General features: G+C 62.4%; 174 protein-coding genes and 6 pseudogenes (2 of these 180 running past the window's edge). 107 read left to right on the plus strand and 73 right to left on the minus strand.

The window, feature by feature from the left end; translation table 11 throughout:
• The 13 genes and pseudogenes from PspTeo4_RS06665 to PspTeo4_RS06725 all read left to right on the plus strand — a co-directional run.
• Positions 1-3189, plus strand: partial view of an RHS repeat-associated core domain-containing protein gene (locus tag PspTeo4_RS06665; RefSeq protein WP_322362916.1) — the 3' portion only. Its footprint begins 1038 nt before the window's first position; only the last 3189 of its 4227 coding nucleotides appear in the window; its start codon lies off the left edge, out of view; it ends in the stop codon at positions 3187-3189.
• 1 nt (position 3190) lies between these two features.
• The gene (locus PspTeo4_RS06670; protein WP_322362917.1) at positions 3191-3622 is read left to right on the plus strand and encodes an NTF2 fold immunity protein; all 432 of its coding nucleotides are present in this window, start codon (positions 3191-3193) and stop codon (positions 3620-3622) included.
• A 3-nt stretch (positions 3623-3625) separates the two neighbouring features.
• Positions 3626-4608: pseudogene (locus PspTeo4_RS06675) on the plus strand (type IV secretion protein Rhs); the annotation flags it as partial.
• 394 nt (positions 4609-5002) lie between these two features.
• Positions 5003-5248: a GH-E family nuclease gene (locus PspTeo4_RS06680; protein WP_416196907.1), complete on the plus strand. Its 246-nt coding sequence runs from the start codon at positions 5003-5005 to the stop codon at positions 5246-5248.
• Positions 5241-5975, plus strand: coding sequence for a hypothetical protein (locus PspTeo4_RS06685; protein WP_322362919.1), 735 nt, complete (start codon positions 5241-5243; stop codon positions 5973-5975). Before PspTeo4_RS06680 ends, PspTeo4_RS06685 begins: the two co-directional genes overlap by 8 nt.
• Before the next feature lie 253 nt (positions 5976-6228).
• Positions 6229-6540 carry a hypothetical protein gene (locus tag PspTeo4_RS06690; RefSeq protein ID WP_322362920.1) on the plus strand — a complete coding sequence of 104 codons (312 nt, stop codon included), beginning with the start codon at positions 6229-6231 and terminating at the stop codon, positions 6538-6540.
• A gap of 104 nt (positions 6541-6644) precedes the next feature.
• Positions 6645-6914 (plus strand): hypothetical protein, encoded by a 270-nt coding sequence (locus PspTeo4_RS06695; RefSeq protein WP_322362921.1) that lies wholly within the window; start codon positions 6645-6647, stop codon positions 6912-6914.
• Positions 6915-7187: 273 nt separating this feature from the next.
• A pseudogene (locus PspTeo4_RS06700) lies at positions 7188-7478 on the plus strand (sugar-binding protein); the annotation flags it as partial.
• 64 nt (positions 7479-7542) lie between these two features.
• Positions 7543-7893: a hypothetical protein gene (locus PspTeo4_RS06705; protein WP_322362922.1), complete on the plus strand. Its 351-nt coding sequence runs from the start codon at positions 7543-7545 to the stop codon at positions 7891-7893.
• A 169-nt stretch (positions 7894-8062) separates the two neighbouring features.
• The gene (locus PspTeo4_RS06710) at positions 8063-9238 is read left to right on the plus strand and encodes a M20 aminoacylase family protein (protein ID WP_322362923.1); all 1176 of its coding nucleotides are present in this window, start codon (positions 8063-8065) and stop codon (positions 9236-9238) included.
• A gap of 95 nt (positions 9239-9333) precedes the next feature.
• Positions 9334-10644 (plus strand): citrate-proton symporter, encoded by a 1311-nt coding sequence (locus PspTeo4_RS06715; protein WP_322362924.1) that lies wholly within the window; start codon positions 9334-9336, stop codon positions 10642-10644.
• A complete protein-coding gene (locus tag PspTeo4_RS06720; RefSeq protein ID WP_322362925.1) occupies positions 10641-12098 on the plus strand; it encodes an amidase in 1458 nt (485 codons plus the stop codon). Before PspTeo4_RS06715 ends, PspTeo4_RS06720 begins: the two co-directional genes overlap by 4 nt.
• A 69-nt stretch (positions 12099-12167) precedes the next feature.
• Entirely contained in the window at positions 12168-12941 is a 774-nt protein-coding gene (locus tag PspTeo4_RS06725) for an IclR family transcriptional regulator (protein ID WP_322362926.1), read from the plus strand.
• A 151-nt stretch (positions 12942-13092) separates the two neighbouring features.
• On the opposite strand, the gene PspTeo4_RS06730 is transcribed toward PspTeo4_RS06725, so the two are convergent.
• A complete protein-coding gene (locus PspTeo4_RS06730; protein WP_322362927.1) occupies positions 13093-14001 on the minus strand; it encodes a LysR family transcriptional regulator in 909 nt (302 codons plus the stop codon).
• 86 nt (positions 14002-14087) lie between these two features.
• Here PspTeo4_RS06730 and PspTeo4_RS06735 point away from each other — a divergent pair, with 86 nt between their 5' ends.
• Positions 14088-14597, plus strand: coding sequence for an SRPBCC domain-containing protein (locus PspTeo4_RS06735; RefSeq protein WP_322362928.1), 510 nt, complete (start codon positions 14088-14090; stop codon positions 14595-14597).
• Between the two features lie 162 nt (positions 14598-14759).
• On the plus strand, positions 14760-20450 hold the full coding sequence (locus PspTeo4_RS06740) for a putative Ig domain-containing protein (RefSeq protein ID WP_322362929.1): 5691 nt from the start codon (positions 14760-14762) through the stop codon (positions 20448-20450).
• A 13-nt stretch (positions 20451-20463) separates the two neighbouring features.
• On the opposite strand, the gene PspTeo4_RS06745 is transcribed toward PspTeo4_RS06740, so the two are convergent.
• Together PspTeo4_RS06745 and PspTeo4_RS06750 are read right to left on the minus strand one after the other, a co-directional pair.
• Positions 20464-21555, minus strand: a complete 1092-nt coding sequence (locus PspTeo4_RS06745; RefSeq protein ID WP_322362930.1) for a helix-turn-helix transcriptional regulator — start codon at positions 21553-21555, stop codon at positions 20464-20466.
• 98 nt (positions 21556-21653) lie between these two features.
• Entirely contained in the window at positions 21654-22532 is an 879-nt protein-coding gene (locus tag PspTeo4_RS06750; RefSeq protein ID WP_322362931.1) for a helix-turn-helix domain-containing protein, read from the minus strand.
• Between the two features lie 177 nt (positions 22533-22709).
• Here PspTeo4_RS06750 and PspTeo4_RS06755 point away from each other — a divergent pair, with 177 nt between their 5' ends.
• From PspTeo4_RS06755 to PspTeo4_RS06770, 4 genes are all read left to right on the plus strand, one after another.
• Entirely contained in the window at positions 22710-23537 is an 828-nt protein-coding gene (locus PspTeo4_RS06755) for an SDR family oxidoreductase (RefSeq protein WP_322362932.1), read from the plus strand.
• Positions 23534-25255 (plus strand): FAD-dependent oxidoreductase, encoded by a 1722-nt coding sequence (locus tag PspTeo4_RS06760; RefSeq protein WP_322362933.1) that lies wholly within the window; start codon positions 23534-23536, stop codon positions 25253-25255. The genes PspTeo4_RS06755 and PspTeo4_RS06760 overlap by 4 nt, the downstream gene beginning before the upstream one ends.
• Positions 25255-25587, plus strand: a complete 333-nt coding sequence (locus PspTeo4_RS06765; RefSeq protein WP_322362934.1) for an NIPSNAP family protein — start codon at positions 25255-25257, stop codon at positions 25585-25587. The genes PspTeo4_RS06760 and PspTeo4_RS06765 overlap by 1 nt, the downstream gene beginning before the upstream one ends.
• Positions 25588-25778: 191 nt before the next feature.
• Positions 25779-27122, plus strand: a complete 1344-nt coding sequence (locus tag PspTeo4_RS06770; protein WP_322362935.1) for an aromatic acid/H+ symport family MFS transporter — start codon at positions 25779-25781, stop codon at positions 27120-27122.
• Positions 27123-27147: 25 nt separating this feature from the next.
• On the opposite strand, the gene PspTeo4_RS06775 is transcribed toward PspTeo4_RS06770, so the two are convergent.
• Complete coding sequence (locus PspTeo4_RS06775) at positions 27148-27495, minus strand: hypothetical protein (protein WP_322362936.1); 348 nt, start codon at positions 27493-27495, stop codon at positions 27148-27150.
• Positions 27496-27581: 86 nt separating this feature from the next.
• Positions 27582-29945, minus strand: coding sequence for an outer membrane protein assembly factor BamA (bamA, locus tag PspTeo4_RS06780; protein ID WP_322362937.1), 2364 nt, complete (start codon positions 29943-29945; stop codon positions 27582-27584).
• A gap of 191 nt (positions 29946-30136) precedes the next feature.
• Between bamA and PspTeo4_RS06785 the strand changes: the two genes are divergently transcribed.
• Both PspTeo4_RS06785 and PspTeo4_RS06790 read left to right on the plus strand, forming a co-directional pair.
• Positions 30137-30829, plus strand: a complete 693-nt coding sequence (locus PspTeo4_RS06785) for a response regulator transcription factor (protein WP_322362938.1) — start codon at positions 30137-30139, stop codon at positions 30827-30829.
• On the plus strand, positions 30826-32088 hold the full coding sequence (locus tag PspTeo4_RS06790; protein ID WP_322362939.1) for a sensor histidine kinase: 1263 nt from the start codon (positions 30826-30828) through the stop codon (positions 32086-32088). Before PspTeo4_RS06785 ends, PspTeo4_RS06790 begins: the two co-directional genes overlap by 4 nt.
• A 2-nt stretch (positions 32089-32090) precedes the next feature.
• Here PspTeo4_RS06790 and PspTeo4_RS06795 read toward each other — a convergent pair whose 3' ends face one another.
• From PspTeo4_RS06795 to galB, 3 genes are read right to left on the minus strand one after another with little or no spacing between them, the layout of a single operon-like run.
• The gene (locus PspTeo4_RS06795) at positions 32091-33173 is read right to left on the minus strand and encodes a 4-oxalomesaconate tautomerase (protein ID WP_322362940.1); all 1083 of its coding nucleotides are present in this window, start codon (positions 33171-33173) and stop codon (positions 32091-32093) included.
• A 2-nt stretch (positions 33174-33175) separates the two neighbouring features.
• Positions 33176-33892, minus strand: a complete 717-nt coding sequence (locus PspTeo4_RS06800) for a 4-carboxy-4-hydroxy-2-oxoadipate aldolase/oxaloacetate decarboxylase (RefSeq protein ID WP_322362941.1) — start codon at positions 33890-33892, stop codon at positions 33176-33178.
• The gene (galB, locus tag PspTeo4_RS06805) at positions 33889-34623 is read right to left on the minus strand and encodes a 4-oxalmesaconate hydratase (protein WP_322362942.1); all 735 of its coding nucleotides are present in this window, start codon (positions 34621-34623) and stop codon (positions 33889-33891) included. The genes PspTeo4_RS06800 and galB overlap by 4 nt, the downstream gene beginning before the upstream one ends.
• Positions 34624-34780: 157 nt before the next feature.
• Between galB and PspTeo4_RS06810 the strand changes: the two genes are divergently transcribed.
• Entirely contained in the window at positions 34781-35980 is a 1200-nt protein-coding gene (locus tag PspTeo4_RS06810; RefSeq protein WP_322362943.1) for a LysR family transcriptional regulator, read from the plus strand.
• Positions 35981-36287: 307 nt separating this feature from the next.
• On the opposite strand, the gene PspTeo4_RS06815 is transcribed toward PspTeo4_RS06810, so the two are convergent.
• The 9 genes from PspTeo4_RS06815 to PspTeo4_RS06855 all read right to left on the minus strand — a co-directional run bounded on the left by PspTeo4_RS06815 (position 36288) and on the right by PspTeo4_RS06855 (position 47993).
• Positions 36288-37535, minus strand: a complete 1248-nt coding sequence (locus PspTeo4_RS06815) for an OprD family porin (protein ID WP_322362944.1) — start codon at positions 37533-37535, stop codon at positions 36288-36290.
• Positions 37536-37655: 120 nt separating this feature from the next.
• Entirely contained in the window at positions 37656-38918 is a 1263-nt protein-coding gene (locus PspTeo4_RS06820) for a gallate dioxygenase (protein ID WP_322362945.1), read from the minus strand.
• A 21-nt stretch (positions 38919-38939) separates the two neighbouring features.
• On the minus strand, positions 38940-40277 hold the full coding sequence (locus PspTeo4_RS06825; protein WP_322362946.1) for an aromatic acid/H+ symport family MFS transporter: 1338 nt from the start codon (positions 40275-40277) through the stop codon (positions 38940-38942).
• A 302-nt stretch (positions 40278-40579) separates the two neighbouring features.
• The gene (locus PspTeo4_RS06830) at positions 40580-41563 is read right to left on the minus strand and encodes a 2-oxoglutarate and iron-dependent oxygenase domain-containing protein (protein ID WP_322362947.1); all 984 of its coding nucleotides are present in this window, start codon (positions 41561-41563) and stop codon (positions 40580-40582) included.
• 122 nt (positions 41564-41685) lie between these two features.
• The gene (locus tag PspTeo4_RS06835) at positions 41686-42768 is read right to left on the minus strand and encodes a BMP family ABC transporter substrate-binding protein (RefSeq protein WP_322362948.1); all 1083 of its coding nucleotides are present in this window, start codon (positions 42766-42768) and stop codon (positions 41686-41688) included.
• 200 nt (positions 42769-42968) lie between these two features.
• Positions 42969-43895 (minus strand): ABC transporter permease, encoded by a 927-nt coding sequence (locus PspTeo4_RS06840; RefSeq protein ID WP_322362949.1) that lies wholly within the window; start codon positions 43893-43895, stop codon positions 42969-42971.
• An 11-nt stretch (positions 43896-43906) separates the two neighbouring features.
• On the minus strand, positions 43907-45010 hold the full coding sequence (locus PspTeo4_RS06845) for an ABC transporter permease (RefSeq protein WP_322362950.1): 1104 nt from the start codon (positions 45008-45010) through the stop codon (positions 43907-43909).
• Positions 45011-45020: 10 nt separating this feature from the next.
• Positions 45021-46559, minus strand: a complete 1539-nt coding sequence (locus tag PspTeo4_RS06850; protein ID WP_322362951.1) for an ABC transporter ATP-binding protein — start codon at positions 46557-46559, stop codon at positions 45021-45023.
• 540 nt (positions 46560-47099) lie between these two features.
• A complete protein-coding gene (locus PspTeo4_RS06855) occupies positions 47100-47993 on the minus strand; it encodes a LysR family transcriptional regulator (RefSeq protein ID WP_322362952.1) in 894 nt (297 codons plus the stop codon).
• A 181-nt stretch (positions 47994-48174) separates the two neighbouring features.
• On the opposite strand from PspTeo4_RS06855, the gene PspTeo4_RS06860 reads away from it, so the two are divergent.
• The 4 genes from PspTeo4_RS06860 to PspTeo4_RS06875 all read left to right on the plus strand — a co-directional run bounded on the left by PspTeo4_RS06860 (position 48175) and on the right by PspTeo4_RS06875 (position 52167).
• Positions 48175-49431, plus strand: a complete 1257-nt coding sequence (locus PspTeo4_RS06860) for an MFS transporter (RefSeq protein WP_322364804.1) — start codon at positions 48175-48177, stop codon at positions 49429-49431.
• A 9-nt stretch (positions 49432-49440) separates the two neighbouring features.
• Entirely contained in the window at positions 49441-50715 is a 1275-nt protein-coding gene (locus PspTeo4_RS06865) for a glucarate dehydratase family protein (RefSeq protein WP_322362953.1), read from the plus strand.
• Between the two features lie 82 nt (positions 50716-50797).
• Entirely contained in the window at positions 50798-51313 is a 516-nt protein-coding gene (locus tag PspTeo4_RS06870; RefSeq protein ID WP_322362954.1) for a peroxiredoxin, read from the plus strand.
• A gap of 107 nt (positions 51314-51420) precedes the next feature.
• Positions 51421-52167, plus strand: a complete 747-nt coding sequence (locus tag PspTeo4_RS06875; protein ID WP_322362955.1) for an enoyl-CoA hydratase — start codon at positions 51421-51423, stop codon at positions 52165-52167.
• Positions 52168-52321: 154 nt separating this feature from the next.
• On the opposite strand, the gene PspTeo4_RS06880 is transcribed toward PspTeo4_RS06875, so the two are convergent.
• Positions 52322-53590, minus strand: coding sequence for an MFS transporter (locus PspTeo4_RS06880; protein ID WP_322364805.1), 1269 nt, complete (start codon positions 53588-53590; stop codon positions 52322-52324).
• Positions 53591-53649: 59 nt separating this feature from the next.
• A complete protein-coding gene (locus tag PspTeo4_RS06885; RefSeq protein ID WP_322362956.1) occupies positions 53650-54633 on the minus strand; it encodes a flavin reductase family protein in 984 nt (327 codons plus the stop codon).
• Between the two features lie 185 nt (positions 54634-54818).
• Between PspTeo4_RS06885 and PspTeo4_RS06890 the strand changes: the two genes are divergently transcribed.
• The 5 genes from PspTeo4_RS06890 (at position 54819) to PspTeo4_RS06910 (ending at position 62150) form a co-directional block, all read left to right on the plus strand.
• Complete coding sequence (locus tag PspTeo4_RS06890) at positions 54819-56249, plus strand: coniferyl aldehyde dehydrogenase (protein ID WP_322362957.1); 1431 nt, start codon at positions 54819-54821, stop codon at positions 56247-56249.
• A 41-nt stretch (positions 56250-56290) separates the two neighbouring features.
• Positions 56291-57862 (plus strand): amidase, encoded by a 1572-nt coding sequence (locus PspTeo4_RS06895; RefSeq protein WP_322364806.1) that lies wholly within the window; start codon positions 56291-56293, stop codon positions 57860-57862.
• A 129-nt stretch (positions 57863-57991) separates the two neighbouring features.
• Entirely contained in the window at positions 57992-59710 is a 1719-nt protein-coding gene (locus PspTeo4_RS06900) for an FAD-dependent oxidoreductase (protein WP_322362958.1), read from the plus strand.
• Positions 59710-61386 (plus strand): FAD-binding protein, encoded by a 1677-nt coding sequence (locus PspTeo4_RS06905; protein WP_322362959.1) that lies wholly within the window; start codon positions 59710-59712, stop codon positions 61384-61386. Before PspTeo4_RS06900 ends, PspTeo4_RS06905 begins: the two co-directional genes overlap by 1 nt.
• Positions 61383-62150 carry an SDR family oxidoreductase gene (locus PspTeo4_RS06910; RefSeq protein WP_322362960.1) on the plus strand — a complete coding sequence of 256 codons (768 nt, stop codon included), beginning with the start codon at positions 61383-61385 and terminating at the stop codon, positions 62148-62150. Before PspTeo4_RS06905 ends, PspTeo4_RS06910 begins: the two co-directional genes overlap by 4 nt.
• A gap of 140 nt (positions 62151-62290) precedes the next feature.
• Here the strand turns inward: PspTeo4_RS06910 and mobA are convergent, their stop codons facing one another.
• From mobA to PspTeo4_RS06925, 3 genes are all read right to left on the minus strand, one after another.
• Positions 62291-62866, minus strand: coding sequence for a molybdenum cofactor guanylyltransferase MobA (gene mobA / locus PspTeo4_RS06915; protein ID WP_322362961.1), 576 nt, complete (start codon positions 62864-62866; stop codon positions 62291-62293).
• 61 nt (positions 62867-62927) lie between these two features.
• Entirely contained in the window at positions 62928-66050 is a 3123-nt protein-coding gene (locus PspTeo4_RS06920) for an efflux RND transporter permease subunit (RefSeq protein ID WP_322362962.1), read from the minus strand.
• A gap of 11 nt (positions 66051-66061) precedes the next feature.
• Positions 66062-67237, minus strand: a complete 1176-nt coding sequence (locus PspTeo4_RS06925) for an efflux RND transporter periplasmic adaptor subunit (protein ID WP_322362963.1) — start codon at positions 67235-67237, stop codon at positions 66062-66064.
• Between the two features lie 157 nt (positions 67238-67394).
• Here PspTeo4_RS06925 and PspTeo4_RS06930 point away from each other — a divergent pair, with 157 nt between their 5' ends.
• Together PspTeo4_RS06930 and PspTeo4_RS06935 are read left to right on the plus strand one after the other, a co-directional pair.
• Positions 67395-68096: a response regulator transcription factor gene (locus tag PspTeo4_RS06930; protein ID WP_322362964.1), complete on the plus strand. Its 702-nt coding sequence runs from the start codon at positions 67395-67397 to the stop codon at positions 68094-68096.
• A gap of 6 nt (positions 68097-68102) precedes the next feature.
• A complete protein-coding gene (locus PspTeo4_RS06935; protein ID WP_322362965.1) occupies positions 68103-69401 on the plus strand; it encodes an ATP-binding protein in 1299 nt (432 codons plus the stop codon).
• A gap of 314 nt (positions 69402-69715) precedes the next feature.
• Here the strand turns inward: PspTeo4_RS06935 and PspTeo4_RS06940 are convergent, their stop codons facing one another.
• From PspTeo4_RS06940 to wecB, 5 genes are all read right to left on the minus strand, one after another.
• Positions 69716-70807: a GGDEF domain-containing protein gene (locus PspTeo4_RS06940; RefSeq protein WP_322362966.1), complete on the minus strand. Its 1092-nt coding sequence runs from the start codon at positions 70805-70807 to the stop codon at positions 69716-69718.
• Positions 70808-70948: 141 nt separating this feature from the next.
• Entirely contained in the window at positions 70949-71788 is an 840-nt protein-coding gene (locus PspTeo4_RS06945; protein WP_322362967.1) for a DUF4434 family protein, read from the minus strand.
• Positions 71788-74790 (minus strand): phage receptor, encoded by a 3003-nt coding sequence (locus tag PspTeo4_RS06950; protein WP_322362968.1) that lies wholly within the window; start codon positions 74788-74790, stop codon positions 71788-71790. The genes PspTeo4_RS06945 and PspTeo4_RS06950 overlap by 1 nt, the downstream gene beginning before the upstream one ends.
• A complete protein-coding gene (gene nrfB, locus PspTeo4_RS06955; protein WP_322362969.1) occupies positions 74787-76961 on the minus strand; it encodes a cyclic di-3',5'-guanylate-activated glycosyltransferase NrfB in 2175 nt (724 codons plus the stop codon). Before nrfB ends, PspTeo4_RS06950 begins: the two co-directional genes overlap by 4 nt.
• A complete protein-coding gene (wecB, locus tag PspTeo4_RS06960; RefSeq protein ID WP_322362970.1) occupies positions 76958-78112 on the minus strand; it encodes a non-hydrolyzing UDP-N-acetylglucosamine 2-epimerase in 1155 nt (384 codons plus the stop codon). The genes nrfB and wecB overlap by 4 nt, the downstream gene beginning before the upstream one ends.
• A gap of 179 nt (positions 78113-78291) precedes the next feature.
• On the opposite strand from wecB, the gene PspTeo4_RS06965 reads away from it, so the two are divergent.
• Complete coding sequence (locus tag PspTeo4_RS06965; protein WP_322362971.1) at positions 78292-78723, plus strand: PACE efflux transporter; 432 nt, start codon at positions 78292-78294, stop codon at positions 78721-78723.
• 180 nt (positions 78724-78903) lie between these two features.
• A complete protein-coding gene (ilvA, locus tag PspTeo4_RS06970; protein ID WP_322362972.1) occupies positions 78904-80466 on the plus strand; it encodes a threonine ammonia-lyase, biosynthetic in 1563 nt (520 codons plus the stop codon).
• A gap of 331 nt (positions 80467-80797) precedes the next feature.
• Here the strand turns inward: ilvA and PspTeo4_RS06975 are convergent, their stop codons facing one another.
• From PspTeo4_RS06975 to PspTeo4_RS06985, 3 genes are all read right to left on the minus strand, one after another.
• Positions 80798-81973: a hypothetical protein gene (locus tag PspTeo4_RS06975; RefSeq protein WP_322362973.1), complete on the minus strand. Its 1176-nt coding sequence runs from the start codon at positions 81971-81973 to the stop codon at positions 80798-80800.
• Positions 81974-82049: 76 nt separating this feature from the next.
• A complete protein-coding gene (locus PspTeo4_RS06980; protein WP_322362974.1) occupies positions 82050-82517 on the minus strand; it encodes a VOC family protein in 468 nt (155 codons plus the stop codon).
• Between the two features lie 244 nt (positions 82518-82761).
• Positions 82762-84381 (minus strand): NADP-dependent glyceraldehyde-3-phosphate dehydrogenase, encoded by a 1620-nt coding sequence (locus PspTeo4_RS06985; RefSeq protein WP_322362975.1) that lies wholly within the window; start codon positions 84379-84381, stop codon positions 82762-82764.
• A gap of 140 nt (positions 84382-84521) precedes the next feature.
• Here PspTeo4_RS06985 and PspTeo4_RS06990 point away from each other — a divergent pair, with 140 nt between their 5' ends.
• Positions 84522-86765, plus strand: coding sequence for a putative bifunctional diguanylate cyclase/phosphodiesterase (locus PspTeo4_RS06990; protein WP_322362976.1), 2244 nt, complete (start codon positions 84522-84524; stop codon positions 86763-86765).
• A 49-nt stretch (positions 86766-86814) separates the two neighbouring features.
• Here PspTeo4_RS06990 and PspTeo4_RS06995 read toward each other — a convergent pair whose 3' ends face one another.
• Complete coding sequence (locus PspTeo4_RS06995; RefSeq protein WP_322362977.1) at positions 86815-86988, minus strand: hypothetical protein; 174 nt, start codon at positions 86986-86988, stop codon at positions 86815-86817.
• 446 nt (positions 86989-87434) lie between these two features.
• On the opposite strand from PspTeo4_RS06995, the gene PspTeo4_RS07000 reads away from it, so the two are divergent.
• From PspTeo4_RS07000 to PspTeo4_RS07030, 7 genes are all read left to right on the plus strand, one after another.
• On the plus strand, positions 87435-88583 hold the full coding sequence (locus PspTeo4_RS07000) for a hypothetical protein (RefSeq protein ID WP_322362978.1): 1149 nt from the start codon (positions 87435-87437) through the stop codon (positions 88581-88583).
• A gap of 71 nt (positions 88584-88654) precedes the next feature.
• Positions 88655-89764 carry a glycosyltransferase family 61 protein gene (locus PspTeo4_RS07005; RefSeq protein ID WP_322362979.1) on the plus strand — a complete coding sequence of 370 codons (1110 nt, stop codon included), beginning with the start codon at positions 88655-88657 and terminating at the stop codon, positions 89762-89764.
• A gap of 555 nt (positions 89765-90319) precedes the next feature.
• Positions 90320-90496: an EPS-associated small membrane protein EppA gene (gene eppA / locus PspTeo4_RS07010; RefSeq protein ID WP_322362980.1), complete on the plus strand. Its 177-nt coding sequence runs from the start codon at positions 90320-90322 to the stop codon at positions 90494-90496.
• 285 nt (positions 90497-90781) lie between these two features.
• Positions 90782-91339: a polysaccharide biosynthesis/export family protein gene (locus PspTeo4_RS07015; protein WP_322362981.1), complete on the plus strand. Its 558-nt coding sequence runs from the start codon at positions 90782-90784 to the stop codon at positions 91337-91339.
• A 26-nt stretch (positions 91340-91365) separates the two neighbouring features.
• Positions 91366-92481, plus strand: coding sequence for a hypothetical protein (locus tag PspTeo4_RS07020; protein WP_322362982.1), 1116 nt, complete (start codon positions 91366-91368; stop codon positions 92479-92481).
• 20 nt (positions 92482-92501) lie between these two features.
• On the plus strand, positions 92502-94064 hold the full coding sequence (locus PspTeo4_RS07025) for a GumC family protein (protein WP_322362983.1): 1563 nt from the start codon (positions 92502-92504) through the stop codon (positions 94062-94064).
• A 12-nt stretch (positions 94065-94076) separates the two neighbouring features.
• Complete coding sequence (locus tag PspTeo4_RS07030) at positions 94077-94883, plus strand: CpsD/CapB family tyrosine-protein kinase (protein ID WP_322362984.1); 807 nt, start codon at positions 94077-94079, stop codon at positions 94881-94883.
• 26 nt (positions 94884-94909) lie between these two features.
• Here PspTeo4_RS07030 and galE read toward each other — a convergent pair whose 3' ends face one another.
• The 3 genes from galE to PspTeo4_RS07045 all read right to left on the minus strand — a co-directional run bounded on the left by galE (position 94910) and on the right by PspTeo4_RS07045 (position 100078).
• Entirely contained in the window at positions 94910-95872 is a 963-nt protein-coding gene (galE, locus tag PspTeo4_RS07035) for a UDP-glucose 4-epimerase GalE (protein WP_322362985.1), read from the minus strand.
• Positions 95873-95948: 76 nt separating this feature from the next.
• A complete protein-coding gene (locus tag PspTeo4_RS07040; protein WP_322362986.1) occupies positions 95949-98546 on the minus strand; it encodes a cellulase family glycosylhydrolase in 2598 nt (865 codons plus the stop codon).
• A 5-nt stretch (positions 98547-98551) separates the two neighbouring features.
• Positions 98552-100078, minus strand: coding sequence for an O-antigen ligase family protein (locus PspTeo4_RS07045; protein ID WP_322362987.1), 1527 nt, complete (start codon positions 100076-100078; stop codon positions 98552-98554).
• Between the two features lie 237 nt (positions 100079-100315).
• Here PspTeo4_RS07045 and PspTeo4_RS07050 point away from each other — a divergent pair, with 237 nt between their 5' ends.
• The 11 genes from PspTeo4_RS07050 (at position 100316) to PspTeo4_RS07100 (ending at position 111081) form a co-directional block, all read left to right on the plus strand.
• Positions 100316-100516: a twin-arginine translocation signal domain-containing protein gene (locus PspTeo4_RS07050; protein ID WP_322362988.1), complete on the plus strand. Its 201-nt coding sequence runs from the start codon at positions 100316-100318 to the stop codon at positions 100514-100516.
• Positions 100513-101979 (plus strand): GMC family oxidoreductase, encoded by a 1467-nt coding sequence (locus tag PspTeo4_RS07055; protein WP_322362989.1) that lies wholly within the window; start codon positions 100513-100515, stop codon positions 101977-101979. The genes PspTeo4_RS07050 and PspTeo4_RS07055 overlap by 4 nt, the downstream gene beginning before the upstream one ends.
• A 143-nt stretch (positions 101980-102122) precedes the next feature.
• Positions 102123-102740: an acyltransferase gene (locus PspTeo4_RS07060; protein WP_322362990.1), complete on the plus strand. Its 618-nt coding sequence runs from the start codon at positions 102123-102125 to the stop codon at positions 102738-102740.
• On the plus strand, positions 102733-103689 hold the full coding sequence (locus PspTeo4_RS07065; protein ID WP_322362991.1) for a glycosyltransferase family 2 protein: 957 nt from the start codon (positions 102733-102735) through the stop codon (positions 103687-103689). The genes PspTeo4_RS07060 and PspTeo4_RS07065 overlap by 8 nt, the downstream gene beginning before the upstream one ends.
• Before the next feature lie 8 nt (positions 103690-103697).
• A complete protein-coding gene (locus PspTeo4_RS07070) occupies positions 103698-104222 on the plus strand; it encodes a serine acetyltransferase (RefSeq protein ID WP_322362992.1) in 525 nt (174 codons plus the stop codon).
• A gap of 63 nt (positions 104223-104285) precedes the next feature.
• Positions 104286-105260, plus strand: a complete 975-nt coding sequence (locus PspTeo4_RS07075; RefSeq protein WP_322362993.1) for a glycosyltransferase family A protein — start codon at positions 104286-104288, stop codon at positions 105258-105260.
• A gap of 7 nt (positions 105261-105267) precedes the next feature.
• The gene (locus tag PspTeo4_RS07080; protein WP_322362994.1) at positions 105268-106272 is read left to right on the plus strand and encodes a DUF535 family protein; all 1005 of its coding nucleotides are present in this window, start codon (positions 105268-105270) and stop codon (positions 106270-106272) included.
• Between the two features lie 61 nt (positions 106273-106333).
• Entirely contained in the window at positions 106334-107536 is a 1203-nt protein-coding gene (locus PspTeo4_RS07085) for a glycosyltransferase family 4 protein (protein WP_322362995.1), read from the plus strand.
• Positions 107533-108720 (plus strand): glycosyltransferase family 2 protein, encoded by a 1188-nt coding sequence (locus PspTeo4_RS07090; protein WP_322362996.1) that lies wholly within the window; start codon positions 107533-107535, stop codon positions 108718-108720. Before PspTeo4_RS07085 ends, PspTeo4_RS07090 begins: the two co-directional genes overlap by 4 nt.
• A complete protein-coding gene (locus PspTeo4_RS07095) occupies positions 108720-109460 on the plus strand; it encodes a WecB/TagA/CpsF family glycosyltransferase (RefSeq protein ID WP_322362997.1) in 741 nt (246 codons plus the stop codon). Before PspTeo4_RS07090 ends, PspTeo4_RS07095 begins: the two co-directional genes overlap by 1 nt.
• Before the next feature lie 202 nt (positions 109461-109662).
• The gene (locus PspTeo4_RS07100) at positions 109663-111081 is read left to right on the plus strand and encodes an undecaprenyl-phosphate glucose phosphotransferase (protein ID WP_322362998.1); all 1419 of its coding nucleotides are present in this window, start codon (positions 109663-109665) and stop codon (positions 111079-111081) included.
• Between the two features lie 426 nt (positions 111082-111507).
• Here the strand turns inward: PspTeo4_RS07100 and PspTeo4_RS07105 are convergent, their stop codons facing one another.
• On the minus strand, positions 111508-112452 hold the full coding sequence (locus tag PspTeo4_RS07105; RefSeq protein WP_322362999.1) for a LysR substrate-binding domain-containing protein: 945 nt from the start codon (positions 112450-112452) through the stop codon (positions 111508-111510).
• 146 nt (positions 112453-112598) lie between these two features.
• Here PspTeo4_RS07105 and PspTeo4_RS07110 point away from each other — a divergent pair, with 146 nt between their 5' ends.
• On the plus strand, positions 112599-113975 hold the full coding sequence (locus tag PspTeo4_RS07110) for an L-serine ammonia-lyase (RefSeq protein WP_322363000.1): 1377 nt from the start codon (positions 112599-112601) through the stop codon (positions 113973-113975).
• A 44-nt stretch (positions 113976-114019) separates the two neighbouring features.
• Here the strand turns inward: PspTeo4_RS07110 and PspTeo4_RS07115 are convergent, their stop codons facing one another.
• Positions 114020-114475 (minus strand): DUF1842 domain-containing protein, encoded by a 456-nt coding sequence (locus tag PspTeo4_RS07115; protein ID WP_322363001.1) that lies wholly within the window; start codon positions 114473-114475, stop codon positions 114020-114022.
• Positions 114476-114494: 19 nt separating this feature from the next.
• A complete protein-coding gene (locus tag PspTeo4_RS07120; RefSeq protein WP_322363002.1) occupies positions 114495-115088 on the minus strand; it encodes a DUF1842 domain-containing protein in 594 nt (197 codons plus the stop codon).
• Positions 115089-115483: 395 nt separating this feature from the next.
• Here PspTeo4_RS07120 and PspTeo4_RS07125 point away from each other — a divergent pair, with 395 nt between their 5' ends.
• Both PspTeo4_RS07125 and PspTeo4_RS07130 read left to right on the plus strand, forming a co-directional pair.
• Positions 115484-115879, plus strand: a complete 396-nt coding sequence (locus PspTeo4_RS07125) for a type II toxin-antitoxin system RelE/ParE family toxin (protein ID WP_322363003.1) — start codon at positions 115484-115486, stop codon at positions 115877-115879.
• Positions 115848-116153 (plus strand): DNA-binding transcriptional regulator, encoded by a 306-nt coding sequence (locus tag PspTeo4_RS07130; protein WP_322363004.1) that lies wholly within the window; start codon positions 115848-115850, stop codon positions 116151-116153. The genes PspTeo4_RS07125 and PspTeo4_RS07130 overlap by 32 nt, the downstream gene beginning before the upstream one ends.
• 133 nt (positions 116154-116286) lie before the next feature.
• Here PspTeo4_RS07130 and PspTeo4_RS07135 read toward each other — a convergent pair whose 3' ends face one another.
• The 3 genes from PspTeo4_RS07135 to PspTeo4_RS07145 form a co-directional block, all read right to left on the minus strand.
• On the minus strand, positions 116287-117582 hold the full coding sequence (locus tag PspTeo4_RS07135; protein ID WP_322363005.1) for an FAD-binding oxidoreductase: 1296 nt from the start codon (positions 117580-117582) through the stop codon (positions 116287-116289).
• Positions 117583-117596: 14 nt separating this feature from the next.
• Positions 117597-118685: a polyamine ABC transporter substrate-binding protein gene (locus PspTeo4_RS07140; RefSeq protein WP_322363006.1), complete on the minus strand. Its 1089-nt coding sequence runs from the start codon at positions 118683-118685 to the stop codon at positions 117597-117599.
• A gap of 65 nt (positions 118686-118750) precedes the next feature.
• On the minus strand, positions 118751-120109 hold the full coding sequence (locus PspTeo4_RS07145) for a glutamine synthetase family protein (protein WP_322363007.1): 1359 nt from the start codon (positions 120107-120109) through the stop codon (positions 118751-118753).
• Between the two features lie 160 nt (positions 120110-120269).
• On the opposite strand from PspTeo4_RS07145, the gene PspTeo4_RS07150 reads away from it, so the two are divergent.
• Positions 120270-121181, plus strand: coding sequence for a helix-turn-helix domain-containing protein (locus PspTeo4_RS07150; RefSeq protein ID WP_322363008.1), 912 nt, complete (start codon positions 120270-120272; stop codon positions 121179-121181).
• Positions 121182-121249: 68 nt separating this feature from the next.
• Positions 121250-123163: an AAA family ATPase gene (locus tag PspTeo4_RS07155; RefSeq protein ID WP_322363009.1), complete on the plus strand. Its 1914-nt coding sequence runs from the start codon at positions 121250-121252 to the stop codon at positions 123161-123163.
• Between the two features lie 138 nt (positions 123164-123301).
• On the opposite strand, the gene PspTeo4_RS07160 is transcribed toward PspTeo4_RS07155, so the two are convergent.
• Complete coding sequence (locus PspTeo4_RS07160) at positions 123302-124687, minus strand: aldehyde dehydrogenase family protein (protein WP_322363010.1); 1386 nt, start codon at positions 124685-124687, stop codon at positions 123302-123304.
• 105 nt (positions 124688-124792) lie between these two features.
• On the opposite strand from PspTeo4_RS07160, the gene ptrR reads away from it, so the two are divergent.
• From ptrR to PspTeo4_RS07180, 4 genes are all read left to right on the plus strand, one after another.
• Positions 124793-125659: a putrescine utilization regulator PtrR gene (gene ptrR, locus PspTeo4_RS07165; protein WP_322363011.1), complete on the plus strand. Its 867-nt coding sequence runs from the start codon at positions 124793-124795 to the stop codon at positions 125657-125659.
• Between the two features lie 77 nt (positions 125660-125736).
• Positions 125737-126180, plus strand: coding sequence for a carboxypeptidase regulatory-like domain-containing protein (locus PspTeo4_RS07170; RefSeq protein WP_322363012.1), 444 nt, complete (start codon positions 125737-125739; stop codon positions 126178-126180).
• Between the two features lie 58 nt (positions 126181-126238).
• Positions 126239-126985, plus strand: a complete 747-nt coding sequence (locus PspTeo4_RS07175; RefSeq protein ID WP_322363013.1) for a phytanoyl-CoA dioxygenase family protein — start codon at positions 126239-126241, stop codon at positions 126983-126985.
• A gap of 198 nt (positions 126986-127183) precedes the next feature.
• Positions 127184-127705: an acyloxyacyl hydrolase gene (locus tag PspTeo4_RS07180; protein ID WP_322363014.1), complete on the plus strand. Its 522-nt coding sequence runs from the start codon at positions 127184-127186 to the stop codon at positions 127703-127705.
• 97 nt (positions 127706-127802) lie between these two features.
• Here PspTeo4_RS07180 and PspTeo4_RS07185 read toward each other — a convergent pair whose 3' ends face one another.
• The 3 genes from PspTeo4_RS07185 to PspTeo4_RS07195 form a co-directional block, all read right to left on the minus strand.
• Complete coding sequence (locus tag PspTeo4_RS07185) at positions 127803-129944, minus strand: TonB-dependent siderophore receptor (protein WP_322363015.1); 2142 nt, start codon at positions 129942-129944, stop codon at positions 127803-127805.
• A 156-nt stretch (positions 129945-130100) separates the two neighbouring features.
• On the minus strand, positions 130101-130991 hold the full coding sequence (locus tag PspTeo4_RS07190; protein WP_322363016.1) for a universal stress protein: 891 nt from the start codon (positions 130989-130991) through the stop codon (positions 130101-130103).
• Positions 130992-131156: 165 nt separating this feature from the next.
• Entirely contained in the window at positions 131157-132605 is a 1449-nt protein-coding gene (locus PspTeo4_RS07195; protein ID WP_322363017.1) for a hypothetical protein, read from the minus strand.
• Positions 132606-132788: 183 nt separating this feature from the next.
• On the opposite strand from PspTeo4_RS07195, the gene hisN reads away from it, so the two are divergent.
• The 3 genes from hisN to PspTeo4_RS07210 all read left to right on the plus strand — a co-directional run bounded on the left by hisN (position 132789) and on the right by PspTeo4_RS07210 (position 135509).
• Positions 132789-133580, plus strand: a complete 792-nt coding sequence (gene hisN, locus PspTeo4_RS07200; protein ID WP_322363018.1) for a histidinol-phosphatase — start codon at positions 132789-132791, stop codon at positions 133578-133580.
• A 416-nt stretch (positions 133581-133996) separates the two neighbouring features.
• Positions 133997-134611 (plus strand): hypothetical protein, encoded by a 615-nt coding sequence (locus tag PspTeo4_RS07205; RefSeq protein WP_322363019.1) that lies wholly within the window; start codon positions 133997-133999, stop codon positions 134609-134611.
• 166 nt (positions 134612-134777) lie between these two features.
• On the plus strand, positions 134778-135509 hold the full coding sequence (locus PspTeo4_RS07210) for a hypothetical protein (protein ID WP_322364807.1): 732 nt from the start codon (positions 134778-134780) through the stop codon (positions 135507-135509).
• A 6-nt stretch (positions 135510-135515) separates the two neighbouring features.
• Here the strand turns inward: PspTeo4_RS07210 and PspTeo4_RS07215 are convergent, their stop codons facing one another.
• Together PspTeo4_RS07215 and PspTeo4_RS07220 are read right to left on the minus strand one after the other, a co-directional pair.
• Entirely contained in the window at positions 135516-136925 is a 1410-nt protein-coding gene (locus PspTeo4_RS07215; RefSeq protein ID WP_322363020.1) for a hypothetical protein, read from the minus strand.
• Positions 136926-137088: 163 nt separating this feature from the next.
• Positions 137089-138060, minus strand: a complete 972-nt coding sequence (locus PspTeo4_RS07220; protein ID WP_322363021.1) for a LysR family transcriptional regulator — start codon at positions 138058-138060, stop codon at positions 137089-137091.
• 357 nt (positions 138061-138417) lie between these two features.
• Here PspTeo4_RS07220 and PspTeo4_RS07225 point away from each other — a divergent pair, with 357 nt between their 5' ends.
• From PspTeo4_RS07225 to PspTeo4_RS07310, 18 genes are all read left to right on the plus strand, one after another.
• Complete coding sequence (locus tag PspTeo4_RS07225) at positions 138418-139578, plus strand: glycine betaine/L-proline ABC transporter ATP-binding protein (protein WP_322363022.1); 1161 nt, start codon at positions 138418-138420, stop codon at positions 139576-139578.
• A gap of 21 nt (positions 139579-139599) precedes the next feature.
• Entirely contained in the window at positions 139600-140553 is a 954-nt protein-coding gene (gene proW, locus PspTeo4_RS07230; RefSeq protein ID WP_322363023.1) for a glycine betaine/L-proline ABC transporter permease ProW, read from the plus strand.
• Between the two features lie 75 nt (positions 140554-140628).
• Complete coding sequence (gene proX, locus PspTeo4_RS07235) at positions 140629-141657, plus strand: glycine betaine/L-proline ABC transporter substrate-binding protein ProX (RefSeq protein ID WP_322363024.1); 1029 nt, start codon at positions 140629-140631, stop codon at positions 141655-141657.
• Positions 141658-141796: 139 nt separating this feature from the next.
• Entirely contained in the window at positions 141797-142852 is a 1056-nt protein-coding gene (locus PspTeo4_RS07240) for a GlxA family transcriptional regulator (RefSeq protein WP_322363025.1), read from the plus strand.
• Positions 142853-143214: 362 nt separating this feature from the next.
• Positions 143215-144171, plus strand: coding sequence for an AraC family transcriptional regulator (locus tag PspTeo4_RS07245; protein ID WP_322363026.1), 957 nt, complete (start codon positions 143215-143217; stop codon positions 144169-144171).
• Positions 144172-144296: 125 nt separating this feature from the next.
• Positions 144297-145655, plus strand: a complete 1359-nt coding sequence (gene benA, locus PspTeo4_RS07250) for a benzoate 1,2-dioxygenase large subunit (protein ID WP_322363027.1) — start codon at positions 144297-144299, stop codon at positions 145653-145655.
• Positions 145652-146137, plus strand: coding sequence for a benzoate 1,2-dioxygenase small subunit (gene benB, locus PspTeo4_RS07255; protein ID WP_322363028.1), 486 nt, complete (start codon positions 145652-145654; stop codon positions 146135-146137). Before benA ends, benB begins: the two co-directional genes overlap by 4 nt.
• Before the next feature lie 72 nt (positions 146138-146209).
• Positions 146210-147220: a benzoate 1,2-dioxygenase electron transfer component BenC gene (gene benC / locus PspTeo4_RS07260; RefSeq protein ID WP_322363029.1), complete on the plus strand. Its 1011-nt coding sequence runs from the start codon at positions 146210-146212 to the stop codon at positions 147218-147220.
• A gap of 191 nt (positions 147221-147411) precedes the next feature.
• Positions 147412-148173 (plus strand): 1,6-dihydroxycyclohexa-2,4-diene-1-carboxylate dehydrogenase, encoded by a 762-nt coding sequence (locus PspTeo4_RS07265; RefSeq protein WP_322363030.1) that lies wholly within the window; start codon positions 147412-147414, stop codon positions 148171-148173.
• A 54-nt stretch (positions 148174-148227) separates the two neighbouring features.
• Positions 148228-149556: an aromatic acid/H+ symport family MFS transporter gene (locus PspTeo4_RS07270; RefSeq protein WP_322363031.1), complete on the plus strand. Its 1329-nt coding sequence runs from the start codon at positions 148228-148230 to the stop codon at positions 149554-149556.
• A 30-nt stretch (positions 149557-149586) separates the two neighbouring features.
• The gene (locus PspTeo4_RS07275; RefSeq protein ID WP_322363032.1) at positions 149587-150708 is read left to right on the plus strand and encodes a muconate cycloisomerase family protein; all 1122 of its coding nucleotides are present in this window, start codon (positions 149587-149589) and stop codon (positions 150706-150708) included.
• Positions 150709-150848: 140 nt separating this feature from the next.
• Positions 150849-151139, plus strand: a complete 291-nt coding sequence (gene catC, locus PspTeo4_RS07280) for a muconolactone Delta-isomerase (protein WP_008092782.1) — start codon at positions 150849-150851, stop codon at positions 151137-151139.
• Positions 151140-151178: 39 nt separating this feature from the next.
• Complete coding sequence (gene catA, locus PspTeo4_RS07285; RefSeq protein WP_322363033.1) at positions 151179-152093, plus strand: catechol 1,2-dioxygenase; 915 nt, start codon at positions 151179-151181, stop codon at positions 152091-152093.
• A 104-nt stretch (positions 152094-152197) separates the two neighbouring features.
• On the plus strand, positions 152198-153397 hold the full coding sequence (locus PspTeo4_RS07290; RefSeq protein ID WP_322363034.1) for a benzoate/H(+) symporter BenE family transporter: 1200 nt from the start codon (positions 152198-152200) through the stop codon (positions 153395-153397).
• A gap of 74 nt (positions 153398-153471) precedes the next feature.
• On the plus strand, positions 153472-154722 hold the full coding sequence (locus PspTeo4_RS07295) for an OprD family porin (protein WP_322363035.1): 1251 nt from the start codon (positions 153472-153474) through the stop codon (positions 154720-154722).
• Positions 154723-154986: 264 nt separating this feature from the next.
• Positions 154987-156045: a metal-dependent hydrolase gene (locus tag PspTeo4_RS07300; RefSeq protein WP_322363036.1), complete on the plus strand. Its 1059-nt coding sequence runs from the start codon at positions 154987-154989 to the stop codon at positions 156043-156045.
• Between the two features lie 63 nt (positions 156046-156108).
• Positions 156109-157026 (plus strand): LysR family transcriptional regulator, encoded by a 918-nt coding sequence (locus tag PspTeo4_RS07305; protein WP_322363037.1) that lies wholly within the window; start codon positions 156109-156111, stop codon positions 157024-157026.
• A gap of 117 nt (positions 157027-157143) precedes the next feature.
• Entirely contained in the window at positions 157144-158124 is a 981-nt protein-coding gene (locus tag PspTeo4_RS07310) for an LLM class flavin-dependent oxidoreductase (RefSeq protein ID WP_322363038.1), read from the plus strand.
• A 218-nt stretch (positions 158125-158342) separates the two neighbouring features.
• Here PspTeo4_RS07310 and PspTeo4_RS07315 read toward each other — a convergent pair whose 3' ends face one another.
• Positions 158343-159440, minus strand: a complete 1098-nt coding sequence (locus PspTeo4_RS07315; RefSeq protein ID WP_322363039.1) for an alkene reductase — start codon at positions 159438-159440, stop codon at positions 158343-158345.
• Between the two features lie 248 nt (positions 159441-159688).
• On the opposite strand from PspTeo4_RS07315, the gene PspTeo4_RS07320 reads away from it, so the two are divergent.
• Positions 159689-160702 carry an RHS repeat-associated core domain-containing protein gene (locus PspTeo4_RS07320; protein ID WP_322363040.1) on the plus strand — a complete coding sequence of 338 codons (1014 nt, stop codon included), beginning with the start codon at positions 159689-159691 and terminating at the stop codon, positions 160700-160702.
• 142 nt (positions 160703-160844) lie between these two features.
• On the opposite strand, the pseudogene PspTeo4_RS07325 reads toward PspTeo4_RS07320, so the two are convergent.
• Both PspTeo4_RS07325 and PspTeo4_RS07330 read right to left on the minus strand, forming a co-directional pair.
• Positions 160845-161030, minus strand: a pseudogene (locus PspTeo4_RS07325) (aldo/keto reductase); the annotation flags it as partial.
• Positions 161030-161536 (minus strand): annotated as a pseudogene (locus PspTeo4_RS07330) (alkene reductase); the annotation flags it as partial. The pseudogenes PspTeo4_RS07330 and PspTeo4_RS07325, both read right to left, overlap by 1 nt.
• A gap of 181 nt (positions 161537-161717) precedes the next feature.
• Between PspTeo4_RS07330 and PspTeo4_RS07335 the strand changes: the two are divergent.
• Positions 161718-162677 (plus strand): RHS repeat-associated core domain-containing protein, encoded by a 960-nt coding sequence (locus PspTeo4_RS07335; RefSeq protein WP_322363041.1) that lies wholly within the window; start codon positions 161718-161720, stop codon positions 162675-162677.
• Positions 162678-162889: 212 nt separating this feature from the next.
• Here the strand turns inward: PspTeo4_RS07335 and PspTeo4_RS07340 are convergent, their stop codons facing one another.
• From PspTeo4_RS07340 to PspTeo4_RS07350, 3 genes are all read right to left on the minus strand, one after another.
• Complete coding sequence (locus PspTeo4_RS07340) at positions 162890-163900, minus strand: aldo/keto reductase (protein WP_322363042.1); 1011 nt, start codon at positions 163898-163900, stop codon at positions 162890-162892.
• Positions 163901-163946: 46 nt separating this feature from the next.
• Complete coding sequence (locus PspTeo4_RS07345; protein ID WP_322363043.1) at positions 163947-165467, minus strand: FAD-dependent oxidoreductase; 1521 nt, start codon at positions 165465-165467, stop codon at positions 163947-163949.
• Positions 165468-165595: 128 nt separating this feature from the next.
• Positions 165596-166924 carry an MFS transporter gene (locus PspTeo4_RS07350; protein WP_322363044.1) on the minus strand — a complete coding sequence of 443 codons (1329 nt, stop codon included), beginning with the start codon at positions 166922-166924 and terminating at the stop codon, positions 165596-165598.
• 183 nt (positions 166925-167107) lie between these two features.
• Here PspTeo4_RS07350 and PspTeo4_RS07355 point away from each other — a divergent pair, with 183 nt between their 5' ends.
• From PspTeo4_RS07355 to asnB, 9 genes are all read left to right on the plus strand, one after another.
• Positions 167108-168205, plus strand: a complete 1098-nt coding sequence (locus tag PspTeo4_RS07355; protein ID WP_322363045.1) for a sugar diacid recognition domain-containing protein — start codon at positions 167108-167110, stop codon at positions 168203-168205.
• Between the two features lie 120 nt (positions 168206-168325).
• On the plus strand, positions 168326-169465 hold the full coding sequence (locus tag PspTeo4_RS07360) for a glycerate kinase (RefSeq protein ID WP_322363046.1): 1140 nt from the start codon (positions 168326-168328) through the stop codon (positions 169463-169465).
• A gap of 534 nt (positions 169466-169999) precedes the next feature.
• Positions 170000-171316: an AMP-binding protein gene (locus PspTeo4_RS07365; RefSeq protein ID WP_322363047.1), complete on the plus strand. Its 1317-nt coding sequence runs from the start codon at positions 170000-170002 to the stop codon at positions 171314-171316.
• Positions 171313-173028, plus strand: coding sequence for a prenyltransferase/squalene oxidase repeat-containing protein (locus PspTeo4_RS07370; protein ID WP_322363048.1), 1716 nt, complete (start codon positions 171313-171315; stop codon positions 173026-173028). The genes PspTeo4_RS07365 and PspTeo4_RS07370 overlap by 4 nt, the downstream gene beginning before the upstream one ends.
• 9 nt (positions 173029-173037) lie before the next feature.
• Complete coding sequence (locus PspTeo4_RS07375; RefSeq protein ID WP_322363049.1) at positions 173038-173445, plus strand: hypothetical protein; 408 nt, start codon at positions 173038-173040, stop codon at positions 173443-173445.
• Entirely contained in the window at positions 173442-173726 is a 285-nt protein-coding gene (locus tag PspTeo4_RS07380) for an acyl carrier protein (protein ID WP_322363050.1), read from the plus strand. Before PspTeo4_RS07375 ends, PspTeo4_RS07380 begins: the two co-directional genes overlap by 4 nt.
• Positions 173723-174718: an AMP-binding protein gene (locus PspTeo4_RS07385; RefSeq protein WP_322363051.1), complete on the plus strand. Its 996-nt coding sequence runs from the start codon at positions 173723-173725 to the stop codon at positions 174716-174718. Before PspTeo4_RS07380 ends, PspTeo4_RS07385 begins: the two co-directional genes overlap by 4 nt.
• Positions 174705-176081, plus strand: a complete 1377-nt coding sequence (locus PspTeo4_RS07390) for an amidase (RefSeq protein WP_322363052.1) — start codon at positions 174705-174707, stop codon at positions 176079-176081. Before PspTeo4_RS07385 ends, PspTeo4_RS07390 begins: the two co-directional genes overlap by 14 nt.
• A gap of 10 nt (positions 176082-176091) precedes the next feature.
• Positions 176092-177927 carry an asparagine synthase (glutamine-hydrolyzing) gene (asnB, locus tag PspTeo4_RS07395; protein WP_322363053.1) on the plus strand — a complete coding sequence of 612 codons (1836 nt, stop codon included), beginning with the start codon at positions 176092-176094 and terminating at the stop codon, positions 177925-177927.
• Here asnB and PspTeo4_RS07400 read toward each other — a convergent pair.
• Complete coding sequence (locus PspTeo4_RS07400) at positions 177916-178887, minus strand: LysR family transcriptional regulator (RefSeq protein WP_322363054.1); 972 nt, start codon at positions 178885-178887, stop codon at positions 177916-177918. The genes asnB and PspTeo4_RS07400 overlap by 12 nt on opposite strands.
• 175 nt (positions 178888-179062) lie before the next feature.
• On the opposite strand from PspTeo4_RS07400, the pseudogene PspTeo4_RS07405 reads away from it, so the two are divergent.
• Both PspTeo4_RS07405 and PspTeo4_RS07410 read left to right on the plus strand, forming a co-directional pair.
• Positions 179063-179695, plus strand: a pseudogene (locus PspTeo4_RS07405) (SDR family NAD(P)-dependent oxidoreductase); the annotation flags it as partial.
• On the plus strand, positions 179678-180787 hold the full coding sequence (locus PspTeo4_RS07410; RefSeq protein WP_416196942.1) for an SMP-30/gluconolactonase/LRE family protein: 1110 nt from the start codon (positions 179678-179680) through the stop codon (positions 180785-180787). The pseudogene PspTeo4_RS07405 and the gene PspTeo4_RS07410, both read left to right, overlap by 18 nt.
• On the opposite strand, the gene PspTeo4_RS07415 is transcribed toward PspTeo4_RS07410, so the two are convergent.
• The 7 genes from PspTeo4_RS07415 to PspTeo4_RS07445 all read right to left on the minus strand — a co-directional run bounded on the left by PspTeo4_RS07415 (position 180777) and on the right by PspTeo4_RS07445 (position 193485).
• Positions 180777-181757, minus strand: a complete 981-nt coding sequence (locus PspTeo4_RS07415; RefSeq protein ID WP_322363055.1) for a site-specific integrase — start codon at positions 181755-181757, stop codon at positions 180777-180779. The genes PspTeo4_RS07410 and PspTeo4_RS07415 overlap by 11 nt on opposite strands.
• Positions 181758-181831: 74 nt before the next feature.
• The gene (locus PspTeo4_RS07420; protein ID WP_322363056.1) at positions 181832-184156 is read right to left on the minus strand and encodes an EAL domain-containing protein; all 2325 of its coding nucleotides are present in this window, start codon (positions 184154-184156) and stop codon (positions 181832-181834) included.
• Between the two features lie 80 nt (positions 184157-184236).
• A complete protein-coding gene (locus tag PspTeo4_RS07425) occupies positions 184237-185223 on the minus strand; it encodes an SCO family protein (protein WP_322363057.1) in 987 nt (328 codons plus the stop codon).
• Positions 185224-185327: 104 nt separating this feature from the next.
• Complete coding sequence (locus PspTeo4_RS07430; protein ID WP_322363058.1) at positions 185328-188726, minus strand: Ig-like domain-containing protein; 3399 nt, start codon at positions 188724-188726, stop codon at positions 185328-185330.
• A gap of 357 nt (positions 188727-189083) precedes the next feature.
• Positions 189084-190412, minus strand: a complete 1329-nt coding sequence (locus PspTeo4_RS07435) for a TolC family outer membrane protein (protein WP_322363059.1) — start codon at positions 190410-190412, stop codon at positions 189084-189086.
• Position 190413: 1 nt separating this feature from the next.
• Positions 190414-191742: an HlyD family type I secretion periplasmic adaptor subunit gene (locus PspTeo4_RS07440; protein ID WP_322363060.1), complete on the minus strand. Its 1329-nt coding sequence runs from the start codon at positions 191740-191742 to the stop codon at positions 190414-190416.
• A 6-nt stretch (positions 191743-191748) separates the two neighbouring features.
• The gene (locus tag PspTeo4_RS07445; protein WP_322363061.1) at positions 191749-193485 is read right to left on the minus strand and encodes a type I secretion system permease/ATPase; all 1737 of its coding nucleotides are present in this window, start codon (positions 193483-193485) and stop codon (positions 191749-191751) included.
• A 666-nt stretch (positions 193486-194151) separates the two neighbouring features.
• Between PspTeo4_RS07445 and PspTeo4_RS07450 the strand changes: the two genes are divergently transcribed.
• The 5 genes from PspTeo4_RS07450 to PspTeo4_RS07470 all read left to right on the plus strand — a co-directional run bounded on the left by PspTeo4_RS07450 (position 194152) and on the right by PspTeo4_RS07470 (position 211732).
• Positions 194152-204972, plus strand: a complete 10821-nt coding sequence (locus PspTeo4_RS07450) for a peroxidase family protein (RefSeq protein WP_322363062.1) — start codon at positions 194152-194154, stop codon at positions 204970-204972.
• 729 nt (positions 204973-205701) lie between these two features.
• The gene (locus PspTeo4_RS07455; RefSeq protein ID WP_322363063.1) at positions 205702-206901 is read left to right on the plus strand and encodes an HlyD family secretion protein; all 1200 of its coding nucleotides are present in this window, start codon (positions 205702-205704) and stop codon (positions 206899-206901) included.
• Positions 206902-206927: 26 nt separating this feature from the next.
• Positions 206928-208139 carry a hypothetical protein gene (locus tag PspTeo4_RS07460; protein WP_322363064.1) on the plus strand — a complete coding sequence of 404 codons (1212 nt, stop codon included), beginning with the start codon at positions 206928-206930 and terminating at the stop codon, positions 208137-208139.
• 1 nt (position 208140) lies between these two features.
• Positions 208141-210279 carry a glycosyltransferase family 2 protein gene (locus PspTeo4_RS07465; protein WP_322363065.1) on the plus strand — a complete coding sequence of 713 codons (2139 nt, stop codon included), beginning with the start codon at positions 208141-208143 and terminating at the stop codon, positions 210277-210279.
• Positions 210280-210289: 10 nt separating this feature from the next.
• Positions 210290-211732, plus strand: a complete 1443-nt coding sequence (locus tag PspTeo4_RS07470; protein ID WP_322363066.1) for an efflux transporter outer membrane subunit — start codon at positions 210290-210292, stop codon at positions 211730-211732.
• A 19-nt stretch (positions 211733-211751) separates the two neighbouring features.
• Here PspTeo4_RS07470 and PspTeo4_RS07475 read toward each other — a convergent pair whose 3' ends face one another.
• The 8 genes from PspTeo4_RS07475 to PspTeo4_RS07510 form a co-directional block, all read right to left on the minus strand.
• Complete coding sequence (locus PspTeo4_RS07475; RefSeq protein ID WP_322363067.1) at positions 211752-213365, minus strand: ABC transporter ATP-binding protein; 1614 nt, start codon at positions 213363-213365, stop codon at positions 211752-211754.
• The gene (locus tag PspTeo4_RS07480; protein WP_322363068.1) at positions 213365-214204 is read right to left on the minus strand and encodes an ABC transporter permease; all 840 of its coding nucleotides are present in this window, start codon (positions 214202-214204) and stop codon (positions 213365-213367) included. The genes PspTeo4_RS07475 and PspTeo4_RS07480 overlap by 1 nt, the downstream gene beginning before the upstream one ends.
• On the minus strand, positions 214201-215160 hold the full coding sequence (locus PspTeo4_RS07485; protein WP_322363069.1) for an ABC transporter permease: 960 nt from the start codon (positions 215158-215160) through the stop codon (positions 214201-214203). The genes PspTeo4_RS07480 and PspTeo4_RS07485 overlap by 4 nt, the downstream gene beginning before the upstream one ends.
• Positions 215161-215163: 3 nt before the next feature.
• Positions 215164-216765 carry an ABC transporter substrate-binding protein gene (locus PspTeo4_RS07490; RefSeq protein ID WP_322363070.1) on the minus strand — a complete coding sequence of 534 codons (1602 nt, stop codon included), beginning with the start codon at positions 216763-216765 and terminating at the stop codon, positions 215164-215166.
• A 9-nt stretch (positions 216766-216774) separates the two neighbouring features.
• Positions 216775-218094, minus strand: a complete 1320-nt coding sequence (locus tag PspTeo4_RS07495) for an LLM class flavin-dependent oxidoreductase (protein WP_322363071.1) — start codon at positions 218092-218094, stop codon at positions 216775-216777.
• Between the two features lie 50 nt (positions 218095-218144).
• Positions 218145-220580: a TonB-dependent receptor gene (locus PspTeo4_RS07500; RefSeq protein ID WP_322363072.1), complete on the minus strand. Its 2436-nt coding sequence runs from the start codon at positions 220578-220580 to the stop codon at positions 218145-218147.
• A gap of 177 nt (positions 220581-220757) precedes the next feature.
• The gene (locus PspTeo4_RS07505; protein WP_322363073.1) at positions 220758-221726 is read right to left on the minus strand and encodes an ABC transporter substrate-binding protein; all 969 of its coding nucleotides are present in this window, start codon (positions 221724-221726) and stop codon (positions 220758-220760) included.
• 10 nt (positions 221727-221736) lie between these two features.
• On the minus strand, positions 221737-222561 hold the full coding sequence (locus PspTeo4_RS07510; RefSeq protein WP_322363074.1) for a class II aldolase/adducin family protein: 825 nt from the start codon (positions 222559-222561) through the stop codon (positions 221737-221739).
• 317 nt (positions 222562-222878) lie between these two features.
• On the opposite strand from PspTeo4_RS07510, the gene PspTeo4_RS07515 reads away from it, so the two are divergent.
• Positions 222879-223322, plus strand: a complete 444-nt coding sequence (locus tag PspTeo4_RS07515; RefSeq protein WP_322363075.1) for a hypothetical protein — start codon at positions 222879-222881, stop codon at positions 223320-223322.
• Positions 223323-223414: 92 nt separating this feature from the next.
• The gene (locus PspTeo4_RS07520) at positions 223415-223702 is read left to right on the plus strand and encodes a DUF3303 domain-containing protein (RefSeq protein ID WP_322363076.1); all 288 of its coding nucleotides are present in this window, start codon (positions 223415-223417) and stop codon (positions 223700-223702) included.
• A gap of 23 nt (positions 223703-223725) precedes the next feature.
• Here PspTeo4_RS07520 and PspTeo4_RS07525 read toward each other — a convergent pair whose 3' ends face one another.
• Complete coding sequence (locus PspTeo4_RS07525) at positions 223726-223923, minus strand: hypothetical protein (RefSeq protein WP_322363077.1); 198 nt, start codon at positions 223921-223923, stop codon at positions 223726-223728.
• Positions 223924-224104: 181 nt separating this feature from the next.
• On the opposite strand from PspTeo4_RS07525, the gene PspTeo4_RS07530 reads away from it, so the two are divergent.
• Positions 224105-225424: an ammonium transporter gene (locus PspTeo4_RS07530; protein ID WP_322363078.1), complete on the plus strand. Its 1320-nt coding sequence runs from the start codon at positions 224105-224107 to the stop codon at positions 225422-225424.
• Positions 225425-225435: 11 nt separating this feature from the next.
• Positions 225436-225774, plus strand: a complete 339-nt coding sequence (locus PspTeo4_RS07535) for a P-II family nitrogen regulator (RefSeq protein WP_322363079.1) — start codon at positions 225436-225438, stop codon at positions 225772-225774.
• A 168-nt stretch (positions 225775-225942) separates the two neighbouring features.
• Here PspTeo4_RS07535 and PspTeo4_RS07540 read toward each other — a convergent pair whose 3' ends face one another.
• Positions 225943-226086, minus strand: coding sequence for a hypothetical protein (locus PspTeo4_RS07540; RefSeq protein ID WP_322363080.1), 144 nt, complete (start codon positions 226084-226086; stop codon positions 225943-225945).
• 57 nt (positions 226087-226143) lie between these two features.
• Between PspTeo4_RS07540 and PspTeo4_RS07545 the strand changes: the two are divergent.
• A pseudogene (locus PspTeo4_RS07545) lies at positions 226144-226257 on the plus strand (P-II family nitrogen regulator); the annotation flags it as partial.
• 168 nt (positions 226258-226425) lie between these two features.
• Here PspTeo4_RS07545 and PspTeo4_RS07550 read toward each other — a convergent pair.
• From PspTeo4_RS07550 to folD, 3 genes are all read right to left on the minus strand, one after another.
• A complete protein-coding gene (locus tag PspTeo4_RS07550) occupies positions 226426-228771 on the minus strand; it encodes a DUF1989 domain-containing protein (RefSeq protein WP_322363081.1) in 2346 nt (781 codons plus the stop codon).
• Positions 228772-228843: 72 nt separating this feature from the next.
• On the minus strand, positions 228844-230214 hold the full coding sequence (locus PspTeo4_RS07555; RefSeq protein WP_322363082.1) for an NAD(P)/FAD-dependent oxidoreductase: 1371 nt from the start codon (positions 230212-230214) through the stop codon (positions 228844-228846).
• Positions 230211-230686, minus strand: the 3' portion of a protein-coding gene (gene folD / locus PspTeo4_RS07560; protein ID WP_322363083.1) for a bifunctional methylenetetrahydrofolate dehydrogenase/methenyltetrahydrofolate cyclohydrolase FolD. 427 nt of this gene lie beyond the right edge of the window; 476 of the gene's 903 nt are visible here — the last part of the coding sequence; the start codon falls outside the window, past its right edge — the gene reads right to left on this strand; its stop codon occupies positions 230211-230213. Before folD ends, PspTeo4_RS07555 begins: the two co-directional genes overlap by 4 nt.

Consider the following 230686-nt stretch of genomic DNA (forward strand, 5'->3'; position numbering starts at 1 on the left):
GTACCGGACACCAACAGCGCCGTGCCGCTGCAGCGCCTTGAAAACGCGCTGGGCCATTATCTGCATTTCACCCGTGACAGCGATGATCGCCTGACTGATATCAGTGCGCCGGGCGGTGTGCGGGTCCACCTGCATTACGACCACCCCCTGGGGCGTTTGACCGACGTCAAACGCATCGTCGACAAGCAGGCAGTGGAAACGCTGGTACGTTATCGCTATGACGACAACGGCCAACTGGCCGAAGTCATCAACCGTAATGGCGATTCGGTTCGTCGCTTCCAGTACGCTGAACACCTGATGGTTCGCCACAGCAATGCCCTTGGCTTGATCTGCGAGTACCGCTGGCAGGCCCTGAACGACAAACCCCGTGTAGTCGAACATTGGACGAGCGATGGCGAGCACTACCATTTCCGCTATGACTTCGCCCAACGTACTAGCTGGGCAACCGATGTGCTGGGCCGAGAGCTTGAAATCCGCTACAACGAAGACAACCGCGTTATCGCCAGCCGAGATTTCGGCGGCGAACGCTATGGCATCGAGTTCGATTCGTACGGCAACATCGTCGCCTTCACTTTGCCGGACGGCAATCAGCTAGGGCTCAAGTACGATGACTTCGGCAGGCTGGTTGAAGAAACCGACCCGCTGGGCCGCAAGATCAGCTACAAGCACCACCTGGCCACGCCGCTGGTGACTGAAACCCGCTTTCCAGATGGCAGCGTGTGGAAGTCCCGCTACGACGGCAAGGGCAACCTGATCGCCGAGACTGACCCGCTAGGGCACAAGACAGAGTACCTCAACGGCGAAGACGGCCTGCCGCATACCATTATTGATGCGACCTACAAGTCGAAGTACCTGTGGTGGAATGCCTATGCCCAGGTTGAGCGTTTCGAGGACTGCTCGGGCAAAAGCACCCATTACCGCTATGACGATCGCCAGTATCTGGTGGCGGTGACCGACGCGCTGAACCAGACCACCACCCTGGAGCGCAAGCCTGACGGTGAAGTGCTGCGCATCCAACATCCGGATGGCACTTCGGAAACCTTTAGCTACAACACCCTCGGCCAGGTGCTGAGCCATACCGATGGCAAGGGCCAGGTCACGCGTATGCAACGTACGTCTCGCGGCTTGCCGAGCAGCCGCCAGGATGCCAAGGGGCAGCAGATTCGTTACGAGTACGACAAGGCACTGCGCCTGACCGCGCTGGTAAACGAGAACAACGCGGCTTATCGCTTTGCTTACGATGCCTCGGACCGGCTGGCGGAAGAAGTGCGGGTCGACAACCTGACCCGACGCTTCAGCTACAACGACGGCGGACACCTGACCCGGCTCGATGAGATCGGCTACGGCGACAATGCCGAACGGCCTGAGCGTAATACGCTGTTCGAGCGGGATGCTATTGGGCGACTCATTGCCAAGGTTAACCGAGATGGCCGGCAGGACTTCGAGTACGACGATGGCGACCGGCTGCTGAGTATCCAGCGCCAACCCACCAGTACCGCCAAGCAATTGGGCATCACCGAAGAAAAGCTTGAGTATGCCTACGACCTGTTGGGTCGGCTGACCGAGGAAGTTACTTCCAGCGGCACACTGAAGTACGAGTACGACCCGCTCAGCAACCTGACCACCTTAACCCTGCCGGACGGCCGCAAGGTCAACCACCTGTACTACGGCAGCGGCCACCTGCACCAGCTCAACCTCGACGGCCAGGTCATCAGCGACATCGAGCGCGATGACCTGCACCGCGAGGTGTACCGCACGCAAGGCAAGCTGACCAGTTGCTTCGGCTACGACGCCATGGGGCGCAAGGCTTGGCAGTTTGCCTCCATCTTGCCGGCGGAAAAGCTCTCGCAGATCCAGAACACGGGTATTCAGCCGGAACTGCTGGTGCAACACGCCTACAACCCGATTCACCGCCGTTACCAGTACGACCCGGCCGGAGAGTTGGTACGCACGTTGGACAAATTGCGCGGCGAGATCAAATACGAATACGAAGCCAACGGCCAGTTGCGCAGTCGGGATACCGGCTCACTGATTGGCAGCGAAGAGTTCCGCTACGACGCCGCCGCCAACCGACTGGACTTCAATGCCCGGCAGTTCGACAAGGTCAAGGACAACCGCATCAAGCAGTGGCGGGATCAGGAGTACCGCTACGACCCTTGGGGTAACCTGATCGAGAAGCGCTCGGGGCACAGCAAGTTGCAGCATTTTGCCTATGACAGTGAGAACCGGCTGGTGCGGGCGGAAACCTGGGTGGCGGGTAAGCTGGAAAGCACGGGTGCCTATCGTTACGACAGTTTAGGGCGACGGATTGCCAAGCAATCGGAGATCAAGGGCCAGGTCGAGCACAAGCGTTTCCTTTGGCAAGGGTTGCGGATGCTGCGCGAGGAAGTGCCGGGGCAGAGCACCTTGTACTTCTATGAACCGGGGAGTTATGCGCCGCTGGCGCGTGTCGATCAGGCTGAGGGGGAAGAGCGGAAGCTTTACTACTTCCATACTGACCAGATTGGTACGCCGTTGGAAATGACCGATAGTGATGGGCAGATTGTCTGGCAGGCGACGTATCGGTCGTGGGGGGAGGTAGAGCAGTTAGCTGTCAATCTCGTTGAGCAGAACCTGCGGTTTCAGGGGCAGTATTTCGATGGTGAGACGGGGCTGCATTACAATACGTTCCGTTACTATGACCCTGAAAATGGACGGTTTGTCACACAAGATCCAATCGGGCTTTCAGGAGGGATTAATCTTTACAGTTATGCTCCGAACGCAAACCGGTGGCTTGACCCTCTTGGTTGGTGTGTAACAACAAATGTGACTCGTGGTGTGGCCGGTCAACCTTTGAAGGCAACGGCTACAATCACGAAAGGTGATTTGAAGACGGGGACTGCAACGAACGAATCGTCAAGAGCCTGGGCTCGGATGATGGGTAATCCTGATGACGACGCAGGGCACATAATTGGTAAACTTCTCGGAGGTTCTGGTGGCAAAGATGGTGTGTTCCCCCAGCTTAAAGGAATTAACCGAGGGCAGTTCCGTGCCTTTGAGGCGCAAGTTGCAAGTCTAGTTAATAAGAAAGGTGCTGTAGATGTTGAACTTAACTTTATCTACGGCAATGGCGGTACTCGACCTACGTCGATAACGTATGATGTGTATCGTAAGGGTGAGCGGGTTCTCGAAGGTATTTTTGGAAACTGATATGGCCAAAAGTGATATTAAAGAAAATGTTCCTGAGTCGCTTAAGAAATTCATGCAGGAAATGAATGAGTGGGAGTGTGAATTTTTTGAAAAGCGTAAAGACGGCTTGAGTAAGGGTGTGGATGATTTAGCGCTGAAAGAAAATTATGCCTTGAAATTGGAGCGGATACTTGACGCGTTTGCCTTGAAAGATAAGTCGAATTACGGGCGATTGATTGATCTGGGTTGTACAAGGCCTGCTACTTATGATCCAAAAACTGATGAGGTGGAGCTAATATCTAGTAGTGATGGTAGTATGATTGTTCAAGTGCAACAGATGAAAGGGGCAGAGGTCTGTTCTAGGTTTCATCTGGTTGTGAAAGGGGGGGAGTGGAAGATAAGGAAGAGAGAGATGTTGAATTTCGATGAGAAATGGAAGCGCGTGCCTCTTTAGATAACCTTGGTTGAACGTCATGCCGTTGGCCGACTGCTCGCAGAAGTTAACCGCGACGGTCGGCAGGATTTCGAACACGACGATGGCGACCGGTTGCTGGGCATCCAGCGGCAACCCACCGGTACTGCCAAGCAATTGGCATCACCGAAGAAAAGCTTGCGTATGTCTACGACGCACTAGGCCGACTGACCGAGGAAGTCACCTCCAGTGGTGCACTCAAGTACGAGTACGACCCGCTCAGCAACCTGACCACCTTGACCCTGCCCGACGGCCGCAAGGTCAACCATCTGTATTACGGCAGCGGCCACCTGCACCAGCTGAACCTCGACGGCCAGGTCATCAGCGACATCGAGCGCGATGACCTGCACCGCGAGGTGTACCGCACGCAAGGCAAGCTGACCAGTTGCTTCGGCTACGATGCCATGGGCCGCAAGGCCTGGCAGTTTGCCTCGACCTTGCCAGCGGAGAAGCTCTCGCAGATCCAGAACACGGGTATTCAGCCGGAACTGCTGGTGCAGCATGCTTACAACCCGATTCACCGCCGTTACCAGTATGACCCGGCCGGAGAGTTGGTCCGCACGCTGGACAAGTTGCGCGGCGAGATCAAGTACGAGTACGAAGCCAACGGCCAGTTGCGCAGCCGGGATACCGGTTCGCTGATCGGCAGCGAAGAATTCCGCTACGACGCCGCCGCCAACCGACTGGACTTCAATGCGCGGCAGTTCGACAAGGTCAAGGACAACCGTATTAGGCAGTGGCGGGATCAGGAGTACCGCTACGACCCGTGGAGCAACCTGATCGAGAAGCGCTCGGGGAACAGCAAGTTGCAGCACTTTGCCTATGACAGTGAGAACCGGCTGGTGCGGGCGGAAACCTGGGTGGCGGGTAAGCTGGAAAGCACGGGCGCTTATCGCTATGACAGCTTGGGGCGACGGATTGCCAAGCAGCCGGAGATCAAGGGCCAGGTCGAGCACAAGCGATGCCTTAAAGAGGTTTTCACATATTATCAAGTTTAGGTGAAGGTCATTTTGATTTTTAATATTCTTTAAAATAGCATGTTTTGTAGTGTCTTGGCGGGGTTTGGTATTGCTATTGGCTGAAGTTTCTTAGCCTGTTCAAGTTGTCAATGGATTGACTTGTTCGACGTTTTTCTATCCTGCGCAGTCACTAGGGTATTGACGGTAAGCGGACACGTGTTATATGCGAAAAACCACTGCGACTGACGCCACTGGTGAACGAGAATAATGCGGCCTATCGAGGAAACGGAGTTTATGGGTTGTAAATGAGCATTCCGAGGCAGTTTTCAACGCAGTATCACCGAATATCAAGGCTTTTCGTACAGAGCCTAATACTATTCAGGATGGGCCAGATACTGGGAAGGTGCTTACAGCTGATATGGAAGTTGTTCAAAGAAATGATTCTCGTATCACCATAGAGCATAATAAGCCAGTTATTGAGCACTGGAATGAACAGGGCTATAATTCCACTCGCGCTGCGCGAAACGATTTCTACAACGATACAGATAATATGAGTATTCGATTGCGTTCTGCCAATAGCTCCGATGTCGCTAAAATGGCTGCTGATGGTATAAGGTATAGGCAGGGCGTAGGGCCAGACTATGAGTGAGGTTGGTATGTTTTCTAAGGATGATTTGTTGCAGTCTTTCGCTAGCGTGGATGAATACACTGGTTGCTATTTTTTTCATCAAAAACTTCCAAAGGTAATTTATGAGTATTGCTTGAAAAGTGTAGGTGAGCGAGATTTGCTCGTCATTTCTGAGGGTTTAAGTGATAAGGATTTTTCTGTAGCAGTTGTTGATCAGGTACCTGGTTTTTTGAGTCAGGATAAAATTGTTGTGTTCGAGGTCTCTTCAAATAAGTATGGGTTTACTCATGCGCTAGTTGTGCCGAACACTTATCACGGTAGCTTGAAGGGTCGATTGGAAAGCAAGAGAGAAAATTTGTATCTTTGTATTCCGATACATCGATGTGAGTTCTCAGGCGCTGAATCTGAGGGGGAGTTTAAAGAAATGATTCAGCGAATGATTCCCGTCTTCCGTTGGGATAGAGATGTTTGCCCTAAAATCAAGGTGTACTTTGACAATCCAGTCACCGAAACGGGTACCCATGAGGCTGGTGTGCTAATGAAGTATCCTACTCTGCTGTCTGAGATAGATAATCTCAGTGGTGTGGTTAGTGGTTTCATTGAAGTTACGAATTATAAGGGCGATGTGGTGGAAATTCTTTCTGCAAGTAAAGGCGTATTTACTCTGATTCGTAATCGGAAAGATGAAGATGTACTGACTCATTCAAAATTGGTCGAGGCTTTGAATAGCTTTGTCCTGGCGGAATGACGGGATCCGCTGGATTGAGGTTTTTTGACTTGACGGTCTTTAGTAGTGGAGCGGTAACCGCCAGTTGCAGTCCGGCAAGATGGCCGCGCAGACAAGGAGCGAAATCTTTTTCTGAGTGGGAACTATACAAGAAAGGGGATATTTCTGTTGATCCAGCATTTTGGTCTGCCATGATGGATAAGGCTGCTAAATTGGAGTCAGAACTACAGCGGTATATTAGTGGTTTGCTTTCAGGGTATTGAGGGGTATGAGAATGAGTTGGTCTGAGCCTTTAAAGCAGCGCATTGTGAGTGAGTTAAAGGGTTATGATGTGTATTTTGCATCTAGTGATGTACCCCTTGAGGTGAAATTTCCCAAGCAGTGGCTTGGGTTCGGTTTTCTAAATAGTGAAAAAAAACATATTCCCGCGGAGTGGGCTGATTTTACTGAGAGCTTGCCTTGGGTAAGTGCGTGGCTTGATAAGTGTGTAATAGGCACTGTTCTGGCGGTAAGTGACAAGCCGTATCTCATGTATGTGTACGTAGAGAATGGTGAGTTGTATTTCTATATGGGGGCGCTCCAGTAGGTTTTGAAGGTTCAGTTCTGGATGGATACCCTGGACTTCCTGCTGATTTTAGGCGTTTTTACTCAGAATTGCATAACGGCTTTGGTTTTTACATTGGCTGTACTATGGGGCCGTCGCAACTGGAAGATTTTGTTCAAATCAAGGATCTATGTGATGAAGAGTATCGAGCGCTTCCTGACATGCTAGGGGTTTTCTCTAGCGGGGCTGGTGACTATTTGGCGCTGGGTGATGGTACGCTAAAGGGTGAGGCGTTTATCTGGTGGCATGAAAATCCAGAAAATCCTACAGTAGGAATCGATTTATGGAATGTCAAGGACTCATGGATTTCAATCTTTTTGGAGAATTCAGACTCTAACGAATATTTTCAGGCTTAATTTTTATATTTGTAGGAAAAGAACGAGTGCAGACAGTGGTTCTTGTAGGTCAGCGAGTCTAAAGCGAAATCGACAACCGAATCGCTGTAAAAGTCGCGTTATCGACTGATTTCGAGAACCCCACCGTCGATATGTTCGTGCTGGGAGGCAGTGCCCCCGATCCCTTGGCGTCACCATCCAACGGGACACCGTTGCGCTTCCTCCTCAACGGCGGTCAAAACAGCGAGATCCTTGCCTGACGGCAACCGCTTTGCACTGAAGTACGATGATTTTTCACGGCTGGTCGAAGAAGTCGATCCGCTTGGCCGCAACATCAGCTACGAGCACCACCTTGGAACGCTGGACAAACTGCGAGGCGAGATCAAATACGAGTACGAAGCCAACGGCCAACTGCGCAGCCGGGATACCGGTTCACTGATCGGCAGCGAGGAGTTTCGCTACGACGCCGCCGCCAACCGACTGGACTTCAATGCCCGGCAGTTCGACAAGCAGTGGCGGGATCAGGAGTATCGCTACGACCCATGGGGCAACCAAATCGAGAAGCGCGAAGCTATTTCACCGATTGCCTGAACAGCAACAATCATATGCCGCATACTGGTCCCCCCAGCATCAGACACGGAGTCCCCCGATGCCAAAACCCAAACCAACCCGCAAAAAACCAGACCCCGGCAGCGCAGCCCGCGAAATGCTCGAGGAAATGGACTTCTGGGTAAAATGCGCCTACCTCTTCACCCCGATGTTCCTCGCACTTTTTGGCGGTTACGACGCTGTCCTTGCCGTAGTCTTCATCTACCCCGTCATCAGCGTAGTGTTCTTCGTCGTACGCCACCGCTACCTCAAAAGCCTCCCGCCCGAAACACGCCCCCATATCGTGCCCTACAGCCATATCTACATGGGGCGAAGCCTTTCAGGATTCATTTTGTCTCTCACCGTGTTGTCCGTCGGCTATGCCGTGTACAGGCATTTCTGGGGCGGTTGAGCGCAGGCCTGGCCGGGGTGTCGGCCCCTTGTTCCACAGCACGGAACCACATTCGATTGTGCTCGCGCACCACTCGCGTTTAGCTGTCGCCAAGCACGACCTGCCTTACCTGTCGTGATCTCGAAGCGAACAACAAGAACGGGAACCCACCCGCGCGAGGAGATTCCACATGTCCCGACATCAACACATCCTGGCCTGGCTGAACGACGTGGCCAGCGACCTGCACGCCATTCGCCACGACATTCACGCCCACCCCGAACTGGGCTTCGAAGAAAGCCGTACCTCGGCACTGGTCGCCCGTTTGCTGGAGGACTGGGGCTACGAGGTGCACACCGGCATCGGTAGAACCGGTGTGGTCGGCGTGCTGCGCAACGGCAGCAGCCTGCGCAAGCTTGGCTTGCGTGCCGACATGGACGCGCTGCCCATCGTCGAGGCCACCGGCGCGGCCTACAGCAGCCGGCACCAGGGCTGCATGCATGCCTGCGGCCACGACGGGCACACCACCATGCTGCTGGGCGCGGCGCGTTATCTCGCGGCCACGCGGCAGTTCGATGGCACGCTGACGCTGATCTTCCAACCGGCCGAGGAGGGCCAGGGCGGGGCCGAGGCGATGCTGGCCGATGGGCTGCTGGAGCGCTTTCCCTGCGATGCGCTGTTCGGCATGCACAACATGCCGGGGCTGCCGGCCGGGCAACTGGGCTTTCGCGAAGGGCCGATGATGGCCTCGCAAGACCTGCTCACGGTGACCATCGAGGGCGTCGGTGGCCATGGCTCGATGCCGCACCTGACGGTCGACCCGCTGGTGGCCGCCGCCAGTGTGGTGATGGCGTTGCAGACGGTGGTGGCGCGCAACATCGATGCCCAGGAGGCCGCCGTGGTCACCGTCGGAGCCTTGCAGGCGGGGGAGGCCGCCAACGTGATTCCGCAACAGGCACTGCTGCGCCTGAGCCTGCGGGCGCTGGATGCTCAGGTGCGTGCGCAGATGCTCGAACGGGTGCGCGCGGTCATTGTCAGCCAGGCTGAAAGCTATGGCTGCCGCGTCAGCATCGAACATCGCCCGGCCTACCCGGTGCTGGTCAACCACGCTGCGGAAAACGCCTTCGCCCAGCAGGTGGGGGTGGAACTGCTCGGCGCCGAGGCGGTGGACGGCAACACCCGCAAACTGATGGGCAGCGAGGACTTTGCCTGGATGCTGCAGCGCTGCCCAGGCGCCTACCTGTTCATCGGCAATGGCCTGCAGCGGCCGATGGTGCACAACCCCGCCTACGACTTCAACGACGACATCCTGCTGACCGGCGCCGCCTATTGGGGCGCGCTGACCGAGAGCTGGCTCAAGCCGGCCTGAATACTTCATTGACGACTGCCGCTGGAACCTGGGCGCAGCTGCGCCCGGGCGATTTCTGAACCGTTTCTGGCCAACAGATGGATGGAGTGTTCCCCATGCAGATTTCCAACACAGGCGCGTCGCGTACCCGGCAAGTGGTCGCGGCGGTCATCGGCAACGCGCTGGAGTGGTATGACTTTATCGTTTACGGCTTTCTGGCGAGCATCATCGCCCGGCAGTTCTTTCCCTCCGACGACGAATACGCGTCGCTGCTGATGGCCCTGGCCACCTTCGGCGTGGGCTTTTTCATGCGCCCGGTCGGCGGTGTGCTGCTGGGTATCTATTCCGACCGCAAGGGCCGCAAGGCGGCGATGCAGCTGATTATTCGGTTGATGACGGTGTCCATCGCGATGATCGCCTTTGCCCCCAGCTACCTCGCCATCGGCATGGGTGCGCCGCTGCTGATCGTGGTGGCGCGCATGCTCCAGGGCTTCGCTACCGGTGGTGAATACGCCAGCGCCACGGCGTTCCTGGTCGAGAGTGCCCCGGCCCACCGCAAGGGGCTGTACGGGTCGTGGCAGCTGGTGGGGCAGTGCCTGGCGGTGTTCTCGGGGGCGGCGATGGTGGCGCTGGTCACTCACCTGTGCAGCCCCGAGGCGCTGGACAGCTGGGGCTGGCGCATTCCGTTCGTGCTGGGCCTGCTGATCGGGCCGGTGGGGCTGTGGATTCGCAAGCACATGGAAGAACCCGAGGAATTCCTGGAGGCGCGCAAGCAGGCCAAGGGCCAGGCGCCAAGCCTGTGGCAGGTGCTGCGTGAGCACCGCCGCAGCCTGCTGGTATCGATGGGGCTGGCCTGTGGGGCGACGGTGTCGTTCTACGTGGTGCTGGTGAACATGCCGACCTTCGCCCACAAGAACCTGGGCCTGCCGCTGGACCAGGTGCTGCTGGTGCAGATGCTGGCGGTGGGGTTGATGACCGTGGTCATTCCGTTGTCCGGGGCGCTGTCGGACCGGCTGGGCCGTCGGCCGGTGCTGATGGCCTTCACCCTGGCGTTCTTCGTGATGGTGTACCCGCTGTATGTGTGGGTGGCGGCGGCGCCGTCGGTCGAGCGGCTGCTGGTGATGCAACTGCTGCTGTGCACGGCCATCGGTGGCTTCTTCGGGCCTGCGCCCACCGCACTGGCCGAGCAGTTTCCGGTGGAGGTGCGCTCCACCGGGGTATCGGTGGCCTATAACGTTGCGGTGATGGTGTTCGGTGGTTTTGCGCCGCTGATCGTAACCTGGCTGAGCAAGGTGCTGGGCACCCCCGTGGCGCCGTCGTTCTACGTGCTGTTTGCCTGCCTGCTGACCCTGTTGGCCACTTACTGCCTGAGAGAAGCCCCGCATGCGGGCAGGTCTGCAGCGTTCAACCTTGGAGTGAAATCGTGATGCCGTTAGCTATCGACCCCATCGTCGCCCTGGATGCCGAGGCGCTGTCCCAGGCGATTCATGCTCGCAAGGTGTCGTGCCGTGAGGTGATGCTGGCCTACCTCGGCCACATCGAGCGCTACAACCCGCAGGTGAATGCACTGGTGTCGCTGCGCCCGGCTGAGGCGCTGCTGAGCGAGGCCGATGCGTGCGACCGCGAATTGGCCAGCGGCCACTCGCGGGGCTGGATGCACGGCATGCCCCAGGCGATCAAGGACCTGGCGGCCACCGCCGGCTTGCGCACTACCTTGGGCTCGCCGCTATTCGCCGAGCAGGTGCCGCAGCAGGATGCGATCAGCGTGGCGCGGGTGCGGGCCAGTGGCGCGATCATCCTGGGCAAAAGCAACGTGCCGGAGTTCGGCTTGGGCTCGCAAACCTACAACACGCTGTTCGGCACCACCACCAATGCCTACGACCCCAGCCGCGTGGCCGGTGGCAGCAGTGGCGGGGCAGCGGCGGCGCTGGCCTTGCGCCTGCTGCCGGTGGCCGACGGCAGCGACATGATGGGCTCGTTGCGCAACCCGGCGGCGTTCAACAATGTCTATGGCCTGCGCCCCTCGCAGGGTCGGGTGCCCCATGGCCCGGCGCCGGAGGTTTACGCGCAGCAACTGGCAACCGAAGGGCCGATGGGCCGCAGTGTCACGGACGTGGCCCGGCTGCTGTCGGTGCAGGCGGGGTACGACCCTCGGGTGCCACTGTCGATCAGCGCACCGACCGCTGATTTCGCCCAGGGGCTGCAGCGTGACTTCAAGGGCGTGCGGCTGGGCTGGCTGGGCGATTACAACGGCTACCTGCCCATGGACGACGGCGTGATGGCGCTGTGCGAAACGGCGCTGGCGGATTTTGCCGAACTGGGTTGCCAGGTCGAGGCGTGCCAGCCGGACTTTGCCCTGGAACGTCTGTGGCAATGCTGGCTCACCCATCGCCACTTCCTGGTGCACGGCAACCTCGCCGCGGCCTATGCCGACCCCGGCAAACGGGCGCTGCTCAAGCCCGAGGCGCAGTGGGAAGTGGAGGGCGGGCTGCACCTGAGCGGGGCACAGGTGTATCAGGCTTCCGTCGACCGCAGCGAGTGGTATCGCGCATTGGGCCGCTTGTTCGAGCGTTACGATTTCCTGCTGTTGCCATCGGCGCAAGTGTTTCCTTTCGAGGCAAGCGAGGCGTGGCCGAAGGTGGTCGGTGGGCGGTCGATGGACACCTACCACCGCTGGATGGAGGTGGTGGTCGGCCCGACCCTGGCGGGGCTGCCGAGCATCAGCGTGCCGGTCGGTTTCAACCCCCAAGGGTTGCCGATGGGCCTGCAGATCATCGGCCCGGCGCAAGCCGACCATGCCGTGCTGCAGCTGGCCTATGCCCATGAACAGCTCACCCGTTGGGTCGAACGACGGCCGCCTACGTCACTGCTGGCACCGTGACAGCCCTTGGCAGGCCCGTATCTTGCTGGGCATTCTGACCATCCACGCACAGACAGGGAGGTCATATTCATGGGCACCACGGCAGACACCGGTGGCGTACGTTCGGTGGAACGGGCGCTGGCCATCGTCGAATTGCTTGGCGAGCACCAGGCGTTGGGGCTGGAGGAGCTGCATTACCTCACCACGCTGCCCAAGGCCACGGTGTCGCGGATGCTGTCCACCTTGCAGGAGCAGGGGTGGGTGTATCGCGGCCTGAGCGACCGGCGTTACCGGCTGTGTGCCCGGCGCCTGTTCGGCGACCGCCAGCTGCGCTTCAAGCGCCAGCTGGTGGAATGCGCGGCGCCCATGTTGCAGGAGTTGAGCGAGCGTACCGGGCTGGTGGCGGACCTGTCCTGTTTCGATGGCCAGCGCCTGGAGGTGATGGAAAGCGCGATACCGCAGGTGCTGCGCAAGCGCTACCCGAACAACTGCCAGATCGTCGGGCACCATGCCAGCCTGTTCCATTCGGCCATGGGCCGGGCGTGCCTGGGGGAGCTGGCGCGTGATGAGGTTCAACGCCTGGCAGCCCATGAGCGGCTTGGGGATGACGCGGTCATGCGCAACCTTGACGAGGATGCCCACAATGGCTTTGGGCAACGGACCGAAGGCTTCTGGGAGTACCCGGTGCGCTTGCCGTTCCTGATCCGCGCGATTGCCTTGCCGGTGTATGCCGAGGGACGGGTGGCGGGCAGCATCGCCTTGCATTGGCCATTGGATCAGGCGCCGGTGGAACGGGTGTTGAGCCTGCACCTGAACAGTTTGGCGAGTACTGTGGGTGAGGTGCAGCAGGCGCTGGTGCTGTAAGCAGCCCCTGGTAAACCTTGATGCATGGGTTCAGCACGGTTCTGTGGGAGCGGGTTTACCCGCGAAGGCGTCGGCGCGGCCACTGCCGTCTTCGCGGGTAAACCCGCTCCCACAGGGTATAAGCGTCGCCTTGAATGGCTGCGCTTGAGATTCAGCCCAGCGCCCGGCAACTGTCCATCAACACGCTCCGCACCCAACGCTGCCCCTGGTCCCGATCAGTGCGCTCATGCCAGGCCAGGGTCTTGCTGAACCCTTCGATGGCAAGCGGCGGCTCCATCAGGCGCAAGCCCTTTTGCTGCACCACCAGGCGCTCGGGCACCACGGCAATCAGGTCACTGGCCAGCAGGATTTCAGGCAGGATCAAAAAGCTCGTGATCGACAGCGTTACCCGCCGCGCTTTGCCGATGCGTGCCAATGCCTCATCGGTCACGCCCTGGAAAGCACCGCCGGAGGAAGACACCAGCGCATGGTCCAGCGCACAAAAACGCTCGAGGGTCAGTGCCTCAGCACGCGCATCCGGGTGTCCAGCACGCATCGCGCATACATAGCGCTCGTCGAACAGCGGTTGGCAATGCAGCCCGGTCGGCACACTTTGCGGTGTCACCAGCGCCAGGTCGATGTCACCTCGGTCCATCTGTGCAGCCAGCGCCTGCGGGTCCACAGGCTGCACGGCAACACGAATGTTCGGCGCCTGCTCGCGCAGTGTCGCCAGAAACGGCGCCACCACCGCGCGCAGGGCATAGTCGGTCGAGGCCAGCTTAACCGTCATGCTGGCTGTGGCGGGGTCGAAGGCCTGGGGTTGCAGCAGGCCCTGGATATCGGCCAATAGCTGTTTGACAGGTGCGGCCAGTTGCTCGGCGCGCAGGGTTGGCACGATGCCCCGCTGGGCGCGCACGAACAGCGGGTCGTCAAAGCTCTCGCGCAGCCGGTTGAGCATGCCGCTGACCGCCGGTTGGGTCAGCGCCAGGCGGTCGGCGGCGCGGGTGACGCTGCGCTCGTCGAGCAGCGCATCGAGGGCTTTGAGCAGGTTGAGGTCAAGGTTTCTGATATCAGCATTCATGATGCAGTGGATAACAAATGGCGATTGGCGTTATTTCAGGCTAGCACCCAAGATGCCTTCAATCCATCACATCAGGGGCACGTACCATGAATGCAATCATCTGGCCGCAAGGCTTTGTACCGGGGTTCACCGACAACTTCGCTTCCAATGAAGTGATCGTCGCAGGGCTTGCCGCTGCGCAGGTCTGGCCATTGCTGAGCCAGGCCAAGGCGTGGCCGAGCTACTACGCCAACTCGGCCAACGTGCGCTACCACGGGCAGGGCGTCGAGGCGCTGGCGGACGGTGTGCGGTTCTACTTCGAAACCTTTGGCTTCCCGGTCGAGGCGCAATGCAACGAGTTCGTGCCGCCAATGGCCGGTGAGCCGGGCCGTATCGCCTGGCATGGCTGGGCTGGGGAGGGCGATAGCCGCCTGGACGTGCACCATGCCTGGTTGATCGAAGACCTGGACGGCGGTCGGGTGCGCATCCTGACCCAGGAAACCCAGAACGGCAAACCCGCCGAAGCGCTTGCCCAGGCCAGGCCAAACCCGATGATCAATGGCCATCAGGATTGGCTGGACGGGCTGGTGAAGGCGGCGTGTGAGGCCAGTCGCTAGACGCAGGCTCCTGGCAGCAGGGTGTCAGAGCGTTGGCTGGCGCGCAGTGGCGTGAAACAGGACGAAAGGCTTGATCCATCATGCATTTGGATGATGGCGAGCCGTTTGCGACCGCCTACAGTGCTAGAGCCGGGGGGTGACATTCGCGACTGGAGTGAAGCCATGGCTACCATCAACGGCAACAATAACGCCAACACACTGAATGGGACTGCCTCGGCCGATACGCTCAATGGCTTGGGTGGCAACGACACCTTGCTGGGTAACGCCGGCAACGACGTACTGGATGGAGGCACCGGCAATGACCTGCTCGTAGGCGGTCGTGGCAATGACACGTATCGCTTCGGCCTTGGCTACGGTGCCGACGTGATCGATAACTCAGGTGGTGCCAACAACGACGTCGATGTCATCGCCCTGATCAGTCTGAATGTGAGTGACATTCGGCTCTACCGTATTGGCAACGATCTGGTGCTTACACTCTTGGCCAGTGGTGAGACGTTGACCATCAGCCAGCACTTCCTGGACGCGGACCACGCCATCGACCGTATCCAGTTTGCCAACGGCACCCGCTGGAACGCCGCCGATATCCTGGCGAACCTGTATTACCCGCCGGTCACGCCGACCGACGGGGCCGACGTCATCAATGGCAACCCGACCGATGATGTGTTGTCGGGCCTGGGCGGCAATGACACGCTCTTGGGCAATGGCGGGAACGATACGCTCGATGGTGGTGCCGGCAACGACCGCATGGAAGGCGGGCAGGGCAACGACACCTACATCGTCGATGCGACGGGCGATGTGGTGGTCGAGGCCAACTCGGCCGGTGATGACCTGGTGCGGGCCAGCATCAGTTATGCCCTGGGTAGTAACCTGGAACGCCTGACCTTGGTCGGCGGGGCCAACCTCAGTGGTGCCGGTAATGCGCTCGCCAACACACTGGTCGGCAACAGTGGCGACAACGTGCTCGACGGCGCCGGTGGCAGCGATGTGCTAAGTGGCGGTGACGGTAACGACACGCTCCTGGGTGGCGCGGGTAATGACACACTCAACGGTGACGCTGGCAATGACCTGCTGACAGGTGGCGCAGGTGACGACACCCTGGTCGGTGGAAGCGGTGATGACATTTATACGGTCGAGCAAGCCGGCGATGTGGTCACCGAACTGCTTGGCGGTGGTGTCGATACCGTTCGCACGGCGCTCAATTACAGCCTCGGTGCCAACCTGGAAAACCTCGAGTTGCTCGGCAACGGCAATGTCAGCGGCACTGGCAATGCGCAAGCCAACAGGCTTGTCGGCAATACCGGTAACAACCGCCTCGATGGCGGTGACGGCGATGATTTCATCAGCGGCGGGCGTGGCAACGACACCTACGTTTACGGTCGTAATTATGGCAATGATGTGATCGACAACAGCGGCGGCGCCGCAGGCGATGTCGACTTGTTGCAGCTGGTGGGCCTCAACCCTGCCGACGTGCGCTTCGTGCGTACTGGCAACGACCTGCAAATGCTTGTGCTGGGCGCCTCGCAGACCTTGACGGTGAGAAACTTCTACCTCAACGCTGACTACGAGATCGACAGGGTCCGCTTCGACAACAATACGGTCTGGAACAACGCCACGCTCAAGGCCGCTGCCACGCTGCCGGTCAACAGTGCCCCAGTGTCCAGCAATGACAGCCAGACCACCCTGGAGGACACCTCGGTCATTTTGGCCGTAGGCGACTTTGGTGCCTATCAGGATGCCGAAGCCAGCCCGCTGGCCGGCGTCCGTATCACCAGTCTGCCGACAGCTGGCGCACTGCAGTATTTCAACGGCAGCGCGTGGAACGCCGTGGTTCAGGACCAGGTGATCAGCCGGGTGGACCTCGATGCCGGCAAATTGCGGTTTGTGCCTGGGCTCAATGGCAATGGCGATAGTTATGCCAGCATTGGTTTCAGGGTCAGTGATGGGTTGGCCTTTTCAACCAATGCTTATGTGCTGCGCATCGATGTGACGGCGGTGAATGACGCGCCAACGGTCAGCGCGCCACTGGCGGGGCAGGTTGCGCAGCAAGGTGTGCTGTTCGATTTCGTCATTCCACAGAACACCTTCGCCGATGTGGATGTGGGCACGGTACTGGCCTACAGCGTCAGCATGGCCAATGGCGACCCGTTGCCCGGCTGGCTGAGCTTTGACGCTGTCACCCATCGTTTCTCGGGCACGCCCGGCAATGCTGATGTGGCGACCTTGAATCTGCGGGTAACGGCTTCTGACGGCACCCTCCAGGCAGTGAATGATTTTGTGCTCACCGTGCTCAATGCCAATGATGCGCCCTATGTGGTCACGCCGGCTCCAGACCGGTTTGTCGGTATTGGCCGCTCATTCAGTTTCAGCTTGCCGAACCCTGCCTTTGGCGACATCGATCAAGTGTATGGCGACAGCCTGGTCATTAGCGCGTCTCTGGCCAATGGCGACGATTTGCCGGCCTGGCTCGGTTTCGATGCGGCAACGGGGGTGTTCAGCGGTAGCGTGCCGGAGGGTACGCAGGCGACACCCTTGAGTGTGCGCATCACGGCGGTCGATAACAGCGGCAGTTCAGTCACCGATACCTTCCAGTTGAACGTGATGAAAGAAGTGATTGGCGGCGACGCGGGCGAGACACTGGAAGGCAGCCCCGCCAACGAAGCTATCTTCGGTTTCGCTGGCAATGATGTGCTTCGGGCACAAGCCGGGGATGACGTGTTGGTCGGCGGTACTGGCGACGATCGGCTGGAGGGCGGCGATGGTTTTGACGTCGCCCAGTATGCCGGCACCATGGGGCAGTACACGTTTACCTTCGGGCTCGATGGTTTTCTCGCCGTGGAGGGGAGTGCGGGCAGTGGTGAACCTGGGAAGGACCGGCTACAGGACATCGAACAGCTAAGTTTTTCTGATGCAGCCGTTTCGCTAGTGGGCTCTCTTGGTGGTTATCAGTCGGTGTCGCAGCCAATTGCGGGGCGCGCATTCGATTCTGCGATTGCAAAGTTGAGCACGGGCGGATATGTCGGCGTGTGGTGGAATGATTTGAACGGGTCAGGTGGGATTTACGCCCAGAAATATGATGACCAAGGACGGCGTATTGGCGATGTGGTTCTGGTCGGTGGAGCAGGATCTGCATTTGAGCCTCATATGAGCGTCTCGTCGACATCCGATGGCGGCTACATCGTCGCTTGGGATGCTGGGGTTCGCTTTGGAAACCCAAATGGACATGCAGTCTATGTCAATGCATTGGGCATGCAGGAAGTGCCAGTGGACTTGCAAGCCTCTTCGAACATCAATGTCGATATGCTCGAAAACGGACGCAATGTTCTGGTATGGAGCGAAAACTTAGGGGGTAGTCAGTCCTGGGTGAGGGGCGCAATATTTGACCCTGCTACTGGGCTTATCAACGAGATTGTGTTGGGTGGGCAAGAGATTTACTCTGCCGAGACTTCAAAAACGGCAATTACATCGCTGGCAGATGGCAGCTTTATAGTTGGCTGGGTGCCGGGTTTGTCCAGCACCGGAATTCTGTTGCAGCATTTCTCTGCCACAGGCACAGCCATGAGTAGTGAGTTTTCGGCTGGCAATGTGGATAGAAACTCCGGGCTGTCGTTGACCGCTGTGAGTGATGGTGGTTTCTTGCTGTCCTGGAGTCTTCATGGACATGCGGTCTACCTGCAAAAGTACAATGCCTCTGGCGTAGCCCAGACCGGCCCTGTTGTGGCGACCAGCCAATATGTAAATGCAGAACAAATACCGGCAGTGGTCGAGTTGCGCGATGGCGGCTTCGCTGTCAGTTGGGTTTCTATACTACCCGGTGACGCTGGCTGGGGTGTTTACGTCCAGCAGTATGACAGTGCCCTGGCCCCAGTTGGCCCAGTGCAAGCTGTGCACGGCATAACGTTCGGCTCTCAATTTAATCCAGACATCATTGCGTTGGACGACGGCGGTTACATTGTCAGTTGGGTCACTGCCGAGTCCGGTGCCGGTGACCAAGGTGCCTACAGCCAAAGGTTCACAGCGCAAGGGGTTGCGGTGGAGAACACGCTGGAGCTCAGAGCCGATGCCGGCAATAACGTGATACATCTCGGTAATGCTGATGAACGAGTGCTTCCGGGGCAAGGCAATGACTCGGTATTCGCTGCCGGCGGCGTCGATACCGTGCTCTATGCGGGCAGCCAGCGCGATTTTGAAATCACGATGGCGGGGGCTGGTGCTATAACGGTCATGGATCAAAATCTTGCTGATGGCAATGAAGGTATCGACAGTTTGCACAATGTTGAACAGCTAGGTTTCTCTGGCGGTGTAAGTCTGAAGGCGGCGGTGTGGGAGGCTAAAGTCAACACACTCGTTGTGAATCAGCAGTTTGAGCCATCGATTGCACGCCTCGAAGACGGTGGCTATGTCATCTCTTGGGGTTATCGAACTAATGGAACGAATGATTTTGAAATCCATGCACAGCGTTTTGCCGTTAATGGGGATCTTGTTGGCACTGAATTTGTAGTCAATAGCAGTTTTGGCGGTTCGCGCTATATGTCAACTGTCGAAGGGCTCGCTGACGGTGGGTATATCATTGGTTGGGTGGCAAATGATCAAAGCACCTCGGGCCGTAACGTTTATGTGCAGCGCTATAGCGCGGAAGGCGTAGCCATAGGCGGTGAGACCCAAGTAAATACTGGCTCTGATTTTTGCCTTTCACCTTCGATTGCTGTGCAATCCGATGGTGGGTATGTGATTAGCTGGCAAGCGTTAAATGTGCTCGTAGGAAGTTATTCTACCCAGCTTAAACGTTTCGATCAGGCGGGTGTGCCGATTGCTCTCCAGCAGGAAGTTGACAACGCCGGGCTACAATTCGAAACGCTTATAGGAATTGTAAAGTTGGAGGGTGGTGGCAGCGTCGTATGTATGCAGATAATTGACCCTCAAGGCATCAGCAACGTATTCATCAAGGCCTACGATGCTGAGGGCTCGGCAATTGGGGGTATACATCAAGTCGCCGGTGCAACAGGGAGTTTTGTGGAAGCCACAATGATCACTGCGTTGGCTGGCGGGGGGTATGTCGTAGGTTGGTCGACGTACCATGACGCTCTGAGTCGTTCATCTATTTACGCCCAGCGCTTCGACGCCAGTGGGGTGAGTATTTCCGATGTGACGGAGCTCATACCAGAAACCCGCTTCCCGGCGCAGACGGCTATCTGCCCGTTGCAAGACGGTGGCTATGTAATAGGGTGGGTCGGCGTCGTTTCGGGCAGATACAACTACTACACCCAACAGTTCGATGCGACGGGCGCGGTGGATGGAGAGACCCAACTGGTCAACTCGATCACGTCCGGTTCTGTAAGAGAGCCCAGCCTGGAAAGTTTGAGTGATGGCGGCTACATCGCCAGTTGGACGGAGGATGGCGCAGACGGCTTCAATTCAGGCATCCTGAGCAAACGCTTCGACGCCAACAACACCCCTGTTCTGGACCACCTGGAATGGACCGGTGACGCCTCTGCCAACATCATCCGCAGTTCAGCGCAAACTGACTGGTTCACCGGTTTCGCGGGCAACGATATCTTCCAGTTTGCCCAGGCGCCGCAGTATCGCGCCGACCTGATCACGGACTTTACCCAAGGCGCCGACACGGTCGCGCTCAACAGTAGCGTCTTCAATCTGCAAGGTCAGTCAGTGGCCGATGCGTTGGCCAACGTCGCCGGTAATGCCCATGAGGCGGCAGGGGCGCGATTGGTGTTCAACCAGGACGATCACACCCTGTATTACGATGCTGACGGTGCCGCCAATGGCAATGCGGTGGCGGTGGTGACCCTGGCGGGTGTCACACAACTGGCGGGCACGGATCTGCAGCTCTACAGCTAGATTTCGGCGCCGTTCACCCGCCATTGAGGCGGGTGAACAGGCTGATCAATTGCGCTTGCCGGGTGGTGTCGGTCTTGCGAAACAGTGCGCGCAGTTGCGTGCGCACCGTGTTGATGGACACGTTCAGGCGCTTGGCGCAGTCCTCCAATGTAAGTCCTAGAGCCAGCAGTTCGCCAAGGCGTTGCTCGGCTGGCGTCAGCTGGAACAACTCGGCGAGTAACGGTGAGTGCCAATGATGGTCGAGCAAGGCCAGCAGCACCAATGGGGCCTTGAATGAGCGATTGGCTGCCGCATCGGCAGGCACAGGGGTGATCAGCAGGTCATGCCGACGGGCAGCGCCCAGGCGCAACCAGCCGGGGCGTCGCCGCCTTTCTTCTTTGTCGGCGGCAATGCGGATCAACGCCCGCAGTCGTTCATGCTGGCTGCTGCTGCACAAATGGCCGCAGTGTTCGTACAGCAGTGACCCGCTCAGGCACAGCTGTCGTGCGGCATGATTGCTGTGCAGCACCTGCCCCTCGCCACTGAGGAGCCACAGCGGTGCGGTGTGGTGATCGAGCAGCACGTCACGTTTTATCAGGTCCAGTTTCAGGCTGTTGATGCGGGCGGTGAGTTTGATCGCCTTGAGCAGGTGCGGGGTGATGCGCTCGAGCAAGGCAAAGTGGTGGGCGGTGGGGAGGGGTTCGCTCAGTTGGTGCAGGGCCGTCAGGTAAAGCCCGCCCAAGCATCGTGCTTCCAGCCGGATACTCGCGACATTGTGCAGGCCGAGTGGCTGCTCGGCGGCTTGCGATTGGTCGTTCGTGGCAAAGTCGATCAGGTCTACCTGCCAGCCACCTGCCGGGCGCGCGCTATTGGCAGGCAGACACAACGCTGAGATGCCCGGCGGCAAGCCCAGCTGCCCAATCCCTGCGCAGGCACAGGGGTCAGCGTTAACGGCGGTAGAACTCGGCTGCTGCTCGCAATGCATGACCAGAAACATCCATTGATGGCCGCAGGCTTGCGCCAGTCGGTCGAGCACCGGCTGCCATGTGGTCGCGTGCAGGGCATGTTCGTAGCACAGGCCGACCAGTTCATCGTAGAGCTGCTGTTCACGGACCTGATCGACCATGCCGGTAACCTGCCGCCCTATGGTCGCCAGAAGTGCGACCCATACTAAAGTTATATATGGCCTATGGCCTTCACTTGCGCAACACCAGCTGTCGGCATCTACCCAGCCTTGCTGGCCCTGAATGCACTAGGGCTCACCCCGCACTGCTTGCGAAAGAACCGGCTGAAGTAGCCGACATCGGCAAAGCCCAGCTCATGGGCTATCTCTTTCACGCTTGAGTCCGAATGGCCCAGCGCCCGCTTGGCCTCCAGCACCAGCCGGGCATTGACCACGTTCATCGGGGTCATGCCCAGGTGCACCTGGCACAACCGCCCCAGGGTTGCCAGGGTCATGCCCAGTTCGCCGGCATAGAAGGCCAGCGGCGGGTGCTCGCGAAAATGCATGTCTACCAGTTCGCGAAACCCAGTCAGTTGCTGGCTGCGCCTGGACTGCGGACGGCGCGCTTCGCCGGGCGTGTCGTGGGCCTGGCGCAGGGCCTGGATCAGCAACGTCAGCAGCAACGACATGCTGCTGGCGACGTGCTCACGGGCACGGTTGTGGTACTCCTCGCGCAAGGCCCGGCACAGGGGCAGTAACGGGTCTTCCTCATCGCGCCACAACGGCATGCCAAGTACCTGGGGTTTGCGGATCTGCACCAGCAGGTTGGGTGCCAGCACTTTGGCGATGCTTTCCAGCGGGTGCTGGGCGGCGGTGATCACCTGGCCTTCGACCTGGCCAGCCCAGTGAAAGCCATGCACCACCTGCGCCGGCACATAAACCACGCACGGCGCCTGCACCTGCACGCGCTCGCTATCGAAAAGCACCTCGCCAGCGCCGCTTTGCAGGTACAGCAGCTGCAGCAGCCCGTCGTGGCGGTGCGCGGCTATTTCCCAGTTGTGCGCGCCGGAGCGCTTGGAGATCGACTCCACATGCAGGGACTCATGCCACACCGGCTGCGCGGTTTCGCCGTACAGGGCGTAATTGGGGATCTTGTTCATGGTTGTTGTAATTGTTCTGGTCGCTACCCGGCCACTGTGCCACAGCCGCGCGCGAGCGGCTGTGGGCATGGACGAAATTGTCGGGAATGTGGGGGCGCTTGCAGGTTTTGTCCATTCTGCCGATTGGGGTGGCGGCCCTAGGCTGTTGGCAGATCAAGCGACACTCTGGAGAGCGGTATGCATAACAACAAGATTTCCTCCAACTGGCTGGGCCTGGACTCGGCCGTCTGCGTGGTCACCGGCGCGGCCGGTGGCATTGGTGCGGCGCTGGCTGGCGCGCTGGTCGAGCAGCAGGCCCATGTGGTGCTGCTCGACCGCGATATCGACAAATGCCGCGAACTGGCCGCCACCCTGAGCGAGCACAGCGTCGGCGAAGTGAGCGCCCTGGCCTGCGACATCGCCGACCCGGCCAGCGTCGAGCAGGCCGCCGCCCAGGTGCAGGCCCTGCACGGGCGCTGCGATGTGCTGGTCAACAATGCCAGCGTGCTGCGCCCTGGCGCGCTGGAGACCCTGACCCTGGAACAATGGAACCAGGTGCTGGCCGTGAACCTCAGCGGCTACCTGCTGTGCGCCCAGGCCTTTGGTAAGGCGATGCTCGCCCGTGGCCAAGGGCGCATGGTGCATGTGGCCTCGATTGCCGCCCACTACCCGCAGCCCAACAGCGGCGCCTACAGCGCGGCCAAGGCCGGGGTGAGCATGCTGTCGCGGCAGATCGCCGTGGAGTGGGGGCCGCGTGGCGTGCGCAGCAACGCGGTGTGCCCAGGGCTGATTCGCACGCCATTGTCGGCGGCGTTCTATGCCGACCCGAACATCGAACGCCAGCGCAGCGCGATGACCGCCAACCAGCGCATCGGCGAGCCACAGGACATCGCCGAGGCCGTGCTGTTTCTGGCAAGCCCCCGGGCCGACTACATCAACGGCGCCGAACTGACCGTGGATGGCGGGTTGGAATGCATGCCCATGGCGTTGATCCCGCGCCCGGGTTTCGAGGGGGCACGCTCATGAATACGCGTACCTGCGATGTGTTGGTCATTGGCGCTGGGGCCGGCGGCCTGGCCACGGCCATCACTGCCAAGAAGCATGGTCTGGACGTGCTGGTGATCGAGAAAGACGATTGCTTCGGTGGCACCACGGCGTTTTCCGGCGGGGTGCTGTGGGTGCCGGGCAACACACTCACCGGCAAAGACGATAGCCAGGACGCCGCGCTGACCTACCTGCGCAACGAGACCGGTGCCTGTTTCGACCCGCAAGGGGTGGATGCCTTCCTGCGCCATGGGCCGCAGATGGTGGAGTTTTTCGAGCGCGAGACCACGGTCAAGTTCGTTCCGACGCTGTACCCCGACTACCACCCGGACGTTGGCGGTGGCGTCGATATCGGCCGCTCGATTCTGGCTGCACCCTATGACATCCGCGAGCTGGGCGCCGACATGGCGCGGCTGCGCCCGCCGCTCAAGACCATCACCTTCATCGGCATGATGTTCAATTCCTCGAATGCCGACCTCAAGCACTTCTTCAACGTCACCCGTTCGCTGACCTCGTTCGTCTATGTGGCCAAACGGCTGCTGACCCACCTCAAGGAACTGGCGCTGTACCGTCGGGGCACCCAGGTGACCAGTGGCAACGCCCTGGCGGCGCGCCTGGTGAAGTCGGCGCTGGACCTGGGCATTCCGATTCTCACCGGCACCCCGGCCAGGCAGTTGCTGCGCGAAGGCGGGCGGGTCAGCGGCGCTTTGGCGCGCCAGGGCGATGGCGAGCTGCGCATCGAAGCCCGGCGTGGCGTGGTACTGGCTTGTGGCGGTTTCTCCCATGACCTGCAGCGCATCGGCCAGGCGTACGTCCATGTGCGCCGGGGCGGCGAGCATTTCTCGCCGGTGCCGGCGGGCAACACCGGCGATGGCGCGCGCATGGCCGAGGCGCTGGGCGCCAAGGTGGATATCCGCCTGCAAGCGGCGGCGGCCTGGATGCCGGTGTCGAAGGTGCCGATGGGCGGCGGTCGCCATGTTGCCTTCCCGCACCTGCTCGACCGTTACAAGCCGGGGGTGATCGGTGTACTGCGTTCGGGGCAGCGCTTCACCAACGAGTCCAACTCGTACCACGATGTGGGCGCGGCCCTGATCGATGCCTGTGCAGGCCAGTGCGAAACCGCCATGTGGCTGGTCTGCGACCGTCGCACCCTGGCCAAGTACGGCCTGGGTTACGCCAAGCCTGCGCCCATGCCGCTGGGGCCGTTGCTGCGTAACGGCTACCTGCTCAAGGGCAACACACTCGCCGAGCTGGCGCACAAGGCCGGCATCGATGCCCAAGGGCTGGAGCGCACGGTACACGAGTACAACCTGGGCGCCGTGCACGGCGAAGACCGCCAGTTCGGCCGGGGCACCACCAGCTTCAACCGCTACCTGGCCGACCCGCAGCAGCAACCCAACCCCTGCGTCGCACCGCTGGGCGAGGGGCCTTACTTTGCCGTGAAGGTGGTGATGGGCGACCTCGGCACCTTCGATGGCCTGCGTACCAGCGTGGTCGGTGAAGTGTTGGGCGCCGACCAGCGTGCCATCGCCGGGCTGTATGCGGTGGGTAATGACCGCGCCAGCATCATGGGCGGCAACTACCCCGGCGCTGGCATCACCCTGGGGCCGATCATGACCTTCGGCTACATCACCGGCCGCCACCTGGCGGGGGTGGACCAAGGGCTGGCATCGGCCGGCCCGGCACAGGAGGTGGCGTGATGGACAAGGCCATTGTCGACCACCGTATCTACACCATTCGCCCGCGGTGCATGGCGGCGTTTCTCGAGGCCTTCGATACGTTGGCGATGCCGATTCTGTTGCGCCACCTCGGCCCGCCGCTGGCGTTCTATGTGAGCAGCATCGGGCCGTTGAACCAGGTGGTGCACCTGTGGGGTTACGACAGCCTCGACGACTTCGAAAAACGCAGCGCCGCCCGTGATGCCGACCCGGATTTCGCCGCGTACCTGCACGCGACCCGTGACCTGGTGGTGGCCCAGGAGACGCGGATCGTCAGGCCCGTGCAATTCAAAGCCTTGAAGCGATCCCTGTAGGAGACGGCTTGCCGGCGATAAAGGCAACGCGGTGCATGGCACCGGCTTCGCCGGTGATAGCCGGCAAGCCGGCTCCCACAAGTACTGCGCAGCACCTGAGATAACCACAGAACCTGTAGGAGCCGGCTTGCCGGCGATCAGGTCGCAACGCGCTCCCAGTGCCCTCGATAACAACAACAAGAGGTAAGGCAATGAAAACCCCCATCGATATACGCCAGTTGATCGACCAGCAACCCATCGGCCGCTACCAGAAGTGGGTGGTCTTTCTGGGCTTTCTGATCATCGCCCTGGACGGCCTGGACGTCGCCATCATCGGCTTCATCGCCCCGCAACTTAAAACTGAATGGCAACTGGGCCCGCAGGCCCTCGGCCCGGTGCTCAGCGCCGCATTGATAGGCCTGGCCCTCGGCGCCCTGGTCGCCGGCCCGCTGGCTGATCGTTACGGACGCAAGGCCGTGCTGTTGGGCAGTGTCCTGTTGTTCGGCCTATGGACCTTGGCCTCGGCGTTTTCCCCCAACCTGGAAACCCTGGTCGCCCTGCGGTTTCTCACCGGCCTCGGCCTGGGCGCGGCCATGCCCAACGCCAGTACCCTGGTCAGTGAATACGCCCCCGCGCGCAGCCGCTCGCTGTTGATCACCCTGGCGTTCTGCGGCTTCTCGCTGGGCGCGGCTTTGGGTGGCTTCGTCAGCGCCTGGATGATCCCCAACCTGGGCTGGCGCAGCGTGCTTGCGCTGGGCGGGGTACTACCGCTTTTGGTTCTGCCACTGCTGTGGCTGCGCCTGCCGGAATCCGTGACTTTCCTGGTCAGCAAGGGCGCCGACCCGCAACGCATCCGCGCCATCGTCAGCCGCCTGGCACCGGGGCAATGCAGCCCAGACAGCACTTTCGCAATGCCGGCAAGCGCACCTTCCAAGGGTGGGGCCATCGGCACCATCCTGTCCTCCCGCTACCGCTTCGGCACCATCATGCTTTGGGTGGGCTACGTGCTGGCGCTGTTCCTGGTCTACCTGTTCAGCGGCTGGCTGCCGACGCTGGTGAAGGAGGGCGGGGGCTTCTCAGTGTCGGAGGCCGCCATCGTCACTGCCTGCTTCCAGATCGGCGGCCCGCTGGGCGCCATCACGGTGGGCTGGGCGATGGACCGTTGGCATCCGCAGCGGGTGCTGATGCTGACCTTCCTGTTCAGCGGCGCGGTGATCTTCGCCATCGGCCAGGTGGCCGGGCATTTCGCCTGGCTGTGCGCCATCGCCTGGGCGGTGGGCTTCGGCCTGAACGGCGCCAGTGTGGGCATGAACGCGCTGGCCGCGGCGTTCTACCCGACCGAGGCGCGGGCCACCGGGGCCAGTTGGATGAGTGGCATCGGCCGTTTCGGGGCGATTCTCAGTGCCTTTGCCGGGGCGCAGATGCTGGCCATGGGCTGGAGCTTCACCCAGGTGTTCGCCTCGTTGCTGTTGCCCGCGGGGCTGGCAGCCCTGGCGGTGTTGCTGCAGGGCTGGCATGCCAGGTTGCGGCGCGCTGAGGTGCTGCAGGCGGTGTGAGGGTGAGTGGAGTACAAATGTGCTCTCAGGCGCAGTCGCTGATCCAGGTCAGCGGCCGCGCCGGGTCGTCACTGAGCATGCGCTCGAACGCTGGGGACTCGATCATCGTTCGGGTACGCTGGCCCAGTGTCAGCAGTTGCTCGATGAAACCGGGCTCGACGGTGCCGCTGTGCTCCAGCGACACGCCGCTGCGGTTGTGCTGGATGGCCAGGTGGTAGCGGCTGAATCCGTCACCTTCGCCGCTGCCACACAGCACCACGGTGAAGTGCGGCCCGATCATCTGGGCCAGCCGCTGTTGCACCAGGTCGAGCAATGACAGCGGCATTTCGTCGTGCATTGCTGTGGCCAGGGCGTGGGCAGTGAAGGGAGGCATGGCGTGACCTGCTTGGCTAGAAGGATCGCCAGCATAGGCAAGGCCACTGTCAACTTGGGTTAAGCCGGGGTAAAACCGGGTAATCATCAGAATGTCTGCCCCAACGAGAACTGGAACACTTCGGTTTCCGCGCCCTCTGGCTTCTTGATCGGCGCGGCCAGGCTGAAACTCAGCGGGCCCATGGGGCTATACCAAGTGAAGCCCACGCCCACCGACACTGCCATCTGGTCGAGGCTGACGCTGCCGCAGCCCTGGGTGGTGGACAGGTAGCAGGTGTCGGCGAACACGTTGCCCGCGTCAACGAACACCGAGCTGCGCAACTGCCGCTGGTCCTTGACGAAGGGCAGGGGGAACAGCACTTCGGCGCCGCCGGTGATGAGGATGTTGCCGCCCAGGGCGTCGGTATCGCGGTCGGAGTAGTACGCCTGGCCGGCGCTGGCGTAGTTGCCGGTGGCCGGCGTGTTGCGCGGGCCGAGGGTACCGTTCTTGAAGCCGCGAACCGAACTCAGGCCGCCTGCGGTGTAGTTCTCGTAGAACGGCAGGCTGTCGGTGGAGCCATAGCCGTTGCCGTAGCCCAGGTTGGTGTGCAGGCGCAGGGAGGTGCTGGCGGTCATCGGCAGGTAGGTCTGGCCGTCGTATTCGAGTTTGTAGAACGACAGGTCGCTGCCGGGGGTGGTGGCCATGAGCGTCAGGCTCTGGGAATGGCCACGGGTGGCCAGCACGCCTTTGTTCAGGGTCGATTCGGACCAACCGACGGAGGCCTTGAGGTTGTTGAAGCTCTCGCCCTCGCGCTGGATGAAGTCGTAGATTTCGTCGGCGCTGTAGGTGCCCGGGTTGATGTCGTCGTGTTGCAGGGTCAGGCCGAAGGTCAGGCGCGAGGTCTCGTTGATCGGGTAGCCGAAATTGACCCCGGCCCCGTAGCTGTTGATGGCGTAGTACGAGACGCCATCGTCGTAGTAATCACTGTAGTCGGTGGTGCTGTAGAAGACGTTGTAGCCCAGGCTGACACCGTCCTTGGTGAAGTAGGGGTCGGTGAAGCCGAAGTTGTACTTGGTCTGGTACTCCGAACGGGTCAGGCCGATCGACACCTTGTTACCGGTCCCGAGGAAGTTGTTCTGGCTGATCGAGCCGCCGAGGATCAGACCGGCGCTCTGGGCGAAACCGACGCTGGCGGTGATCGAACCGGAAGCCTGCTCTTCGACGCTGTAGTTGACGTCGACCTGGTCGTCGGTGCCAGGCACCGGTGGCGTCTCGACGTTCACTTCCTTGAAGAAGCCCAGACGTTCCAGACGGGTCTTGGACTGGTCGATCAGGTAGGTCGACGCCCAGCCGCCTTCCATCTGGCGCATTTCGCGGCGCAGCACTTCGTCTTCGGTCTTGGTGTTGCCGCGGTAGTTGATGCGGTTGACGTAGGCGCGCTTGCCCGGGTCGACCACGAACATGATGTCCACGGTGTGGTCTTCGTCGTGCGGCTGCGGCACGCCGTTGACGTTGGCGAAGGTGTAGCCTTCGTTACCCAGACGGCGGGTGATCAGGTCGGAAGTGGTGGTCATGACCTTGCGCGAGAACACCTGGCCCGGCTGTACCAGCAGCAGCGACTTGACCTGGTCTTCCGGCACTTTCAGGTCACCCGACAGCTTCACGTCACGGACGGTGTACTTCTCGCCCTCGTTGACGTTGACGGTGATGTAGACGTGCTTCTTGTCCGGGGTGATGGACACCTGGGTAGAGGCGATGTCCATGTTGATGTAGCCGCGGTCCAGGTAGTAGGAACGCAGGCGCTCAAGGTCACCGGAGAGTTTTTCGCGGGCGTACTTGTCGTCGTTCTTGAAGAACGACAGCCAGTTGGTGGTCTTCAGCTCGAACAGCTGGGCCAGCTCTTCATCGTCGAACACGGTGTTGCCGACGATGTTGATGTGCTGGATGGCGGCCACGGTGCCTTCGTTGATCTTGATCTTCAGCGCCACGCGGTTACGCGGCTGCGGCACCACCTCGGCGTCGACCTCGGCCGAGTAGCGGCCCTGGGCCACGTACTGGCGTTGCAGCTCGTTACGCACGCCTTCGAGGGTGGCACGCTGGAAGATCTCGCCCTCGGCCAGGCCAGACTGCTTCAGGCCCTTCATCAGGTCTTCGGTGCTGATCGCCTTGTTGCCTTCGATCTCGATGCTCGACACCGACGGGCGCTCGACCACGTTGATGATCAGGACATTGCCGTCGCGGTTCAGCTGGATGTCCTGGAAGAAGCCGGTCTTGAACAGCGAGCGGGTGGAATCCACCAGGCGCCGGTCATCGGCCTGGTCGCCCACGTTCAGGGGCAAGGCGCCGAACACGCTGCCGGCGGATACCCGCTGCAGGCCGTTGACGCGGATGTCGGCGATCTTGAAGGCGTCCGCCTGGGCCAGTGAGGCGTTGAGCAGCAGGATCGACAACATCAGACGCGGGTAATTCATGGGCGGGTTCCACACAGGCGTATTCAAAGGACGCGGCCAGCCAGGCCAGCGGGCGATGAGCATACGGGCGGGGTGTGTTCGGCGCGGTTAACACAGGGTAAAGATGTGTAAAGTTTGCCGACCTGGCGGTGACAGCACGCCGTTGTGCGGGGATCATTAAGCCCAGTAGAACCTGCCGAAGCGTAACCTCCATGATTCCCGTGCTGTTGGTCGACGATGACCGTGAACTTACCGAAATGCTTGCCCAGTACCTGGCCCGTGAAGGCTTCTGCGCCACCTGCACCGCCACCGGCACAGAGGGTGAGGCGCTGGCCCTGAGCGGGCGTTTTCACATGGTGGTGCTCGATGTGATGCTGCCGGACTTCTCGGGCATCGAGGTGTTGCGCCGCATCCGCGCGCGCAGCCAGGTGCCGGTGCTGTTGCTTACCGCACGCGGCGACAATATCGACCGCATTGCCGGGCTGGAGCTGGGGGCCGACGACTACGTGCCCAAACCCAGCTCGCCGGGTGAGCTGGTGGCGCGGCTGCGGGCGATTCTGCGCCGGGTGCAGCCGCAATTGATCGGCGACAACGCCATTCCCGACGCCATCAGCAGTGGTTCATTGACCCTCTGGCCGAGCCGCCGCCAGGCGCTGTGGGAGGGCCGTAGCCTGGAGCTGACCGGCACCGAGTTCAGCCTGCTGGAAGTGCTGACGCGCCAGGCCGGCCAGCTGGTGAGAAAACAGAACCTGTCGCTCGATGCCCTGGGCCGCCCGTTGACCCGGTATGACCGGCGCATCGATGTGCATGTCAGCAGCATCCGGCAGAAGCTGGGCCCTCGGCCCGATGGCAGCAGCTGGATCCGCAGCGTGCGGGGCATGGGCTACATGCTGATTGCCGAATGATGCGCCGGCGCCTGTTCTGGAAGCTGTTTCTCGCATTCTGGCTGGCCAACTGCCTGACCTTCCTGGTGGGCGCGGGTGCCTTCATGCTCGACGAACTGCGCGGAGATACCCCGGCGCTGCGCTCATTGCTGGCCACTGAGCTGCACCTGTTGCAGCGCTTCGGCGAGCAGGCAGGCCGCCAGTTGCTGGAGGTTTCGCCACAGCCGCCGGACGTGCAGGTCGGCCTGTACGATGCCCAGGGCCGGCTGTTGGCAGGCAAGCCGGTTGAAGTGGTGCGCTTCGAGCACTCGGTGCTTGACCGTGATGGCCGCTCACTGCTGCTGCGCGCCTCGGTGCCCAGTGTCTCCGGCAAAGGGCCGCCGCCGCGCGGGCTGGGTCCGTTGGTAACCGGCACCTTGATGAGTGCCTTGTTCGCGCTGTTGTGCAGCCTTTACCTGACCCGCCCGTTGGCTTGGCTGCGCGAGGCCATGGGGCAGGTCGCCCAGGGCCGTTTCGAGGTGCGGGTGCGGCCGCGCCTGGGCCGGCGTCGCGATGAAATCGTCGACCTGGCCGAGGACTGCGACCGCATGGCCGGCCAGCTCAAGACCCTGGTGGAAGCCCAGCAGCACCTGCTGCACGATATTTCCCATGAACTGCGCTCACCGCTCACGCGGATGAACGCGGCCATCGGCTTGATGCGCCAACAGCCGGATCGGCGCGAGATGATTGCACGCATCGAGCGTGAGTCGGGGCGCATGGACGACCTGATCGAACAGCTGCTGACCCTGGCGCGTGCCCAGTCGCCGCAAGGCAGCTGCAAATATGAAGCCCTGGATGCCGTCGAGTTGCTGGCGCAGATCGTCGAGGATGCACGCTTCGAGGCGGGCCTCAAGCAATGCCAGGTGCTGTTGGTGGCGCCGCAGCCGTTCAATACGGTGGGCCATGAGGAACTGTTGTACCGGGCCTTCGAGAACGTTATCCGCAATGCGGTGCGTTACACCGCGCCAGGTTCCGAGGTACGGGTGGAGGCGGTGCTGGCCGATGGCGGTGAGCGCCTGCAGGTGAGTATCAGCGACCAAGGGCCGGGGGTGGCTGCGGCGCGCCTGGAAAGCATCTTCCAGCCTTTCGACCGCGGAGCGGACAACGGCGGTGATGGTTTCGGCCTGGGGTTGGCCATCGCTCGCCGGGCCATCGAGCTGCACCAGGGCAGCATCAGCGCCCAGGCAGCCGCCGGTGGCGGGCTGCTGGTGCGTATCGAGCTGCCGCAGTTGCAGGGCTGAGCCTATGGCTCGGGCGCCCATACCGCCCGCGGGATGCACACCTGCCCGTCGAACAACAACCTGGCTGTGCGTACCAGCCCGCACTGCGTGATCAGCCCATCGCGCAGTGCAATTTCGACGCTGAACTCACCACTGGGGTGCTCGACCGAGAGCCGCTGCGTTTCGCCTGCTGCCGTGCGCGCCACGTCCTGTGCCACCGAGCCCGGCACCAGGCAGGCGCTGGCCACGCTTACCGCACCAAACACACCAATGGAGGCGTGGCAGCGGTGCGGAATGAACGAGCGGGTATTGATTGCGCCGCCTTGGCGGGGCGCCGACACCAGGCACATCTTTGGCACGTTGCGCAGGCTGACGTCGCCCAGGTTCATGCGCGGGCCTGCTTGCAGGCGGATGGACTCCAGCCGCGCCTTCAGTGCGCTGTCGGCATCCAGCACCTCGCGGCTTTCCTCGCCGCTAAGGCCAAAGTCCTCGGCGCGCAGCAACACCACGGGCATGCCGTTGTCGATGCAGGTCACATCGACCCCGTCGATCTGGTCGCGGCTGTTGCCGGTGGGCAGCAGGGCGCCGCAACTGGAGCCCGCCACATCGTCGAAGCTGACCACCAGCGCCGCCGCGCTGCCGGGCACGCCATCGATGTGCGTGGCCCCGGCATATTCCACCTGGCCGTCGGGCGTCGGCACCTGAGCCACGGCCAGTTGCCCGGTGTTCTCCATGAAGATGCGCACGGGCGTGACCGGGCCTGAAGGGGCGACCAGGCCGCGCTCGATGGCGAACGGGCCGACGCCGGCCAGGATGTTGCCGCAGTTCTGCCCGTAGTCGACACGGGCCTCGTCGACCAGGACCTGGGCGAACAGGTAGTCGACGTCGGCGTCATCGCGGGTGGAGGCGCGGACGATGGCGACCTTGCTGGTCAGCGGGTCGGCGCCGCCAAGGCCGTCGACCTGGCGTGCATCGGGCGAGCCCATCACCGCCAGCAGCACGCGGTCGCGCAGGGTGCTGTCAGCGGGCAGGTCGTGGTGCAGGAAGTAGGCACCCTTGGAGGTGCCGCCCCGCATCAGCAGGCAGGGCAGGCGGGTCTGGCTCATGTTCAGGCATCCACTTGGTCAAGGCTGTCGACATAGCGCAGGCCCTTGGCCGCCAGGCGCGGGCGCATGTCATAGATGTCCAGGCCCAGCTCGCCGGCGGCCAGGCGTTGGCGTTTCTGCTCTTCAAGGGCGGCGCGCTGGCTGGCCGCATCCAGCACTGCAGCGGCTTCGGCATGGCGTACCACCACCACGCCGTCGTCGTCGGCGATCACGATGTCGCCGGCGTTCACCAGTTGCCCGGCACACAGCAGCGGCAGGTTCACCGAACCCAGCACTTCCTTCACCGTGCCTTGGGCGTTGATGGCCCGCGACCACACGGCAAAGCCCATCTCGCGCAGGGTCTGGCTGTCGCGGATACCGGCGTCGATCACCAGCCCGCGCACGCAACGGGCCTGCAGCGAGGTGGCCAGCAGGTCGCCGAAGTAACCGTCGCTGCAAGGCGAGCTGGGCGCCACCACCAGCAGGTCGCCTGGGCGGCACTGCTCCACGGCCACATGGAACATCCAGTTGTCACCGGGGGCGACCAGCACCGTCACCGCGCTGCCGGCCACGGCCACACCTTGCTGGATGGGCCGTACGCCTGTGTTGAGCAAGCCCTTGCGGCCCTGCGCCTCGTGCACGGTGGCCACGCCCAGGCGGGCCAGCGCATCGATCACCTCTGGCTCGGCACGCGGGAAGTTGCGCACCACGATGCCGGTCTTGCCGATCAGGGCGCTCATGCCAGGTTCTCCGTGACGCGGGGGAATACACTCTGGAAGCCTTCGGCGTGGGTGATGTCGCGAGCGCTGGTGATGCCGACGTTGCGCTTGGCCTGCACACCGCGTTGCAGGGCAACCCGGGTGTAGTACTGCCACAGGTGTTCCTGGCCGGCCATGCACTGGATGGCGGCGTACTTCTTGTCCCACACCGAGGTGATATCGAGGAAGGTATCGGGCCGCCACTCGCACTGTTCGGGCTGGTGCGGCTCGAAGGCGTAGACCGGCGGGGCGCCGACGATCTGCTCGCCAGGCTTGTAGCCTTCGGCCTGGGCGATGATGCGCGCTTCCTGGGCCAGGTGCATGGCCAGCGGGTGGTCGTAGTTGTAAGGGTCTTTCAGCGAATGGCTGAGGACGAACTGCGGTTGCACGCGGCGCATCACATCGGCCAGGCGGAACAGGGTGTCTTTGTCAGCGCGCATCGGGTAGTCGCCGATGTCGAAGAACTCGACGCTGGCGCCGAGGATTTCGGCGGCGGCGAGCGCTTCTTCGCGGCGTGCGTCCTTGACCTTGGCTTCGGTCATCTCGCCCTTGCGCCACAGCTTGGCCGACTCGCCGCGTTCGCCGAACGACAGGCAGACGATGTGCACGGCATAACCTTGCTCGGCATGCAGGGCGATGGCGCCACCGGCACGCCAGACGAAGTCGGCGGAGTGGGCGCTGACCACCAGGGCGGATTTTTGTACGGTATTCATGTTGTTCAGGCTCCTGCGGGGGGTGACGGCAGAATCGCATCGCAGGGCGGCAGGGACTAATGCGTTACAGTCGTGAAGGTATGCGTTTTGCTTATTGCCTTGTTGCAGTGCCGGGCGCATAGTCGCGCCAGCACTACGCTGTGGGCCTGGAGACGACATGAGCGACATCGAACTTCCGAATGTGATGCAGGTGCGTGCGTTTGTCCGGGTGGCCGAGGTCGGCAGTGTGTCGCGGGCGTGCGAGTTGCTGTTCCGGGCCCAGTCGGTGGTCACCCGGGCCATTGCCGAGCTGGAAGCGCAACTGGGCGTGACGCTGTTCGAACGCCACACCAATGGCATGCGCCTGACCGACTACGGCGAGTGCGTGCTGCCGCGCGCGCAGCGGGTGCTGGCCGAGCTGGACAGCGTGCCGCGTATGCTCGGGGCGCAGGCGGTGGAGCCTCTGTACCTGTTTCAGGCGCGGCGCCTGGAGATTTTCGTCAAGCTCTGCGAAGCGCGGCACATGCAGACCGTGGCTAGCCACTTCGGCCTGAGCCAGCCAGCGGTGAGCGCTGCCCTCAAGGTGCTTGAAGGTGGTTGTGGCCAGCCGCTGTTCGAGCGTACGCCACGTGGTCTGCAGCCGACCCGGGCCAGTCAGGAAATTCTGTTCCCGATTCGCCGCGCCTTGAATGAGCTGCGCCATCTCGATAGCGACCTCAGCGCCATGCGCGGCGCGTTGCGCGGGGTGGTGCATGTGGGTGCGCTGCCATTGGGGCGCACGCAGATCCTGCCGCAAGCCATCGTGCGCTTTACCGCGGCCCACCCTCAGGTGCGGGTGATCACCAATGAAAGCCCGTTCGACCTGTTGGCCACCGAGTTGCGGGTGGGGGATGTGGATTTCGTGCTGGGGGCATTGCGGCCCAGCGACTACGCCAGCGACCTCAGTGGCGAAGCGCTGATCACCGAGGACATGGTGGTGCTGGCGCGGCGCGGCCACCCGATGTTGCAGGCGCCGGTGTCGCTCGCCCAATTGCGCGAGGCCCGCTGGGTGCTGCCAAGGGCGGGGTCGCCAGCGCGGCGTCTGCTCGACAATTGCTTTGCCGAAGCCGGCCTGGACGTGCCCTGGCCGGTGGTGGAAAGCGCCGACCTGGCGATTATTCGTGGCCTGCTGTTGCAGTCCGACCTGCTGGCGGCGGTGTCTGCCCATCAGTTGGCCCATGAAATCGCCAGTGGCGAGTTGTGCCGCGTGCCAGTGGCGTTGTCGGGCACCACGCGCGCCATCGGTTTGATTTATCGCAGTGGTTGCCTGCATTCACCGGCTGCGGCGGCGTTGATGGCCTGTGTGCGGGAGGTGGTGCACGGTAAGGGCTTGGCGTGAGATTTTTGGCGTTTGGCAGATCGAGCGCCGCCCGCGCGGCGCATCGCGAGCAAGGCTCGCTCCTACGTTTGTTTACGGCCAATAACGCCTGTGACAGGCGCGCGCGACCGCCTTGTGTGTACGACTCGATATTGCGCCATGCGCCAAGGCGTTCGCGCGCAAATCCCACAGGCATAACTGGCCCGAAACAAACGTAGGAGCGAGCCTTGCTCGCGATGCGCCGCACGGGCGGCGCTCGATATACGCACCCACTCAAAAAACCGCGACAGGCACATCGCGGCGACCCCTTCCCAAGATTTCGAGAAGATTACAAAAGGTTCAACGGATAGCTCACGATCAAGCGGTTCTCATTGAAGCTGTTGGTGCTCCCCCAATTACGCCGCAAGGTGGTGTTGCGCCATTTCACGTTCAGCGTTTTCAGCGCACCGGACTGAACGACATAGCCCAGTTCGCTTTCCCGTGTCCACTCCGTGCCGTCCTGGGTGGTAGCGTTGTGCACGTTGTCGCCATGGATATAGCGGTTCATCAGGGTCAAGCCAGGAATGCCCAGCACCACGAAGTTGAAGTCATGGCGCACCTGCCATGAACGCTCCTGGGCGCTGTCGAAGCTGGAGCCGAAGGCATCGTTGGCCAGCGTGCCGCCACTGGCACCATTGACGCGGAACCACTCGTCTTCGCCCATGACCTTCTGCAGCCCGACGTAGAACGTGTTGCCACCGACCTTGGCCGAAAGCAGCCCGGATGCCGTGCGGTTATCCAGCTCGCCGGCCTTGGCGCTGCCATCCTCCTTGCCCCAGAAGTACCCCAGGTTGGCGCCCAGTACCCAGTCGCCCAGCGGTTGCTGGTGCTGCAACTGCACATACTGCTGCTGGTAGATGTCCTTGAGCTCGGCGTTCCACAACCCGACCAGGGTGCGGTCCTGGTTGAAGCGATACTCGCCACCGGCAAAGTTGAAACGGTCGGAGGTGTAGGCGGTGCGGGTGAACAGGCTCATGTCCTGCATGCTGGCGTCGTTGCGCGGGCTGTTCTGGCGGAACTGGCCGCCGTACAGGGTAAGCCCGGCAATTTCGTTGGACGTGAGTTGCGCGCCCTGGAAGGTCTGCGGCAACGAGCGGCCGTCGTCGGCGCGCAGAATCGGCAGCGTAGGCATCCACTCGCCGACCTTGAGTTCGGTTTTCGATAGGCGTGCCTTGCCGGCCAGCGCCAGGCGCCCGAAGTCGTCGGCCGGGCGGCCGTCATCGTGAACGGGCAGCAGTTGGGTACCGGCAGTGCCTTTGCCACCGTCCAGCTTGAGGCTGTACAGGCCCAGTGCATCCACACCGAAACCCACCACGCCGGGGGTGAAGCCGGAGCGCAAGTCGAGGATGAAGCTCTGTGTCCATTCCTCGGCCTTGCCTTGGCTGGCCGTGCCGACGTAGTCGCGGTTCATGTAGAAGTTGCGCAGGTTGAGGCTTGCCTTGGCATCGTCGAGGAAGCCCTCGGCCAGGGCCGGCAAGGGTAGCGCGGCCACCAGGGCCAGGGTGGGGACGAGCGGGTACTTGGGGTGACGCTTCATTATTGTTGTTCTCCAGTGTTGGGCAAAGCGTGGCCCGCCAGCGGCCTCGGGGCGCTGGGGCGGTGGGTCAATGGGGGAAGGGCAGGCCGGACTGTTTACGCCTCGGCCTGCCCGGTGGTGTCAGGTCGCGGCCTTGCCGGCCACCGAGTAGCGCACTTGCTGGTTGCGGGTTTTCATGAAGTCTTCGAGGCTCTGCCCACGCATGGCGGCGTAGATGTCCAGGTTGGACACGCCCAGCACGGCACCGAGTTTTTCCAGTACGAAGAAGATCACCCCGTAATGGATCAGGCCGCGCCAGTCACGACGGCGCAGCAGGTCGCTTTCTTCTTCGCTCAGGCCCGCTTCGTCGTACAGCGCTTCGGGCTCGCTGAGAAAACGCTGGCGCCATTGCGGCTCGATCAGCCGGTGCAGGAATTTGTTCAGCCGGTAACCACGGGCGCTGCGTTCGAGGGTGTAGGGGTAGGTGCCTTCGAGCAGCTCCGCGCCCGCCAGCTGGTGGCGCATCTGTTGCAGATGGCGTTCGTTGACCGGCGCCGGCAGCGCCTGGTCGCGGTTTTCCAGCAGCAAGGTGGCGATACCGGTCATCGACGGCAGGTAATAACCCTGGTGCAGTTTGTCGACGCAACCGGATAGCGCGCCACGCATGATCAGCCAGGTGATCACCTCGGCCCCTTCCATGCCGCCCAGGGTGGCGTACTCGGCCAGAGTCATCTCGGTCAGGCGTTGCGGGTCGTTGACCAGCAGGTCCATGAACTGCGCGTCCCACTCGGGGTTGTTGAAGCCGCAGCGTTCGCCGTGAACCTGGTGCGACACGCCACCGGTGGCGACGATGGCGACCTTGAGGTCCTGGGGGAAGCTCTCGATGGCCCGGCGCAGTGCCTGGCCCAGCTTGTAGCAACGCTTGGCGGTGGGGATCGGCAACTGCAGCACACCCACCTGCAGCGGCACGATCTGTACCGGCCAGCCCTGGTCGTGGGGCAACAGTGCCGACATCGGCGAGAAGAACCCATGGTCAAGCGGCTTGTCGCGGAAGAAGCTCATGTCGAACTCCTCCATCATCAGGCTTTCGCCGATATGCCGCGACAGCGCCGCATGCCCACCGATGGCCGGCAGGTCACGAGGGTTGCCGCCTTCATCGGCCACTTCGTAGCGGTCGTCCACCCCCAGGGTGAAGGCGCTGTAATGGTCGAAGAAGAACGAGGTGACGTGGTCGTTGAAGATGTAGAACAGCACATCGGGTTGGCGCTCTTGCAGCCAGCTGCGAATCGGCTCGAAGCTCTGGAAGATCGGCGCCCAGGCCGCTTCCTGCTGTTTGTCGTGGTCGACCGCAAAGCCGATGGTCGGGGTGTGGGAGACGGCCAGGCCACCTATGATGCGTGCCATGTGGAAATCCTCTGTTTCAGGTTACTGCGCAGCTGCGGCAGCGTTCGCACGGCGACGAGCATGGCCGTTGGCCAGGATCGCCAGCGCAGCGATGAACGCCGGCAAGCCAAGGAAAGTGAACAGCAGTGGCAAGCCCAGGCCCAGGCTGAGCACGGCGCCACCGATCAGCGAGCCGAAAATGGCGCCGAAACGGCCGATGCCGAGCATCCAGCTTACGCCTGTGGCGCGGAACTGGGTGGGGTAGTAGCTGGGGGCGAAGGCGTTCAGGCCGGTCTGTGCGCCACTCATGCAGAAACCAGCGGCGGTAACGCCAATCACCAGCAGGCTCGATTCCAGGCTCAGCGCGCCGAGCGAGACGATGCACAAGCCGCCCAGGGCATAGGCCGTGGCGATGACCCGGTTGGGGTTGCGGCGGTCCATGACCCAGCCGACCACCAGGGCGCCAACGGTGCCGCCCAGCTGGAACAGGCCGGTGATGGTGGCGGCGCGTTCGATTGACAGCCCGCCGTCACGCAGCAGGGTCGGCAGCCAGCCCATGGTCAGGTAGATCACCAGCAGGCCCATGAAATAGGTCGCCCACAGCGCCAGGGTGCCGAAGTGGTAGCGTTCGGTGAACAGCTGGCGTGCCGGCGCCTTCTGGTTGACGGAGGGTTCGGACACAGTGAACTGGGTATCGGCGGCGAAGCGCCCGCCCAGTTTGCCCAGCACCGCGGCAACCTGTTCGGCTGGTGCCTTGCGATTGGCCAGGAAGCGTGCCGATTCCGGCAGCAGCCACCACAGGGCCGGCACCAGCGCCAGGGGCATCAGGCCGCCCGCCAGCAGCACCGATTGCCAGCCATGCTGTGGAATCAGCCAGGCCGCCAGGAAACCGCCTAGCCCCGAGCCCATGTTGAAGCCGGTGAACATCAGGGTGATCAGCAGCGAGCGGCTGCGCTCGGGCAGGAATTCGGCCAGCAGGGTGGTGCAGTTGGGCATGGCCGCGCCCAGCGCCACGCCGGTCAGCAGGCGCAGCGCGGCCAGTTCGTAGGGGCTGCGGGCGAATGCACAGGCCAGGCTCAACACGCTGAAACCGGTGACGGCGATCAGCAGCACTTTGCGCCGTCCAAGGCGGTCAGCGTAGGGGCCGGCGGCCAGGGCACCGATGGCCAGGCCGATCATGCCGGCGCTCATCACCGGGCCGAATGCGGCGCGGGACAGGCCCCAATCCTGCATCAGCGACGGGGCGATGAAGCCCATCACGGCGACGTCGAAGCCGTCGAACAGGACAATCAGAAAACACAACGTGAGGATAAGCCACTGGTAGGCAGCAATAGGGCGGCTGTCGATCCAGTCTTTGACATCGACATGAGGCTTGAGCATCGAGGGTCACCTTTTGTTCTTGTAATGGTGGTGCTTGCCGAGGGGTCGAAATAGCTGATGGAAGCGGCAAGCCCCACGCCGGAATTCGGCGTGAGGTGACTGTAAGGCTTGGAGGGCGGGGGGCGCCTGCGGGATTTTCTTAAGGGGGTATCGGTTTTGCTTATGTGGCTGAGCGGTTGCCCTGGTCGATGCATGCCCTGTGGGAGCGGCCTTGCCGGGACGCCGGACCGGTCGGAAAGGGCTGCGTAGCAGCCCCGGCAATTTTTTAGCGCTGGGAAAATCCGAGGGCTGTTGCGCAGCCTTCATCGCGGCCCAAGGTCGCTCCCACACGTTTGCTCACGGCGATAGGCATAGGTTTCGGCAAAGCGCGAAAGCATGTAGTCGCTGCAGGAAATGGGCGGGTACTTGGCCGGGTTCTGCGCGCTTTGGCAGCCTGGCAGGCAGCTGATCTCGGTATCCGGGTGTGGCTCTGCGAAAAACGGCATGGAGTAGCGGTCCACGCCCATGGGGCTGATCACCCGGTGGGGCGTGGACTTGTAACGGTCGTTGCTCCAGCGCGCCATCATGTCGCCGATGTTGACCACATAAGTACCCTCGATGGGCGGGGCGTCGACCCACTGGCCGCGCACATCCTGCACCTGCAGGCCACCGGTGGCGTCCTGGTACAGCAAGGTCACGCAGCCATAATCCGTGTGCGCGCCGGCGCCTTGCTGCTCGGCGCTGCTCGCGGCCTGGCGCGGCGGATAGTGGATCATGCGGAACACGCTGATCGGGTCGGCGAAGCGCCGGTCAAAGAAGTCTTCCTCGATGCCCAGGGCCAGGGCCATGGCGCGCAGCAAGGTCAGCGACAGTGCGTGCATGTCCTGGTAATGGCCCTGCATCAGCGCTTCCCAGCCGGGAATATCCGGGTGGCGATTGGGCCCGCGCAAGGGTTTGCCGGCCACCACGTCGGGGTGATCGGCGGCCAGGTGAAAGCCCATGTCGAAGGTTTCCTTGAGGTCGCTGGGCTTGCTTGGGTCCAGTTGCTCGGTGGCGATGGCGCCGTAACCACGGTGGTGCGCGGAGCGGGTGATGTCGATGCTCAGCTTGTGTTCATCGGGGCGGGCAAAGAAGTCGACTGCCGCCGCCTTCAGTTCGGCGATGCGCGAAGGTGCAATCGGGTGGCCCTTGATGTAGTAGAAGCCCCATTCGCGGCAGGCGTGGTCGATCTGCCGGGCAACGTCCATCCAGGCGTTGCGGTCTTGGCTGTAGAGCGGGGCGATGTCGATGATGGGCAGCGTGTTCATGGTGGCTCCGGGGGGTAGGTGCTGCGAGTCTTCTCGTACCCAGGGCAGCGGAAAGGGCGCCGGTTGGGCGCCCTGGTGCGCGGTTCTTTCGCGGTGGAAAGGGACGGCGCGTGTTGCGTCGGTTACTGCGGCAGGTTGGCGGTGATGCCTTTGACGTAGTAGTTCATGCCGGCCAGTTCGGCATTGCTGGCCACTGCGCCTGCAGGAATCCGCACTTCACCTTTCTGGTCGAGGATCGGGCCGGTGAAGGGGTGGAAGGCACCGCTCTTGATGCCGGCGATGATCTGCTCGGCCTCGGCTTTCACGTCGGCCGGCACCAGGTCGCTGATCGGCAGCTCGATGGTGCCTTCGGTCAGGCCGCCCCAGTAGTCCTCGGGCTTCCAGTTGCCGTCCATTACCGCCTGGGCGCTGCGGATGTAGTGCGGGCCCCAGTTGTTGACGATGGAGGTCAGCACGGCCTTGGGCCCGAAGTGGGCCATGTCCGAGGCATAGCCGATCGAGTACACGCCACGGCGTTCGGCAGTCTGGATCGGCGCCGGGCTGTCGGTGTGCTGGAACACCACGTCGACGCCTTGGTCGATCAGGGCGTTGGCGGCATCGGCTTCCTTGCCCGGGTCGAACCAGGAATTGACCCACACCACCTTGATTTCGGTGCCGGGGTTGTATTTGTCCAGGGCCAGCTGGATGGCGTTGATGTCGCGGATGACTTCAGGGATCGGGAACGAGGCGATATAGCCGATCTTTTTGCTCTTGGTCATCTTGGCAGCGAGGAAGCCTGCGACGTAGCGGCCTTGATACGAGGTGGCCAGGTAGGTGCCGACGTTCTTGTCCTGCTTGTAGCCGGTGGCGTGCTCGAAGGTGACCTTGGGGAATTGCTTGGCCACCTTGACGGTGGGGTTCATGTAGCCGAACGAGGTGGTGAACACCAGGTTGTAGCCGCCCTTGGCCATGTTGCGGATGACCCGTTCCGCGTCGGCGCCCTCGGCCACGTTCTCGACATAGCTGGTCTGCACCTTGTCGCCGAACTGCTTGATCAGGGCCTGGCGGCCTTGTTCGTGCTGGTAGGTCCAGCCGTGGTCGCCAATGGGGCCGATGTAGACGAAACCGACCTTGAGCGGGTCGGCGGCCTGGGCGCCGAGGGTGGCGACCAGGCCAAGGGCGGCGGCGACACCGCGTACCAGGCTTTTCAGGGAAGGGGTGGACATAGGGTAGAGGCTCCGTGTCTATCGTATTGTTCTACTGGGCCGAAGTTGGCGTTGGGCCTGTTGCAAAAAATTGACCAAGAGGACAATAAGCCGAAAACTTTCTGCACCCCGCATGAAACGTAGGGGCGCGGTGGGCAGAAAGCTGTCGGAGGGGTCAATAAAGGTGCACAGCCGGCCCGCACCGCTTGAAACAGGTGCGCTCAGTGCCCGGCGCGCCAGGGCTGGCCAAGGGACACCGGTGCGTACAGCCGGGTGCGCACGGCATCGCGCGACAACAGCACCAACACCAGGATGGTCGCCACATAGGGCAGCATCGCCAGCAGGTTGGACGGCACGCTGATACCAATGCCTTGCGCCACCAGATGAAGGATGCTGGCCAGGCCGAACAGGTACGCCCCCAGCAGCACGCGCCACACCCGCCAGCTGGCGAACACCACCAGCGCCAGGGCGATCCAGCCACGGCCTGCGCTCATGTTCTCTGCCCACATCGGCGTGTAGGCCAGCGACAGGTAGGCCCCGGCCATGCCGGCCATGGCTCCGCCGAACAGCACGGCCAGTGTGCGCACCCGCAGCACCGGCAAGCCCATGGCGCTGGCGGCATTGGGGTTCTCGCCGACCGCTTGCAGAATCAGGCCCAGCCGGCTCTTGAGCAGCACCCAGGCAATGACCCCGAACAGCACGAACGACAGGTACACCAGCACGTCCTGGTTGAACAGCATGTGGCCAATCAGCGGAATGTCGCTAAGCATGGGGATGGCCAGCGGCTCGAAGCCCGCCAGCGGCTTGCCCACCCAGGCGGTACCGACGAAGGCCGAAAGGCCAATACCGAAAATGGTCAGGGCAAGGCCGGTGGCCACCTGGTTGGCCTGGCAACCCAGGGCCACCAGGGCGAACAACGCCGACAGCAGCATGCCGGCCAGGCAGGCCAGCAGCACGCCCAGCCACAGGCTGCCGGTGGAGAAGGCGACGATGAAGCCGATCACCGCGCCGAACAGCATCATGCCCTCCTGGCCGAGGTTGAGCACGCCGGTTTTCTCGCACACCAGCTCGCCGAGCGCCACCAGCAGCAGCGGGGTGCCGCAGCGCACCATGGCGTAAAGGATGTTACTGACAAGGTCGAGGTCCATGGTCACTCCGATCAGGCGGTGGCTTGTGCGGTGTTCTTCACTGCAACTGGCTTGAGCCAGCGGCCGAGACGCACGCGGTAGAGAATCAGCAGGTCGCAGGCGAGCAGGAAGAACAGCATCATTCCCTGGAACAGCTCGGTCAGCGATTGCGGCAGGTTGAGCGCCATCTGGGCGTTTTCACCACCGAGGTAGAGCAGTGCCATGAGCAGGCCGGCAACCAGGATGCCCAACGGGTTGAGGCGGCCAAGGAAGGCGACGGTGATCGCCGCGTAGCCATAGCCTGGCGACACTTGCGGCACCAGCTGGCCGATGGGCCCGGTTACTTCGCAGACCCCGGCCAGGCCCGCCAGCGCGCCGCTGATCAGCAGGGCTAGCCACACCAGGCGTTTCTCGCGAAAGCCCATCAACCCCGCGGCGCGGCTGTCCAGGCCCAGTACCCGTACCTGGAAGCCCATGAAGCTGCGCGACAACAGCACCCACACCGCGACGGCGGCCAGCAGCACCAGGTAAACACCACCGTGCAGGCGCACATCCTCGAACAGCGTCGGCAGCCGGCTGGCGTCGCCGAACATGGCCGACTGCGGGAAGCTATAGCCGTCGGGGTCTTTCAGCGGGCCATGCACGAAGTACAGCAGCAGGTTCAGGGCGATGTAATTGAGCATGATGGTGGTGAGGATTTCGTTGGCGTTGAAGTGCGTGCGCAACCACGCCGCCAGTGCCGCCCACACGGCGCCGGCCAGCACGCCGGCCACGATCACCAGCACCAGTGCCCACGACGAGGTCCAGTCGATGATGTTCACCGCCAGCGCGCTGCCGGCCAGGGCGCCGATCAGCAGTTGGCCTTCGGCGCCGATGTTCCAGATGCGCGCCTGGTAGGCCACCGACAGGCCCAGGGCGCACAACAGGATGGGGATGGCCTTGATCAGCAGTTCGCTCAGGCCGTAAAGGTCCTGCACCGGTTCGATCAGCAAGGTATGGAAGGCCGCCAGCGGGTCATGGCCGAGTGCGGCGAACAGCAGGGCGCCACTGAGCAGTGTCAGCAGGCCGGCCAGCAGCGGCGACAGCAGCAAGTGGCGACGCGACTGCTGCAGGCGAGGTTCGAGGGTCAATAGCATGGGCTTCTCTTCAGGCGGCAGCAGGGTTGTCGAATTGGCCGGCCATCCAGCGGCCGACTTCGGTGAGGGTGGTGTGCGCGGTGGCCTTGAGCGGCGACAGGCGACCGCCGCACAGGGCGCCGAGGCGGTCGCTGATCTGGAACAGCTCGTCGAGGTCTTCGGAAATCACCAGAATCGCCGCCCCGGCGTCGCGCAGGGCGATCAGCTCGCGGTGGATGGTGGCCGCCGCGCCGACGTCCACGCCCCAGGTCGGGTGTGCAGCCACCAGCAATTTGGGTTGCTGCAGCACTTCACGGCCGAGGATGAACTTCTGCAGGTTGCCGCCAGACAAGCTGCGGGCCGGGGTGTGGATGTCCGGGGTCTTCACCCCGAAGCGCTGCACGATGCGTTCGGCCAGGGCCAACACGCGGCTGCGGCGAACCATGCCGTGCTCCACCAGCCCTTGGTGAAACGAGGACAGCAGCGCGTTGTCGGCCAGGCTCATGTCCGGCACCGCGCCGTGGCCCAGGCGCTCGGCGGGAACGATGGCCACGCCAAGGCGGCGGCGCTCGTCCGGGTGCAGGTTCGCCATGGGTTGCTGGTCGAGGGTGATGCGCTCGCGTTCGCTTCGCGGCAGGCGGGCTTCGCCGGAAAGCAGCGCCAGCAGTTCATCCTGGCCGTTGCCGGCAACCCCGGCGATGCCGACGATTTCGCCACTGCGCACCTCCAGGCGCAGCTGGCCGAGCGAGGTGCCGAACGGGTCGAGGTTGCGCCAGCTGAGGTCATCCACGCGCAGACGCACCTGCCCGCCATCCACTTTCGGGTAGCTGGCTTCCAGGCCTTCGGCGTCGCCGACCATCAACCGCGCCAGTTGCAGGTCGCTGCATTCACGCGGCACGCAGGCCCCAGAAACACGGCCGCCGCGCAGCACCGTGGCGGTGTCGCACAGGGCACGCACTTCACCTAGCTTGTGGCTGATGAACAGGATGCTGCAGCCCTCGGCCGCCAGGGCGCGCAGGGTGACGAACAGCTCATCGACTTCCTGCGGGGTGAGCACCGAGGTTGGCTCGTCGAGAATCAACAGACGGATGTCCTGCATCAGGCAGCGAACGATCTCCACCCGCTGGCGCTCGCCAATCGACAGACTATGCACCAGACGCTCCGGCGCCAGGCCCATGCCGTAGCGTTGCGACACTTCGCGAATGCGTGGCTCCAACTGCTTTGGCGTACCAGCTTCAGGGCCCAGGGCCAGGGCGATGTTCTCGGCCACGGTGAGGGTCTCGAACAGCGAAAAATGCTGGAACACCATGCCAATGCCCAGTGCCCGCGCTTGCGCCGGGTCACGTACCTGCACACGCTGGCCTTGCCACAGCACCTCGCCACTGTCGGGGGCGGTGACGCCGTAGATGATCTTCATCAAGGTGCTTTTGCCAGCGCCGTTCTCACCCAGCAGGGCGTGGATTTCGCCGGGGTGGATGCTCAGGTCGATGCGGTCGTTGGCCAGGGTGCCCGGGTAGCGCTTGGTGATGGCGCGCAGTTCAAGGCGTAACGGCGGGTTGGAAGGGGACATGAGGCAGCTCGCTGTGGGTGTGCGGGGGCGTGTCTCGTGGGTGAAGCAAAAACATGGCCAACTGGTCAGGTTGTTGGGTGGCGCCTGGTGTAGAGGGGCTGTTGCAACGATGGGGGAGGCTGCGGATGGCGTGTTTGCGAGGGAATGGTGCGCGTGGCTGCTCCGTGATGGTGCGGGTGTTTTTGCGCATTATTGTGTGGGAATTGGCCGGTGATTGAGTGAGGGGCGCGGAGTGCCCGTCTTTAGTGTGTTGTCGCCTGTGAGATCGAGCGCCGCCCGCGCGGCGCATCGCGAGCAAGGCTCGCTCCTACGTTTGTTTCGGGCCAGTAACGTCTGTGAGAGGCGCGCGCGACCGCCTTGTTTGTACGACTCGATATCAAGCCATGCGCCAAGGCGTTCGCGCGCAAATCCCACAGGCATAACTGGCCCGAAACAAACGTAGGAGCGAGCCTTGCTCGCGATGCGCCGCGCGGGCGGCGCTCGATCTCACAGACGCTAAAAATGTTGTGGCAAGCACCCACTGCCACACCCCACACCACCCTACAGCACCTGCGCCGCGTTACGTATCGCATCCAGCAGCATCAAAAACGCCGGGTTGTCGTTGTCTTCACGCCACACCAGATGCAGCTCGCTCTGCACGCCCGCCGCCAGCGCCACCTCTCGAAACACCACATTCTTGAACGCCACACTGCTGGCGCAGCGGGGCACCAGCGCAAGCCCCATGGCCGCGTTGACCAGCGCCAGGATGGTCAGCGACGAGCCCAGCCACTGAACGTACTGCGGTGTCACCTGGGCCGAACGCAACATGCCGGTGAGCAGTTCGTTGAACGGCGGATAGGCGTTGTGCGAATACATCAGGAACGGCTCGCCATCGAGGTCGCGCAGTGACGGGGCGGGCGCCTCGGCCAGTGGGTGCTCGCGGTGCACCGCCAGCACGAAGGGTTCGCGCACCAGGCATTCGTTGACGTAGCCCGGCTGCTGCAGCGGCGAACGCACGATGCCCAGGTCCACCTGCCGCGCCCGCAGCGCCTCGTGTTGCTGGTAGGTGTTCATCTCGAACAGTTCGATCTTCACCTGCGGCTGCTTGAGCCGTGCCTCGGCGATCACCTTGGGCAAAAATTCGTACACCGCGCTGCCAACGAAGCTGATCGCGACACTGCCAATGTCACCGGCGGCGAAGCGGCGGGCGGCGATGGCGGCCTGTTCGGCCCGCTCCAGCAGGTTCTGCGCCTCGATGAAGAACGCCCGCCCGGCGGCAGTCAGGGCCACGCTGCGGGTACTGCGGGTGAACAGTTCGACCCCCAGGTGATGCTCCAGCAGCTGGATCTGCCGGGACAACGGCGGCTGGGTCATGTTCAGGCGTTCGGCGGCGCGGCGAAAGTTCAGTTCGGTGGCCACGGTGGTGAAGCAGCGAAGCTGGGTCAGTTCAAACATTGATCCAATCCGGGTATCAATCACATGCCAGGTTAGATTAGACGGCAACAATCACCCCGTCCATCATCCCACCAGACAACAACAAAACGATCGGAGCCTTCCCTTGACTACCGAATCCTGCGCGGCGCTCGAGCGCGCCGCCACCAAGGTCAAACGCCATGTCCTGCCGCTGTTCGTGGTGATGTTCATCGTCAACTACATCGACCGGGTCAACATCGGTTTCGTGCGCAGCCACCTGGAAGTCGACCTGGGCATCGGCGCTGCGGCCTACGGCTTGGGCGCTGGCTTGTTCTTCGTCGGCTATGCGCTGTTCGAAGTGCCCTCCAACCTGCTGCTGCAACGCTACGGTGCCCGCGCCTGGCTGACTCGGATCATGGCCACCTGGGGCCTGGCGGCAATGGCCATGGCATTCGTGCAAGGGCCCACCAGCTTCTATGCGCTGCGCTTTCTGCTGGGTGTGGCGGAGGCCGGGTTCTTCCCGGGGGTGATCTACTACTTTACCCAGTGGCTGCCAGCGGCCGAGCGGGGCAAGGCGATGGCGCTGTTCCTCAGCGGTTCGGCCATCGCGTCGGTGATCTCGGGGCCGGTGACCGGCGCGCTGTTGCACATCGAAGGCCTGGGCCTGCATGGCTGGCAGTGGATGTTCCTGATCGAAGGCGGCGCCTCGATCGTGCTGTGCTTCTTCGTCTGGGCCTGGTTGCAGTCCCACCCAAGCCAGGCGCGTTGGCTGAGCGACGAAGAAAAGGCCGCACTCACCGAGGCCATCGCTGAAGAGCAACGCACTCGCGAAGCCACCCACAGTGTCCGGCCTTCGTTGCTGCGCCTGCTGGGTGACCGGCAGATCGTGCTGTTCTGTTTCATCTATTTCGCCATCGCCCTGACCATCTACGGCGCAACGTTCTGGCTACCGAGCATGATCAAGCAGATGGGCGTGCGCGACGACTTCATCGTCGGGATGTTCAACTCCGTTCCGTGGATCATCTCGATTGTGGCCATGTATGGTTTTGCCGCCCTGGCGGCACGCTTTCGCCACCAGCAGGCCTGGGTAGCCACGGCGCTGACCATCGCCGCGCTGGGCATGTTCCTGTCCACCAGCGGTGGGGCGGTGTTCGCCTATGTCTCCATCTGCTTCGCGGCAATCGGCTTCAAGGCGGCGTCGGCACTGTTCTGGCCGATTCCACAGGGGTACCTGGATGCGCGCATCGCTGCCGCGGTCATCGCCCTGATCAACTCCCTGGGCAACCTCGGCGGCTTCGTCGCCCCGGCCACCTTCGGCTTCCTGGAGCAAAGCACCGGCTCCATCGAAGGCGGTTTGTACGGGCTGGCAGGCACCTCGATGCTGGCCGCGGTGCTGGTGTTCTTTGCCCGCACCACACCGCGCCCAGGCCCGGCTGCCGAGCCGCTGCCCTCCATTTCCTGCCAAACCCTGACCAAGTGAGCCTCGAACGTGAAAATCACCCGTGTAACCGTGACGCCAATCGCCTTCCGCGACCCACCCTTGCTCAACGCCAGCGGCATTCATGAACCCTGGGCGCTGCGCTCGATCATTCAGATCGAAAGCGACAACGGCCATGTCGGCCTGGGTGAAAGCTACGGCGACGCCCCGGCCTTGGCGATGCTCGAAGCCGTCGCCCCGCAACTGGTCGGGCTCGACCCGTTCGACCTCAATGGCCTGCGGCGTATCGTCCAGACCACGGTGGCCGCGCGCCGGCCCAGCAGCCTGCCTGGTGCGGAACTGGCGCCGGGCTCCCACGCCAGCAAGGCGGTGGCCAATGCCCATTCGGCCTTCGAGGTGGCCTGCCTGGACCTGCAGGCCCACCATCTGAACGTACCCCTGGTGGACTTGCTGGGCGGCGCCGTGCGTGACCGCGTGCCGTTCTCCGCCTACCTGTTCTTCAAATACGCCCAGCACAAGGACTCCCCGTACACCCCGGACAACTGGGGCGAGGCACTGAGCGAAGAGCAGATCGTCGCCCAGGCCGCCCGCATGATCGAGGCGCATGGTTTCGGCAGCATCAAGCTCAAGGCCGGCGCGTTGGACCCGGAGCACGAAGTGGCCTGCATCAAGGCCTTGAAGCGGGCCTTCCCCAACCACCCGCTGCGTATCGACCCGAACGGCAACTGGTCGCTGGACACCGCGCTGCGCATGGCCGAGCTGCTGGGCGATGACCTGCAGTATTACGAAGACCCCACACCGGGCCTGGATGGCATGGCGGCGCTGCACCGTGAAAGCGGGCTGAAGCTGGCCACCAACATGGTGGTGACCGACTTCGACGAGCTGCGCCGCAGCGTCGCGCAGAACAGCGTGCAGATCGTGCTGGCCGACCACCATTACTGGGGTGGCCTGCGTGACACCCAGCACCTGGCGAAAATGTGCGAAACCTTTGGTCTGGGCCTGTCGATGCATTCCAACTCGCACCTGGGCATCAGCCTGATGGCCATGGCCCATGTCGCCGCCGCCACACCGAACCTGGACTATGCCTGCGACACCCACTACCCATGGCAGGAGCCGGACGAGGAAGTGATCAAGGGCGGCAAGCTGCCGATTGTCGAGGGCTGCGTGAAGATCACCCGCGCACCGGGACTGGGTGTGGAACTGGACCCGCATCAGCTGGCCAAGCTGCATGAGCAGTACCTGGGCTGTGGCATCCGCCAGCGCGACGACGTGCGCGAGATGCGCAAGTACAAGCCCGACTGGCAGGCGGTCAAGCCACGCTACTGATTCGGCTCTGGCGCTCCAAGGGGATGCTTGCGACACTTCACCCACTGTGAAGCCTTCCACGTGTCCATCCTTTGGAGCCCCCATGATCAAAACCGGTGACCTGCTGCCTGAAGTAACGCTCCACGAGTACAGCGACGGGCAGGGTGCCTGCCCGATCGGCCCGCAGGCGTTTTCGCTGCACGAGCGCTGCCGAGGCAAGCGGGTAGTGATCTTCGGCCTGCCGGGTGCGTTCACCCCAACCTGTTCGGAGCGTCATGTGCCGGGTTACCTGGAGGCGGCGAAAGCGTTGTTTGCCGCTGGCGTGGATGAAATCCTCTGTGTGGCGGTGAACGATGCCTTCGTGATGAACGCCTGGGGCAAGACCTTCCCGGTGCAAGGCGAGGTCGGCATGATCTCGGACGGCAACTGTGCACTCACCGATGCCTTGGGGCTGGCCCAGGACAGTTCGGCCCGCGGCATGGGCCGCCGTTCGCAGCGCTATGCCTTGCTGGCCGATAACCTGGTGGTGCGGCGCATCGAAGTCGATGCACCGGGCAAGCTGGACGTCAGCGATGCGCAGAGCATGCTGAAGTTCCTGGGCGAGGGTGGCGCAGCCTGAGCATCAAGCTCTTTTAGCCGCTCTACTCAACTTGGAGGATTCTCAATCGCCCGCCATGGCTTAGATGTGGGCTGCCACTTTCGGCTGCCCACGATCGAACCACGCGCATGAACGAGATCCTCACCCACCGCAGCGCCGGTGTGCTTACCGTCAGCTTCAACCGCGCACAGCGCAAGAACGCCATCACCAGCTCGATGTACCAGACCCTGACGCAAACCTTGCAGGCTGCCGCACAGGACAGCGAAGTCCGCGTGGTGCTGTTGCAAGGCGACGCAACGGTGTTCACGGCCGGCAACGATCTGGGCGACTTCATCGACAACCCGCCGCTGGACGCCCAGGCGCCTGTCTGGAGGTTCCTGCATGCGCTCAACGATTTCCCCAAGCCGCTGATTGCGGCAGTGTGCGGGGTGGCGGTGGGTATCGGCACCACCTTGTTGCTGCATTGCGACCTGGTCTACGCCGCCAGTGACGCCCGCTTCAGCCTGCCGTTCGTCAACCTCGGGGTCAGCCCGGAGGGCGCTTCCAGCCTGCTGCTGCCGCGCCTGATGGGTTACCCGCGTGCAGCCGAAGCCTTGCTGACCGGCGAGCCGTTCGACGCCGAGTTCGCCCTGCGTGCGGGCCTGGTCAACCAGCTGCTGCCTGCGGACCAGGTGCAGGATTGGGCGCTCACCCAGGCACAGAAGATCGCGCAAAAGCCTGCGGCGGCTGTCGCCGAGGCCAAGCGCTTGCTCAAGCGGGGTGTTCAGGGCGCGGTGCACGCGTGCATCGATGAGGAAGCGCAGGTTTTTGCCCGACTGTTGCAGGAAGATACAGCGCAAACTGCCATTGCGGGGTTCAGCCGAAGGTTGCGTTAAGCCTGATATCAGGGCCGCCTTGCGGCCCATCGCAGGCTCTGCCAGCTCCCACATTTGAAATCACCACAATACCCGTAGGAGCTGGCGTAGCCTGCGATGGGCTGCGTAGCAGGCCCAATAACGCTAACTGACAGGCATCACGCCAAGCCCTGCCTCACTCCGCAGGCAAGGCCTGTTGCCGGCTCTGCTCGCGGCTGTGACCGAGCGTCCTGATCAGTAGCAGCACCGCACCCAGCACCGGAAGGCTCACCAGCAGCAAGGCATAGCGCAGCGACTGCTGGCCGAACACCGGCTGCAGCAGATCGCTGACCAGACCCGTCAACAACGGCCCGACACCAATTCCCAACAAGGTGCTGACAATGGTCTGCAGCGCCATCGCGGTCCCCCGGCGTTGCGGCGGCACCAGTTGCGTGACCAGGTTGTAAGACGGCGCAACCCACCACACCGCAAAAAAGCTGTACAGCGCGCACCAGAGCATGGCCGCCGGCACCGGCAAGGCCCCCAGCTGCATCAGCAGGTCGGCAGGCCACAGCAGGTAGGTGCTCAGCGCTGTCATTGCGGCAAGGTGCCCGGCAATCGGCAGTGTCAGCTGCCAATGGGCGGCTCGGCGCGCGAGGCGGTCGCTCAACCAGCCGCTGAACAGCCCACCGAATCCGGCCGCCGTACCGCAGACCACACCCGCCAGCATGCCCGCGTCCTGCAGCGACAGGCCGTGGGAGCGCACCAGGAAACTGGTGTTCCACATCGCCACCGCGTAAGACCCCAGCGTGGTCAACCCGCCAGCCAGGATCAGCCAGCGATAGGGCGCAAGCGCCCACAGTATCCGCGCTTCGGCGCCAAGGCCCAGGCGCGCGTTTGGCGCAGGGTGGGCGACAAGGTCCCAGCGGCCCCGTTGCGGGTCACGCACCAGCGCCAGCACTGCGGCGAAGGCGAGGGCGGGCAGGGCCAGGGCGACGAATGCCGTGCGCCAGCCATGGTGTTCGACGACCCAGGCGCCGATGCTCAGGCCGATGATCGAGGAAAAGGTCGGCGCAGCGGTGAAACAGCTGATGGCGAACGAACGCCGCTGCGGTGGGTAGAGGTCGGCGATCAGCGACAGCGAGGCCGAGGTGGTCGGCGACTCGCTCACCGCCACCAGCATTCGCGCCAGCGCCAGCACCAGGAAGCTGCCTGCCAGCCCGCATGCCATGGTGGCCAGCGCCCAGAGCAGGCAGGCCGCGGCCAGCAGGCGCGTGCGCGGCAGGCGATCCACCAGCCTGCCCGCAGGCAAGCCGAGCACCGCGTACATGGCGGCGAAGGCCAAGCCGGAGATCAGGCCCAGCGCGGTGTCGCCGACGCCGAACTCGGCCTTGATGGGCTCGATCATCACGGCCAGGATCTGCCGGCCCACGAAGTTGTCGGCGAACACCGCCGCCAGCAACATCAGCAGGCCATGGCTGCGCCAGCCGACCGCCGTCGGCGGCAGCGTCGGCACCGCAGTGTTCACCGTGGCGCCCAGAGATCAGGCAAACCGGGGTCGCTGACCACGATCAGGCGCTTGAGCAGCACCTTCAATGCCTGGGCGTCCGCCTCGCCAAGCTTGGCGGTCAGTTCTTCCTCCACCACCTTGGCCAGCGCCACTTGCTGCAACGAGATTTCGCGGCCTTTGGCGGTGAGCACGAAGCGCAACTGCGCGCCTTCGCCCTCGATGGCGACCAGGTCCTGGCGCTCGAGGAAGCGCATGCCCGCCAGCGTGACTACATGGCCGGTGTAGCTGACGAAGGTGTTGATTTCCGCGAGGCTGAGGTTGTCGCGAATCGACAGTACGGCCAGCACGAAGAACGCCTGCTCGTCGAGCTGCTGGTTGCTCAGCAGGTGACGCAGCAGGTTCAACACCTGGTAGTGACCACGGCCAAGCAGGTAGCCGAGCAGGTCTTCGGTGTAGCTGCATTCCGGCGGCGGCGGGGTGGTGGCCAGGCGCAGCTCGCTGCGTGGCTTGCGCGTGGCCAGGGCGTACTGGCCGCTTTGGAACGCCAATGGCGCACGGTCGCTGTGGTCGAACGCCAGCACTTCGCCAACGAAGATCACATGGTCGCCACCTTCGTACTGGAACGCCGTGCGGCACTGGAAACGTGCCGTGCAGTCCTGCAGCAGAGGGGCATCGCTGATGCCGTCGTCGAGTTCGATTTCGGCGAACTTGTTCTCGCCCTGGGTGGCGAAGCGCCCGGACAATTTCTCCTGCTCGATGGACAACACATGCACGTTCCAATGCTTGCCGCTGCTGAACACCGGCAGGCTGCGCGCTTGCTTTGACAGGCTCCACAGCACCAACGGCGGGTTGAGCGACACTGAGTTGAAGCTGTTGGCGGTGATGCCGACCGGCGAGCCGTCTTCGGCCTGGGAGGTGATGATGGTGACGCCTGTGGTGAAGGTGCCCAGCGCTGCGCGGAAGGCCTGGGGGTCGAAACCGGTATGTTGTGTTGCCATGGCTGGCCTCGTGGGGTGGATTTTTTGTGCTGCCAGTATTGGATGGCCGGCCCCCTTGGGCATCGTCTCAACGGACTAACGCTTTTGCTCGATTCTGGTCCGATCGGACGAGGCGCTAGCCCGCGTCCCATGGCTAGTGTGGCGTCATGCGCAACGAGCGCAGCCACCAGCCAGAGGAGACACGCATGCAACCCGTTCCGTCATCGGTCCAGGCGCTCGGCAGCCTGTTGTCACGGCAGAAGGACGCCTTCAACACAGAGGGCGCGGTCACGGCCGAGCGCCGTCGCCAACGTATCCAGCAAGTTATCGACCTACTGGTGCGCCACCATGAAAGCCTGACCGACGCCATCGACCAGGACTTCGGTGGCCGCCCCGCCGGCTTTAGCTTGATGAACGATGTGCTCGGGGCGCTGGCAAGCCTCAAGCACGCCAGGGACCACCTGCAGGCCTGGATGCAGGATGAGCCCAGGCCGGTGTTCACCCCCTACGACCAGCTGGGCGCCAAGGCCTGGGTGCGTTATCAGCCCAAAGGCTCGGTGGGCATCATCGGCACCTGGAATGCGCCGTTGTACACCTTGTTCAGCCCCTTGGCGTCGGCGCTGGCCGCAGGCAACCGGGCCATTCTCAAACCATCCGAGGTGTTGCCACGAACTGCCGCGCTGGTGGCTGAGTTGTGCGCGGAACATCTCGACCCGCTGGAGGTGGCCGTGGTGACCGGTGATGCCGAGCTGGCCGAGGCCTTCACCGCCCAGCCGTTCGATCACCTGGTATTCACCGGCAGCACCGCCATTGGCCGCTCGGTGATGCGCAATGCAGCGCAGCACCTGGTGCCGGTGACGTTGGAGCTGGGCGGCAAGTCGCCAGTGCTGCTGTCGCGCAGCGCCGACCTGGGCAAGGCGGCGTTCAGCATCGCTGCGGCCAAGGCCACCAACGGCGGGCAAATCTGCATCAACCCGGACCTGGTGTATGTGCCGCGGCCCTCGCTTGAAACCTTCCTGGTTGCGCTGCGCGAGGCCTACTGCGCGCTCAACCCGACCGCCAGCGGCAACCCGGATGTGGTGGCGGTGGTCAATGCCAGGCACCTGGCGCGGGTGGAAGACCTGGTGCAAGGCGCTCGGCAGCTGGGGGCGAGAATAGAGTCGATGCCGGAATCGGGCGAGGGTGACGACCGGCGCCGGCCATTGCGGGTAGTGGTCGACCCAGCGCAGGACGCACGGATCATGCACGAGGAAATCTTCGGCCCGGCGATGGTGGTGTTGACCTATGAGTCTGTTAGTGAAGTCATCGCCCAGATCAACGCCCGGCCACGCCCGCTGGCGTTGTACTACTTCGGCGCCGATGCGCAGGAACAGCAGCAGGTGCTGGACCACACCCTGTCCGGTGGTGTGACATTGAACGACGTGATGCTGCACGCCGCGATGCACGATGCGCCATTCGGGGGTGTCGGCGCCTCCGGCATGGGGCATTATCACGGACGCGAAGGGTTCCTTGAATTCAGCCACCTGCGCACGGTGTTTCAGGCGCCAGCCCACGACCCGCGCCGCGAATGGGGCCTGTTGCCACCCTACGGCGAGCACTTCCTCGCCGCCATGCTGGCCCAGGTGACCGCCGACTGATGAACCACCACAACAATAATAAACAGGACACCAAGACCTTTATGCCTACTGACCCGCAAACCACCGATACCGACTCACCGGCCTCTTGGCCACGACGCAGCGTGCTCAAGGCCGGCGCCGTGGCCGTGGGCGCAGGGCTGCTGGGGCGCTTTGCGTCCGCCGCCAGCGCTGGCCTTTCAGCCAACGATTATCAGGGCCTGGATGCCTGGGCCATGGCCGAAGCGGTGCGCGCCGGCAGCCTCAGCGGCGAAGAGCTGCTGGCGGCGGCCCTGGCCCGCTGCGCTTTGGTCAACCCCAAGGTCGCAGCCGTGAACATGCTGCACGAAGACTATGCACGCACACTGCTCAGCCAGCGCCGAAGCGCCGGTAACAGCGCCCAGGGCGCATTGGCCGGCGTGCCAATTCTGCTCAAGGACCTCAACACCTACCTGCAGGGCACTTCGACCAGCAACGGCTGCCGACTGTTTCGCGATGCCCCACAGGCCACCTTCACCAGCACCTTGATTGCCCGCTACGAGCAGGCCGGTGCGGTGCCGTTCGGCAAGACCACTTGCCCCGAGTTCGGCCTGACCACCACCACCGAATCGCTGCTCTGGGGGCAGACGCGCAACCCGTGGAACCTGGCCATGAGCGCCGGCGGTTCTTCCGGCGGTGCGGCAGCGGCGGTCGCGGCCGGCATCGTCCCGGTGGCCCACGCCACCGATGGCGGCGGCTCGATCCGTATTCCTGCCTCTTACTGCGGCCTTGTGGGGCTCAAGCCCAGCCGCTACCGAACCCCGAGCGGTCCGGCGCACTACGAGGGCTGGTTCGGCGCCAGCGTGGGCAACGTGGTGTCGCGCAGCGTGCGCGATACCGCGCTGTTCCTGGACGCCGGGCAAGGTCACGAGCCAGGCAGCGCCTACTGGAGCGCGCCACTGGCACGGCCCTACGTCGAAGAATTGCGCCGCGAGCCAGGCAAGCTGCGTGTGGCGGTGGTGCGCCAGTCATTGACCGGCGCGCCGCTGGACGCCGCCGTGGCCGCGACGCTGGAACAGACCATCAAGCAATTGCTGGGGCTGGGTCATGAGATCGAGGAACTGCAACTGGCCATCGACCCCCGCGAGCTGTTCGGTGCCCATGGCACGGTGATCGGCACGGCGCTGCTGAACCTGGTGCATGAGCGCGAGCAGGCGTTGGGGCGCACGGCCACGCCGCAGGACCTGGAGCAGATCACCCAAGTGGTGCTCAAACGCGCCCAGGCCGTCAATGGCGTGGGCATGTACCAGGCTCGGCAGAGCTTCGAGCGCATCGGCGCGGCCATGGAGCGCCCCTTCGAGCGTTTCGATGTGATCCTCTCGCCGGTCACCGCCAACCTCACCCCCGCGCTGGGCCAGCTCAGCCTCGACCAGCACTGGGACAGCTACGCCCAACGGGCCATGGGCAGTGCCGGGTTCACCGTGCTGGCCAATGTCAGCGGCCAGCCGGCGATTTCCCTGCCTCTGGGCCAAAGCGACAGCGGCCTGCCGGTGGGCATGTTGTTCACCGCGCGGCTGGGCGCCGAGGACGTGCTGCTGCGTCTGGCCAGCCAGTTGGAGCAGGACCGTCCCTGGGCTGCGCGGCGGGCGGTGCTGTAGCGGCGGGCGCCTAGTCCGCTTTGACGATGAGTGTGTGTCGGCCAGCGCCGAAGATGGGATGCACGCCACCAGCAACCGCACGACGGTGCTGGTGGCATCTCCCTGACCTTAGCGAATGGCACAACAACAATGACGGCTCAAGATCAGTCTCACACCCAATACGACGTGATAGTGGTCGGTTCGGGTGCCGGTGCGATGACCTCGGCGGTGTTTCTCGCCGACCAGGGTTTCAGCGTGCTGGTCCTGGAAAAAAGCGACAAGTTCGGTGGCACGTCAGCGATCTCCGGCGGCGGGATCTGGATTCCCAACAACCACTATTTCGCCCGCCGGGGCGGTAACGACAGCCGCGAGCAGGCCCAGCGCTACCTGACGGCCGCCGCTGGCGACCAGGTCTGCCCGACCCGGCTGCAAGCTTACCTGGACAACGCGCCGAAGATGATCGAGGCGCTGACCCGCACCAGCCGCGTCCGCTACGCGGTGGCTGCGAAATACCCCGACTATTATCCCCACCTGCCAGGCGCCTTGCCCGGTGGTCGCACCCTGGACCCTGAACTGTTCGACAGCAGCCTGCTTGGCGAAGAGCTTGAGCACTTGCGCAAACCCTCGCCCTCGACCCTGCTCATGGGGCGCATTGCCTGGACCGCCCGCGACGCGCACAAAGCCATGGCCCGTGGCTTTGGCTGGCAGTTGCTGATTCTGCGGCTAATGCTGCGCTACAAGCTCGATTTCAAATGGCGACGCAAAAGCCGCTTCGACCGCCGCGCCGCGCTGGGCAGTTCACTGGTGTGCTCGCTGCGCCGTTCGCTGATGGACCGCAACGTACCCCTGTGGTTGAACAGCGACTTCCGCGAACTGATCACCGAGCAAGGGCGCGTGACCGGTGTGCGCATCAGCCGTGAGGGGCGCGACCTTGAACTGCGCGCCCGCCACGGGGTGATTCTGGCGTCCGGCGGTTTCGAGCAGAACCAGGCCCTGCGCGAGCAGTACCTGCCCAAGCCCACGCAAATGACCTGGAGCGCGACGCCGCCCGGCAACAACACCGGTGCCGCGCTGCAGGCCGGCCTGGCCCAGGGCGCCGCCACCGCGCTGATGGACTGGGCCTGGTGGGCACCGACCATCGCCGTGCCCGGAGAAGAGAAGCCCCGTGGTATCTTCGCCGAACGCGCCTTCCCTGGGGCGATCGTGGTCAACGGGCAGGGACTGCGCTTCGTCAACGAGGCCGCACCCTACCTGGAATTCGTCGATGCCATGCATCGCGACAACGCCAGCAGCGGCGGTCGCTCGGTGCCGGCCTGGGTGATCTTCGATGGGCACTTCCGCTTCAACTACGCCATGGGCCCATTGATGCCGGCCCAGGTCATGCCCGACAGCCGCCTGCGCAAAGAGTGGCGCGACACCCTTTACTGGAAGGCCGACACCCTCGACGCGCTGGCCGCGCAGATTGGCGTCGACCCGCAGGGCCTGGCCGGCACCGTGGCCAAGGTCAACGCATATGCCCGCACCGGGGTTGACGAGGACTTCGGCCGCGGTGGCAACGTGTTCGACCGCTACTACGGCGACAGCAACATCAAACCCAACCCGTGCCTGGCACCGCTGCGCAAAGGCCCGTACTACGCCATGCGCCTGGACGCCGGCGACATCGGCACCAAGGGTGGCTTGCTGACCAACGCCCAGGCCCAGGTGGTGCGCGACGATGGCTCGCCGATTGCCGGCCTGTACGCCATCGGCAACTGCTCCGCCTCGGTGATGGGCACCAGTTACCCTGGCGCCGGCGGCACGCTGGGCCCGGCGATGACCTTCGCCTACATTGCCGCCAACCACCTCGCCGCACAGCGCAAGGAGGCCTGATGAACACCAGTGTCACGCCAATTAGCGAGCCGCTGCGGGTGGACGATGCCGACGCCCTGCAATGGCAGGCGCAGTGCGACGTGCTGGTGATCGGCTGGGGCGCCGCAGGGGCCTGCGCCGCCCTGCAAGCCCGCGCCGACGGTGTCGACGTGCTGATCGCCGACCGCTTCACCGGGGGCGGAGCCAGCGCCAAGAGCGGCGGTGTGGTGTATGCCGGCGGTGGCACGGCGCAGCAGCACGCCGCCGGTTTCACCGACACGCCAGAGGCCATGTTCGACTACCTCAAGCACGAAACCCACGGCGTGGTCAGTGACGACACGTTGCGTCGGTTCTGCAACGACAGCGTCGCCAACTTGCAATGGCTGGAAAGCCACGGCGCGCCCTATGCCCACCAGATGCCGCCGGGCGGCAAGACCTCCTATCCGCCTGATGGCGCCTTCCTCTATTACTCGGGGAATGAACTGGTACCGGCCTATGGCGGAGAGCACGCACCGGCCCCGAGGGGCCACCGCACGGTTGGCAAGGGCCAGTGCGGCGCGGTGCTGTACAGCCACTTGCAGGCGGCTTGCCTGCGCGCTGGCGCCCGGCCCTTGTTGCAGGCAGCGGCCAGACGGCTGGTGGTCGACCGTGATGGCCGGGTGATCGGCGCCGAACTTTGGCGCCTGCCACCAGGTAGTAAAGAAGCCCGCGAGCATGCACGGCTAGCGGCCCGCGCCGAACGCCTGCAGAACTTCGCCCCAGGCTATTGCGACCGCCTGCGTCTGCGGGTCAGCGCGCTTGAACAGGCCCACGCCAGGCCTTTTCTGGTAAGGGCTGGCAAGGGCGTGATCCTCAGTACCGGTGGGTTCATCTTCAACCGCGACATGATCAAGGCCCATGCGCCGAAGTTTCGCCGCAACTTCAAGGTTGGCGCCACCGGTTGCGATGGCAGCGGCGTGCGCCTGGGCCTGAGCGTGGGCGCGGCGAGCGACAGGTTGGAACGGGTTTCGGCCTGGCGCTTCATCAACCCGCCGTACAGCTGGCACCGGGGCATCGTGGTCAACCGCAGCGGCGAGCGCTTCTGCAACGAAGAGGTGTATGGCGCCACCCTGGGCCAGCCGTTGATGGAAGAGCAGGGCGGCAATGCCTGGCTGGTGCTCGATGCGCCGCTGCGCAAGCAAGCCCTGCGTGAGGCGTTGTTCGGAGGCTACTGGTGGTTCCAGGCCTTGCCGGCTTTGGTACTGATGCTGCTGGGAGCGCGCAAGGGCAAGCACCTGGCGCAGTTGGCAGTGGCTACCGGCATGCAGGAGCAAACCTTGCGTCAGTCGGTGCTGGCCAATAACGCCGCCGCCAGCGGACAGGCGCCGGATGCCTTTGGTAAATCCACGTCTGGGCGCCAGGTGCTGGAGCAGGGGCCGTTCTATGCCTGCGACATTTCCGTGGGCAACCCGATCTTCCCGCTGGGCGCCTTGACCCTCGGCGGCTTGCGCGTGGATGAGCACACGGGCGCGGTGCTGTACGCCCATGGCCAGCCAGTCGCCGGGCTGTATGCAGCTGGCCGCACAGCGGTCGGCATTCCTTCACATCTGTATATCAGCGGCCTGTCCCTGGCTGACTGCGTGTTCTCCGGGCGTCGTGCCGGAGCCGCGGCGGCCCAGGGCATCAGGTCGACCGTGGACTGCGAGGTGGCGTCATGAGTGAACGTAACGGGCGAGTTCAGGGCAAGGTGGCCCTGGTGACGGGAGGCGCCAAAGGCATTGGCCGAGCCAGTGCGCGCTTGCTGGTCGCGGAAGGTGCGCAGGTGCTGATCAGTGATATCGACAGCCAGGCTGGCGAAGCGCTGGCGGACGAACTGGGCGCTGCCGCCAGGTTCATTCATCACGATGCGGGCAGCGAGGCCGACTGGCAGCGGGTCATGGACCACATCGGTGAGCGCCATGGCCGTCTGGACATCTTGCTCAACAATGCGGGCATGCTGCAGACCGGCAATATAGAAGACACCGAGTTGCAGGACTGGGACCGGATCATGCGGGTCAATGCTGCCAGTGTGTTTCTTGGCTGCCGTGCAGGTATCGGCCTGATGAAGGGGCAAGGCGGGTCGATCATCAACGTATCGTCAGTGGCGGCGTTGGCCGGGCGTGACGATTACCTGGCCTACAGCGCCTCGAAAGGTGCGGTGGCAGCGCTGACCCGCTCGGTGGCCGCGTTCTGCAGGCGGCGCAAGTACCGCATTCGCTGCAACTCGCTGCATCCCGATGGTGTGCTCACCGACATGACTCGGGGAGGTTTCCCGCAAGGTATCGACCCGGCGCGTCTGACCATCGACAGCGACCCGATGAACCGCATGTGCCTGCCGGAGGATGTGGCGGGGAGTGTGTTGTACCTGGCCAGTGATGAGTCGCGGGCGGTGAATGGTGTGGAACTGCGGATCGACAGTGGGCAGTTGGTGATGTCGATTTAGCGGCTCGCAGCGACAGCTTGTCGGCGATGGAGGTGACGCGGTGTCTGGCACCGGCAGCGCCGGTGATCGCCGGCAAGCCGGCTCCCACAGGGATCGCGCCGGCCTTGCGGCCACCGCAGTACCTGTAGGCGCCAGTAAATTCAGCCTTGCAGCAAATCCGGGCTATTGAAGTTGCTCAACCGCGCGTCACCCTCGACACAGTCCAGCCCCTGCACGCCCTCGTGCAACAGCGCCTTCTGCAAACTCCGCTCGCCCGCCGCCCAGGCCTGTTCCAGCACCGGCAACAGGCGGCGCGGCAATACGCTGAACATCGGCTGCCAAAAACCGCCCTGGCGAACCATTGCGGCGCTGTCACAGGCCACGGCCAGTGCAAGCAGGTCGTCGATCAGCGCCCGGTCGATCAGCGGTGCGTCACAGGCCAGCACCACCACCCATTCATGTTGCGCCGCCGCCAGCCCTGCGATCACCCCGGCCAGCGGACCAGGGAAATCTGGCTCCGTATCGCCAACCAACTGGTCGGCATAGGCCCGGTAAGCCTGCTGATTGCGGTTGCAGGAAATCACCACATCGTCGCTCAACGGCCTTACAACGCGGTGCACATGGGCGACCAACGGCTCGCCGCGCCAAGGCACCAGGCCTTTGTCGCGACCACCCATGCGCTGGCCACGGCCGCCGGCAAGAATCAGGATCGAACAGGGGGGCAGGGCGTCTGGCATGAAAAAGGGTTCCGGGCAGTCAATGCCGGGAACCCTCTCATTCAACGGGCGGCTTGTCCAGTCAGGTTTGGCGGGCCGAGGTCTCGCTCTGGACCGCGCGACCGCGCCCGGCCAGGCGCATCACCACCACGAAGAACACTGGCACGAACACCACCGCCAGGGTGGCACTGAGCATGCCGCCGATCACCCCGGTGCCGATGGCCTGCTGGCTGGCCGAGCTGGCGCCGGTGGCGATGGCCAGGGGTACCACGCCGAGGATGAACGCCAGCGAGGTCATGACGATCGGCCGCAAGCGCAGGCGGGCGGCCTGCACGGCGGCGTCGACGGGATCATGGCCCTGGTCGACCAGGCCCTTGGCGAACTCGATGATCAGAATGGCGTTCTTCGCCGACAGGCCGATCAAGGTGATCAGCCCGACCTTGAAGAACACGTCGTTGGGCATGCCGCGCAGGGTTACCGCCAGCACCGCGCCCAGCACGCCCAGCGGCACCACCAGTAATACCGCGGTAGGAATCGACCAGCTTTCGTACAGCGCTGCCAGGCAGAGGAACACCACCAGCAGTGACAACGCCATCAGCAAGGGGGCCTGGCTGCCGGACAGACGCTCCTGCAGCGACAGCCCGGTCCACTCAAGGCCAGTTCCTGCCGGCAGTTGGGCGACAAGACGCTCGATTTCCGCCATGGCCTCACCCGAACTGTAACCGGCCGCAGGCTCGCCGGAGATCGACACCGCCGGGTAGCCGTTGTAGCGGGTCAACTGTACAGGGCCGCTGACCCAACGGGCTTGCACGAAGGCACCCAGCGGCACCATCTTGCCGCTGCTGTTGCGCACATGGATCTTCAGCAAGTCTTCCACCTGGCTGCGCTGGTCGCCTTCGGCTTGCACCACCACCCGCTGCATGCGCCCTTGGTTGGGGAAGTCGTTGACGTAGTTGGAGCCTACGGCGGTGTCCAGCACTGCGCCAATGTCCGCAAACGACACGCCCAGGGCATTGGCCTGACGGCGGTCGATTTCCAGTTGCACTTGCGGGCTTTCGGCCAGGGAGGCTTCGCGCACGTTGGTCAGCACTTTGCTTTTTCCGGCGCCTTCCAGCAACTGGTCACGGGCCGCCATCAGTTGGCTATGGCCCATGCCGCCGCGGTCCTGCAGGCGGAACTCGAAGCCGGTGGACTCGCCCAGGCCATCGATGGGCGGCGGCAGCACCGAGAAGGCGATGGCGTCCTTGATCTGGCTGAAGGCCATGCTGGCCCGGTCGGCAATCGACTGGGCACTGTCGTCGCCACCGCGCTCGGACCAGTCCTTGAGCGTGGTGAAGGCCAGCGCTGCGTTCTGGCCGCTGCCGGAGAAACTGAACCCCAGGATCACCGTGGTGTTGCCGACACCCGGTTCCTCGGCGTTATGCGCTTCGATCTGCGCCGCCACCTGCTCGGTGCGCAGGCGGCTGGCACCCGGCGGTAACTGAATGTCGGTGATGGTGTAGCCCTGGTCTTCGGTAGGCAGGAAGGCCGTTGGCAGTTGGCTGAAGCCGTAGCCCAACACCGCCAGCAGCACGCCATAGACCAGCAGGTAACGGCCGCTGCGCTTGAGCGCCGCCACCACCCAGCGCTGGTAACCGTCGCTCGCCGCTTCAAAGCGACGGTTGAACCAGCCAAAGAACCCACTGCGCTCATGATGCTCGCCCTTGGCCACGGGCTTGAGCAGTGTGGCGCACAGGGCCGGGGTGAGGCTGAGTGCCAGGAATGCCGAGAACAGGATCGACACCGCCATCGACAGCGAGAACTGCTGGTAGATCACCCCGACCGAACCCTTCATGAAGGCCATCGGCAGGAACACCGCCACCAGCACCAGGGTGATGCCGACGATGGCGCCGCTGATCTGGCCCATGGCCTTGCGCGTGGCCGCCTTGGGCGGCAAGCCTTCTGCGGCCATGATGCGCTCGACGTTCTCCACCACCACGATGGCATCGTCCACCAGAATACCGATGGCCAGCACCATGCCGAACAGCGTCAGTACGTTGACCGAAAAGCCTAGCGCCAGCATCACGGCGAAGGTGCCCATCAATGCCACGGGCACTACCAGCGTCGGAATCAGGGTGTAGCGCAGGTTCTGCAGGAACAGGAACATCACCGCGAACACCAGCAGCATGGCTTCGAACAGGGTGTTGATGACCTGCTGGATCGACACTTTGACGAACGGCGAGGTGTCGTAGGGGATGTCGTACTTGACCCCTTCGGGGAAGTAGCGCGACAGCTCGTGCATTTTCGCCCGCACCAGGTCGGCGGTTTCCATGGCGTTTGCACCGGGGGCCAGCTGCACGCTGAAGGCCGTGGCCGGCTTGCCATTGAGTCGGGTGCCGTATTGGTATTCCTGGGCGCCGATTTCTACCCGGGCAACGTCGCCGATGGTCACGGTGGAGCCGTCGGCATTGGCGCGCAGCACGATGGCTGCGAACTCCTCGGGGGTGCTCAATTGCCCCTTGACCACCACGTTGGCGGTGATTTCCTGGGTGCCACGGGCGGGCAGGTCGCCGATGCTGCCGGGGGCGACCTGGGCGTTCTGCGCGGCGATGGCGTCGGCGACGTCGTTGGGCGTGAGGTTGAAGCCGATCAGCCGGGCCGGGTCGATCCAGATGCGCATGGCCCGTTCAGAACCATACAGCTGCGCTTTACCGACACCTTTGAGGCGACGGATTTCGTTCATCACGTTGCGCGCCAGAATGTCGGACAGCGCCGTCTCGTCGAGGCTGCCGTCTTCGGAGGTGAGCGTGGCCAGCAGCAGGAAGCCGGTGGAAACCTTTTCCACTTGCAGGCCTTGCTGGGTAACGGGCCGGGGCAGGCGCGACTCGACCACCTTGAGGCGGTTCTGCACGTCGACCTGGGCCAGGTCCGGGTGGGTGCCCGGTTCGAAGGTGGCGGTGATCGTGGCGCTGCCCAGGCTGCTTTGCGACTCGAAGTACAGCAGGTTGTCGGCGCCGTTGAGCTCCTGCTCGATCAGGCTGACCACGCTCTCGTCCATGGTCGCCGCCGAGGCGCCTGGGTAGACGGCGTAGATCTCGACCTGCGGCGGCGCCACGTTGGGGTACTGGGCCACCGGCAACTGTGGAATCGCCAGCGCCCCGGCCAGAAGGATGAACAGCGCGACCACCCAGGCGAAAATCGGGCGATCGATGAAAAATTGCGGCATGGGTCAGGCCCTCACTGGCCGGTGTGTTGGGCGACGGGCTGGGCGCCCTGGGGCGCATCGACCTGAACCTGGTCGCCGGCCTTGACGTGTTGCAGGCCTTCGACCACCACGCGCTCGCCTGGGGCCAGGCCTTCGCTGACCACCCAGCGGTCGCCCTGGGCATTGCCCAGCGTCACCTGCCGTTCGCTGACCTGGGACTGCTCATTGACCACCAGCACCTTCGGCACCCCGGCACTGTCGCGCATGATGGCGCGCTGCGGCACACTGATGCCCTTGGGTTGCAGCGCCTGCTCAAGGCGCACACGCACGTAACTGCCCGGCAGCAGGTCGAGGTCCGGGTTGGGGAATTCGCTGCGCAGGGTGATCTGGTTGGTGCTCGGGTCGACGCTGATGTCGGAGAACAGCAACTTGCCCGGCAACGGGTAGGCGCTGCCGTCGTCCTGGATTAGCGTGGCACGGGCCTGACCATCGCCAGCCTGTTGCAGCTCGCCGGCACGCAAGGCGCGGCGCAGGGCGTTGAGCTCGCGGGTCGACTGGGTGACATCGGCATGGATCGGGTTCAATTGCTGAATGGTCGCCAGCGGGGTGGTTTCATTCTGCCCGACCAGCGCGCCCTCGGTGACCAGGGCGCGGCCAATACGCCCGGAAATGGGCGCGGTAACCGTGGCGTAGCCCAGGTTCAGGCGTGCCCGCTCCAGGGCAGCCTTGGCTTCGGCGACCGCCGCGTCAGCCTGCAGGAAGGCGGCGCGGGCATTGTCGTACTCCTGACGGCTGACCGCCTTGTCGTCGACCAGCTCACGGTAGCGTTGCTCCTGCAGCCGGGCCTGGTACACCGTTGCCTCGGCCTTGGCCAGGGTGGCGCGGGCGCTGTCATGGTCGGCCTTGAAAGGGGCCGGGTCGATCAGGAACAGCACATCGCCTTGCTTGACGTCGCTGCCTTCGCGGTAAACCCGCTTGAGCACCACGCCCGCCACCCGGGCGCGGACTTCGGCGGTGCGTGGGGCAAGCAAGCGACCGCTCAATTCGGTACTGATCGCCAACGGTTGCAGTTGCACGGTTTCTACGCGCACCTGGGGCTTGGGCGATTGTTCGTCCTGCTCGGGGGTATTGTCGCAACCGGCCAGGGCCAGCGTAACCAGCGCCAGAAGCGCCAGTGGGCGCAGGCGCGAAGGGAAATAAATAGGCATACGGATCTTCCGATGATGACCGTGCGTATCCTAAGGCAGCCGTGGGCAGGGTGCCTGTTAACAGCTGTAGGGCGTGTGTGAAAAAGTGTGAAGAACGGCCCTTACTGTGCGTAGGATTCTATATCCTGCCTGTCTCTTCTTATGTATCAAATTACGTATGCCAAACCTTCTTCTGGTCGAAGACGACAGCGCGTTGTCCGAGCTGATTGCCAGCTACCTGCAACGTAACGACTTCCATGTACAGGTGATTGCCCGTGGCGACCATGTGCTGGACGCGTTCCATCGGCAAAAGCCCGACCTGGTGATTCTCGACCTGATGCTGCCGGGCCTCGATGGCCTGCAGGTGTGCCGGTTGCTACGTCAGGAGTCGCAGAGCCTGCCGATTCTGATGCTCACTGCCCGTGACGACAGCCACGATCAGGTGCTGGGGCTGGAGATGGGCGCGGACGACTACGTCACCAAACCCTGCGAACCCCGGGTGTTGCTGGCCCGCGTACGCACCCTGTTGCGCCGCAGCAGCGTCAACGAACCGCGCCTGGACCACGACCTGATTCAGGTGGGCGGTTTGCGCATCGACCTGGCCGAACGTGCGGTGACCTGGCGCGGCGAGGAAGTGGAGCTGTCCAGCGGCGAATACAACCTGCTGGTGGTGCTGGCGCGCAGTGCCGGCGAGGTGCTGAGCCGCGACCGTATTCTGCAGCAACTGCGCGGCATCGAGTTCAATGGCACCGACCGTTCGGTGGATGTGGCCATTTCCAAACTGCGCCGCAAGTTCGATGACAATGCCGGCGAAGCGCGCAAGATCAAGACCGTGTGGGGCAAGGGCTACCTGTTCAGCCGTGTCGAGTGGGAGTGCTGAGCGAACATGCTGAAGATCCTGGTACGCCTGTATCTGGTGATTATCGTCGCCTATGCCGGTGCCTTGCTGCTGATTCCCGATGCCATCGTCGGTTTGTTCCAGGAACGCTTCATGGCCTACAACCTGGAGCAGGCCAAGGGCGTACAGACCCTTATCGTCCGCCAGTTCCAGCAGGCCCCGCGCGAGCGGTGGCATGCCGTGGAACAGGAACTCGCCGAGGTGTTCGCACCGTTGCAGGTCCAGTTGCTGCCCATGAAGCAGGCTGGCCTGAGCGTTGAAGAGCAAGCGCGATTGGAGCATGGGCAATATGCCGTGCGCATCGCCGACTGGGGTTACTACGAGACTGTGCTGGCACCGCTCGACGCTGAATGGCTGGTGCGTTTGCATTCACCGCCCGACCCGTTGGATATCAATGTGCTGTCCTGGGGTGTGACCGTGTTGATCGGCGCAGCGATGCTGGGTTGCCTGCTGCTGTGGGTGTGGCCGCACTGGCGTGACCTGGAGCGGCTCAAGGAAACCGCGCGGCGCCTGGGCCAAGGGCAGATGGCCGAGCGTACGCACATCTCGCCACACTCCAACATCGGCGAGCTGGCCGGGGTGTTCGACACCATGGCCAGCGACCTGGAGCGGCATGTGAATCAGCAACGCGAGTTGCTCAACGCAGTGTCCCATGAGCTGCGCACCCCGTTGACCCGTCTGGATTTCGGTCTGGTGCTGTTGTTCGACGAAGTCCCCCCCGCCAGCCGCAAGCGTCTGCTGGAGCTGGTCGGCCATGTACGTGAGCTGGATGAACTGGTGCTGGAGCTTTTGTCCTACAGCCGCTTGTACAACGCCGACCAGGCGCGTGAGCGGGTTGAGGTGTCGTTGCTGGAGTTGGTCGACAGCGTGCTTGGCGGCTTTGCCGAAGAGCTCGATGGCCGCGGCATCCGGTGGGAAGTCAAAGCCGAGGGCGAGCTGCCGCGCTTTGTGCTCGACCCACGGCTGACCGCCCGAGCGGTGCAGAACCTGGTGCGCAATGCCATGCGCTATTGCGACGAAAGCCTGTTGCTGAGGTTACGGCTGGAAGATGACGGCGCATGCCTGTTGACGGTAGAGGACGATGGCATCGGCATTCCCGTAGAGGAGCGTGAGCGGATTTTCCAGCCGTTTTACCGGCTGGACCGCAGCCGTGACCGCAGTACCGGCGGGTTCGGCTTGGGGTTGGCGATCAGCCGACGGGCCATCGAGGGGCAGGGTGGTACGTTGACTGTGGCCCAGTCGGCGTTGGGTGGGGCGCAGTTCAGGGTTCGGTTGCCGGCGGGGTGAAGTTAAGGTTCTTCACGGAATCTTGCGCAGGGCCTGGCTTGAGTTTTGAGGTGGTGCGCAAATCGAGCGCCGCCCGCGCGGCGCATCGCGAGCAAGGCTCGCTCCTACGTTTGTTTCGGGCCAGTCATGCCTGTGAGATTTGCGCGCGAACGCTCTGGTGCACGGCACTATATCGAGCCGTACAAACAAGGCGGTCGCGCGCGTCTGCCACAGGCGTTATTGGCCGTAAACAAACGTAGGAGCGAGCCTTGCTCGCGATGCGCCGCGCGGGCGGCGCTCGATCTAATTATCGCTGCACCACTCGCGCCAAGCGCCTAGGCATCCTCCGCCATCCGACTCGTCCACGAAACAAACCGATCCTTGCCACTGTGCTTGGCCTCATACAGCGCCTGGTCGGCCTTGATCAGTGCCATGGTCAACGTATCGCCATTGTTCACGTGGGCCAGGCCGATGCTGATAGTCACCGGGTGAGAGCCTGTGTCTTCGCGCACCCTGCGCACCAACGCCTCCACCTGCTGTTCCGCCCCGTGCTGATCCAACCCTTCAAAGAAAATCGCAAACTCCTCGCCGCCCAATCGGGCGAACTCAAAGTTACCCATGGCTGCCTTGATATGCAGTGCCACGCGTTTGAGCACTTCATCGCCAATGTCATGGCCAAAACGGTCATTGACCCGTTTGAAGTTGTCGATGTCGACCATGGCCAGATACTGCCCAGGGGTCGCCAGGTTAAGTTGCTGTTCAGCCCTGGCCATGAACGAGCGGCGATTGGGGATATCAGTCAGTGCATCGACATAGGCCTGGTCCAGCAGCACCTTGGACAGGTAAAAGTTGTGCAACTTGGCCTCGCGTATCTGCAGGTAGCTGTAGATCACCAGGCCGCTGAGGAAAATGGCGTAGCTGATCAGCAGTGCGCCTTCCAGTTCCAGTGGCTCGATGCGCGTGTGGTAGAAGGGGTTGAGCATCAGCCAAGTGATCGCCATCGCGACGAAGAACGACCAGCGCCGCACCGGCAGAACCGAGACCGCGTAAAGGGCAGTGGATACACCCAGCACCAGCCACACCGGGCGCAGTTCGATGGGGATGCCCTCGATCACCAGGCGCAGGCCGAAGGTGATGACGCCAATGAAGAGCAGATTGAGCACATCGAAATGATGGCTGCGGCGGGTGAATCGCAGCACCATGGTCAGGGTGCAGAGCGCGGCGATGAACATGCCCGACAACCAGGTGAAGTTCTGGCCGCCAAGGAAGCTGACGATCAGGTCGAACACCAGCCAGATGGTGATGCTGGCGCAGAACACCAGCATGCAGAACGGGCGCATGGCTTCGAACTCATGCTGGCGAAATTCGGCGCGCAGGGCTGCGGGGGCGACTTGCTTGCGCACATGTTCTTCGATGGTTTTGAACATGGAGTATTCCTTTGAGGACTGCTGTTATCAGGCCCGGCCCTTTCGCGGGTAAACCCGCTCCCACAGGTACATCGCCGTTCCTAAGGCCAGCGATGTACCTGTGGGAGCGGGTTTACCCGCGAAGAGGCCAGCTCTGACGACTCAATGCTGCGGTAATACACCCTGTGCCCATGGCCGGTAGCGCAGCGCAAACACGGCCTCAGCGTGGCAGCCACCGGTAAGCCCAGGTTGTGCAGGCTCAGCCCGGAACGGCTGCCCCGGTGCGCTCACCTGGCGGAACGCTTCGCGCACGACGCCGACCCGGCAGGGCAGTGCCTGCTCATAACCCAGGCGTACCATCGGCGGTAGTCTTGCGGTCCCGGCACCGTCCTGCCACCACACAGTCAAGCCCAACCCGGCCAGTTGATCCAGCCACGCCGCATTGACCCGCGGCGCCAGCTTGCCGGCGCTGAAGGCGCTGATATGCAGCGGCTTGTCGAGCTTGCGGTTGAACGCCTGCAACTGGCTGAACAATGCTTCGCGCCGTGCCCCATCACGGAAATGGTGGTCGTCCAGCTCCATGGGCAGGTACCAGCCCGCCACGGGTACGTCCCAGCCTTTGCGAAGGACGTTGTACTGGCTCAGCGAGCGCCCGAGCTGGGCCTTCCAGTAACTGCTCAAGCCTTCGCCATCGAGCTCGTCCAGGCGCTGGTAATAGGCGGGGTCCATATAAAGGCCAAGCACCAGTTCCAGGCCCTGGGCGTGGGCTTCGCGCAGGCTGCCCGCCAACCAGCCTTGGGCGCCGCCGAAGTCGCTGGTGCCGTAGGCGCTCCACTGCACGATCAGCGTCCTGACGCCCTGGGCGACGGTGGCGCGCCACAGCTGCTGCCATTGGGCAGGGGTGACAGTGGCATCACGGTTCAGTGGCTGATAGAACAGACGCTGGTCGGCCGCGGCCGGCAGGCACAGGGCAAGCAGGCAGATTGCCAGGAATCTTCGCATCAGAATGTCATCTCCGCGCCTAGCAGCACGCCGTTGGCGCGCTCGTACAGATTGCCGCCCAGCGACTGCTGGTACTCGGCGCGCACCTTCAACGTGCCGCGATAAGCGTTGTAGCGGTCGTCGTCGAACCACCACTGCCAACGCACACCCACCCCGGTGCGCAAGTCCTGACGCCAGTCGTTGCTGGGGTCCTGGCTGGAAAACTCAAGGAAGCCGTAGGGCATGATCGTCTGCGGTGAGGTGCCGGGCAGTTTCCAGGCGTGGCCCTGTTGGTAGCGCGACAACCAGGCATGGTCGCCGGCACGGGTCCACCAGGCGGCGTCCAGGTACAGGAACCGCTCGTTCCAGTCATCCTCGTCCACCCGCCAGTCGTTGCGCCAATCGCCTTGGTCGAGGAACGATGCGGTGGCCCGCAGCAACAGGTCGTTGCTGGATTCGGCATGGCTGCGCAGGTCACCCCAGTTGCTGCCGACCTTGCTTGGGCTAAGCAGCTCGCCCAGGCGCAGGCCGCTGTAGTGGTCGTCGTCGATCTGGCGCTGGTGGTACAGCTCGGCGTACAGGTTGAGGTTGGCCTGGCCGAGTGGCTTGTAGCGCAGGCCGACGCCAGTGCCCATGCTTTGTGCGTACTCGTTGCGGCTTTGCCCGCCAAACAGCACGCGGCCATACACCGACAAGGTGCTGCCGTTGCGGCTGGGCTCTTCACCCAGGGCGTGGTCCCACATGGCCAGTTGCACGTTCTGCGACTGGGCCTTGCGCGAGGTGCCACTGCGCACGCCGTTGTCCAGGAAGCGGTCGTTGGTCGAGGTGCCGGCAGGCGACCAGGTACTGGCCAGGGTGATGGTGTCACGGCGTGACAGGGTTTCGTGGGCGCGGCGCTGGCGGTACATGCGCGCCTCCAGGCTGCCGTACTCGTCGTCGCCGTCGACCAGGTTCTGCTCCACGTCGATGACCCGGCGCAGTTCGCGGCGGGCCGAGGCGCTGTCTTCCACTTCGTCATAGCGCAGCGCCAGGGTTTCGCCGAGGCGGTAGTCTTCGGGGAAGTCACCGGTGGCGCGTTCCAGGTAGGGAATCGACTGACGCCGCTGGGCCTTGTCGCTGGCGCTGGCCAGGCGCATGCCATAGTCAGCCCGGTAGCGAGGCTGGGCTGGGTCAAGGCGCACGGCCTCGGCCAGCCATGCGGTGCTTTGCGCAGTGTCACCGGCCAGCTGGGCGGTATTGGAGGCGGCGTAGTAGTGGTCGGCCCGTGGATTGCTGGCCAGCGCCTTGCGCTGAAACTCGAGGGCGGTTTGTAGGTCGCCCTGACGTTGAGCGATCGCAGCGCCCAAGGCCCAGTCATCGGCACTGGTGTGTGCAGCGGCGTCCCAATAGCCTCGGGCGGCCTGGGCATCACCGGCATTGAGTGCGCCTTGGGCAGCGGTGAGGCGGGCGTTGTCGGTCCAGGCGCTGTCGGGCAGGCTGCGCCAGATCGGCAGCGCGGTCTGGGAGTCGCCGGCGGCTTCCAGGGCATAGGCCAAGGGCAGGCGGCTGGCGTTGGGCTCCAGGCGCTCGGCGGCCTGGTAATAGACCACGGCTTCGCCCGGCTGGTCGGGCATCGCGCAGCGGCCCAGTGCACGATACTGCCCGGCTTCGCTCGGGTTGGCCGGGATAGCTTGGCGCACGGCATCACATTGGCCAGCCTCGGCCAAGCGGCCCAACAGCTGCGCGCGGGTGTTGCTGTCGACCCTGGGGATCAAGGCCAGCATGCGCCGGGTGTCCAGCGGGCTGTCGGTGCGGGCGTAGAGGTTGCCCAGGCGTTGCAGCAAGGCGGGTGTCAGGCGCCCTTGACGGCGGTCGAATGCCTGCTCGATCAGCTGCCGTGCATGCGGGTCTTGCCCTTGCTGCATCAGCAGGTAGGTGGCTTGATCGAGGGCAACCAGATCGCCGCTCTGCTGGTAGCGCCGCTCCCATTCGCCAGCGGTGTGGGGCTGTGGGGGTTGAGACGGGTCGCCATACAGGCGTTGTTTGAGAATCGCATAGGCACGGGTGTCGGCACTGGGGGCGCAGTCCTTGAATTGTTCCCGGGCTACATCCGGGTCGTGGCGCGACAACCAGTCGACCGTATCCAGGCAGGGGCGTTGCAATTCGTTGCTCAGCCGCCGGACCAGCGCGGCATCGTTCCCCCCGCGAGCCAGTTCCCACAATTGCTGACGCTGTTCAGGTTGTTGCAGTTGTTCGGTGGGCAGCGTCTGCAGCCAGCGTTGGGCCTGTTCATTGTGGCCGACGGCAATGGCGCGGTTGGCCATGGCCAGGCGGGCCTGATTGGCGGCTTGTGGCGACGGGGCGCTATTGAGCAACCGGGTCAGGCCCTTTTCATCAAGTTGCTGGACGTAGGCATTGGCCAATCGTTGCCAGTCCTTGGCGGGCAGTTTGCCTTGCTCGGCCAGTGGCTCAAGTTGCTCGATGGTTTCTTTCCAGTTGCGCAATTGCTCGGCGAAGTTGGCCCGCACCAGGCGCATGACTTGGCCATCGTCACGTGGGGGCAGTTGGTTCAGCCAATCCAGCGCCCTGGCCGCACCACCGAACTTGGCCAGGCTCAAGCTGTAGGCCTGCCACAAACGCACGCGTTGGTTGCCGTCAGTGGTGGCCAACCAACTTTCGACCTGGCTGGCCGATGGCGGGTCCTGCTCGATCCAGGTGAGGCGCAGTTGCAGCAGAGCATCGGCGTGTTCCGGGGTGTCACCCAGCGTTTCGGCCAGGGCTTCGGCTTCTTTGTAGCGGCGTTGATGGGCCAAGGCTTCGACCAGCAGGGCGCGGGCTTCATCGTTGTTGGGCACACGCTTGAGCACATGGCGGGTCAGGCGCTCGACTTCAGCCCAATTGTCCTTCTTCGCTTCACGGTAGCTGCGCTCCATGAACGGGTAGCTGGTAAAGCGCTGGAACTCGGTCATGGGCGCGGCCAGGGCGGGCAGGGCGGTGGTGCACAGCAACAGGCTGGTGAAGGTGAGGGTAACGCGCGGCTTCATGCCACCTCCCGCGTCAGGTCGTAGGCGGCCTGCTGTTCGCTGGCCTGTTCGGCGAGGGCCTGCTGCAGCACCTCTTCAGTGATGATGCCGCGGGCGACCAAGTGCTCGCCGAGGCTTTGCAGTTCCGGGTCGAAGTCGATCAACGCCTGGTTGAACAGCGTCACCGGGACCATGCCGCGTACTTGCAGCAAGGTGCCCAGCATCACCTGGTGCTGGCTGACCCGCTCCAGCAGGTCGGCATCGTCCTGGTGGCGCTCCAGCACTTGCAGCATTTCGTGGGTCTGCGGCTTTTGCCAGGGGCTGGGGTAGTGGTAGTGCAGTCCGAGGGTGACCCGGCCTTGCGGAGCCAGGCGGCACTTCACCGGGCGCTTGAGCTGGCGACTGATGACGCCAAGCGAGACTTGGCTCACCGGGCTTTCGCTGGCCAGAACCAGCGTGTCGCCTTCCTCCGCCACCGGCAGCACACCATAGTGGGTAGCCAGCTTGCGCGGCAGCTTGGCGATCAGTTGTGAGTCGAGCTTGAACGGGTTGAGCGGCGCCCAGGGCAGGTCCAGTTGCTCGGCCAGGGCCTCGACCAGTTGTTCGCTGTCGATCCAGCCGCGCAGCAGCAGTTCGCGGCCCAGACGACGGCGCACCGGGCTGGTGATGGCCTGTTGCAGTTGTTCGTCGCTGATCAGCCCCTTGGCGACCAGGCGCTGGCCCAATGGGGTGCGTGCGGGCGAGGTCAGGGCCGGAAACTCATGGGTGGTCTTGTCCCAGGCGACCCGGCGCGAGTCACCCATCTCCATGACCTGGCGCAAGGCGCGCAGGTTGGCGAAGAAGTTGACGAAGTTGCTCCACATCATCCGTGGCGCTGACAGCAGCCCCTCACCGATGCCGTAGTAGCGGGTGACGAACCAGCCGCGTTGGAACAGGCGGTTGAGCAACATGAAACCGTTGAGCCAGAGCAGCGTCGACAGCAACCAGCTGTCACCGAGAATCGACATGAATCGCCAGGAGTCCGGGGCGATCACTGTCACCAGCCACATCGCCAGCAACACCAGGAACAGCAGGTTGACCAGGAAGCTGAGCAAATAGGCGAACAGCCCGCGGCGGTCGCGCCAGAGGAAGTAGTTGAGCGCGCCCGTGCGGCTCCAGCCCAGGTTGCTGGTGCCTTGGAACACGATGCCGACGATCCAGCGTGACTTCTGGCGAATGGCATGCTGCCAGTCGCGGGGGAAGTGCTCGCGCACGCAGATGACCTGGGAGAACTCGCGGCTCATGCCCAGGCGCCAGTCATGCTTCAGCGCAAGCGCCGGGTCGGTGATCGAGTAGCGGGCAAAGATGCACTTCATGCCTTTTTGCTTCAGGCGAAAACCGATGTCGTAGTCTTCGGTAAGGCTTTGCACATCGAAGGCGATGCCGTCGCCGTCTTCAAGCAGGGCGCTGATGGCGCGGCGGCTGAAGCAGGTGCCGACCCCGGCACTGGGCACCTGGCCGGTCAGCGCCTCGCGTACGATCACGTCCTTGCCATGGTTTTCGGCGAACTCGTCCACGTAGTGCCCGGCGGTAAAGCCCTTCCATTCCGGCGCGTAGGGGTACACCGGGATCTGGATCATGTCCTTGTTCGGCAGCAGGTAGTTGAACAGGCGCAGTTCCATGGGCGAGATCACGTCTTCGGCGTCATGCAGGATGAAACCGGCGAACTCGATGCGGGCGTCGTCCTGAAAACGCAGGATGGCGTCGATGATGTTGTTCAGGCAGTCGGCCTTGCTGGTGGGACCAGGGCGCGCGCAAACCACCTTGTGCACATTGGGGTAGTGCAGGCACACGGCATCGACATCGGCTTGGGTCTGCGGGTCGTTGGGGTAGGTGCCGACGAAGATCTGGTAGTTTTCGTAGTCGATGGTCGAAGCGGCCAGGCGGGCCATTTCCCCCACCACACCCACTTCGTTCCAGGCCGGGACCATGATCGCCAGGGGTTTTTCCGGCACTTCGTACAGGCGTTTTTCGTCGGCCCTTTCGTACTTGTCGTAGATCCGGAAGCGACGGATCAGCTTGCGGCTCCAGTAACAAATGTCGATGAACAAATCGTCCAGGCCCAGCAGGAACATCAGCGTCGCCAGGATGATGGCGAGAATTTTCAGGCCGAACAGCACATAAGTAAGGAAGTCGATGAAAGCCAGGCTCATGCGTCATCTCGTTTTGCTGCGGTGGTGGCCAGCCAGTCGCTCAGGCGGTCGGCGATCTTTTCGCTGGCATGGCCGTCGCCGAAGGGGGTGAAGACCCTGGCCATCTTCTTGTAAGCCTCGGGGTCGTCGAGCAGTTGGCTGGTTTCTTTGACGATGCGTTCGGTCAGGGTGCCGACCAGCTTGACCGTGCCGCCTTCGAGCACCGAGGGGCGCTCGGTGACCTTGCGCAGTACCAGTACCGGTTTGCCCAGGGCAGGGGCTTCTTCCTGCACGCCGCCGGAGTCGGTGAGGATCACGTAGGCGCGGTTCATCAGCCAGACGAAGTGCTGGTAGTCCTGAGGGGCGACCAGGTGAATGTTGTCACGGCCCGAGAGCACGCCATAGACGGCTTTCTGCACCTGTGGGTTGAGGTGCACCGGGTAGACGAACTGCACGTCCGGGTAGCGCAGTGCCAGTTCGGCAAGGGCCAGGCAGATGCGCTCGAAGCCTGCGCCGAAATTCTCGCGGCGGTGGCCGGTAACCAGGATCATGCGCTGGTCATCGCGCAGTTTGCCCAGGGGTGAGTCGGCGGCGGGGTGCCAGTGGGTCTGCTCAAGGTGTTCGCGCATCCACAGCAGCGCGTCGATGACCGTGTTGCCGGTGACTTCTATATGCTCAAGCGGCACGCCTTCGCGTAGCAGGTTGTCGCGGGACTTGGTGGTGGGTGCGAAATGCAGGTCGGCGATCACCCCGGTCAGGCGCCGGTTGGCTTCCTCGGGCCAGGGTTGCTGCAGGTTGCCGGTGCGCAGCCCGGCCTCGACATGGCCGATGGGAATGTGCCGGTGGAACGCCGCCAGGGCGGCGATGAAGCTGGTGGTGGTGTCGCCGTGGACCAGCACGATATCGGGTTTGACCTGCTCGTAGGCCTTGTCGATCTTGTCCAGCAGGTCGCGAGCCAGGCCGTTGAGGGTCTGGTTCTGGGTCATGACCTTGAGGTCCTGATCGACGGTCAGGCCGAAGGCGGTCAGTACCTGTTCGAGCATTTCCCGGTGCTGGCCGGTGGAGCAGATGTGCAGGTCGAGCTCTGGGCACTCGCGCAGTTCGCGGGCCAGTGGCGCCATCTTGATCGCTTCAGGGCGGGTACCGAATACCATCATGACGGTTTTGGGCATCGTCGCGCTCCTCGTCCGATTCCGTGTCCGAAGTTGTACGATTGCGTCTCGCTTGTAGGAGTTAGATACAAGCAGGGGAACCAGAGGTTGTCCAATTCGGCCCATGGCGTGACTGTGCACGTTGAACATGCCCGCCAACCGGCGTACCGTTCGCTTTCGCTTTACTCAGGAGCCCCCCCATGCAAGGCAAGGCCCGCAAGGTCGTCCAGGCCATCCTTTACGAAATCATCGCTGTGGCCTGCGTGGCACCAGCGTTGTCGCTGATGTTCGATGCGGGCATGGCCCATTCCACGGTGCTGTCGGTGCTGATGTCGGGCATTGCCATGAGCTGGAACATGGGCTTCAACTGGGCCTTCGAGCGCTGGGAGTCGCGTCAGCACCAACGCACTCGCACCTTGTGGCGACGCTTTCTGCACGCGCTGGGCTTCGAGGGTGGGCTGGTGTTGATCTTGCTGCCGCTGGTGGCGTACTGGATGGATGTCAGCCTGTGGGCGGCGTTGCTCACCAACCTGGCGTTGTTCGTGTTCTTCTTCGTGTACGCGTTCGTGTTCCAGTGGGGGTTCGACAAGGCGTTCGATGTACCGATCTCGGCACAGCAAGCAAAGTGTTGACTTCCTGCATGGCGGCGGGATAAGTTCGCTGCCTATGAACACATTCCTGCACGCCGACGCCATTATTATTACCGCCATTATCAGCTTGGCGGGCTAACGCGTACGTGCACCTAACCCGCCCTGGAGGCGGGTTTTTTCTCTCTGACTCCTGGGCAACGTGAAAACAACCAGGAGTCATCGATGACCAACCTCAGCGTCAGCCCCCGTACCGCCGTCACCCCCCAGCAACTGCTGTCGGAACAAGTTCGGCGCATTCTCGCCGCCCCGGTGTACGACCTGGCCATCGAGACGCCCCTGCAACCAGCCCCGGCACTGTCCGCGAGCCTGGGCAACCAGGTGTTGCTCAAGCGCGAAGACCTGCAACCGACGTTCTCGTTCAAGATCCGTGGCGCCTACACCCGGCTGTCACGTCTGACCACTGCCCAGCGCGAGCGTGGGGTGATCACCGCTTCGGCCGGCAACCATGCCCAGGGCGTGGCCTTGGCTGCGTCGCACCTTGGGATGAAGGCGACCATCGTCATGCCGACCACCACGCCGTCGCTGAAGGTCGAGGGCGTGCGTTCGCGGGGCGGCCACGTGGTGCTGCACGGTGAGAGCTTCCCCCATGCCCTGGCCCATGCCTTGAAACTGGCGGACGATGAGGGCGCGACCTTCGTGCCGCCGTTCGACGACCCGGATGTGATCGCAGGCCAAGGCACCGTCGCGATGGAAATCCTGCGTCAGCACCCGGGGGCGCTGCACGCCATCTTCGTGCCGGTTGGCGGTGGTGGCCTGGTGGCGGGTATCGCCGCCTATGTGAAGTACCTGCGCCCTGAGGTCAAGGTGATCGGCGTCGAGCCTGAGGACTCCAACTGCCTGCAGGCCGCCATGGCAGCCGGTGAGCGCGTGATCCTGCCTCAGGTCGGCACCTTTGCCGATGGTGTTGCGGTGGCGCAGATCGGTGCCCATTGCTTCGAGCTGTGCCGGCACTTCGTCGATGAAGTGGTCACTGTCAGCAGCGACGAACTGTGCGCGGCAATCAAGGACATCTACGACGACACCCGCTCGATCACCGAGCCTTCCGGTGCCTTGGCGGTGGCGGGCATCAAGAAATACGTGGCGCGTGAAGGCGTGCAGGGCCAGGCTTTGGTTGCGATCGACTCGGGCGCCAACGTCAACTTCGACCGCCTGCGCCATGTCGCCGAACGCGCTGAGCTGGGCGAGCAGCGCGAAGCGATCATCGCCGTGACCATCCCCGAGCAGCCGGGCAGCTTCCGCGCGTTCTGCCAGGCGCTGGGCAAGCGCCAGATCACCGAATTCAACTACCGCTACTACCCGGGTAAGGAAGCGCGCCTGTTCGTCGGCGTACAGACGCACCCGCTGCACGACCCACGTGAGCAACTGTTGAGCAATTTGCGTGAACAGGGCTACAACGTGCTCGACCTGACCGATAACGAGCTGGCCAAGTTGCACGTTCGCCACACCGTCGGCGGGCATGCCGCGCCGGGTGCCAACGAGCGGGTGCTGCGCTTCGAATTCCCTGAAAGGCCGGGGGCGCTGTTGGGCTTCCTGGAGCGACTGGGCAAGCGCTGGAACATCAGCCTGTTCCATTACCGCAACCATGGTGCGGCCGAGGCCCGGGTGTTCGCTGCGCTGGAAGTGCCGGACGATGAGCTGGCGAGCTTGCCGCAGGCGCTGGAGGAGATGGGGTATCGGTATTGGGATGAGACTGATAACCCGGCTTATCGGTTGTTTCTCGGGTGATTCAGGGCATGTAGGGGCAGCGAAGTGCCTGCCTGGTGTTAAGAGGTGATGCGTATATCGAGCGCCGCCCGCGCGGCGCATCGCGAGCAAGGCTCGCTCCTACGTTTGTTTACGGCCAATAACGCCTGTGACAGGCGCGCGCGGCCGCCTTGTTTGCACGGCTCGATATCGCGTCGTGCGCCAAAGCGTTCGCGCGCAAATCTCACAGGAAAAAACTGGCCCGAAACAAACGTAGGAGCGAGCCTTGCTCGCGATGCGCCGCGCGGGCGGCGCTCGATCTCACGGGCGCAGCACCTCTCCCGCCAAGCATCCAGCACCCCCAAAAAGGACTTTAACGCTCCCGCATGAAAAACCCCGCCACATACTTGCGGAAGGTCTCCAGGCTCTTGAAGTCGGCATAGCGCTTGAAATGCTCGGTCTCAGGTTCCGGCCCCAGCGGCTGCTCCAGCAGCGACACCGACAACACCCGATCCTGGTCAGAAGTGAGCACCAACTCATCCATCACCTGGCCACCAATCACCGGCCGGCGCATCTGTACCTTCACGCCCTTGCTCGCCATCCAGTCGATCAGCGACACCAGCGCCTTGAGTGGCTCGCGTTCTTCGTCGCGATACACCGGGAACATATGGGCCCGTGACAGCACCGGCACACTCGCCACGTGAATCAATTCATAAAAATGGCTGCCGGCCGTGGTCGGCGAATAGAGCGCCAATGCCAGCAGTGGCCCGCTGGTGCGGCTGCCGCCCCAATACAAATGGTGACCCTGGAAATCAAAGCCATCCTCGCTGCGGTTGTTGAACAGCTTGCGGCCCTTGATCTGGTCGACACAGTCCAGCATCAGGCCATGGCGACGGTGGTTGCCGAACACCGAGGCTTCGCGCAGCCGGGCCTTGAGCATCATCATGTGCTTCATGTCCAGGCGGGTTTCCAAGTAGTTGCTGGCCGGAACCCGCTCCAGCAACGGATAGCGGCTGGCAACGCCGCGCAGTTCGGCGAACTGGCCGGTGAGGTCTTTCTTCAGGTGCGTGGCATACAGATTGAGGCCGCTGGTCTCTATCCAGGTCAGCAAAAGTGACAGCAAGCGCTGTTGCTCGCGTCGCTCGTTCGCCTCACTGGTTTCGCCGGCCTTGCGGTAGTCGCCGATCAGGCGCAGCGGTGTATCCGGTGCAAGCCAGGCTGCCGGTGGGCTAGGGGCCTGGTCTTGCGCGGCGTCTTCGCGTTCGTCCTTGGTGAACGGGCAACCTGCTGCGTGCTCTGCGGTGCCGGGGTTGTTCTTCAGAAACAGCGTGCCGGTGTTGCCGTTGAGGGTGACGTTGAGTACCGGCAAGGCATCCTTGCGACAGTCGCAGGCCAGCCACTGGTTGGCACTGCGCACTTTCATCAGAAACTGATTGGCCTGCAGCAGGCGGGGGCCGGCGAGGGTGCCGGTGGCGAAGCCGACCAGCAATTCCTCTTCGGCGGGCGTAAGGCTGCGCACCTGCGCGGCGGACTTGTCGATGATTCGCATTGAGCAGCTCCAAGCTACGAGCCTCAAGCTTCAAGCAAAGGCGCCTGGCTTTCAACCTCAAGCTCGGAGCGACGACTCAATTACCGCCAAACATTTTTGCGGCGCGGGCGCGGATTTCTTCGACGCTGAGGTCTTCCTTGTGGGTGGACACGAACCACATGTTGCCGAACGGGTCTTTCAGCGTGCCGCTACGGTCGCCGTAGAACTGGTCTTGCACCGCGTGCAGTTGAGTGGCGCCGGCGGCAATGGCCTGGGCATAGACTTTGTCGCAGTCCTCGACATACAGGTGCAGGCCGACGGCGGGTGCGCTGATGGTCTGGCTGGCCTTGAGGCTGCCTTCCATGTCGCAGGGGTCGGCGAGCATCAGTGAAGAGTCGCCGATCTTCAGTTCGGCATGGCCGACACGACCGTCCGGGCCTTCGAGGCGAAACATCTCGATGGCACCGAAAGCCTTCTTGTAGAACTCGATGGCCTTGGCGGCATCCTTGATACCCAGGTAGGGAGTGATGCTGTGCTGGCCTTCGGGGATGGGTTTGACTGTCATTTTTCTACGCTCCTTCGACGTGGATGCAAGGGGGCTGCTTGTCAACCCAATCGCCGGCAAGCCGGCTCCCACAGGTAGTACCGTGATCCATGTGGGAGCCGGCTTGCCGGCGATGGGCCGCAGCGCGGCCCGCCCAACGTTACCTCTTGCATAGAGTCGTTTTCACGGTCGAAAAATCGACAGCGCAACTAGAACAAATCCCTATAACCGTTATGCCGCCCGCATGTGCCGGCGGCTTTCGGCATTAGAAGATGTAGTCAGTGGTCAGGAAGCTCGACTGCCGGTTGCGAATGATCTCGCTGATCAATTCTTTATTGGCTTCCTGGAATCTGGTCGCCACCAAGGTGCGAATCGAGAACACCCGCAACGCATCGTGCACCGACAAAGTCCCCTCGGCGCTGTTCTTGCGACCATTGAACGGATAAGTGTCCGGCCCGCGCTGGCACTGGGCGTTGATGTTGATACGCCCCACCTGGTTGGCGAAGGTGTCTACCAGGCTGCCAATGGTTGCCGGGTCGTTGCCGAACAGGCTCAGCTGCTGGCCGTAGTCGGAGTCGAGCACATAGTCGATCACGGTCTGCAGGTCGCGATAAGGCACCACCGGCACCAGCGGGCCAAACTGCTCCTCGTGGTAGACGCGCATGCTCGGCGCTACCGGATACAGCAGGGCAGGGTAGAAGAACGAACCGCGGCTGTGCCCGCCACCTTCGTTGACAACCCGTGCGCCCTTGGCAGTGGCGTCGGCCACCAAACCATCGAGATAGTCGACTTTGCCAGGCTCAGGCAGCGGCGTCAGCGCCACGCCCGGCTCCCAGGGCATGCCGGGTTTGAGGGCAGCAAGCTTGCGCTGGAACTTGTCCAGGAAAGCGTCGACCACCTCTTCGTGCACGAACAGGATCTTCAAGGCTGTGCAGCGTTGGCCGTTGAACGACAGGGCGCCGGTGATGGCTTCTTCCACTGCGTTGTCCAGGTCCACCTGGGGCAGCACGATACCGGGGTTCTTGGCGTCCAGCCCCAATGCGGCACGCAGGCGGTAAGGGCGGGGGTGGAGTTTCTTCAGGTCGCTGGCGGCCTTGTGGGTGCCGATGAAGGCGAAGACATCGACATTGCCGCTGGCCATCAAGGCACTGACGGTCTCCCGGCCACGGCCATAGATGACGTTGATGACGCCCGCCGGGAAACTGTCACGGAAGGCTTCGAGCAGCGGGCGAATCAGCAGCACGCCGAACTTGGCCGGCTTGAACACCACCGTGTTGCCCATGATCAGTGCCGGAATCAGCGTGGTGAAGGTTTCGTTGAGCGGGTAGTTGTAAGGGCCCATGCACAGCGCTACACCCAGCGGCGCCCGGCGGATCTGGCCAAGGGTGCCCTGTTCCAGTTCGAAACGGCTGGAGCGGCGGTCGAGGTCCTTGAGGGCGTTGATGGTGTCGACGATGTAGTCGCAGGTGCGGTCGAATTCCTTTTCCGAGTCCTTGAGGTTCTTGCCGATTTCCCACATCAGCAGTTTGACCACCGCCTGACGTTGCTCGCGCATGCGCGCCAGGAAGGTTTCGACGTGCTGGATACGCTCGGCCACGCGCATGGTTGGCCAGGCACCTCGGCCTTTGTCGTAGGCCTGCACCGCGGCATCGAGGGCGGTGAGGGCGGTATCGGCATCCAGCAGCGGGGCACTGCCGAGGATGACCTGGCGTTCGCCGTCGGCCTCTTTGAGCCAGACCGGGCTGCGCACGGTGGCCAGCGGGCCGTCCCAGCGCCTGAGTTCACCATTGACGAGGTAGTCGCGCTGTTCCAGCGGTGCGCCCAGGCGCCATGTTTCAGGGATGTCTTCGGCGGTAGGAAACAGCGATTCGAGCAGACGGTCCATGGGTACTGCACCTCACGTATTTGGCAGGGTGAAACGCTTCAGCAACTGAGCATGCACCCACCAGAAGAAAAACACCAGTCTGGCTCAACATTGCCGGGTTTGCGCCGATATAGGGTCAATCGACTTCCATCAGCGGGCCCATGAGCATTTTCTACCCTTCTTCAGACGAACAGGCCCCAACGTCGCCGGCCACTCGCCGTCATGCGGGCCGTTTATTGCCCATCGGTTTCGCTCTGGTCGGAATCGGCTTGTCCGTACTGCTTGGCCGGATGGATGTACAGCGCGAACACAGCGACCAGATCAGCACCATGACTGCGCAGCTTTCGGGTGTGCGCACAGCGCTGGAGGCGCAACTGCGAGCGGCGTTCGGCGAGACCGAGGGTATTGCGCAGTTGATTGCCGCCGATGGCGATATCAGCCCTGAGCACTTTCGGGGCATGGCCCGTGAAGCCTTGGCGTCGGTGCCTTACATGCGCCATGTGGCGCTGGCCCCAGGCGATGTGATCAGGGACGTCTATCCGCGCAAGGGTAATCAGATGGTATTGGGCCTGGATTTGCGCAGTCTGACTGACCAATACCCGGTGGTGCAGGCGGCCAGGGAGCGGCAACAGCCCGTCCTGGCTGGCCCGTTGCAACTGCGCCAAGGCGGGAGCGCCTTGATCTACCGGCGGCCGGTGTTCGTGGGTGACCACGAAGGCGGCAAACGGTATTGGGGCAACGTGTCGGTGGTGGCCGATGTGGAGCGGCTGCTGGTCTCCGCCGGCTTGCGGCCGGACCTGGACATCGCCATCGCCTTGCGTGGTGTGGATGGCAAAGGCGGTGAAGGGGCGTTGATCTGGGGCGACGCCGGGCTGTTCGAGCGGCCGCTGCTCAGCCTGCCGGTGGAAGTGCCGGGCGGGCACTGGCAACTGGTGGCCGCGCCACTTCAGGGCTGGCCGCTGTTCCCGGGGATACTCGCATCCCCCTTGTTCCTGTTCGCGCTGGGTTGCACCGGGCTGTTCACGCTGTGCATCTCGCAGCTGAGCCGCAAGCAACGGTTGTTGCAGCAGCGCAACTGGGAGCTTCATCAATCCCAGGCCAAGCTGGAGCGCTCAGCCCACTACGACACCATCACCGGGCTGCCCAATCGTGTGCTGTTTCAGCAGCAGTTGACCCATGCCATCGCCCAGGGCAGCGGTCTGGCAGTACTGATGCTCGACATCGACGGTTTCAAGCAGGTCAACGACAGCCTCGGCCACCCCATGGGCGATCTGCTGCTACAGCAGGCCACCGCGCGCTTTCTGCAGGAACTCGACAGTGCCGACCGGGTCTGCCGCCTGGGCGGCGATGAATTCGTGTTCATGCTTCAAGGCAGCCAGGGGCAGGTCAATCAGCAAGTACGTGCGCTGTTGCGTTGCTTGCAGCGGCCTTTCGACCTCAATGGCAATGCCGGCCTGGTGACTGGCAGTATTGGTTTGGCCTGGTGCCCCCAACATGGCGCAGACGCGGACAGCCTGCTGCGTCATGCCGACACCGCCATGTATGCGGCCAAGGAGGGCGGGCGCAATGCCTGGCAGCCTTACCTGCCGGAAATGACCGAGCGCCTGCAACAGCGTCTGGAACTTGAACGCAACCTGCGCCGGGCGTTGCAGAACAATGAGTTCGAGCTTTGGTACCAGCCCAAGCTCGACCTGTTCAGTGGTCGGCTGGAAGGCGTGGAGGCACTGCTGCGTTGGCGCGATCCGGAACACGGCCTGGTCTCGCCTGGAGAGTTCATTCCCCTGGCTGAGCGTACGGGGTTGATCATTCCTTTGGGTGAGCGGGTGTTGGAGCTGGCGTGCGCCCAGTTGGCGGCGTGGCGAGCCAGTGACTGCTTGCCTGGGCCGCTGGCGATCAACGTGGCGGCGCTGCAGATCGAGCGCAGCGACTATGTTTCCACGCTCGCTCTGGCCCTCGAGCGGCATGCACTGCCGCCGAGCCTGCTGGAAGTGGAGATCACCGAAAGCCTGCTGATGGAGAGCCAGCAGCAAGCCTGCGCGGTGCTGGCCCAGTTGCAGGCGATGGGGGTTGCGACGGCGGTGGACGACTTTGGCACCGGCTACTCATCGTTGGCCTATTTACGTGCCTTGCCCATCGACCACCTGAAGATCGACCGTGCGTTCATCAAGGACTTGCCCGAGGACGATGATGCCGTTGCAGTGGCCCGAGCCATCGTCGACCTGGGCCATGCCTTGGGTTATCGCATCACGGCCGAGGGAATCGAAACCCAGGCGCAATACGACTTCCTGCGCAACACCGGTTGTGATCAGGGGCAGGGGTATCTGCTGGGGCGGCCGATGCCGGCTGCCGAACTGCAGCGCTGGTTGCTCCAGCATCCGCAACGCCAGCACTTGTCGGGGGCATGACAGGCGCTGGCCGCAGGCGAAACGATTGCTCTGATGCAGGGCTTGGCGATTACAGGCTGGCCAGGCAGGGCTGGTCGGCGTAGCGTTCCTGGGCCTCGACGTTGCAGTGGTGCTGCGTAAGGTCGAGGGTGCTGATATCGAAGCCTCCCACAACCAATGGCTGCCGCACCGGCGGCTCTACTGCTTGCTCTGCCAACCCTTTGACCATTTTGGCGTGGTTCATAGCAATTTCACTAAGCGTTGACACGTTACATCTCCGGTGACGCCCTTCAGGCGTCGGTGAGCATTAAGGTTGGCCATTGCTGCGTCAGAATGTCGTCTTTCTGGGCGGCGAAAACCGCCTGTGCAAACGACAAGCCAAGCCATTAGGCAAAAGAATAGCAGGGGTGTTGAAGCGACGAGCGGTTTAACGTCAGAGCAACAGGCAATAAGCCGAGGTATTCAAGGAAAGCCCCAATGAAAGAAAATTTGACGCCATAAAATAGAACTCCGTGGTGTCAAAGTGCCGCTTGCAAAGGGGTGGCCTTGCATCTTTAATTATTTCTGAATGTGAGCGCATTATTTTCTAATTAAGTGATGCGTATCAAGCGCTTGAGTGTAAGTTTTGCGGTTTACCTGGATCTTTTTCTGACCTGCCCACAGACAACATCACAGGACGTCGAAGAAGCAATGAAAGAGACCTTGGCAGCGGTGGCTCGCAAACTCATCTCTCCTTCCCTGCGTTTCGAGATCAGAACCGCTTCACACAAGTTACGTGAGCTGTTGGGGCGGGCATGTTTCTGGCGCTGGGAGGTCACCCGGTTCCGACTGGGGCAGGACAGCCCCTATGAGGTGTTGTACATCGGCAGGAAACACCAGCGCGAGCTGGCCCAGGTACTGATCTCCGGCAAGGAGCAGCAGGAGGCGGACGGCGGCCAGGTGGCACCTGTTGCCTCCGGGCATGTGGTCGTGGTGAGCGAAATGCCCACCTCGGGGGCATTGTCGGTGCCTCATTACCTCAGTGCCGTGGTGCCTCTGGGGCGGTCGCTGGAAGACATTACCGCACGCTACGACAGCGAGTTGAGGCGTAGCATTCGCAAGAACCGGCCGCTGTACGGCATGCGTCAGGCCGTTTCCGACGAAGACATCGCCATGGCTGACGCACAGTTGCTTCGTCCTTATGCCACCGCCCGGCAAGGTAGCAGGGCCGTGCAGATTCCCACCGAGGAGGTGTTCCGCCTGGCCAGGGGCTTCGGCCGGCTCGACTTGATCACCCTGGGGGATGAGGTCGTGGCTTGCCACCTGGGCTGTGAAGTCATTCGCGGTGGCAAGCGGTACTGGAGCACGGTGCGCTTCGGTTATTGCGAAGCGGTGTTCGCGGATGCGAAGAAACTGCGGGAAGTGAATTCGATCACCACATTCATGGCGCTTGAATGGGCGCTGGGCAATGGCTTCGACTATTACGACATCGGCATGTGCCTGGCACGGCCCGATGACGGGCTGCTGAAATGGAAGCGGCGACGAGGCGGGGATGTCGACCCCTTCGGCAACCATGCATACCTGTTCGTACGTTTACCTAAAACCGGCATTGCCCGGTTTTTGTGGGATACCCCTCTGTTCGCGGTCGAGGGCAACAAGTTGACACTTCACCTGGGCCTGCCAGACGGGCCGAGCGATGAAGAGTTCGCCAGCCGCTACCGGGAAATGGTGTTTGGCGGCTTGCACAAGATCTACCTCTACGGCGCCAAGACTGCGGCGGAACAGTTTGTTGAACAGCTGCGCAGTCGTTATGCCGACGTTCAGTCCCCGCCCAAGATGGAAAGGGTGTTGTCCAACTGATTAGCGTTAGACAAAGGCATTGATCAACGAATTCTTTGGCTATTAGCCCCGGTACCTTGGGAGCAACCACTATGGGAAGCGATGTATCGCAATTCAGCGCCGCGCCTGCTATCGGTCGAAAAAGATGGACGCTCGCGGCCTACAAGTACATCGCCAGAAAAAGGCTCGCCCGACAGGCAGAAATCGATCTTAAAAGTATTGCCGAGAAAAGTTGGGAGATTGCGCCAAGTGAAACCACTGTGTCGCCGCGCGCATTCTTCCTGCCCAACCAGCTGGAGCGTGTAACCGGTTGGGAGTTCCACCCCTTTGAGCACCCAGCCAGAACGATGGAAGGCGGGTTGACCGTTGAGCAGGGCGCCACCCGAGGCTACCTGATCAAGGATGTATGGTTGATCGACGGCGCTTTGTACAAGGGCAACGCCTGCCACTGGCTGTCCTTGCGGCCTACACATTTTCCGGGGGTGGTCATAGAACATGAGATCGAGCGCGCGGCGGCCTACTGCACGCTGCACGGCAACTCGTGGTTTGGCACCTGGTTGATGGAAGATTGCGTCACCTACCCATTGGCCTGTAACGAGGGGGTGCCGATTACCACGGCGCCGTCTGCCAAATTTCCGTTGTTTACCCAGGCGCCGGCTTACGAAGATTGGCTGGGGATGAAGCCGCTGCGCCTGCGCAACGCGTTCATCCGCGAACTGGTGTTGTTCGACGACCAGAGCAACAACCGCAACAGGCACCAGCGTTATCGCGGCATGGGGGAGAAGTTGCTATCCCATGTGCCGCACGAGCCTCATCCTGGTGTTTTCCTGTTGCGTGGGGGTGACGGTGAATTGCGGCTACTGCGTAACGAACTCGCGGTTGCCGAGCACCTGCACAAGCACCGTGGCTTTCGCATCATCAACCCTTTGAAGACCGATGTGCCGACCATCGTGGCGGCCTGCGCCGGCGCGAAGACGGTGATGGGGGTCGAAGGCAGCCAGTTGGTGCATGGCCTCAATGTGCTGCAGGGTGGGGGCTCGGTGGTGGCGCTACAGCCGCCTAATCGCTTCGTCAGCTACTACAAGTTCATGACCGATCGTGATCACCAGCATTTTGGCTTTGTGGTTGGGACGCCAGAGGGTGATGGGTTCAAGATCGACATCGACGAGGTTGAACGTACGCTGGATTTGCTGCCGTCATAGCACAACGGGTAGTGCAGCAGGTGGCAGCGGTCAGTCTTGTGCTGCCTGTACCGGCCTTATCGCCGCGGTTCGTCGCCACGACAAGCCGGCTCCTACAGGTACTGCAATGATCTTGAGAACGTCGCGGACCATGTGGGAGTCGGCTTGCCGGCGATCACCGGCGAAGCCGGTGCCATGCACCCCATGCCGGCGATAGGAACAGCGTCAAATGTTGGTTGGACGTACAACGATTAGCATTTGGGTTATCGCTGATGAAACACATTGGCCCCTGCAAAAGCCCACCTCACCGAGCCTTTATTCGAGGCATTGAGCCGTGATCATGCGCGCATTCATTGGCAAGTTTCACAATGAAATCAACACTTTCAGCAATGTGGGTATAGCGCGTAAAACCCTGCAGAATTGTGCTGGCAAGTTTTTGACGATGTCGAGGTTGGTCCATTGAATTTTATTATGGTGTCGGATCATTGACGTAATATCATTGTGCCCATAAGCTCCAATCACCAGCTAAGAAAACTTCTTCCTTCCCGTGTTTATCCTCTTTGTCAGGAGGGGATCATGCGCTCGACACTGTTCATTAAGTCTATATTTTTATTGGTACTTTTGAGTGGCGCAGCACGCGCTGCCGACTCTTACATCAGCCAGGCGAACGTAATTCCGCTGGCGACGGCAGGTTGGCTTTTTGCGGTTGCGGTCATCGGCTTCGTCGCGGTCGCCAATAGAAGAAAAGTTTGATTTTTTTATAGGGGAGTCAACGGCTTGGGGTGCCTGTCGGGCATTTGACGCAAGGCCGTTGGCGAAAAGACTCACAGCTTGTCAATTCTCCAGCCATTGCTATATTCCAGTAGCCAGCAACCTGAAGGTTGCCCGGCAGCAGTAAGTGGTTTGTGTCGCAGTCAAAGGCCTTCAGGATGGTCGAGGTCATCGCAGTGGGTGGTTTGACTGCGGCGTGGAGCGAGAAGTTGTCCGTTGTTCTCACACAGTGCTCTTTACATGGCTACTTGCCTGGAGGGATCCCCCATGGTGCGTTCGATGTGTTCTGTGCTCTGCGTGCTGCTGGCAGGGGTCGGTGCCAGCCATGCCGAAGATCGTAACTCCGCTTACCTGTTAAGCCCTGGCGACAAGTTGATGATTTCTGTCTGGCAGGAAGATACCCTGCGCCAGGAAACCACCGTGCTGCCCGATGGCAGTATCACCTTCCCGCTGGCCGGGCGCGTCGATGTCGCAGGCCTCGATGCCACTGCCGTCGCGCAAAAGGTCAAGGTCAAACTCGAACCCTTTCTCGCCGAACCGAATGTCAGCGTCGTGATCACCAGCACTGCTGGCAATCTTGTCTACGTGCAAGGTAAAGTGATCAAGCCTGGCCCGGTTCAAATGGAGGGGCCCACGGCAGTGTTGCAGGCGCTGAGCATGTCAGGCGGCCTGGACAAATTTGCGGACGAAGGTGATATAAAAGTAATTCGCCGCAATGGCGATTCACAAAAAGTACTGCCAGTGCGCTACAAGGATTTGGTGTCTGGGCGCGACATGTCCACCAATTTCCAACTGCAAGCTGGTGACACATTGATCGTTCCTTGATCTTGCCATGTGCAGTAAGGCCCATAATGCCGCTTCTTAGAAACACGGGTGTTGCGACAGCACTCTTGATTTTGCCGTACTCCGGAATGGTTCATGCCGCTATCTGGCACTCTTCGGTCGCCGTGCCGACTACGGTCGAGCACGACAGCAACCCCTTGCTGTTGACGTCTGACGAGAAGGCAGTCACGCGCACGATCATTGCGCCTGACTTTGGGTTGGTTGGCACGTTTGGCCGTGACGAGTTCAGTTTTGGCTTGGGCATGCAGGTGCTGCGCTCATCGGACACGGCCATCATCAAGGACCGTGAAGACCCCAACATCAGCCTGGGCTGGCAGCGCGAGACGGAAGGGGGCCGCTTTGGCCTGAAGGCGAACTACAACGAGAGTTCGACGCTGTCTGCCCTGGTACAGGATACCGGCGTGGTGACCACCGATGGCACGCAGAAGCTGTCGACGGTGTCGGCGAACTGGAGTGACACGATCACCGAACGCAATACGTTGTCCAACGAAACCTCTTACTCCCATGCCCGTTACGACCTCGCGACACTGACCGGTTATGACGAGCTGGCGAACGTGCTGACCTGGACCTACAACTGGAGTGAACGTACCGACCTCTACACCAGCTTCATCGCGAGACGCTATGAGCCGCAGGACGACACGACGTCGTCTGCCATCAACAGCTATACACCGAGGGTGGGCGTGAAGTACCAGCTCTCCGAGCGGTTCACCAGTGATGTGCATGTGGGTGTGAACGAGGTGTCCGGCGATAACGGCGGCCGACGTGGGGAAGGGGGCGTTTCGTTGCGCTACACAGGTGTGCGTACCGACGCGATTTTCAGTGCCGAGCGAAGCACCATGGCCAGTGCATCCGGAGGCTTTACCGAGGTGGACGCACTGCGGGGAACCTTGAGTTATGCCGTCAGCGAACTCACCCGGGTGGGCCTGGACGCCTCCTGGCAAGACGCCAAGGGCAGCACGCCGAACACCTTGCAAGGCTACAGCGCATGGGCAAGCCACGAGCTTTCGCCTTTTTGGGATCTGCGCCTATCGTTGATGTACAAGGAACGTCAGCAAGACAACGTGCCGGATGCAACTGGCACCATCATTGGAATGACCTTGACGTATAGATTACCCGACCTCTGAATTTCAGCGCGGTGGCCTCTATGAAGTCTGAATACGAGCTGTCCCTCAAAGATTACATTTCAATCATCAAGGATCGAGCCCTGCTGTTGGGGGTCAGTATCGTCGTCATTCTTGCGGTAACCGTGGCAGTCGCTGTCACGGTCCCGCCCATCTATCAGTCGACCGGCACCATTCTGGTGGAGTCGCAGCAGATTTCGCCCGACCTGGTGTCGGCGAACAACAACAGCTTCGCCGATGAGCGCATCGAGGTGATTCGCCAGCGGGTGATGACCCGCGAGAACCTGCTGCGGATCATCAACAAGTACAACCTGTTTGCCGACAAGGGCAAGCGCTACACCGAGTCGGACAAAATCGAGCACATGCGCACCGCGATCGTGGTGGCCACGCTCAGCACCTTCGTCAAGGGGCGCGGCGAGGCGACGGTCGCGTTCAATGTGTCCTATGAAGACAAGCGCCCGGATGTGGCCAAGGAAGTGGCCAACGAACTGGTCACGCTGTTTCTCAATGAAAACCTCAAGCAGCGTACCGAGCGGGCCAGCGAGACCACTGAGTTCCTGACCCAGGAAGCGAACAAGCTGGGTTCGGAGCTGGCAAGCCTGGAGAACCAGCTGGCCGACTTCAAGCAGGCCCATTCCAATGCCTTGCCAGAGCATCAAGAGCTGCGCATGAGCATGCTGTCGCGGGCTGAACTCGAATTCAGGGAGGTCGACCGTGACTACAAGGCTGCTCAGGAAGAGCTGCGCTACCTGGAGTTGGAACTGTCCGCGGCGAATGCCGGCCTGACCACCAGGATGGAAACCGGCAGGCCCGCGGCGGAGCAGCCGCAGGACCTGGCCAGCCTCAAGGCGGAGTACGCCAGGCTGCTGGGCAAGTACAAGGACGCCCACCCCGATGTGCAGGCGGTCAAACGCAAGATTCAAGCGCTTGAGTCGACCGGAGGCAACGGCGTTGCGGTGGCGGAATCCAACCTGGATGCCGCCCGCGTACGCACGCGCATCGAGGCGGCCAAGTCGCGCATTGCCTCGTTGGCCGAACAAAAGCGTCAGCTGTCGCAGAAGATGGAAGGTTACGAGAAGGAAATCATTGAAGCGCCTCAAGTCGAGCGCGGCCTGGTGACCTTGATGCGTGACCACGAGAACGCGCGCAAGAAGTATGAAGAGATTCGCGCCAAGGAAATGGGCGCGAAAATTACCGAAAGCCTGGAACAGGAAAACAAGGCGGAGCGTTTCGTACTGCTGGAACCGCCGCTGATGCCAGAGAAACCGGTCAAACCCAACCGCAAGAAAATCGTCGCCCTGGGCGTGGTGTTGGCGCCGGCCGGTGGCGGTGCATTGATCATGTTGCTGGAAATGCTCAATCAGCGTGTACGCGGTGTCGGCGCCCTTGAGAACGTAGTGGGCAAGCGTGTGCTGGTTGCGGTGCCGTTTATCTCCACCCAGGCCGAGCTGGCCCAACGCAGGCGATGGCGAACCCTGGTGATAGTCGCCGGTTTGCTGTTGGTTGCTATCATGTTAGCGATGGTCCATTTGTTCTACATGCCGTTGGACCTACTGCTTTTCAAAGCTATGGCTCGGTTTGAATAGGGAACAGCAGCGATGGACAGAATTACGCCGGCTATTGGAAAAAACCTGCATCAGGTATCGCCCAGCACCTCGGAGACGTCGCAACCTGCGCCAACGACCGACCCTTCTGGAGCGCTCGTACCTTTCGACTACATACAAACTACTGTGGTGCCATTGCGGCCAGAGCACCTGGAGCGCCATCGTATCGTGGCGTACAACAAGAACTCGAACATGAGCTGGGCGTTCGACCTGTTGCGCACCCAGGTGCTGCAGGCCATGGAAGAAAACGGTTGGCGCACGCTGGCCATCACCTCGCCGACGCCAGAGGCGGGCAAGACGGTACTGGCGATCAACCTGGCCATGAGTATTGCCCACCACACCACCAAGACGGCACTGCTGGTGGACTTCGACCTGCGTCGCCCCAGGGTCGGCGCCAGCCTGGGGTTGCCGATGGGCAAGGCCATGAACGAGTTGCTGGCCGGCAAGGCCGAACTGGGAGAGGTCCTGGTCAACCCGACGCTTCCACGTTTCGTGGTATTGCCGACCCGTGAGCCCGTTCCGCTGTCGACCGAGGTGCTGTCTTCGCCCAAGGTGACCGGGCTGATCGGCGACCTGCGCGACCGTTACGACTCACGTATCTGCATCTTCGACCTGCCACCGTTGTTGAGCTCGGACGACGCCATCACCTTGATGCCCAAGTTCGATTGCGTGCTGTTGGTGGTAGCCAACGGTCAGAACAGCAAGAAAGAGATCGAGGACTGCCTGTACCACCTGGGCAACGCCAACCTGATCGGGGCAGTGTTGAACAAGGCTGAACCGCAGAAGCACTCCTACTATTGAAGGCTGCGCAATACCCCTGGCACTCCTCAGTGCCAGGGGTATTGCTGTTCCCAATTCCAGGCGTGGGACACGATTTGCTCGAGCGCGGTGAATTGCGGTTTCCAACCCAGGATAGATTCTGCCTTGCCAGCGTCGGCGACCAGGGTCGGTGGGTCACCGGCTCGACGAGGTGCGTGATTGACGTTGATTTCACGGCCGGTTACCGCGCGGACGGTGTCGATCACCTGCTGGACCGAAAACCCCTGGCCGTTCCCCAGATTGAACACCGTGCTGGTGCCACCTTTGAGCAGGTAATCCACGGCCAGCGCGTGCGCCGAGGCCAGGTCGTTGACGTGGATGTAATCGCGGATGCACGTGCCATCGGGGGTGTCATAGTCTTGACCGAACACGGTAATGGCATCGCGTCGCCCTGAAGCGGCCTGCAGAATCAGTGGAATCAGGTGGGTTTCCGGTTCATGGCATTCGCCCAATTGCCCGCCGGGGTCTGCGCCGGCTGCGTTGAAGTAACGCAGGCATACCGACTTCAATCCATAGGCCCGGTCGAAGTCTTCGAGAATCTGTTCCACCATCCATTTGCTGCGCCCGTAAGGGTTGATCGGCGCCTTGGGGTGCTTCTCGTCGATGGGCGTGTATTGTGGGTCGCCATAGACAGCGGCGGTGGAAGAGAAGATCAGGTGCTTGATGTTGGCCCCTACCATCGCGTGCAGCAGCGTCAGAGTCGCCGCCACGTTGTTCTGGTAGTACTTGGCCGGGTCAGTGACGGACTCGCCCACCTGGATGTGGGAGGCGAAGTGGAAAACGGCATCGAAGTGGTATTCGCAGAACAGGGCCTCGAGGGCGTGCTTGTCCGCAACGTCCAGCCCCGCCCATTTGATATCGGGGCGGGTTTTCACGATATCCGCCACCACCACTTCATGACCTGCGTCCGCCAAGTGCTTGACCATGTGCGAACCGATGTAGCCTGCGCCTCCGACAACCAAGTACTTCATCCAATCCTCCTGGAACAGATTCAGTGTTGAGTGCCTGCCAATACAGGTCTTATCAGAGCGTAGAAGGCCAAATGGGCTATTTCAAGAACAGCCAGTTGGTCATGTTGCGGCCATCGAAGGTGAGGGTGTAGCGGCCGTTTTCGTAGGTGGCCGGGAGCGATTTTTCATCCCCGGTAGCGCTGCGGCCGAAGGCCTTCAGGCCTTTCGGCGCCTTGATTCGCAGTGTGCCTTCGAGGGGTTCGACATAGAACGGCGTCTTGTCTTCATCCTTGGGAACGGCCCTTGAACCCAATGAAACCAGAAGGCTGCGCGACTTATCGAGCGGTTGCCCGTCCAGGCTTTGCACGACCACACTGGCATAAGGGGTTTTCAGCTGCAGCTGGATATTCGCCAGGCTGATCGAGCGCTCCCCAAGCCAGCCACTTGCGGCCTGGGTCATGGGCGTGTCGATGGTATAGACGCCTTGCTGCCAGTTACGGCGGATTTCGCCGGTGTCCGTCGTGGCCTCGGTGGCATTGACGTCGAGCAGCGACTGGTCAGGGTCGCGCAGCACCTGGGCATCGGGTGGTATGACGCTGGGTTTGAGCCATGGCAACTGCGGCGTCTGCGGCATGGCGATCTGCAGCATGCCTTTTTCCATGGCGGTACGCAGCAGCACGGAACTGCTGGGTGTGATCGAGCGGTTGAACAAGGTGTCGGTTGAAGGGGCGAAGACGTAACGTGTCTGCGCCGGGCGGACATCGCCGCGCCGATAGAGCAAGGCCGCCGCGGGGAGGGTGGCGATCAAGCCGGGGTCGGTGTAGGCATGCCAGTTTCCAGCCGATTGCCTGCGGTCTGAGAACCCTTCCTGGCTGTAGGCGTATTGCATCAGTGCATCCCAGCCCTGATGGCTGGCAGTGCCTGCGACATACAAGGGCAGCGAGTGCCGATCGGGCAGCGGGAAGGGTTCGTTGTTCCACTCGGTGACCGTCAGTGGCATGCCCACCACCTGGCCTGCTGCGAGCCAGTTCACCAGCCCGTCGCTGATCAGCGGGTTTTTCTCCAGTTGCCCGAGGCCACCGTAGCCGTGGACGTCTATCACATCGCCTGTGGTCAGTGCCGGCAGCGAGCTCAAACCATTGCCGCCCCAAGTGCTGGTGGTGGCGATGGGCACCTTCACGCCAATCTTGCGCAAGTGCTCGATCATGTCGGCGTCGAAGCGCTGTTCCAGGTCGTTGAGAAACAGTTTGGCAGGCCCATGCTCCCAGGAGCGCCAGGTGGCGTTCTCAGGCAAATCGTGGCGACGGGCGAAAGCCTTGGCCTCGTCCATGTAGAGTTTGCTGTGTTTGGGTACATCTTTGTCTGGCAACAGCGCGTTGCCGTAGTGGTGGGTGATGTCATTCTCGTTGGTGATCAGCACCGCAGCGATGGCGGGGTCGTCCTTGTAGGCCAGTTGGGTGTAGCGATTGACATGGGTAAGGTACTGTTCGGCGAACTGCTTCATCCGCTGCTGGATGGTCACGTTGACATAGGCGTAGCCTTTGATCTCCGCTCGCCCGTATTGCTTGGGCAACTCGTCGAAGCCGTAGATGCCGTCGCTGGACATGAACGAGCGCTGCACATGCAGGTCGAGCCAGACGTAGATGCCTTCGTCCTTCAGGCTTTTGATCCACAGGTCAATCTTTCTCAGTGACTCGGCATTGAGCTGTTGGGTGTCCTTGATCTCCCTGCCATCGCCGAAGATGTTGGGGAGCACCCAGAGCGAGTCGTGGTGGTGCAGGCGCACGAGGTTGAAGCCCAGTGCCGAGAGGCGCTTGGCCTGCAGCTTGATGTCCTGGTCCGATGTGTCGAACAGGGCGGAGGCCGAGAGGTTGGTGCCCCAGAAGCGCACGGGCGTTTTGTCGGCAAACATCAGGCGCTCGCCGTCGGCCTTGACGAAGCCGCGTTTGCCTGCGGGTTTTTCTGGCGCATTGAGAAATGACAGGTCGACTGGCGATGTTTTCCAGTCCAGCTGGTCTTGCGGCCAGCGTTTGGGGTCGACCAGGCCAAAGCGTTCGGATTGCGTCTGACCGATCTCGACATCGCCTGTGACGCTGAGTGTCGCCTTGATCTGTTGGCGGCCTGGGGTGATCTGGTCGTCATAGAAGAAAGCGCGCACTTCGTCGGCGTTGCCTCGCTCCAAGTACACCTTGGCCAGTGGCGGCTCGAAGCGCATCTCGACCCGGCGCGTACCTTCTTTGCCCCAGGCCCAGCCACGATTGCCGGCAAGCAGTTGCGGTGCGCCCATTTCACCGGTGAACAGCGATGAGTCGAAATTGAACACCATGCCGCCACCCATGACATTGTTCTGCTTGCTCAGGGTCTGCAGGTCGAACGTCCAGGTCAGAGATTGCGTGGTGTCCTTGCGAATGTCGGCGCTCAGCTTGAAGTTCAGGTCCTGGTTTTCGCCCGCGAGGGTGTACTGCTGAGGGGCATTGATTTTGAAGGTCGGGTAATAGCCCGTCCAGGCCCACTTCTGGGCGAAGAAACTGAACTTGGCGATCATCGCCGGGCTGCCGCCACGGATGATGGTGGGCAGGCCATTGCGCTCTTCGATACTGACCACCCAATCCGATGCCCAGGATGCCGCCGGCAGCAGCACCAAGCCAATGAGTGCCGTCGCCCGTATGAAGGGCTGCAATACGCGTTGTGTCATGGACCTTACCTGGGTTGGAGGCGGGTATTCGCCAATTCGGTGGCCTGCTCTCGGCGAAGCCTGCGTACCATCTGGATATAGGCCACACCCAGCCCGCCCACGGACCAGTACACCACCGGAATCACCGTGATGCTGCTGACGGTGAAGATGATCACCAGGATCCCCACCAACGTGGCCAGCAGCGATCGCCCGAGCAAGCGTTGTTCATCGTCCTTGTCGGGGAACGCGCGCAAAGACTTGCGGATACCCACCAGGATGACCGCGAAGAACGCGACGAACAGTGAAAGCCCGACCAGGCCCAGGCGCAGCGCCAGGCTGAGGTAGGTGTTCACGATGTCGATGATGCCTTGGCCCTGGATCATCGACTGCATCTCGGGGGTGCTGCGAAAATCGAACGAGCCAAACCAGGGGTTGCGTTGAATGACGATCAACGAGTTGTCGATCAGTCGCTGGCGGTAGGTGATGTTCTCGGTTTCGATGTTGCCGATGAATGGCAGCAGATTGAGCACCTTTTCCCCGCCCGGTACCACGCTGAGCAGTGGCACGCACAGCACGCCGGCAAGGCCGAGCAGGATGAAGCGCCGGACCGCGCCCCTGCCGGTGGCGATGAAGGCTGCGATGATCACCCCGGCACCGATCCAGGGCCCGCGCGACAGGGGGGCAAACAGGCCCGCGGCCAGGAGCAGGGCGCCCAGGTAGCGGTGGATGGGTTTGCGTACATAGGCTTGCACGAACAAGAACAAGCCGATCGCCACGCTGATCACGTAGCCCAGTGCGATGGCCTGCCCGGTGGTGGCGCTGGCACGTAGCGAGCCGCCGCGGCTCAGGTAGTTGCCCGAACTCCACGGTACGCCCATGGCGCCGGACAGTGCGTTGTACAGCAACCAATGCCGCGCGTACTCGGCCACGCCGATGATCGCCAACAGGAACGAGGCCAGTACGAAGGCCAGCAGCGCATCCTTGAAGTCCTCAAGGTCCCTCAACGTGCGGCTGGCGACGTAGTAGGGCAGGAACATGTCCACGTACAAATTGAATGTCTGGCGCAACGTGTCGGTCACGGTAGTCTCGCGCAGCGTCAGCGCGCACATCAGCACCATGCTGGCGGCCAGCAGCTTGTCGGGCCAATTGCGGCCGAAAGCCTGGGTATCGCTTTGCTTGCTCAGTGCCCATGCCGCTGGCAGCAGTACGCAGAGGGTGAGTAGGCGCACGTGGGAGAGGTCAACCAGGAAATTGACCACGCCAAACCCAGGAACGGGCACCTCAACCGGCGGAATCAGAAACAGCAGCATGAAGAACAATGCCATCGGGTTGCGTTCGCGCCGCTGGGCAATACTCAGAATCACCGCGCCCGCCAGGAGGTATAGCCAGAAATTATGGGAGAAAAACGCCAGCAACGTCAGGCCGAACCACAAGTTACGGCGGCGTTTGAAGTCCCGGTCGGGGATAAGGTCTGTCGCAGGCCGGCGCGCAAGCGTGAAAACCACGCACGCCAGAAACAGAATGACGATCAAGGCACGGAGATGTTCAGGCATTGGCTATGGGCACCTATCCCTTGGTGGAGGTCGGCTAGCATCATGGCTGATTGAAACTATAGTGAACTGTAGCGCTATCGGTTGGAGATTTGAGCCATGCTGGTGATTGTTCCGCTGGCATTGGCGAACCTGCGGTAAACCGGTCAGGGCCCGGCATAGAAACGGGCACCGAGGCAGGATTCGCGCATTCAACGGCTGGGATGCCTTCGATAACACTTGGCATAAGGTCCGGGGATCATGGGCAAGCTTACGTTTTGTGGGCCACTGTGGGGCCGCAGGGGATTTTTGCGTGGTTGCGTCCTGTTGGGTGTTGGGGGCGCACTGTTCGGCGTTTCGTCGCGGGTTGCGCACAAGCCCGTGGTCAAGCCTGAAACTGAATTTGTCGTTATCAATGGATGGGTGTTGCCATCTCAGTACTTTCGGGACGGGCAAGCATGATCAAGGACTATCAGACGCAAAAAGAACTGCGTAAAGCCTATGATTTCTGCATTGTCGGCGCAGGCCCGGCCGGCATCACCCTGGGCTTGCGTCTGGCGAAAGCCGGCTGGCATGTGGCGCTGATCGAGGGCGGTGGGCGGGAACACTCGGAGCGCTCGCACTCGCTCTACACCTGTACATCCACGGGCCTTGAGTTGTACCCGGCGGAAACGCGCTTGCGCTTTCTGGGCGGCACTTCCAATCACTGGGCGGGCCGTTGCCGACCGTTTACCCCCTCCGACTTCGCTGTAGCACCACCTGGTGACCTGCCTGGATGGCCCATTCCCTATGCGGAGGTGGAGCGCTATCTGCCCGCAGCCATGGACATCGTCGACCTGCCTAAAGGCGAAGATTTTCACCCGCTGAATGCGAGCCTGGGGGGTGGGGATTTCGATGCGGATGCATTTTTGCTCAGCCCGCCGACTCGTTTTGCCCAGAAGTATGCAACGGAGCTGGAAGAGACCGACGGTCTGGACGTGTTCATCAATTGCAACTGTGTCGATCTGGAGTTCGACAGTGCGTCGGGCAGTGTGACGGCAGCAGTGGTGTCCGACTACGATCTTCACCGCGAGCGGCTGGTGGCTAAAAATTACGTGTTGGCCACGGGTGCTATCGAAAACGCCAGGCAATTGCTTAACAGCAAGTCGCTGCAGGAGGCGGGTATCGCCAACAAGGAAGGCTTGGTCGGGCGTTGCTTCATGGAACACCTGAATGTCGACCTCGGCACCTTCATATTGAAGAGTGGGCTCAACACCAAAGGTCGTCAGTATTACACCACCGACGCCTTTGTCGCGGAGTATCGCGCCGGTAAAGGCAACGTTTCAGCCACGGTGGTCGATGAGGTGCAGGCTTATGGCCGCACCGCCGAAGTGAAGAGTTTTCTTGAAACCCTCACGTGCGATTGGGGGATCGCCGACAAGGTCCAGTGGATCTCAAAGTTCAGTTGCCCAGGTGACGGCGTCATCGGGACGATGATCGAGCAATTCCCCAATGTTCAGAGCCGTATTTCGCTATTGGATGAAAAGGACGCGCTGGGTGTTGCCAAGGTCAATGTCAATTGGGTGGTGAGCCCTGAAGACCGGCACACCATCAAGTGCATCGGTAGCGAGTTGGCCAAGCAGTTCGCCGAAGCGCAACTGGGCTTTATCAAACTCAACGAATACGTCTATGACACCTCCGTGCCCCTGAAAATGGGGCCACACGCCCATCACATGGGCACTACACGCATGGCTGCATCGGCGCAGTTCGGTGTCGTGGATAGCGACTGCAAGGTGTTCGACACCGAAAACCTGTATATGGCGGGAAGCAGTATCTTCGCCACCGGCGGCGCTTCGAACCCGACCATGCCTCTGTTGCAGTTCGCCCTGAGGCTGGTGGACCACCTCAATGACAAGATGCGTACGGCGGGCCGTACGCTGGTTTGAAGAAAGGAGTGAGCGGCAGGTTTGACACGGCAACTACAGCGCGGTTGATAACGGGTTGAGTGCGAGGCGGTCAGTACCAACAACAACGAGACCGAAGTCGCCTCAGGGACAGTCCATGATCGCATTACGTGCGAGGCCAGCAAATGATCGGATGGATACGCAGCGCTTTGAAGCATTACGCACTTTCAACAGGACGTGGCGGCAAACTCTACAAGAAGCTTTGCCACCCCACTGCGAAGGATTGGGGGGAATACCTGACGCGTTGGGGCAACTTCCACTCGGTGGGGGGTAATCTGCATGTGAACGTCGGTTGCAATGTGACCGACCCGGTGCTTGTGCGATTGGGTACCAACGTGGGGTTGTCGGACTGTACGCTGCTTGGGCATGACGGTGTCGCGGTCCTTATCAATGTCTGCTATGGCAAACAGCTGGACTCGGTGGGCTTCATCGATATTCGCGACAACTGTTTCATAGGCCATGGTGTGATCGTGATGCCACGGGTCACCATCGGGCCCGATTCGATTGTCGCAGCGGGTGCCGTGGTCACCAAGGACGTGCCGCCGGGTACGGTGGTGGGGGGGAACCCGGCGAAAGTCCTGTGCACGACCGAAGAGCTGATTCAGCGGGTCGAGGCGCGTTGTGCGACCTACCCTTGGGCTGACCTGATCAAACAACGTAGCAGTGGTTACGATCCGGTCATGGAGCCCAAGCTGGCCGCCATGCGGCGTGAGTATTTCTTCGGAGACGGCAGCAATGGATAGCAAGCCCGTCGATGTGATGGTGGTGAACTTCAATACGGCATCGTTGCTGCAACCGATGTTCGATGCCTTGCGCAAGGCCAGGGGCGAGCAGCTGGCAAGTTACCTGGTGGTGGACAACGCCTCGGTCGACAATTCGGTGGAGCGCATGGCTCAGGTGTGCCCGGAGGCGTTGCTGCTGAGCAACACAAAGAACGTTGGCTTCGGGCGCGCCAACAATCAGTTGCTCGAACACTTGCAGGGCAAGTACGCGTTACTGCTCAACACCGACGCGTTCGTGGCCAGCGATACCCTGGACAAGACCCTCGAGTACATGGAAACCCACCCCGAGTGCGGTGTGCTAGGCGTGCGCCTGGTGGGGCGTGACGGCGACCTGCAGCCTTGCTGCCGTTATTTCCCGACCCCATTGAACATCTTTGTGTCCCGCACTGGGTTGGACCGGTTTTTCCCGGGCCTGAAGATGGTCGACGAAATGAGCTGGGACCATGGCACGGTGCGCGAGTGCGACTGGTTGCCAGGTTGCTTCTACCTGGTGCGACGTGAGGTGCTCGACCAGGTCGGGTTGTTCGACCCGCGCTACTTCCTTTATTACGAAGAGGTGGACCACTGCAAGCGGGTCAAGGAGGCAGGCTGGAAAGTGGTTTACTACCCGCACACCACCGTCGTGCACATCGGTGGTGAAAGCTCAAAGTCGGTTGCCGAACTGGAGGCGGCCAGCCGGCAGATCTCAACCTACCAGATCGAAAGCGAACTCTTGTACTTTCGTAAGCACCACGGCGTCACGGGGTTGATCCTGCACATGCTGCTGGTAAGCCTGGGCGATGCTGTGCTGGCACTGAAGGCGTTGTTGAAGGGGCGTGGCTGGGCAGCCATCAAGGCGTGCTGGCTGCATACCCGAGCCACCTGGTCGCTGTTGTTCGCAACCCGGTTCGCAAGCCAACCCACACGGTAGGTGAAGCCATGTTCGAGAACATTCGCGCCGACCTGCGGGCGCACGGAGGGGACTGGGGCGCCCAGGGTTTCTGGGCTTTGCTGGTCTATCGATTTGGCCGTTGGCGCTACGGAGTGCGCCCGGCCATTCTGCGTAAGCTCTGCTCGATCGTGTACAAGGTGCTGTTCAAACTGGTGCAGATCCTCACTGGTATCGAACTGCCCTGCGAAGTGGTGATCGGCCGTAACTTCGTCATCGATCATTTTGGCGGCATCGTCATCAGCGGCTACGCCCGCTTCGGTGATGACTGCCGGATCCGCAACGGGGTAGTGGTGGGCTTGAAAAATGTCGAAGAACCCATTGCCCCAGTGTTCGGCAACAACGTCGATATCGGCACCGGAGCCAAGGTGCTGGGCAATATCCGCATCGGTAACAACGTGCTCATCGGCGCCAATGCCGTGGTGCTGACCGACGTGCCGGACAACTGTTCGGCCGTGGGCGTACCGGCGACCATCAAGGCGAGAAAGCCCGTCGAAGCCAAAGCGTGTTCCTGAGGTAGCCGAGAGGCCCGCGAGTGCAGGGCGTGTTCCGTTCAAGGCAGATGAGTGAGGCCCAGGGTGACAGGCATCGGAGTCGTGGTAATCGGTCGTAACGAAGGGCTGCGCCTGGAGCGCTGCCTGGCCTCCGTGGTCGGCCGCGCGGACAAGGTGGTGTATGTCGACTCGGGATCCACCGACGGTTCCGTGCAGCGTGCCTTGGCCCATGGCGTCGAGGTGGTAGAGCTGGACATGACCATCCCGTTCACTGCGGCGCGTGCGCGCAACGAGGGTTTTGCCCGTCTGCACGGGGTGTTGCCAGCGCTGCGTTTCGTGCAGTTCGTGGACGGCGATTGTGAAGTGGTCGCCGGCTGGCTCGAGCAGGCCCAGGCGTTTCTACAGACGCACCCGGAAGTGGCGGTGGTGTGTGGCCGGCGCCGCGAGCGTTACCCGCGGCATTCGATCTACAACCTGTTGTGCGACCTGGAATGGGACACGCCCGTTGGGGAAACCAAGGCCTGCGGCGGTGACGCGCTGATACGCGCCGAAGCGTTCCTGGCGGTGTCCGGGTTCCTGGCCGACCTGATCGCCGGAGAAGAGCCTGAGATGTGCGTGCGTTTGCGTGCGGGCGGCTGGAAGGTCTGGCGACTTGACGCTGAAATGACCCTGCACGACGCCGCCATGACCCGCTTCAGCCAATGGTGGCGGCGCAGCATGCGGGCGGGCTATGCCTTTGCGCAGGGGGCGTACCTGCACGGTGAAACGCCCGAGCGGCATTGGCGACAGGAGTCGCGGCGGGCCTGGTTCTGGGGGTTGGGACTGCCGCTGACTTGCGTGCTTGCCAGCCTGTTGCTGGGTAGCGTCGGGCTGTTGCCACTGTTGATCTACCCACTGCAGACATTGCGCCTGGCACGCCGTGGTGGCCGGTCGCGACGTGAGAACTGGCTGCAGGCGGTGTTTCTTGTGCTTGGAAAGTTTCCGGAGATGGTGGGGCAGGCGAAGTTTCTATTGAACAGGTTCGGCGCCGGCAAGGCGGCGTTGATCGAGTACAAGTGAGAAACCCATGACATATCAGTCGATAGTGAAAAGCGTGCTCACACTGCAGCCCGGTTACTCGCTACGGGCACTGAACAACAAACTCAAGCTGGGGGTTCTGATCGTCAAGCAGAGGGCAGACCTCAAAGCCTTCATGGCGCGCATGTCCGCTGCACTAGGGCCCAAGGGCTTCAAGGCGCTGGGTTTTGACAGTATCGGCGTGGTGCAGTGGCCCTACATCAGCAAGACCTGGGAAGCGCCGCAGCGACTGGATGCGGTGGCGTCTCACTATGAAGTGGTCGCTGACCGATTCCCACGCCTGTTGCTGCTCGGGCGTGAAGAGCATCAGGTGCTGTGCGACCTGTCGGGTTACTCCAGCCAGTGCACGCTGGTGCTGGATCGGCCGATCTGGTTCAGGCGCGAAGGGGAACTGGTGCTCAATCTGTTTCAGGGTGACCTGCGCGTGGCATCGCTGGCGTTCAGCCTGGGCGGCACCGAGGATGAAACCTTTGTATTGATCGGCGCCGTACAGGGGATTCACAAAGGCATCGACAGCGAACGGTCGTTGAGCATCTACAGGGACCTGACCAAGGATTTCGAAGGACTACGCCCGCGAAGCTTTCTGATCGAAATCATCAAGTGCCTGGCCAGGACCATCGGTGCCGCCCGCATCTACGCGGTTGGTGACCAGTACCGGCACCATCGCCATCGCTATTTCGGTGCCGAGAAGGCCGATGACCTGGCAGCCAACTACGACACCATCTGGCTGGAGAACGGCGCATCACCTTCGGAACGCCAGGACTTCTTCAGCCTTCCCCTGGAAGCAGCAAGACGCTCGGCAGACGACATCGCCCCGAAAAAACGGGCGATGTACCGCAGGCGCCACGCCATGCTGGACGACGTGTTCGCCCACATCGAAGGCATGTTCCCCGCTCACCCAACACCTGGACCAAAACCAAAACAACAGGGACAGGAAACGCTGCACAACTTGACGACATCGGGGGACAGGCCAGTGGCCAACAGTCTGGATTGAAAGGGCTGGAGCGACTGAGCAAGCCTGGTCATTCATCACGCGGGTATCGATTTGGGTTCCTATGCGCATTGCTTATTTCATCAATCAGTATCCGAAAGTCAGCCACAGTTTCATTCGACGGGAAATCCTGGCTCTGGAGCGCCAGGGCATGGAGATTCAACGCATCGCTCTACGGGGGTGGGACGCGGAGCTTCAGGATGCCGAGGACCTGTCAGAGCGCGACAAGACCCTGTATGTGCTCAAGGACGGTCTCAAGGGCTTGCTCGCGCCGATGTTGCAGGTGCTGCGTGCCCAACCCCGGCGTTTCATGTCGGCCCTGGGGCTGGCGCTACGTCATGGGCGACGTGCAGACCGGCCCTGGCCGTACCATTTGGTCTACCTGGCCGAGGCCTGCCGCGTGGTGCAGTGGCTGCAAGCGTTTGGCGCCGAGCACGTGCACGCGCACTTCGGCACCAACTCCACCGAGGTAGTGATGCTGGCCAACGCCCTGGGTGGGCCGGCCTACAGCTTTACCGTGCACGGGCCGGAAGAGTTCGACAAACCGCAGTTTCTGCATGTGGGTGAAAAGGTCCGCCGTGCCGCGTTTGTCGCGGCGGTGAGTTCCTATGGCCGCAGCCAGCTGTATCGCTGGGTGGCGCATGAGCACTGGGCGAAGGTGAAAGTGGTGCATTGCGGCCTGGAGCGTTCGTTCCACGAGGTGGCGACGGTCAGTGCGCCTTCAGTGCCACGGCTGGTATGTGTCGGGCGCCTGTGTGAACAAAAGGGGCAACTGCTGTTGTTGGAGGCGGCAAGGCTACTGGCGGAGCGCTCGGTACCCTTTGAGGTGGTGTTGGCCGGTGATGGTGAAATGCGCCCGCAAATCGAAGCCTTCATTGCCCGCCATGGATTGCAGGGGCAGGTGCGTATCACCGGCTGGATCAGCAGTGCGCAGGTACGTGAAGAAATCCTTGCTGCTCGTGCGTTGGTATTGCCCAGTTTCGCCGAGGGGTTGCCGGTGGTGATCATGGAGGCAATGGCGTTGCGCAGACCGGTATTGACCACCTATGTGGCGGGCATCCCCGAGTTGGTCCGCCAGGGTGAGAATGGCTGGTTGTTCCCGGCAGGCGCCGTGGACGAATTGGCGGCCGCCATGGCCGATTGCCTGGCGCAACCTGCCGAAGTGATGCAGCGTATGGGTGAAGCAGCGTATGACCGAGTGTTACAGCGCCATGATATCGACACCGAGGCGGCCAAGCTGGCGCGTTACTTCAGGGCCTGCGCATGAGTACCTTGCTGGCATGGTTGTTGGGCGCGATTGCACTGCTGCTGATGCTGCCGGTGGTGGTGCTGTTTGCACAGGTGCTGTCGGCTTGCTTGCCAGCGTGTGCGTTGCCCCGGTCTTGCGGAGCGCGCCCGCGCGTGGCGGTGCTGGTGCCGGCACACAACGAATCGCCGGTGATCCGCGCTACGCTGGCCAGCATTCGCCCGCAATTGCTTGAGGGCGATCGGCTGCTGGTAGTGGCGGACAACTGCACCGATGATACGGCGGCCCTGGCGCGTTCCGCTGGCGCGGAGGTGGTCGAGCGCCAACATGGGCAGTTGCGCGGCAAAGGGTATGCGTTGGACTTTGGCGTGCGCCATCTGCAGGGCGATGCACCGCAGGTGCTGATCATCATCGACGCTGATTGCCAGGTGGCCGAGGGTGCCATCGACCGCCTGGCTGGAAGCTGCGCTACGCTCGGTCGTCCGGTGCAGGCGCTTTACCTGATGCGTGCGCCGGCGGGGGCGGGGTTGAAGGTGCAGGTCGCTGAATTTGCCTGGCGGGTGAAGAACCTGGTGCGTCCTCGGGGCTGGACCCGACTGGGGCTGCCTTGCCAGCTCATGGGGGCCGGAATGGCGCTACCCTGGCATGATCTGTCCCTGGTCGACCTCGCCAACGGGCACCTGGTCGAAGACTTGAAGCTGGGGCTGGATTTCTGCCAGCGGGGCAAACCGCCTGTATTCTGTGCCGATGCGTTGGTCACCAGCGTGTTTCCGAGCAGTCAGGAAGGCTTGAGTACCCAGCGAACCCGTTGGGAGCACGGACATCTGGGGGTATTACTGGCGGACGCCCCCAAGCGGGTGGCGGCTGCGTTCAGGCAACGCAACGGTGCGCTACTGGCCATGGCCCTGGACTTGATGGTCCCGCCGCTAGCCTTGTTGACGCTTGTCTGGGCTGCGTTGTTCGTCGTCTCCTGGCTGGCCGGTCTGCTGTCAGGTATCTGGGGGCCGGCGGTGATCGCCAGCGTCGCGATGGTACTGCTGGTGGTGGCGGTGTTGCTCGCCTGGTGGCGTTTTTCGCGGGAACTGATCTCGTTCTCCGTGCTGCTTTACGCGCCATTCTATGCAGCCAGAAAGATCCCGTTGTACCTGGGGTTTCTGATCAAGCGCCAGGTCGACTGGGTGCGCTCGAAGAGGGATGACAGCTGATGGGCAAGCAGACCTGGCAACAGCGCTGGAGCACCATTTTGGGGAAGCTTCGGGTAGTTCGCGATCCGGCCGACGAACAACAGGTACTGGCAGCGCTGGTGGTGCCTCAGGCCCCCACCGTACTGGGCTTCGTCAACGCACATGCGATGAATCTGGTCGTGGGTAACGCGCAGTACTGCGCTGCGTTGTCGGGGGCGGACGTGCTGTTGCGTGACGGCGCGGGCATGTCGATTCTCTACCGCCAGTTGGGTCTGGACCCAGGCCTGAACATGAACGGTACCGACTTCATCCCCAAATTGCTGCAGGCGTTCAAGGGAAGGCGTGTAGCGTTCTGGGGTACCGAGGAACCCTTCCTGGGCCAGGCAGTGACACATTGTACGGCGGTGTACGGTGTTGAGCCTGTTTCGGTTCACCACGGTTTTGCCGACGTCGACACTTACCTTGCGCTAGCGCGCGAACTGAGCCCGGAGCTGATCGTATTGGGCATGGGCATGCCCAAGCAGGAGGCGCTTGCCGCACGCCTGGCCGATGGCGCAGCGCCTTGTCTGATCGTGTGCGGCGGGGCCATCCTGGACTTTCTGGGTGGCAAGGTCACACGGGCACCGCGGTGGGTACGCCGCCTGGGCGGCGAATGGGCGTTTCGCTTGCTCAGGGAACCCAAGCGTCTGTTCGTCCGCTACGTGCTGGGCAACCCAATGTTTTTGCTGCGCACCTTGTTGCTCACCCGGCGGGGCGTGTGAACCCGACAAAAGCGAGGGCAGGGGGGCAATGCGAGCACGCAGGTGGCACTGCGCTGCTACAGTTGAATGAAACCGCCTCGTTGGCGGGCGTGCGGTGGGGGCTTTCATTGGGCGTTGGGCTTTCGGGTACTGAAAGCGGCTGTTGCGCACATTGAAATTGATGGAAAGACGTTTGCTACGCTCACATAGATGAGGTCGGAGAATGGTTTTCGAACCCAGAAGCAGTCGTTCCTTACTCCAGCGCAGAAGCAGCGTCAGCAACGCCATTCAGGCTGGCCTCGACGGGATAGCCGTGACCGGTATCGCCTGGTACCTGATCTACATCCAGTTCGGCTTCATCACGTCCGACTACGTCATCATGTTGCTCCTGCTGATCGGTGCATTGGCCGTGGTCTACGACCACTACGCCATCTACCGCAGCAATGCCAAGCTCACCATCAAGGCCTTCAGGCTGTTCAAAGCCTGGTCGGTCACGTTCTGCTTCCTCGTGGTCATGGCGTTCCTGACCAAGCAGAGCGAAACCTACTCGCGCTTGCTGGTGGGCAAGCTGTTCATCATTGGTTACTTCGCCCAGTTGTTCCTGCACATTGCCGTGTGCGAAGTGCAGAAGCGCTTCATGACTCATGGGCTGGACAATGCCCTGATCATCGGCACAGGGGAGCTGGCCAACTTCCTCCATCAGAAGATCAGCAACAACCCCTGGCTTGGCGAACGAGTGGTGGGCTGTGTGCTGATGGAAACGGAGCAGGACAACGGCAAGGACGGCGTCGACAGCAAACAGCGCTTACCGGTGCTCGGGCATATTAGCCAGTTGGATGAAATCGTGACGCGTCATGGTGTGCGTACGGTTTACCTGGTCACGTCGCTGGGCGGGTCGGAAGTCATCAGCGAGGTGTATCTGAAATTGCTCGACAAGTGCATCGCCGTCAACTGGGTGCCGGATATCTTCTCGCTGCGCCTGATCAACCACAGTGTGCGTGAAATTGCCGGAATTCCGGTTTTGACGTTGTCTGAAACACCGTTGACGGGGATGAGCCTGTTCTTGAAGAACCTCGAGGACAGGGTTCTGGCAGCATTGATCCTGCTGTGCGCATCCCCGGTATTGCTGGCGGTTGCCGCAGCCATCAAGCTCGACAGCCCTGGGCCTGTATTCTTCCGCCAGGAGCGCACGGGCTGGACCGGCGAGTCGTTCCGCATCTGGAAGTTCAGGAGCATGCATGTCCACCAGCCGGAAAGTGGCGTGGTCAAGCAGGCGCAGAAGAACGACCCGCGCCTGACCCGAGTGGGGGCGTTCATTCGCCGCACGAGCCTCGATGAATTGCCCCAACTGTTCAATGTGCTGACGGGCGAGATGTCATTGGTAGGGCCGCGTCCGCATGCCCTGCAACACGATTCGCTGTATTCCCAGGACATCGTCGATTACTTCGCGCGCCACAACATCAAGCCGGGCATGACCGGTTTGGCGCAGGTGCGTGGGTTCCGGGGGGAAACCAAAGACATCGAGCAGATGATCCAGCGTGTGGACTCTGACATCGAGTACATCAACAACTGGTCGTTGTGGCTGGACTTCGTGATTCTGGTGCGAACGCTGAATGCCTTTACAGGGAAGCATGCCTACTGAAGAGTTGGCCGGGCACGAGGGTGCCACGGTTGCTGGCAAGGCAGTTGTTGCGGATTGTCACGGGCCAGAACCAGGGGCGGCCCGCTGGCTTGCCGTGACCTGCCTGAGAGCCGGCAGCGGAACGATGCGGGGCGCATTCTGCGTAACGCAAGAAGTGGTCGGGAAAAGGCTCTCGGAGTTGATACGCTAAATCAATTGTGGCACTGGTGATCGGTGGCGACTGAAACGCCGCCTGCTCGCCATCGTTGTCGCTTGCAAGCGGCCCCCCGCTCGCCGACAAGTAAACAACTAGCGCGAGAGCGAAGGGGCCCAAGGTTTTGCGTTTGCCCATCAGATTGGCCTTTGGTCAGGTAACCTGAGGTATTGGATCTGAAGCCCAGAAAGCTGACTACTGGCATATTTACCAGGTATAGCGAAGAAAATTCCTCAATCCTGTACATGCAGAGGGTGGAGCGTACGGAACCCTTGGGCTTCCTCCACAAGCCAGTCATGCACCGCCCGTGCCCCAGGCTGGCTGAGACCTCCCGGTGGGTAATGCAGCACATAGCGCTTGTGGTTGGCGATCGGCACACCGAACGGCACGATCAGCGCACCGCGTTCCAGTTCATCGTTGAGCAGGGTTCGCCTCGCGATGGCCACCCCAATGCCAGCAATTGCCGCTTCGATGGTCAGGTGGTTGCGGTTGAATGTATGGCCGCGGCGCACATCCAGTCCGCCAGCACCGATGCCGTCCAGATAGAACTCCCACTCGGCATATTCCGAACTGCCGCGCCAGGCGGTGATGTCGTGCAGCAGCGGGTAGTGCACCAGGTCCGCCGGCCCGTGCAGCGGTGGGCGCCCTCGCAGCAGCGCGGGTGAGCAGACCGGGAATATCTGCTCGTCCAGCAAGGGCGTCGACAGCATGCCAGGGTAGCTGCCGTCGTTCAGGTCGATGGCCAGGTCGAAGTCGTCCGGATTCAAGGCCTGGGCGCTGTCCTCGGCCACCAGGCGCAGTTCGATATCCGGGTAGCGCTGCTGGAAGCGCGGCAGGCGAGGGGTCAGCCACTTGGCCAGGAACGAAGGAATCGAGCGCACGCGCAAGGTGCCACGAATCTCCCCTGCGTCCAGGCGCAGCAACTCGGCCTCGATGCTGCCATAAGCTTCGGCCACGGTCTGGGCCAGACGCTGCCCCTCGGCGCTCAGTTCCACCCCCCGTGCTCGGCGCAGGAACAACTGGTAGCCGAGGCGCTCTTCAAGCTGGCGCATCTGCTGGCTGACGGCACCAGGGGTGATATGCAGCTCCTGGGCGCAGCGGGTGAATGACAGGTGTCGGGCTGCACAGGAAAATACGTGCAGCCAGACAAACATCTGGCCATTGAGTTGTCGTCGCATCGTTTAGTTTCGCTAAAGCCTTGCTTAGAAAGTTTCGTTGGTCATCCGAAGGTATGCGCGGCAGTATCGCGCAACATCGTATCAACGTTCAATTTTTCCGGAGGTCCGTGCATCGGCGCGTCAAGCCGGCACGGTCAGGCATTAGCATGGCTATCAGTGTTTTCGACCTATTCAAAATCGGCATCGGCCCGTCCAGCTCCCACACCGTAGGCCCGATGCGGGCGGCGGCAACCTTTGCCCAGGCCCTGCGTGAGCAAGGCCTGCTGACGCAGGTTCGAAGGGTGGAAGTGCGCCTTTACGGTTCGCTGTCGGCTACGGGCGTGGGCCATGCCACCGACCGTGCGTGCCTGCTTGGCCTGATGGGCCAATGGCCGGACCGTATCGACCCGGCTACGATCGAGCCGCGTATCGGGCAGTTGATGCAGGAGCAATGCCTGATGCTCGATGGCAGCTACCCGCTGGTGTTCCAATACACTCGCGACATGCTGTTGCTGGACGAGAGTCTGCCCTATCACCCCAATGCCATGACCCTGGAAGCGCAGGGTGAACAAGGTCTGTTGTTCAGTCAGACCTACTATTCGATTGGCGGCGGCTTCATCGTTGAACAGGGCGAGATCGATGCACCGCAAGACAGCGCCGATGGCGTGACCTTGCCCTACGAGTTCTCCAGTGCCGAACAGCTGCTGGCCTTGTGCAAGGCCCATGGCCTGAGTGTCAGCCAGTTGATGATGGCCAACGAGCGCGCCTGGCGTTCCGAGGAGGACGTGCGCCAGGGCCTGTTGGGTATCTGGTCGGCCATGCGTGAGTGTGTCGACAACGGCCTGCGCAATGAAGGGATCCTGCCCGGTGGGTTGAAAGTGAAGCGCCGCGCCGCACGCCTGCACCGCAGTTTGCAGGAGCTGGGCAAGCCCAACGTCATTGGCTCGACCTTGAGTGCCATGGAGTGGGTGAACCTGTTTGCCCTGGCGGTAAACGAAGAGAATGCCGCGGGCGGGCGCATGGTCACCGCACCCACCAACGGTGCGGCGGGGATCATCCCAGCAGTGCTGCACTACTACATGAAGTTCAACGCCGAAGCCTGCGACGATGACGTAGTGGCGTTTCTGCTGGCTGCAGCCGCAGTTGGCATCCTGTGCAAGAAGAACGCGTCGATCTCGGGGGCCGAGGTTGGCTGTCAGGGGGAGGTGGGCTCGGCGTGCTCGATGGCTGCTGCCGGCCTTGCCGAGGTGCTTGGCGCCACACCGCCGCAGCTGGAGAACGCTGCCGAGATTGCCCTGGAGCACAATCTGGGTCTGACCTGCGACCCAGTCGGCGGATTGGTCCAGGTGCCTTGCATCGAGCGCAACGCGATTGCTGCCGTCAAGGCGATCAATGCCGTGCAGATGGCTCTGCGTGGCGATGGCGAGCACTTCATCTCGCTCGACCGGGTGATCCGCACCATGCGTGACACCGGCGCCGACATGCATGCCAACTACAAGGAAACTTCGCGCGGTGGCTTGGCGGTCGCGTTCGTCGAGTGTTGAGAGGTTTTCGCCGGCAGGCTGTGCTACCGGCGAAAACCATCAGGCTACAGGCCTTGCAGCAAGTTGATCGCGTTCCTCAGGCGCTGCGCCGGCTGCTGCTGTTCCTGGTGGGTGACATCCGGTGCCTTGCGCACCCGCCCGTGCTGATCGACCCAATGGCCATTGCTGAAGTAGCGGTAGCTGGCCGTGCCGTTGTTCCATTGGGCATCGACCAGCCCATGTAGATGGAACGTCTGCGCGATCTGACTGAGCGGGCCGCTGGGGCTGCCATCAAGGCTGAGGACGATCGACGGCGCGCCGGCCGGGGTGAACTGGAGCTCGCTGTAGTCACCCCAGACGTGGGCATTGAACACCTGTACCGGGTAGGTGGCCTGCGATGCCTGAGCCCTGCCGCTGACTTTCTTGGTCACGGTATTGACCAGCAGGTCGAGGGTCAGGGTTGGTGCCCCGAGCAAACCGTTGCTGACATTCAGGCGGGTATGGAACAGTCCGATTGCCATGGTGCGTCTCCTTGTCTGCTCAGGCTTTCTTGGCGGCCTTGGCGGCCGGGGTCTTGGTCGATGCGATGGCCTGGTCGAGGGCCTTGCCCACGGCACTGCCGGCCAGTTGCTTGAGCTGTCCACCGTCGCCGTTGGCGATGACCGCCTCCAGCGTCGCCTTGTGCAGCTCGGTTTGCAGGTCGACATTGGCCAGTTGCTGGATGCGCTGGGCCTCCAGCACCACCGGCACATTGTCCACGCTCACCCAGCGTTGCCCATTGAAGTATTCGAAGTCAGCCACGCCGCGTTGCCAGTTTTCTTCGAGCAGCGCCCTGAGCTTGAATTGCACCGGTGAGTTGGCATGCGGCCCACCCTGGTTACCCTGGACGGTGAGCAGGATCTTGCCTTCGCTCGGTGGCTGCACCGTCAGGTAGCTGTAGCTGCCCCACACCTCCTCATGCACATCCAGCGGTGGGTTGGTGGTTTGCGAGATCTGCGCCGTGCCATTCACGGTGCGGTCAGGGGTGTAGACCAGCAGGTCCAGTTGCAGGCGCGGTGCGCCGGGTGCGTTGTTACCGATTTGGTAGGACACCGGGAACAGCCCTACCGAGGGTGCGAGCAGTGCTTCAGACATGATTGCCTCCGTTGCATTCGATGAATGAGATACCGATACACGGCTGCACGGCGGGCGGGCGTAGAAAGGCGGGAAGAAGAGGGAATCGGGCGAGGGAATATGTGCCCGGAGCGAGCGGCTGTTGTCAGCCTGCTTGTGCAGCCATCCCTGGTCTGCTGTGCCGCCTGCCTGGCAGCCCGCTTGAGTAAAGCAGGACGGCCGGGCAGAGATGGCCTTTTTGCATGATCTCCGACGAGTGGTGGATGAGCCTGGCCAAGGGACACACCTCTGGTTGGCCAGTGGTCTCGTGTTGCGGCGCTGAACTTTCCTACAATGCCTCAGGAGTGCGCCGACTACCCATACCTGGTCAGTATTGGAAAACTATGCCCGTGACGGATATGGTTTGGAGACCATTCATGGAAGTTCTAAAGCGCAAGGAATTCGCGCGTTGGCAAGTGACGCACAAGTTGACTGACAGCATGTTGTGCCAAGCGGTGGACGAGATGCGCAAGGGCTTGGTGGATGCCAGCCTGGGTGGTGAGCTGTACAAGAAGCGTGTCGCCGGGTGTGGCGTTGGCAAGCGGGGTGGTTATCGAACTTTGCTCTCGGTTCGTGTTGGCAGTCGGTACGTGTTTCTGCATGGGTTCGCCAAAAGCGACAAGGCCAACATTACGGCGGAAGAACAAAAGGCGCTGCAGTTCGCGGGCAAGGTGTTTCTCAAGCTGTGTCCCGTGTCACTTAGACGAGCATTGCGAGCGGGTGTGTTGATGGAGGTCTGCTGTGAGCAGCAAAATTGTAGAATCGTTGCGTGAGGACCTGGCAGCTCTTCACGATGCAGGGGCCGTGAGCAAGGTTACGCTCCGGGATTTTGAAATGCTTTGCCCAGCGCCGGTGAGGAACTTCAGTGCGCTGGATATACGCCGTTTGAGAGAGGCCCTGAACTTCAGCCAGTCAGTGTTCGCCCTGCACCTGCATACAAGTGCATCGACCGTGCGCAAATGGGAGCAAGGTGAGACGCGACCGGCAGGGCCGGCTTTGAAGTTACTGAACGTCATCGCAGTCAAAGGGTTGCAAGCTATTCTTTAGATACTTGATGTTGTTTCGAGGTTTTCTTGAAAATATCTTATAAATCAATGTTTTGATGATTGTTCATGATGTTGTTTATAGATTTTGGCCCGTCGCAACAACGGCGTATCACGACGGGCACCGTACCCCTCGGCTAACCCAAAGCCTCTCGCAACCTGTACCACAACATCCCCAGCGCCAGCAGTGGCGAACGCAGCGCCTTGCCGCCTGGGAAGGTGAGGTGTGGCACCGCGCTGAACACATCCAGGCCCTGGCTATGGCCAACCGCGATGCCTTCGGCCAGCAACTTCGCTGTCCAGTGGGTCACGTTCAGCCCGTGCCCAGAATAGCCTTGGGCGTAGAACACGTTGGGGTGCTGGCTCAGCCGCCCCACCTGGGGGAAACGGTTGGCGGTGATGCCGATCATGCCGCCCCACTGGTAGTCGATGCGCACATCCGCCAGTTGCGGGAATACCTTGAGCACCTTCGGTCGCATGTAGGCGCTGATGTCCTTGGGGTCGCGCCCGGAGTAGTGGCAGGCTCCGCCGAACAGCAGGCGGCGGTCGGCGGTGAGGCGGTAGTAGTCCAGGCCGACTTTCTGGTCGCACAGCGCCATGTTCTGCGGGATCAGCTGGCTGGCGACGGCTTCCGGTAACGGTTCAGTCGCCACCACATAGCTGCCGGCCGGTAGTACCTTGCCGCTCAGGCGCGGTTCCAGTTCATCGAGGTGGGCATTGCAGCCAAGCACCAGGCTGTGTGCCCGGACCTTGCCGCGGGCAGTGTGCAGGGTCACGGTAGGGCCATGCTCGATGCGCAGCACCGGGCTTTGCTCGAAGATGCGCACGCCCAGGCCATGGGCCACACGTGCCTCGCCCTGGACCAGATCGAGTGGGTGCAGGTGGCCTGAGCCCATGTCGACCAGGCCGCCGGCATACTGATCGCTGGCGACGATCTCGCGAATTCGCTCGGGCCCGACCAGGCGGGTTTCATGGCGATAGCCGAGGGCGGCGAGGTCTTCTTGTTCCTCCTTGAAGGCAGCGAACTGCGCGGGGGTATTGGCCAGTTCGCAGAAGCCCCAGCGCAGGTCACAGGCAATGGCGTATTGCTCGATGCGGCGAGCCACCAAAGCCACCGACTCGATGCCTGCCTGCTGCAGGTAACGCACGCCGTCCTGGCCGACGTAGCGGGCAAAGCCGCTGACGTCATGGCCAATGCCACGGATCAGTTGGCCGCCGTTACGCCCGCTGGCGCCCCAGCCAATCCGGCGGCCCTCCAGCAGCACCACCGAGAGTCCGCGCTCTGCCAGTTCCAGCGCGGTGTTGACCCCGGTCAGGCCGCCGCCGACCACGCACACGTCGGCGCTGAGTTCGCCGTCGAGGCTTGGGTAGTGCGTGGCGTCGCGCGCCGTGGCGGCGTAGTACGACGCGGTATGTTGGGTATCGAAAGGCATGGCGCGTTCTCGGCTCAGCGGTTGGACTTGATCTTGCTCCAGGAGCGGGTCATCACACGCATGATCTTCGGGCTTGGCGTGCTGGACACATAAAGTTTGTCGAGCACCTCCTGTGGCGGGTAGACCTCGGGGTTGTTGACCAGTGACTCGTCCATGTAGGCCTTGGCTTCAGGGTTGGCGTTGGCGTAGCCGACCGTAGCGCTGACCTTGGCGATCACTTGCGGGTCGAGCAGGTAGTTGATGAAAGCCAGGGCCTGTTCCGGGTTGTTGGCGTCCTTGGGAATGGCCAGCAGGTCGAACCACAGGTTGCTGCCTTCTTTGGGGATGCTGTAGGCGACTTTGACGCCGTTCTTGGCTTCGACGGCGCGGTTGGCGGCCTGGAAGACGTCGCCGGAGTAGCCAAAGGCCACGCAGACGTCGCCATTGGCCAGGTCGGAAACGTACTTGGATGAATGGAAGTAGGTGATGTAGGGGCGCAGTTCCAGCAACAGGGCTTCGGCCTTTTCGTAGTCTTTCGGGTTTTCGCTGCGCGGGTCCATGCCCAGGTAGTTGAGCACGGCCGGGAACAACTCATCTGGCGAGTCCATGAACGCCACGCCACATTGCTTGAGCTTCTTCAGGTTCTCGGGGTCGAACAGCACGGCCCAGGAGTCGACTTTGTCGATGCCGAGCGCAGCCTTGACCTTGTCGACGTTGTAGCCGATGCCGTTGGTGCCCCACAGATACGGTACCGCGTACTGGTTGCCGGGGTCGTTCTGCTCAAGCTGTTTGAGCAGTTTGGGGTCCAAGTGTTTGAAATTAGGCAATTTGCTGCGATCAAGCGGCAGGAAAGCGCCGGCTTTGGCCTGGCGTGCGAGGAAGTGGTTCGAGGGCACCACCACGTCATAGCCGGTGCGGCCTGCCAGCAGCTTGCCTTCGAGGGTTTCGTTGGAGTCGAAGACGTCATAGACCACCTTGACGCCACTGCTGGCCTGGAAGTCTGCAAGGGTGGTGTCGCCGATGTAGTCGGTCCAGTTGTACACGCTGACGGTGGGCTGGGCCTGGGCGGCCGCTGCGAACAGCAGGGTGAATGCTGCGGGGATCAGGGACTGCAAATGACGCATCTCGACACCTCGTTGGTCTTTTTCTTGGGTTCGGTGTGTTGGGGCGCAGAGCGCCCCTTGGGGAATCAAACACTTAGCAGCAGGAACTCACGCTCCCATGAACTGATCACGCGCTTGAAGTTCTCGTGCTCGGCACGCTTGACCGCCACATAGCCCTGGACGAACTGCTTGCCCAGGTATTGCTGCACGGTCTCGCAGTCTTCCATGTGCTGCAGGGCGTCCTCGATGGTGATCGGTAGGCGCAGGTTGCGACGCTCATAGGCGCGGCCCTGTACCGGGGCGCTTGGGTCGATCCTCTCGATCATGCCCAGGTAACCACACAGCAGGCTCGCGGCAATCGCCAGGTACGGGTTGGCGTCTGCGCCCGGCAGGCGGTTCTCCACGCGCATGGCCTCTGGGCTGGAGGTTGGCACGCGCAGCCCGGCGGTGCGGTTTTCTTCGCCCCATTCGACGTTCACCGGTGCCGAGGTGTCGGGCAGGAAGCGGCGGAACGAGTTGACGTTCGGTGCGAACATCGGCAGCAGCTTGGGGATGTACTTCTGCAAACCACCGATGTGGTGCAGGAACAACTCGCTCATGCTGCCGTCTTCATTGGCGAACACCGGTTTGCCGGTGGCGATGTCGACCACGCTCTGGTGCAGGTGCATGGCACTGCCTGGTTCATCGGTGATCGGCTTGGCCATGAAGGTGGCGGCAACGTTGTGCTTGAGCGCCGCTTCGCGCATGGTGCGCTTGAACACGGTGATCTGGTCGGCCAGGTCCAGGGCATCGCCATGGCGGAAGTTGATCTCCATCTGCGCCGGGCCGTCCTCGTGGATCAGCGTATCCAGGTCCAGGCCTTGGATTTCGCACCAGTCGTAGACGTCCTCGAACAGCGGGTCGAATTCGTTGGCAGCGTCAATGGAAAACGACTGGCGCCCACTTTCGGCACGGCCTGAACGGCCCAGCGGCACTTGCAGCGGCAAGTCCGGGTCTTCACAACGCTGGGTCAGGTAGAACTCCATTTCGGGTGCGACGATCGGCTGCCAGCCTTTGTCGGCGTAGAGTTTCAGCACTTTCTTGAGCACGTTGCGCGGCGACAGTTCGATCGGGTTACCGAGCTTGTCGAACGTGTCGTGGATCACGATCGCGGTGGGTTCGATGGCCCAAGGGATCTGGTACACCGCCGTCGGGTCGGGGCGGCAGACCATGTCGATGTCAGCGGCATCGAGCAGGCTGTAATAGATGTCGTCGTCGACATAGTCGCCGGTGACCGTCTGCAACAGCACACTCTCTGGCAGGCGCATGCCGCGCTCGTGGAGGAACTTGGCGGTCGGAGCGATCTTGCCGCGGGCAATGCCGGTCAGGTCGCTGATCACGCATTCGACTTCGGTGATCCGGTGTTCTTTCAGCCAGGTGGACAGCTGATCGAAGGGGGCGTTCATACAGACCTCTTGATTGGGTTTTTGTGGCGCGGTGGGGGCCGGTGGCTTCCCAGGTGACGCGCTGAGGGCTATCTTGGCCGCAGCGCCGAGTGGCGATCTATCCACTTTATCCACTTTCTTTGTCAGCAAAATGCACCAAAAGAGTGCAAAAGGACAGCGTGTGACAACGCCCAATGCCTTGCAGGTCCAGGCCTTCAACACCAGCGACGTAACCGAGCAGGTCCGCGCCACCCCTGGGTGGCAGCAGCAGTATCGGCAAATGTCGCCGGGGCACTTCAGCGGCCAGTTGCGCTGCCTTGGACTCGATGGCGTGGAGGTCTACGAAGAACGCCTGAATACCCGCGTCGAGCAGTTCTTCACGGCGCCGAGCGGATCGTTGGCGTTTTGCTTCGACCGTAGCGAAAACAGCCTCTACCTGCTCAACGAGCAAAGCCGCAACATCTGGATCACGCCGGAGAACTACCAGGAAGTGGCGGTGGTGTTCGACCAGCGCTTTCTCTCGAATCACGACCTGGACCCGAAGCGCCTGGAAGGGCTATTCATGGTGCCGCTGGGCAGCGGCCAGAATGCGCTGTTCGGCAGCTGGCTGAGCGCCACCCTTACGCGCCTGAGTCAGGCCGACTGCCCATTGGAGGGGCAGGCGCTGGCCGAGCAACTGCTGGAAGACTGCCTGTTCATCCTCGACAATGCCTGCCAGCGTTTGCAAGGCGGAGCCCTGGGGCGGCGCGGCGAGGAGCGGGCGATCATGCAACGCGTCAGTCAATGGGCGGCGGACTGCCCGGAGGAAACCCTGAACCTGATGCAACTGGCCGCAGTGGCGGGTGTGTCGCTGCGTCAGTTGCAGCAGGCGTTCAAGGCCTTCACTGGCATGGCGCCTGCGCAGTGGCTGCGCTTGCGCCGGCTCAATGGTGCACGGCGTGACTTGTTGCGTGGGGGTGAGGTGACGGTCGCCGAGGTTGCCATGCGCTGGTCGTTCTGGCACCTGGGGCGGTTTTCCGAGAGTTACCGTCAGTTGTTTCGCGAGTTGCCCAGCGAGACCTTGAGGCGCGTCAAGCCTATTCGCGGGTGCTGACCTAACGCAACCCAGCATTCCTGCAGGAAAGTTGTTATCGTGCCCGGCAGTTTCCACCCGAGGTCCCGATGTTCTACCTGCCTTTGCCAAGCGACCAGGCCGACCGCCTCGCCAGCGCGCCCACCGCCACCGACTTCTTCCCGACCGCCAGCATGCTGGAGGCTGCCGCGGTGCTGTTCGTGCAGAACCTGCCGCGACAGCCGTCCATGCCATCGGTCGAGGCCCAGGAGCGTCGTTTTGCCGAGATGGTGCGCATTGCCAATCAAGTAGAGGCAGCCGCGCCCGGGCAGTTCCAGGCGCAGGTGGGGCAACGTTTCGATCGTGAGGCGTTCGCCATGGGCCTGGGGATGCTGGGCGAAAATGGCATTGGCCTGTTATCCGCCGAGGTCGAGTATCAGGCGGAAGAACTGTTGGATGCCGAGGGGCAGTGGAGCTTCCAGTTCGCTGATACCTATCGCCAGCGCGCCACCCCGTTGCACCCAGTGTACCTGCCGTCCCTGGCCAGCGACCTGTTGCTCAGCGACCAGCAGAACCGCCTGCTGCGCGAGTTTCTGTCGGGCGTCGACGAGTCGGTGGCAGTGCAGGGCTTCGCAGGCACTGGCAAGACCTTTCTGATTCACCAGTTCGCCCGTCTGCTGGACCCTTCGCGCACCTTGCTGCTGGCGCTGACCGAAGGGCAACTCAGGGCGCTGCAGGCCAGGGTCAAGGATGCCCAGGCCTATACCGCAATGACGTTTGGCCAGCTCGCCGACGACATTCTCAACCGCGACCTGACCAGCAATGGCTGGCGCTTGCGTGACCCGTACCGCACCAAACTGTCCTGGCGCCCGCAGGAGGCGCAAGTGGTGAAATGGTTGGGCATTCCGGACATCGGCCCGCTGGCGGCGCGCGATGTGGTGGCACTGTGCGTCAAGGCCGTGCGTACCTTCTGCCGCACAGGTGACGACCAGCTGCAACTGCACCATCTGCCCTGGGCCGGCCCCGGCATTACGCCGCTGGACCAGGAGGTGCTGCTGGAAAAAGCGCGCCTGTACTGGCAGGAACTGATTCGCCCTTCGGCCCGCGAGATCCAGTTGCCGGTGCGCGATTACCACCGGGTCAAGCTGTTGTCGCTGACAGACGACGTGATCGACGCCCGCTATACCCATGTCATCGTCGATGAGGCCCATGAACTGTCGGCCCCCATGCTGGCCGTGCTCGACCGCAGTCCGCAGTCGGTCATCGCCCTGGGTGACGAGTTGCAGAACCTCAATGGCTTGAGCCCCCACCATGGCGGCTTCATTCGCCAGCGCTACATCGACCACTCGCTTCGCGCCGGGCCTGCGATGGATGCGGTGCTCAATCCGCTGATCCAGGCGCACCCGGCGGCGATCCAGGCGGCATTCAGTGGCAGTGCCGAGCATTACACGCGAGTCAGCTTCTTCGACGCCGTGACGGTACCCGAGCAGCCGACCGCCTTGATCGTCGAAGACGAGTGGGGGCTGTTCGGTTGGTTCCAGCGCCTGACCCACCAGGGGGTACCCTTCATACTGCTGCATAGCGCACGCAAGGACTTCGAGTTGTTCGTCGAGGACTGCATCGAGCTATACCGCTATGGCACCCGGCCCCGTCACCCGATGCTGTTCCGCTATGCCAGCTGGCAGGCGCTGGAGCAGGACAAAGGCGATGACAAGGCGTTCGTCGCGGTGGCCAACATGTTGCGCAAGGGCTACACCCCTGAGCATTTCGCCAAGGCCAAGAGCCGTTACCGCTGGGACAAGGCGCCGAAGCTGTTCCTCGGAAGGGTGCGGGATGTAAAGAACATGGAGTTCGCCAGGGTGATGGTGTCGCCAGAGTTGATGGTGGCACCGGTGGCGGGGGGAGGGCGCAATGAGCGGGCGCGGCTGTTGGCGGGGTTGTATACCGCGTGTTCGCGGGCGCGGCATGAGTTGATCGTGCCGGGGGGGATGCTGGAGTGGGTCAAGGACCAGACGCGGGGTTGAGGTGAATGGGGCTGCTTTGCAGCCCATCGCGGGCTTCGCCAGCTCCCACGGATAGCCGCAAGTTTTCAATTCCTGGTGCTAGCTTCGTGGGAGCTGGCGTAGCCCGCGATGGGCCGCAAAGCGGCCCCACTTGGTTGATCAGTTACGATCCAGCCAAACGGTCTGTGCGTTGGTGAACTCACGCACACCAAAGTGCGACAGCTCACGCCCGAAACCGCTCTTCTTCACGCCGCCGAACGCCACACGGGGGTCGGATGCGCAGTAGCCGTTGATGAACACGCCACCGGTGTCCAGCGCCGCAGTCATGCGCTCGGCCAAAGCGTAATCGGCGGTGTAGATGGTCGACGCCAGGCCGAACTCGCTGTCGTTGGCCAGTTCCACTGCGTGGTCCGCATCGCGGGCGGTGATGATCGCCGCCACCGGGCCGAACAACTCTTGCTTGAACGCGGTCATGTCAGGGGTGACGTTGGCGAACACAGTCGGTTCGAAGAAGTTGCCCACACCTTCGACCTTGTTGCCACCCAGCAGCAGGGTCGCACCTTCGGCGAGGGTCGCCTGGACTTGGCCATCCAACTCGTCACGCAGGTCATAACGGGCCATCGGGCCGATGTAGGTGTCGTCCTCCAGCGGGTTGCCGACTTTCAGCTGGCGCGTGGCCTCGACGAACTTGCGGGTGAATTCCTCGGCGATGCCCTGCTCGACGATCAGGCGCTTGGCCGCGGCGCAAACCTGGCCAGTGTTCTGATAACGGCCAATCACGGCGGCTTTGACCGCAGCATCCAGATCGGCGTCGGCCAGCACGATGAACGGGTCGGAGCCGCCCAGTTCAAGCACGCACTTCTTCAGCGCGGCGCCGGCTTGTGCGCCGATGGCCATGCCGGCACGCACGCTGCCAGTGAGGGTGACGGCGGCGATGCGCGGGTCGTTGATGGCACGGGTGACGCCGTCTGGCGTGACGTTCAGCACCTCGAACACGCCCTCAGGCAGCCCCGCATCCTTGAACAGCTCTGCCAGCAGGTAGGCGCTGCCCATCACGTTCGGCGCGTGCTTGAGCACATAGGTGTTGCCGGCCAGCAAGGCAGGAACCGCGCCGCGCAGCACTTGCCAGATCGGGAAGTTCCACGGCATCACGGCGAGGATCGGGCCGAGCGGGCGGTATTCGATACGCGCTTTCTCAACTTGGGTCGGCTCTGGCGCCAGCATGGCCGGGCCGTGTTCGGCGTACCACTGGCACAGGCCGACGCACTTGCTCACTTCACCACGGGCCTGGGCGATTGGCTTGCCGATTTCGCGGCTGATCATCTGGGCGAAAGCTTCGCCCTTGGCTTGCAGCGTGTTGGCCAGGGCGAGCAGATACTCGCTGCGCTGACCCAGCGACACCTGGCGCCATTGGGTGTAACCCACCTTGGCACGTTGCAGCGCCGCTTCCAGTGCGGCGTCGGTATCGAAGGGGTAATGGCCGATCTGCTCGCCGCTGAAGGGGTCGACGGAGATGGCGTGGGTCAGGCTGCTGATCTGGCTCATGGATGTACGCTCGTTGTTGTTTATCAGTGACCTCAGACTAGTGGTGTATGCCGTTAATGAAAACTGAATAATAATGAGCGAAACATTCACGTTTGGAGAATGACTGTGGACCTGGTGCAACTGGAGATCTTCAAGGCCGTGGCTGAACAGGGCAGCATCAGCGCCGCCGCCCAGCACATTCACCGTGTGCCGTCGAACCTGACCACCCGCATCAAGCAGCTGGAAGAAGACCTGGGGGTCGAGCTGTTCATCCGCGAGAAGAGCCGCTTGCGCCTGTCCCCGGCGGGCTGGAACTTCCTCGAATACACCCGGCGCATTCTCGACCTGGTGCACGAGGCGCGGCTTACCGTGGCCGGGGAAGACCCGCAGGGCACCTTCGCCCTGGGTTCGCTGGAAAGCACGGCGGCGGTGCGCATTCCGGCGCTGCTGGCGGCCTACAACCAGCGCTACCCCAAGGTCGACCTGGACCTTTCCACCGGCCCCTCCGGGACCATGTTGGAGGGTGTGTTGTCTGGACGCCTGGTGGCGGCGTTCGTCGACGGCCCGGTGCTGCACCCGACCCTGGAGGGCATGCCAGTGTTCGAGGAGGAGATGGTGATCATTTCGCCGCTCAATCACACCCCGGTGACCCGCGCACAGGATGTCAACGGCGCGAGCATCTATGCCTTTCGCGCCAACTGCTCGTATCGCCACCACTTCGAGAACTGGTTTGTCCAGGACCAGGCGGTGCCGGGCAAGATCCATGAGATGGAGTCGTACCACGGCATGCTGGCGTGCGTGAGTGCGGGCGCAGGCCTGGCCATGCTGCCACGCAGCATGCTCGAGAACATGCCAGGTTGCAGCACCGTCAACGCCTGGCCGATGTCGGAAGATTTCCGCTACCTCAAGACCTGGCTGGTGTGGCGCCGGGGGACGGTATCGCGCAGCCTGAGCATGTTCGTGAAGTTGCTCGAAGAGCGCCGCACCGGCTGACCATGCATCAGCGCGAACCCAGGCGTGGCCAGGGCGTCAGATAATAGGTAAGCCATTCCCACGTGGAGGGTAGAACCATGCGCAATCATCACTATGCCCTGGGTGCGGTGCTGCTGGTCACGCTCGCATTGCCGTGGACGCTGGCGGCAGCCGCCGACCTGAACGCGCCCATCGACATGCAGGCGGTACAACTGCAGCCCCAGGAGCAAAACGGCATCCGCTACCTGCAAGGCGGTATCGGCCAGGATGAAGCCAACGCCTTGCGCAAGACGCAAGGCTATGACTTGCACGTCACCCTGTCCACCGGCCCGGAAGGCAAGTTCCAGACTGGCGCGGCGGTGGATATCCAGAGTGCGCAAGGTCAACCCGTGCTGTCCTTGCATGACGTTGGCCCGTTGCTGTTCGTGCAGCTACCGCCAGGCCATTACAAAGTCATCGGCAATGCCGAGGGTCAGACGTTACAGCAACAAGTGGTTGTGGACGGCAAGGCGCCAGCGAGGGTCGACCTGAACTGGCGTTGAATCGTTAACGCCACCGCTGGAGTACAGATGTACTCCAGTGGTACAGGAGCGTATCGCCATGAACCTGGAGAGTCAGCTTCAGTTGCTTGACGAGCGGGGCTACGTGCTGATCCCCGGTGTGCTCGAACCCCTGCGCATCGCCTTGTTGCGCTGCGCGATCGACGACCTGCAGCCCACTCATTGGGATTACCAGGGGCTGCTGGAACACTACAAATGCGTCTTCAATCGCAACCCGTTGTGGTTGCCGTTTCTGGATCTACCGCCCCTTATCGCTTTGGCCGAAGCAGCGCTCGGAGCGGATTGCCACGTCATCGGCCAGACAGCCTGGCGCAGCCACCCAGGTTACCAAGGCATGGCGCTGCACCTGGACCACCTGCCGATGGAACTGCCGGCGTGGCTGCGCGAGCGCGGCGATTTCACGCAACCGATGCAGATTCTCACAGCGCAGCTGTACCTCAGCGATGTCGACCATACCCTGGGGCCGACCTGGGTGGTGCCGGGCAGTCACCGCGCAGGCCGCAGGCCACTGGAGGGGGAAAGCCAGTGGCAGGGGCGGGAGGCCCAACCGGTGTTGTGCAAGGCCGGCGATGCGCTGGTGTTGCGTAGCGACGTGTGGCACAGCGGCGGCGCTAACTGCAGTGTTGCGCGCGAGCGCGACATGCTGCAGGTGCATTACGGCCGACGCATGGTGGCGCAGAAGTTTTCGCCCTACCTGGTCTGGCGTTTCAACCCTGAGGTTCTGGATGAGGCCACGCCCAGGCAGCGGCGTTTGCTGGGTGAGCATGAGGAGGCCGAGTACGACTGAGTCGTGGCTATTCGCCAATAGTGGCAAATCTCTTTCAACTTTTTGATTAACTGGACAATAATCAGAAAAGTATTACCTCGTGTGACCGGTTGGATGCACCGGTCGCCGCCATAAGTGAGGGGCTAGAGCCCCCGTGTGTCTAGCAGGCCGACGCCTTGAAAGCGGCCTGCCCGTGTTGACCATCAGGAGAAGTCATTGATGAAAACCCGTCTCGCCGCTTCGCTGGCGGCTGCCGTGCTGGCTTTTGCAGGGGCCAACCTGGCTCAGGCCGCACAGGTGTCCGGCGCCGTTGGGGCTACTGGCCAAGGCGACATGACCTACCGTATCGGCATGTCGTTCGACTGGGACAAGAAGTGGCTGGAAAGCAGCACCGGCTACCTGACCGGTTACTGGGATGCGGCCTACACCTATTGGGAAGGCGGTGAGGCCAGTGGTGCCCACTCGCTATCGTTCAGCCCGGTGTTCACCTACGAATTCAGCGGCTTCACCTACACCCCTTACATCGAGGCTGGTATTGGCCTGGCGGCGTTTTCCAAGACCGATGTGGGCGATCAGCGCATGGGGTCGGCAGTCAACTTCGAGGACCGCATTGGTTTTGGCCTGAAGCTGCCGGGTGAGCAGAAAGTCGGCATCCGAGCCATGCATTACTCCAATGCCGGCATCAAGCAGCCGAACGACGGGATCGAGTCGTACTCGCTGTTCTACAGCAAGGGCTTCTGATCTTTCTTGCCCTCCCTTGTGTTGTTTGATCGGGCCCTATCGCCGCGGTTCGTCGCCACGACAAGCCGGCGATGAGGCCCGATCAGACGACAACGCCTCAGAACGTATACGAAACCCCAGCCTGCACCGTGCGCGGTGCGCCTGGGTAGACGTAGGTGTTGAATGCGCCTTCGTCATAGCCTTTGTTGAAGACGTTCTTCAGGTCCAGGTTCAAGCGCACGTGCTCATTGACCTGATAGAAGCTGAGCAGGTCGACCACGGTGTATTGCTCCATGGTGTAGGTCGTCGCGGCAGTCTGGCCTTGGCGGTCATCCACGTACTTCACACCGACGCCTAGCCCCAGCCCTTTGGCCAGTCCGTCCTGGAACTCATAGGTATTGAGCAGGCTGAAGCTGTTGCGCGGGATGTTCGCAAGCCGCGTGCCGGTCGGCAGGCTGGTGTCCTTGGTCACCTCGGCGTCCACATAGGCATAACCGCCAATCACCCGCCACTCAGGGGTGATGTTGCCAGCGATGTTGATGTCCAGGCCACGGCTGCGGACTTCGCCTGCGGCGATCTTGTAGGTGCCGGTCGGGTCGTTGGGGTCGTTGGCCAGCACGTTTTCCTTGACGATGTGGTAGATCGCCGCGTCGATGCTCAGCTGCCGGTCCAGCGCTTCCCACTTCACACCCAACTCGTATGACTTGCCTTTCTCGGGGTCGAAGCCACGGCCAGTACCACCTGCTGGGGCGCCGCTGTTGGGTTTGAACGAGCGTGCGGTGTTGGCATACACCGCGACGGTATCGGTCAGGTCATACAGCAGGCCGAAACGCGGGGTTACGCCGTTCTCGCCTTTGTTGAAGTCACCCGCGCTGTTGAGCTTGTTCACGTAGTCGTGTTCGAAGCGCTCGAAGCGCACGCCAGCGAGGGCTTTCAGGCGCTCGGTCAGGGCCACCTGGTCCTGGACGAAGAATGCCCAGGTCTTGAGGTTTTCCTTGTCGTGGGTGGTGGTGCGGGTCAGGGCAGGGCGCGCCTGGTCGTAAACCGGGTCGAACAGGTCGATCGGATAGGCACCGGCGCCTGCGGCCGAGCGCTGGATGATCGAGTTGTAGTCGTAATCCTCGTACTCGATCCCGGTCAGCAGGGTGTGGCTGAAACCTGCGGTATCGAAGTGCCCGGTGAGGTTGAGCTGGTAGTCGCGGTCGCGCCATTCCAGCTTGCGGTAGTTGAAGTTGCGTCCCAGGGTGCGGCCGTCTGCCTGCAAACCGTTGGCTTCGATGGCGTTGCCCTTGAGCGAGCCGTCCAGCCACTGCATGCCGCCGCCGAGGGTCCAGTCCTCGTTCAACGCATGTTCGAAGCGCAGCTGTGCCATGTTGTTGTCGTTGTGCAGCATGTTGTCGCTGCCTTTACCCCAGACGTTGGTGTCACGCGAGGCGCTACCGGCTTGGTTGGTGTAGCGCGTCAGGCCGCGATCCAGCGGGTGGTTGTTACGCATGAAATCGCCTTCGAAGACGATCTTGGTCGCATCGTTCACCTGCCAACTGAGCACCGGCGCAACGTCGTAGCGTTCGCTTTCGACATTGTCGCGGAAACTGTCGCCACCTTCGCCGAGCACATTGAGGCGGTAGGCGAGGCTGCCATCCTGGCTCAACGGGCCGGTGGCATCCAGGGTCGCGCGGTGCATGCCTTGGTCGTCGAACTGGCTGCCGAGGGTAACCTTCGACTCAGGCAGCGGCTGCTTGCTGACCACATTGAATGTGCCGCCTGGGTCGCCACGGCCGTACAGGCTGGTGGCCGGGCCACGGATCACCTCCAGGCGCTCGACGGTGTTGGCATCGGGGGCGTTGGGGTAGCCACGGTTGATCGGGAATCCGTTGCGGTAGAACTCGCCAGTGGTGAAGCCGCGCACCGTGAAGGTGGTGAGGCCCTGGCCGCCGAAGTTGTTGGCGCGGCCGACACCGCCGGCGTAATCCAGGCCGTCCTGCAGGCGCGTGGCGCCGGTGTCCGTCAGCACATCCTTGGGCACCACGCTGACCGATTGCGGCGTTTCGTGCAGGGCGGTGTCGGTGCGGGTGGCGCTGGCCGAGCGGGTGGCCTTGTAGCCGGTCACCGGGCCATCCGCTCGTTCATTGTCGGCGGTACTGGTAATGCTCAGAGCCTGAAGCTCGATCTGGGCGGGGTCACTGAGCGGTTCGGGCTCGGCCCAGGCCAGTGGGGAGACAGCATGAAGCACACAAAGCGAAACGAACGTGCGACGCATCGACGGTACGATCCTGGAGTAGGGCGCTGAGGGGTTGGGAAAAAAGCGTCGCGAAATTACTACGAATCATTATCAAATGCATTCTTTTTAAGTGGAGCGCGCGTACCAGAATATGGTCTACCGCAGTACCAGTGGGCACTGCGGTGGATTTTCAGCTCAGCGAGTGGCTTTGATCGCCAGCACGTTGCACAGCGGATGCTCCAGCACATGGGCCGTGGTGCCGCCGAGGAAGGTCTGCATGGCATCGTGCCGGTGGCTACCCATGACAATCACGTCCGCACGGTTGTGGCTGACGAACTGAGCGATGGCGCGGATCGCCGGGCCTTCCAGAAAGTGCCGCCGCTCAAGAGGGATTTCGTGGTGGTCGCCAAGGCGGTTGAATGCCGTGCGCTGTGCAGTGCGTACGCTGCCATCGAAGCCCGGCATGGTCACGGTGCCGGCGCCAAAGTCAGCGATGTGGGTCTTGGCGGCGTCGCACACATGCAGCAGGTGCAGTTCGGCATTGCACTGCAGTGCCAGGGCGTGGGCGCTATGGATGACTTGCTCGTCGAGGTGCTCGCCCGCGCCATGGCTATTCAAGTCGACCGCTGCGGCGACCTGGCGTGGCAGGGGTAGGCGGATATCGCTGACCAGGTGCACGGCGACCGGGCTGTCCTTGAGCAGTTGCCAGTCCAGCGGGGTGACCAGCAGGCGCTTGAGTACGGGTTCGTGTTGCACGTCCTTGATCAGCAGGTCGCAGCCGAGCCGTTCGACTTGCTCCAGGGCGCTGGCCAGCGGGTCTCGGGTCAGCAGCAACTCGGTGGAAACGTCCAGGCCTGAATTGCTCAGTTGCTCGGCCTCGTCCGACAGCCACTGACGGTTGTCGCTGAGCAGGCGCTCACGCTCGCGGCCATCGCTCATCAGGCCGAAGGTGTCGACATCGTCGACGAAGACGTTGATATCGAGCAGCGCACCGCTGGATTCCGCCAGCGCAGCGGCGCGCTGCAGGGCGGGCGTATGGCGCATTTGCGGGCCGAGCATGACGAACAAACGCTTGAACTGGCTCATCTCACACCTCCACGTGTGGCAGCCCCCCATTTGTTCCTGCTGAAAGGGGCGGTCGTACGGCATTTCGACCACCCTCAATCAGTTTAGACGGTGCAGGCGTAAATCAAAGCGTGTGTGGAAAGTGCAGTGGCATCGTCCTTGGAGGTGCCGGGTTCACTGCTCGGGTTACGCTGTGAATCGAGCAATTCTGTCATGGCGCTGAACTAGGCTTTTGTCCATCCAGCTAAATATATTGATAGCGTCTTTCAGTAAGTAAATGCCATGTGAGCTGTAGAGATAATCGAATTTTTTTGGATCGGAGAAGCCACCTTTTCCAAATGATTCGTCGAGCGTTCCGTCTGCGCTCAGTCGTGCAATTTGAAGGTATGAGAACTTGTGTTCATCAATTATATTTCCCGCCAGTACAAGTCTCCCGGCGGGGTCGAACTTTATATGGTGAAGTGATATTCCTGTTTGCGCATTCTTTTTGTGACCTTTTGTGAAGGAGGGCGACCTGATTTCTTTGGTGAATTGAGGTAGGACTTTGCCTGACAAGGTGAAGCCATAGAGTTGAGTGGGGTCGCTGCCGGCATGGAACGGTGCTGTGCTTACGACTATGGTGTTTTTGAACACAGCAAGTCCGGTGTGCAGCGGTGCTCCGGCCAGGCGAATTTTACCACCGTCGCCAAAATTTTCGTCAAGCGTCGCATTTGAATTGAAACGCACTAGATAGGGTTCATTTTTATCTGTTGTGAAGCCTGCAATGAGGAAGCTACCATCCTTCAGAAACTCTACTCGGTAAGGGATAAAGACTCTGTCAGCCACAACTGGTAGGGCGATTTGCGACTTATCCCCTTTTTCGCCAAGACCTGCTACAAGCTCGCCAGTGTGCGGGTTCAATAAAGCACATAAGGTTGAGTTAGTTATAAGGCCGGTAGAATTCATAACCAGTCCTGAGAAAATGATCTTGATCTTTCCGTCCACAAGGTCGAGCTTAGACTCAAATCGATAGTCCAGATTTTCGGGTTTTGACGAATTCGGACACTGCTCAGTCTCGGAAACGTTCCCCGTAGTGGATTTTTTCGGATTTAGTTTGGGTTGCGGCTTTTTAGACCCCTTCTGAGGGTAGTCTGGATGTTTCAGATAAATCATCCCGTTTTCGCCGAAATCACCAATTGGCTTGAAATTTTCATCAAAAGCATGAATGGCTGCGTGGTAAACAATATTGCCCGCTGACCCGTAACGGTAAACAAACGACGCCAGATAGCGACCACGCCCGTCCAATGTGATGTAATTGAGGCTCCTGATTATGCCATATTCTTCCATACCGGTTTCCGGGAGTTTTACGTGACGGAGTGACTCGTCCCATTTTCCATTTTTGTCAATACGCGTGAAAAACAAGGGGCGCCAGGGCACAGCGCCAGACCCGTCTTGGGGAGGGTTATGCCCTACGAATACCATGCTGTCATCAATAGTATTTTTTACGCACACTTCAATTTGGAGCGTGTAAGTTTCATCACCGCTGAATTCAGCAGGGACAATCGACACGCCATCTTTTCCATAGTCTGGGTCAAGCTCGCCTGGTTTCTTTTCAGCTGCGCCCGGTTTCTTTTTAGCTGCGCCTGGTTTCTTCATGGTGCTGTACCAATGGGGGGGAGCAGCCAATGTAAGGTCAATATCAAGCAGGCAAAACTAGCATTTTTAACAGGCGCAGTTTCGATCCTGTCAGAGGATGCTTAACTGTTCGTCAAGGAAGGCGCATGCAAGGGTTAGCTCGGGTATGATGTGAACCCCATTATTTCCCAAGAGGCCTGCCCCATGTCCCTGAGCGCTGAACAGATCGGCGAATTCCGTGTCTTCGCCGAACAGCTGGCCGATGCCGCTGCCTTGGCGATCAAGCCGTACTTTCGCGCCAGCCTGGATGTCGAGGACAAGGGCGGACGTCTGTATGACCCGGTGACCGTTGCCGACAAGGCTGCCGAAGACGCGATGCGTGAGCTTATCCAGGCCCGCTACCCTGAGCACGGGATTCTCGGCGAGGAACATGGCACGGCCATGGGCAGCAGCCCGCTGCACTGGGTGTTGGACCCGATTGATGGCACGCGTGCGTTCATCACCGGTTTGCCGCTGTGGGGCACGTTGATTGCGTTGAACGATGGTTCGCGGCCGGTGGTCGGGGTGATGAACCAGCCCTTCACTGGCGAGCGCTTCGTGGGTACCCCGGAAGGTGCCTGGCGCAGCGGTACGTTGCTGAAAACCCGGGCCTGTGCTGACTTGGCTTCGGCGACGTTGATGTGTACCACACCGGACATGTTCGACACGCCAGCACGCAAGTCGGCGTTCGAGGCCGTTGCTGGGAAGGCGCGGTTGATGCGTTATGGCGGTGACTGCTATGCCTATTGCATGCTGGCTTCTGGCTTTGTCGATGTGATTGTCGAGGCGAGTCTGCAGCCGTATGACGTGCAGGCGCTGATGCCGATCATCGAAGGGGCGGGTGGGGTGATTACGGCGTGGGATGGTAGTTCGGCGCAGAATGGTGGGTGTGTGGTGGCGTGTGGTGATCCGGTGCTGCATGCGCAGGTTGTAGAGATGTTGCGGCACGCGATGTAACTATTGAATATCGTATCCGGAGCCGAGTGCCAGTCAGCGGCACCGCTCCGGAAAGTTCCTGGGGAAACCCCAGGCAAGTTGCTCAACGCATGTACCGCGCGTTGGATTCTTCGATCTTGCGCTTCGCCTTGTAATGCATGCTGCATTTGCTCAGAACAGTGTGGCTGCTGAGTCGCTCTGCGATCTTTCAAAACACTCTCTGCCTTTCATGCACTGGTGTTTCTCGGCACCGGTATACCCTGTATCAGCACAGATGGCGCTCTTTTCAGCATACAGCCTGTGCTCACTTTATCGATGGAGCCTTAACCGCACCACGATTTCGATGAAACGTGATCTGTTCATCACTAATTAAATTGCTATTTGGATAAATCGGCCCTAGGGTTACTGCACCCGATAACTTTGCAGGAGGCAACGTCATGGGCCAGGCACGGCAGCGAAAACGGATGGCGCAACAATTTGAAGTACTGGGTCGAGAGTGGTTGCTATCCCTCTCCAGTGAAGAGCGTGTGATCGTCGATACCGCCACCAGAATCCATCGGCATATCGTGATGGAGGGCGGGATGTGGGGTGGTTGTTATCATCTGTCATTCTTTCTCAAGCGATATTTGAAGAAGGAGAAAAACATCGAGGTCGATGTGCTCGTCGGCTGGGTCGGCGAAGGCTCGTGGGATGGTGTGGCATCCCATGCGTGGGTCGAGTTCAACGGGCGCAAGATCGATATTGCCCTGAGCCGCACCGAAAACCCGGACATCCTTCCCACTGGCGCGTTTATCGTGCTGGATCGGGTCCTGCTTGAGGGCATGACCCAATACCGTTATTACCCGGAAATTCCCGAGCATGCCAAGGAGGCGCTGATCCAACTGGCGTTGCTGCCGGAAACCTCCGAGCAGTCGAGGCTGGCCCATGCCAGGCACAGGCAGATGCTTTCGATGGTCGATGACGAGGAGGCGATCGATGAGTACCTGCGGCAGGTTCCAGCGGGGATGAACTACCACGAGCTGGCGCGACTGGCGGGCTTAACCGTTGGCTGAAGCTGGCGGGTCTTGCGGGTAACAGGGAGTTTTCCAGGCAACGTGAGGCACGGCAGCCTTAGGAGCGGCGAAAGGGCCTGTATCGCACTTTTTCCCGTTTACGGGCTCTATGCTTGGCCAGGCCGCGCCGATCCCCGGCGCCGCCGCCGACTCCGACCTGGTGCCAATGGTTGTACGCAAAACCCAACTCCTATCACGCCTGCTACTGACAGGAACCTTGCTGTGCCTTGGTGCCTGCTCCCAGCAGCAGGGCCGCGACATCGTCAGCCAGCTGGGCGACGGCAAGCCCAGCGAGCTGTTCCAGACCAGCGTCGACCGCATGGCAACGCTGTCCATGCGCGACAACCTCCAGAGCCTGTACCTGTTGATGAACAAGCTCTACCTGCGCAATCCCAACCAGTTGAAGATGTCCGGCTACCTCGACGCCGCCACCGCCGAACGGCAAATCCGCCAGGCCATCGAACAGCGCCAACCACTGGCCCAACTGGGCGACAGACGTGACCTCGCCGCCTTGAGCTATGCCCTGAGCCCCGAGTTCAAAGGCGATCGCGTCGGCGCTTTCATCTACGCCATCGGCAGCATGCTCATCACCGCACACGGTGGGCGTACCGAGTTCTACATGACCGATACTATCGACCCGCTGTTCATCAACAACGCCGCCCGCAACATCGAAAAAGCCACCTGGATGCTCAGCCAGCGGCAAGACGCCAATGGTGTGTTGCTGCTGTTCTCGAACGAAATCTCGGAGGAGGGCAGCAACCTGAGTTTCGCCGTGGAGTTCGGCAAGATCGTGGCGCGGCTGGACTTGCTGGCAGAGCTGTTGGATGAACGTTATCGGCGAATTGGACTCAACTACGCGCAGAGCCTGTTGCTGATGAATTTCTTACCGGTGCAATAGGCCTTATCAAGATTTGAAGCGCGCGACTTTTTGGTAACCCTCCCCAGGGTCCACGGTGATTTGTGAGAACACGAGAATCCCATCGCCTTGGAGGTCCATACCTTTTGCATTAAAGAGGTAGTCCTCTGGAGTGACTGCAGAGTAACCGCCAACACCAAAATTCACATCCAGCTCCCCATCGTATTCAAGTCGGACCAACTGGAGGTAGGAATCGCCCTCTGCATAGGTTGTTTCTCCGCCCAAGACCAATCTGCCTTTTGCGTCAAACCGAAGATGATTGAGCGTCATGCCTTTGTTTCGCTTCTGTTTCTCCCTGACTACGTTGCTCAGCCATTTAGGTAAACCGGGCGCAGCCTGTGGGTTGAACGGTATTGACTTGGTGAAGGCAGGTAACTCCTTTCCTGAAAAATCAAAGCCCCAAAGTTTGGTTGCTTCTGAAGTGTTATGAAATGCAGCTGTGCTTACGACAACCCGATTTTTATGTGCAGCCAGGCCAACATGAAGCGGGGATCCGGGGATCTCGATATGACCTACATCATTGGCAAATTTTTCGTCAAGTGTGGCATTGGGCTTGAAACGTTGCAGGTAACACTTGTCTTCGCCGAACGTGACGCCAAGCACGAAGAAACCACCGTCTTCCAGAAACGCAACCCGATAAGGGCTGAGCAGCTTGCCGTCGAACTTGGGAAGTCTGACCTGGCTCTGGATGCCATCCGCGCCCAAGCCGGTTCCAGGTTTACCGTCTTTTGCGTTGAGCACGGCGCACCATATCGACTCGTCTTCAACGCCGTTTACAACCGTGGAGCCATAAAAAAGGACTGTGATTTTTTCGTTTGTGCAGGCCAGCTTTTGTTGAAAGCGATAGTCAAACAATTGGTCCGGCTTTGCCTCTTTGTGCTGCGCGGATTTCGAAATTTTGTGGGCTTCAGCTAGTTTTCCAGTAGCGTGCGGTAGTGCCAGAGGTGGGCTTGGAAGGGCAACTCCGTCATTGCCGAACTCAACGATTTTTTGCAGGTCCATACCATAACTTTGAATGGCAATATGTCGCGCAAAGCTGCCGTCCTCGGCATAATAAAAAGGCGATGCAGTAAAGAAACGTTGCTCGCCATCCACTTCGCCAAGGGTCATGGTGTAGTATGCCCATTGTTTTTTTGGTATTAACTTACGGACGGGAACATGCTTTGTCACTCCGTCCCACTGGCCACTGCTATATATCCGCGTCAGAAATCCGTCTTCTTCGTACACGTCATCTGGGTTGTGACCAAAAAAGACCATGCTACCATCCGAAGCTGTTGCGTAGGCTTGTACCTGCAGGGAATACCGATCTGTATTTTCCTTGTCTTGAGCTGGAACCGTAGCTTGGCCACTTATGCCATAGGTTGGGTCGATGTAACCCGAATCGTCTGATTTTGCCATATTCATGCTCCTTAAGTTAACGAGCAATTAGAGTAAGCACGCTTTGAATTGGCCGAAACTGGCATTTTTGTCAGGTGATTGCGGACGATTTACTCCGAAGTGGGTAACTGATGTCGTATTTAGTGTGCGTTGTCATGCTCTTGCGACAACCCACAATCTGAGGTTATGTGGTGCCGCCCAACACCTGAAACTGGTCCAATACCCAGTCCCGCAACCGACGACAACTGGAGTCATGCTCTTTGTCGTCGTTGAAGGCCAGAAAGTGGAAGGTGTCCTTGAGCTCCAGCTGCTCTGCCACCGGCCGCACCAGCAGGCCCTGGGCCACCAACGGTGCCACCAGATGGTCCCAGCCCAGCGCCACGCCCTGGCCACCCAAAGCCAATTGCACCAACAGGTTGTAGTCGTTGGCATTGAAGAAATGAGGCGCGGTATTGGCACGGCTCTTCAGGTCGACATCGTGGAATGCCAGCCAAACGTTCCAGTCGATGTGCTCGGCGACCTGCGAGCGACCATAAGGGCTGAGGTTGAGCAACGAACCATCGCGCATCCCTTCAAGCGTGCCCAGTTCCGGGTGCTGCGCCAGATATTGCGGGCTGCATATGGGGTAGATCAGGTCGTGGTTGAGCGGGTGGCAGCTGTATCCCGCCTGGATCTTGCCCAGTTTGGTGATGTAGATGTCCGGCCTGACACCCGGCTCCATGGCCAGGAAATTCTGTGTGGTCACCAGGTTGATGTCGATATCCGGGTTCTGCTCGAAAAACATCGGCATCCGCGGCCCGAGCCACAGCGCGGCGAAGGCGGGCGAGCAGCACAGGGTCACCACATGCTTGGTATTGGTGTTGCTGCGGATTCGTTCGGCGGCCTGGGAAATGTTGACGAACGACAACTGCACCGCATCGAAGAAGATCGAACCCGCCACGGTCAGTTCCACCGCGCGGCCCACCCGATTGAAAAGCTCTGCGCCCAGGTAGGTCTCCAGTTCACGGATCTGCCGGCTCACGGCCGCCTGGGTGACGCACAGGGCCTCGGCGGCGCGGGTGAAGTTCTGGTACTTGGCGGCAGCGACGAAGACTTTCACGGCGCGCAGCGAGGGCATCTTGATCAGCGTCTGATCGGGTTCGGAGTGTCTGACCATGGTGGTGGGGGCGAAGTCCTTCGGCAAGCCAATCGATTCACTCTAGCGGTTCGGCATTGTTCGGTAAACCAACACTGTCTGCGGCGCAGCTTTCAGCGCGATTGATAACTTCAGGTAATGGTTTGCGCCATGCAAATGTCGTTGGACCCCTGCTGGCACAAGGCCTAACGTTAAACCAACGGCGCGACATCCGAGACACCGATGTCGAATAACTTTGAAGCAGGACTTTCTGCGTGCCGGTTTTGACTCACGTTCGAATTTGAACGGACTGCCAAGCGTACTCGCACTGATCTCTACCCGCCTTATTGAAAGTGCGATGTTGATTGATTGGTTTATAAGCATAATAAAGAGGGTCGTATGAGCCATGCCGATGAGATTCTTTCGGTAAAGAACATTTTCAAGGTCTTCGGTCCCAACCCGGACATGGCCATGGAAATGCTTCGCAAGGGTGCCGACAAGAACGAAATCTTCAGCAAGACCGGCCATGTCGTCGGCGTGTTCGATGCAAGCTTTTCCGTCAAGCGTGGCGAGATCTTCGTCATCATGGGCCTGTCCGGTTCGGGCAAGTCGACCATGGTGCGGCTGTTCAACCGCCTGATCGAACCCACTTCCGGCAGCATCCACCTCAACGGCCGTGAAATCACCGGGCTGTCCGACAAGGACCTGCTCGACGTAAGGCGCAAGGACATGGGCATGGTGTTCCAGTCCTTCGCGCTGATGCCGCACATGAGCGTGCTGCAGAACACCGCCTTCGGCCTGGAGATTGCCGGAGTAGCGGAAGCCGAGCGCCACAGCCGTGCCCGCGAGGCTTTGAGCCAAGTGGGCCTGGCTGGCCACGAGCACAGCTACCCGCATCAGCTGTCCGGCGGCATGCAGCAACGCGTGGGCCTGGCCCGGGCACTGGCGAACGACCCGACCATCCTGTTGATGGACGAAGCGTTCTCGGCCCTCGACCCGTTGATTCGCCACGAGATGCAGGGCGAGCTGATGCGCCTGCAGGCCGAGCAGCAACGCACCATCATTTTCATTTCCCACGACATCGAAGAGGCCATCCGTATCGGCCACCGCATCGCCATCATGGAGGGCGGCCGGGTGGTGCAGATCGGCACGCCCCAGGAGCTGATCAACCAGCCGGCCAACGACTACGTGCGCACCTTCTTCAAGAGCTACGACAGCTCGCGGGTGCTCAAGGCCGGCGACGTGGCCAAGTTCGACCCGGCGGTGGTGTGCAAGGTCAACGGCAAGGCGCCGAGCTTCCAGGCCGGGGTGCCGTTCGGCTACCTGGTGGACGATCGCGGCCAGTTGCTCGGCGTGGTCGACACCGACGCCAACGGCGCGAGCGCCAGTGAGCGCTACAGCCTGCACGAGCAGCAGCCGGTGTACACCGATACGCCGCTGCATGAGGTGCTGGGCATCGCAGCCGACCTGCCGTACCCGGTGCCAGTGCTCGATCGCAATGGGGCCTTCACCGGCACCCTGTCGAAAAACGAGCTGCTGCAGACCCTGAGCCGCCACTAATCGTCGAAGAGGTATGCCTTCATGTCCGAATTCAGCCTGCTAGACCCGTTCCAGGCGGCCACCATTCCGCTGGGCGACTGGGTCACCGCAACCCTCAATTTCCTCGTGCACAACTTCCGCGAGGTGTTCCGCGCCATTCGCTGGCCGATCGACCAGGTGCTCAATGGCATCGAGTTCACCCTGCAAAGCATCCCGCCAACCATCGGCATCATCCTGTCGTCGCTGCTGGGTTGGCAGCTGGCGGGCAAGCGCATGGCCATCCTGTGCTTTGTCACCTTGACCTTGCTGGGCCTGATCGGTGTCTGGGCCGAATCGATGACCACCCTGGCGCTGGTGCTGACCTCGGTGTTCTTCTGCGCGGTCATCGGCATTCCGCTGGGCATCGTCTGCGCCCGCAGCGACACATTGGAGCGCATCATTCGCCCGGTGCTCGACGCCATGCAGACGCTGCCGGCGTTCGTCTACCTGGTGCCGGTGGTGATGCTGTTTGGTATCGGTAACGTGCCGGGTGTGCTGGTGACCATCGTGTTCGCCCTGCCGCCGCTGGTGCGCCTGACCAACCTGGGCATCCGCCAGGTGCCGGAAGACAAGATCGAAGCAGCCCGCGCCTTTGGCTGCACCCCCCGGCAGATGCTGACCCGCGTGCAACTGCCACTGGCCACCTCGACCATCATGGCCGGCCTCAACCAGACCCTGATGCTGTCGCTGTCGATGGTGGTGATCGCCTCGATGATTTCCGTCGGCGGCCTGGGCCAGATGGTGCTGCGTGGTATCGGCCGCCTGGACATGGGCCTGGCCACTGTCGGTGGCGTCGGGCTGGTGCTGCTGGCCATCTTCCTCGACCGCCTGACCCAGGCCATGGGCGCGCGTACCAGCGCCGACCCGAGCCTGCGCTGGTACCACACCGGCCCCGTGGGCGCGGTACTGCGCCTGTGTGGCGTGGCGCAACCGCAAGGGCAGCGCAAGACTGCCTGAGCACCCCCTGAGCACCCTGTAGTTACGTTCGAACTGCCGCACTTGAAGATAAAAATCAGAAGAAGGTAAGCGACGATGTACGAATCCAAGTTCTCCCGCAGCATCCTGCAATGCGCCAGTGCGCTGACCCTGGCGATGGCCGCCCTGTGCGCCAACGCGTCGGCCGACAAACCCGGTGAAGGGGTCAAGGTGACGCCAATCTTCCCGTCCATCGCCGAAGAGCGTTTCCGTGGCGAAGTGGCCATGGAGGGCCTGCGCGAGCTGGGCTACAAGGTCCAGGAGCCGAAGGAGACCGAATACGGCGTGATGATGGTGGCGCTGGCCAATGGCGACGCGGACTTCACCGTGCACCTGTGGGAGAAGCTGCACGCCAAGTTCTACGAGCAGGCCGGTGGTGACGATGTGATGGTCAAGACCGGCAACATTCTCCCAGGTGTTGCCCAGGGCTACCTGATCGATAAGAAAACCGCCGACCAGTACAACATCAAGTACATCACCGACCTGAAGAAGCCCGAGATCGCCAAGCTGTTCGACACCGACGGTGACGGCAAGGCCGACATGACCGGTTGCAACCCTGGTTGGGGCTGTGAATTGGTGATTTCCCACCATATGAAAGCATACGACCTGGGCAAGACGGTGAACGTCAACCAGGGCTCGTACTTCGCCCTGATGGCCGACACCATCACCCGCTTCAAGGAAGGCAAGCCGATCCTGTACTTCACCTGGGTGCCGCAGTGGATCGCCAGTGTATTGGTCGAGGGCAAGGACGTGGTCTGGCTGGAAGTGCCCAAGACCGACCTGCCTGACGGCAACAATGACGTCGACACGATGTACCACGGCAAGAACCTTGGTTTTGCCATCGACAAGGTGGTGGCGGTGCTGAACAAGGACTTCGCCGAAGAGAACCCGGCAGCGGTGAAGTTCCTGTCGTTGGTGCAGATCAGCACTGATGACGAGAGCAACCAGAACCTGAAGATGCAGCAGGGCGAGAAAAAGCCTGCCGACATCACCCGCCACGCCAAGGAGTGGGTTGCCGCGCATCGCCAGCAGTTCGATGAGTGGTTGCAGGCCTCGCGAGCGGCGGCTACCCAGGCTAGCAAGTAAACCGTTTGAATCGCGGTGTCCCTTTCGCGGGTAAACCCGCTCCCACAGATTCACCTCAGCCTTCAAGGCCTGTGCAATACCTGTGGGAGCGGGTTTACCCGCGAAAGGGGCGCCGCAATCCGCGCATTGAGTCAACGTAATGAGCCATTTCGAAAGCATCCTCAAGAACACCAACCTGGCCCACCTCGACCCGGCCGGCCGCACCTCACTGTCGCTGCCGTGTCGCCGGGTGGCCTTCGTCCTGCGCGAGCACTTTTCCATGATGGCTTTCACCGCCGCCATGGACACGCTGGTCACCGCCAACCTCATGAGCGCGGCGCCGCTGTTCGACATCCAGGTGGTGGGCGAGGGTGCGCAGGTGATGAGCGACCTGGGCATCGCCTTGCCAGTCAATAATGCGCTGTCCGAACTGAACGGGCAGGGGCTGGATATCCTGCTGGTGTGCGGCGGCTTTCGCGTGCGTCTGGAAGCCGACCCGCTGCTGCGCGGCAAGCTGCGCCAGGCCGAGCAATACGGTTGTCAGCTCGGCGGGCTGTGGAACGGTGCCTACTTCCTGGCCGAGGCGGGGCTGCTCAATGACCACGACTGCGCATTCCACCCGGATGGCCGGGCGATGATGAGCGAGCTGTTCCCCAAGGTGCGTATCACCCGCCAGGCCCATGTACTCGACCCTCGACGCATGAGCTGCGCGGGCGCCAGCAGTGCGCTGGACATGATGCTCGCCTTGCTGGAGCAAAAGGGAGGCGAGGGTTTGCGCAAAGCGGTGGAGCAGATGCTGGCGTGCGACCGTTCGCGGGTGCTGAGCGACGTGCCGGCAAGTGCGCCGGAAGTCGACCCGAGCCTGCCCAGAGGCGTGCGGCTGGCGCTTGAACTGATGCATGCAAACATCGAGGACCCGATCAGCATCGATGAAATCGCCGAGCATGCCGGGCTGTCCCGCCGGCATCTTGAGCGTTTGTTCCGCCGCCATGTGCAGGCCACGCCACCGCGTTATTACTTGGAACTGCGCCTGACCCATGCGCGGCAGTTGTTGCAGCACACCAGCAAGTCGTTGACCGAAGTCGCGGTGGCCAGCGGATTTGTCAGCTTTCCGCATTTCTACCGACGTTTTCGTGAGCTGTTCGCCATCGCACCGCGCCAGTTCCGGGCGCGCAGCCAGGGCTGGGCGGGGCGGCAGGAAGCGGCTGTGCATTGAGTTTCTGTTTCCTGTGATGGCCCTTTCGCGGCTAAAGCCGCTCCCACAGGTATTGCACAGCTCTTGAAAGCTGAAGTGAACCTGTGGGAGCGGGTTTACCCGCGAAGAGGCCGATGCAGGAAAAACTGTTCGGTAAACGAACGCTTCTCGCTTCCTGATTGTTCGCTATCCGCACATCCATTCCGGCAGTCACATTGCCTAACCCCCACCGTTTTGCTTAGTGTGTGGCATTGGCCGACGGTCGCCTGCCCCTCAAGAAGCGCCATTGGCCCGATAGAATAACCGTGAACGACCGCAACCACGGGCCGCAAGGCCGGTAGGAAGCGGCGCCCAGAACAATAACGATGCCGAGTGCCTTGCCTATGGAAAGCCGCCTGCTGAGCGAACGCAGTAGCGTGTTCCATCACGCCGACCCCTATGCCGTGTCCGATTACGTGAACCAGCACGTGGGCCACCACTGCATCGGCCTGTCCCGCACCACCCACCCCCAGGCCAGCCTCAGCCACCGCAAGTTCGCCGACCTCGACCTGTGCCGCATCAGCTACGGCGGCAGCGTGCGGGTCACCTCGCCAGCGCTGGAAACCATCTACCACCTGCAGGTGCTGCTCAACGGCAACTGCCTGTGGCGTGGGCACCAGCGCGAGCATCATCTGGTGCCAGGCGAGCTGTTGCTGATCAACCCCGACGACCCGGTGGACCTGACCTATTCGGAAGACTGCGAGAAGTTCATCCTCAAGGTGCCGACGCACTTGCTCGATTCCATCTGCGATGAGCAACGCTGGCACAGGCCTGATGGCGGTGTGCGCTTCCTGCGCAACCACTATCGGCTGGAGGAGCTCGATGGCTTCGTCAATCTGCTGGCCATGGTTTGCCATGAGGCCGAGGTAAACGACTCATTGCCGCGGGTACAAGGCCATTACAGCCAGATCGTCGCCAGCAAGCTGTTGACCCTGATGAACACCAACATTCGCCGGGAAAGCCTGGGTTCACCTGGGGCAAGCCTTGAGCGGATTCTCGACTACATCGACCGTAACCTGAAGCTCGAACTGGCTGCCGAAACACTGGCAGAGCAGGCGTGCATGAGTGTGCGGTCTTTGTATGCGCTGTTCGACCGGCATCTTGCAACCACGCCTAAACAATATGTACGCCAGCGCAAGCTGGAACAGGTGCATGCCTGCCTGAGCGATGCCAGTTGCACGGTACGCAGTGTCACCGAACTGGCCATGGACTATGGCTTCCTGCATCTGGGGCGTTTTTCCGAGCATTACCGGCAGCGCTTTGGAGAACTGCCGTCGGAAACCTACCGCAAACGGCGCTGACAGGTTTTAGGTCACGCACCATCACTTGCACAAAACGGATAGCACTCTGCACGCAACGGATATTGTCATCACCCTGTAATCCCTAACCTGACATGGCCTTACCAATAACAATGGAGACCCTGGCCATGTCCCTGGGATTCGACTACCTCAATGCCATGCTCGAGGACGACCGTGAAAAAGGCGTCTACCGGTGCAAACGTGAAATGTTCACCGACCCGCGCCTGTTCGACCTGGAGATGAAGCACATCTTCGAGGGCAACTGGATCTACCTGGCACATGAAAGCCAGATCCCCGAAAAGAACGACTTCCTGACCCTGACCATGGGGCGCCAGCCGATCTTCATCGCGCGCAACAAGGACGGGGAGCTCAATGCCTTCCTCAATGCCTGCAGCCACCGCGGCGCCATGCTGTGCCGGCACAAGCGCGGCAACCGTTCCAGCTATACCTGCCCGTTCCATGGCTGGACCTTCAACAACAGCGGCAAGCTGCTCAAGGTCAAAGACCCAAGCAACGCCGGCTACCCCGACAGCTTCAACTGCGACGGCTCCCACGACCTGACCAAGGTGGCGCGCTTCGAGTCGTACCGTGGTTTCCTGTTCGGTAGCCTCAATGCTGACGTCAAGCCGCTGGTCGAGCACCTGGGCGAGTCGGCCAAGATCATCGACATGATCGTCGACCAGTCCCCTGAGGGCCTGGAAGTGCTGCGCGGCTCAAGCTCCTACATCTACGAAGGCAACTGGAAGCTCACCGCCGAAAACGGCGCCGACGGCTACCACGTAAGCTCCGTACACTGGAACTACGCCGCCACTCAGAACCAGCGCAAGCAGCGCGAGTCAGGCGACGAGATCAAGACCATGAGCGCAGGCTCCTGGGCCAAGCAAGGCGGGGGCTTCTATTCCTTCGACCACGGCCACTTGCTGCTCTGGACCCGTTGGGCCAACCCGGAAGACCGCCCGGCCTACGAGCGCCGCGACCAGCTGGCCGCCGACTTCGGCCAGGCCCGTGCCGACTGGATGATCGAGAACTCGCGCAACCTGTGCCTGTACCCGAACGTGTACCTGATGGACCAGTTCAGCTCGCAGATCCGCGTTGCCCGGCCAATCTCGGTTAACAAGACCGAAATCACCATCTACTGCATCGCCCCCAAAGGCGAAAGCGCCGACGCTCGTGCCAAACGCATCCGCCAGTATGAAGACTTCTTCAACGTCAGCGGCATGGCCACCCCGGACGATCTGGAAGAGTTCCGCTCGTGCCAGACCGGCTACGGCGGCGGCACCGGTTGGAACGATATGTCCCGTGGCGCCAAACACTGGGTCGAAGGCGCCGATGAGGCGGCTCAGGAGATCGAGCTCAAGCCGCTGCTGTCCGGTGTACGCACCGAGGACGAAGGCTTGTTCGTGCTGCAGCATAAGTATTGGCAGGACACCATGATCCAGGCGCTCAAGGACGAGCAGAAGCTGATCCCTGTGGAGGCCGTGCAATGAGCCTGCATGACACCGTGCGCGACTTCCTCTACCGCGAAGCGCGCTACCTGGACGATGCCCAGTGGGACCAGTGGCTGGAGCTGTATGCCGCCGACGCCACCTTCTGGATGCCTTCGTGGGATGACGACGATACCCTCACCGAGGACCCGCAAAGCGAGATCTCGCTGATCTGGTACGGCAACCGTGGCGGCCTCGAGGACCGGGTGTTCCGCATCAAGACCGAGCGCTCCAGCGCGACCGTGCCGGATACCCGCACTTCGCACAACATCAGCAACATCGAGATCGTCGAGCAGGGCGAAGGCCAGTGCCAGGTGCGATTCAACTGGCACACCCTGAGCTTCCGCTACAAGACCACCGACAGTTACTTCGGCACCAGCTTCTACACCCTGGACCTGCGCGGCGAGCAGCCGCTGATCCTGGCCAAGAAAGTGGTCCTGAAGAACGACTACGTGCGTCAGGTCATCGACATCTACCACATCTGATTCGCAGCAACGCGAGCGCCGTTCGGTGTGCCAAAAGGCGCGCCGCGGCCAGGCTCGCCCGCGAGGTGCAACATGAGCTTCCAGATCGCACTGAATTTTGAAGACGGCGTAACCCGCTTCATCGAGGCAAACGGCCAGGAAACCGTGGCCGATGCCGCCTACCGCCAAGGCATCAACATCCCGCTGGACTGCCGTGACGGCGCTTGCGGTACCTGCAAGTGCAAGGCCGAATCCGGCCAGTATGACCTGGGCGACAACTTCATCGAAGACGCCCTCAGTGAAGACGAAATCGCCGAAGGCTATGTGCTGACTTGTCAGATGCGCGCCGAAAGCGATTGCGTGGTGCGCATCCCGGCGTCGTCGCAGGTGTGCAAGACCGAGCAGTCGAGCTTCGAGGCGGCCATCAGCGACGTGCGTCAGCTGTCGGAAAGCACCATTGCCTTGTCGATCAAGGGCGAGTCCCTGAGCCGCCTGGCGTTCCTGCCGGGGCAGTACGTCAACCTCAAGGTGCCCGGCAGCGACCAGAGCCGCGCCTATTCCTTCAGCTCGCTGCAAAAGGATGGCGAAGTCAGCTTCCTGATCCGCAACGTGCCGGGCGGCCTGATGAGCAGCTTCCTCAGTGGCCTGGCCAAGGCCGGCGACAGCATGAGCCTCACCGGCCCGCTTGGCAGCTTCTACCTGCGCCCGATCCAGCGCCCGCTGTTGCTGCTGGCCGGCGGCACCGGCCTGGCGCCGTTCACGGCGATGCTGGAGAAGATCGCCGAGCAGGGCAGCGCACACCCCCTGCACCTGATCTACGGCGTTACCAACGACTTCGACCTGGTCGAGCTGGATCGCCTGCAAGCCCTGGCCGCACGCATTCCCAATTTCACCTACAGCGCCTGCGTGGCCAACCCTGAAAGCCAGTACCCGCAAAAAGGCTACGTGACCCAGCACATCGAACCGCGCCACCTCAACGACGGCGACGTCGACCTGTACCTGTGCGGCCCGCCCCCGATGGTCGAGGCGGTCAGCCAGTACGTGCGCGAGCAGGGCATCACCCCGGCCAACTTCTACTACGAGAAGTTCGCGGCGGCTGCCTGAGGTTTCCTGGGGCTGCCTGCATCGTGCGGGTGGAGGTGGCCTCTTTTTATTCAAGAAGCGTTGGGACCGCTCTGCGGTCCATCGCAGGCTTCGCCAGCTCCCACGGAGCCCCGCAGAACACTGTAGGAGCTGGCGAAGCCTGCGATGGGGTGCGAAGCAGCCCCAAGCACATGGACATCGGAGAGTTGCACATGAACCCAAGATTCCAAGGCAAAGTCGCCCTGGTCACCGGCGCCGCCCAAGGTATCGGCCGTGGCGTGTGCTGGCGGCTCAAGGCCGAGGGCGCACAGGTGGTGGCGGTGGACCGTTCCGAACTGGTCCACGAACTGGCAGGTGAGGGCATGCTGACCCTCACCGCCGACCTCGAACAACACAGCGACTGCGCCCGTGTCATGGCAGCCGCCGTTGAAGCCTTCGGCCGCCTCGACATCCTCGTCAACAACGTCGGCGGCACCATCTGGGCCAAGCCGTTCGAGCACTACGAAGTGGAGCAGATCGAGGCCGAAGTACGCCGCTCGCTGTTCCCCACGCTGTGGTGCTGCCACGCCGCGCTGCCGTACATGCTCGAACGTGGTAGCGGCGCCATCGTCAACGTCTCGTCCATCGCCACCCGCGGGGTAAACCGCGTGCCTTATGGCGCGGCCAAGGGTGGGGTTAACGCGCTGACGGCGTGCCTGGCCTTCGAAACCGCCGGCCGCGGCATCCGTGTCAACGCCACTGCACCCGGCGGCACCGAGGCACCGCCACGTCGCGTACCGCGCAACAGCGCCGAGCAAAGCGAACAGGACAAGCTCTGGTACCAGCAGATCGTCGACCAGACCCTCGACAGCAGCCTGATGAAACGCTACGGCAGCATCGACGAGCAAGTCGGCGCAATCCTGTTCCTGGCCTCTGACGAGGCTTCCTACATCACCGGCGTCACCCTGCCGGTGGGGGGCGGTGACCTCGGCTGATCGCCGCCCTGGGCAAGGTTTTCTTACACAACAAAAACAAGAGAGACAGATGCCATGCGAACCCTTGATGTGCACCCGATCATCGATAACGCCCGATTTACCCCGTTCCACTGGATGGTCATGGCCTGGTGCGGCCTGCTGCTGATCTTCGACGGTTATGACCTGTTCATTTACGGCGTGGTATTGCCGGTCATCATGAAAGAGTGGGGCCTGACCCCGCTGCAGGCCGGCGCACTGGGCAGCTACGCGCTGTTCGGCATGATGTTCGGCGCCCTGGTGTTTGGCAGCCTGGCTGACCGGATCGGGCGCAAGAAAGGTATCGCCATCTGTTTCGCCTTGTTTTCCACGGCCACCATTCTCAATGGTTTTGCCAGCAGCCCCAGCGAGTTCGGCATCTACCGCTTCTTCGCCGGGCTCGGCTGCGGAGGGCTGATGCCCAATGCCGTGGCATTGATGAACGAATACGCCCCCAAGCGGCTGCGCAGCACCTTGGTGGCGATCATGTTCAGCGGTTACTCCCTGGGCGGCATGCTGTCGGCTGGCGTGGGCATCTACCTGCTGCCGCGCTTTGGCTGGGAGTCGATGTTCTTCGCCGCCGCCGTGCCGCTGCTGCTGTTGCCGGTGATCCTCTACTACCTGCCGGAGTCCATTGGTTTCCTGGTGCGCAAGGGGCGTACGGAAGAAGCGCGTGCGTTGCTCAAACGCCTGGACCCAAGCTGTGACGTGGGTTCTGACGACGTATTGCAGGCCAGCGATCGCAAAGGCAAGGGCGCCACTGTTCTGGAACTGTTCCGCGACGGCCTGGCCGTGCGCACCCTGGCCCTGTGGCTGGCGTTCTTCTGCTGCCTGCTGATGGTCTACGCGCTGAGCTCATGGCTGCCAAAGCTTATGGCCAACGCTGGCTACAGCCTGGGTTCGAGCCTGTCGTTCCTGTTGGCCCTGAACTTTGGCGGTATGGCAGGGGCGATTCTGGGCGGCTGGTTGGGCGACCGCTACAACCTGGTCAAGGTCAAGGTTGCCTTCTTCATCGCCGCCGCCGTGTCGATCAGCCTGCTCGGCGTCAACAGCCCCATGCCGGTGCTGTACCTGCTGATCTTCATCGCAGGTGCCACCACCATCGGCACGCAAATTCTGCTGTATGCCGGCGCCGCTCAACTGTACGGCCTGTCCGTGCGCTCCACCGGGCTGGGCTGGGCCTCTGGCATTGGCCGCAACGGCGCCATTGTCGGCCCGCTGCTGGGTGGTGCGCTGATGGGCATCAACCTGCCATTGCAACTCAATTTCTTCGCTTTCGCCATCCCCGGCGCGGTTGCCGCGCTGGCCATGGCCGTGCACCTGGCCAGTGGCCGGCGCCACGGTGTGGCTGCGGTGGCGCAGGCCTGATTTTTCCTTGAACTGAACTGGAGGCCTTGCATGACAAGCCCGACTATCGAACGGCTGGAGGCGATCATCGTCGACCTGCCGACCATCCGCCCGCACAAGCTGGCCATGCACACCATGCAGCAACAAACCCTGGTGGTCCTGCGCCTGCGCTGCAGCGACGGCGTGGAAGGCATCGGCGAAGCCACCACCATCGGCGGCCTGGCGTACGGCTACGAAAGCCCGGAAGGCATCAAGGCCAACATCGACGCGCACCTGGCGCCAGCGCTGATCGGCATGGCCGCCGACAACATCAACGCCGCCATGCTCAAGCTCGACAAGCTGGCCAAGGGCAATACCTTCGCCAAGTCCGGCATCGAGAGTGCCTTGCTCGATGCCCAGGGCAAACGCCTGGGCCTGCCAGTAAGCGAACTGCTGGGCGGGCGCGTACGCGACAGCCTGGAAGTGGCCTGGACCCTGGCCAGCGGCGACACCGCCCGTGACATCGCCGAAGCCGAGCACATGCTGGAGATTCGCCGCCACCGGGTGTTCAAGCTCAAAATCGGCGCCAACCCGCTGGAGCAGGACCTCAAGCATGTGGTAGCGATCAAGCGCGAGCTGGGCGACCGGGCCAGCGTGCGGGTGGATGTGAACCAGTACTGGGACGAATCCCAGGCCATTCGCGCCTGTCAGATTCTCGGCGACAACGGCATCGACCTGATCGAACAGCCGATTTCGCGCATCAACCGCGGTGGGCAAATCCGCCTGAACCAGCGCAGCCCGGCACCGATCATGGCCGACGAGTCCATCGAAAGCGTCGAGGACGCCTTCAGCCTGGCCGCCGACGGTGCCGCCAGCATCTTCGCCTTGAAAATCGCCAAGAACGGCGGCCCCCGCGCCGTGCTGCGCACCGCGCAGATCGCCGAAGCCGCCGGCATCGCCCTGTACGGCGGGACCATGCTCGAAGGCTCGATCGGCACCCTGGCCTCGGCCCACGCCTTCCTCACCCTGCGCCAGCTGACCTGGGGCACCGAGCTGTTCGGGCCGCTGCTGCTGACCGAGGAAATCGTCAACGAACCGCCGCAATACCACGACTTCCAGCTGCACGTGCCACGCACCCCTGGCCTGGGCCTGAGCCTGGACGAACAACGCCTGGCGCGCTTCGCCCGCCGCTGAGGCATTTGCAGGATGAACACACAACCTGTGGGAGCGGCTTTAGCCGCGAAGCAGGCAACGCGGTGGATGGCACCGGCCATGCCGGTGTTCGCGGCTGAAGCCGCTCCCACAACGATTTCAACAGACTCGAGGAGCCCCCCATGCTGTTCCACGTAAAGATGACCGTAAAACTGCCGGTCGACATGGACCCGGCCAAGGCCGCGCAACTGAAGGCCGACGAAAAGGAACTGGCCCAGCGCCTGCAGCGCGAGGGCACCTGGCGCCACCTGTGGCGCATCGCCGGGCACTACGCCAACTACAGCGTGTTCGACGTGCCCAGCGTCGAGGCGCTGCACGACACCCTGATGCAACTGCCGTTGTTCCCCTACATGGACATCGAGGTCGACGGCCTGTGCCGCCACCCCTCGTCGATCCACGCTGACGACCGCTGATTCGCGCAACCGCACAAGAACAAGACGAGGTACATCATCATGACCGTGAAGATTTCCCAAACTGCCGATATCCAGAAGTTCTTCGAAGAAGCCGCAGGCTTTGGCAACGACGACGGCAGCCCGCGCCTGAAGCGCATCATCCAGCGCGTACTGCAGGACACTGCCCGCCTGATCGAAGACCTGGAAATCACCGAGGACGAATTCTGGCTGGCCGTCGACTACCTCAACCGCCTCGGCGGTCGCGGTGAAGCCGGGCTGCTGGTGGCAGGCCTGGGCATCGAGCACTTCCTCGACCTGCTGCAGGACGCCAAAGATACCGAAGCCGGCCTGCTCGGCGGCACCCCACGCACCATCGAAGGGCCGCTGTACGTGGCAGGCGCGCCTATCGCCCAAGGCGAAGTGCGCATGGACGATGGCAGCGAAGAGGGCGTGGCTACCGTGATGTTCCTGGAGGGGCAGGTGCTGGACCCGCAGGGCCAGCCACTGGCGGGTGCCACCGTCGACCTGTGGCACGCCAACACCAAAGGGACCTACTCGTTCTTCGACCAGAGCCAGTCCGAGTACAACCTGCGCCGTCGCATCGTCACCGATGCTGAAGGCCGCTACCGTGCGCGCTCCATCGTGCCATCCGGCTACGGCTGCGACCCACAGGGGCCGACCCAGGAATGCCTGGACTTGCTCGGCCGACATGGCCAGCGCCCGGCGCACATCCACTTCTTCATCTCGGCGCCGGGGCATCGTCACCTCACCACCCAGATCAACCTGGCGGGCGACAAGTACCTGTGGGACGACTTCGCCTATGCCACCCGTGATGGATTGGTGGGTGAGGTGGTGTTCGTCGACGCTGCCGATGGGCGCCGTGCCGAACTGAAGTTCGACTTCCAGTTGCAGAGGGCGGCGGACAACGACGCCGAACAGCGCAGCGGGCGCCCACGGGCTCTGCAGCAGGGCTGAGGGCCAATCGCAGGCTGGCGCCGGCTCCCACGACCCTGTGGGAGCCGGCTTGCCGGCGATCAAGGGCGAAGCCCTTGCCATCCAATACTGTCGCGAGAAGCCCTATGAGAACCTTGATCAAGGATTGCTCCTTGTCGGCCATCGTCGCCGGCTGCATCGCCACCCTGATTTCCTACGCTGGCCCGCTGGTCATCATCTTCCACGCCGCCGAGGCCGCACACCTGTCCCTCGGGCTACTGTCGTCCTGGGTGTGGGCCGTATCCATGGGCAGTGCCGTCCTGGGTGGTTTGCTGAGCCTGCGTTATCGGGTACCGGTGGTGATCGCCTGGTCCATTCCCGGCTCCGCGCTGCTGGTCACAGCCTTGCCGCAACTGGGCATCGAGCAAGCCGTTGGCGCCTACCTGGTGGCCAATCTGTTGCTGTTGCTGATCGGTATCAGCGGGGCCTTCGATCGCATCATCGCCCACTTGCCAGGCTCCATTGCCGCCGGCATGCAGGCGGGCATTCTGTTCAGCTTCGGCATCGAGGTGTTCCGCGCCTTGCCCGTGCAACCGGTGCTGGTACTGGCGATGTTCGTCACCTACGTGCTGATGCGCAGAGTGCAGCCACGCTATGCCGTGGCTGCGGTGCTGTGCGTCGGCGCGGCCGTCACCGTGGTCAGCGGGGCGTTTCGCAGTGACGCGCTGGTGCTGCAGCTGGCCACGCCGCAATGGATTGCACCGCAGTTCAGCCTTTCGGCGGTATTCAGCCTGGCCTTGCCCATGGTGTTGGTGGCCCTGACCGGGCAGTTCATGCCGGGCATGGCGGTGCTGCGCAATGCTGGTTACCCGACCTCTGCCAGCCCGCTGATCAGTGCCAGCGCGATTGGCGGGGCCTTGCTCGCGCCATTCGGCTGTCATGGCCTGAACCTGGCAGCCGTCACCGCCAGCCTGTGCACGGGCCACGAAGCCCATGAAGACCCGCGTCGGCGTTACGTGGCAGCGGTCTCCGGCAGCGTGTTGTACCTGTTGCTGGGTATCGCCGGGGCCACCTTGATGTCGCTGTTCGCGGCCTTTCCAGCGGCCTTGATCGCCGCACTGGCAGGCCTGGCCCTGTACGGCGCGATCAGCGAAGCCTTGGCGCGCAGCCTGGCCGAGCCAGCCGAGCGTGATGCCGGGCTGTTCACCTTCCTCGTCACTGCCTCGGGTGTGTCCTTCCTGGGCTTGTCCGCAGCGTTCTGGGGCCTGCTGTTCGGCCTGCTGGCCCATGCGCTGCTCAGGTGGCGTCGACCACAAGCATTCGGCGCCCTGCGCCGCAACCCGTGAAAGGAGCCTCGTCACCACCGAACCCTGTGTTCCCAACGCTTTACCAATAAAAACAAGATCAAGAGAGCTTCGGAATGAACCACACCCCTTGCGTCGCCATCGGGCTGACCCTGCTCAGCCAACCGCTTCTTGCCGCCGAAGGTGGCTTCTTCGAGGACGCCAAGGCCAGCCTCAGCGCCCGTAACTACTATTTCAGCCGCGATTTCTCCGACATCGTCGGCGCCAACCAGCAATCGAAAGCCGAGGAGTGGGCCCAGGGCTTCATTCTCGATTTCAAGTCTGGCTACACGCCTGGCACGGTTGGCTTTGGCGTGGATGCCCTGGGCCTGTTGGGCATCAAGCTCGACAGTAGCCCGGACCGGACAAACACTGGCCTGCTGCCGGTGCATGGCGATGGTCGCGCCGCCGATGAATACAGCCGCCTGGCGCCGACCTTCAAGGCCAGGCTGTCGAAAACCGAACTGCGCGTCGGCGAGCTGCAGCCCAATCTGCCGGTGCTGACCTTCAGTGATATTCGCCTGTTACCGCCGACCTACCAGGGCCTCAGCCTCAACTCGGCAGAGCTTGACGGCCTGACCTTGCAGGCTGGCCACTTGAGCTCGAGCCACCTGCGCAACGAGGCGGGTGACGGCAAGATGAACGCCATGCTGGGCCATGTGCCCCAGCGTCAGGCTGAAAGCGACTCTTTCAACTACGTGGGGGGTGACTACGCGTTCAACGCCAATCAAAGCAGTGTCAGTGTGTGGTACGGGCAACTGGAAGACATTTACGAGCAGGGCTTTGTTGGCTTCAAGCACAACAAACCGGTGGGGGATTGGGTGCTCAGCGCCAATCTGGGCTACTTCACGGCCCGTGAGGACGGCGACGCCTTGCTGGGCAACATCGACAACCAGGCGTTCTTCTCTATGTTCACGGCGAGGCGAGGCGGGCACAGCTTCCACGTGGGTTACCAGGGTATCTATGGCGACAGCCCATTCCCACGCGTGTTCGCCAATATCTCGCCACTGGGCAACGAGGTGCCGACCTACGAGTTTGCCTATACCGACGAGCGTTCGTACCAGGTGCGCTATGACTACAACTTCGCGGCCATGGGCGTACCTGGGCTGACCGCCACTGTGCGCTACATCACTGGTAACAATGTGGACACCGGCCTGGGTTACGAAGGCAAGGACCGCGAGCGCGACCTTGACCTTGGCTATGCCGTGCAGAGCGGAGTGTTCAAAGGGCTGGGGATTCGTGTGAGGAATGCCATGGCACGCTCGAACTACCGCAGCGATATCGACGAGAACCGTGTGACGTTGGTGTACACCTGGCAGCTGTTCTGAGGCCGGCAGCGGGGGCTGCTGCGCAGCCCATCGCAGGCTGTCGCCAGCTCCCACAGGCCATCCGTGCCTCGAGATCAAGTGACCACAGGGAGCCACTGTCTTGATCAAACTCCCAAACCTTGCGTGGTCCTCGTGGGAGCTGGCGACAGCCTGCGATGGGGCGCGAAGCGGCCCCGATTTCTCCTGAGCAAATCCCTCATTCAATTTGCGTTGTCGGTACGGACACAGGTAGGTTCCTGAAATGACTTCATCAGGAGTTTCACCTTGGACTCACTGACCCAAGCCGTACTCGGCGCTGCACTCCAAGGCACGGTGCTCGGCCGCATCCAGGGCCGCCGCTCACTGGCGTACGGTGCCTTGCTGGGCACCGTGCCGGACCTGGACGTGGTCATCCGCTACGCCGACCCGGTGTCGCAGATGACCTTCCACCGTGGCTTTTCCCATTCCATCTTCGTGCTCACCGGCCTGGCGTTGCTGCTGGCCTGGCTGGTCGCCTGGCGCTGGCCAAACAAGGGCTACACCCGGCCGAGGCTGTTCCTCGCGTTCTGGCTGGTATTGGTTACGCACCCAATTCTCGATTCGTTCACCGTCTACGGCACCCAGCTGTTCTGGCCGCTGCAGTTCACCCCACTGAGCTGGGCCTCGGTGTTCATCATCGACCCGGTCTACACCGTGCCGCTGCTGGCGGCGGTGATCTACGCCGCCTTCAAGGGATTGCGCGAGCGAGCGGTACAACTGCTGACGCTGGCCTTGTTGTTCAGCTGCGCCTACTTGGGCTTTGGCTTGGCCGCCCGCATCACCGCCGAACAACGCTTTCAGGCAGCCCTCGACCAGCAGGGCGTTGCTGTCAGCGAAGTGCGCGCCGTGCCCATGGCCTTCAATAGCCTGGTGTGGCGGGTGCTGGCCAAGACCCCGGATGGCGATTACTACGAAGGCATCAGCAGCCTCTTCGATCGCACACCGCCCGAGATGCAGCGCCTGTCGCGCAACCTGGACGCAGCCAAGGCGCTAACCGGTGCGCCACTGCACGAGCGCCTGCGCTGGTTCACCGATGACTGGCTGCGCTATGACGTGATTGGCGATGCCTTGGTGGTTACCGACCTGCGCATGGGCATTCCCGGCAACTACACCTTCCGCTTCAACATGGCCCATCGCGACAGCCAAGGGCATTGGATTGTCGATACGCCGACGTCATGGCCGAGGGCAGGGGTGGGCGGCATGTTCAATGGCCGCGACCTGGCGTTGATCTGGCGGCGCATCTTCGATCAGCAGCCTCCGCTGCCATTGGCGGCATGGACCGCGCAGTACCTGGCCGAGCCCTGAAAGCCTTGCAATGTTTGAAAACGCACCCATTTAAGCAGGCCCTCGATGCCCCAGGAGCCGCCCATGGAACCCAACCGCTTCGGCGATATCGCCGCCTTCGTCAGTGCAGTGAAGGCGGGCAGCTTCACTGCAGCGGCGGCCAGCCTGGGCCTGACGCGTTCGGCGGTGGGCAAGAGCATCGCGCGCCTGGAGGCCCGCATGGGGGTGCGCCTGCTCAACCGCACCACGCGCAAACTGAGCCTGACCGATGAAGGCCAGGTGGCTTACGAGCGCTGGCGGCAGATTCTCGATGACCTGGATGAAGTAGAGAGCACCATGGCCCTGCGCCGGGGCCGACCCACCGGCACCTTGCGCCTGACCGCGCCATTGTCGTTCGGCCAGCGCCATGTGTTGCCGATCCTCGATACCTACCTCAAGCAATGGCCCGAGCTGCGCGCTGATATTCGTTTCACTGACCGCTTCGTCGACCTGGTCGAAGAGGGCGTGGACGTCGCCATCCGCATCGGTGCGCCGAAAGAAGACTCGCAGCTGCTTACCCGTACGGTCGCCTGGCAACAGTTCGCCACCTGCGCATCTCCCGCGTACCTGGCGGAGCACGGCGTCCCCTTGGTGCCAGCGGACTTGTACGAGCATGACAAGATCGCCTTCCTATCCGGTGAAAAGTCCATGCCCTGGCGTTTCAATACCGACGCCGGGCTGCACCTGTGCGAAGAGCCCGGGCGGTTGAACATCGATAGCTCCGAAGCCATGCTCGACGGGGCGCGCGCAGGGTTCGGGCTGATTCATCTGCCCACCTACATCACCGGTGACGACTTGCGCAGCGGGACTTTGGTGGAGGTGTTGCACGCCTTCCGGCCACCGGCTGACCCGATTCGCGTGGTTTACCCCAGCAAGCGACACCTGTCGCCGAGGGTGCGTGGGTTCATCGACCTGCTGGTCGCGACCTGGGAGCAGGGTGTGCCTTGGGAGGCGGGCGACTGAGGCAGCGTAACTGCGATTGGGGAATCCAAGGACCGAGTGTGGGGTACGGCTGCGTGTTTATCTGTTGCCCGCAAGGCCAGACACTGTCAGGCACTGAAAATCCCAACTGGAGACCCCATGACTGCCTTGTCCGTATTGGATCTGGTCATGATCGGCGAAGGCAAGACCTTCGCTGACGCGATCGAAGAATCCCGCCAACTCGCTCGCCAAGTCGAGCAGCACGATTACCGCCGCTACTGGATTGCCGAGCATCACGACATGCCGGGTATCGGTTCGGCCGCCACCTCCCTGGTGATCAACGAAATCGCCAATGCCACCCGGCACATCCGTGTCGGGGCGGGTGGCATCATGCTGCCGAACCACGCACCGTTGGTGATTGCCGAGCAGTTCGGCACCCTCGATACCTTGCACCCGGGCCGAATCGACCTTGGCCTGGGACGAGCCCCCGGTACCTCCGGGCCGACCGTGCGTGCACTGCGGGGCGTGGCGCCGGAGCGTGACTTCGTGCAGGACATCGCCGAGTTGCGTGACTACCTCGCCGACAACGGCAAGCGCCAGGTTCGCGGCGTGCCGGGCGCACACGACGTGCCGATATGGATACTGGGCTCTAGCCTGTTCGGCGCGGACCTTGCCGCCAAACTGGGCTTGCCCTATGCCTTCGCCTCGCACTTCGCGCCGCGTTACCTGCTGCAGGCCATCGCCCATTACCGTGCCAACTTCCAGCCGTCCGAACAGTTGGCCAAACCTTACGTCATGGTTGGGGTGAATCTGTTCGCGGCAGCCAGCGATGCCGAGGCCGACTACCTGGCCAGCTCCCATCGCAAGTGGATGCTTGACCTGCACGTCGGCCGCTTTGGCTTGCTGCCGTTACCTCGGGAGGGTTATGTCGAAAGCTTGCCGGTGCATGAACGCAATGTGCTGGACCAGGTGATGGCCTGCTCCATTGCCGGTGGGCCAGAGCGGGTGAGGGAGGGGTTGCGTTCGTTGATCGAGCAGACTGGGGCGGATGAATTGATGATCGACTGCCGGATCCATGATCCACTGGCGCGGATCCGCTCGCATGCCTATGCGGCGCAGGCGCTGGCTGAACTGAGTTAAATGTCACTGGCCTCATCGCCGGCAAGCCGGCTCCCACACGGTCCGCGGCGCTCTCAAGGCTGCTGCGGATACCTGTGGGAGCAACTGTCTTGCGCTGCCTGTACCGGCGTCATCGCCGGCAAACCAGTTCCCACAGGTACGGCAGTGATCTCAAGATGTGCGCGGTCCATGTGGGAGCCGGCTTGCCGGCGATGGGCCGCAAAGCGGCCCCAATACCTTCAGGCCTGCTTCAAAAACGGATAATCCGTATACCCCTCAGGCCCATTGGCATAGTCGAACTGCGCCCGATGCTCGTTCAGCGGTGCCTTCGCCTGCAACCGCTCGACCAGGTCCGGGTTGGCAATGAAACTACGGCCAAATGCCGCCGCATCGATCAACCCACGCTGCAGCAGGTCTTCGGCCTTGTTTGCGGTGTAGGCACCTGCCGCCACAATCACACCTGGGTATGCTGCCCGAATCGCCTCACGGAACTCATCGCGCAAAGGCTTGCCACCGGCCCAGTCCGGCTCGGAAAGGTGCAGGTAAGCCAAGTTACGCTTGGCCAGCTCGCCAATCAGATACAAACCCGCTGCTTCCTGATCCTCATCGTTATCCACGCCATTGAAGCCACCCAGCGGGAACACACGAATGGCAACGCGGTCGGCGCTCCAGTTGGCAATCGCCGCATCCACCGCTTCCAGCACGATACGCGCCCGGTTTTCAACGCTGCCGCCGTAGCGGTCTTCACGCACGTTGGCGCTCGGGGTGAGGAACTGGTGCAGCAGGTAGCCGTGGGCGGCGTGCAACTCGATGAAATCGAAACCCGCTTCACGGGCGTTGACCGCCGCGCGGCCGAAGTCGGCGACGATCTCGCCGATTTCGGCTTCGCTCAGTTCGCGGGGGGCGGAGGTGTCGACGCGAACCAGTTCACCGTGTTCATTGCGCAGCGTCGTGCGTGCATTGGCCTGCAACGCCGAAGGCGCGACCGGTGCCTCGCCGCCTGGCTGAAGGGATGTGTGCGAAACCCGACCGGTGTGCCAGACCTGCACCGCGCTATGGCCGCCTTTGGCATGGATGGCGGCGTTCACCTGCTGCCAGCCGGCGATTTGTTCGTCCGTGTGAATGCCTGGCGAACCCGAGTAGCCCTTGGCCTGGAACGAGATCTGCGTGGCTTCGCTGATGATCAGCCCGGCACTGGCGCGCTGGCCGTAATACTCGGCCATCATCGGCGTCGGAACGTCGCCAGGCTCGAGGCTACGCAGGCGGGTGAGGGGCGCCATGAACACGCGGTTGGGTAGGGTGAGCGGGCCGATTTGCAAGGGTTGGAAGAGTTTCATTGCAGCTCCATCAGGGGAAATCCGATGGTGCGCACCTTACCGGGATGATTGGGGAAAGGGGGGACCGGGATACCGGCGCAAGGCTCCCCAATGGGGCAGCCGGCGCCGGATCTTTCGCGGGCAAACCCGCGAATAGGTCGATGGGGATGATCAGCTGCGTGCCAGCGTCGATGCGCAACTGTTAAATGTGATAGTTGTTGGTTTTTCATAATATTGGTAAAAGTGTAAAGGAATTTGGAGGGGGATTTATGTCGCGAAAGAATGGCGTTTCTTTATTTTATTACCAGCACGACCATATGCACAGCTCGGTGGGAGTAGAGAGTTGGAAGGTGTTACGGGGCGGAATTCCAATTGCTGAAATAAGCAGTCGTGGCAGTGGGCAGATGTCTTGCCTTAAAGTAGAAAGGTCAAACACAGTGATTGGATTGGCTGGCAATAAATCCAGTTTAAAGGGCTACACAGCTTATGGATTCATGCAGGCAGGTCCTGAAGCCCCTGTACTTGGTTTCAATGGACAACGAATGGACAGTGGTACAGAAGCTTATCCATTGGGGAATGGCTTGCGCCTTTACAGTCCAAGAATAGGCAGGTTTTACAATCCAGATATGCTGAGTCCCTTTGGAGAAGGCGGGATAAATCATTACGCTTACTGTGTTGGAGATCCAGTGAACTACCAAGACCCCTCTGGGAAGGCAAGGATGATGAGTGCTCCGACTCGAACATATTTAAATCATGTCAAGAGAAGGGCCGACTCCAGTCGTGGTGCTGCGTCAAATGAAATGGAAATGGCAGTGCAGCATCCAACATCAGTAAGGAATAGAGTCACGTACGATCTACCAGAAAATGATATTTTCAATATCAATGTTTTTGACGAGGACTCTTCTAGCGTTTTCTCTGCAGGTGTATCAAGGTCAATATCTGACTCTGCAGTGCAAACTGCTCTTGCAACACCGCCAAGACCACGATTTGATCATCTAGATATTACAACCGTTCTTGACCGCCTAGTTCCGGTGGGCACGGGTCAACAGAGCGGGCTTCAGCAGTATGGGCTGTGGCACCCCCCCGTAACCAGGTTTTCTTTTGGCTCGGGGCGAGCAGTAGCTTCACAAAGCTTTTCGAGCTCTAATGCTAGTGAGCCTGGACGCGCAAGGCGTATTTTGCGCTGGATTAATCAACACCCAAAAACCACACTTTCTCTGAGTATAGCTGCTGTTAATTTGATTAGTTTTATGTCTTTGATGATTGTCAGGGCCCGCAAGTAAAAATACCTTGCCAATTCTATCTTTGTGTCGACGGGGCGTTTTCTCAATGGTTGATGCCCGTTATGTTTGGTTGTCTTTCTTCGCGATTGGTCGAAATTAGAAGTGACGAAAAATACTGCATCGCAGTAGGGCTGTTGAACTTTTAACTACGCGCAATCCGCCCAGTCACAAAATGCGCCACATCATTGAGCCCAGGCGTAGAGGCGTGCTCCGGCGCCACCAGCGAATCAATGAACGCTTCATCCTCCGCCGTGATCTTCACCTCCAGCGCCCCACCATAGGCGTCCCACTGCGCCTCGGTGCGCGGGCCAACAATCGCGGAATTCACGCTTCACGGAACTCATCACGCAACGGCTTGCCGCCGGCCCAGTCCGGCTCGGAAAGATGCATGTAAGCCAAGTTTCGTTTGGCCAGTTCGCCGATCAGGTACAAACCAGCCGCTTCCTGATACTCGTCGTTATCCACGCCATTGAAGCCGCCCAACGGGAACACACGAATGGCAACGCGGTCGGCGCTCCAGTTAGCAATCGCCGCATCCACCGCTTCAAGCACGATACGCGCCCGGTTCTCGACGCTGCCGCCGTAGCGGTCTTCACGCACGTTGGCGCTCGGGGTGAGGAACTGGTGCAGCAGGTAGCCGTGGGCGGCGTGCAACTCAATGAAATCGAAACCCGCTTCACGGGCATTGACCGCCGCGCGGCCGAAGTCGGCGACGATTTCGCCGATCTCGGCTTCGCTCAGTTCGCGGGGGGCGGAGGTGTCGACGCGAACCAGTTCACCGTGTACCGGGATGATTGGGGAAAGGGGGGACCGGGATACCGGCGCTGGGCTCCCCTATGCACAGGTGCAAAAGGAATACGGAACTGTGTCAGTGCTTAATGATTGAAGTTCGAAAGAAATTAAAAAGTGAACGCCTTAGATTCGATACTGTCACAAGAAGCCTAGCATTTTTGCTAGTTGAGAACCTTTTGCTTCCGAGAGATGATGCGTGCATCAATTACGGGAGCAGGTCCGAATGAAGATGTTGTCATCGGGGACAACGCAGATGTACTACCAAGGTAAGGATTTGGTATGCGAGTTGTCACGCAGCGAAAGCAGGCTTTTGTGGGGTATGGGAACTCCCTTGGCGCTTTGCAAGGGCAAAGTGTCAGTGTTCGCAACTGACCATGCACGGACGGTTATGTTAAGCATGGCAGATGTCCCATCTGAGCGACGATATAGCGCATACGGATACCTTGAGCGCGTTGGCGGGATTTGCAGCTTTACCGGGCAGCGTCTTGATGAAGTTTCAGGATGTTATCATCTTGGGCAAGGGCATCGAATGTACTCTCCAAGGCTCATGCGTTTTTTCAGTGCTGACACGTTGAGTCCATTTGCGGTTGGGGGTATCAATACTTATGCCTATTGTGGCGGTGATCCGGTGAATCGTGATGATCCGGAGGGTAAGATGCCTTTTTTCACAAAACGGAATTCGGGTGTAAATAGCCAGACTAGAAAAATCTCCAATCATCAAGCGCAATCAATTAAAAGAAATTTATCCTTACAAAATAATGCTCTAAAGCATAGGCGTTTGAGTCCGCCCGCTATTGGGCAATCTGAACCTCCAGTGAACGGTGCTGCCGGTAACTCGCCAGAAAGTTCAATCGGTATGCTTCGAAGGGAAGTGCGAAGTGGCGATAAGCGTGTAAGTACATTTGGCGAGTATCAAGGAAATAGAAGGCTAAGTAGAATAAGTGAAGTAAGTGAGATAAGTGAGATAAGTGGGGTGAGTGGAGTAAGCCCGGGGGGACGATCTCGGAGTAGTTTAGGCTCTAAGGGTTCTATTGCATCGAGAGATTTTGTCGGGCTGGAGAAATTAATCGGGCTGCAGGGTGTGGCCTTGATTGCTGCCCCTGTCGTGAGTACAACGGTTTTAGCCTTGGTGGTTTATGCTGCGGTTCAGGGGATAAGAGGTGAGTCGGTGTTTAATTTTTAGTCAGAATTGCTACGGCATACTGGTTTGAGTGTTCGTCTTGATGAACTCGACTTCGTTTGTACTATCAGATGGTTTTGGTGTTTCAGTAAAACATGTGTATGTCGAGCAACCAGTTCTCTGTGCTTATGTAAAACTACCGCAGGCGTCGGCCCAGGCCAGGATGGCTCTTTGCCGACGTGCACGTTATTTTCGGTCGAAGTCTCTTTAGCCCCTCAACTACGGGCCAGCCGCCCTGTCACAAAATGCGCCACATCATTGAACCCCGGCGTAGAGGCGTGCCCCGGCGTCACCAGCGAGTCAATGAAGGCTTCATCCTCAGCAGTGATCTTCACCTCCAGCGCCCCAGCATAGGTATCCCACTGCGCCTCGGTGCGCGGCCCGACAATCGCCGAACTCACCAGCTTGTTGTTCAGCACCCAGGCAATGGCGAATTCGACCATACCCACGCCTTTGGCCTCGACATAGGCCTGGATCTGCCGGGCGATTGCCAGCGATTCCTGACGCCACTCCACCTCCATGATCCGCTTGTCCTGGCGCCCGGCCCGGCTACCGGCATCCGGCGCCGCACCAGGTGCGTACTTGCCGCTGAGCACGCCGCGGGCCAATGGGCTGAACGGCACCACGCCCAGGCCATGGTAGGCCGCGGCGGTCAGTTGCTCGGGTTCGGCCTGGCGGTTGACGATGTTGTACAGCGGCTGGCTCACCACCGGCATGGCCACCCCCAGGCGCTCGGCCAGGTTGCAGATTTCGGCAATGCGCCAGCCACGGAAGTTGGACACTCCCCAGTAGCGGATCTTGCCCTGGCGCAGCAGGTCGCCGATGGCCCGCACGGTCTCTTCCAGCGGCACCTTGTGGTCTTCGCGGTGCAGGTAGTAGATGTCCAGGTAGTCCAGGTCCATGCGTGTGAGCGTGGCGTCGATGGCATTGAAGATGTGCTTGCGTGACAGCCCGCTGCGGTTGGGCAAGCCGTCGGCAGGCCCATAACCGACCTTGGACGCCACGATCCAGTCCTGCCGATGACGGGCGACCGCCTCGCCGACGATCTCCTCGGAACGGCCTGTGTTGTACACGTCGGCGGTGTCGATGAAGTTGATGCCCTGGTCCCAGGCCTTGTCGATGATCCGCAGCGAGTCCTCGGTGCTGGTCTGCACGCCGAACATCATGCTGCCCAGCGTCAGGGCTGAAACCTGCAGGCCGCTGTGGCCGAGGGGGCGATAGATCATGCTGGGAAGTCCTTTGCAGTGGGGTGTCCGTTCGTTTTACACAGGTTCAGCCAATCAGTTCAAGCGCCTGCGAAAGGCTCAAGGGCCGCTTCATGCGTTGTGACAACTGCGCCATCGCATCGGAATAGCCTTTGGCAATCACTGCCTCGACCTGCTCGCCCACGCATTGCATGGCAATGAAGTCGCCTTTCTCCGGCTCACCGACGAATTCGATACGGTTCCAATCTCGGGCATGCCCCAACACTTCATAGGTGCGCCCGTGCTGGTAGGTCCAGAAAAATGGCACATCGTCGTAGCGACGTTGCTCTCCGAGCATGTTGGCGGCTGCGATCACGCCCTGTTGCTGGGCCAGGCGCCAGTGCTCGATGCGCACCGGGCGGCCAGCGAGAGGGAAGGTGGCGATGTCGCCAGCGGCCCACAGGCCATCGGCCGCCTGCATGTGCGCGTCGACGTTCAGGGATTTGTCTTCGGCCATTGCAAGGCCCTGAACGCAGGCGGTGGCAGGCTTCACGCCAGTGCCCAGCAGCACCAGGGAGGTGCGCAGGGTTTCGCCGTTGGCCAGCACCACGGCTTCGACTTGCTCTGCGCCGGTGATGCGCTCGACCTCGGTGGGGCCATGCAATACCACACCCTTGCGCTCGTGAAGCTCGCGAATGCTGCGGCCTATACGCTCGCCGAATTGTTTGGCCAGGGGGATTTCATGGCGGCTCACCAGATGCACCTGGGCGCCATACTTGCGTAGCGCAGACGCGGCCTCCAGGCCGATGAACCCGTCGCCGACGATCACCACCGGCTGCCCAGGTTCGGCAGCATCGAGCAAGCGGGCGGCATCCTCGCGTGAACGCAGGGTGAGCACGCCTGGCAATTCGGCACCCTCGATGGCCGGGCGTTGTGGTTTGCCGCCGGTGGCCAGCAGGGCTGCGTCATAGTCGATGTGCTTGCCGTCAGCCAGGGTGATGCGGCGCTTGTGCGTGTCCAGTGCACGGACTTTGCCGAACAGCCGTTCAAGGTGGCCTTTGCGCAAGGCGTCCGGTTCCAGCAATGCAGGCACTTCATCCGCTGGCATTTGCCCGGCGATGACGAATTTGCTCAGTGCGGTGCGATCGTAAGCGGGCTGGTGTTCCTGGTCGATCCAGACCAGGCGACCGCCGAAACCATGGGCCAGCAATGTGGCGACCGCCGCCGCGCCAGCAGCGCCGGCACCGATCACCGCGAAGCAGCGGGCGTCGCTGTGGCGGGGCGGGTCGGCTTGTGCCAGGGGCTGGTCGTCGACCCACACCTCGCCATCCTTGACCCATGCCCGATATCGACGCAAATCGACCAAGGCCGGCGGCTCGCACACCGCGCCTTCATCGACGGCGAATGCGGCCTTGTGCCAAGGGCACACCAGCAGGCCGCCACAGACCACGCCTTCTTCGAGCGGTGCACCGGCATGGGGGCAGTTGGCTTGGTAGGCGTGCACCTGGTCGCCCTGGCGGACCAGGACAAGCTCTTCGCCACCCGCCTGGACGCGCAGGGGGCGGTGTGGGTCGAGTTGTTCGAGGCGGGCAACGTTGTGCTGGGACATGAGGCTTCTCCAAATGGCCATTGCAACCATTTGACGCCTTTGCCCTGGAGGTGATGCAGTGAGCTGACGATTGGATCGCCGGCAAGCCTGCTCCTACAGACAGGAGGCGACTTGCCGGCTATCGGGCTTCAATTGGCTTCGGACACGCGCAGCGCCGCAGCGCGCGAAACACGCAGGGCCACCAGGCTACCGAGCACGATCAGCGCCGCCAGCGAATACAACGCGGCATCGGTCGAGCCGGTCTGGTCCTTGATGAAGCCCACCAGGTACGGGCTGAGGAAACCGGCCATCTGGCCCACCGAGTTGATGATCGCCAGGCCCGCCACCGCTGCGCTCGCGCTCAGCAACGCGGTCGGCATCGGCCAGAACATCGGCAGGCCGGTCAGTGCGCCCATGGTGGCGATCGAAAGACCGAGGATGGCGATGGTCGGGTTACCCGCGAAGTTCACGGCAATCAGCAGGCCAACGGCGCCCATCAGCATCGGGACCACAAGGTGCCAGCGGCGCTCGTTGCGCAGGTCCGCCGAACGGCCGCAGAGGATCATGAACACACCGGCCAGCAGGTAAGGGATGGCGCTCAGCCAACCAATCAGCAGTGGGTTGTCGAAGCCCATGTTCTTGATGATCGACGGTAGCCAGAAGTTGATCGCGTAAACGCCGCTCTGGATGCAGAAGTAGACGAAACCGAAGGTCCAGATCAGTGGGTTGGTCAGCACCGCGAGCACGCTGTCACCTGTAGTGGCTGGCTTGCTGGCAGCGTCGGCCTTCAGGTCGGCTTCGATCAGTTGGCGCTCCGCTGGGCTCAGCCAGGCAGCTTTCTGGTAGCCGTCGCTGAGCAGGCCGATGGCGAGCACGCCCAGTACCACGGTCGGCAGGCCCTGAATCAGGAACATCCATTGCCAGCCGGCCAGGCCGTGTTGGCCCGCGGCGAAGTGCTGAAGGATCCAACCGGAGAACGGCCCGCCCAGCAGGCCGGAAACCGGAATCGCCGACATGAACAGCGCCATGATGCGGCCACGGCGGTCGGCCGGGAACCAGCGCGAGAGGTACAGCACCACGCCTGGGAAGAAGCCCGCTTCGGCGGCGCCGGTCAGCAGGCGCAGGGTGTAGAACTCGGTTGGCGTGGTGACGAACAGCAGGCAGGTGGAGAGGCTGCCCCAGGCGATCATCATCGCCGCGATCCAGCGCCTTGGACCAAAGCGGTTCAGCGCCAGGTTGCTGGGCAGGCCGCAGAGTACGTAGCCGATGAAGAAGATACCGGCGCCGAGGCCGTAGACGGTTTCGCTGAATTTCAGCGCGTCGAGCATCTGCAGCTTGGCGAAGCCGACGTTGACGCGGTCCAGGTAGTTGAACAGGTAGCAGATGAAAATGAACGGAATCAACCGCAGCGTGATGCGCCGGTACAGCGCGTTGCGGGTGGTTTCCGTGCCTTGGTCAAGGGCGGGGCTGTGTGCCATGATCGTGATCTCTGTTGTTATGATTGTCGCCGCGTCGCCTGTTCCGGCGCTCGCCCTGAGGAGTCTCGGGGAGTGCGAGGCGGCTGTCTTTGTGCTTTTGCACAGTGTCTTGGGCGGGCTGCTGTGCCGACGAACAAGGCCTGGCGGCGTGCAACGCCAGGCTTGCCTTCTAAGGATCTTGCAATGTTCGAACTGGACCATGACCTGGCTCAGGATATCGTCGACCGGGCGATGGCGATTTTGCCATGTAACGTCAACGTCATGGACAGCCAGGGGCTGATCCTGGGCAGCGGCGAACCGGAGCGCATCAACACTCGCCACGAGGGGGCGCAGTTGGTGTTGGCCAACGGCCGGATCGTCGAGCTGGACGTGGACGCGGCCAAATGCCTGAAGGGTGTACAGCCCGGCGTGAACCTGCCGTTGATGCTCGATGGGCGGCTGATCGGCGTGCTGGGGCTTACCGGTGACCCGCAGCAACTGCGCACTTACGGCGAGCTGGTGCGCATGACCGCTGAAATGCTGCTGGCCCAACGGCACCTGCAGGTGGAGCAGCAGTGGCGGCGCCAGCGCTGCGATGACCTGTTGGCACTGCTGCTGGGCGGCACCGGCGATTCGCCACGGCTGCTGGACGAGGCGCAACAGTTGGGGCTCAAGCCGCAACTGCCGCGCATCCCCTGCCTGTTCGAGCTCAAATCCGGGCCGCCCTCCGAGGCGCTCTCGGCCTGGCTGATGAGCCGCTACCCGGAGAGCTGGTGCGTAAGCCCTGCGCGCCAGTCCTTGTTGTGGTGCCGCCCCGCGAGCTTGGTGCTGGATGAAACCAGGCTGCTGGAGCGCTTGCAGCGCCATGGCTGGGAGGTCGAGCGGCTGGCGCTGGGCACTGCAGCACAAAGCCTGGACCAACTGCGCCGGGGCTACCGCCGCGTTCGCGATCTGCTGGCCTATGGGCGCGAGGTGTTGCCGACCGAGCAACTGCTGAGCCTGGCGCGTTTTCGCCTGCCAGCGCTGCTTTGGCGGCATCGCAATGACGATGCGCTGGATGAGCTGCTGGAACCCTTGCAGCGTATTCGCGCCAAGGATGCCAGTGGTCAACTGCTGGCCACCTTGCGGGCGTGGTGTGCACATGATGGGCAGAGCCAGGCCTGCGCCGATGCCCTGGGGATTCACCGCAACAGCCTGCGCTACCGGCTGGAGCGCATCGCCGAGCTGGGTGAGGTCGACCCGTTGCGTCTGGAAGGGATGCTCAGCCTGTACCTGGGGTTGCAGCTGTTGCCTGCGGATTAACCTGGCGATGACGGTTGCAGGCATTTGCCCAAACAACCATTGCGGCGTTTTGTGCATTCGACCGAGGCCAGCCCGGCGGGCAGCTGTCAGCATGCCGGTCAACTGGACAGGAGAATCCCCATGAAGATCGTCATCGCCCCCGACTCGTTCAAGGACAGCCTCGACGCGGCTGGCGTTGCTCGCGCCATCGCCGGCGGCCTGGCCGAGGTGTGGCCGGATGCCGAGCTTGTCGAGTGCCCCATGGCCGATGGCGGTGAAGGCACCATGGAGGCGATTCTGGCGGCCAGCCATGGCGAGCTTCGTCGCCAGCGCGTGCGCGGCCCGCTGGGGCAACCTGTGGAAGCTGGCTGGGGGTGGCTGGCCGACAGCCGCACCGCGATTATCGAAATGGCCCAGGCCAGCGGCCTGCAACTGGTGCCGACCGGCCAGCGCGATGCCTGCCGCAGCAGCACCTGGGGCACTGGCGAGCTGATGGCGGCCGCACTGGCGGCCGGTGCCCAGCGCATCGTTCTGGCAATTGGCGGCAGCGCTACCAATGACGGTGGCAGCGGCATGTTGCGTGCACTGGGCTTGCGTCTGCTCGACGCCAAAGGCCAGGCGCTGGAAGAGGGCGGCCTGGCCCTGGCTGGGCTGGCGCGCATCGACGCCAGCGGCCTGGACCCACGTCTGCTGGAAGTGCAGGTCGAAGTGGCCGCCGACGTCGATAACCCGCTGTGCGGCCCCAATGGCGCCTCGGCGATCTTCGGCCCGCAAAAGGGTGCAACCCCCGAGCAGGTGCAGGCGCTGGACCATGCGCTGGGCCATTTTGCCGACCACTGCGCGCGGTTGCTCGGTGAGGATGTGCGCGAGTTCCCTGGTTGCGGCGCCGCAGGCGGTATGGGCTTTGCGGCCAAGGCCTTCATGGGCGCGCGGTTCCGCCCAGGCGTTGAGGTGGTGGCCGAGCTGGCAGGCCTGGACGCGTTGGTGCAGGGGGGCGACCTGGTGATCACTGGTGAAGGGCGTTTCGATGCCCAGACGCTGCGCGGCAAGACGCCCATGGGCGTGGCTCGGGTTGCCAAGCGCCATGGGGTGCCGGTGGTGGTATTGGCAGGGACCTTGGGTGAAGGCTATCAGCAGTTGTATGCCCACGGTATCGATGCTGCATTCGCCCTGGCCAGCGGGCCCATGAGCCTGGAGCAGGCGTGTGCCGATGCGGCGGCGCTGCTGCATGCCAGAGCCAGTGATATCGCCCGGCTGTGGCGAGTTGCCAGAAATATGTAAATGGTCTCTGACTGATATCGCTTCGGATTCAGGAGAGTAAACCGCTGTAAACCATCAGTAATATACGAATCGTCGTTCACCGGAAAAGGTTACATTTGAGCACCGCTTTATTGGGTTTTTCACAACATTTTCGGTGCCTGGAAGATCGAGCGCCGCCCGCGCGGCGCATCGCGAGCAAGGCTCGCTCCTACGTTTGTTTCGGGCCAGTTATGCCTGTGGGATTTGCGCGCGAACGCTCTGGCGCAAGACGCGATATCGAGCCGTACAAACAAGGCGGTCGCGCGCGACTGCCACTGGCGTCATTGGCCGTAAACAAACGTAGGAGCGAGCCTTGCTCGCGATGCGCCGCGCGGGCGGCGCTCGATATACGCATCACCTCCAAACCCAGGACAGGCACTTCGAAGCCCCCTCCCAAGACTCCCTGAAGAACCCGTTTAATACTTTTCGGCTCTCACCGCAGGCTCTAATTAAGTATTTTACTTGCCCCCCTGCGCTCGCCAATTCTCGCCCCTGATTTCTCCAGAGGGCGATTCGATGCTAGTTCACAGCGACAAGGATTACGGCGTACTGAAGGACGCGGAACGCGAACTTCAGCTTCATGTCGGGCGCATCCCCGACGCCGGTTTTTATGACCGCAAGTTGCAAGCCTTATGGCGCAGGGCGCGCCAAAGCGCCCAGTATGCAGACATCGGCCACTACCATTTCACGGCGTTCCAGCAACTGCCACTGACCCCCAAAGCCTTGCTCAAGCGCCAGCCGCTGCAGTTCTGCACCGTGGCGTTGGGCGAGGCTGCGAAGTACTACGCCACCACCGGCACCACCGGTGAGCCGACACCGACGCCAAGGCTCAAAGAGGACATCATCTGGAACGCCGTGAGCGTCGCCGGGCATTGGCGCGCGGCGCTGCAGCCAGGCTCGCGGGTCGCCAGTCTGATGCCCTCGGACATCGTCCCGGTGGGCGATTTGATTGCCCACGTCTGTGAGTACCTGGACGTCTCCCATGTCCGGCTGTACCCGTTCACCACCGGTATCACCGACTGGGAGCGGGTGTGCAAGACCTTTGATAGCTACCGGCCAACAGTAGTGTTCATCGCCCCGGGCGTGCTGGTGCAGCTGACCCGTTACTTGAAGCAGCGTGACTTGTTGCAGGGTTTCGCTGAGTCAGTGCGCACGATCATGCTGTTGGGCGAAGTCAACACCGGGCCGTTCCGTGAACGCCTGGCCCGCGAATGGTGCTGCGATGTGTTCGACGCCAGTTACGGCAGCACCGAAACCGGCACGCTGGCCGTGGTGGGCGAAGACCAGCAGATGCGCCTGGCGACGGCGACCAACTTCTTCGAATTGCTGTTGCCTGACGGCCAATTGGTGACGCCAGCCGAAGGCCTGACCGGGCGTCTGATCGTCACGCCACTGAACCTGTATGCCCGTCCGCTGCTGCGCCTGGACACCGGCGACAGTGTCACCATCACCGCCCCATGGGTGCCGGGCCAGGCCAGCCCGAGCGTGCTGGTCAACGGCCGCGACAGCGACAGCATCGTGGTGGGCGGTGCCGACCTGGACATCCGTGCGGTCGAAGAGGTGGTGTACGGCACCTGCAATGCCACCGGCTATGTCATCGAAATCGACCGCCAGGCCGACAGCGCCGCGCTGATCCTTGAACGTGACGTGCATTGGGACAGCAGCGCGGAGCAGCACCTGCAGGCGCAGTTGCTGGTGCGCTCGCAGCAGCGCATGGGGCTGCGCTGGAGCCGGGTGCTGTTCGTCAACAATCTGTCGGCCCTGAACAAGAGCGGCGCATCGCAAAAGAGCTGGAAGAAGACCAACCTGCGCTTTGTCGGAGGTCAGCCATGAACCCACCACGGTTCCCCGAGGGGCAGGGGTTGGGCAACGGTCAGCCGGACCTGTGGTGCACCTACGCGGCCATCCGCAGCCTCGCTTGGGTCGAACGGCTGGAGGCCGTAAACAAGCCTGCTCTGCAGGGCTACATCCAGTCGCGGCGCAACCGCGACGGCGGTTTTGCCTGGAGCAAAGGCATGCCGTCCGACGCCTGGGCCACCTTTTACTGCACCGAAACGCTCAAGGACCTGGGCGTTGCCATCGACCGTGGTGACGAGATCGCGCGCTGGATTCACAGCCTGTTCGACGGCGACGCCTACGCCATGTGCCCAGGGCAGACCGCGGACGTGTGGGCCACGCATTACGCCTTGCGTACCTTGATCGAAGTCTGTGAAGGCCAGGTGGCCGAGGTGCAGGCGTTATACGCCTGGCTCGATGGCTTGCAGTGCGCCAACGGTGGGTTGAGCTGGTCAGCCGACTTTGCCCAACGCAACCTGGCCGACACCCGGGCCTGCTTCTACGGTGTGATGGCGGCACGGGCCTTGGCGCGCCAAGGGTTGCCGGCACCTGGGTGGAACCTACCGAAGTTGATCGGATGGTTGCAGGCCCAGCAGATGGATTGCGGTGGGTTTCGTTTCAGCGAAACCGCCGAAGTGCCGTGCCTGTGGGCAACATACCGTGCCACGGCCAGCCTGGCGGCGCTACGGGCCCAACCCTTGGGGCGCAGCGCGTGTATCGCCTGGATCGACACCTTGCGCGGCCCGACCGGTGCCTTCGTGCGCTGGCTCGGCTACGACGGCGAGGACGTCTGGGCGGCCTTCTGCGCCGTGGGTACGCTCAAGGCCTTGGATGAACCGGTAGAGCACTTGGCGGATGGCGTGGCGATGTTCATCGCCGGCCTGGCGTTACCCGAAGGCGGCTACACCTACCGGCGCCAAGACGATGCTGCGGATGTGCTGACCACCGCTGCGGCGGTGCTCGGGGGCACGCTGGCTCCTTCGCAGCAGGCGGCTGCGCTGCGCTGGATCGAGGGCTGCCAGATGCCCAACGAGCCTGGGGTGATGTACATGCCTGGCCGTGGCGCCGAAGTACGCTGCAGCAACTGGGCCTTGGCGGCTGGTGCCTTTGTTGATCAGCCTGCGTCGCGCAGGGCCATCGGCCAATGGCTGGCGGCGTTGCAGAACCCCGATGGAGGCTTCGGCTTCTGGGAAGGTCGGGGTTCGGACATGGTCTCCACGGCATCGGCGGTGGCGCTGTTGCGGCAACTGAACGACCACGCGGGCGTTGACTTGGCGCAACTGGAGGCCTTCGTTGCCAGCTGCCGACAGCCGCAAGGCCATGCAGCCTACCCACGGGGGCAGGCGACGTTGCGCGCCAGCCTGCAGGCACTCGGTTGCCTGGCATTCATCGGCCACGATGTCAGGCAAAAAACCGAGCAACTGTTTACCGCGCACAAGGTGCCCCAAGGCGGCTTTGCCAATCAGGGCCAGCGCATTCCCGACCTGCTGAGCACCTACCAGGCGTTGGCCCTGGCTTGCGACCTCGACATCGAACCAGACCTGGAGCACCTGCGCTTCTTCCTCGGCAAGGTGCGAAGCGGGCAGGGCTATGCCTGGTCGCCGCTGTACCTGCCTGGGCAGGACGCACTGTCGACGTGCCTGGGGCAGTTGCTGGATGCCTTCGCCGAAGGCAAGCGCTTGTGCTTGCCCAGCCTGTATTTGTCGTGAGGTGCAGCGATGCCGACGATCACCGTATCGAGCGCTGCACTGGCGCCTCTGCAACGCAAGCGCGTGGCCCTGGCGTTCACCCGTCAGCTCAAGCACCTGGGCGCCGACCCAGGCCACTGCCTGGTGCTGTTCGAATCACTGGCGCCAGGTCATGTGTTCCGCGCGGGCATGCCTTTGCCCGTCGCCGCCCAGGACGGTGCGCCTGCGCAGTTTCACCTGCGTATCACGCTGTCGGTCGACCGCGACCAGCAGCAACAACGGCTATTGGCGCAGGGCCTGCACAGTTGTCTGCACGACCTCTACCCGAACGCCTTCATCTATATGCACTTCAACCTGATCGAGCCCGCGCAGGTGTTCTACAGCGCCGGCCCGGAACTGATCAACGCCGACAACCGAAAAGGAAGCACAGCCCCGTGACCCAACTCACCCTTGAACAGCGCATTCGCCAGGCCCTGGCGCAACTGCTTGGCCCTGAAGTCCAGGGCATCGACAAGCACGACAGCTTCCGTGACTTTCTCGGTGAACGCTTCGACAGCCTGATGGCAGTCGAGGTCATTACCGCCATCGAGGGCACCTTCAATTTCGAAGTGGATTACCTCAGTGACGATGTGCGCTTCTGGTTCGAAACCCTGGACAAGATGGAGCAATTCGTCGGCCAGAAACTCGAAGATCAACTGACGCTGCAGGCCGCCCAGTGAACGCCGACCACCTGTTCACCACCTCCGGCTCCACCGCCGCACCACGGCAGTGGCTGCGCAGCCAGGCACAAATGGCCAGCGAAGCGGCGCTGATCTACGGCAAGTGGTCGCCTGAGGTTGCCGAAATCATCTCGTTCGCCCCCACCAGCCATAGCTACGGCATGATCCTCGGCCAGGTTGGCGCCCAGGTGATGAACGCACGCCTGCAAGTGTGCTCCCTGGAACGCCAGCAGCTACCGACGCTGGAGGGCGAAGGGGCATGCGTGATCCTGGCCATCGCCAGCACCTGGCGGATACTGCCAACGCTGCTCAAGCCACTGGCCAACCGCCGCGATGTGCTGGTGGTGCACAGCGCCTCTGTGTTGCCGCCGGACGCGCTGGCCATCGTGCAACGCTTTGCAGGCCCGAAGGTGCGCTTCGTCGAGTTGTTGGGCTCCACTGAAACCGGCGCTATGGCCTACCGCGAGCTGGATGGCGGCAGTTCGCCGGAGCAACCCTGGACGCTGCTTGACGATGTCACGCTGCTCAGTCCGGTGGGTGAGGTTGGCCCATTGGAGGTCGGCAGCTTGCGCATCGCCCGGGCACAAGGCGCCGAAACACCGGCCCCCCGGCACCGCTGCGATGACCTGGTACAGCCGCTGGATGCCCGGCGGCTACTGTGGCTTGGCCGGGTCAGCAGTCTGATCAAGGTCAACGGCCTGCGCTTGGACTTGGCCCGCCTGGCCAGCGACCTCAGCCAGCGCCTGAGCTGCCCGAGCATTGCCTGCGTGCCGGTGCGCGATGCGCTGCGCGCTGAAACCTTCGAGGTCGTGTTCAGCTCCCTGACGCTGAGCGAGCAGGCTGTGCAGAACGTCTTCGATGACCTGCCTCCAGGCCACCCACGACCGGCCGCCGTGCGCCGTGTCGCTGATCTTCCTCTATCCACCACCGGCAAGCCCCAGGTATGGGCTGCCTTATCTTCTGTCAAGGAATGCAACCATGACCCACGCTAACACCCAGGACACCATCGCCCATTACTTCAGCCACTGCGCCGCCGAGGGCCGCGAGCGGCCTGAGTATCTGGCGCTGAGCCTACGCAAACGCCTCGAACTGCTGGAGCGAAACCCCGCGCTGGCCGCCGATTGGGCCGCGCAATACGAAGGCTGGAGTGAACACGCCGACAGCCATTATCGCTGCCTGACCAGTACACGGTCGTTCACCGCCCCGTGGTTGCGCCTGGGCGTGAAAGACACCGTGGACGTCGCCGGCTTCCCGACCCGCCTTGGCCTGCGCAGCTACCGGCACTACCCCAAGCGTACCGCCGACGCGTTGACATCTCTCGACCCTCGCATCGCACTGACCGCCAAAGTCGCCACCACCGAACTCAACATTGGCTTTGGCGCTGGCTGTCGCAACCCGTATTTCCCCACCATCGACCCGTCGGGTTCGAGCACCGGCTCTGCGGTATCGGTCGCTGCCGGGCTGTGCGACATCTCGCTGGGGACCGATGTGCTGGGTTCGGTGCGTTGGCCGGCGTCCCATTGCGGCATGGTCGGCCTGCGCATGACGCAGAAGGCTGCAAGCCTGGGCGGGGTGTTCCCGCTGTCGCCGCGCATGGACGCGCTGGGTTGGGTCACCCGCAGCGCCGATGACCTGGACCTGCTGTTCCCGCTGCTCGGCCTTGAGCCTCTGTTGGGCGAGCAGCAACCTGTCAAAGCCAGCTACCGCATCGGCGTACTCGAACACGCGCTCGACCCATCGCTCACCAGCGCAGCAATGCTAGACATGCTGGCCCAGGCACGCAGTGCACTGGCTGACCTGGGCATGCCCCCCAGTGAGGTGTCCATGCCCGAGCTGTGGGCGTGCCGGGGCGATGCCTGGCAGCTGTGTGCCCGCGACGCCTGGTTGGCCTCGGCGGCGTGGGCGCGGCGATTCGATTGCGAGTTGCACTGGTCGACCAACAGCGCCCTGGCGGTGGGTGCCGGGGTCAGTGACGCCGACTACCAACGGATCCACCAGCGCATGGACCAGGTGCGCGCCGGTATCGATGCCTGGTTCGACAGCGCCAAGGTGGATTTCGTGGTGTTCCCCATGGACCCGAATCGCCCCTTCGACCGCCGCAATCCCCAGCCCGGCGACTCGACCATCCCGTCGCCGGCCGATGCCGATTACGGGCAGAAAATCGGTTTCACCCCGCTGGCCAGCTTCAGCGGCTTGCCGGCGATCACCGTGCCGATCAGCCTCAGCGCCGACGGCAAGGCGCCGTTGGCGGTGCAGATAATGGGCCGCCGCGACAGCGAACGTCAGCTGGTGGACATCGCCAAGCGCCTGCAGGCGCTGGTCGGTCCACTGCCTACCCGCCGTCTGCCGGTATAAGGAGCACGCCATGTGTGGAATCACAGGCTGGGTGGACTACACCCGCGACCTGACGCAACAGGGCAACGTGCTCCGCGCCATGACCGAAACCCTGGCCCTGCGCGGCCCGGATGCCAGTGGCCAGTGGCAGCATCGCCATGCACTGCTGGGCCACCGACGGTTGGCGATCATCGACCTGGGCGGCGGCGTGCAACCGATGACCTATCGCTTTGCCAACGGCCAGGAAGTAGCGCTGGTGTACACCGGTGAGGTCTACAACCATGACGCGCTGCGTGAACGCCTGCGCAAGGCGGGCCACGTGTTCGTCACTCGCAGCGATACTGAAGTGGTGCTTCACGCTTACCTTGAGTGGGGAGAACGATGCTGCGAGTACTTCAGCGGGATGTTCGCCTTCGCCCTGTTCGATGGGCGCGACGGCCACTGTCTGCTGGTGCGTGACCGCCTTGGGGTCAAGCCGTTGTATTACGCGCACCATAAGCAGGGCCTGTTGTTCGGCTCGGAGAGCAAGGCGATTCTCGCTCACCCGGCGTTCGACCGCGCGCTGGATGTGGTCGGCCTGGTGGACGCGCTGAGCCTGGCCCGTGGCACCACGCGCACGACCCTGCGCGGTATCGTCGAATTGCCGCCCGGGCACCGGTTGTCGTGGCGGCCTAACGGGAAACCGAAGGTCAGCCGTTATTGGCAGTTGCAGCGACGCGAGCATCAGGACGACCTGCGAACCACGGTCGAGCGTACCCGCGAACTGCTGGGCAACGCCCTGGGCGAGCAATTGCACGCGGACGTGCCAGTGTGCTCGCTGCTGTCTGGTGGGCTGGACTCCACTGTTCTCACCGCCATGGCCCAGCAGCGTGTTCGGGCAGAGCAGGGTGGCACGGTCAATTCGTTCTCGGTAGATTTCGTGGGCCAGGCCGAGCAGTTCCAGGCCGATGCGTTCCGCCCCGAGCGCGATCAGCCCTACGCCCTTGCCGCCGCTGAGCACATCGGCAGCCATCATCAGACCATCCTGATCGACAATCGGGAGCTGGTGGCCGAGCAAGCGCGCCTGGCGGTGTACCGCGCCAATGACTCAGCCGCCACCTTCGGCGATGTCGACACGTCGCTGTACCTGTTGTTCAAGGCGATTCGCGAGCACTCGACGGTGGCCATTTCGGGAGAAGCCGCCGACGAGGTGTTCGGTGGCTACGCCTGGTTCCGCGACCCACAGGCCATCGCCACCCCGCGTTTTCCGTGGCTGTCCCGCATGCAACTGCTGCAAACGGAGCTGATCAACCCGGAGTTCAACCGCCTGTGCAACTTCGCGCAATTCCAGGACAGCGCCTACCACCAGGCGCTGGACAGCGTCGAGCATCTGCCCGCAGATACACCGCACGAGCGGCGCATGCGCGAAATCTGCCATATGCACCTGCACCGCTGGCTGCCGATTCTGCTCGACCGCAAGGACCGCCTGAGCATGGCGGCAAGTCTGGAGGTGCGCGTGCCGTTCACCGACCATGCATTGGTCGAGTACGTGTACAACGTGCCTTGGTCGATCAAGGGCCACGGTGGTGAGGAGAAGTGGCTGCTCAAGCAGGCCTGCGCCGACCTGCTGCCACCCGCCGTGCTGGCCAGGCGCAAAAGCCCGTACCCAACTTCGGCGAACCTGGCCTACGAGCGCTTTCTGCGCGAGCGTTCACGGCAGTTGCTGAGCGATGCGGGCAGCCCGGTGTTCCAGGTCATCGACCACGGTCGTCTGGCGGCAGAGCTGCTCCAGCCGCCGGGCTACTTCAACTCGCAGCTGCGCCGCAACAACCTGGAGACGGCGCTGACACTGGATGCCTGGCTGCGTGAATACAGGTTAACGGTGTAGTTCGCGTTGGGCGGGGCCATCCAGGATGATCGGGTTCTGGATGGTGTCGCTGAAGCGCTGCGGTGCGCCGACGTCGAGCATGGAAATGAAGCTGCCCAGGGCGGGGGAGGCGTTCTGGGTGTTCCAGTTCATGTACAGACCCATGGTGGGAATGGGCTGGTCCTTGATCGGGCGGATCGGGCGAAAATGCACGCGGTCGCGCAAGGTCGAATAAGCAATGGACTCTGGTACCAGTGCCACGCCGAAACCACAGGCGACCAGGCCGATCAACGTATGGATCTGCGAGGCTTCCTGGACGATCTTGGGGTAGAAACCGGCCGATTCGCATAGCGCGATCAACTGGCTGTGGTAACCACTGCCCAGCGCCTGCGGGGTGAAAACGAAGTCTTCCTCGGCGAAATCGCGCAGGTCGACCATAGGCTGCGCCACCTTGGCGTGGTGGGCGGGCAGGGCCATCACGATCTGCTCGTTCAGCAGCAGCCGCGACTCGATGGTGTCAGGCGGCATCGGCAGTTTACGCATGAAGCCGACGTCCGCTTCACCGGCCATCAGCGCCTTGGCCTGGGCGGCCGACGGCATTTCGCGAATGGTCAGGCGCACGTTCGGGTAGATTTCGCGGAACCGACGCAGGGTGTTGAGCAATGACTCGTAGTAGGCAATCGAGATGGCGGTGATGGTCAGCTTGCCGCAGATGCCTTCGGAGACGTTGCGGGCGTACTCGATGCCTTGCTCCAGCTCCTTGAGCGTTCGGTAGGCGGTTTCCAGGAAAGCCATGCCGGCGGCGGTGAGCTTGACCCCGCGCTTGTTGCGCAGGAACAGGCTGAAGCCTAGCTTTTCCTCGAGTCTGCTGATCGCCTGGCTCAGGGGTGGCTGCGCCATGTGCAGGCGGATGGCTGCTTTATGAAAGTGCAGCTCCTCGGCCACGGCAATGAACTGCCTGAGCAAACGTGTCTCGATCATTCTCCGTTCCTTCAGCGAGTCGAACTGGCGCCAGGGGGCAGCACCCACCGTCCCTGCGAGGCCGCCATGATAGCCCGGCGTGATATCTCACAGATATCAAAGTCGCATGCCTTTAATATTAAGTCATTGATTTTTTTATTGTTATCGTAAAAAGGAGCATCGAAAGGGCGCGATAATGCCGTTCACAGACCCATTCAACAATAAAGTCGCCATCATCACCGGCGCGGCACAAGGGTTGGGCCTGGCCTACGCCAAAGCCCTCGCCGAACGCGGTGCGAAGGTGGTGATCAGTGACCTGGGCACCGACCGCTCGGGCAGCGGGCAAGACCCGACCGCAGTCGACCAGGCACTTCAGGCCCTGCAAGCAGCAGGGCACCAGGCCGTCGCCCACGTCGGCCACCTGGAAAGCGAAGCCGAATGTCAGCAACTGGTGGAACTGGCCATCGAGCATTTCGGCGCGCTGGATATCCTGATTCACAATGCCGGTTGGGTCGACTACCAGGGCATCGAAGCGCAGGAAGAGGCGTTCCTGCAGCGCGCACTGGGCATCAGCGTGCATGCCCCGGTGTGGTTGGCCAAGCATGCCTGGAAGTACCTCAAGCGCTCCGAGGCGCCCCGGGTGGTGTTGACCACCTCCGACCGCGCCATGTACCAGCGTTACGCTCAGCCGGGGCTGGTCGCCTATTCGGCGGGCAAGATGGCCCAGGTCGGCATCATGAACGCGTTGAGCATGGAAGGCCTGGAGCACGGCATTCTGGTCAACGCGGTGTCGCCGGTGGCCAAGACTCGGATGTGGGGCGTGACCCAGCCACCGGAAGAACTCAAGCCCGAGTGGGTGACCCCAGGGGTGCTGTACCTGGCCAGTGAACTGTGCCGGGACACCGGTTACATCCTCAGGGCCAGCAATGGCCAGTTCACCGCCACGCGGTTCAGCGAGAACAGCGGTGTCAGCTACCCCAGGGACCTTGCACGGGTAGAAGCCACCAGCTTGTCCGAAGTGGCCGAACGCTGGAGCAGCATCAAGGAATGCCACTACCTGCCGGTCAAGGTGGCCAACACCCGCGCAGACCTCGGCGAAAGCCCGGTATGGGACGAGCAAAGCGGTGCCCTCTACTACGTCGACATCACGGACGGCTGCATCAACCGGCTGACCCGTGACGGCGAAGTGGAGCGGCTCTATGAGTCGGCGGCGCGTATTGGCGCCCTGGCGTTGACCGACCAGGGCAACCTGATTTTCACCGAGGATGCCAGCGTGGCGATCCTGGATGTAGCGGCGCGCAAGGTGCGGCGCTATTCCTGCGCAGTGCACTATCGCTCCAGCTACCGCTTCAACGATGGCGCCTGCGACCCGCAGGGGCGTTTCGTCACCGGCTTGATGGATGAAGGCCCAAGCGGCAAGACCGGCATTCTGTACCGTTTCGACCAGCGCCTCAGCGCCCAGATATTGCTAGATGGTTTGGCGCTGCCCAACGGGCTGGCCTGGTCGGAAGACGGACGCACAGTGTTCTTCGTCGACTCGGCTGCCCGCGCCATTTACCGCGCCGAGTACATGCGCGAAGGTCGGCTGGGGCAGTACACGTTGTTCGCCGAGACCCCTGCCGACCTGGGCCGACCGGACGGCATCGCGCTGGACCGTGAAGGTGGCGTGTGGGTGTGCCAGTTCAATGGCAGTTGCCTGCTGCACTACGACCGTGATGGTTACCTGACCGACCAGGTCAGCATGCCGGTGCCACGCCCGACCAGCTGCTGTTTTGGCGGGGAGGGCATGGACACCCTGTACATCACCACAGCACGGTTCGGCATGACACCCGCCGAGCTAAGGCATTACCCCGATGCTGGCGACCTGTATGCGATCCGTCCGGAAGTCGGGGGCATCCGACGCCACACGTTCAAGGAATGAGGTTGTGGACCTGGCTGGCCGGTAACACGGCCAGCTCGCCGAAACGCTGCGCCGAGTCGATGTAGCGCAGGGCCGACTTGGCATCCTTCCAGCCTACGTAGCTCATCAGCGACTTCAGTTCCCAGCCGTTGGCCGTGGCCCAGGTGGCGAAACCACGGCGCAAAGAGTGGCCGGTGTACAGTGCCGCCGGCACGCCAGCACGTTCGAGCATGCGCCGCAGCAGGCCGACCAGGCTGTTGCTGTTGAGCGGTGTGTCGCTCAGGTTGCCCCAGCGATCGAGCTTGCGAAATACCGGGCCCTGGGCGATTCCGGCCACTTCGATCCATCGCAGGTAGGCGGTGACTGGGCACAACGCCTTCAGCGCCGGGGTGCTGTGCTGCACGCCGAGCGCTTCGCGGTCGCCTTTGCTGCGGGGCAGGAACAGGGTCATGCCGACCCCGGCCTGGGCCTGGATATGCTCGACGCGCAAGCGCGCCAGTTCATCACCACGAAAGCCTCGCCAGAAGCCCAGCAACAATAGCGCGGCATCGCGCCGGGCACGGCGCAGAGCAGGCAGGTCGTGGCACTCGCGGGCCTGCCGGGCTTCCTCCTCGAAGCAGGTGACGGCGGTTTGCAGGTGCTGCAGCAGCAATGGCGCGGCTTGTTTGGGCGGCGCTGGATGCAGGGTACGGATTCCGCGCAGTACCTGGCGCACCAACGGCGCCTTGGTCGGGTCGGGAAAGCCCTGGCTGATGTGCCATTGGCTCAGTGCCGCCAGGCGCTGGCGCAGGGTACTTACCGCATGCTGTTCGGCGTGGTCGGCCAGGTAACGGGCGACACTGTCGGCGGTGGCTGGCAGAAACCCGCCCCAGTGGGTTTCGAAATGGTCGATGGCGGCTTGGTAGCTGCGCCGGGTGTTGTCGCGGGTGGCGGCGCGGACATAGTGCTCGATATCGGTCATGGTGCGGGTGTCGGCTTTGGGTATCGACACAATAAACCCAATTGCCTGGTCTGTCCCGGCCTTGTGGGAGCGGGTTTAGCCGCGAAGCAGACACCGCAGTGCTGCTAGACGCATGGTTTCTCCTCGATACCATTGAACGGTGGGTATTCGCGCAACTGTGTCGGCGACAGGGGCCGGCTGAAGTGGTAACCCTGGGCGATGTCGCAGCCGGCAATCTTCAGACATACCACCTGTTCGCGGGTCTCGACTCCTTCAGCCACCACCTCCAGCCCCAGGCGCTTGGCGAGGATGATGGTAGAGGAGACGATCGGGCTGTCGTCGTGGCTGTTGGATAGCGGCGCAATCAGCGAGCGGTCTATCTTCAGCTTGCTCAATGGCAGTGATTGCAGGTGGGCAAAGCCTGCGTAACCACGGCCAAAGTCGTCCAGGCTGATGCCCAGGCCCGCTCGGCGCAAGCGGTGCAGGTGCTCAATCGCCGTGCCCTCGGGGTTGAGGATGGTGGTTTCGGTGATTTCCAGCTCCAGCCGCTGTGCGCCAATGCCGTAGCGTTGCAGCTTGGCCAGCAGGCGTGCGCTGAAATCGGGCTGACGCAGCTGCAGTGCCGACACGTTCACCGCCAGACACATGTCGCGGCCCTGATCCTGCCATTGCGCCAGTGCCTCGCAGGCCAGGCGGATCACTTCCCAACCCAGCTCAACGATGAACCCGCTGCGCTCAGCCACGCCGATGAAACGGTCCGGGTAGAGCAGGCCGAATTCCGGGTGGTCCCAGCGTACCAGCGCTTCGTAGCCGAGTACCTGCTGCGTGTCGAGGCGGATCTGTGGTTGGTAGTGCAGCACGAACTGGCGCCCGGCCAACGCGGTGCCGAACGCTTGTTCCAGGGTGAAGGCCTGGATATCCGCGAGGTTCAACGAAGGGTCGAAGAAACGGTACTGGGCGCGTCCGGCCTGCTTGGCCGAATACATCGCGGCGTCGGCGCTGCGGATCAGGCTGTCGATGTCCTGGCCATCGCGTGGGCAGATACTGACCCCCACGCTGGGGCTGGTATTGACCTCCTGGCCGTCCAGGGCATAGGTGGCCGAGAGCTTCTGCACCAGGCTGCGCACCCAGGCATCGATCTGTTCTTCACTGCGCTCGCCCGCCAGCAGCACCACGAACTCGTCGCCGCCGAAACGCGAGGCTTCGTCGCCAGGTTCCAGCAGGCGCTGGATGCGTCCGGCCACGGCTTGCAGCAGCAAGTCGCCGATCTTGTGCCCAAGCGAATCGTTGATCGACTTGAAACGGTCCATGTCGATGAACAGGATCGCCATCAGCCGTCGCTTGCCGCGCTGGTGGGTCAGGGCCTGACCGGCGACTTCGACGAACTGGCGGCGGTTGTGCAGGCCACTGAGGTGATCGGTGGCCGCTGCATGGCTGCTGCGGCGGTGTTCGTCTTCCAAGCGGCCGATCAACTGCTGGTTGACCTGCTGGGCATGCTCCAGGGCGCTGAACGCTTCCTGACGCTTGCGCAGCAGGCGCAGACTCCAGGCAAGGCCCGCCAGGATCATCAGGGTCATGCTCAGGTTCAGCCAGAACTGGCGGGTGTAGGCCTGCGCCGAGGGGGCGAGGATTTCGTCCTCGCGCTGGCTGACCACCACGCTGAAACCACGCTCGGTGACGCGCCGGTACAGGCTTTGGTAGGGGTGGCCAAAGGCGTATTGGGTCAACTGGCCGGTGTCTTTGGCAGTCTTCGGCAAACCTGGCACCAGGGTGTCGCCGGCCACCACCACGCCGCTGGTGTCGATGCGCAACCGCTCTTGGCCATCGTCCTGGAGCAAGCGCATCAGGCCGGTTCGGCCCAGGTCGATGTGCTGGAACAGGACCGCCAGGTAGCCGATATCCAGGTGAATCACCAGGATGCTGTCGATCTCGCGGCCGGGCAGGTCGGTCAACGGCAGCAGGAAGGGCAGGCGCCAGTTGGGGATGGCGCTGGGGTTGCTGTCGGGGGCGACACGCGGCAGAAACGGTTTGAAGCCGTAGTGGGCGACATGAACCTTGAGTTGTTGCAACCAGTCCTCGGGCAACTGCGGTGGCTCGTCGGGGTGGCTGGCGGACAACAGCCGACCTTGCCGGTCGTACAGGCTCATGCGCTTGAACACTGGGTCTTCGGCCAGGATGCGGGCCAGGCTGAAACTGCCTTGGCGCAGCGCCTTCATGTCGTCCTGGGTGACCCGGCCGACGGCCTGGGCGCGGTCGACCAACTGGCGCAGGCTTTCGCTGACGATGCTGGCCAGGTTAAGGTGCTCGGCGGCCTTGGCCGACAGTGCGTTGTCGCGCGAGGCGGCTTTCTGGCTGAAATGCAGGCCCCAGAGGAACGCCAGCGTGGCGGCGCAGAGCATCAGGATCAGCAGACGCAGCAGGCCTGCTGACGAGAGAAAACGGCGTATCACTGCTGGTAGTCCCGACCCTGGGTGAAGGTCGAAAAATACGACAGTAAGATGACAGGCTAATGACTGGTGGCTATTTGCCTTTAGGGTTTTCCCTTGTCCGCAAGCGGTGACTGCACGCGGGTGGTTTCTTCTTCCAGGTAAGCCATCAAGGCCTCGACCTCGACATCGCCCAGGCGCATGTTGGGCATGGCCAGGCGGTTGTACTGCTCGTACAGGAGCATGGCCAGCGGGTCTTTCTCAGCCAGCATCTGGTCGGGTTCTTTCAACCAACGGGCCAGCCAGCGAGGGTCGCGTTGCCGGGTCACGCCGAGCAGGTCGGGCCCGATGCCCGGCAGGCCGCCGGGTTCGGCGTTGCCCACGGAATGGCAGGAAGAACAGCGCGTGCGGAAAATCTGCTCGCCGCTGCTGGGCGGACGAACCGCCGGGGCGCTGGCGTAGTCGTTGTTCACGACGCTGGCCTGCTTCCAGTTGTGCAGGCTGTTGCCCAGGCGGTCGGCCAGGATGTAGGGGCTTTCGAATGGCGAGGCCTTCATCCAGCGGCCGGTGGCCTGGTTGCCTATGATCAGGCTCAGGTTGTGGTCCTTGGAGCGACCGTTTTCCAGCCCTTCTATATATAAGCCCAGGCTGCGGCGCAGCTTTTCGATGTCATCGGGTTCGCCGGTGAGCAGGGTCCAGCCGGGGCCGATGCCGAATTTTTCGGCGTAGCGCTTGAGGGTGGCGGGGGTGTCGTTGTAAGGGTCGATGCTGATGGAGTAGAGGAAGATATCCTTGCCGACCCGGTCGCCGAGGATTTTCTGCACCTGGCGCAACCTTGCGGTTTCAACGGGGCAGGAGTCGGAGCAGCCGGTGAAGATGAAGTTGATGGCGACCACCTTGTCCTTGATCAGGTCGTCGAAGAAACGGACCTTCTGGCCATCCTGGGTCACCAACGGGGTGTTGGGAAAGTAGTCGGCGCCCCATGGGGTAGCGGCTTGGGCTTCAGCCTGGCGAGTGGGTTGCAGCGGCCAGAAAGGAATACTGGCGGCGAAGAGCGAGAGTGCGAGCAGAACACGCCATGAGCCTGTCATGATGCCGTCCTTCTACCTTGGGGGAGTGGGGGCCACCGCAGGCTGCTGCCAGCCCCTACAACGGGGGGGCTGGCAGCAGCCTGCGATGACGCCGGTGCATCAACTCAACGGATACTCACCGGTGCCGTCACACTCTGGCCCAGCGCCGAACGTATGGTCGCCGTCGCCGGGGTGGCGGGGCCATTGCCCGTGGTGGTGACCGACACCCGCCAGCGTGCCCCGGTGCCCGAAGCGGTCAGCGTCGCGGCCCCAAGGTTCAGCGGCCCGGCGGTGGTAGCGACCGACACGTTGATGCTGTTATTGGCGGCAATCGAGGTGGTACCGGCCAGCTCCCAGGTGTAGCGATTGCCGCTGCGGATCTGCACCGTCGCGCTGCTGACCTGGATCTGGTCGGCAACTACCGCCGGGCTCACGGCAATGTTCACCGTCGCGGGCGCCACCGATTCCGCACCCTTGGCATCGCGGGCCGTGTAGTTGAAGCTGGCGGTGAACGCCGTGGTGACTGTCTCCGGTGGGGTATAAGTGACCTGCGTGCCATCAGTGCTGACCGAGCCTTTGCCCGAGTCCGGTTGGCTAAGCCCGACCACCGTCAGCGGCAGGTTGCCCTCAGGGTCGGTGTCGTTGGCCAGCACATTGAGCACGATCGGCTTGCCGGCCGTGGTCGCTGCGCTGTCGTTCACCGCCACCGGTGGCTTATTGCTGGTGTCTTCCTCATCGTCGTCATTTTCGGCGGTGCGGAAGGTCGGCAGGCCTACCGAAGCCACATACTGCACGCCGTCCCAACCGGGTAGCGGGGTCGGCATCACCTGGAACTGGCCAGGGTGCTCGATGTCCCAGCGCAGCAGCATCGACGAGTCTTCGTGCTGGGTGTTGTGGCAATGCTCCATGTAGGTCCCAGCGAACTCGCGGAAACGAATGGCCATTTCCACTTCTTCCGAGGAGTCTTTGTCCGGGCCAATGCGGTAGACGTCCTTGCGTGCCCATTTCTCCCACTCAGGTGGTGCCTTGCCGTCGCGGCTGAGGATGATGCCTTCCTCGAAGTGCACATGCACCGGGTGGCTCCAGCCGTTGCCGCCATTCACGATCTTCCACACTTCCAGGGTGCCGTCGCCACTGAAACCGCCCTGCGTGGCTTCGCTGGAGAGTTGGGCGGAGGCGCTGATCCGCCGTGGGTCCATGCTGTAGCCGAGGCCGCCATCGGTCTTGATGGTCCAGGGAGTGGTGTCGGTGCCATCGGAGCGGCCGAAGATGAACTCACGGTGCCGCGCGGCCTTGATCTTGTCCTGGTCAGCCACGGCGGTACGGTCCAGCGGCAGCGGAATCATCTTCAGGCCAGCGGCCTTGCCTGGCTTGGCCGGCTCGTAGGCGGTCGGGTCCATACTGACGTCCTGACCGGTATACGGCTGCACCAGCAGTTGCATGAACTTGCCGACCACAGGGTCGCCCTTGTCCCACTCAGGCCCGTTGCTGGTCTGCTTGATCACTGCCTTGTATTTCTCGGACAGGACATCGGCCAGTGGAATGGCCTGCTTGGGCCCCTTGCCGGTGTCGTGCTCCATGAGGTTGACGAAGTACAGCTTGTCGCCAGCCTTGATGCCGTTCTTGGCGAAGTTGATGATGATGTCGTAACGCTCGGCGATACCTTGCAGCGGCAGGATGCCGTTGTTGTCCTGGCGGTCGCCGTCGCCGTTGAGGTCCAGGGTGCCGTCGAACGGCACGGCGTGTTCCATGATGTTGCCGTCGTTGGCGATCATGTGGAACGGTACCCGCGCATAGGAGATGTTCGAACCGGTAGGCCCTTTGAATTCGCCGCTGGTGCCGGCGATTTCACGTACGACGGCGAACTTGAAGTAGCGCGACACCGAGCCGTTGAGGATACGGAACCGGTAGCTGCGTGCACGTACCTTCAGCTTGGGCTGGTACTGCCAGTTGACCAGGATCTGGTCACCGAGGAAGCCGTCGGTGTTGAACGGGTTGAACCACAGCTGGCCAGCGGCATCCCAGGCCTTGTCGGCAATCACCAGGTTGACGTCGTAGTCGCGGTTACCCCACGGCATCGCCGAGCCGCTGGGGAAGCGCAGGTTGACGCCGTCCTGCAGTGCCTCGTTGCCGCGGTCCAGGGCGCTGTAGTAGTTCATCATCACGGCGTTGCCTTTGTAGACGTTCTGCGCCGTGAAATCCATCATGTGGTCGTGGAACCAGTGGGTGCTCATGGTTTCACGCCAGTCGCCGCGAATCTTGATGCTGCCGTTTTCGCAGGTCTTCAGGCCTGGCGAAGCGTCGTTGACGAACAGGGTTTCGCCCGGCGAGCAGGGGAAGGCCGCACGTGGGTCCTGGGCGCGGGTGTTGATGGTGTCATAGCCGGCCAACTGTATCGGCCAGCGATAGTCGTAATACTGGCCGGGGAAGAAGTAGGCGTTGGCAAAGCCGTCACTTTCGGCCGGGGAGTGACCGTTGTGCTCGTGGGTCGAGATGGTGTGCAAACCGAACCCGCCGTTGGCCGAGGGGTCGATGGGCAGTGCGTTGTAGTGACGCATGATGATCGGCTGGCCATAACGAACCATCAGCAGTTTCGGCGGGAAGGTTCCGTCGAAGGTCCACAAGGATTTGTGGTTCTGCAACGGGAAGTTGGGGTGGAAACGGGTGTCGATGCCCTTGGTGGTACCCAACGTTGTCGGGATGTCCGAGGTCTGGTAATACAACCCGCCCGGGCCGAACTCGCCAACGGCGTAGTTATGCATCTGCTTGCGGTCGCGCAGCCCTTGGTTGATCCGTGCACCCGCCTGGGCGGTCTTGAACCCAGCCTGGGGGTAGAACTCGTTCCAGCGCTGGTGCGACCAGCCTTTTCCTGGTGGACGGCCTTCAGCCGGTGAGCCGACAGGTTGGCGGTTGAGGAACATCTCGATCTGCGCTTTCCATGGGTTGCGGTCGAGTGTGTTCGAGTATTGGGTCGGGAACGGGTAGAGCCCCGGTTGCTTCAGGAAAGCTTCCAGGGCGTTGCCGTTCGGGCTGCTGCGGGCGACGATGTTGGGATCTTGCGCCGGCGCCTGGCCGAGCGTGGGGACCGGGAAAGTGAGCGGTGGCGGCGGCAGGCTCGGGTCGAGTTTTTCCGGGCCGAATTCTTCGAACAGCAGCAATTGCTGGGTGAACGGTTGGGCGCCGAACAGCGGGCTTGGCTTGCCGTTGGTGGGGTAGTTGCGCGAGGTCTGCTGGGCGGGCTGCAACACGTTGTCGATGCGTACCGTGTTGCGGTCGCCGTACACGCCATCCTTGAGTTCGAGTGAGCCTTCGTTGGCTTCTGGCATGGTTTCCAGGTCGAGCAGTGCCTGGGTCGGGTCAGCCGGCTGGTCAGTATAGGCGGACGGGTCCGTCGGCGGCGGCGGGCTTACGTCATCGAGTGACGAGGCCATGGCCGAGATCAGCCCGAAGCTGAGCATCAGCGCAGTAACGGAAGACAGCCTGAATGCATGGCTGCAGGGACGGATCACGGTGTGTGTTTTCATTGTGTGATGCCTCGCTCGCGGCTAAGTGGCTTGGAGCCATCGATGGCGTTTTGCCTCGTCCTACACCTCTGAGCAACGGGTGTGCCAACAGGTGTTTCAGTAATGCTTTGTTAAACAAAACCTTGTGGCGCCTGAGGCGCGCAAAATACCGGCGCGTCAAAAGTGGGTACACGTCCCCACAAGCGGGGGTTTTGCGGGCCCGATTTCGGTGGTTTGGCCCACGTTTTTGGGGGTTCGGCGCCCCCACTCAAACGCCAGGCCAACCCCCACGAACACCGCCTTTCGCAGGCAGCAGAGCCCCTGCGCGCCCCGTCAGGAGGGCACGAACGTTCGCTTAGCGGAGCGGTTGGGTAAACCTCAGTTGCTGACCACCAGTTCGGGGCCGAGGTAGTCGTTGATCTGATCGATGTCGTCATCGCCCAGGCTGCCCACCGACGACGCCAGTCGCAGGCGCGACATCAGGTAGCGCACCTTGGCCTCGAACAGGTCATGGCGGGCGACATACAGTTGTTCTTCGGCGTTCAACACATCCGAGTTGGTGCTGGTGCCGCCTTCCTTGAACCCCTTGCGGGTGGACAACAGCGACCGTTCGTTGGAGGCCACGGCTTTTTCCAAGGCGTGTATTCGGCTGGCGCCGCTTTGCACACCGCGGTATTCGCGGGTGGTGTCGGAAATGACTTCCTGGCGCGTGGCATCGAGCTCGTCCAGGGCTTTGTAGCTGTTGGCGCTGGCCTGGCGCGATTGCGCGCTGACGCCACCGCCGCTGTACAGCGGAATGTTCAACTCCACGCCAATCGAGCTGTAGTGGTTACGCTGGTTCAGCTCAGAGAGCGACTGGCTTTCGCCTGCGGTATACCCGGCGACGAAATCCAGTGTCGGCCAATGCCCGGCCTTGGCTCGCTTGACCTCTTCTTCGGCCAGTTCGTAGCTGTGACGGCGGGCATGGATCAGCGGGCTGTCGGCCTGAGCCTTGACCAGCCAGTCCTGCAGGTTGCCTGGCAGCAGCGGCGGGGTGGCGAAGCTGGGTTGCAGGGTGATCAGCGAATCCGGGGTTTCGCCGATGTATTCCTCCAGCTTGCGCCGGGTGTTGACCAGGTTGTCCTGGGCTTCGATCAGCTCGGCTTCGGCCAGGTCACGGCGTGCGACCGACTCGTCGATGTCGGTGATGGTACCGGCCCCTAGTTCCATGCGGCGCTTTGCCGAGGCCAGTTGCTCTTCGAAGGCATTGAGCTTGGCCTTGGCCAGGGTGATGGTCTCGCTGGCCAGCAGCACGTTGAAGTAGCTGTCGGCCAAGCGCACGGCGGCGTCCTGGCTCTTGGCGTCGAACACGGCGACGCTGTAGTCGGCGCGTTGCTGGCCCTGGCGGTACTCGGACATCTTCTGCTTGTTGAACAGCGGCTGGCGCAGGCGCACGTTGGCGCCCTTGGAGTTGTAGTCCAGGTCGTTGTCTATGCCGTTCTGGCGTTGGTCGCCGTTGACCTTGTTGTAGTAACCCGAAGCGTTGACCTGCGGCAGCAGGCCAGACTGGCCGATGGCGCGGTTCTCGTCGCCGGCCTGCTTTTCGTGCACGGCGGCGCGGTAGATCGGGCCTTGGTACTGCAGCAGGTCCCAGGCTTGCTTGAGGTCCATGGCGCAGGTCGGCAACGACAGCCCCACGAGGCAGAAAGTCAGGCAATGCAGCTTCATGTCATTGCTCCTTGAACGCGCTGTCGACGCGTTCGAGCATCGGTTTGAGCAGGTAGCTGAGCAGGTTGCGTTCGCCGGTCTTGACGGTGACGCTGGCGGGCATGCCGGGGCGAATGTGGTTGCTGCCCAGCAGGCTCATGCCGGCGGCGGTGACCTCCACCTGGGCCAGGTAATACGGCTGCTTGCTTTCCTCGTCCATCAGGCGGTCGGCGGAAATGGTTTTGACGCGGCCAGGAATGCTGGGCGTTTGCGCGTGGTTGAAGGCCGGGAAGGTGATGTCCACATCCAGGCCCGGGACCATCTTGTCGATGGCCTGCACGGGGATCATCGCATCGACCTGCAGCGGTTCACCCAGCGGCACGATCTCCATGATCCTGGAACCTGGCTGGATGATACCGCCGATGGTGGCGATGCTCAGGGCCTGGACCATGCCGTCGATTGGCGAGCGGATTACTGTGTGGGTCACTTCGTAGTCCAGCGCGCGCAACCGGTCGGCCAGGGTGGTGTTTTCCTTTTCGGTGTCGGTCAGCTGCGACTCGACCTCCTTGAGGTAATCGTGTTGGCGCTGAAGGATGCGCAGCTTGATCTCCGTGGTCTGGCTGCGGGCGCGGGCGATGTTGTTGAGGTTCTCGGCCTGCCCGGCGGAGAGGTCGGCATTGCTGCGCTCCAGTTCCAGCAGACGGTTGCGCGGCACGTAGCCTTCTGCGGCCAGTGTGCGGGTACCTTGCAGTTCCTGGTTGAGGAAGTTGATCTGCGAAGCTCGGGCACCGTACACCTGCTGCAGGCCCTTGAGCTGTACCGCCGAGGCGGCCAGGTTCTCTTCGAGGATGCTGATTTCGCCTGCCAGGCCGGCGCGGCGGGTATCGAGCAGGTGCTGTTGCAGGTCCATGGCCGCTACCAGGCGGGGGTCGCCGGCGAAGCGCTTGAGCAGTTCGGGGGCGAAGGTCACCGTATCCTGGCCGTCGCGCTCGGCTTCCAGGCGGTTTTCCACGGTTTTGCTGACGATGTACTGGGCGCTGACCGCACCTTGCTCGGCAACGGCGCGCAAGGCATCGAGGCGCACCAGCTCCTGGCCTTTCTTCACGGTATCGCCTTCGCGTACAAGAATGGCCTCGACGGTGCCGCCTGTGAGGTGTTGCACAGCCTTGCGGTTGCTGGTGACCTTGACCGTGCCGGTAGCCACGACACCGGCATCCAGCGGCGCCAGCCAGGACCACAGCAGGAAGCCGCCGAAGCCGGCGACCACCAGCCACAGGCCCCAGCGGGCGGGCTTGGCAGCATCCAGGTCGATCACACTGTGGCTGTCGGAGGGAAGCATCTCGGTAGCCATGATCGGTTACTCCCGCACTTTCACAGAGGCCAACGGAGTCGACGCGCCGGCAGGAATCACACTGGCCTTGCGCAGCGCGGTGAACACTTCTTCGCGCGTGCCGAGCATCTGCACGCCGCCGTCGCGCATCACCAGCACCTTGTCGATGGCGCCGAGTACGTTGGGGCGATGGGAAATCAGGATGACCGTGGCGCCCCTCGTCTTGAGTTCGGCCAACGCATCGACCAGGGCCTTTTCACCAACGTCGTCAAGGCTCGCGTTCGGTTCATCCAGCACGATCAGGCTAGGTTCGCCGTACAGGGCGCGGGCCAGTGCGATGCGCTGCTTCTGGCCACCGGAAAGCGGGCTGCCATCGGCGCTCAGGCGGGTGTCGTAGCCTTGGGGGAAGCGCAGGATCATTTCGTGCACGCCAGTCATCTTGGCGGCGCGAATGACCGCCTCGCTGTCCACCTCGCCGAAGCGCGCGATGTTCTCGGCGATGCTGCCTTCGAACAACTCGACGTCCTGTGGCAAGTAACCCAGCCAGGGACCGAGTTCGGCCTTGTTCCAGGTGAAGATATCGGCGCCATCGAGGCGCACCTTGCCGGCCTGGGTGGGCCAAACACCGACCAGCAGGCGGGCGAGGGTGGACTTACCCGAAGCGGACGGGCCGATGATGCCAAGGCTCTCGCCAGGGCAAAGGCTGAAACTGACCCCGCGCAGGATGGTGGTGTTGGTGCCGGGCGCACCGGCAAAGACATTCTCCACGGCCAGCATGCCCAGCGGCCGTTGCAGCGACATGCTGGGCGGCCGGCGTGGGTAATCATGCAGCAACTCGGTGAGCCGACCCCAGGCCGAACGGCAGCCCAGTAGCTGTTTCCACGACGCGATCACTTGCTCCACCGGGCCCAGTGCGCGTCCGGTAAGAATCGAGCAGGCAATCATCATCCCGGGGGTGATCTTGCCTTCGATGGCCAGCAATGCGCCGGTCCCGAGAATCAGCGACTGCAAGGTGATGCGCACGAAGCGTCCGGTACTGCTGATGATGGCGGCGCGGTCCGAGGCCAGGGTCTGCATCTGCAGAATTTTCAGGTGGCCCTGAAACCAGCGCTTGCCAATTGACGGGAGCATGCCCATGGCCTCGATGGCCTCGGCGTTGCGCAGGTTGTTGTTGGCGTAGTTGGCAGAGGACAGCGCGGCCTGATTGGCTTCGGCCAACGGCTTTTGCGTGGCCTTTTCGGTGAGGTAGGCCAGGCCCATAAGAATCAGTGAGCCGATCAGCGTCACCAGGCCCAACAACGGGTGGATGAGGTAGGCCACCAGCAGGTAGATGGGGGTCCAGGGTGCGTCGAAGAAGGCGAACAGACCGTTGCCGGTCAGAAACTGGCGAACCTGCGCCAAATCTTGCAGCGCCTGCGCCGGGTTGCCGCCGGCGCGGCTCAGGTTGCGTTCGAAGGCGGCGCTGAAGATACGCCGGTTCAGCTCCATGTCCAGGCAGTTGCCGACCCGAATCAACACCCGGGTGCGAATCAGTTCCAGTGCGGACATCAGCAGGAACAACCCCACCACCAGCACGGTGAGCATGGTCAGGGTCGTGACGTTGCGGCTGACCAGCGCCCGGTCATACACCTGCATCATGTACACCGAGGGCGTCAGCATCATGATGTTGATCACACCACTGAAGCCTGCCAGTGCGTAAAAACTTCGGCGCAGGCGAAAAAGCGCATCGGCGAGTTCCGAGCGGGCGCGCGGCTGCTTGTGCATGTGGAGCCTCCCTCTACGAAAAACGGGTCGCCGTTGCGGCGGCTCGGACAGCAAGAACAACAGTGTCTGTGGCAGTTATTTGACACGCAGGCGGGTCGCTCTACTGGCTAAACCTCCGAAAACGCTGCGTGGTCTTTACAAGCAGCAGCGTAGGTTGTGTCGAAACAATCTGTAATATCATTTCGCTCTATTGCTGCCTCCGACTTTCTATAAGTCGCTAAAAAACAGCGAGTTGCAACGCATTATCATCTTGCGCCATTTTGCTGACGTGATATTGACAACCCTCAGGTCTACGACTTTAGTCTTGTGTAATCGCGGGGCGCCCGTTGGAGCCTGCCAACTTTTTGGCAAAACAAGGCGCGGTGAAGGCCCAGCTGGAGCAACCATGAACACCCACCTGTTGCATTGCCGAGACAACAGGCTGCCCCGCAAGCGCATCGCTGCGGGCAGCTGCCACGGTCCTCCCGCCAATCGGGCTTGCTGCGGCTGATCGCCTGGCAAGCCATTCATTTCGCGAACTCTAGGCGCATCGGGTAGCGGCACTCCCGCGCCAGCGCTCGCCCCCAGGAAGCTGCATCCACAACTGCGCAAGTCGTTACAGACTGGGCGTGGGAGGGACCCTGTCGCCCTGCATCCATCTCCCGATAGATCGAGGGCACACCCAAAATGGCCAATTTCAGCAAGTCGGACCTGGAGTTCATCCTCAAGCAGATTTTCATCGCCGAAGCCCACGCCAAAGGCGCCAGCCTCATTGACCTGCTGCCCAACAGCCAAGTGCCGTTCGGCTTGCGCACGGTAGATGGCAGCTATAACAACCTGGTCGCCGGGCAAAGCGAATACGGCGCAGCCGACAACTCCTTCCTGCGCTTGCTGGATGCGTCGTACCGTGCGGCCTACGCCGGGACAGGCATGGTGGTGGATTCGCAGCCACGGGTAATCAGTAACCTGATCGTCGACCAGACCGCCAACAACCCGGCTGCGGTCGAGGCGAACGGTGGCGCTGTGTCGGTCACCAGTCCCGGACTGGATGGCGTGTTCAATACCGCCGACGACAAGCAGGTGTTCTTCATTCCCAACCAGTCGCCAGACGCCGGTCTGACCGCCGGCTTCAACTCGTGGATGACCTTCTTCGGCCAGTTCTTCGACCACGGCCTGGACCTGGTCACCAAGAGCAGCACCGACATCGTGTTCATTCCCTTGCAGCCGGGAGACCCGCTGTACCAGCCGGGTAGCCCGACCAACTTCATGGTGCTGCCACGCGCAGTACGCACCGCCGGCGCCGACGGCGTGGTGGGCACCGCTGACGACGGCCAGCCCAACACCACATCGCCGTTCGTGGACCAGAGCCAGACCTACAGCTCGCACCCGTCGCACCAGGTATTCCTGCGTGAATACATGCTCAACGCGGCCGGTGACCCGGTTGCCACGGGCCGACTGATCACCAACCGCGACCTGGGCACCGACGGCAAGTTCGGCACCGCCGACGATGGCAGTGGGGAAAACGGCGGCATGGCCACCTGGGCCGTGGTCAAGGCCCAGGCCCGCGACATTCTCGGTATCGACCTGACCGACGCCGATGTGCACAGCGTGCCGCTGCTGGCGACCGACGCTTACGGCAACTTCATGCGTGGGCCGAACGGCATGCCGATGGTGGTGATGCGTGTCGGTAACGGTGCAGACGGTGTTGCCGGAACCGCCGATGACATCACGCAACTGGTCGAAGGCAACCGCGATGCGCCGATCAGCCTGGCCAACGCCGTGAGCACCGGGCATGGTTTCCTCGACGACATCGCTCACAACGCCGCGCCAGTGGTGGTTGGCGGTGTGCTGCAGGCCGATGCAGACAGCGATGTCGGCAATGCGCAACTCACCGATAACGTTGGCAACAACCTGACCTATGACGACGAACTGCTTGACGCTCACTACATCGCCGGCGACGGCCGGGTGAACGAAAACATCGGCCTGACTGCCGTGCACCATGTGTTCCACTCCGAGCACAACCGTCTGGTGCAGCAGACCAAAGACACCATCCTGGCCTCCAATGACCTGGCATTCCTCAACGAGTGGCTGGCCGACGACGTGACCGAAATCCCGACCACGCCCGCCGCGATTGCCGCCTTGGTGTGGGATGGCGAACGTCTGTTCCAGGCTGCCAAGTTCGGCACCGAGATGCAGTACCAGCACCTGGTGTTCGAGGAGTTCGCCCGTACCATCCAGCCTCAGGTCGACGAGTTCCTGGCGCCCAACGGCTATGACACCTCGATCAACCCGGCCATCCTCGCCGAGTTCGCCCACGTGGTGTACCGCTTCGGCCACTCGATGCTGACCGAAACCGTCGACCGCTTCGACCCGCAGTTCAACCCGATCCTCACCGACCCGAACAACCCGGACCAGCAGCTCGGTCTGATCGCGGCGTTCCTCAACCCACTGGCGTTTGCCGGCAGTGGCGCCACCCCCGATGAAGCCGCCGGCGCGATCATCCGTGGTGTGACCCGCCAGCTCGGCAACGAAATCGACGAGTTCGTCACCGAAGCGCTGCGCAACAACCTGCTCGGGCTGCCGCTTGACCTGCCCGCGCTGAACATCGCCCGTGGCCGCGACACGGGCATCCCCACCCTGAACGAGGCGCGTCGCGAGTTCTATGCCGCGACCGGTGACAGCCAGCTCAAGGCCTACATCAGCTGGGTGGACTTTGCCGACCACCTCAAGCACCCCGCGTCGCTGGTCAACTTCATCGCCGCCTACGGTACGCACAGCACCATCACCTCGGCGACATCGCTGGCCGACAAACGCGCTGCGGCGTTCGCCCTGGTGTTCGGCACCGAAGGCGCGCCGCCAGATCGCCTGGCCTTCCTCAATGGCACCGATGACTGGGCCAACGTGACAACGGCTGGCAAGGATGGCATTGCCGGTAATGCGGATGACATCCAGGGCGTGACGATCACGGGCGTCGACGCCATCGATTTCTGGGTCGGTGGGCTTGCCGAACAGAAGATGCCGTTCGGCGGCATGCTGGGGTCGAGCTTCAACTTTGTCTTCGAGACGCAGCTCGAAGCGCTGCAGAACGGCGACCGCTTCTATTACCTGTCACGTACGGCAGGGATGGACTTCGGCGCCGAGCTTGAGAACAACTCGTTCGCCAAGTTGATCATGCAGAACACCGACGTCACCCACCTGTCGAACACCGTTTTCCTGACACCGACCTACAACCTGGAAGTGAATCAGGACAACCAGTACACAGGGCTTGGCGCGGACGGCAAGGCCGACCCAACCGGTGGCCTGATGATCGATGGCGTTGAGATCGTCAAGCTGGTGATTCGCGACAACCCTGACACCGTGGGCGATGACTCCAATTACCTGCAGTACACCGGTGAAGACCATGTGGTGCTGGGTGGTACCGCCGGCGATGACATCATCATCTCGGGTGAAGGCGACGACACCCTGTACGGCGATGGCGGCAATGACCGTCTCGAAGGCGGTGCCGGTAACGATGCGGTGCTTGGCGGGGCGGGCGATGACATCATCACCGACTCGTTCGGCGACAACCGCCTGGAGGGTAATGCCGGTAACGATGTGATCGTGGCCGGCAGCATGCTCGCCGCCGGCAACCTGATTCTGGGTGGCGACGGCCAGGACTTCATCATTACCACCGAAGACATTTCCACCACCTTCGGTGGTCGGGGCGACGACTTCATCCTCGGGGCCAAGACCAACTTGCCGCCCACCGGTAACGAGGGTGACGACTGGATCGAGAAGGGCACCCAGGACGGTGCGCCTGGCGACAACTTCGCGCCGCTGCTCGATGACACGGTGATCGGCAACGATATCTTCGTCGGAGGCGGCGGCTTCGACGAAATGATCGGCGAAGGCGGCGATGACATCTTCGTCGGCAGCGATGCCCAGGACAAGATGGACGGCATGTCCGGTTTCGACTGGGTGACCTACAAGAATGACCAGGTCGGCGTCACCGTCGACCTGAGCCTGGCCGCCTTGGCACAGCCCCATGGCAACGCGCCAAACCAGAACGCCGGCGTGTTCAACCCGGTCGGGGCCTCGCCGGCCTCGATTCTCGACCGTTTCGCCGAAGTCGAAGGCTTGTCCGGCTCGAAATTCGCCGATGTGCTCAAAGGCGATGATGTGGATGCGGTCACCATCCTCAACCACGGAGGGGCAACGGGCAGTGCGCTGACCAATGTCGACCTGATTCGCGGCCTGAGGCAGTTCCTCACCGATGCGGGCTTGCCGACCACCGGATTCGCCACCGGCAACATCATCCTGGGTGGCAATGGCAGCGACCTGATCGAAGGCCGCGGTGGCGACGACCTGATCGACGGCGACAAGTGGATCAACGTGCGCATCGCGGTGTACGCGGCCGATGACGTCAACCACACCGGCCCGGAAATCGCCAGTTTCGACAGCATGGTCGACATGATTCCGTACATGCTCGACCGCACCTACAACCCCGGCCAGCTCAAGGCCGTGCGCGAGATCCTGCCCGGCACTTCGACCGGCGGCGCGGCGTTCGATACCGCTGTGTTCTCTGGTTTGCAGACCGAGTACGTGGTGACCCAGAACAACCGTGGCACGGCGGATGTGTCCGATGATGTGTGGACCGTCACCGACACCGTGGCCGGGCGTGATGGCGTCGATACCTTGCTGCATGTCGAACGCCTGCAGTTCGCCGATGGCCAGCGTGTGCTGGTGCAGGGCGTGAATGCACAGCCAACCGGCGCACCAGCCATCAGCGACAGCAATGCCGGCGCAATCACGGTGGGCGATGTGCTGACCGTGAGCATGGCCGGCGTGCGCGATGGCGACAACGTCAGCGCTGCCAACCCGCAGGGGCTGATCAACAACACCTCGGTGTCCTACTACTGGCAGTTCGAGGCCGACCCGGGCAGCGGTGTGTTCCAGGACATCATCCTGCTGCCGGCCGGCGACCTGGCGTTCCAGAGCGCCGACGGCACCGCGTTCAAGGTGTCGCCGGACCTGGCGGGGCTGTCGTTGCGGGTCAAGGCGATCTACCAGGATGCCCATGGCACCACTGAAGTGCTGTTCTCCCAGCCCACGGCGGTGGTGGAAGCCGGCGCGCCGGTCGTGCCGACCGTGCAAACCCCGGTCGTCGATGCCACCGAAGGCGGCGAGGGGCTGCACATGGTGCGGTCCGACCTGAACTTCATCCTCGACCAGATCAAGATTGCCGAGGCTGACGCTCACGGGCAGGACATCCTCTCGCTGATCCCCAACATTCGCGCGCCCCTTGGCCTGCGGGCGGTGGATGGGTCGAACAACAACCTGATGAACCTCAACGGCATCAACAACACCCAGTTCGGTTCCGCCGATAACGTGTTCCCGCGTCTGAGCGACCCGGTGTTCAACCAGGCCGAAAGTGCGCCTGCCGGCTTCTTCGGCCCCAACTCGCCGGCCGGACCCACCACGTCCTACCAACAGACCAGCGGCAACGTGTTCGACTCTCAGCCACGCACCATCAGCAACCTGATCGTCGACCAGACCTCGAACAACCCGGCGGCCTATGCCACGGCCTACGACCCAGGCGAGAACGGCAAGCTCGACTATGGCGCGCAGGGAAGCGACGACGTGCTCAAGGATGGCGTGCGCATCGTCGCCAGCCCTGGCATGGACGGCCAGTTCGGCACAGGCGACGACCATGACGTGTACCTGTTCGAGAACACCACGGCCGATGCCGGTTTGTCCGCGCCGTTCAACGCCTGGATGACCTTCTTCGGGCAGTTCTTCGACCATGGCCTGGACTTGGTCACCAAAGGCGGCTCGGGCACCGTGTTCATTCCGCTGCAACCGGATGACCCGCTGTATGTGCCGGGCGGCCACTCCAACTTCATGGTGCTGACCCGCGCGACCAACCTGCCGGGCCCCGACGGCAAGCTTGGCACCGCCGACGATATCCATGAACACACCAACACCACCACGCCGTTCGTGGACCAGAACCAGACCTACAGCTCGCACCCGTCGCACCAGGTGTTCCTGCGCGGGTACCAGATGACCGATAACGGCCCCGTCGCCACTGGCCGGCTGATCACCAACCGCGACCTGGGCACCGATGGCAAGTACGGCACGGGCGATGACAGCGAAATTGGCGGCATGGCGACCTGGAAAGTGGTCAAGGCGCAGGCCAACGACATTCTGGGCATCCACCTCACCGATGCCGACGTCGACAACGTCCCGCTGCTGGCGACCGACGCCTATGGCAACTTCATCAAGGGGCCGCATGGCTACCCGATGGTGGTGATGAAGGGCGTTGATGGCCTTGGCGGCACAGCGGATGACGTGCTGGTCGAAGGCAACCCGCTGGCGCCCATCGACCTGACCAACGCCGTACGCACCGGGCACCAGTTCCTCGCTGACATCGCCCACAACGCCGTACCAGTGATGGTGGGTGGCGTGCTGGCGCCGGACGGCGACAACGTGGCCGGCAATGCCGTGCCGGTGAACCCGTTCACCGGGGCCAATACCGCCTACGACAACGAACTGCTCGATGCGCACTACATTGCTGGTGACGGCCGGGTCAACGAGAACATCGGCCTGACTGCGGTGCATGCCATCTTCCACGCCGAGCACAATCGCCTGGTGGCGCAGACCAAGGACACCGTGCTCGATTCGGGCGACCTGGCGTTCATCAACGAATGGCTGCTCGACCCGCTGGACGCCTTGCCTGCCAACCAGGCCGAGATCGATGCCCTGGTGTGGAATGGCGAGCGCCTGTTCCAGGCCGCGAAGTTCGGCACCGAGATGCAGTACCAGCACTTGGTGTTCGAAGAGTTCGCCCGCACGGTCCAGCCACGGGTCGACCTGTTCTTCGCACCGACCCAGGTCTATGACGTTGACCTCGATGCCTCGATCGTCGCCGAGTTCGCCCATACCGTGTACCGGTTCGGCCACTCGATGCTGACCGAGACCGTCGACCGCTTCGACGTCGACTTCAACGTGGTACAGGACCCAAGCAGCCTGAACCCCGACCAGCAGCTGGGCTTGATCGCGGCCTTCCTCAACCCGTTGGCGTACGCCGCCAGTGGCGTGACGCCAGAGGACGCCACCAGTGCGATCGTGCGTGGGGTGACGCGCCAGGCCGGTAACGAGATCGACGAATTCGTCACCGAGGCGCTGCGCAACAACCTGCTCGGGCTGCCGCTCGACCTGCCGGCGATCAACATCGCCCGGGGCCGCGATGTCGGGATTCCGTCGCTCAATGCCATCCGCCGCGACATCTATGGCCAGACCGGCGATACCCAACTGAAGCCTTACACCAGCTGGGTCGACCTGGTGCAACACTTGAAGCATCCGGAGTCGCTGATCAACTTCATTGCTGCCTATGGCACCCATGAAACGATCACCGCCGCCACAACGCTGGAAGGCAAGCGCGCCGCAGCATTGGCGCTGGTCTTCGGTGGCACGGACGCGCCCGGCGACCGGCTGGACTTCCTCAACAGCACGGGTAAATGGGCCAATATCACCTTGGCCGGCAAAGACGGCCTGATGAACACAGTCGACGACCTCAAGGGCGTGACCGTGACCGGGGTCGATGCCATCGACCTCTGGATCGGCGGCCTGGCCGAAGAGAAGACCCCGTTCGGCGGCATGCTCGGCTCGACCTTCAACTTCGTGTTCGAGAACCAGATGGAGAAACTGCAGGACGGTGACCGCTTCTATTACCTGGAGCGCACCGCCGGCCTGTCGATGAACGCCGAGCTGGAAAGCAACTCGTTCGCCAAGCTGATCATGGCCAACACCTCGGCTACCCACTTGCCAGGGCTGGTGTTCTCGGATGTGGCGTTCTACCTGGAGCGCGACAAGACCAAGCAGTACAACGACGGCCTCGGCAACGACGACCCGCTTGGCGATCATGGCCAGCAGGTGGTGTTCCGCGACAACCCGCTCACGGCAGGCGCAGACACCAACTACATCCGCTACTCGGGTGAAGAGCACATCGTGCTGGGAGGTACCAACAGCGCTGACATCCTGGTGGCCGGTGGCGGTGACGACACGGTCTGGGGCGATGCTGGCAACGACCGCCTGGAAGGTGGCAACGGCAACGACCAACTGCGTGGTGGCGCCGGCGATGACATCATCACCGACCTGGGCGGCGACGATAACCTCCAGGGGGGTGACGGCAACGACGTGTTGCACGGCGGCAACGGCGTCAACCTGATCATCGGCGGCTTCGGCAATGACTTCATCGTCACCGGTGAGGATGCCTCCGAAGCCATTGGCGGCCAGGGCAACGACTTCATCCTGGGCAGCAAGGCCAACGAACAGGACATGGGCAACGAAGGCGACGACTGGATCGAGAAGGGCACCTCGGACGGTGCGCCTGGCGACAACTTCGACCCACTGGGCAACGACCCGGTCATCGGCAACGATGTGTTCATTGGCGGCAACGAGAACGACAAGTTCAACGGTGAAGGCGGCGACGACATCATGGTCGGCAGCCTGGGCATGGGCGACCGCTATATCGGCGGCTCGGGCTACGACTGGGCGACGTTCAAGAACCTCACCCAGGGCGTGACCATCGACATGAGCGACCGCTTCTTCGGTGTGCCGGTGCAGCCGGGCTCCGGTGCCTCGGCACTGGCCCGCTTCGACATCATGGAAGGCCTTTCGGGGTCGGCCCACGGTGACTTCCTGCGCGGCGACAACGAAGACGCCACGTCCTTGCCCACCAATGGCGCCAACGGCAGCGTGCTGACCAACATCAGCCTGATCAACGGCCTGTCCAGTTTGCTGGCTGCCGGAGCGACGTTCTACGACGGCGGCAACATCATTCTCGGTGGCAGTGGCAGCGACCTGATCGAAGGGCGAGGCGGGGACGACATCATTGACGGCGACAAGTGGCTCAACGTGCGTATCAGCGTGCGCGCCAACGTCGATGGCACAGGCCCGGAAATCGCCTCGTTCGACAGCATGGAACCGATGGTACCGCTGATGCTCAGCGGCAAGTACAACCCAGGCCAGCTGGTGATCGTGCGCGAGATTCTCAGCGGCGACGATCGCTACGACACCGCGTTGTTCTCGGGTATTTCGACGGACTACACCGTTGTCGTCGATGGCAACTCGATCACGGTCACCGACTTGGTGACGGGGCGTGACGGCGTCGATCACCTGACCGGCATCGAACGCCTGCAGTTTGCCGACCGTGCACTGGCCTCGGGCGTGGGCACGGCAGTGAACAATGGGCCTACGGGCCACCTGGCGATCCTCGATGCTGCCAGCGGGCTGCGCGACGATACCCCGGTTTCTGGCCAGTTGCTGCGCGTCACCGACCGCGCGGTGCATGACGCCGACAACACCAGTGCGGCCAACCCCAACGGGGCGGTGACCGGGCCGGTGGCGTACTACTGGCAGGTCGAGACCATTCCTGGCACGGGTGTCTTCGAAGACATCACCTTCGATGCCGCCGGCGAAATCACCCAGGCCATGGGCGCCACGTACCGGGTGACCGACGACGTCGCGGGGCTGAACATCCGCGTGCGGGCGGTGTATCAGGACGCCAAGGGCACCCTGGAGATCGTCGACTCGTCACCCAACAGCACCGCCAGCGCACTGCCGACCGTGACCGGGTTGTCGATCCAGAACCAGGTGCTGACCGCCAACCCGGCGACCATCGTCGATGTCGATGGCCTGAGCAACCCGCAGTTCACCTTCCAGTGGCAGTCGAACATCGGTGTGGGCTGGGTGGATATTCCGGGGGCGGTGAACAGCACCTTTACCCTTGGGCAGGCCCAGGTGGGGCGGTTCATGCGGGTGGTGGTCAGTTACGTGGATGACTTCGGCGTTGCCGAAAGCGTTGCATCCGACATTCTCGACCCGGTGGCCAACGTCAACGATGCACCTACCGGCGGCGTGGTGATCAGTGATACCAGCCCTGACCTGGGCCAGGTACTGACCGCCAACACCACGACGATTGCCGATGTCGACGGGCTGGGAACCTTCAGCTTCCAATGGCAGCAAGGTACCGGCGGCAACTTCACCGATATTGCCGGTGCTACCGCAGCCACCTTCACGCCAGGTTTCCCGCAGGGTAACCAGCAGTTGCGGGTGATCGTGCGCTACACCGACGGTTTCGGCACGGCTGAGACGGTGACCTCGGCGGCTACCGCTGCCGTATTCGTCCCACCAGGTGTAGTGCTGGTCGGCAATGCGCAAGCCAACACCCTCAACGGCAGCGCCTTCAACGATGTGCTGTCGGGCCTGGCCGGCAACGACACGCTCAATGGCCTGGGCGGCATGGACCAGCTGTTCGGTGGCCTCGGCAACGACATCCTCAATGGCGGCAGCGAAAACGACGTGCTCAATGGCGAGGACGGTAACGACACCCTAAATGGTGGGCTGGGTGCGGACACCATGAACGGCGGTGCCGGCGATGACACCTTCGTGGTCGACAACGTCGGTGACGTGGTCACCGAAGCAGCAGGTGGCGGTACCGACCTGGTGCAGACCACCCTGGCGAGCTACACGCTGGGTGCCAACGTCGAGAACCTGACCTTCACTGGCACAGGCAACTTCACCGGCATTGGCAACACGCAGGCCAACATCCTGAGGGGGGGGGCCGGCAACGACACATTGAACGGTGGTGCCGGTGCCGACCAGATGATTGGTGGCGCGGGCAACGATACCTATGTGGTCGATGCCGGAGACGTGGTGGTCGAGGGCACCAATGCCGGTACGGACACCGTACTGACCTCGCTGGCCAGCTACACCTTGGCTGCCAACGTCGAGAACCTGACCTACACCGGGGTGGGCAACTTCACCGCCATTGGTAACGGTCTGGCCAACATCATCACTGGCGGTGCCGGCAACGACACGCTCAGCGGTGACGGCGGCAACGACATCGTCACCGGCAACGCCGGCAACGACACGCTCAATGGCGACGGCGGTAACGACCAGCTGTTCGGCGGCCTGGGCACCGATACGCTGAGCGGCGGCGGTGGTGATGACACCCTCGATGGGGGTGATAGCAACGACTCGCTGAATGGCGGAGCAGCCAACGACACGCTGCAGGGTGGGCTGGGCAATGACAGCCTGGATGGCGACATCGGCAATGACCTGTTGGTGGGTGGCGATGGCAGCGACACCTTGTTCGGGGGCGTCGGCAACGACACCTTGCAGGGTGGCGCTGGCAACGACTTCATCAACGGCGCGGCGGGTAACGATATCGTCAGTGGCGGGGCCGGCAACGATACGTTGGTGGCCACCGACGGCAACGATATCTTCCAGTTCGCAGCAGGCTTCGGAGCCGATCAGGTGATCAACTTCGATGCCGCGCCAGCGGGTGGCCAGGATCGGCTGGATATCTCTGCGTTCAACGTCACGGTGGCGACTTTTGCTGGCAGCGTCGCTATCGCCGATGTTGGCGCCGATACGTTGGTTAGCCTGGGTGGTGACTCGATTCGCCTGGTGGGTGTGGGCGATGCGACAACCGTCACGGTTGCGGACTTTATCCTGGCGGGTTGATCGAGTAAATCGATAGGAAGGGAAGGGCAAGGATGCCCTTTTGTGCCCGTCTTGGGTTTTGAGGTGATGCGTATATCCAGCGCCGCCCGCGCGGCGCATCGCGAGCAAGGCTCGCTCCTACGTTTGTTTACGGCCAGTAACGTCTGTGACATCCGCGCGCGACCGCCTTGTTTATACGACGCGATATCGAGTCGTACGCCAAAACGTTCGCGCGCAAATCCCACAGGCATAACTGGCCCGAAACAAACGTAGGAGCGAGCCTTGCTCGCGATGCGCCGCGCGGGCGGCGCTCGATTTGCAAAGCGCTGCATATGTTATGGCAGGCTGCAGTTCTATATATTGTTTAGCTAAGTTTGTTGGCTTTCAAATAATTAAATCATCGGCTTGAAAAATAATAACCAAGCAAAAACATAAGTTTAAGCAGTCGCCCTGTTCGATCAAATCAGTCAATTATCGGGCGCCTGATTATCGGCGCACTTGGTCATTTGACAGACTATATCTTTAGTCATAGCCTCAAGACCCGTGAGCCGCTGCCCCTGTGTGGCACACGTTCCAGAACACCGGCCTGCCGCCGGCCTGCGCGTCACCCGTTGCGCCAAGACCAATAACTCTAATGTTCCAATACACCTCCTTGCCCCGTGCACGTTACGCGGTGTGTTCGCGTGGCAATTGAAAGTCTTTAGCACCTGCCTACCGGTTTTCTTCATTGAGTGACCCGGAGGTGCAAACGTGCAATTCAACCGTCTTTCGCTTTCTCTCTTGCCGCGCCTGGCAGGCTATGGGGTCGTGGCGTTTATCGCCTGGCTGCTGTTTTCCACCTTGTTCATGCCGATGATGTCTTCATCGGCAACCCGGGCCATCCTCAACGCACCGGTGATTCTGCTGACCACGCCCATCGACGGTGTGGTGCGCACACTGAGCATCCAGCCGGGCACCACCTTCAAGACCGGCCAGGACATCGCCACCATCGAAAACCCTCGGGCCGACCAGGAAACCCTGCTTGGCCTGCAAACCCGGCGCTTGACGCTACAGCAACAACTGGCCGCGATGGCCAGCCAGGCGGAACACGATCGCAAGTTCTACAACGCACTGGAAATCACCAGCCAACAGTACGAAAGCGCTTATGAAACCCGAAAGCGCCACGCACAGAAGGCGCTGCGTGCCGAGAACAGTGCGGCCGGCGCACGGCTGGCCGATGCCGAGGAAACGGTAGCGCGCAACCTTGAACTGTTCCGCCAAGGGGCTGTGAGTCAGGCCATCGTCGCCAGTTCCAAAGCTCAACTGGCGTCCTTGCGGGCCGATGCCGAGTCCATTCGCTCACGCCTGCATATCAACGACGGCGACTTGTCTGCGGCCAAGGACGAGGTGTACCTGGACCCGGAGCAGTTGCGCATGTTCGACCTCAGGTCGCAGATGACCACCCTGAAGCTGAGCCTCGACAACCTGGAGCGAAACCGCACGACCCTGGAAGAAGAGCTGGCCCACCTCGACCAACTGATAGACACCGAGCAGAAACGGGTCAGCATGATGGCGGCCTACAGCGTCGTGGCGTATTCCTCGGGCACGGTACAAGAGTTGGTGGCGCCACAGGGCACCCAGGTCCGCGCTGGGGCCACGCTGCTCAGGGCGACCAACTGCAACCAGAGTTACGTCATTGCCGTGTTCCCGGAACGCATGGCCAGCCGTATCGACCGGGATAGCGAATTGCAGGTTTCGATTCGCGGGCTGGACCACCCGCTCAAGGCCAGGGTCGTGCAGCTGCTGTCCAGCCCGACCGACATCCAGACCAGCAGTTACAGCGTGCCGTTCCCGTATGCCGAGCAGAACTCGGTGTATGTGGTTGGCACTTTCGATAACAACCTTCCGCCCAATCAGCGGGTGCTGACCTGCAACCCTGGCAACTGGGTCACTGCCACGGTATCGCGATGAGCGCCCGGGCTTTGCTTGTGCTGCTGATGGCTATGGCCAACTCGGGAGCGGCCCTTGCCGATGGCAGCCGCGCGCGCCTGGTGCACATGACCTGTGCCGCCCTCGGCCAAGCTGTGGCGGCGCAGGGCAGCGGGGCCGTGCTGTTGCCCAGTTACCCGCAGTGGAATGGCCAAGCCGAAGTGCCTCAGGCGCTGCGCGAAGTGGCCTTCACCTACGACAACGCGCTGGCGAGCATTGCGTTGTACGCCTGCGGCAAATCCGGTGCCGCACAACAAGTCGCCGATGCACTGGCTTTCGCCACGGCGCGCGACCCTGACTACACCGATGGACGCGTGCGCAACGCCTATGCCGCTGGCCCCGTGAAAGGTGGCAGCGTGGCCTTGCCGGGCTATTGGAACCAAGCGCGGGGAGCATGGAGTCAGGATGCCTATCAGGTGGGCAGTGCCACCGGCAATCAGGCCTGGGCAGCGCTGGCGTTGCTGGAGGCATACCGGCAAAGCCAGCAAGTGCGCTACCTGGACGCCGCCCGACGGGTTCTCGATTGGACCCGCCTGGCGACCTTCGATGCCCAGTCGCCGGCCGGTTTTACCGGTGGGTTCTATGGCTTCCCACCCTCAGCCCAAGCGCAAGGCTGGAAATCCACTGAGCACAATGTCGACCTGGCCGCCGCCTGGCGAGCGCTGGCGCGCTTGCACGACGACCCGATGGCCAACGAGCAGGCGCAGATCGCCCGTGGCTTCGTCGAGGCCCATTGGGACAAGGAACAGGGGCGTTTCTGGATCGGCACCTTGCCCGATGGCCGGACCCCGCAGCGAGAAAAGTCGGGGTTGGATGCTCAGATCTGGCCACTTATCGCCCTGACTGATCCTCCTGCGGACTGGCAGCGCGTCTTGGCCTTTGTCGAAAGTTCCCACGGTTACGCCGAGGGTTACGGTTTCAAGCAGCAACCTGACGGCCTCTGGACCGAGGGCACCGCGCAGGTTGCCGCGGTAGCACAGCTGCAGGGCCAACCCGCATTGGCACAGCGCTTGTGGGGCGTGCTGCTGGCACAACAGGCCCGCGATGGGTGGTTGTACGCGACCCCCCAGGGCAGCATCAACACCGGCCTGAGCATAGGCCCCGACGCCACCAGCGATGACTTCCTGTACTACCACCTGCCGCACCTGGGCGCGACCGCCTGGGCGGCCATCGCGGCCACTGGCATCAACCCTTTTACTGGCGAATACAAGGCGAACTGACATGCAAGCACTGGACGCAACACAATTGCTGCAGATCAACCTCTGGACCCTCGCCATCGTCGTGCTGCTGAGCTACCTCACACACCGCAACCAATGGGGGGCACGGCTGCTGTTCGGTGCATTGACCGCCGCATTGCTGGTGAATTACGTGATCTGGCGCATCAACGACACTTTGCCCGAAAGCCACACCGGCTTCGTCGCCCTCTGGGCCTACGCGTTCCTGTTCTTCGAGCTGCTAGGTATCGGCTACACGCTGTTTTCCATCGTGGTCATGCTGCGCCGCAGCGATCACCGTCTTGCCGCCGATGCCGGTGAAAAGCGCCTGCGCGCCATGGGCCGCCAGGCACCGGCGGTGGACGTGTTCATCTGCACGTACAACGAAGGCCTCGAGGTACTGGAAAAAACCATCATTGCAGCGCAAGCCATGGACTACCCCAACTTCACTGTCTGGGTGCTGGACGACACCCGCCGGGACTGGCTGCGCGACTACTGCGCGCGAATGGGCGTGCAATACGCCCGGCGCGACGACAACCTGCACGCCAAGGCCGGCAACCTCAACAACGGCTTGCGCCAGTCCGCAGCCAGCAGCAATGCGCCGTACATCCTGGTGCTGGACGCCGATTTCGCGCCGCAGCGGCCAATTCTGATGCGCACCCTGGGCTTGTTCGAAGACCCGAAAGTGGGCCTGGTGCAGACACCGCAGTTTTATTACAACCCCGACCCCATCCAGCACAACCTGGGTTCGGCGACCTGCTGGGTAGACGAACAGCGGGTGTTCTTCGATGTGTTCCAGCCGGCCAAGGACGCCTGGGATGCGGCCTTTTGTGTCGGTACCTCGTTCGTGGTACGACGCGATGCGATCGAGAGCATCGGCGGCTTCCCGACCGGTTCGGTGTGCGAAGACATCTACACCACCTATCGTCTGCTGCAGAAAGGCTATGTGACCCGCTGGCTGAACGAGCGCCTGTCCATCGGGCTTTCCGCCGAAGGCCTGACCGAATATATCAACCAGCGCGGTCGCTGGTGTCTGGGGACCATCCAGGTGGCGTTGCTCAAGGAAGGGCCGCTGTTCGGGCGTGGCTACCGCCTCAACGACCGGTTGCACTACATTCACGGCCTGCTGCACTGGTGTTCCAAGCCCTTCATCCTGATGATGCTGGTGTCGCCCGTGCTGTATTGGTACTTCGGTATCGCCGGTTTCTATGCCACGCCCGCCGCGTTCCTGGCGTACGGCATGCCAGCACTGATTGCCTATTGGGGGTACAGCACCTGGGTCACCGAGCGGCGTTCGCTGCCTATATTCACTGAAGTCACGCAGATCGTCTGTGCTCTGGCCATCACCGCCACGCTGATCAGCGCCGCCATTCGCCCGTTCGGGCGGCCGTTCAAGGTGACCGCCAAGGGGCTGGACCGCTCCAAGGCCATGGTGCACTGGAAGCTGTTCGGCTTTTTCCTCATCCTGAGCGCGCTGGCACAGATCGGCGCGATCACTGCCATCGTCAACGCCCACACCTTCGACGGCAATATGGTGTTCAACCTGTGCTGGACGGTGCTGGTGCTGCTCTACAACCTGGCCACGCTGGTGGCCTGTGTCGACCGCCCACGCCTGCATGGCGAAGAACGCTTCCCATTCGACCGGTCTACCGAATTGCGGCTGGGGTCGCGCGCACTGAAAGGGCGCCTGGTGGATATATCCGTCAGCGGCGTCGCCTTTGACACTGCCCAGGCAGACACTGTGCGATGCGGTGCACGAGGCCAGGTGTGGGTCGACAGGGTTGGCTGGCTGGGGGTCGAAGTGGTACGCCACGACCTGAGCGCACGCATGGGGCTGCGCTTCGTCGAACTGGACGAGGCTCGGCGTCAGGCCCTGGTGGGCCGGCTGTTCAGCGATGCCAACGCCAACGTTGCCAGTATCGCCCAACCGGGTGTCGCATTCGGCAGCCTGCTGCGCCGGGCATTGTTGGGGGAAGGGCGACTGGAGGTGCAACTGCCTCGCTGGTCACGCCGGCTTCAGGAGCAGCAGGGGCTTCGCGCATTGCCGACGCTGCGGCGAGCCTCGTTGCCGGAGGCGATGCAGGCGTCTGGCGGTTTGGGCGGGTTGTTCGCTCAGTTGCGTGCGCTGATCACCCGTATCGTTTAGGAAACCGCCCATGAAAGCTCACCTGCAAGGCATTGTGCTCGCGGCGCTGTTGCCCTTGGCTGGTTGTTCGCTGGAGCCGACCTATCAAACACCGGAATCACCAATCGACCAAGCTTGGCCTGACACTGCCGGCAAGGTGGATGGAACTGCGCATGCAGCATTCACCCAGGATTGGCGCCAGTTCATCAGCGATGCCCGCCTGCGCCAGCTGATAGAACGCGCACTGGTCAACAACCGCGACCTGCAGCAGGTCGCAGCCAGTGTTGCCGAAGCCAGGGCTACCTACCAAGGAGCCAGCGCCGCACGCTTCCCCAGCCTTGGCCTGGACACCTACTCGGGGCGCAGCAAGATCCCGGCGCTCGAGCAAACGCCAGGCGGTGGCTCCAGCGCCGGAAGTACCGCCAACACCTTCCAGACAACCGTGGGCATCACCGCCTACGAGCTGGACTTCTTTGGCCGCGTACGTAGCCAGCAACACGCGGCGGGGGCCAGGTTCGAGGCCAGCCAGGCGGACTATCAGACTGCGCGCCTGGCGTTGATCGGTGAACTGGCGGCGACCTGGTTGACGCTCAAGGCCAACCAGAGCCAGCTCAAACTGGCGCAGTCCACCTTCGAGTCTCAGCAACGTTACAGCCAGTTGCTGCGTTCCAGTTACAACCTGGGCTCCACCGCCCGCATCGATGTGCACCAGGCCGATGCCATCACCAACACCGCAGCGGTTCAGGTGACGACCTATCGCATGTTGGTCGCCCAGGACCTCAACGCCTTGCGGGTTCTGGTGGGGGAACCCGTGCCACCGGAGCTGCTGCCGGACGACAGACTGGGCGAACGCATGGCCACTGCTGACGTACCGGCCGGCCTCCCTTCGGACCTGCTTGCACGCAGGCCAGACATCATCGCTGCGCAGGCCCAGTTGCGCGCCGCCAACGCGGAAATTGGCAGCGCCCGCGCAGCCTATTTCCCCAGTTTTTCCCTGACCGGCGCATTGGGCAGCCTGAGCGGCGACTTTTCCAGGCTGCTGACGGGGCCTGCCGAGTACTGGACCCTCGCCGCGCTCGGTTCATTGACCTTGCTCGACGGCGGGCAACGCAAGGCCGGTGTGGACGCCAGCTGGGCCCGCTACGACCAGCGCGCCGCTGCGTACGAGCAAACTGTGCTGAATGCCTTTCGCGAGGCGGCCAATGCGCTGAACGCCCGGCAGGAGATGCTTGCCCAGGTAGCTGCACAAAACCGCCTGGTGGAGGACTACCAACAGGCATATGTTCAGTCTCGGTTACGTTTCGAGGCAGGGCTGGACAGCTACTTCTCGACCATGGATGCGCAGCGCTCGCTGTTCGGGGCCCAACAACAATGGCTGGACCTGGAACTGGCACGCGAAATCAACCAGGTGAACCTGTACAAGGCGCTGGGTGGTGGCTGGGAAGCCCCACGCGCTGAGCACGCGGCCCGCTAGCCCGTGGGGGGGCAGCGACTCAGGCGGTCGCCACCTGCAGCGGCAAGTCACCCAGGGTGGCGGACAACCCAGGCATGTCCTCCAGCAACCGCCGGGTGTAATCACTGGCAGGCCGTTCGAACACTTGCTCGGTAGGCCCTTGGTCAACCAGCCGACCTTGGCTCATCACCAGCACCTGGTCGCTGATGCCACGGACCGTGGCAAGGTCGTGGGAGATGAACAGGTAGGTCAGGCCCAGTTCCCGCTGCAGGGTTTGCAGCAGGTCCAACACCTGGGCTTGAACCGGGGCATCCAGTGCCGATAAGGGTTCGTCCAGCACCAGCAGTTCTGGCTCGGCGGCCAGGGCACGGGCGATGGCCACCCGCTGCCGTTGGCCTCCTGACAATTGTCCTGGGCGTCGGTTCAGCAACTCAGCGGGTAGGCCAACCCGTTCCAGCAGCGTCAGCACTCGCTGGTGGTGCTCACGCCGATGGCCTATGGCAAAGGCGCGCAGGGGTTCACTGATGATCTCCAGCAGGCTGTGCCGTGGGTCCAGCGCAGCCCAGGGGTTCTGATACACCAGTTGGACCCGGCGCCGGTAGGCGTGCAGCTGCTTGCGCCCAGCGCCAAGGATCTGCTGGCCGTTGAACACCACGCTTCCAGTGCTGGCCTGCTCAAGTGCCAGGATGATGCGAGCGGTAGTCGATTTGCCCGAACCGGACTCGCCCACCAGGCTGGTGGTGCTGCCACGGGGCAGGCTGAAGCTGACAGCGTCCACCGCTGCCGGCCCCAGTGGGCTGAAGCGTCTCTGCAGGCCGCTGACTTCCAGCAATACATCGTTATCTGCCCTGGCCGTGCGGCTTCGCCGTTGCTGCAGACGCGCCAGTGGCGAAGCCTGCAGTAATTGGCGGGTATAGGGATGGCTAGGTGCATGCCATAGCTGGCCGGGCGTACCGCTTTCCAGCAAGCGACCATGGCGCATCACCAGAATGCGGTCGGCGCGGTCCAGTGCCACGGCCAGGTCGTGGGTGATCAGCAACAGGCTACTGCCTCGTTCGCGCACCAGAGCCTGCAAACGGTCGAGAATCTGCCGCTGGACACTGACATCCAGCGCGCTGGTGGGCTCATCGGCGATCAGCAAGGGTGGGTCGTTGGCCATGGCGATGGCGATCAGCACCCGTTGGCACATGCCACCGGACAATTGATGGGGGTAGCGCTCCAGCAACTGTTCAGGCGTCTTCAAGCCGACTTGGCTCAGCAGTACCAGTGCACGCACGCGGGCTTCGTTGCGGGCCACGCCGTGCACGGTCATGGCCTCGATCACCTGGGCACCGATGGTTTTTACCGGGTCCAGCGAGGTTCCCGGGTCTTGCGGCACGAAGCCAACCAGCCGGCCACGTCGCTCGCGCCAACCCCTTTCATCGAGCTGATCCAGCGCCTGGCCCTGCAGCCACAACTGTCCCTTTTGTCGCGCAGTTGGCGGCAACAGGCCAGCCAGCGCTGCTGCGGTAGTGGACTTGCCAGAGCCGGACTCACCCACGAGGCAAACGATCTCACCTGGCGCGATGTCCAGGTCCAAACCCTCCACTGCCGCCTGCGTGCTACCGGGGTACTCGACACCAAATTGGCGAATTCGAACCAAGGGTGTATCCATCACGCATCTCCCTGAATACGTTGCAGGCCACGGGCCAGTTGTTGGGTGGCAAGCACCACGGCGGCCACTACCAGCCCTGGCAGGGTGGTGTACCACCAGGCCACCACCAGGTAATTACGGCCCTCGGCGATCAGCAGGCCCCATTCCGGTTGCGGTGGTGGTGCGCCAAAGCCGAGGAAACTCAATGCCGACACCGCCAGCACGGCGCTGGCGAATTCCAGGGCAGCCAGCGCCAGCAGGGGGCCGGCGGCATGCGGCAGCACATGGCGGCAGAGGTTGCTCCAGGGGCCGACACCGGCCACTTGCGCCGCCTCCACGAACGTACGGCTGCGCCAGCGCAACACTTCGCCCCGGGCCAGGCGTGCGAACATCGCTACCGATGACAGGCCTACCGCAAGGGCGATTTCCAAGGTGCCGAAGCCCAGTGCGGTGACGATCGCCATCGCCAGCAGTAATGCCGGAATCGCCATCAGCACTTCCACCAGTACCGCCAGAATCCGGTCGGCAATGCCACCGAACCAGCCGGCGATGCCACCCAGCAGGCTGCCGAGCACCAGGGCGATCAGCACGGCGATGCTGGTGGCTTGCAGCGACAACGCCGCGCCATAGACACAGCGGGCATAAAGGTCACGGCCCAGGTGGTCGGTGCCGAACCAGTGGAGGGCGGAAGGGGCTTGCAGGGTTTGGGTAGGGTCGGCCAGCAGCGGGTCGACGCGGGTGAACAGGCCAGGGCAGAAGGCCCAGCCCAGTACCACGATAAACAGGCCGATGCTCAGCACCACGGCAAGGCCCGGCCAACGCACCGTACGCGTAAGGGTGTAGGAAGGTTGCAAGATCATGGGCGGCTCCCTTGACGGATGCGGGGGTCGAGCAACGGGTAGATCAGGTCAGTGGCCAGGTTGGTCAGCACATACAAGGCTGCGGCCAGCAACACCACGCCCTGAACCACAGCGATGTCCTGACTGGCGACAGCGGCCTGGGCCAGGCGGCCGACGCCATCTCGGGAGAACACCGTTTCAGTCACCACTGCGCCGGCCAGCAGATTGCCCAGCAGCGTGCCGGCCAGGCTCAACAGCGGAATCGCTGCGTTGTGCAGGATGTGTCCGCACAGCAAGCGCCAGGGGCCGACGCCCTTGCTGCGCAAAGCCTGGACGAAGGGTTGCTGGCTGACGTTGGCAATCGAGCGGCCCAGCACCTGAGCGATCATCGCGGCACAGGGCAGGGCCAGGGTGACCGCCGGCAGCACCAGGCTGGCGAAGCCGTGTTCACCCATGGCTGGGAGCCAGTGCAGCTGGAACGAAAACAGTTGCAGCAGCACCAGTCCCACCCAAAAGGTTGGCAGCGACACCACCACCGCAGGCGCGTTATGCAAGGCGCTGTTAAATGCCGGCTGGCGGATCTGCTGGGCGGCCAGCGCCAGGCCGATGCCAAGCGGCAGGGCCAGGCCCAATGCGGCCAAGGCCAGCACCAAGGTTGATGGCAGCGCCGCTGCCAAGGCCTGGGCCACCGGTTTTCCGGTTTGCAGTGAAGTACCCAGGTCCAGATGCAGCAGCCGCCACAGGGCACCGCCGTACTGTTGCCAGAGGCTGCCGTCGAGGTTATAGCGGGCGCGCAGTTCGGCGACCTTGGCCGGGTCCACCGTGCCGGGCTCGCCGCTCTGGGCCAACAGGATCGCCACCGGGTCACCTGGCAGCGCGTAGAGGATGGCGAACGACAGGGTAAAGGCCGCCCAGAGCACCAGCAGAGCCTGGGCGAGCCGCCAAAGACGGCCGTGGTGGTTGGTCAGGATGCTCATGGTTCAGTGGCTCCCAGGTTGTGCCAACCAGGTGTCGTAGAACTGCAGGCGAGTCGAGGCCTCGTAATGCAGGCCCTGCACCACGTCGCGAAATGCCGTCACCGTTGCCGCTTCCACCAGTGGAATCACATGACCCTGGTCGAGCAGTTCGCTGGCGGCCTGGTGGATCAGCGCCCCGCGTTTGTGTACATCCAGGCTGGCGGCGGACTCCAGCAATGTCTGGTCCAGAGTGGATGGGGCACGCACATTGACGTTGCGCCCGCTGGCAAGAAACACCGTGCGCAGCACATCGGGGTCGGCGCGGGTCAGGTTGAAGAACCACAGCTGGTAGTTTTGCGAGGCCTGCAGCAGGCTGACCTGGCCGATGGTGGATTTGTTCAGGCGCAGCTCGACGCCGACCTGGCGCAATTGCTGCTGCACCAGCTCCAGCACCGGCGTGGTGGCCTGCCAATAGTCGAGGGCGAAGCTCAGGCGCTTGCCGTCGCGCTGTCGCCAGCCGTCAGTGGCCTTGGCCCAACCGGCGGCATCGAGCAGTTTGCCGGCGCCGTCAGGGTCGTAGGCTAGGTTGGCACCAAGGTCCTGGTAATACGGCGTACTGCCAGCCAGCACGGAGCTTGCCGGTTTCTGGTAACGGGAAATCACGCCTTTGAACTGGCTGCGGTCGATGGCCTTGTTCAGCGCTCGGCGCACGTTGACGTCGTCCAGCGGCGGACGAGACTCGTTGGGCGTCAGGTTGAACACGATGCCAGGGTTGGAGCGGGTAATGGCAGGAATGCCTTGGGCCTCCAGTATCGCCTCGTCCTGCACCGGCACGCTGGTGTTCACGTCGATCTGCCCCGACAGCAGGCTGCCCAGGCGCACGCCGGATTCCGGCAGTATGTGGAACTCGATGGCATCCAGCCAGGCACGGCCCTTATGCTCGGCCAGGGATGAAGGCCAGGCGTAGTCCGGACGGGCTTCGATGCGCACCTGGCGGTTGTGCTCGAAGCGCTTCACGCTGAATGGCCCGGAGCCCACAAGTGCGCCCTGGCAGCGATCTTCCGCGGACCGTTTAAGCGTGGCGGGCGACAGCAGCCCCAGGCTCATGGTCGAGCTGGCCTGAAGGAACTGGGCATTGGCCTGCTTGAAGCGGATACGCACACTCAAGGGCTCGACGAGCTCGATGGACTCAAGCCCGGCGAGGTAGGTGCCGGCCAATTGCGCCTGGGCGCCGAGGGCGACGATGGCCTCGAAGTTGGCCTTGACCGCCGTTGCGTCCAGTCCAGTGCCGTCGGCAAAGGTGACGCCTTCGCGCAGGTGGAAGGTGAACTGGCGCGAATCGTCGCTGACTTCCCAGCGTTCGGCCAGCCAGGGCACGATTTCGGCGGTTTGCGGGTCTTGGTCGGTGAGCGAGTCCACCAGTTGCCTGCCAACGTTGAGCGCTGTGTTGTTGCCTGCTTGCTGAGGGTCGATGCAGTTGGGGTCGCCGTCGAAGGCCACCCGCAGCACGCCGCCGGTTTGCGGCTGTGCCGGAGTGATATCGGCGGCCTGTTGCCTGGGTTTGTCATCGCAACCCGCGAGCGCCAGGGTGATGGCCAGACTCAGAGATGCCAGGGGTCGGTACATGGGCTTTCCTTAGAAAAAACGGTTGGTGCGGTAGGGCAGGCCCAGGTTTTCACGCAGCGTTGTACCGGCGTATTCACGCTGAAATAGCCCGCGGCGTTGCAGTTCCGGAACCACGCCGTCGACGAAGTCATCGATGGCTGAGTGCAGGCCGCTGAACATGATGTTGAAGCCATCGGCGGCACCGGCCTCGAACCAGGTTTGCAGGTCATCGGCGATGGTTTGCGGGGTACCGATCAGGATGCGGTGACCACCGGAGGTGAGCTGGTTGAACAGTTGCCGCACGGTGGGGCGCTCACGGCGGATAAGGTCGTACACCAGCTTTTGCCGGCTTTGGTGCGTGTTGGTGGTGAAGGTTTCCGGTGGCAGCGGCACGACCTCATCGAAGGGCAGCTCCGAAAGGTCGTAGCCGAGGCTGGCGAAACGCGATATCGAGCTGAGGAAGGCCTTGGGTTCGAGCAGTTCTTGCAGGCGATCGTATTTGGCCTGTGCTTCGACCAGGGTCTTGCCGACCACGGGCGACACGCCGGGCAGCACTTTCAGTTCATGGCTGGCGCGACCAAAGCCAGCGGCGGCCTGCTTGATTTCCTGGTAGAACGCTTGGCCTTGTTCGACGGTGTGCTGGGCGGTGAAGATCAGCTCGCCAACCCGCGCCGCCAGGCGCTTGCCGGCCGCAGACGCACCGGCCTGGGCCACCACCGGGTGCCCCTGGGGCGAACGCGCCACATTGAGCGGGCCGCGTACCTGAAAGTGCTCGCCTTGATGGTCGAGCACATGCAGCTTGTCGATCTCCAGCCAGGTGCCGCTGGCCTTGTCCTGGATGAAGGCATCGTCGGCCCAGCTGTCCCACAGGCCGCTGACCACGTCGTAGAACTCTTCGGCACGGGCGTAGCGGTCATCGTGCTCGACATGGTCCTGGCGGTTGAAGTTCTCGCCGCCCCCCAGCGATGTCACCAGGTTCCAGCCGGCGCGACCGCCACTGAGGTGGTCCAGGGCCGCGTACTTGCGGGCGATGTTGTAGGGCTCGTTGTAGGTGCTGCTGGCGGTGGCGATCAGGCCGATGTGGCGGGTACTGGCGGCCAGCGCCGGGGCCAGGATCAGCGGGTCCCAGCGCACACTATTGGGCCCGCGCTGCAGGGCCAGGTCGAGCTTGACGTCGAGGGTGTCGTTGAAGAACAGCGAGTGAAAGCGCCCGGCTTCCAGCTTGCGGGCGATGTACTGGTAATGCTCCAGGCTCTTGAAGGTGTCCAGCGGTGCTTCCGGCAGGCGCCAGGCGCTGCCGCTGAGGGTACCGGGAATGAATGCACCGAGTACGAATTGTCCTTGGCTCATGAATTTTCTCCTGGCGCCCGCCGAACACGGCGGGCGCTGTGTCGGTGGGGTCAGAAGTTGTAGGCGATGCGGGTGTACCAGAAGCCGCCGTAGGGGTCGAACGGCGAAATCGAGCCGAATTTGGGGAAGCCGTTGATATCGCCCGCCGGGTAACCGTTGTTGTCTGCGCGCACATCGAACAGGTTGTTGGCACCCACGGCGATGTCGAAGTTGTCGGTCAGGGCGTAGGCCACTTCCAGGTCGGTGAGCCACTTGGCGCCGTAGGTCACGTCATAGTCCGGGTTGGCATCGCGGGCGATGACCTTGTCGTAGCGGGTGAGGGCTGCGTTGATGGTGAAGCGCTCGATCTGCCAGTTGGCGCTCAGAATCAGCTTGGTCTTGGGGTTGGCGACCGTGAGGTAGCCCTGGGCGACGCGGTCGAACAGTTGCAGATTGTTGCCCGCGGCGCGCAGCGAGGCCGGGGTCTGCTTGATGTCGTCGATTTCGGTCTTGTTGTAGTTGAAGCCGAGGCCATACTTGACCCGGCCGTACTGCCCATAGTCGACGCGGTAGTCGGCCACCAGGTCGACGCCGCGGGTGGTGGTGTCAGCGGCGTTGGTGAAGTACTTGATCCGGTAGCCGGGCTTGTAGCCGTTGGCGATCAACTGCTGGTCGACGCCATTGCCGTACAGGAAGCCAGTAAGGGCAATACGGTCGCGGATTTCGATCTGGTAGGCGTCCAGGGTCACGCTGGCTTGGGGCAGCGGCTGCCAGGTCAGGCCGAGGCTGATGTTGCGCGATTTCTCCGGGCTCAGGTCTTCGGCGCCCAAGGCCCTGGCCAGGGGCGAATCGACGCGCACGGTCTTGGCTTCGACGAACTGCGCCACACCGTTGACGAGGGTGTACTGGTTGGCAGTCTGGGCATACACCGACTGCGACAGCGACGGGGCGCGGAAGCCGTTGCTGAGGGTGCCGCGGATGGCGAAGGTGGGAGTGAAGTCATAACGCGCTGACAGCTTGCCGCTACGCGTGTTGCCACTGCTGTCGTCGTATTTTTCAAAGCGTGCGGCAACGCCGAGCCAGAGTTTTTCCGTGGGATTGAGCCCCAGATCAAGGTAGCTGGCGTAGCTGTTGCGGCTGAGTTGGCCTTCGTCTTCGGGGGTGAGGGTGATCGCACCTTGTGCCCCGACCGCCGCAGGCTGGCCTGCCAGTGGGCCGCTGGGGTAGATATAGCCACCGTTGATGTACGACAGCGGGTCGTCGGACTCGGTCTTGTAGCGCTCGTGACGGTGCTCCAGGCCCCAGGACACCTGCAGCGGCTTGCTCAGGCCGACCTCGAAGGCGCGGGTGAGGTCGAGGTTGTTGGTCCACTGGTCGAAGTAGTTGGTGTAGGTGTCGAAGTGGGTCGGGCTGGACGGGCCGAGCGAAGCGTTCAGGGTTTCGTCGGCGCCGGCCTGGCCCTTGTCGCGGCCGAAGGTGGAGCTCAGGTCCCAATGCCAGTCCGCGACTTCGCCCTTGCCGCCGGCGGCGGCCTGGTAGTCGGTTTCTTCCAAGGTATAGAAGGGTGCAGTGCCGTCCGGGTAGATCTCGGGGATGATGTTGGTCGAGTTGGGCCGGCGGTAGTTCTGCCCACCCCGGGCATCGCGCTTGCTGAAGGTGGAGAACGAGTACAGGGTCAGGTCGTCGCTGACTGGCAGCTCGGCGTTGTACGACAGGTTGATGGCCTTGATCTTTGGCAGGCCATTCTTCTGCACGTGGCGGTCGGCAGTGTCGTTGCGTGGGTCTCCGGCGAAATACAGGTTGCCAGTGGCCTCGCGCGAGCGGGTGGCGGTCTGAACCGATTTGGCGTCCAGCGCGTAATTGAAGAAGCCGCCGTTGTCGCCCAGGGCCAGGCCTTGGTTGAGGGTCTGGCGCAGGTTGTCGCCGTCGCCCTTGTAGTACTGGCCGTACTGGGTACTGGCCGAGCCGCCGTTGTCGCGTTGCTTGAGGATGATGTTGATCACCCCGGCGATGGCATCGGAGCCGTACTGCGCCGACGCGCCGTCGCGCAGCACTTCGACGTGGTCGATAGCGCTGATGGGGATCATGTCCAGGTCCACCGGGTTGGTGCCGTAGGCGGCGGTGGAGTCGAGGTTGATGACCGCGCTGTTGTGGCGGCGCTTGCCGTTGACCAGGACCAGCACGTTGGAGCCATTCAGGCCGCGCAGGCTGTAGGGGCGGGCGATGCTGTCGTTGGAGGTACCCGACGGCCGTTGCGAAAACGACGGCAGGGTGCGTTGCAGGGCGCCGCGCAGGCTGGACTCGCCGGTCTGCTCCAGCTGCTTGCTGTCGATCACGTCGATTGGCGCGGGGCTGCTGGTGACCGTACGCACTTCGCTGCCGCGTGAGCCGGTGACGACCACCGTGTCGAGGGCGGGGTCGTTATCGGCGGCGACGGCCAGCGGGGTGAGCAAATAGCCGGCGGCCAGCGCCGGAGCCAGCGATAAAGCGGTGAACACAGACTTCATGACTGTTCCTTCGGTTCGATTGGCAGATCAGGCCCTGGATGTGCGATCGAACGGGCTCTCATAGGGTGTTTCACGCATGGCAGGCGCAGCCTGGCCCGCGGGAGGTCCATTGCTCCCGTGACGGATGTGCCTGTGGGTCGTCCGGCGCGCGCCGGTGCGTTGTGCTGCGGCGGGTCGCTAGCCGCTGAGCAATGGGTTGAAGCGGTCGTCCCAGAAACTGCGCACTTGCAGCGATTGGCGGATCAGTCCGCTGTCGTGGAACAGGTCGGCGATACGCTGCTGGGCGCGGATGTCGTCCTCGCTGACAGGTAGCAGACGACAGCGGCGTTCGCGCTGGTTGAACTGTTGCAGGTACAGCTCGCGGGAAATGCCGGTCAGCGCTTGATTGCGCTCGGCCCAGGCCTGGGGGGTGTGCTCGACCCAGTCCCAGGTGGCTTTTTCACGCTGCAGGAAGTCGCGAATGGCGGCCTGTTTGCCGGGCGTTTGCAACACGTTGGCAGTGGTTGCGATCAGGTAGTTGCCGCAGTGGTATCTGGACGCTTCGGCCAGCACCACACCCTCCATGGCGGTCTGGGCCTGGAGCGCGCCGATGCCGCCAGCGACGATGGCGTCCAGGTGGCCGTTCTGGAAGGCGACCAGTGCATCACGGGCCGGCATCGGTCGGGCTTGTATATCGGCAAGTGTCAGCTGGTGGTCGTGCAGCAGGTTGAGCACCAGGTAATGGGTGTCGGTGGCACGCACGAAACTTACGCGCTTGCCCTTGAGATCGGCTATCGATTGTATGCCGCTGTCGCGCTTGACGATCAGGCTGCTGCGGTTCTGCTCGCCCTGGTAGCTGGCGATCAATACCAGCGGGTTGCCGGCGGCACTGGCGAACAACGGCAGTACCGGGCTCATGAAGGCGTAATCGAGGCTGTTGCTGGCAAAGGCTTCCAACACCATGGCACCACCGGGCACGTCCACCCACTCCAATGGATACGGCGTAGCGGCCTGGCCGGCGTCGGCCAGAAAACTGGCAGCCTGGCCTTTGTAGCGCCAAACCCGAAGCGCTTCGCCTGCGTTGGCCAACGTGGGCGCAAGCCCTGCGGCCAACCCGGCAATGGCACTGCGGCGCAGGAACGCGCGGCGGCTGATGTCGATCGCCATGACGAACTCCTCAGTCCAGCAGGTCGGGCTGTTGCTGGACGATGCGGTCCCACAGCGGCAGGAAGTTCAGCCAGCCGAACAGTTCGCGTTGGGCCAGGCTGGATGCGTCTTCCTCCAGTGTCGGGATGCGTGGCTGGCCGGCAGAGTAGGCCAGCAGATGGGCGCGCGCGGTGTCGTCGGCGAGGATGAAACGCCAGGCGGCGCTTTCCACGGTCTGGCCGGTGGTCCACAGGCCGTGGTTCTGCCAGACCAGCAGGTTGTTGTCGGCGAAGGTCTGGACAAAAGCGCGGGCTACTTCGTCGCGGTCCTGCAGCAGGCTGCCGTCGGCATTGCGCAGGGCATGGCGATCGAACAGCACCTGTTCGCCGATGAAGGCCGATGTCTCGGCGGTGATCGGTGCAAACAGTTGCCCCAGCGACGACCAGACCCGGCCATGGAAACCATGCAGATGGGCAATGCCCACCACATCGGCGCGGGCCCGTTGCAGTTCGTAGTGCAGCTCCAGGGCGCTGGTGTTGAGCAGCCCCTGGCCTTCGACCACCTGGCCCTCGCCATTGACCCGCAGCAGGTCGCTGGTGCGCAGCTGCGAGAAGGGCACACCCAGCGGGTTGATCCAGTAATGGTCGGTTTCGATTGGATCGCGGGCGGTGAAGTGGCCGGCCAGGCCCACTTCGAAGCCCAGTTCGGCGAACAGCCGGTAGGAGGCAGCCAGGCGCTGTTTGCGGTGCAGGCGTTCGGCGAGTTTGTCGCTGAAAACAGGTGGAGTGTCGATCTGCAGGCGGTGGTTGTGGCTGGGCAGGCGGGCGACACTGTGGCGCGGTGCGTGTTGACTCATGGCAGTACCTCACGGGGCAATGATCCGTCCTGCCATACCCAAGGGCGCTCGCAGGGGGATGAATCGGGGCCTCCACCGTGCGAGGGGTCGGGTCTGAAGGGACTGTAGCAAGGGGGTAGGGCGGCGAAGAAATACTGTTTTGATCTATTTTTATTATTATTTTTCAGAATATAAATTTGCTCTGATATTTGTAATGCGCATTTTGGCTGGCTGAGCGGTGAGCATGACCACCTATCGGCCAGCTCCCGCATCCTGTCCAGGTCACTAGACTTCATGGGGGGGACAAGATCAACGCACCTCAACTCAGGAGATCTGTGATGAACAGAACACCTTTGATGGCGTTGGTAGTGGTGGTAGGGGCAATTTCCGCTTGCGCGAACAGAGCCGAAATTGTCGATGTCCCCCTCAGTGCTACCCCGCTGAATGCACAGCATATCGCCCGCGCCACACTCAGCCCGGCCGGTGACCAGACCAGCATCCTGCTCACCGTCGGTGGCGTGCCTCAGGACATGGCCGTCCCCAGCCGGCTGGACACCGCTATCTATGCGGGCTCCTGCCAGCAACTGGGCGCAAGCCCCGCGTATGAAACTCACCAGGCCAACAACGTCGACTACCCCTCCATGGCTGCGCGCACCCGGCATTGGGCCCAGGCTCCGGTGGCGCTCCGTGAACTGGCCAAAGGTGAATACGCCTTGCTCGTTCGTACCAGCCCTGCCGATGGCAGCCGCCCATTGTTCTGCGGCGACATCAACGCGGGTTGACCTGTGCATGGCATGGCAGTCGCCCGCCTGTGGCCCCGGTGCCCTGCAGGAGGCGCAGCCGTCAGGCGCCGATCCCGACCAGGAGGTGCCCAATGCTGTACATCATTCACTGGACCATCAGCGCGGAAAATCGCAACGCCGCCATAACGCGCTTCGTCAAAACCCAGGGCGCGCCGCCAGATGGCCTGAAAGTCATTGGCCGCTGGCATGCCATTGGTAGCCACCAAGGATTCGGTGTGGTCGAGACCGATGAGCTGAAGGTGGTGCTTGGGTGGGTACTGGAGTGGAGCGACCTGATGGATATGCAGGTGTATCCCGCACTGACTGACGAGCACGCCGCGCCCTTGCTGATGGCGGCTGCAAGCCGGATAGGTGGCTGAGCACACCTGCGCAGCATTGCGGTTTAGGGGACCGGTTCAGACGTCCGGTCCTCGCCTTGCGCGAAAGCGCTGCCGGACCTTCCGGGCGCCCCAAAGTGGGCTTGCAGCGGCTCCTTGCCGGTCACTTTCAAGCAATTGCGCACCAACAGCAGGCGCTTCGATAAACGCACTTTTCCCGCCGCCGCCAACCCCGCCAAACAAACAGATTTCAATTCAAGCATTTAGCACAATCGTACCGCCGATGTTCAGTTTTGGCAGGTCAATTGCTTTGCCTGCTGGGAAACTAAATTGACCCACAGGAAGATTGGGCGCCGTCCTCACCCAGCTTTTTCTGCGGTTCGAATCCGGCCCGTCTTCCCGACAGCGGGCCGGATAATTTCCCGTCGGTTGGAGGCAACAGGCATGATCCGGTTTTCCCATGTGTGCCGTGGTATGTTGGGTTTTTCCCTTTTGTTCGCCAGTGTCACGGCCCTTGCGGACGAGGCCCCGCCAGCCATTGATAGCGGTGACACAGCCTTCGTCGCAGTGTGTTCGCTGGTGGTGCTGCTGATGACCCTGCCGGGTCTGGCGCTGTTCTATGGCGGCATGGCACGCACCAAGAACGTTCTGTCGATTCTGATGCAGGTGTTCTGCACCGCTGCGTTGATGTCCGTACTGTTCGCGATCTACGGCTACAGCCTGACTTTCACCGACGGCGGCGCGTTGCAGGCGGTGGTCGGCGGCCTCGACAAGCTGTTCATGGTGGGCATCACCAAGGACACGGTAGTCGGCACCATCCCGGAGTACCTGTACTTCCTGTTCATGCTGCTGTTTGCCGCCATTACCCCGGCGATCATCGTCGGCGGCCTGGCCGAGCGCATGAAGTTCGCTGCGGTGATGGTATTCATGGTGGTGTGGTTGACCATCAACTACATCCCCATGGCGCACATGGCCTGGGGTGGGGGCTGGGTGTTCGACCTCGGTGTGCAGGACTTCGCCGGCGGTAACGTGGTGCATCTGAACGTCGGCATCGCCGCGCTGGTAGGCGCCTGGCTGCTGGGGCGCCGCCGTGACTTTGGCACGCCGTCGTTGGCACCGCACAACATGACCATGACGCTAACTGGCGGTTCGCTGCTGTGGGTGGGCTGGCTGGGCTTTTGTGGCGGCTGCGCCCTGGCCGCCAACGGCTTCGCCATGCTGGTGATGGTCAACACCATGCTCGCCAGCTGCGCCGGTGCCCTGGGCTGGATGCTGGTGGAATGGCAGCACCGTGGCCGGCCGAGCATGTTCGGTGCGTTGTCCGGCGCCATCGCCGGGCTGGTGGCGATCACCCCTGCGTGCGGCTACGTGGGCCCCATGGGCGCCATTCTGCTGGGTTTGATCGCGGGCCCGGTGTGTGTCTGGTCGGTGGAAAAGCTCAAACCGATGATTGGCCTCGACGATGCCTTTGATGTGTTCGGCGTACACGGCGTTGCCGGCATTCTGGGCGGCCTGCTGACGCCGGTATTCGCGCTGACCGCCATCGGTGGGCAGAGTTTTGCCGAAGGTCGTGGGCTGCTTGATCAGGTACTGGTCAATGCCGGTGCGATCCTGTTCAGTGTGGTGTTCTCGGGCGCTACCAGCCTGATCGCCTACAAGGTCGCCGGCGCTCTGTGCGGCGGGCTGCGGGTGGATGAAGAAGCCGAAGTGGACGGGCTCGACCTGTCTGCCCATGGTGAAGTCGGCTACAAATACTCCAACTGAGGGCGGTGCCGATGAAACTGATTACTGCAATCATCAAGCCCTTTCGCCTGGACGATGTGCGTGAGGCGCTCACCGAGGTGGGTGTGAGTGGTGTCACGGTCACGGAGGTGAAGGGGTATGGGCGGCAGAAAGGGCACACGGAGGTGTACCGTGGCGCTGAGTACCTGGTGGAGCTGCTGCCCAAGGTGAAGCTTGAAATTGTGGTGGCCGATGGGGTTTGCCAGTTGGCTGTCGAGGCGATCTTGAAGGCGGCGCGTACTGGCAAGATTGGTGATGGGAAGGTGTTTGTTCAAGATCTGGAAGGGATTATCCGGATCAGGACCGGGGAGATGGGGGATGAGGCGGTGTAGCGTGTCCGATTGAGTTTCCATACGGGGAACTGGGGCCGCTTTGCGGCCCATCGCAGGCTTCGCCAGCTCCTACGGGTAGTTACACCTTCAACGGTTTGCACTTCGTGGGAGCTGGCGAAGCCTGCGATGGGCTGCAAAGCAGCCCCAATAATCAAAAGATCTGTCGTATCACCCGCGCACGCGGGCCTTCTGCGGGTCATAGGCCACGGTGCCGAGCGCGACGACCGCGCGGATACGCTTCTGCTGCCCGTCAAGCTTGCCGACCTCAAGCTCAGTACTCACCTCGCAATAGGCAACATCCAGGCGACACAACGCAATGTTCTTGCTTGAAATTGTGGTGGCCGATGGTTTTGCCAGTTGGCTGTTGAGGCGATTTTGAAGGCGGCGCGTACTGGCAAGATTGGTGATGGGAAGGTGTTTGTTCAAGATCTGGAAGGGATTATCCGGATCAGGACCGGGGAGATGGGGGATGAGGCGGTGTAGCGTGTCCGATTGAGTTTCCATACGGGGAACTGGGGCCGCTTTGCGGCCCATCGCAGGCTTCGCCAGCTCCTACGGGTAGTTACACCTTCAACGGTTTGCACTTCGTGGGAGCTGGCGAAGCCTGCGATGGGCTGCAAAGCAGCCCCAATAATCAAAAGATCTGTCGTATCACCCGCGCACGCGGGCCTTCTGCGGGTCATAGGCCACGGTGCCGGGCGCGACAATCGCGCGGATACGCTTCTGCTGCCCGTCAAGCTTGCCGACCTCAAGCTCAGTACCCACCTCGCAATAGGCAACATCCAGGCGACACAACGCAATGTTCTTGCCCAACACCGGTGAACGAGTGGCACTGGTGATCACGCCCACCTGGGCGCGGCCGACATGCACGCAATCGCCATGGGCGGCCATTTCGTTGCCGTCCAGCTCCAGCCCCACCAGGCGCTGTTGAGCATTGGCGGCGCGGCGCAGCAGGGCGTCCCGGCCGATGAAGTCAGCCTGCTTGGTCTTCAACGGCACGCAAAAGCCGATACCGGCTTCGAACGGGTCGGTCTGGTCACTGAACTCGTAACCGGCGAAGATCAGCCCAGCCTCGATGCGCAGCATGTCCAGCGCATGCAGGCCCAACGGTACCAGCCCCATGGGTTCGCCCAACTGCCAAAGGCGCTGCCAGACCCGAGGTGCATCACTCGGATGGCACCAGATTTCATAGCCCAGCTCGCCGGTGTAGCCGGTGCGCGAGACCATCAGCGGTGGGCCGTTATAGTCATCAAGGCGACCGATCAGAAAGCGGAACCAGCCGAGTTCCTCCAGCTTCGGCTGAGTACCGGGCGTCCAGATCATCTGCTTGAGCAACGCCCGCGCCAACGGGCCTTGAACTGCGACATTGTGGATCTGCTCGGTGGCGCTCTTGATCCACACCTTCATGCCAAGCTTCTGCGCCTGTTCGCGCAACCACGTGCCGGCATGATCCTCGCCGCCAATCCAGCGGAACGCATCCTGCCCCAGGCGCAGCAGGGTGCCGTCATCCAGCATGCCGCCATGCTCGTAGCACATCGCCGAATAGACCACCTGGCCCACCGCCAGCTTGCGCACGTCGCGGGTCAGGCAATGGTCCAGCAGGGCTTCGGCATCCGGGCCGAGCACCTCGAACTTGCGCAGCGCCGAAAGGTCCATCACCGCCACCCGCTCGCGGCAGCCGTGGTACTCCTCGATGGCGCCGTAGCCGTCGAAATGGGTGGGAGTCCAGAAACCTCGGTAGTCGACGAACTGACGGGTGAGCGCCGAGGTGCAGGCGTGAAAGCCGCTTTCGCGGGTCAATACGGGGTCGGCGTCGGGCGCCTTGCGGTTGGCCATGGCGATACTGAAGCGCTCCTTGTCGGAATATACGCGGATATGAATGTCGGTGGGCTGCCAGCCGTTGGCCGGGTCGATATCGTCAGGGCAGGACGAACTTGCGCAGACCAGGTCGGTCATGGCCCGCAGCAGCACGTAGTCGCCGGGCCGCGACCAGGGTTCGTCGAGGGTCAGGTGCTGGTGGGCATCGACCCCGGTGTTGAAGAAGAAGTTGATCGCAGGCCAGCCGCCGCGGGCTTGCACGCCATGCCCGGCAAGGGCGCGGCTGATGTTGTCGCTGCAGTTGGCATGGCCGAAGTAGCCCTGCGCCTCGTAGTAGCGTGATGTGCAGGCGAGGGCGAAGGTGTCGTGGCGGCCGACGGTGTCGCGCACCACTTCCAGCATCGGTTGCAGGTTGCGGTCGAAGAAACGGCTGAACAGCCCGGGGCCGGGATAGGCGCTGCCGTTGAGGGTGCGGGTGACGGTCGGGTCGAGGTCGATTTCGCGGCCCGCATCCAGCCCCCTGCGGTCGAAGGCTACGAAGTCCGAGCACTGGCGCCCGGCGACATCCAGCACCTGGATGTACTGGCCGCTGGCAACGCTGTAGGCGATTGCGCTGCCGGGATGGATGGTGAACTCGTCCACCAATTCGCCCAAAGGGGCTGGCAGCGCGGGGGCGGGTAGCGCTCGCGGGTTGGCCCGGTGAATCAGCAGGCGCAGTTCACTGGCGCGTACCTGGCTGTCGACCGAGGTCGGCCCGCCTGGCGCGGCGACGATCACCAGCAGCGCTTCGCTGGTGGTCAGGCTGCGGCCAAAGCCCGCAGGCGTTGCACGCTCCCAGAGCGAGGCGGCACAGGGCAGGTGGCGACAGTCGACGCCGCGCCGCGCCAGTCCAGCGCTGACATGGGCGGCGTCGCGGCTGCCATCATGTAGCAGGTGGGCGATGAATTCGGCGCCGGCGCTGGGCTTCAAACCTAGGGCGGACAGCGCCACACGGCCGTCGCTGGCGAAGGCCAGCAACTCGGCGCGCTGGTCGCCCTCAAGGTCGATCACGTCAAGCCGGTCGCCCGGCTCCAACGCCACCACCGTCAGCCCACCAGGGGCGACTGCGTGGCGCTCGAGGCTGGGGGCACGAGCAAACAGGGCCGGTTCTCGCGGCCTGGAAATCACGGGCAGGTTCATGGTGAGGTTCCACTCAAGGCAATGGGTGGGACCTGCCCGGCGCGTTCCATCCCCGAGCAGATCCGGGGGAGGTCAGCTTGCCGTTTTCAACGGGTCGACATGCGTGTCGGCCAGGTACGCCGCCAGCGAATCGTCCAGGGCCAGCAGCCACGGGGTGTGGTGCGCGGTGGCGAGGGTGCCGGTGATCAGCGAGCGATGGCACTTGTCACGGTAACCCATGATGTCTTCGTACTTGTCGTGCTTCCATTCCAGGAAGGTGCGGTTGACCTCGGCGATATCGAAGTTCGGGTAGTCGGTGGCTTCGATCAGCTGGCGGATGTATTCGCCCTGGAACTCGAACATCTGCTGTGCGGTTTGCAGTTGCTCCTCCTGCTCGCGCCAGGCCAGGTTTTCGGCGTGCATGGCCGTCTGACTCGGGAGGGTGATGCGCCCCAGGATCACGTCGCGGGCGTACCAGGCCTGGGCGTCGAACATGTTGAAGCTGTACCACTGGTCCTGCATGCCCAGGTACACAAGTTTGGGGTTTTGCTCCCAGAACACGCCCTTGTAGAGGTTCAGCGGCCACAAACGGTTGCCGGTCTTCAGGCGCAGGTCTTCGGCCAGGAACGGGAAGTGGTGCTTGTAGCCGGTACAGAGGATGATCGCATCGACGTGCTTGCTGCTGCCGTCGCAGAAGTGCGCCGTGCTGCCTTTGACGTGGGTGAGCAGCGGTTTTTCCTCCCAGTTGTCCGGCCACTTGTAGCCCATCGGCGCACTGCGGTAGCAACTGGTGATGGTGCGCGCACCGTACTTGAAGCACTGCGAACCGATGTCCTCGGCTGAATAACTACCACCGACGATGAGCACGTCCTTGCCCTTGAACTCAAGGGCATCGCGAAAATCGTGGGCGTGCAGCACCCGCCCGGCGAAGCTTTCAAAACCGTCGAAGTAAGGCACGTTCGGGGTCGAGAAGTGGCCACTGGCGACCACCACGTAGTCGAAGGTTTCGCTGTAGGTCAGGTCGTCCCGGTAGCTGTGGGCGGTGACTTCAAAGGTGCCGCTGGCGGCATCCCAGGTGACGCCGCGCACGGTGGTGTCGAAGCGGATGTAATCGCGCACGCCGGCTTTTTCGACGCGGCCCTTGATGTAGTCCCACAGCACTTCGCGCGGCGGGTAGGAGCCCATGGGGCGGCCGAAGTGTTCGTCGAAACTGTAGTCGGCGAATTCCAGGCACTCCTTCGGCCCGTTGGACCACAGGTAGCGGTACATGCTGCCGTGCACCGGTTCGCCGTGCTGGTCCAGGCCGGTGCGCCAGGTGTAGTTCCACATGCCGCCCCAGTCCGACTGCTTCTCGAAGCAGACCAGTTCGGGAATCTCGGCGCCCTTGTCCCGGGCCGACTGGAAAGCACGCAACTGGGCGAGGCCGCAAGGGCCGGCGCCGATGATGGCGACGCGTTGTGTCATGCTGGAATCTCCATTGCAGTTTGCGACCGGCTGACGCTTGGATGCTGCAGGCGTGCCGCGGCCAGGGTGTTGTTCATCAGGTAGGCGATGGTCATGGGGCCGACGCCGCCGGGGACCGGGGTGATGGCGGCGGCGCGGGTGCAGGCGGAGTCGAAGTCGACATCACCGACCAGCTTCGAGCGACCGCCTTCGTCGAGGCGGTTGATGCCGACGTCGATCACCACGGCTCCGGGTTTCAGCCAGTCGGCATCCACCAGGCGTGGGCGACCCACAGCGGCAACGACGATGTCCGCCAGACGGCACAACTCGCGCAGATTGGCGGTTCTGGAATGCACCACGGTCACCGAGCAGTGCGCCTTCAGTAGCAGCGCGGCCATGGGTTTGCCGACGATGTTGGAGCGGCCGATCACCACGGCGTGCTTGCCGCTCAAGTCGCCGCAGGTGTCCTGCAGCAGGCGCAGGCAGCCGGCAG

Source organism: Pseudomonas sp. Teo4, from assembly GCF_034387475.1.
Taxonomy (GTDB): Bacteria; Pseudomonadota; Gammaproteobacteria; order Pseudomonadales; family Pseudomonadaceae; genus Aquipseudomonas.

Bases quoted from the DNA above. Each gene is read 5' to 3' on its own strand.
- proX (WP_322363024.1), top strand. From the start codon at position 140,629: ATGTACGAATCCAAGTTCTCCCGCAGCATCCTGCAATGCGCCAGTGCG.
- PspTeo4_RS07435 (WP_322363059.1), bottom strand. From the start codon at position 190,412: ATGAAGCTGCATTGCCTGACTTTCTGCCTCGTGGGGCTGTCGTTGCCG.
- PspTeo4_RS07060 (WP_322362990.1), top strand. From the start codon at position 102,123: ATGATCGGATGGATACGCAGCGCTTTGAAGCATTACGCACTTTCAACA.
- PspTeo4_RS06765 (WP_322362934.1), top strand. From the start codon at position 25,255: ATGGACAAGGCCATTGTCGACCACCGTATCTACACCATTCGCCCGCGG.
- PspTeo4_RS06740 (WP_322362929.1), top strand. From the start codon at position 14,760: ATGGCTACCATCAACGGCAACAATAACGCCAACACACTGAATGGGACT.
- PspTeo4_RS07190 (WP_322363016.1), bottom strand. From the start codon at position 130,991: ATGAGCCAGTTCAAGCGTTTGTTCGTCATGCTCGGCCCGCAAATGCGC.
- PspTeo4_RS06750 (WP_322362931.1), bottom strand. From the start codon at position 22,532: ATGAACAAGATCCCCAATTACGCCCTGTACGGCGAAACCGCGCAGCCG.
- PspTeo4_RS07310 (WP_322363038.1), top strand. From the start codon at position 157,144: ATGACTGCCTTGTCCGTATTGGATCTGGTCATGATCGGCGAAGGCAAG.
- PspTeo4_RS06755 (WP_322362932.1), top strand. From the start codon at position 22,710: ATGCATAACAACAAGATTTCCTCCAACTGGCTGGGCCTGGACTCGGCC.
- PspTeo4_RS06855 (WP_322362952.1), bottom strand. From the start codon at position 47,993: ATGTTTGAACTGACCCAGCTTCGCTGCTTCACCACCGTGGCCACCGAA.
- PspTeo4_RS07370 (WP_322363048.1), top strand. From the start codon at position 171,313: ATGAACCCACCACGGTTCCCCGAGGGGCAGGGGTTGGGCAACGGTCAG.
- PspTeo4_RS07135 (WP_322363005.1), bottom strand. From the start codon at position 117,582: ATGCCTTTCGATACCCAACATACCGCGTCGTACTACGCCGCCACGGCG.
- PspTeo4_RS07215 (WP_322363020.1), bottom strand. From the start codon at position 136,925: ATGGCAAAATCAGACGATTCGGGTTACATCGACCCAACCTATGGCATA.
- PspTeo4_RS06950 (WP_322362968.1), bottom strand. From the start codon at position 74,790: ATGAAGCCGCGCGTTACCCTCACCTTCACCAGCCTGTTGCTGTGCACC.
- PspTeo4_RS06980 (WP_322362974.1), bottom strand. From the start codon at position 82,517: ATGACAGTCAAACCCATCCCCGAAGGCCAGCACAGCATCACTCCCTAC.
- nrfB (WP_322362969.1), bottom strand. From the start codon at position 76,961: ATGAGCCTGGCTTTCATCGACTTCCTTACTTATGTGCTGTTCGGCCTG.
- PspTeo4_RS07140 (WP_322363006.1), bottom strand. From the start codon at position 118,685: ATGCGTCATTTGCAGTCCCTGATCCCCGCAGCATTCACCCTGCTGTTC.
- PspTeo4_RS07245 (WP_322363026.1), top strand. From the start codon at position 143,215: ATGGAAAGCCGCCTGCTGAGCGAACGCAGTAGCGTGTTCCATCACGCC.
- benB (WP_322363028.1), top strand. From the start codon at position 145,652: ATGAGCCTGCATGACACCGTGCGCGACTTCCTCTACCGCGAAGCGCGC.
- PspTeo4_RS07355 (WP_322363045.1), top strand. From the start codon at position 167,108: ATGTTCGAACTGGACCATGACCTGGCTCAGGATATCGTCGACCGGGCG.
- PspTeo4_RS07375 (WP_322363049.1), top strand. From the start codon at position 173,038: ATGCCGACGATCACCGTATCGAGCGCTGCACTGGCGCCTCTGCAACGC.
- PspTeo4_RS06890 (WP_322362957.1), top strand. From the start codon at position 54,819: ATGCAACCCGTTCCGTCATCGGTCCAGGCGCTCGGCAGCCTGTTGTCA.
- PspTeo4_RS06835 (WP_322362948.1), bottom strand. From the start codon at position 42,768: ATGTCCACCCCTTCCCTGAAAAGCCTGGTACGCGGTGTCGCCGCCGCC.
- PspTeo4_RS06870 (WP_322362954.1), top strand. From the start codon at position 50,798: ATGATCAAAACCGGTGACCTGCTGCCTGAAGTAACGCTCCACGAGTAC.
- PspTeo4_RS07115 (WP_322363001.1), bottom strand. From the start codon at position 114,475: ATGGCAATCGGACTGTTCCATACCCGCCTGAATGTCAGCAACGGTTTG.
- PspTeo4_RS06715 (WP_322362924.1), top strand. From the start codon at position 9,334: ATGCAGATTTCCAACACAGGCGCGTCGCGTACCCGGCAAGTGGTCGCG.
- PspTeo4_RS07305 (WP_322363037.1), top strand. From the start codon at position 156,109: ATGGAACCCAACCGCTTCGGCGATATCGCCGCCTTCGTCAGTGCAGTG.
- PspTeo4_RS06940 (WP_322362966.1), bottom strand. From the start codon at position 70,807: ATGTTCAAAACCATCGAAGAACATGTGCGCAAGCAAGTCGCCCCCGCA.
- PspTeo4_RS07480 (WP_322363068.1), bottom strand. From the start codon at position 214,204: ATGATCTTGCAACCTTCCTACACCCTTACGCGTACGGTGCGTTGGCCG.
- PspTeo4_RS07520 (WP_322363076.1), top strand. From the start codon at position 223,415: ATGCTGTACATCATTCACTGGACCATCAGCGCGGAAAATCGCAACGCC.
- PspTeo4_RS06820 (WP_322362945.1), bottom strand. From the start codon at position 38,918: ATGGCACGCATCATAGGTGGCCTGGCCGTCTCCCACACCCCGACCATC.
- PspTeo4_RS07290 (WP_322363034.1), top strand. From the start codon at position 152,198: ATGAGAACCTTGATCAAGGATTGCTCCTTGTCGGCCATCGTCGCCGGC.
- PspTeo4_RS06705 (WP_322362922.1), top strand. From the start codon at position 7,543: ATGCCAAAACCCAAACCAACCCGCAAAAAACCAGACCCCGGCAGCGCA.
- PspTeo4_RS07015 (WP_322362981.1), top strand. From the start codon at position 90,782: ATGGTGCGTTCGATGTGTTCTGTGCTCTGCGTGCTGCTGGCAGGGGTC.
- PspTeo4_RS07450 (WP_322363062.1), top strand. From the start codon at position 194,152: ATGGCCAATTTCAGCAAGTCGGACCTGGAGTTCATCCTCAAGCAGATT.
- PspTeo4_RS07240 (WP_322363025.1), top strand. From the start codon at position 141,797: ATGAGCCATTTCGAAAGCATCCTCAAGAACACCAACCTGGCCCACCTC.
- PspTeo4_RS07510 (WP_322363074.1), bottom strand. From the start codon at position 222,561: ATGAGTCAACACGCACCGCGCCACAGTGTCGCCCGCCTGCCCAGCCAC.
- PspTeo4_RS07100 (WP_322362998.1), top strand. From the start codon at position 109,663: ATGGTTTTCGAACCCAGAAGCAGTCGTTCCTTACTCCAGCGCAGAAGC.
- PspTeo4_RS07085 (WP_322362995.1), top strand. From the start codon at position 106,334: ATGCGCATTGCTTATTTCATCAATCAGTATCCGAAAGTCAGCCACAGT.
- PspTeo4_RS07500 (WP_322363072.1), bottom strand. From the start codon at position 220,580: ATGAAGTCTGTGTTCACCGCTTTATCGCTGGCTCCGGCGCTGGCCGCC.
- benA (WP_322363027.1), top strand. From the start codon at position 144,297: ATGTCCCTGGGATTCGACTACCTCAATGCCATGCTCGAGGACGACCGT.
- PspTeo4_RS07505 (WP_322363073.1), bottom strand. From the start codon at position 221,726: ATGGCGATCGACATCAGCCGCCGCGCGTTCCTGCGCCGCAGTGCCATT.
- PspTeo4_RS07410 (WP_416196942.1), top strand. From the start codon at position 179,678: ATGTGGGGCGTGACCCAGCCACCGGAAGAACTCAAGCCCGAGTGGGTG.
- PspTeo4_RS06710 (WP_322362923.1), top strand. From the start codon at position 8,063: ATGTCCCGACATCAACACATCCTGGCCTGGCTGAACGACGTGGCCAGC.
- PspTeo4_RS06930 (WP_322362964.1), top strand. From the start codon at position 67,395: ATGCCAAACCTTCTTCTGGTCGAAGACGACAGCGCGTTGTCCGAGCTG.
- PspTeo4_RS07090 (WP_322362996.1), top strand. From the start codon at position 107,533: ATGAGTACCTTGCTGGCATGGTTGTTGGGCGCGATTGCACTGCTGCTG.
- PspTeo4_RS07000 (WP_322362978.1), top strand. From the start codon at position 87,435: ATGAAAGAGACCTTGGCAGCGGTGGCTCGCAAACTCATCTCTCCTTCC.
- PspTeo4_RS07155 (WP_322363009.1), top strand. From the start codon at position 121,250: ATGTTCTACCTGCCTTTGCCAAGCGACCAGGCCGACCGCCTCGCCAGC.
- PspTeo4_RS07210 (WP_322364807.1), top strand. From the start codon at position 134,778: ATGGTTGTACGCAAAACCCAACTCCTATCACGCCTGCTACTGACAGGA.
- benC (WP_322363029.1), top strand. From the start codon at position 146,210: ATGAGCTTCCAGATCGCACTGAATTTTGAAGACGGCGTAACCCGCTTC.
- catC (WP_008092782.1), top strand. From the start codon at position 150,849: ATGCTGTTCCACGTAAAGATGACCGTAAAACTGCCGGTCGACATGGAC.
- PspTeo4_RS07160 (WP_322363010.1), bottom strand. From the start codon at position 124,687: ATGAGCCAGATCAGCAGCCTGACCCACGCCATCTCCGTCGACCCCTTC.
- PspTeo4_RS06735 (WP_322362928.1), top strand. From the start codon at position 14,088: ATGAATGCAATCATCTGGCCGCAAGGCTTTGTACCGGGGTTCACCGAC.
- PspTeo4_RS07120 (WP_322363002.1), bottom strand. From the start codon at position 115,088: ATGTCTGAAGCACTGCTCGCACCCTCGGTAGGGCTGTTCCCGGTGTCC.
- bamA (WP_322362937.1), bottom strand. From the start codon at position 29,945: ATGAATTACCCGCGTCTGATGTTGTCGATCCTGCTGCTCAACGCCTCA.
- PspTeo4_RS07430 (WP_322363058.1), bottom strand. From the start codon at position 188,726: ATGAAAACACACACCGTGATCCGTCCCTGCAGCCATGCATTCAGGCTG.
- PspTeo4_RS07445 (WP_322363061.1), bottom strand. From the start codon at position 193,485: ATGCACAAGCAGCCGCGCGCCCGCTCGGAACTCGCCGATGCGCTTTTT.
- PspTeo4_RS06785 (WP_322362938.1), top strand. From the start codon at position 30,137: ATGATTCCCGTGCTGTTGGTCGACGATGACCGTGAACTTACCGAAATG.
- PspTeo4_RS06795 (WP_322362940.1), bottom strand. From the start codon at position 33,173: ATGAGCCAGACCCGCCTGCCCTGCCTGCTGATGCGGGGCGGCACCTCC.
- PspTeo4_RS07145 (WP_322363007.1), bottom strand. From the start codon at position 120,109: ATGAACGCCCCCTTCGATCAGCTGTCCACCTGGCTGAAAGAACACCGG.
- PspTeo4_RS06860 (WP_322364804.1), top strand. From the start codon at position 48,175: ATGTTCATCGTCAACTACATCGACCGGGTCAACATCGGTTTCGTGCGC.
- PspTeo4_RS06990 (WP_322362976.1), top strand. From the start codon at position 84,522: ATGAGCATTTTCTACCCTTCTTCAGACGAACAGGCCCCAACGTCGCCG.
- PspTeo4_RS06790 (WP_322362939.1), top strand. From the start codon at position 30,826: ATGATGCGCCGGCGCCTGTTCTGGAAGCTGTTTCTCGCATTCTGGCTG.
- PspTeo4_RS07345 (WP_322363043.1), bottom strand. From the start codon at position 165,467: ATGTCCCAGCACAACGTTGCCCGCCTCGAACAACTCGACCCACACCGC.
- PspTeo4_RS06850 (WP_322362951.1), bottom strand. From the start codon at position 46,559: ATGTCCCCTTCCAACCCGCCGTTACGCCTTGAACTGCGCGCCATCACC.
- PspTeo4_RS06825 (WP_322362946.1), bottom strand. From the start codon at position 40,277: ATGCTCAAGCCTCATGTCGATGTCAAAGACTGGATCGACAGCCGCCCT.
- PspTeo4_RS07095 (WP_322362997.1), top strand. From the start codon at position 108,720: ATGGGCAAGCAGACCTGGCAACAGCGCTGGAGCACCATTTTGGGGAAG.
- PspTeo4_RS07065 (WP_322362991.1), top strand. From the start codon at position 102,733: ATGGATAGCAAGCCCGTCGATGTGATGGTGGTGAACTTCAATACGGCA.
- PspTeo4_RS07270 (WP_322363031.1), top strand. From the start codon at position 148,228: ATGCGAACCCTTGATGTGCACCCGATCATCGATAACGCCCGATTTACC.
- PspTeo4_RS06695 (WP_322362921.1), top strand. From the start codon at position 6,645: ATGGGGCCGTCGCAACTGGAAGATTTTGTTCAAATCAAGGATCTATGT.
- PspTeo4_RS07105 (WP_322362999.1), bottom strand. From the start codon at position 112,452: ATGCGACGACAACTCAATGGCCAGATGTTTGTCTGGCTGCACGTATTT.
- PspTeo4_RS07495 (WP_322363071.1), bottom strand. From the start codon at position 218,094: ATGAGCCAAGGACAATTCGTACTCGGTGCATTCATTCCCGGTACCCTC.
- PspTeo4_RS07425 (WP_322363057.1), bottom strand. From the start codon at position 185,223: ATGACAGGCTCATGGCGTGTTCTGCTCGCACTCTCGCTCTTCGCCGCC.
- PspTeo4_RS06905 (WP_322362959.1), top strand. From the start codon at position 59,710: ATGAACACCAGTGTCACGCCAATTAGCGAGCCGCTGCGGGTGGACGAT.
- PspTeo4_RS06775 (WP_322362936.1), bottom strand. From the start codon at position 27,495: ATGCCTCCCTTCACTGCCCACGCCCTGGCCACAGCAATGCACGACGAA.
- PspTeo4_RS07185 (WP_322363015.1), bottom strand. From the start codon at position 129,944: ATGCGTCGCACGTTCGTTTCGCTTTGTGTGCTTCATGCTGTCTCCCCA.
- PspTeo4_RS07390 (WP_322363052.1), top strand. From the start codon at position 174,705: ATGACCCACGCTAACACCCAGGACACCATCGCCCATTACTTCAGCCAC.
- PspTeo4_RS06925 (WP_322362963.1), bottom strand. From the start codon at position 67,237: ATGCCTATTTATTTCCCTTCGCGCCTGCGCCCACTGGCGCTTCTGGCG.
- PspTeo4_RS06810 (WP_322362943.1), top strand. From the start codon at position 34,781: ATGAGCGACATCGAACTTCCGAATGTGATGCAGGTGCGTGCGTTTGTC.
- PspTeo4_RS07320 (WP_322363040.1), top strand. From the start codon at position 159,689: ATGTCGCGAAAGAATGGCGTTTCTTTATTTTATTACCAGCACGACCAT.
- galB (WP_322362942.1), bottom strand. From the start codon at position 34,623: ATGAATACCGTACAAAAATCCGCCCTGGTGGTCAGCGCCCACTCCGCC.
- PspTeo4_RS06670 (WP_322362917.1), top strand. From the start codon at position 3,191: ATGGCCAAAAGTGATATTAAAGAAAATGTTCCTGAGTCGCTTAAGAAA.
- PspTeo4_RS07315 (WP_322363039.1), bottom strand. From the start codon at position 159,440: ATGAAACTCTTCCAACCCTTGCAAATCGGCCCGCTCACCCTACCCAAC.
- PspTeo4_RS07475 (WP_322363067.1), bottom strand. From the start codon at position 213,365: ATGGATACACCCTTGGTTCGAATTCGCCAATTTGGTGTCGAGTACCCC.
- PspTeo4_RS07460 (WP_322363064.1), top strand. From the start codon at position 206,928: ATGGCTATGGCCAACTCGGGAGCGGCCCTTGCCGATGGCAGCCGCGCG.
- PspTeo4_RS06900 (WP_322362958.1), top strand. From the start codon at position 57,992: ATGACGGCTCAAGATCAGTCTCACACCCAATACGACGTGATAGTGGTC.
- PspTeo4_RS07400 (WP_322363054.1), bottom strand. From the start codon at position 178,887: ATGATCGAGACACGTTTGCTCAGGCAGTTCATTGCCGTGGCCGAGGAG.
- PspTeo4_RS07080 (WP_322362994.1), top strand. From the start codon at position 105,268: ATGACATATCAGTCGATAGTGAAAAGCGTGCTCACACTGCAGCCCGGT.
- PspTeo4_RS07295 (WP_322363035.1), top strand. From the start codon at position 153,472: ATGAACCACACCCCTTGCGTCGCCATCGGGCTGACCCTGCTCAGCCAA.
- PspTeo4_RS06745 (WP_322362930.1), bottom strand. From the start codon at position 21,555: ATGGTCGATCAGGTCCGTGAACAGCAGCTCTACGATGAACTGGTCGGC.
- wecB (WP_322362970.1), bottom strand. From the start codon at position 78,112: ATGCCCAAAACCGTCATGATGGTATTCGGTACCCGCCCTGAAGCGATC.
- PspTeo4_RS07220 (WP_322363021.1), bottom strand. From the start codon at position 138,060: ATGGTCAGACACTCCGAACCCGATCAGACGCTGATCAAGATGCCCTCG.
- PspTeo4_RS07175 (WP_322363013.1), top strand. From the start codon at position 126,239: ATGAACCTGGAGAGTCAGCTTCAGTTGCTTGACGAGCGGGGCTACGTG.
- PspTeo4_RS06895 (WP_322364806.1), top strand. From the start codon at position 56,291: ATGCCTACTGACCCGCAAACCACCGATACCGACTCACCGGCCTCTTGG.
- PspTeo4_RS06985 (WP_322362975.1), bottom strand. From the start codon at position 84,381: ATGGACCGTCTGCTCGAATCGCTGTTTCCTACCGCCGAAGACATCCCT.
- PspTeo4_RS07360 (WP_322363046.1), top strand. From the start codon at position 168,326: ATGAAGATCGTCATCGCCCCCGACTCGTTCAAGGACAGCCTCGACGCG.
- PspTeo4_RS07170 (WP_322363012.1), top strand. From the start codon at position 125,737: ATGCGCAATCATCACTATGCCCTGGGTGCGGTGCTGCTGGTCACGCTC.
- PspTeo4_RS07030 (WP_322362984.1), top strand. From the start codon at position 94,077: ATGGACAGAATTACGCCGGCTATTGGAAAAAACCTGCATCAGGTATCG.
- PspTeo4_RS06830 (WP_322362947.1), bottom strand. From the start codon at position 41,563: ATGAACACGCTGCCCATCATCGACATCGCCCCGCTCTACAGCCAAGAC.
- ilvA (WP_322362972.1), top strand. From the start codon at position 78,904: ATGACCAACCTCAGCGTCAGCCCCCGTACCGCCGTCACCCCCCAGCAA.
- mobA (WP_322362961.1), bottom strand. From the start codon at position 62,866: ATGCCAGACGCCCTGCCCCCCTGTTCGATCCTGATTCTTGCCGGCGGC.
- PspTeo4_RS07470 (WP_322363066.1), top strand. From the start codon at position 210,290: ATGAAAGCTCACCTGCAAGGCATTGTGCTCGCGGCGCTGTTGCCCTTG.
- PspTeo4_RS06690 (WP_322362920.1), top strand. From the start codon at position 6,229: ATGAGTTGGTCTGAGCCTTTAAAGCAGCGCATTGTGAGTGAGTTAAAG.
- PspTeo4_RS07195 (WP_322363017.1), bottom strand. From the start codon at position 132,605: ATGAAGAAACCAGGCGCAGCTAAAAAGAAACCGGGCGCAGCTGAAAAG.
- PspTeo4_RS07550 (WP_322363081.1), bottom strand. From the start codon at position 228,771: ATGAACCTGCCCGTGATTTCCAGGCCGCGAGAACCGGCCCTGTTTGCT.
- PspTeo4_RS07535 (WP_322363079.1), top strand. From the start codon at position 225,436: ATGAAACTGATTACTGCAATCATCAAGCCCTTTCGCCTGGACGATGTG.
- PspTeo4_RS07070 (WP_322362992.1), top strand. From the start codon at position 103,698: ATGTTCGAGAACATTCGCGCCGACCTGCGGGCGCACGGAGGGGACTGG.
- PspTeo4_RS07040 (WP_322362986.1), bottom strand. From the start codon at position 98,546: ATGACACAACGCGTATTGCAGCCCTTCATACGGGCGACGGCACTCATT.
- PspTeo4_RS07055 (WP_322362989.1), top strand. From the start codon at position 100,513: ATGATCAAGGACTATCAGACGCAAAAAGAACTGCGTAAAGCCTATGAT.
- PspTeo4_RS06945 (WP_322362967.1), bottom strand. From the start codon at position 71,788: ATGCGAAGATTCCTGGCAATCTGCCTGCTTGCCCTGTGCCTGCCGGCC.
- PspTeo4_RS06995 (WP_322362977.1), bottom strand. From the start codon at position 86,988: ATGAACCACGCCAAAATGGTCAAAGGGTTGGCAGAGCAAGCAGTAGAG.
- PspTeo4_RS07555 (WP_322363082.1), bottom strand. From the start codon at position 230,214: ATGACACAACGCGTCGCCATCATCGGCGCCGGCCCTTGCGGCCTCGCC.
- PspTeo4_RS06685 (WP_322362919.1), top strand. From the start codon at position 5,241: ATGAGTGAGGTTGGTATGTTTTCTAAGGATGATTTGTTGCAGTCTTTC.
- PspTeo4_RS07205 (WP_322363019.1), top strand. From the start codon at position 133,997: ATGGGCCAGGCACGGCAGCGAAAACGGATGGCGCAACAATTTGAAGTA.
- hisN (WP_322363018.1), top strand. From the start codon at position 132,789: ATGTCCCTGAGCGCTGAACAGATCGGCGAATTCCGTGTCTTCGCCGAA.
- PspTeo4_RS06920 (WP_322362962.1), bottom strand. From the start codon at position 66,050: ATGCCGCAATTTTTCATCGATCGCCCGATTTTCGCCTGGGTGGTCGCG.
- PspTeo4_RS06935 (WP_322362965.1), top strand. From the start codon at position 68,103: ATGCTGAAGATCCTGGTACGCCTGTATCTGGTGATTATCGTCGCCTAT.
- PspTeo4_RS07350 (WP_322363044.1), bottom strand. From the start codon at position 166,924: ATGGCACACAGCCCCGCCCTTGACCAAGGCACGGAAACCACCCGCAAC.
- catA (WP_322363033.1), top strand. From the start codon at position 151,179: ATGACCGTGAAGATTTCCCAAACTGCCGATATCCAGAAGTTCTTCGAA.
- PspTeo4_RS07365 (WP_322363047.1), top strand. From the start codon at position 170,000: ATGCTAGTTCACAGCGACAAGGATTACGGCGTACTGAAGGACGCGGAA.
- PspTeo4_RS06730 (WP_322362927.1), bottom strand. From the start codon at position 14,001: ATGAATGCTGATATCAGAAACCTTGACCTCAACCTGCTCAAAGCCCTC.
- PspTeo4_RS07515 (WP_322363075.1), top strand. From the start codon at position 222,879: ATGAACAGAACACCTTTGATGGCGTTGGTAGTGGTGGTAGGGGCAATT.
- PspTeo4_RS07025 (WP_322362983.1), top strand. From the start codon at position 92,502: ATGAAGTCTGAATACGAGCTGTCCCTCAAAGATTACATTTCAATCATC.
- PspTeo4_RS07180 (WP_322363014.1), top strand. From the start codon at position 127,184: ATGAAAACCCGTCTCGCCGCTTCGCTGGCGGCTGCCGTGCTGGCTTTT.
- PspTeo4_RS06875 (WP_322362955.1), top strand. From the start codon at position 51,421: ATGAACGAGATCCTCACCCACCGCAGCGCCGGTGTGCTTACCGTCAGC.
- PspTeo4_RS07490 (WP_322363070.1), bottom strand. From the start codon at position 216,765: ATGTACCGACCCCTGGCATCTCTGAGTCTGGCCATCACCCTGGCGCTC.
- PspTeo4_RS06800 (WP_322362941.1), bottom strand. From the start codon at position 33,892: ATGAGCGCCCTGATCGGCAAGACCGGCATCGTGGTGCGCAACTTCCCG.
- PspTeo4_RS07045 (WP_322362987.1), bottom strand. From the start codon at position 100,078: ATGCCTGAACATCTCCGTGCCTTGATCGTCATTCTGTTTCTGGCGTGC.
- PspTeo4_RS07265 (WP_322363030.1), top strand. From the start codon at position 147,412: ATGAACCCAAGATTCCAAGGCAAAGTCGCCCTGGTCACCGGCGCCGCC.
- PspTeo4_RS06965 (WP_322362971.1), top strand. From the start codon at position 78,292: ATGCAAGGCAAGGCCCGCAAGGTCGTCCAGGCCATCCTTTACGAAATC.
- PspTeo4_RS07525 (WP_322363077.1), bottom strand. From the start codon at position 223,923: ATGCTTGAATTGAAATCTGTTTGTTTGGCGGGGTTGGCGGCGGCGGGA.
- PspTeo4_RS07125 (WP_322363003.1), top strand. From the start codon at position 115,484: ATGGAAGTTCTAAAGCGCAAGGAATTCGCGCGTTGGCAAGTGACGCAC.
- PspTeo4_RS07275 (WP_322363032.1), top strand. From the start codon at position 149,587: ATGACAAGCCCGACTATCGAACGGCTGGAGGCGATCATCGTCGACCTG.
- PspTeo4_RS07465 (WP_322363065.1), top strand. From the start codon at position 208,141: ATGCAAGCACTGGACGCAACACAATTGCTGCAGATCAACCTCTGGACC.
- PspTeo4_RS06910 (WP_322362960.1), top strand. From the start codon at position 61,383: ATGAGTGAACGTAACGGGCGAGTTCAGGGCAAGGTGGCCCTGGTGACG.
- PspTeo4_RS06725 (WP_322362926.1), top strand. From the start codon at position 12,168: ATGGGCACCACGGCAGACACCGGTGGCGTACGTTCGGTGGAACGGGCG.
- asnB (WP_322363053.1), top strand. From the start codon at position 176,092: ATGTGTGGAATCACAGGCTGGGTGGACTACACCCGCGACCTGACGCAA.
- PspTeo4_RS07440 (WP_322363060.1), bottom strand. From the start codon at position 191,742: ATGGCTACCGAGATGCTTCCCTCCGACAGCCACAGTGTGATCGACCTG.
- PspTeo4_RS07530 (WP_322363078.1), top strand. From the start codon at position 224,105: ATGATCCGGTTTTCCCATGTGTGCCGTGGTATGTTGGGTTTTTCCCTT.
- PspTeo4_RS06770 (WP_322362935.1), top strand. From the start codon at position 25,779: ATGAAAACCCCCATCGATATACGCCAGTTGATCGACCAGCAACCCATC.
- PspTeo4_RS06840 (WP_322362949.1), bottom strand. From the start codon at position 43,895: ATGGACCTCGACCTTGTCAGTAACATCCTTTACGCCATGGTGCGCTGC.
- PspTeo4_RS07485 (WP_322363069.1), bottom strand. From the start codon at position 215,160: ATGAGCATCCTGACCAACCACCACGGCCGTCTTTGGCGGCTCGCCCAG.
- eppA (WP_322362980.1), top strand. From the start codon at position 90,320: ATGCGCTCGACACTGTTCATTAAGTCTATATTTTTATTGGTACTTTTG.
- PspTeo4_RS07225 (WP_322363022.1), top strand. From the start codon at position 138,418: ATGAGCCATGCCGATGAGATTCTTTCGGTAAAGAACATTTTCAAGGTC.
- PspTeo4_RS06815 (WP_322362944.1), bottom strand. From the start codon at position 37,535: ATGAAGCGTCACCCCAAGTACCCGCTCGTCCCCACCCTGGCCCTGGTG.
- PspTeo4_RS07340 (WP_322363042.1), bottom strand. From the start codon at position 163,900: ATGATCTATCGCCCCCTCGGCCACAGCGGCCTGCAGGTTTCAGCCCTG.
- PspTeo4_RS07005 (WP_322362979.1), top strand. From the start codon at position 88,655: ATGGGAAGCGATGTATCGCAATTCAGCGCCGCGCCTGCTATCGGTCGA.
- proW (WP_322363023.1), top strand. From the start codon at position 139,600: ATGTCCGAATTCAGCCTGCTAGACCCGTTCCAGGCGGCCACCATTCCG.
- PspTeo4_RS06845 (WP_322362950.1), bottom strand. From the start codon at position 45,010: ATGCTATTGACCCTCGAACCTCGCCTGCAGCAGTCGCGTCGCCACTTG.
- galE (WP_322362985.1), bottom strand. From the start codon at position 95,872: ATGAAGTACTTGGTTGTCGGAGGCGCAGGCTACATCGGTTCGCACATG.
- PspTeo4_RS06975 (WP_322362973.1), bottom strand. From the start codon at position 81,973: ATGCGAATCATCGACAAGTCCGCCGCGCAGGTGCGCAGCCTTACGCCC.
- PspTeo4_RS06880 (WP_322364805.1), bottom strand. From the start codon at position 53,590: ATGTTGCTGGCGGCGGTGTTCGCCGACAACTTCGTGGGCCGGCAGATC.
- PspTeo4_RS07050 (WP_322362988.1), top strand. From the start codon at position 100,316: ATGGGCAAGCTTACGTTTTGTGGGCCACTGTGGGGCCGCAGGGGATTT.
- PspTeo4_RS06885 (WP_322362956.1), bottom strand. From the start codon at position 54,633: ATGGCAACACAACATACCGGTTTCGACCCCCAGGCCTTCCGCGCAGCG.
- PspTeo4_RS07335 (WP_322363041.1), top strand. From the start codon at position 161,718: ATGAAGATGTTGTCATCGGGGACAACGCAGATGTACTACCAAGGTAAG.
- PspTeo4_RS07020 (WP_322362982.1), top strand. From the start codon at position 91,366: ATGCCGCTTCTTAGAAACACGGGTGTTGCGACAGCACTCTTGATTTTG.
- PspTeo4_RS06760 (WP_322362933.1), top strand. From the start codon at position 23,534: ATGAATACGCGTACCTGCGATGTGTTGGTCATTGGCGCTGGGGCCGGC.
- PspTeo4_RS07110 (WP_322363000.1), top strand. From the start codon at position 112,599: ATGGCTATCAGTGTTTTCGACCTATTCAAAATCGGCATCGGCCCGTCC.